At 70.3% G+C, this 227,207-nt stretch carries 202 protein-coding genes, 7 tRNA genes and 2 pseudogenes (2 of these 211 running past the window's edge); 62 read left to right on the top strand and 149 right to left on the bottom strand.

Translation table 11 applies throughout. From position 1 onward, the window contains the following. From carB to pyrR, 6 genes are all read right to left on the bottom strand, one after another. On the bottom strand, positions 1–987 hold the beginning of the coding sequence (gene carB / locus OHA64_RS08875; protein WP_405610470.1) for a carbamoyl-phosphate synthase large subunit. The gene continues 2,322 nt to the left of window position 1, outside the view; 987 of the gene's 3,309 nt are visible here — the first part of the coding sequence; it begins with the start codon at positions 985–987; the stop codon falls past the left edge of the window. Further along, entirely contained in the window at positions 980–2,122 is a 1,143-nt protein-coding gene (gene carA, locus OHA64_RS08880) for a glutamine-hydrolyzing carbamoyl-phosphate synthase small subunit (RefSeq protein ID WP_405610473.1), read from the bottom strand. The genes carB and carA overlap by 8 nt, the downstream gene beginning before the upstream one ends. Then, a complete protein-coding gene (locus tag OHA64_RS08885; RefSeq protein WP_405610476.1) occupies positions 2,119–2,697 on the bottom strand; it encodes a hypothetical protein in 579 nt (192 codons plus the stop codon). The genes carA and OHA64_RS08885 overlap by 4 nt, the downstream gene beginning before the upstream one ends. Continuing rightward, on the bottom strand, positions 2,694–4,007 hold the full coding sequence (locus OHA64_RS08890; RefSeq protein WP_405610479.1) for a dihydroorotase: 1,314 nt from the start codon (positions 4,005–4,007) through the stop codon (positions 2,694–2,696). The genes OHA64_RS08885 and OHA64_RS08890 overlap by 4 nt, the downstream gene beginning before the upstream one ends. Before the next feature lie 5 nt (positions 4,008–4,012). Beyond that, on the bottom strand, positions 4,013–4,990 hold the full coding sequence (locus tag OHA64_RS08895) for an aspartate carbamoyltransferase catalytic subunit (RefSeq protein ID WP_405610482.1): 978 nt from the start codon (positions 4,988–4,990) through the stop codon (positions 4,013–4,015). A gap of 93 nt (positions 4,991–5,083) precedes the next feature. Next, positions 5,084–5,716, bottom strand: a complete 633-nt coding sequence (gene pyrR, locus OHA64_RS08900) for a bifunctional pyr operon transcriptional regulator/uracil phosphoribosyltransferase PyrR (protein WP_405610485.1) — start codon at positions 5,714–5,716, stop codon at positions 5,084–5,086. A 255-nt stretch (positions 5,717–5,971) separates the two neighbouring features. Here pyrR and bldD point away from each other — a divergent pair, with 255 nt between their 5' ends. Then, positions 5,972–6,475, top strand: coding sequence for a transcriptional regulator BldD (gene bldD, locus OHA64_RS08905; RefSeq protein WP_030038549.1), 504 nt, complete (start codon positions 5,972–5,974; stop codon positions 6,473–6,475). Between the two features lie 213 nt (positions 6,476–6,688). On the opposite strand, the gene nusB is transcribed toward bldD, so the two are convergent. From nusB to OHA64_RS08985, 16 genes are all read right to left on the bottom strand, one after another. After that, on the bottom strand, positions 6,689–7,123 hold the full coding sequence (nusB, locus tag OHA64_RS08910) for a transcription antitermination factor NusB (protein ID WP_405610489.1): 435 nt from the start codon (positions 7,121–7,123) through the stop codon (positions 6,689–6,691). A gap of 2 nt (positions 7,124–7,125) precedes the next feature. Next, positions 7,126–7,692, bottom strand: coding sequence for an elongation factor P (gene efp, locus OHA64_RS08915; protein WP_020128856.1), 567 nt, complete (start codon positions 7,690–7,692; stop codon positions 7,126–7,128). Positions 7,693–7,741: 49 nt separating this feature from the next. Further along, the gene (locus OHA64_RS08920) at positions 7,742–8,848 is read right to left on the bottom strand and encodes an aminopeptidase P family protein (RefSeq protein WP_405610493.1); all 1,107 of its coding nucleotides are present in this window, start codon (positions 8,846–8,848) and stop codon (positions 7,742–7,744) included. Positions 8,849–9,001: 153 nt separating this feature from the next. Beyond that, on the bottom strand, positions 9,002–9,868 hold the full coding sequence (locus tag OHA64_RS08925) for a Pro-rich N-terminal domain-containing protein (RefSeq protein ID WP_405610496.1): 867 nt from the start codon (positions 9,866–9,868) through the stop codon (positions 9,002–9,004). 163 nt (positions 9,869–10,031) lie between these two features. Further along, positions 10,032–11,123: a 3-dehydroquinate synthase gene (aroB, locus tag OHA64_RS08930; protein WP_405610499.1), complete on the bottom strand. Its 1,092-nt coding sequence runs from the start codon at positions 11,121–11,123 to the stop codon at positions 10,032–10,034. Further along, positions 11,120–11,602 (bottom strand): shikimate kinase, encoded by a 483-nt coding sequence (locus OHA64_RS08935; RefSeq protein WP_405623910.1) that lies wholly within the window; start codon positions 11,600–11,602, stop codon positions 11,120–11,122. The genes aroB and OHA64_RS08935 overlap by 4 nt, the downstream gene beginning before the upstream one ends. A gap of 41 nt (positions 11,603–11,643) precedes the next feature. Next, positions 11,644–12,828, bottom strand: coding sequence for a chorismate synthase (gene aroC / locus OHA64_RS08940; protein WP_405610502.1), 1,185 nt, complete (start codon positions 12,826–12,828; stop codon positions 11,644–11,646). Positions 12,829–13,016: 188 nt separating this feature from the next. Next, positions 13,017–13,856, bottom strand: a complete 840-nt coding sequence (locus OHA64_RS08945; RefSeq protein WP_405610505.1) for a shikimate dehydrogenase — start codon at positions 13,854–13,856, stop codon at positions 13,017–13,019. Beyond that, complete coding sequence (gene mltG, locus OHA64_RS08950; RefSeq protein WP_405610508.1) at positions 13,837–15,606, bottom strand: endolytic transglycosylase MltG; 1,770 nt, start codon at positions 15,604–15,606, stop codon at positions 13,837–13,839. The genes OHA64_RS08945 and mltG overlap by 20 nt, the downstream gene beginning before the upstream one ends. Before the next feature lie 114 nt (positions 15,607–15,720). Then, positions 15,721–16,185 (bottom strand): Holliday junction resolvase RuvX, encoded by a 465-nt coding sequence (gene ruvX / locus OHA64_RS08955; protein ID WP_405610511.1) that lies wholly within the window; start codon positions 16,183–16,185, stop codon positions 15,721–15,723. A gap of 17 nt (positions 16,186–16,202) precedes the next feature. Continuing rightward, positions 16,203–18,875 carry an alanine--tRNA ligase gene (gene alaS, locus OHA64_RS08960; RefSeq protein WP_405610514.1) on the bottom strand — a complete coding sequence of 891 codons (2,673 nt, stop codon included), beginning with the start codon at positions 18,873–18,875 and terminating at the stop codon, positions 16,203–16,205. After that, positions 18,875–19,225: a hypothetical protein gene (locus OHA64_RS08965; RefSeq protein ID WP_405610517.1), complete on the bottom strand. Its 351-nt coding sequence runs from the start codon at positions 19,223–19,225 to the stop codon at positions 18,875–18,877. The genes alaS and OHA64_RS08965 overlap by 1 nt, the downstream gene beginning before the upstream one ends. Before the next feature lie 9 nt (positions 19,226–19,234). Further along, positions 19,235–19,684 carry a DUF948 domain-containing protein gene (locus OHA64_RS08970; protein WP_405610520.1) on the bottom strand — a complete coding sequence of 150 codons (450 nt, stop codon included), beginning with the start codon at positions 19,682–19,684 and terminating at the stop codon, positions 19,235–19,237. 370 nt (positions 19,685–20,054) lie between these two features. Next, positions 20,055–20,669: a 30S ribosomal protein S4 gene (rpsD, locus tag OHA64_RS08975; protein ID WP_067428966.1), complete on the bottom strand. Its 615-nt coding sequence runs from the start codon at positions 20,667–20,669 to the stop codon at positions 20,055–20,057. A gap of 299 nt (positions 20,670–20,968) precedes the next feature. After that, complete coding sequence (locus OHA64_RS08980) at positions 20,969–22,324, bottom strand: replication-associated recombination protein A (RefSeq protein WP_405610524.1); 1,356 nt, start codon at positions 22,322–22,324, stop codon at positions 20,969–20,971. 68 nt (positions 22,325–22,392) lie between these two features. Beyond that, positions 22,393–23,061: a vitamin K epoxide reductase family protein gene (locus tag OHA64_RS08985; protein ID WP_405610527.1), complete on the bottom strand. Its 669-nt coding sequence runs from the start codon at positions 23,059–23,061 to the stop codon at positions 22,393–22,395. 145 nt (positions 23,062–23,206) lie between these two features. On the opposite strand from OHA64_RS08985, the gene OHA64_RS08990 reads away from it, so the two are divergent. From OHA64_RS08990 to OHA64_RS09005, 4 genes are read left to right on the top strand one after another with little or no spacing between them, the layout of a single operon-like run. After that, the gene (locus OHA64_RS08990) at positions 23,207–24,073 is read left to right on the top strand and encodes an ABC transporter ATP-binding protein (RefSeq protein WP_405610530.1); all 867 of its coding nucleotides are present in this window, start codon (positions 23,207–23,209) and stop codon (positions 24,071–24,073) included. Further along, a complete protein-coding gene (locus OHA64_RS08995; protein WP_405610533.1) occupies positions 24,070–24,915 on the top strand; it encodes an ABC transporter permease in 846 nt (281 codons plus the stop codon). Before OHA64_RS08990 ends, OHA64_RS08995 begins: the two co-directional genes overlap by 4 nt. After that, a complete protein-coding gene (locus OHA64_RS09000; protein ID WP_405610536.1) occupies positions 24,873–26,111 on the top strand; it encodes a sensor histidine kinase in 1,239 nt (412 codons plus the stop codon). Before OHA64_RS08995 ends, OHA64_RS09000 begins: the two co-directional genes overlap by 43 nt. Continuing rightward, a complete protein-coding gene (locus tag OHA64_RS09005) occupies positions 26,108–26,731 on the top strand; it encodes a response regulator (protein ID WP_405623911.1) in 624 nt (207 codons plus the stop codon). Before OHA64_RS09000 ends, OHA64_RS09005 begins: the two co-directional genes overlap by 4 nt. Before the next feature lie 72 nt (positions 26,732–26,803). Here the strand turns inward: OHA64_RS09005 and hisS are convergent, their stop codons facing one another. Both hisS and OHA64_RS09015 read right to left on the bottom strand, forming a co-directional pair. Further along, entirely contained in the window at positions 26,804–28,066 is a 1,263-nt protein-coding gene (gene hisS, locus OHA64_RS09010; protein WP_405610539.1) for a histidine--tRNA ligase, read from the bottom strand. An 11-nt stretch (positions 28,067–28,077) separates the two neighbouring features. Beyond that, positions 28,078–28,797 (bottom strand): MBL fold metallo-hydrolase, encoded by a 720-nt coding sequence (locus OHA64_RS09015; protein ID WP_405610542.1) that lies wholly within the window; start codon positions 28,795–28,797, stop codon positions 28,078–28,080. 178 nt (positions 28,798–28,975) lie between these two features. On the opposite strand from OHA64_RS09015, the gene OHA64_RS09020 reads away from it, so the two are divergent. Next, positions 28,976–29,800 (top strand): peptidylprolyl isomerase, encoded by an 825-nt coding sequence (locus OHA64_RS09020; RefSeq protein WP_405610545.1) that lies wholly within the window; start codon positions 28,976–28,978, stop codon positions 29,798–29,800. A gap of 135 nt (positions 29,801–29,935) precedes the next feature. Next, a complete protein-coding gene (locus tag OHA64_RS09025; protein ID WP_405610548.1) occupies positions 29,936–31,165 on the top strand; it encodes a DUF349 domain-containing protein in 1,230 nt (409 codons plus the stop codon). Positions 31,166–31,278: 113 nt separating this feature from the next. On the opposite strand, the gene OHA64_RS09030 is transcribed toward OHA64_RS09025, so the two are convergent. The 15 genes from OHA64_RS09030 to pgsA form a co-directional block, all read right to left on the bottom strand. Further along, complete coding sequence (locus OHA64_RS09030; RefSeq protein WP_405610551.1) at positions 31,279–33,822, bottom strand: RelA/SpoT family protein; 2,544 nt, start codon at positions 33,820–33,822, stop codon at positions 31,279–31,281. A 204-nt stretch (positions 33,823–34,026) separates the two neighbouring features. Next, positions 34,027–34,566, bottom strand: a complete 540-nt coding sequence (locus OHA64_RS09035) for an adenine phosphoribosyltransferase (RefSeq protein ID WP_405610554.1) — start codon at positions 34,564–34,566, stop codon at positions 34,027–34,029. Continuing rightward, a complete protein-coding gene (gene secF, locus OHA64_RS09040; RefSeq protein ID WP_405610557.1) occupies positions 34,563–35,687 on the bottom strand; it encodes a protein translocase subunit SecF in 1,125 nt (374 codons plus the stop codon). The genes OHA64_RS09035 and secF overlap by 4 nt, the downstream gene beginning before the upstream one ends. 1 nt (position 35,688) lies before the next feature. Then, complete coding sequence (gene secD, locus OHA64_RS09045; protein ID WP_405610560.1) at positions 35,689–37,479, bottom strand: protein translocase subunit SecD; 1,791 nt, start codon at positions 37,477–37,479, stop codon at positions 35,689–35,691. Between the two features lie 131 nt (positions 37,480–37,610). Further along, a complete protein-coding gene (gene yajC / locus OHA64_RS09050) occupies positions 37,611–38,168 on the bottom strand; it encodes a preprotein translocase subunit YajC (RefSeq protein WP_405610563.1) in 558 nt (185 codons plus the stop codon). A gap of 175 nt (positions 38,169–38,343) precedes the next feature. Next, positions 38,344–39,414, bottom strand: a complete 1,071-nt coding sequence (gene ruvB / locus OHA64_RS09055; protein WP_405610566.1) for a Holliday junction branch migration DNA helicase RuvB — start codon at positions 39,412–39,414, stop codon at positions 38,344–38,346. 33 nt (positions 39,415–39,447) lie between these two features. Then, on the bottom strand, positions 39,448–40,053 hold the full coding sequence (gene ruvA, locus OHA64_RS09060) for a Holliday junction branch migration protein RuvA (protein WP_405610569.1): 606 nt from the start codon (positions 40,051–40,053) through the stop codon (positions 39,448–39,450). After that, on the bottom strand, positions 40,050–40,616 hold the full coding sequence (ruvC, locus tag OHA64_RS09065) for a crossover junction endodeoxyribonuclease RuvC (RefSeq protein WP_405610572.1): 567 nt from the start codon (positions 40,614–40,616) through the stop codon (positions 40,050–40,052). Before ruvC ends, ruvA begins: the two co-directional genes overlap by 4 nt. A gap of 111 nt (positions 40,617–40,727) precedes the next feature. Continuing rightward, positions 40,728–41,480: a YebC/PmpR family DNA-binding transcriptional regulator gene (locus OHA64_RS09070; RefSeq protein WP_356776621.1), complete on the bottom strand. Its 753-nt coding sequence runs from the start codon at positions 41,478–41,480 to the stop codon at positions 40,728–40,730. Between the two features lie 48 nt (positions 41,481–41,528). Continuing rightward, positions 41,529–42,140, bottom strand: coding sequence for a pyridoxal 5'-phosphate synthase glutaminase subunit PdxT (gene pdxT / locus OHA64_RS09075; protein WP_405610575.1), 612 nt, complete (start codon positions 42,138–42,140; stop codon positions 41,529–41,531). An 8-nt stretch (positions 42,141–42,148) separates the two neighbouring features. Beyond that, entirely contained in the window at positions 42,149–43,060 is a 912-nt protein-coding gene (gene pdxS, locus OHA64_RS09080; RefSeq protein ID WP_405610578.1) for a pyridoxal 5'-phosphate synthase lyase subunit PdxS, read from the bottom strand. 125 nt (positions 43,061–43,185) lie between these two features. After that, positions 43,186–43,728, bottom strand: a complete 543-nt coding sequence (locus OHA64_RS09085) for a hypothetical protein (protein ID WP_405610581.1) — start codon at positions 43,726–43,728, stop codon at positions 43,186–43,188. A gap of 267 nt (positions 43,729–43,995) precedes the next feature. Next, positions 43,996–45,165 (bottom strand): glycosyltransferase family 4 protein, encoded by a 1,170-nt coding sequence (locus OHA64_RS09090; RefSeq protein WP_405610584.1) that lies wholly within the window; start codon positions 45,163–45,165, stop codon positions 43,996–43,998. After that, the gene (locus OHA64_RS09095; protein WP_405610587.1) at positions 45,162–46,163 is read right to left on the bottom strand and encodes a phosphatidylinositol mannoside acyltransferase; all 1,002 of its coding nucleotides are present in this window, start codon (positions 46,161–46,163) and stop codon (positions 45,162–45,164) included. The genes OHA64_RS09090 and OHA64_RS09095 overlap by 4 nt, the downstream gene beginning before the upstream one ends. Continuing rightward, positions 46,160–46,930, bottom strand: a complete 771-nt coding sequence (pgsA, locus tag OHA64_RS09100) for a phosphatidylinositol phosphate synthase (protein WP_405623913.1) — start codon at positions 46,928–46,930, stop codon at positions 46,160–46,162. Before pgsA ends, OHA64_RS09095 begins: the two co-directional genes overlap by 4 nt. Before the next feature lie 249 nt (positions 46,931–47,179). Here pgsA and OHA64_RS09105 point away from each other — a divergent pair, with 249 nt between their 5' ends. After that, positions 47,180–49,378, top strand: a complete 2,199-nt coding sequence (locus tag OHA64_RS09105; RefSeq protein WP_405610590.1) for an elongation factor G-like protein EF-G2 — start codon at positions 47,180–47,182, stop codon at positions 49,376–49,378. 203 nt (positions 49,379–49,581) lie between these two features. Beyond that, entirely contained in the window at positions 49,582–51,240 is a 1,659-nt protein-coding gene (locus OHA64_RS09110) for a hypothetical protein (protein ID WP_405610593.1), read from the top strand. 81 nt (positions 51,241–51,321) lie between these two features. Here OHA64_RS09110 and OHA64_RS09115 read toward each other — a convergent pair whose 3' ends face one another. Further along, positions 51,322–51,882, bottom strand: coding sequence for an HIT family protein (locus OHA64_RS09115; RefSeq protein WP_405610596.1), 561 nt, complete (start codon positions 51,880–51,882; stop codon positions 51,322–51,324). 66 nt (positions 51,883–51,948) lie between these two features. On the opposite strand from OHA64_RS09115, the gene OHA64_RS09120 reads away from it, so the two are divergent. Continuing rightward, positions 51,949–52,611, top strand: a complete 663-nt coding sequence (locus tag OHA64_RS09120) for a potassium channel family protein (protein WP_405610599.1) — start codon at positions 51,949–51,951, stop codon at positions 52,609–52,611. Positions 52,612–52,639: 28 nt separating this feature from the next. Here the strand turns inward: OHA64_RS09120 and thrS are convergent, their stop codons facing one another. The 3 genes from thrS to OHA64_RS09135 form a co-directional block, all read right to left on the bottom strand. Then, a complete protein-coding gene (gene thrS, locus OHA64_RS09125; RefSeq protein ID WP_405610602.1) occupies positions 52,640–54,616 on the bottom strand; it encodes a threonine--tRNA ligase in 1,977 nt (658 codons plus the stop codon). 90 nt (positions 54,617–54,706) lie between these two features. Continuing rightward, a complete protein-coding gene (locus OHA64_RS09130) occupies positions 54,707–55,969 on the bottom strand; it encodes a hypothetical protein (protein WP_405610605.1) in 1,263 nt (420 codons plus the stop codon). Then, a complete protein-coding gene (locus OHA64_RS09135; RefSeq protein WP_362444226.1) occupies positions 55,966–56,532 on the bottom strand; it encodes a DUF4365 domain-containing protein in 567 nt (188 codons plus the stop codon). Before OHA64_RS09135 ends, OHA64_RS09130 begins: the two co-directional genes overlap by 4 nt. Positions 56,533–56,724: 192 nt before the next feature. Between OHA64_RS09135 and OHA64_RS09140 the strand changes: the two genes are divergently transcribed. After that, positions 56,725–57,450, top strand: coding sequence for a 3'-5' exonuclease (locus tag OHA64_RS09140; protein ID WP_405610609.1), 726 nt, complete (start codon positions 56,725–56,727; stop codon positions 57,448–57,450). Positions 57,451–57,489: 39 nt separating this feature from the next. Here OHA64_RS09140 and OHA64_RS09145 read toward each other — a convergent pair. After that, positions 57,490–57,561: transfer RNA gene (locus tag OHA64_RS09145), tRNA-Val, on the bottom strand. Between the two features lie 39 nt (positions 57,562–57,600). Continuing rightward, positions 57,601–58,047: an SRPBCC family protein gene (locus tag OHA64_RS09150; protein ID WP_405610612.1), complete on the bottom strand. Its 447-nt coding sequence runs from the start codon at positions 58,045–58,047 to the stop codon at positions 57,601–57,603. Positions 58,048–58,113: 66 nt separating this feature from the next. On the opposite strand from OHA64_RS09150, the gene OHA64_RS09155 reads away from it, so the two are divergent. Beyond that, a complete protein-coding gene (locus OHA64_RS09155) occupies positions 58,114–60,681 on the top strand; it encodes an SCO7613 C-terminal domain-containing membrane protein (protein ID WP_405610615.1) in 2,568 nt (855 codons plus the stop codon). A gap of 19 nt (positions 60,682–60,700) precedes the next feature. On the opposite strand, the gene OHA64_RS09160 is transcribed toward OHA64_RS09155, so the two are convergent. From OHA64_RS09160 to OHA64_RS09190, 7 genes are all read right to left on the bottom strand, one after another. Beyond that, positions 60,701–63,436, bottom strand: a complete 2,736-nt coding sequence (locus tag OHA64_RS09160; RefSeq protein ID WP_405610618.1) for a Tat pathway signal sequence domain protein — start codon at positions 63,434–63,436, stop codon at positions 60,701–60,703. A 104-nt stretch (positions 63,437–63,540) separates the two neighbouring features. After that, on the bottom strand, positions 63,541–64,140 hold the full coding sequence (locus OHA64_RS09165; protein WP_405610621.1) for a hypothetical protein: 600 nt from the start codon (positions 64,138–64,140) through the stop codon (positions 63,541–63,543). A gap of 6 nt (positions 64,141–64,146) precedes the next feature. Further along, positions 64,147–65,082 (bottom strand): carbohydrate ABC transporter permease, encoded by a 936-nt coding sequence (locus OHA64_RS09170; RefSeq protein ID WP_405610624.1) that lies wholly within the window; start codon positions 65,080–65,082, stop codon positions 64,147–64,149. After that, a complete protein-coding gene (locus OHA64_RS09175; RefSeq protein ID WP_405610627.1) occupies positions 65,079–66,080 on the bottom strand; it encodes a carbohydrate ABC transporter permease in 1,002 nt (333 codons plus the stop codon). Before OHA64_RS09175 ends, OHA64_RS09170 begins: the two co-directional genes overlap by 4 nt. Next, entirely contained in the window at positions 66,080–67,369 is a 1,290-nt protein-coding gene (locus tag OHA64_RS09180; protein ID WP_405610630.1) for an ABC transporter substrate-binding protein, read from the bottom strand. Before OHA64_RS09180 ends, OHA64_RS09175 begins: the two co-directional genes overlap by 1 nt. A gap of 501 nt (positions 67,370–67,870) precedes the next feature. Next, positions 67,871–67,942 (bottom strand) — tRNA-Val (locus tag OHA64_RS09185). Positions 67,943–68,020: 78 nt separating this feature from the next. Then, positions 68,021–68,473 carry a TIGR02611 family protein gene (locus OHA64_RS09190; RefSeq protein WP_405610633.1) on the bottom strand — a complete coding sequence of 151 codons (453 nt, stop codon included), beginning with the start codon at positions 68,471–68,473 and terminating at the stop codon, positions 68,021–68,023. Between the two features lie 191 nt (positions 68,474–68,664). Between OHA64_RS09190 and OHA64_RS09195 the strand changes: the two genes are divergently transcribed. Next, a complete protein-coding gene (locus OHA64_RS09195) occupies positions 68,665–69,078 on the top strand; it encodes an SsgA family sporulation/cell division regulator (RefSeq protein WP_004002642.1) in 414 nt (137 codons plus the stop codon). Between the two features lie 360 nt (positions 69,079–69,438). Next, positions 69,439–69,999 (top strand): CGNR zinc finger domain-containing protein, encoded by a 561-nt coding sequence (locus tag OHA64_RS09200; RefSeq protein ID WP_405610636.1) that lies wholly within the window; start codon positions 69,439–69,441, stop codon positions 69,997–69,999. Between the two features lie 86 nt (positions 70,000–70,085). Here the strand turns inward: OHA64_RS09200 and OHA64_RS09205 are convergent, their stop codons facing one another. Continuing rightward, positions 70,086–70,238, bottom strand: a complete 153-nt coding sequence (locus tag OHA64_RS09205; RefSeq protein WP_020138043.1) for a hypothetical protein — start codon at positions 70,236–70,238, stop codon at positions 70,086–70,088. Positions 70,239–70,414: 176 nt separating this feature from the next. Then, complete coding sequence (locus OHA64_RS09210) at positions 70,415–70,864, bottom strand: hypothetical protein (RefSeq protein ID WP_405610639.1); 450 nt, start codon at positions 70,862–70,864, stop codon at positions 70,415–70,417. Between the two features lie 264 nt (positions 70,865–71,128). On the opposite strand from OHA64_RS09210, the gene OHA64_RS09215 reads away from it, so the two are divergent. Further along, on the top strand, positions 71,129–71,650 hold the full coding sequence (locus OHA64_RS09215) for a DsbA family protein (protein ID WP_405610642.1): 522 nt from the start codon (positions 71,129–71,131) through the stop codon (positions 71,648–71,650). Positions 71,651–71,653: 3 nt separating this feature from the next. Here the strand turns inward: OHA64_RS09215 and OHA64_RS09220 are convergent, their stop codons facing one another. The 3 genes from OHA64_RS09220 to OHA64_RS09230 form a co-directional block, all read right to left on the bottom strand. Continuing rightward, the gene (locus tag OHA64_RS09220; protein ID WP_405610645.1) at positions 71,654–72,478 is read right to left on the bottom strand and encodes a GNAT family N-acetyltransferase; all 825 of its coding nucleotides are present in this window, start codon (positions 72,476–72,478) and stop codon (positions 71,654–71,656) included. Between the two features lie 72 nt (positions 72,479–72,550). Continuing rightward, positions 72,551–73,372, bottom strand: coding sequence for an aminotransferase class IV (locus tag OHA64_RS09225; RefSeq protein WP_405610648.1), 822 nt, complete (start codon positions 73,370–73,372; stop codon positions 72,551–72,553). Then, positions 73,369–74,415, bottom strand: a complete 1,047-nt coding sequence (locus tag OHA64_RS09230; RefSeq protein WP_405610651.1) for a chorismate-binding protein — start codon at positions 74,413–74,415, stop codon at positions 73,369–73,371. The genes OHA64_RS09225 and OHA64_RS09230 overlap by 4 nt, the downstream gene beginning before the upstream one ends. A 179-nt stretch (positions 74,416–74,594) precedes the next feature. On the opposite strand from OHA64_RS09230, the gene OHA64_RS09235 reads away from it, so the two are divergent. The 5 genes from OHA64_RS09235 to OHA64_RS09255 all read left to right on the top strand — a co-directional run bounded on the left by OHA64_RS09235 (position 74,595) and on the right by OHA64_RS09255 (position 75,085). Continuing rightward, positions 74,595–74,667: transfer RNA gene (locus OHA64_RS09235), tRNA-Gly, on the top strand. Positions 74,668–74,706: 39 nt separating this feature from the next. Then, positions 74,707–74,780, top strand: a tRNA-Cys gene (locus OHA64_RS09240). Between the two features lies 1 nt (position 74,781). Then, positions 74,782–74,853 (top strand) — tRNA-Val (locus OHA64_RS09245). Between the two features lie 40 nt (positions 74,854–74,893). Continuing rightward, positions 74,894–74,965: transfer RNA gene (locus OHA64_RS09250), tRNA-Val, on the top strand. A gap of 48 nt (positions 74,966–75,013) precedes the next feature. Then, a tRNA-Val gene (locus OHA64_RS09255) sits at positions 75,014–75,085 on the top strand. Positions 75,086–75,141: 56 nt separating this feature from the next. Here the strand turns inward: OHA64_RS09255 and OHA64_RS09260 are convergent. From OHA64_RS09260 to OHA64_RS09275, 4 genes and pseudogenes are all read right to left on the bottom strand, one after another. Then, positions 75,142–75,447, bottom strand: coding sequence for a zf-TFIIB domain-containing protein (locus OHA64_RS09260; protein ID WP_405610654.1), 306 nt, complete (start codon positions 75,445–75,447; stop codon positions 75,142–75,144). Between the two features lie 96 nt (positions 75,448–75,543). Beyond that, positions 75,544–76,467 (bottom strand): phosphotransferase family protein, encoded by a 924-nt coding sequence (locus tag OHA64_RS09265; RefSeq protein WP_405610657.1) that lies wholly within the window; start codon positions 76,465–76,467, stop codon positions 75,544–75,546. A gap of 746 nt (positions 76,468–77,213) precedes the next feature. Further along, a complete protein-coding gene (locus OHA64_RS09270) occupies positions 77,214–77,411 on the bottom strand; it encodes a hypothetical protein (protein ID WP_030670594.1) in 198 nt (65 codons plus the stop codon). 200 nt (positions 77,412–77,611) lie between these two features. Beyond that, positions 77,612–77,859: pseudogene (locus OHA64_RS09275) on the bottom strand (hypothetical protein); the annotation flags it as partial. 196 nt (positions 77,860–78,055) lie between these two features. On the opposite strand from OHA64_RS09275, the gene OHA64_RS09280 reads away from it, so the two are divergent. Further along, the gene (locus OHA64_RS09280; RefSeq protein WP_405623914.1) at positions 78,056–79,516 is read left to right on the top strand and encodes a serine/threonine-protein kinase; all 1,461 of its coding nucleotides are present in this window, start codon (positions 78,056–78,058) and stop codon (positions 79,514–79,516) included. A gap of 6 nt (positions 79,517–79,522) precedes the next feature. Here OHA64_RS09280 and OHA64_RS09285 read toward each other — a convergent pair whose 3' ends face one another. The 9 genes from OHA64_RS09285 to OHA64_RS09325 form a co-directional block, all read right to left on the bottom strand. Beyond that, a complete protein-coding gene (locus tag OHA64_RS09285) occupies positions 79,523–80,341 on the bottom strand; it encodes a TrmH family RNA methyltransferase (RefSeq protein ID WP_405610661.1) in 819 nt (272 codons plus the stop codon). Positions 80,342–80,422: 81 nt separating this feature from the next. After that, positions 80,423–81,655 (bottom strand): uroporphyrinogen-III C-methyltransferase, encoded by a 1,233-nt coding sequence (gene cobA / locus OHA64_RS09290; protein ID WP_405610664.1) that lies wholly within the window; start codon positions 81,653–81,655, stop codon positions 80,423–80,425. 147 nt (positions 81,656–81,802) lie between these two features. Then, positions 81,803–86,056, bottom strand: a complete 4,254-nt coding sequence (gene cobT / locus OHA64_RS09295; protein WP_405610667.1) for a nicotinate-nucleotide--dimethylbenzimidazole phosphoribosyltransferase — start codon at positions 86,054–86,056, stop codon at positions 81,803–81,805. A 378-nt stretch (positions 86,057–86,434) separates the two neighbouring features. Then, complete coding sequence (gene cbiE, locus OHA64_RS09300; RefSeq protein ID WP_405610670.1) at positions 86,435–87,664, bottom strand: precorrin-6y C5,15-methyltransferase (decarboxylating) subunit CbiE; 1,230 nt, start codon at positions 87,662–87,664, stop codon at positions 86,435–86,437. Positions 87,665–87,767: 103 nt separating this feature from the next. Beyond that, the gene (locus OHA64_RS09305) at positions 87,768–88,406 is read right to left on the bottom strand and encodes a GNAT family N-acetyltransferase (protein WP_405610673.1); all 639 of its coding nucleotides are present in this window, start codon (positions 88,404–88,406) and stop codon (positions 87,768–87,770) included. A gap of 161 nt (positions 88,407–88,567) precedes the next feature. Continuing rightward, positions 88,568–89,392 (bottom strand): MetQ/NlpA family ABC transporter substrate-binding protein, encoded by an 825-nt coding sequence (locus OHA64_RS09310; RefSeq protein WP_405610676.1) that lies wholly within the window; start codon positions 89,390–89,392, stop codon positions 88,568–88,570. A 66-nt stretch (positions 89,393–89,458) separates the two neighbouring features. Continuing rightward, positions 89,459–90,187, bottom strand: coding sequence for a methionine ABC transporter permease (locus OHA64_RS09315; protein ID WP_405623915.1), 729 nt, complete (start codon positions 90,185–90,187; stop codon positions 89,459–89,461). 20 nt (positions 90,188–90,207) lie between these two features. Then, the gene (locus OHA64_RS09320) at positions 90,208–91,251 is read right to left on the bottom strand and encodes a methionine ABC transporter ATP-binding protein (RefSeq protein WP_405610679.1); all 1,044 of its coding nucleotides are present in this window, start codon (positions 91,249–91,251) and stop codon (positions 90,208–90,210) included. Between the two features lie 314 nt (positions 91,252–91,565). Next, positions 91,566–92,216 carry an HAD family hydrolase gene (locus OHA64_RS09325; protein ID WP_405610682.1) on the bottom strand — a complete coding sequence of 217 codons (651 nt, stop codon included), beginning with the start codon at positions 92,214–92,216 and terminating at the stop codon, positions 91,566–91,568. A gap of 69 nt (positions 92,217–92,285) precedes the next feature. On the opposite strand from OHA64_RS09325, the gene OHA64_RS09330 reads away from it, so the two are divergent. Both OHA64_RS09330 and OHA64_RS09335 read left to right on the top strand, forming a co-directional pair. After that, positions 92,286–92,645 carry a hypothetical protein gene (locus tag OHA64_RS09330; protein ID WP_405610685.1) on the top strand — a complete coding sequence of 120 codons (360 nt, stop codon included), beginning with the start codon at positions 92,286–92,288 and terminating at the stop codon, positions 92,643–92,645. 1 nt (position 92,646) lies between these two features. Beyond that, a complete protein-coding gene (locus tag OHA64_RS09335) occupies positions 92,647–93,075 on the top strand; it encodes a hypothetical protein (RefSeq protein WP_405610688.1) in 429 nt (142 codons plus the stop codon). Between the two features lie 70 nt (positions 93,076–93,145). Here the strand turns inward: OHA64_RS09335 and OHA64_RS09340 are convergent, their stop codons facing one another. From OHA64_RS09340 to OHA64_RS09350, 3 genes are all read right to left on the bottom strand, one after another. After that, positions 93,146–93,643 (bottom strand): GNAT family N-acetyltransferase, encoded by a 498-nt coding sequence (locus OHA64_RS09340; RefSeq protein ID WP_405610691.1) that lies wholly within the window; start codon positions 93,641–93,643, stop codon positions 93,146–93,148. Positions 93,644–93,688: 45 nt separating this feature from the next. After that, positions 93,689–94,195 (bottom strand): sigma-70 family RNA polymerase sigma factor, encoded by a 507-nt coding sequence (locus OHA64_RS09345; protein ID WP_405610694.1) that lies wholly within the window; start codon positions 94,193–94,195, stop codon positions 93,689–93,691. A gap of 74 nt (positions 94,196–94,269) precedes the next feature. Next, positions 94,270–95,442: a glycerophosphodiester phosphodiesterase gene (locus OHA64_RS09350; protein ID WP_405610697.1), complete on the bottom strand. Its 1,173-nt coding sequence runs from the start codon at positions 95,440–95,442 to the stop codon at positions 94,270–94,272. Positions 95,443–95,710: 268 nt separating this feature from the next. Between OHA64_RS09350 and OHA64_RS09355 the strand changes: the two genes are divergently transcribed. Then, positions 95,711–96,472 (top strand): lysophospholipid acyltransferase family protein, encoded by a 762-nt coding sequence (locus OHA64_RS09355; RefSeq protein WP_405623916.1) that lies wholly within the window; start codon positions 95,711–95,713, stop codon positions 96,470–96,472. Positions 96,473–96,589: 117 nt separating this feature from the next. Here OHA64_RS09355 and OHA64_RS09360 read toward each other — a convergent pair whose 3' ends face one another. The 5 genes from OHA64_RS09360 to OHA64_RS09380 form a co-directional block, all read right to left on the bottom strand. Further along, a complete protein-coding gene (locus OHA64_RS09360) occupies positions 96,590–98,113 on the bottom strand; it encodes an MFS transporter (protein ID WP_405610700.1) in 1,524 nt (507 codons plus the stop codon). Next, a complete protein-coding gene (locus OHA64_RS09365; protein WP_405610703.1) occupies positions 98,110–98,676 on the bottom strand; it encodes a TetR/AcrR family transcriptional regulator in 567 nt (188 codons plus the stop codon). Before OHA64_RS09365 ends, OHA64_RS09360 begins: the two co-directional genes overlap by 4 nt. A 90-nt stretch (positions 98,677–98,766) precedes the next feature. Then, complete coding sequence (locus OHA64_RS09370) at positions 98,767–99,738, bottom strand: aldo/keto reductase (RefSeq protein ID WP_405610706.1); 972 nt, start codon at positions 99,736–99,738, stop codon at positions 98,767–98,769. Between the two features lie 73 nt (positions 99,739–99,811). After that, positions 99,812–101,239 carry an argininosuccinate lyase gene (gene argH / locus OHA64_RS09375; protein ID WP_405610709.1) on the bottom strand — a complete coding sequence of 476 codons (1,428 nt, stop codon included), beginning with the start codon at positions 101,237–101,239 and terminating at the stop codon, positions 99,812–99,814. Between the two features lie 98 nt (positions 101,240–101,337). Continuing rightward, entirely contained in the window at positions 101,338–102,531 is a 1,194-nt protein-coding gene (locus OHA64_RS09380) for an argininosuccinate synthase (RefSeq protein ID WP_405610712.1), read from the bottom strand. Positions 102,532–102,727: 196 nt separating this feature from the next. Between OHA64_RS09380 and OHA64_RS09385 the strand changes: the two genes are divergently transcribed. The 7 genes from OHA64_RS09385 (at position 102,728) to OHA64_RS09415 (ending at position 110,206) form a co-directional block, all read left to right on the top strand. Further along, entirely contained in the window at positions 102,728–103,684 is a 957-nt protein-coding gene (locus OHA64_RS09385; protein ID WP_405610715.1) for a hypothetical protein, read from the top strand. A 215-nt stretch (positions 103,685–103,899) separates the two neighbouring features. Next, on the top strand, positions 103,900–104,481 hold the full coding sequence (locus tag OHA64_RS09390) for a pyridoxamine 5'-phosphate oxidase family protein (protein ID WP_405610718.1): 582 nt from the start codon (positions 103,900–103,902) through the stop codon (positions 104,479–104,481). 110 nt (positions 104,482–104,591) lie between these two features. Beyond that, positions 104,592–106,274 carry a peroxidase family protein gene (locus OHA64_RS09395; RefSeq protein ID WP_405610721.1) on the top strand — a complete coding sequence of 561 codons (1,683 nt, stop codon included), beginning with the start codon at positions 104,592–104,594 and terminating at the stop codon, positions 106,272–106,274. A 95-nt stretch (positions 106,275–106,369) separates the two neighbouring features. Beyond that, positions 106,370–107,080 carry a L,D-transpeptidase gene (locus tag OHA64_RS09400; protein ID WP_405610724.1) on the top strand — a complete coding sequence of 237 codons (711 nt, stop codon included), beginning with the start codon at positions 106,370–106,372 and terminating at the stop codon, positions 107,078–107,080. A 148-nt stretch (positions 107,081–107,228) separates the two neighbouring features. After that, a complete protein-coding gene (locus tag OHA64_RS09405; protein ID WP_405610727.1) occupies positions 107,229–108,611 on the top strand; it encodes a ferric reductase-like transmembrane domain-containing protein in 1,383 nt (460 codons plus the stop codon). A gap of 28 nt (positions 108,612–108,639) precedes the next feature. Then, positions 108,640–109,413, top strand: a complete 774-nt coding sequence (locus OHA64_RS09410; RefSeq protein WP_405610730.1) for an FMN-binding protein — start codon at positions 108,640–108,642, stop codon at positions 109,411–109,413. A gap of 55 nt (positions 109,414–109,468) precedes the next feature. Continuing rightward, complete coding sequence (locus OHA64_RS09415; protein WP_405610733.1) at positions 109,469–110,206, top strand: FAD:protein FMN transferase; 738 nt, start codon at positions 109,469–109,471, stop codon at positions 110,204–110,206. Between the two features lie 221 nt (positions 110,207–110,427). On the opposite strand, the gene OHA64_RS09420 is transcribed toward OHA64_RS09415, so the two are convergent. From OHA64_RS09420 to OHA64_RS09445, 6 genes are all read right to left on the bottom strand, one after another. After that, a complete protein-coding gene (locus tag OHA64_RS09420) occupies positions 110,428–110,967 on the bottom strand; it encodes an arginine repressor (protein WP_405610736.1) in 540 nt (179 codons plus the stop codon). 19 nt (positions 110,968–110,986) lie between these two features. Further along, complete coding sequence (locus OHA64_RS09425; RefSeq protein ID WP_405610739.1) at positions 110,987–112,186, bottom strand: acetylornithine transaminase; 1,200 nt, start codon at positions 112,184–112,186, stop codon at positions 110,987–110,989. Continuing rightward, complete coding sequence (argB, locus tag OHA64_RS09430; RefSeq protein ID WP_405610742.1) at positions 112,183–113,097, bottom strand: acetylglutamate kinase; 915 nt, start codon at positions 113,095–113,097, stop codon at positions 112,183–112,185. The genes OHA64_RS09425 and argB overlap by 4 nt, the downstream gene beginning before the upstream one ends. After that, on the bottom strand, positions 113,094–114,245 hold the full coding sequence (gene argJ / locus OHA64_RS09435; protein ID WP_405610745.1) for a bifunctional glutamate N-acetyltransferase/amino-acid acetyltransferase ArgJ: 1,152 nt from the start codon (positions 114,243–114,245) through the stop codon (positions 113,094–113,096). The genes argB and argJ overlap by 4 nt, the downstream gene beginning before the upstream one ends. 145 nt (positions 114,246–114,390) lie before the next feature. After that, a complete protein-coding gene (argC, locus tag OHA64_RS09440) occupies positions 114,391–115,419 on the bottom strand; it encodes an N-acetyl-gamma-glutamyl-phosphate reductase (protein WP_405610748.1) in 1,029 nt (342 codons plus the stop codon). 64 nt (positions 115,420–115,483) lie between these two features. Continuing rightward, positions 115,484–116,845, bottom strand: a complete 1,362-nt coding sequence (locus OHA64_RS09445) for a glycoside hydrolase family 125 protein (RefSeq protein WP_405610751.1) — start codon at positions 116,843–116,845, stop codon at positions 115,484–115,486. A gap of 159 nt (positions 116,846–117,004) precedes the next feature. On the opposite strand from OHA64_RS09445, the gene OHA64_RS09450 reads away from it, so the two are divergent. The 4 genes from OHA64_RS09450 (at position 117,005) to OHA64_RS09465 (ending at position 121,402) form a co-directional block, all read left to right on the top strand. Continuing rightward, positions 117,005–117,991 (top strand): carbohydrate ABC transporter permease, encoded by a 987-nt coding sequence (locus OHA64_RS09450; RefSeq protein ID WP_405610754.1) that lies wholly within the window; start codon positions 117,005–117,007, stop codon positions 117,989–117,991. After that, complete coding sequence (locus OHA64_RS09455; protein ID WP_405610757.1) at positions 117,975–118,901, top strand: carbohydrate ABC transporter permease; 927 nt, start codon at positions 117,975–117,977, stop codon at positions 118,899–118,901. The genes OHA64_RS09450 and OHA64_RS09455 overlap by 17 nt, the downstream gene beginning before the upstream one ends. A 44-nt stretch (positions 118,902–118,945) precedes the next feature. Continuing rightward, positions 118,946–120,241 (top strand): ABC transporter substrate-binding protein, encoded by a 1,296-nt coding sequence (locus tag OHA64_RS09460; protein WP_405610760.1) that lies wholly within the window; start codon positions 118,946–118,948, stop codon positions 120,239–120,241. A gap of 165 nt (positions 120,242–120,406) precedes the next feature. Beyond that, the gene (locus OHA64_RS09465; RefSeq protein WP_405610763.1) at positions 120,407–121,402 is read left to right on the top strand and encodes a LacI family DNA-binding transcriptional regulator; all 996 of its coding nucleotides are present in this window, start codon (positions 120,407–120,409) and stop codon (positions 121,400–121,402) included. Here the strand turns inward: OHA64_RS09465 and OHA64_RS09470 are convergent. From OHA64_RS09470 to OHA64_RS09485, 4 genes are all read right to left on the bottom strand, one after another. Then, on the bottom strand, positions 121,396–122,607 hold the full coding sequence (locus OHA64_RS09470) for a glycoside hydrolase family 76 protein (protein WP_405610766.1): 1,212 nt from the start codon (positions 122,605–122,607) through the stop codon (positions 121,396–121,398). The genes OHA64_RS09465 and OHA64_RS09470 overlap by 7 nt on opposite strands. A gap of 628 nt (positions 122,608–123,235) precedes the next feature. Next, entirely contained in the window at positions 123,236–123,625 is a 390-nt protein-coding gene (locus tag OHA64_RS09475; protein WP_405610769.1) for a hypothetical protein, read from the bottom strand. 62 nt (positions 123,626–123,687) lie between these two features. Further along, complete coding sequence (locus OHA64_RS09480) at positions 123,688–125,322, bottom strand: IS200/IS605 family accessory protein TnpB-related protein (RefSeq protein WP_405610772.1); 1,635 nt, start codon at positions 125,320–125,322, stop codon at positions 123,688–123,690. 337 nt (positions 125,323–125,659) lie between these two features. Further along, entirely contained in the window at positions 125,660–128,143 is a 2,484-nt protein-coding gene (locus tag OHA64_RS09485; RefSeq protein ID WP_405610775.1) for an alpha-L-arabinofuranosidase C-terminal domain-containing protein, read from the bottom strand. A gap of 153 nt (positions 128,144–128,296) precedes the next feature. Here OHA64_RS09485 and OHA64_RS09490 point away from each other — a divergent pair, with 153 nt between their 5' ends. Beyond that, positions 128,297–128,740, top strand: coding sequence for a DUF6314 family protein (locus OHA64_RS09490; protein ID WP_405610778.1), 444 nt, complete (start codon positions 128,297–128,299; stop codon positions 128,738–128,740). On the opposite strand, the gene OHA64_RS09495 is transcribed toward OHA64_RS09490, so the two are convergent. Beyond that, entirely contained in the window at positions 128,722–129,315 is a 594-nt protein-coding gene (locus OHA64_RS09495; RefSeq protein WP_405610781.1) for a histidine phosphatase family protein, read from the bottom strand. The two genes, OHA64_RS09490 and OHA64_RS09495, sit on opposite strands and share 19 nt — an antisense overlap. Positions 129,316–129,356: 41 nt before the next feature. Continuing rightward, positions 129,357–130,871: a PLP-dependent aminotransferase family protein gene (locus tag OHA64_RS09500; protein ID WP_405610784.1), complete on the bottom strand. Its 1,515-nt coding sequence runs from the start codon at positions 130,869–130,871 to the stop codon at positions 129,357–129,359. On the opposite strand from OHA64_RS09500, the gene OHA64_RS09505 reads away from it, so the two are divergent. Together OHA64_RS09505 and OHA64_RS09510 are read left to right on the top strand one after the other, a co-directional pair. Next, positions 130,870–131,787, top strand: coding sequence for a DMT family transporter (locus tag OHA64_RS09505; RefSeq protein ID WP_405610787.1), 918 nt, complete (start codon positions 130,870–130,872; stop codon positions 131,785–131,787). The genes OHA64_RS09500 and OHA64_RS09505 overlap by 2 nt on opposite strands. 86 nt (positions 131,788–131,873) lie before the next feature. After that, positions 131,874–132,068: a DUF1918 domain-containing protein gene (locus OHA64_RS09510; protein ID WP_405610790.1), complete on the top strand. Its 195-nt coding sequence runs from the start codon at positions 131,874–131,876 to the stop codon at positions 132,066–132,068. A 1-nt stretch (position 132,069) separates the two neighbouring features. Here the strand turns inward: OHA64_RS09510 and OHA64_RS09515 are convergent, their stop codons facing one another. Next, positions 132,070–133,281 (bottom strand): glycoside hydrolase family 10 protein, encoded by a 1,212-nt coding sequence (locus OHA64_RS09515; RefSeq protein WP_405623917.1) that lies wholly within the window; start codon positions 133,279–133,281, stop codon positions 132,070–132,072. Between the two features lie 180 nt (positions 133,282–133,461). Between OHA64_RS09515 and OHA64_RS09520 the strand changes: the two genes are divergently transcribed. Beyond that, on the top strand, positions 133,462–134,337 hold the full coding sequence (locus tag OHA64_RS09520; protein WP_405610793.1) for a 3-hydroxybutyryl-CoA dehydrogenase: 876 nt from the start codon (positions 133,462–133,464) through the stop codon (positions 134,335–134,337). A 181-nt stretch (positions 134,338–134,518) separates the two neighbouring features. Continuing rightward, positions 134,519–134,776 carry a hypothetical protein gene (locus OHA64_RS09525; protein WP_405610796.1) on the top strand — a complete coding sequence of 86 codons (258 nt, stop codon included), beginning with the start codon at positions 134,519–134,521 and terminating at the stop codon, positions 134,774–134,776. A gap of 25 nt (positions 134,777–134,801) precedes the next feature. Here OHA64_RS09525 and OHA64_RS09530 read toward each other — a convergent pair whose 3' ends face one another. The 9 genes and pseudogenes from OHA64_RS09530 to infC all read right to left on the bottom strand — a co-directional run bounded on the left by OHA64_RS09530 (position 134,802) and on the right by infC (position 144,685). Then, a complete protein-coding gene (locus OHA64_RS09530; RefSeq protein WP_405610799.1) occupies positions 134,802–135,347 on the bottom strand; it encodes an NUDIX hydrolase in 546 nt (181 codons plus the stop codon). Positions 135,348–135,422: 75 nt separating this feature from the next. Next, positions 135,423–136,763: a transcriptional regulator gene (locus OHA64_RS09535; RefSeq protein ID WP_405610802.1), complete on the bottom strand. Its 1,341-nt coding sequence runs from the start codon at positions 136,761–136,763 to the stop codon at positions 135,423–135,425. Positions 136,764–137,147: 384 nt separating this feature from the next. Further along, entirely contained in the window at positions 137,148–139,694 is a 2,547-nt protein-coding gene (gene pheT / locus OHA64_RS09540; RefSeq protein WP_405610805.1) for a phenylalanine--tRNA ligase subunit beta, read from the bottom strand. Further along, positions 139,694–140,815 (bottom strand): phenylalanine--tRNA ligase subunit alpha, encoded by a 1,122-nt coding sequence (gene pheS, locus OHA64_RS09545; RefSeq protein WP_405610808.1) that lies wholly within the window; start codon positions 140,813–140,815, stop codon positions 139,694–139,696. The genes pheT and pheS overlap by 1 nt, the downstream gene beginning before the upstream one ends. Positions 140,816–140,952: 137 nt before the next feature. After that, positions 140,953–142,098: an ATP-binding protein gene (locus tag OHA64_RS09550; RefSeq protein ID WP_405610811.1), complete on the bottom strand. Its 1,146-nt coding sequence runs from the start codon at positions 142,096–142,098 to the stop codon at positions 140,953–140,955. Positions 142,099–142,163: 65 nt separating this feature from the next. Beyond that, positions 142,164–143,012, bottom strand: a complete 849-nt coding sequence (locus OHA64_RS09555) for a TrmH family RNA methyltransferase (protein ID WP_405610814.1) — start codon at positions 143,010–143,012, stop codon at positions 142,164–142,166. A gap of 194 nt (positions 143,013–143,206) precedes the next feature. Then, positions 143,207–143,590, bottom strand: coding sequence for a 50S ribosomal protein L20 (rplT, locus tag OHA64_RS09560; protein WP_405610817.1), 384 nt, complete (start codon positions 143,588–143,590; stop codon positions 143,207–143,209). 89 nt (positions 143,591–143,679) lie between these two features. Then, positions 143,680–143,874: a 50S ribosomal protein L35 gene (gene rpmI / locus OHA64_RS09565; RefSeq protein ID WP_405610820.1), complete on the bottom strand. Its 195-nt coding sequence runs from the start codon at positions 143,872–143,874 to the stop codon at positions 143,680–143,682. Between the two features lie 111 nt (positions 143,875–143,985). Continuing rightward, positions 143,986–144,685 (bottom strand): annotated as a pseudogene (infC, locus tag OHA64_RS09570) (translation initiation factor IF-3). A 339-nt stretch (positions 144,686–145,024) separates the two neighbouring features. On the opposite strand from infC, the gene OHA64_RS09575 reads away from it, so the two are divergent. Continuing rightward, the gene (locus OHA64_RS09575; protein WP_405610823.1) at positions 145,025–145,399 is read left to right on the top strand and encodes a DUF1844 domain-containing protein; all 375 of its coding nucleotides are present in this window, start codon (positions 145,025–145,027) and stop codon (positions 145,397–145,399) included. A 33-nt stretch (positions 145,400–145,432) separates the two neighbouring features. Here the strand turns inward: OHA64_RS09575 and OHA64_RS09580 are convergent, their stop codons facing one another. Then, the gene (locus tag OHA64_RS09580) at positions 145,433–146,164 is read right to left on the bottom strand and encodes an SseB family protein (protein WP_405610826.1); all 732 of its coding nucleotides are present in this window, start codon (positions 146,162–146,164) and stop codon (positions 145,433–145,435) included. A gap of 150 nt (positions 146,165–146,314) precedes the next feature. Here OHA64_RS09580 and OHA64_RS09585 point away from each other — a divergent pair, with 150 nt between their 5' ends. After that, the gene (locus tag OHA64_RS09585) at positions 146,315–147,364 is read left to right on the top strand and encodes a serine hydrolase (protein ID WP_405610829.1); all 1,050 of its coding nucleotides are present in this window, start codon (positions 146,315–146,317) and stop codon (positions 147,362–147,364) included. A 4-nt stretch (positions 147,365–147,368) separates the two neighbouring features. Here the strand turns inward: OHA64_RS09585 and OHA64_RS09590 are convergent, their stop codons facing one another. The 3 genes from OHA64_RS09590 to OHA64_RS09600 are packed head-to-tail and all read right to left on the bottom strand — an operon-like array spanning position 147,369 to position 149,841. Then, positions 147,369–147,746, bottom strand: coding sequence for a VOC family protein (locus OHA64_RS09590; protein ID WP_405610832.1), 378 nt, complete (start codon positions 147,744–147,746; stop codon positions 147,369–147,371). After that, positions 147,743–148,984, bottom strand: a complete 1,242-nt coding sequence (gene mycP / locus OHA64_RS09595; RefSeq protein ID WP_405623918.1) for a type VII secretion-associated serine protease mycosin — start codon at positions 148,982–148,984, stop codon at positions 147,743–147,745. Before mycP ends, OHA64_RS09590 begins: the two co-directional genes overlap by 4 nt. 5 nt (positions 148,985–148,989) lie before the next feature. After that, a complete protein-coding gene (locus OHA64_RS09600) occupies positions 148,990–149,841 on the bottom strand; it encodes a hypothetical protein (protein WP_405610835.1) in 852 nt (283 codons plus the stop codon). A 1,764-nt stretch (positions 149,842–151,605) separates the two neighbouring features. On the opposite strand from OHA64_RS09600, the gene OHA64_RS09605 reads away from it, so the two are divergent. Next, positions 151,606–152,808 (top strand): amino acid deaminase/aldolase, encoded by a 1,203-nt coding sequence (locus tag OHA64_RS09605; RefSeq protein ID WP_405610838.1) that lies wholly within the window; start codon positions 151,606–151,608, stop codon positions 152,806–152,808. A gap of 23 nt (positions 152,809–152,831) precedes the next feature. On the opposite strand, the gene OHA64_RS09610 is transcribed toward OHA64_RS09605, so the two are convergent. From OHA64_RS09610 to OHA64_RS09625, 4 genes are read right to left on the bottom strand one after another with little or no spacing between them, the layout of a single operon-like run. After that, positions 152,832–153,746, bottom strand: coding sequence for a DUF2510 domain-containing protein (locus OHA64_RS09610; RefSeq protein ID WP_405623919.1), 915 nt, complete (start codon positions 153,744–153,746; stop codon positions 152,832–152,834). 26 nt (positions 153,747–153,772) lie between these two features. Then, complete coding sequence (locus tag OHA64_RS09615) at positions 153,773–154,561, bottom strand: 3-oxoacyl-ACP reductase (protein WP_405610841.1); 789 nt, start codon at positions 154,559–154,561, stop codon at positions 153,773–153,775. After that, positions 154,558–155,937, bottom strand: a complete 1,380-nt coding sequence (locus OHA64_RS09620; RefSeq protein ID WP_405610844.1) for an aldehyde dehydrogenase family protein — start codon at positions 155,935–155,937, stop codon at positions 154,558–154,560. Before OHA64_RS09620 ends, OHA64_RS09615 begins: the two co-directional genes overlap by 4 nt. Before the next feature lie 9 nt (positions 155,938–155,946). Beyond that, on the bottom strand, positions 155,947–157,317 hold the full coding sequence (locus OHA64_RS09625; protein ID WP_405610847.1) for a glutamine synthetase family protein: 1,371 nt from the start codon (positions 157,315–157,317) through the stop codon (positions 155,947–155,949). 85 nt (positions 157,318–157,402) lie between these two features. Here OHA64_RS09625 and OHA64_RS09630 point away from each other — a divergent pair, with 85 nt between their 5' ends. Then, positions 157,403–158,137: a FadR/GntR family transcriptional regulator gene (locus tag OHA64_RS09630; RefSeq protein WP_405610850.1), complete on the top strand. Its 735-nt coding sequence runs from the start codon at positions 157,403–157,405 to the stop codon at positions 158,135–158,137. Between the two features lie 202 nt (positions 158,138–158,339). Continuing rightward, positions 158,340–159,029 (top strand): gamma-glutamyl-gamma-aminobutyrate hydrolase family protein, encoded by a 690-nt coding sequence (locus tag OHA64_RS09635; protein ID WP_405610853.1) that lies wholly within the window; start codon positions 158,340–158,342, stop codon positions 159,027–159,029. Between the two features lie 79 nt (positions 159,030–159,108). On the opposite strand, the gene OHA64_RS09640 is transcribed toward OHA64_RS09635, so the two are convergent. The 6 genes from OHA64_RS09640 to OHA64_RS09665 form a co-directional block, all read right to left on the bottom strand. Further along, on the bottom strand, positions 159,109–160,077 hold the full coding sequence (locus OHA64_RS09640; protein ID WP_405610856.1) for an aminoglycoside phosphotransferase family protein: 969 nt from the start codon (positions 160,075–160,077) through the stop codon (positions 159,109–159,111). A gap of 109 nt (positions 160,078–160,186) precedes the next feature. Beyond that, entirely contained in the window at positions 160,187–161,134 is a 948-nt protein-coding gene (locus OHA64_RS09645) for a LysR family transcriptional regulator (RefSeq protein ID WP_405610859.1), read from the bottom strand. 217 nt (positions 161,135–161,351) lie between these two features. Then, a complete protein-coding gene (locus OHA64_RS09650) occupies positions 161,352–162,071 on the bottom strand; it encodes a helical backbone metal receptor (RefSeq protein ID WP_405610862.1) in 720 nt (239 codons plus the stop codon). Beyond that, entirely contained in the window at positions 162,071–162,637 is a 567-nt protein-coding gene (locus OHA64_RS09655; protein ID WP_405610869.1) for a helix-turn-helix domain-containing protein, read from the bottom strand. The genes OHA64_RS09650 and OHA64_RS09655 overlap by 1 nt, the downstream gene beginning before the upstream one ends. Positions 162,638–163,035: 398 nt before the next feature. Beyond that, a complete protein-coding gene (locus OHA64_RS09660; RefSeq protein ID WP_405610872.1) occupies positions 163,036–165,651 on the bottom strand; it encodes an ABC transporter permease/substrate binding protein in 2,616 nt (871 codons plus the stop codon). Next, positions 165,644–166,732, bottom strand: coding sequence for a glycine betaine/L-proline ABC transporter ATP-binding protein (locus OHA64_RS09665; protein ID WP_405610875.1), 1,089 nt, complete (start codon positions 166,730–166,732; stop codon positions 165,644–165,646). The genes OHA64_RS09660 and OHA64_RS09665 overlap by 8 nt, the downstream gene beginning before the upstream one ends. 304 nt (positions 166,733–167,036) lie before the next feature. On the opposite strand from OHA64_RS09665, the gene OHA64_RS09670 reads away from it, so the two are divergent. Next, on the top strand, positions 167,037–168,539 hold the full coding sequence (locus OHA64_RS09670; RefSeq protein WP_405610878.1) for a recombinase family protein: 1,503 nt from the start codon (positions 167,037–167,039) through the stop codon (positions 168,537–168,539). Positions 168,540–168,934: 395 nt separating this feature from the next. Here the strand turns inward: OHA64_RS09670 and OHA64_RS09675 are convergent, their stop codons facing one another. After that, complete coding sequence (locus OHA64_RS09675) at positions 168,935–169,102, bottom strand: hypothetical protein (protein ID WP_405610881.1); 168 nt, start codon at positions 169,100–169,102, stop codon at positions 168,935–168,937. Positions 169,103–169,377: 275 nt separating this feature from the next. Here OHA64_RS09675 and OHA64_RS09680 point away from each other — a divergent pair, with 275 nt between their 5' ends. Both OHA64_RS09680 and OHA64_RS09685 read left to right on the top strand, forming a co-directional pair. Continuing rightward, positions 169,378–170,307 (top strand): 5'-3' exonuclease H3TH domain-containing protein, encoded by a 930-nt coding sequence (locus OHA64_RS09680; RefSeq protein ID WP_405610884.1) that lies wholly within the window; start codon positions 169,378–169,380, stop codon positions 170,305–170,307. Between the two features lie 157 nt (positions 170,308–170,464). Then, on the top strand, positions 170,465–171,310 hold the full coding sequence (locus tag OHA64_RS09685; RefSeq protein ID WP_405610887.1) for a siderophore-interacting protein: 846 nt from the start codon (positions 170,465–170,467) through the stop codon (positions 171,308–171,310). A gap of 11 nt (positions 171,311–171,321) precedes the next feature. On the opposite strand, the gene OHA64_RS09690 is transcribed toward OHA64_RS09685, so the two are convergent. The 3 genes from OHA64_RS09690 to OHA64_RS09700 all read right to left on the bottom strand — a co-directional run bounded on the left by OHA64_RS09690 (position 171,322) and on the right by OHA64_RS09700 (position 173,927). Continuing rightward, positions 171,322–172,098: an ABC transporter permease gene (locus OHA64_RS09690; RefSeq protein WP_405610890.1), complete on the bottom strand. Its 777-nt coding sequence runs from the start codon at positions 172,096–172,098 to the stop codon at positions 171,322–171,324. After that, positions 172,095–173,123: an ATP-binding cassette domain-containing protein gene (locus tag OHA64_RS09695; RefSeq protein WP_405610893.1), complete on the bottom strand. Its 1,029-nt coding sequence runs from the start codon at positions 173,121–173,123 to the stop codon at positions 172,095–172,097. Before OHA64_RS09695 ends, OHA64_RS09690 begins: the two co-directional genes overlap by 4 nt. Positions 173,124–173,306: 183 nt before the next feature. Then, complete coding sequence (locus OHA64_RS09700) at positions 173,307–173,927, bottom strand: PadR family transcriptional regulator (RefSeq protein WP_405610896.1); 621 nt, start codon at positions 173,925–173,927, stop codon at positions 173,307–173,309. A 305-nt stretch (positions 173,928–174,232) separates the two neighbouring features. Between OHA64_RS09700 and OHA64_RS09705 the strand changes: the two genes are divergently transcribed. After that, positions 174,233–175,765, top strand: coding sequence for an amino acid permease (locus OHA64_RS09705; RefSeq protein WP_405610899.1), 1,533 nt, complete (start codon positions 174,233–174,235; stop codon positions 175,763–175,765). Between the two features lie 48 nt (positions 175,766–175,813). On the opposite strand, the gene OHA64_RS09710 is transcribed toward OHA64_RS09705, so the two are convergent. Next, complete coding sequence (locus OHA64_RS09710) at positions 175,814–176,329, bottom strand: hypothetical protein (RefSeq protein ID WP_405610901.1); 516 nt, start codon at positions 176,327–176,329, stop codon at positions 175,814–175,816. A 137-nt stretch (positions 176,330–176,466) separates the two neighbouring features. Here OHA64_RS09710 and OHA64_RS09715 point away from each other — a divergent pair, with 137 nt between their 5' ends. Continuing rightward, complete coding sequence (locus OHA64_RS09715; protein WP_405610904.1) at positions 176,467–177,474, top strand: pseudouridine synthase; 1,008 nt, start codon at positions 176,467–176,469, stop codon at positions 177,472–177,474. Here OHA64_RS09715 and OHA64_RS09720 read toward each other — a convergent pair. The 6 genes from OHA64_RS09720 to OHA64_RS09745 form a co-directional block, all read right to left on the bottom strand. After that, entirely contained in the window at positions 177,468–178,991 is a 1,524-nt protein-coding gene (locus tag OHA64_RS09720) for a cytochrome P450 (protein ID WP_405610907.1), read from the bottom strand. The genes OHA64_RS09715 and OHA64_RS09720 overlap by 7 nt on opposite strands. Before the next feature lie 73 nt (positions 178,992–179,064). Continuing rightward, complete coding sequence (locus OHA64_RS09725; RefSeq protein WP_405610910.1) at positions 179,065–179,685, bottom strand: GTP-binding protein; 621 nt, start codon at positions 179,683–179,685, stop codon at positions 179,065–179,067. Beyond that, on the bottom strand, positions 179,666–180,124 hold the full coding sequence (locus OHA64_RS09730) for a DUF742 domain-containing protein (protein ID WP_405610913.1): 459 nt from the start codon (positions 180,122–180,124) through the stop codon (positions 179,666–179,668). Before OHA64_RS09730 ends, OHA64_RS09725 begins: the two co-directional genes overlap by 20 nt. Beyond that, entirely contained in the window at positions 180,121–180,528 is a 408-nt protein-coding gene (locus tag OHA64_RS09735) for a roadblock/LC7 domain-containing protein (protein ID WP_030672479.1), read from the bottom strand. Before OHA64_RS09735 ends, OHA64_RS09730 begins: the two co-directional genes overlap by 4 nt. Then, complete coding sequence (locus tag OHA64_RS09740) at positions 180,525–182,120, bottom strand: sensor histidine kinase (RefSeq protein WP_405610917.1); 1,596 nt, start codon at positions 182,118–182,120, stop codon at positions 180,525–180,527. The genes OHA64_RS09735 and OHA64_RS09740 overlap by 4 nt, the downstream gene beginning before the upstream one ends. Before the next feature lie 318 nt (positions 182,121–182,438). After that, positions 182,439–183,074, bottom strand: a complete 636-nt coding sequence (locus OHA64_RS09745) for a TetR/AcrR family transcriptional regulator (protein WP_405610920.1) — start codon at positions 183,072–183,074, stop codon at positions 182,439–182,441. A gap of 275 nt (positions 183,075–183,349) precedes the next feature. On the opposite strand from OHA64_RS09745, the gene OHA64_RS09750 reads away from it, so the two are divergent. From OHA64_RS09750 to atzF, 4 genes are read left to right on the top strand one after another with little or no spacing between them, the layout of a single operon-like run. Continuing rightward, positions 183,350–184,174 carry an urea amidolyase associated protein UAAP1 gene (locus OHA64_RS09750; RefSeq protein WP_405610923.1) on the top strand — a complete coding sequence of 275 codons (825 nt, stop codon included), beginning with the start codon at positions 183,350–183,352 and terminating at the stop codon, positions 184,172–184,174. Next, positions 184,171–184,800, top strand: a complete 630-nt coding sequence (locus tag OHA64_RS09755; RefSeq protein ID WP_405610926.1) for an urea amidolyase associated protein UAAP2 — start codon at positions 184,171–184,173, stop codon at positions 184,798–184,800. Before OHA64_RS09750 ends, OHA64_RS09755 begins: the two co-directional genes overlap by 4 nt. Further along, on the top strand, positions 184,797–188,330 hold the full coding sequence (locus OHA64_RS09760) for a 5-oxoprolinase/urea amidolyase family protein (RefSeq protein ID WP_405610929.1): 3,534 nt from the start codon (positions 184,797–184,799) through the stop codon (positions 188,328–188,330). Before OHA64_RS09755 ends, OHA64_RS09760 begins: the two co-directional genes overlap by 4 nt. A 14-nt stretch (positions 188,331–188,344) precedes the next feature. Next, on the top strand, positions 188,345–190,012 hold the full coding sequence (atzF, locus tag OHA64_RS09765; protein WP_405610932.1) for an allophanate hydrolase: 1,668 nt from the start codon (positions 188,345–188,347) through the stop codon (positions 190,010–190,012). Here the strand turns inward: atzF and OHA64_RS09770 are convergent. The 11 genes from OHA64_RS09770 to OHA64_RS09820 all read right to left on the bottom strand — a co-directional run bounded on the left by OHA64_RS09770 (position 189,994) and on the right by OHA64_RS09820 (position 201,573). Beyond that, a complete protein-coding gene (locus tag OHA64_RS09770; RefSeq protein WP_405610935.1) occupies positions 189,994–192,801 on the bottom strand; it encodes a DEAD/DEAH box helicase in 2,808 nt (935 codons plus the stop codon). The genes atzF and OHA64_RS09770 overlap by 19 nt on opposite strands. Positions 192,802–192,983: 182 nt before the next feature. Further along, entirely contained in the window at positions 192,984–193,883 is a 900-nt protein-coding gene (tatC, locus tag OHA64_RS09775; RefSeq protein WP_405623920.1) for a twin-arginine translocase subunit TatC, read from the bottom strand. A gap of 92 nt (positions 193,884–193,975) precedes the next feature. Next, the gene (gene tatA, locus OHA64_RS09780) at positions 193,976–194,263 is read right to left on the bottom strand and encodes a Sec-independent protein translocase subunit TatA (RefSeq protein WP_356771737.1); all 288 of its coding nucleotides are present in this window, start codon (positions 194,261–194,263) and stop codon (positions 193,976–193,978) included. Positions 194,264–194,495: 232 nt separating this feature from the next. Then, on the bottom strand, positions 194,496–194,690 hold the full coding sequence (locus tag OHA64_RS09785; protein WP_405610938.1) for a hypothetical protein: 195 nt from the start codon (positions 194,688–194,690) through the stop codon (positions 194,496–194,498). 124 nt (positions 194,691–194,814) lie between these two features. Next, on the bottom strand, positions 194,815–195,102 hold the full coding sequence (locus tag OHA64_RS09790) for a hypothetical protein (protein ID WP_405610941.1): 288 nt from the start codon (positions 195,100–195,102) through the stop codon (positions 194,815–194,817). 124 nt (positions 195,103–195,226) lie between these two features. Next, the gene (locus tag OHA64_RS09795; protein ID WP_405610944.1) at positions 195,227–196,252 is read right to left on the bottom strand and encodes a helix-turn-helix transcriptional regulator; all 1,026 of its coding nucleotides are present in this window, start codon (positions 196,250–196,252) and stop codon (positions 195,227–195,229) included. Positions 196,253–196,266: 14 nt separating this feature from the next. Beyond that, positions 196,267–197,220 (bottom strand): helix-turn-helix transcriptional regulator, encoded by a 954-nt coding sequence (locus OHA64_RS09800; protein WP_405610947.1) that lies wholly within the window; start codon positions 197,218–197,220, stop codon positions 196,267–196,269. Positions 197,221–197,349: 129 nt separating this feature from the next. Continuing rightward, entirely contained in the window at positions 197,350–197,721 is a 372-nt protein-coding gene (locus tag OHA64_RS09805) for an FKBP-type peptidyl-prolyl cis-trans isomerase (RefSeq protein WP_356771727.1), read from the bottom strand. Between the two features lie 82 nt (positions 197,722–197,803). Continuing rightward, on the bottom strand, positions 197,804–198,814 hold the full coding sequence (locus OHA64_RS09810; protein WP_405610950.1) for an FKBP-type peptidyl-prolyl cis-trans isomerase: 1,011 nt from the start codon (positions 198,812–198,814) through the stop codon (positions 197,804–197,806). 128 nt (positions 198,815–198,942) lie between these two features. Further along, positions 198,943–200,304, bottom strand: coding sequence for a Pup--protein ligase (gene pafA, locus OHA64_RS09815; RefSeq protein ID WP_356771723.1), 1,362 nt, complete (start codon positions 200,302–200,304; stop codon positions 198,943–198,945). A 9-nt stretch (positions 200,305–200,313) separates the two neighbouring features. Next, positions 200,314–201,573 carry an MFS transporter gene (locus OHA64_RS09820; RefSeq protein ID WP_405610954.1) on the bottom strand — a complete coding sequence of 420 codons (1,260 nt, stop codon included), beginning with the start codon at positions 201,571–201,573 and terminating at the stop codon, positions 200,314–200,316. 75 nt (positions 201,574–201,648) lie between these two features. On the opposite strand from OHA64_RS09820, the gene OHA64_RS09825 reads away from it, so the two are divergent. After that, positions 201,649–202,707, top strand: coding sequence for a LacI family DNA-binding transcriptional regulator (locus tag OHA64_RS09825; RefSeq protein WP_405610957.1), 1,059 nt, complete (start codon positions 201,649–201,651; stop codon positions 202,705–202,707). Positions 202,708–202,776: 69 nt separating this feature from the next. Here the strand turns inward: OHA64_RS09825 and prcA are convergent, their stop codons facing one another. The 6 genes from prcA to arc form a co-directional block, all read right to left on the bottom strand. Next, the gene (gene prcA, locus OHA64_RS09830) at positions 202,777–203,514 is read right to left on the bottom strand and encodes a proteasome subunit alpha (RefSeq protein WP_405610960.1); all 738 of its coding nucleotides are present in this window, start codon (positions 203,512–203,514) and stop codon (positions 202,777–202,779) included. A 63-nt stretch (positions 203,515–203,577) separates the two neighbouring features. Further along, positions 203,578–204,423: a proteasome subunit beta gene (gene prcB / locus OHA64_RS09835; RefSeq protein ID WP_405610963.1), complete on the bottom strand. Its 846-nt coding sequence runs from the start codon at positions 204,421–204,423 to the stop codon at positions 203,578–203,580. After that, positions 204,375–204,965, bottom strand: a complete 591-nt coding sequence (locus tag OHA64_RS09840) for an endonuclease VII domain-containing protein (RefSeq protein ID WP_405610966.1) — start codon at positions 204,963–204,965, stop codon at positions 204,375–204,377. Before OHA64_RS09840 ends, prcB begins: the two co-directional genes overlap by 49 nt. A 32-nt stretch (positions 204,966–204,997) precedes the next feature. After that, positions 204,998–205,213: a ubiquitin-like protein Pup gene (locus OHA64_RS09845; RefSeq protein ID WP_030932625.1), complete on the bottom strand. Its 216-nt coding sequence runs from the start codon at positions 205,211–205,213 to the stop codon at positions 204,998–205,000. Positions 205,214–205,368: 155 nt separating this feature from the next. Beyond that, positions 205,369–206,880 (bottom strand): depupylase/deamidase Dop, encoded by a 1,512-nt coding sequence (gene dop / locus OHA64_RS09850; protein WP_405610969.1) that lies wholly within the window; start codon positions 206,878–206,880, stop codon positions 205,369–205,371. Between the two features lie 245 nt (positions 206,881–207,125). Then, on the bottom strand, positions 207,126–208,892 hold the full coding sequence (gene arc / locus OHA64_RS09855) for a proteasome ATPase (protein WP_405610972.1): 1,767 nt from the start codon (positions 208,890–208,892) through the stop codon (positions 207,126–207,128). Between the two features lie 244 nt (positions 208,893–209,136). On the opposite strand from arc, the gene OHA64_RS09860 reads away from it, so the two are divergent. After that, positions 209,137–209,442 carry a ferredoxin gene (locus OHA64_RS09860; RefSeq protein ID WP_405610975.1) on the top strand — a complete coding sequence of 102 codons (306 nt, stop codon included), beginning with the start codon at positions 209,137–209,139 and terminating at the stop codon, positions 209,440–209,442. Between the two features lie 58 nt (positions 209,443–209,500). Here OHA64_RS09860 and OHA64_RS09865 read toward each other — a convergent pair whose 3' ends face one another. The 3 genes from OHA64_RS09865 to OHA64_RS09875 form a co-directional block, all read right to left on the bottom strand. Further along, the gene (locus tag OHA64_RS09865) at positions 209,501–210,079 is read right to left on the bottom strand and encodes a hypothetical protein (RefSeq protein WP_405610978.1); all 579 of its coding nucleotides are present in this window, start codon (positions 210,077–210,079) and stop codon (positions 209,501–209,503) included. Between the two features lie 212 nt (positions 210,080–210,291). Beyond that, positions 210,292–211,194: a tRNA (adenine-N1)-methyltransferase gene (locus tag OHA64_RS09870; RefSeq protein WP_405610981.1), complete on the bottom strand. Its 903-nt coding sequence runs from the start codon at positions 211,192–211,194 to the stop codon at positions 210,292–210,294. 50 nt (positions 211,195–211,244) lie between these two features. Then, positions 211,245–212,957: a site-2 protease family protein gene (locus tag OHA64_RS09875; RefSeq protein WP_405610984.1), complete on the bottom strand. Its 1,713-nt coding sequence runs from the start codon at positions 212,955–212,957 to the stop codon at positions 211,245–211,247. A gap of 174 nt (positions 212,958–213,131) precedes the next feature. Between OHA64_RS09875 and OHA64_RS09880 the strand changes: the two genes are divergently transcribed. Together OHA64_RS09880 and OHA64_RS09885 are read left to right on the top strand one after the other, a co-directional pair. Beyond that, positions 213,132–214,238: a RecB family exonuclease gene (locus OHA64_RS09880; RefSeq protein ID WP_405610987.1), complete on the top strand. Its 1,107-nt coding sequence runs from the start codon at positions 213,132–213,134 to the stop codon at positions 214,236–214,238. 14 nt (positions 214,239–214,252) lie between these two features. After that, entirely contained in the window at positions 214,253–214,927 is a 675-nt protein-coding gene (locus OHA64_RS09885) for a response regulator (protein ID WP_405610990.1), read from the top strand. Between the two features lie 87 nt (positions 214,928–215,014). Here the strand turns inward: OHA64_RS09885 and OHA64_RS09890 are convergent, their stop codons facing one another. From OHA64_RS09890 to metH, 4 genes are all read right to left on the bottom strand, one after another. Then, positions 215,015–216,592 (bottom strand): ABC transporter substrate-binding protein, encoded by a 1,578-nt coding sequence (locus OHA64_RS09890; RefSeq protein WP_405610993.1) that lies wholly within the window; start codon positions 216,590–216,592, stop codon positions 215,015–215,017. A 67-nt stretch (positions 216,593–216,659) separates the two neighbouring features. Beyond that, complete coding sequence (locus OHA64_RS09895; protein ID WP_405610996.1) at positions 216,660–218,264, bottom strand: ABC transporter substrate-binding protein; 1,605 nt, start codon at positions 218,262–218,264, stop codon at positions 216,660–216,662. 448 nt (positions 218,265–218,712) lie between these two features. Continuing rightward, positions 218,713–219,408 carry an HAD family hydrolase gene (locus OHA64_RS09900; RefSeq protein WP_405610999.1) on the bottom strand — a complete coding sequence of 232 codons (696 nt, stop codon included), beginning with the start codon at positions 219,406–219,408 and terminating at the stop codon, positions 218,713–218,715. 151 nt (positions 219,409–219,559) lie between these two features. Beyond that, a complete protein-coding gene (gene metH, locus OHA64_RS09905) occupies positions 219,560–223,081 on the bottom strand; it encodes a methionine synthase (protein ID WP_405611002.1) in 3,522 nt (1,173 codons plus the stop codon). 286 nt (positions 223,082–223,367) lie between these two features. Between metH and OHA64_RS09910 the strand changes: the two genes are divergently transcribed. The 4 genes from OHA64_RS09910 to OHA64_RS09925 all read left to right on the top strand — a co-directional run. After that, complete coding sequence (locus OHA64_RS09910; RefSeq protein WP_405611005.1) at positions 223,368–224,132, top strand: IclR family transcriptional regulator; 765 nt, start codon at positions 223,368–223,370, stop codon at positions 224,130–224,132. Between the two features lie 279 nt (positions 224,133–224,411). Next, positions 224,412–225,206, top strand: coding sequence for an MIP/aquaporin family protein (locus OHA64_RS09915; RefSeq protein WP_405611008.1), 795 nt, complete (start codon positions 224,412–224,414; stop codon positions 225,204–225,206). A 71-nt stretch (positions 225,207–225,277) separates the two neighbouring features. Next, entirely contained in the window at positions 225,278–226,816 is a 1,539-nt protein-coding gene (gene glpK / locus OHA64_RS09920; RefSeq protein ID WP_405611011.1) for a glycerol kinase GlpK, read from the top strand. Positions 226,817–226,824: 8 nt separating this feature from the next. Further along, a protein-coding gene (locus tag OHA64_RS09925) for an FAD-dependent oxidoreductase (RefSeq protein ID WP_405611014.1) crosses the window boundary here: on the top strand, positions 226,825–227,207 show its beginning. The gene runs 1,234 nt beyond the window's last position; only the first 383 of its 1,617 coding nucleotides appear in the window; it begins with the start codon at positions 226,825–226,827; the stop codon falls past the right edge of the window.

The following is a 227,207-nucleotide window of genomic DNA, read 5'->3' on the forward strand; positions in this document are numbered from 1 at the left end:
GGCGATCTTCGCGATCGGGAAGCCGGTGGCCTTGGAGGCGAGCGCCGAGGAACGCGAGACGCGCGGGTTCATCTCGATGACGATGATGCGGCCGTCCTTCGGGTCGACCGCGAACTGGATGTTGCAGCCGCCGGTGTCGACGCCGACCTCGCGGATGATCGCGATGCCGATGTCACGCAGGCGCTGGTACTCGCGGTCGGTCAGCGTCATCGCGGGCGCGACCGTGATCGAGTCGCCGGTGTGCACGCCCATCGGGTCGAAGTTCTCGATGGAGCAGACGACCACGACGTTGTCGTTCTTGTCGCGCATCAGCTCCAGCTCGTACTCCTTCCAGCCGAGGATGGACTCCTCCAGGAGCACCTCGGTGGTCGGCGAGAGGGTGAGGCCCTGGCCGGCGATGCGGCGCAGCTCCTCCTCGTCGTGGGCGAAGCCGGAGCCGGCGCCGCCCATGGTGAAGGAGGGGCGCACGACGACGGGGTAGCCGCCGAGCTGCTCGACCCCCTTCAGCACGTCGTCCATCGAGTGGCAGATGTAGGACCGGGCGGACTCGCCGTGCCCGATCTTCTGGCGGACGGCCTCGACGACGTCCTTGAAGAGGTCGCGGTCCTCGCCCTTGTTGATCGCCTCGACGTTGGCGCCGATCAGCTCGACACCGTACTTCTCCAGCACACCCTGCTCGTGCATGGAGATCGCGGTGTTGAGGGCGGTCTGGCCGCCGAGCGTCGGCAGCAGGGCGTCCGGCCGCTCCTTGGCGATGATCTTCTCGACGAACTCCGGGGTGATCGGCTCGACGTAGGTGGCGTCGGCGATCTCCGGGTCGGTCATGATCGTCGCCGGGTTGGAGTTGACCAGGATGACCCTGAGGCCCTCGGCCTTCAGGACGCGGCACGCCTGGGTGCCGGAGTAGTCGAACTCGGCGGCCTGGCCGATGACGATCGGGCCGGAGCCGATGACCAGGACGGACTGGATATCGGTGCGCTTAGGCACGCTGGCCCTCCATCAGGGATACGAAGCGGTCGAACAGGTAGGCGGCGTCGTGCGGGCCGGCTGCCGCTTCGGGGTGGTACTGGACGCTGAAGGCCGGTCGGTCGAGGAGGCGGAGTCCCTCCACCACGTTGTCGTTGAGGCAGACGTGGGAGACCTCGGCGCGGCCGTAGGGGGTGTCGGAGACTCGGTCGAGCGGGGCGTCGACGGCGAAGCCGTGATTGTGCGCGGTGACCTCGACCTTGCCGGTCGTACGGTCCTGCACCGGCTGGTTGATGCCGCGGTGACCGTACTTCAGCTTGAAGGTGCCGAAGCCGAGCGCGCGGCCCAGGATCTGGTTGCCGAAGCAGATGCCGAAGAGCGGGGTGCCGCGCTCCAGGACCGCCCGCATCACCGAGACCGGGTGGTCGGCGGTGGCCGGGTCACCGGGTCCGTTGGAGAAGAACACGCCGTCGGGCTGGACGGCGTACACCTCCTCGGCGCTCGCCGTGGCGGGCAACACGTGCACCTCGATGCCGCGCTCGGCCATCCGGTGCGGGGTCATGCCCTTGATGCCGAGGTCGACCGCCGCGACGGTGAACCTCTTCTCGCCGATCGCCGGGACGACGTACGCCTCCTTGGTGGCGACCTCCGCCGACAGGTCGGCGCCCTTCATCTCGGGGGCCTTTCGCACCTCGGCGAGCAGGGTGCCCTCGTCGGGCAGCGCATTGCCGGAGAAGATGCCGACGCGCATGGCGCCGCGCTCCCGCAGATGGCGCGTCAGCGCGCGCGTGTCGACGCCGGAGATGCCGACGACGCCCTGTTGGCGCAGTTCCTCGTCGAGCGAGCGGCGGGAGCGCCAGTTGGACGGCACGCGCGCGGGGTCGCGCACCACGTATCCGGCGACCCAGATCCGCTTCGACTCGGGGTCCTCGTCGTTGACCCCGGTGTTGCCCACGTGCGGGGCAGTCATCACGACGACCTGGCGGTGGTACGAGGGGTCGGTGAGGGTCTCCTGGTAGCCGGTCATGCCGGTGGAGAACACTGCTTCGCCGAAGGTCGCCCCCACGGCCCCGTAGGCACGGCCGTTGAAGACCCGGCCGTCCTCCAGGACGAGTACGGCGGGAACCTTCACGGATCCCTTGGTGGAGGTCGTCATCGTTCGGCGCCTTCCGTGGTTGTTGTGATCGGTTTTTTGATCATGGAGTTGATGACGTCGACCCACTCGGTGTGCTCGGCCGCGCGCTCGGAGCGGAACCCGGAGTCGATCAGCCGGTCGCCGTGCGCCCAGGTGACCACGAGCAGACCGCCCTCGGTGAGGACCTTGCCGGCGATGCCCTTGTCGAGCCGGGCCTCACGCAGGGACTCCAGCGGGACGAAGAAATCCGTCGCTCCCGGGCGTACGACGTCCAGTCCCGCGTCCGTCAGGGTGAGCTCGACCAGGCTGCGGGTGCCCAGGCCGTGCGCCACGATGCGGTCGAGCCAGTGTCCGGCGGTGGTCGAGCCGTGGTAGCGGCCGCTCATCGTCAGGGTCGCCTCGCCGGGCTCGTCCGGCGCCGCGGGCAGCTCGGGCAGGTCGCCCTGGAGGGTGCCGCGCCATTTCCAGCCCTCGCGCATCAGCCAGTAGACGAGCGCGACGAAGAGCGCGAGTCCGACGAGCCAGCCGACGCGGGCGGCCCAGTCGGTGACCTCGGCCGATTCCTTCTCGGCGGCCAGCAGGATTACAGGTGTCACGTGAGCTTCCCGTCGACGAGCGTGGCCTTGCCCCGGAGCCACGTGTGCGTGACACGGCCCGGCAGCTCACGCCCCTCGTACGGGGTGTTCCGGCTGCGCGAGGCGAAGCCCGCGGGGTCCACGGACCCACGGTATGCCGTGTCGACGAGCGTGAGGTTGGCGGGCTCACCTGCCGAGACGGGACGGCCGTGGCCCTTCGTCCGCCCGATCTGCGCGGGCTTGACGGACATCCGGTCGGCGACCTGGGCCCAGTCGAGCAGCCCGGTGTCGACCATCGTCTCCTGGACCACTGACAACGCGGTCTCCAGCCCGACCATGCCCATGGCGGCCGCGGCCCACTCGCAGTCCTTGTCCTCGTGCGGGTGCGGGGCGTGGTCGGTGGCGACGATGTCGATGGTGCCGTCGGCGAGCGCCTCGCGCAGGGCGTACACGTCACGCTCGGTGCGCAGCGGCGGGTTCACCTTGAAGACCGGGTTGTAGGTCCGCACCAGCTCTTCGGTGAGGAGCAGGTGGTGCGGGGTGACCTCGGCCGTGACGTCGATGCCGCGAGACTTGGCCCAGCGGACGATCTCCACCGAGCCGGCGGTCGACAGATGGCAGATGTGGACGCGGGAGCCGACGTGCTCGGCGAGCAGGACATCCCGGGCGATGATCGATTCTTCGGCCACCGCCGGCCAGCCGCCGAGCCCCAGCTGGGCGGAGACGACGCCCTCGTTCATCTGGGCGCCCTCGGTCAGCCGCGGTTCCTGGGCGTGCTGCGCGACCACTCCCCCGAAGGCCTTCACGTACTCCAGGGCCCGGCGCATGATCACGGCGTCGTCGACGCACTTGCCGTCGTCGGAGAAGACGGTGACACCGGCCGCCGACTCGTGCATGGCGCCCAGCTCGGCGAGCTTGCGGCCCTCCAGACCGACCGTGACGGCGCCGATCGGCTGCACATCGCAGTAGCCGCTCTCCTGGCCGAGCCGGTAGACCTGCTCGACCACACCGGCGGTGTCGGCGACCGGGAAGGTGTTGGCCATGGCGAACACGGCGGTGTAGCCGCCGGAGGCGGCCGCGCGGGTACCGGTCAGCACGGTCTCGGAGTCCTCGCGGCCGGGCTCGCGCAGATGGGTGTGCAGGTCGACCAGGCCCGGCAGCAGCACCTTGCCGTCGGCTTCGACACAGACCACATCGTGCGCGCCTCCGGCACGACCGGCACCCTCTGCTGACAGTCCCGTACCGACGGCCTCGATGACCTCGCCGTCGATCAGGACGTCCTGCGCCTCGCCGCCGAGCACCTTGGCACCACGGATCAGGATCTTGCTCATGTGTCTTACTTCTCCTCGATACGGGCGTGGCTGACGGCGGGTTCGTTGCCCCCCAGAAGCAGGTACAGGACCGCCATCCGGATGGAGACTCCGTTTGCGACCTGCTCGACGACGGTGCAGCGCTCGGAGTCGGCGACCTCGGCGGTGATCTCCATGCCCCGGACCATCGGACCGGGATGCATCACGATGGCGTGCTCGGGCATCCGCGCCATGCGCTCGCCGTCGAGGCCGTAGCGCCGCGCGTACTCGCGCTCGGTCGGGAAGAACGCCGCGTTCATGCGCTCTTGCTGCACGCGCAGCATCATCACCGCGTCGGACTTCGGCAGCGTGCTGTCGAGGTCGTACGAGATCTCGCAGGGCCAGGTCTCGACGCCGACCGGTACCAGGGTGGGCGGGGCGACGAGGGTGACCTCGGCGCCGAGGGTGTGCAGCAGGTCGACGTTGGAGCGGGCCACCCGGCTGTGCAGGATGTCGCCGACGATCGTGATGTGCCTGCCGGCGAGGTCCTGGCCGAGGCCGGCGTCCCGGCCGACGAGCCGACGGCGCATGGTGAAGGCGTCGAGCAGCGCCTGGGTGGGGTGCTGGTGGGTACCGTCGCCGGCGTTGATGACGGCGGCGTCGATCCAGCCGGAGTTGGCCAGGCGGTACGGCGCTCCGGAGGCACCGTGCCGGATGACGACGGCGTCGACGCCCATGGCCTCCAGGGTCTGGGCCGTGTCCTTCAGGGACTCGCCCTTGGAGACGCTGGATCCCTTGGCGGAGAAGTTGATGACGTCCGCGGACAGCCGCTTCTCGGCGGCCTCGAAGGAGATTCGGGTCCGGGTGGAGTCCTCGAAGAAGAGGTTGACGACGGTCCGGCCGCGCAGGGTCGGCAGTTTCTTGATCGGCCGGTCGGCGACCCGGGCCATCTCCTCGGCGGTGTCGAGGATCAGGACGGCGTCGTCGCGGGTGAGGTCGGCGGCCGAGATGAGATGACGCTGCATCTTTCAGGCTCCGTAAGACAGTTCAGTTTCGGGAGAATCCGGGCAGGCGGGAGCGCTGGAGCGGGGCGTACGACAGTGCCGTACGCCGGGGAGCTAGTGCGGCGCGCCCGGAGCGGTCTGCTTGACACCGAGCAGCACGGTGTCGCGACCGTCCTCCTCGGCGAGCTGGACCTTGACCGTCTCCCGCAACGACGTGGGGAGGTTCTTGCCGACGTAGTCGGCGCGGATGGGCAGTTCGCGGTGGCCTCTGTCGACCAGCACCGCGAGCTGCACGGCACGCGGTCGCCCGATGTCGTTCAGGGCGTCGAGAGCGGCGCGGATGGTGCGGCCGGAGAAGAGCACGTCGTCGACGAGGACGACCAGCTTGCCGTCGAGGCCGTCGCCGGGGATGTCGGTGCGGGCCAGCGCACGCGGCGGGTGCATGCGCAGGTCGTCGCGGTACATGGTGATGTCGAGCGACCCGACGGGGATCTTGCGCTCGGTGATCTGCTCCAACTTGGCCGCGAGCCGCTGGGCGAGGAAGACGCCCCGGGTCGGAATGCCGAGGAGCACCACGTCGTCGGCACCCTTGGCACGTTCGACGATCTCGTGGGCGATGCGGGTCAACACCCGCGCGATGTCGGGGCCTTCGAGAACGGGCCGGGCATCGGACTGTTGAGGGTCCTGCTGTGCGTCGTGCTGCTTGTCGGACTGACCGTCGTGCTTGGTGCCGTGCTGAGTGTCCATGTGGAAACGGACCTCCTTCTCCGCCTCACGGGACGGACCTTAAAGGACGTCGGAATTGCGCCATCCACGGTAGCAGGCCCGAACGGCGCCTCTCATTCACCCCTATGGCTCAATCGGCGGCCGTTACCACGGAAGCATCGGTGCGGACCATTCGGCTTGACGCAGCAGAGTAACGCTGCGTAACCTCACAGTGAGTTACCAGCCGCGCGGCCTGGAAAAGACCCAACCGCGTCGACACAGTGTCCGGGGAGCTATATGTCCAGCGAATACGCCAAACAGCTCGGGGCCAAGCTCCGGGCCATCCGCACCCAGCAGGGCCTTTCCCTCCACGGTGTCGAGGAGAAGTCCCAGGGGCGCTGGAAGGCCGTCGTGGTCGGTTCCTACGAGCGCGGCGACCGCGCCGTGACCGTGCAGCGTCTTGCCGAGCTGGCCGATTTCTATGGCGTTCCCGTGCAGGAGCTACTGCCGGGCACCACCCCGGGCGGCGCCGCCGAGCCGCCGCCGAAGCTGGTCCTGGACCTGGAGCGGCTGGCCCATGTTCCGGCCGAGAAGGCGGGACCGCTGCAGCGGTATGCCGCCACGATCCAGTCCCAGCGCGGTGACTACAACGGCAAGGTGCTCTCGATCCGCCAGGACGACCTGCGCACACTCGCCGTCATCTACGACCAGTCGCCCTCGGTCCTCACCGAGCAGCTGATCAGCTGGGGCGTGCTGGACGCGGACGCGCGCCGTGCGGTGGCGTCCCACGAGGAGAGCTGACCCGCTCCCCGTCTCAGCAGAAACGTGCCGCCGGGGTGGCTGGAACTTCACTGTTCCGGCCGCCCCGGCGGCTTTCTGCGCGCTTTACCCGCCTCCCGGGCCCCGCGGGTCCCCCCACACGCCCGAGGGCCCGCAGCGGTCTCGCTGCGGGCCCTCGGGCGTCTCGTGCCTGTGGTGCGGTAGTGGCTGTCGTGCCTCTTACGCCTCGTCCCGTTACGCCTCGTCCCGGCGCAGTGATGACTTGAGGTCCTTGAACCGGCCGAGCAGTCCGTTGACGAACGAGGGCGACTCGTCCGTGGAGAACTCCTTCGCCAGCTGCACCATCTCGTCGAGCACGACGGCGTCCGGCGTCTCGTCCGCCCAGATCAGCTCGTAGGCGCCCAGGCGCAGGATGTTGCGGTCGACGACCGGCATCCGGTCGAGCGTCCAGCCGACGGAGTACTGAGCGATCAGCTCGTCGATGCGCTTCGCGTGCTCCGCGTAGCCCTCGACCAGCTGCATCGTGTACTCGCTCACCGGCGGTTGCCGGGGGTCGTCCCGGGAGAGCCGGATCCAGTCCGCGAGGACGGTCAGGACGTCGACCGCGCGCTGGTCGCCCTCGAAGAGGATCTGGAAGGCACGCTTGCGGGCCGTGTTGCGGGCAGCCACGGTTAGCTGTTCACCCGGCCGAGGTAGTCGCTCGTGCGGGTGTCGACCTTGATCTTCTCACCGGTGGTGATGAAGAGCGGGACGTTGATCTGGTGACCGGTCTCCAGGGTGGCGGGCTTGGTGCCGCCGGTGGAGCGGTCGCCCTGGAGGCCCGGCTCGGTCTCCTGGACTACCAGTTCGACGGCTGCCGGGAGCTCGACGAAGAGCACCTCGCCCTCGTGCTGGGCGACGGTGGCCGTGAAGCCCTCGATGAGGAAGTTGGCGGCGTCACCGACGGCCTTGCGGTCGACCATCAGCTGGTCGTAGGTCTCCATGTCCATGAAGACGAAGTACTCGCCGTCCATGTACGAGAACTGCATGTCACGCTTGTCGACAGTGGCCGTTTCGACCTTGACGCCGGCGTTGAAGGTCTTGTCGACGACCTTGCCGGAGAGCACGTTCTTGAGCTTGGTGCGCACGAAGGCCGGGCCCTTGCCGGGCTTGACGTGCTGGAACTCGACGACGGACCAGAGCTGGCCGCCTTCGAGCTTGAGCACCAGGCCGTTCTTGAGGTCGTTCGTGGAAGCCACGGTTGCGGAATCTCCTGGACTGACGTGGACGACCCCGGGGCACGCACTCCTACAGCGCGAGCAGCTCCTTGGTCGTGATGGTGAGTAGCTCGGGTCCGCCGTCCGCCTCGGGGCGGACGACGAGCGTGTCATCGATCCTGACACCGCCCCGGCCCGGGAGGTGGACCCCGGGTTCGACGGTGACAGGCACGCAGGCGTCCAGTTTACCCATGGCCGCGGGGCCCAACTGCGGGTCCTCGTCGATTTCGAGTCCCACACCGTGTCCGGTCAGGGCGGGAAGGCTTTCGGCGTACCCCGCGGAATCCAGTACCTGGCGTGCGGCACGGTCCACATCGCGGTAGGCGACACCGGGGGTCAGTGTCTCGCGCGCGGCCCGCTGAGCGGCGAAGACGAGGTCGTACAGCTCGATCTGCCAGTCGGTGGGAGACGTACCGATGACGAAGGTGCGGCCGATCTCGCAGCGGTAGCCGCGGTAGGTCGCGCCGAGACAGACGGACAGGAAGTCGCCTTCCTCGACCCGCCGGTCGGTGGGACGGTGGGAGCGTCTGCCGGAGTTGGGGCCGGTGGCGACGGAGGTCGCGAAGGCGGGGCCGTCGGCGCCGTGGTCGACGAGGCGGCGCTCCAGTTCCAGGGCGAGGTGGCGTTCGGTGCGGCCGACGAGGATGGACTCCAGCAGTTCGCCCAGTGCCTGGTCGGCGATCTCGGCGCCGATCCTGAGGCAGGAGATCTCCTCCTCGTCCTTCACCACCCTCAGCTGTTCGACCGCGCTCCCCATGTCGGCGAGGCGAAGCCGGGGCACGACCGATCGGATGGCCCGGTGCCGGGCGACCGTGAGGTGATGCTCCTCGACGGCGAGACAGTCACCGCCCTGTCCGGCCGCGAGGTCCGCCGCCGCGACGGCGGGATCGCCGCCGGGTCCTGGCAGCCGCTGCACGCGCAGCGCCTCGTCGGGCCGGCCGTCCGCGGAGCGGTCGTCGGGCGGGCCGGGACACAGCAGCAGATCCTCGGTCCGGCCGAGGAGCAGGACGGCGTGGTGGGGGGCGGTGCCCGCGAGGTAGCGGACGTTGGCGGGGCGGGTGACCAGCGCGGAGGCGCTGCCGCCGGCTTGGCAGCGTTCCCGTAGGCGGGTTCGGCGGGCGGCGTAGACCTCTGACATGACACGAGCGTAGGAGCCGTGCCGGGATTGTGCTGGTTGGGAGAGTGCCGTTCGGGGGACCGGGGTGCGTCCGAGATGCTCTGCCGTCCCCGAAGCCGTGGGGCCGGTCGCTTCGTTCCCGGTGCCCCTTCAGGTGGGCTCAGTCCCCCGCGTTCACCAGTTGGGTGGGCTGGCTATGGACCTCGCCAGTACGTCGTCCAGGACCTGAGCCGTCTGGGGTACGTCCAGCTGGGAGTTGTCGATGATCGGGAGGCCGGAGCCGTACCAGCCGGCCATCCGGCCGTGGATGCGGGCGACCTCGTCGTCGGTGAGGCGTCGGTTGCCCGAGCGTTCGGCGTTGCGTTCCAGGACGATCTCCAGGCCGGGCAGCAGGACCACCGGCAGCAGCCCCGGGCCCACGTGCCGCTTCCAGCCGCCGAGGCCGACGACCGGACGGTCCGGGAAGACGGCGTCGTCGAGGATGCACGAGATCCCGTTGGCGAGGAAGTTGCGCGCGGCGAAGCCGCAGGTGCGGCGGGCCAGACGGTACTGCGCCTCGGAATGGTCGTTCCACCCGGACTGGGGGTCGGCGAAGCCGGAGCGGACCCATTCGCGTACGTCGTCCAGGCTGATGTGGGCGGTGGGGACCCGTCGGTGGTCCGCCCAGTACTTGGCGACGCTGGTCTTGCCGGCGCCCGCGGGGCCGATGAGCAACACCGCGAGGGTGGTGGCGGCCGGGTCGTGGGGGGCGGTCGCGGGCGGCGCGCTGGGCATGGGGACGGGGCCGCCGGGCGGCAGCGGTACATGGCCGGTCGTGTCGGGGGCCGGGGACGCCGGGGCGTGCTGCGGGGTGGGGGGCGCCGGTGCCGCGGGGGCTCCGGCCAAGCCGGGGGCGGGAGGCGGCGGGGGCACGGGGGCGGAGCCCTGGTGTGGTCCCGGGTGGTGCGGCCCCGGGTGATGTGCGGCCGGCGACCAGCCGGTTGCCGGTCCGTGCCCCGGCTGGTGGGGCGGCGGCAGCGGAGAACCCACTGCGTGCTGCATCCGGTGCCACTCCGTCTCGTACAGGCAATGGGTGCTGACAGCGGGACGGCCCCGCTTGCTACCGAACGGTACCGTCCCCGGCAGTCATTTGGTGAAACGGCCGGGGGCGGTCCGAAGTGCCCGGTGGCGCAAGGCGAATCGGGCCGATGGAGTACGGCGGGACCTACTCGCCCACTTCGCCGTATGCGGCGAGGAGGACGGCCGGGTCGGGTCCCTCCAGGACGGTGGGCTTGGCCAGCCCGTCCAGGACGATGAAGCGGAGCAGGTCGCCGCGGGACTTCTTGTCGACCTTCATGGTCTCCAGCAGCTTGGGCCACTGGTCGTGGCGGTAGTGCAGCGGCAGGCCGACGGACTCCAGGACCGCGCGGTGGCGGTCGGCGGTGGCGTCGTCCAGCCGGCCCGCGAGGCGGCCCAGTTCGGCGGCGAAGTGCATGCCGACCGAGACGGCCGCGCCGTGGCGCCACTTGTAGCGCTCGTTCTTCTCGATGGCGTGTGCGAGCGTGTGGCCGTAGTTGAGGATCTCCCTGAGGCCCGACTCCTTGAGGTCGGAGGAGACGACCTCCGCCTTGACCCGGATGGAGCGCTCGATGAGCTCGGCGGTGTGCGGTCCCGCCGGGGTCCGGGCGGCCTCGGGGTCGGCCTCGATGAGCTCCAGGATCCTCGGGTCGGCGATGAAGCCGGCCTTGATGATCTCGGCGAGCCCGGAGACGTAGTCGTTGACCGGGAGGGAGTCGAGCGCGGCCAGGTCGCACAGCACACCGGCCGGGGGGTGGAACGAGCCGACGAGGTTCTTGCCCTCGGCGGTGTTGATGCCGGTCTTGCCGCCGACAGCCGCGTCCACCATGGCGAGCACGGTGGTCGGTACGGCGATCCAGCGCACTCCGCGCAGCCAGGTCGCGGCCACGAACCCGGCGAGGTCGGTGCTGGCGCCGCCGCCGACGCCGATGACGACGTCGGAGCGGGTGAACCCGGACTGGCCGAGCGCCTTCCAGCAGTAGGCGGCGACCTCGGCGGTCTTGGCCTCCTCCGCGTTCGGCACCTGGATGGCGACGGCCTCGTAGCCCTGTCCGGCCAGGTCGGCGCGGAGCGCCTCGCCGGTCTCGGCCAGTGCCTCGGGGTGGACGATCGCGACCCGCTTGACCCTGTCGCCGATCAACCCGGGCAGCTCGCCCAGGAGTTGCCGGCCCACCAGAACCTCGTACGGTTCGCTGCCCGCGGTACCGCCGACCTGGATCCGGGTGACTGCCTCGCTCATGCTTCTTTCAACTCCAGTGCGTCCAGGGCGGTTTGGGTGACCTCTTCGGGCGTACGGCCGTCGGTCGCCACCACGGCCGTGGCAACCCCCTCGTACAGGTGCCGCCTCGCCTCCATCAACTCCCGCCACTGTTTGCGCGGGTTGACCGCCAGCAGCGGACGGGCGGCGTTCAGGCCGGTGCGCTGGACCGCCTCCTCGACGTCCATCGAGAGGTAGACGACCCGATGTCCGGCCAGCAGGCCGCGGGTGTCCGCGTCCAGGATCGCGCCGCCACCAAGAGCGAGGACACCGCTGTGCCGGGCGAGCGCCTCGCGCACCGCCTGCTTCTCGATCGCCCGGAAGGCCTCCTCGCCCTCCTCGACGAAGATCTCCGCGATGCTCCGCCCCTGCACGGAGACGATGTCGTCGTCGGTGTCCCGGTACGCACAGCCCAGCCGCTCCGCGAGCAACTGCCCGACCGTGGACTTGCCCACACCCATCGGACCGACCAGCACGATCAGCGGCACAGCAGTCACCGCACTCACCGGATCGCCAGGGTCTCGAGGTAGGACCGCACGTTACGGCGGGTCTCAGGCACCGAGTCGCCGCCGAACTTCTCCGCGACCGCGTCCGCGACCACCAGCGCCACCATCGCCTCGGCGACGATTCCGGCCGCCGGAACCGCACACACGTCGGACCGCTGATGGTGAGCGGCCGTCGCCTCACCGGTCACCACGTCCACCGTCTTCAGGGCCCGCGGCACCGTCGCGATCGGCTTCATCGCCGCCCGCACCCGCAGCAGCTCACCCGTGGACAGGCCGCCCTCGGTACCGCCGGAACGGCCCGTCGCCCGCCTGATGCCGTCGTCCGTTGCCAGGATCTCGTCGTGCGCCTGGGAACCGGGCACGCGCGCCAGGTCGAAGCCGTCACCGACCTCGACCCCCTTGATAGCCTGGATCCCCATCAGAGCGGCGGCCAGCCGGGCATCCAGCCGACGGTCCCAGTGCACGTGCGAGCCGAGCCCCACCGGCACGCCGTACGCCAGCACCTCGACCACGCCGCCGAGGGTGTCGCCGTCCTTGTGGGCCTGGTCGATCTCCGCGACCATCGCCTTCGAGGCGTCCGCGTCCAGGCAGCGCACCGGATCGGCGTCCAGCTTCTCCACGTCGGACGGCTTGGGGTAGACGCCGTAGGGCGCCTTCGCCGAGGCCAGCTCCACGACGTGCGAGACGATCTCGATCCCGGCCGTCTCCTTCAGATACGAGCGGGCCACCGCGCCCAGCGCCACCCGGGCCGCCGTCTCCCGCGCGGAGGCACGCTCCAGGATCGGCCGGGCCTCGTCGAAGCCGTACTTCTGCATACCGGCCAGGTCGGCATGGCCGGGCCGAGGGCGGGTCAGCGGGGCGTTGCGGGCCAGGCCCGCCAGGATCTCGGGGTCGACGGGGTCGGCCGCCATCACCTGCTCCCACTTCGGCCACTCGGTGTTGCCCACCATCACCGCGACCGGGGAACCCAGGGTGAGGCCGTGCCGCACACCGCCGATGAACGTGACCTCGTCACGCTCGAACTTCATCCGCGCACCGCGTCCATAACCGAGCCGGCGCCGGGCCAGGTGGTCCGCCACCATCTCCGTGGTGATCGGCACGCCGGCGGGAAGACCCTCCAGCGTCGCCACGAGTGCGGGGCCGTGGGACTCCCCCGCGGTCAGCCAGCGCAACCTGCTCAACGGTGCTCCTCAGTGCTCGCGCCCTGGTACTGCCCGCCGTGCGCGTGTCCTCGCGTACGGCAACGACGCGACCGGGTGCGCGGCCCCGGCCCGCCACCTCCGATCCTCCCACGTCCGGGCTCCGGACCCGGCCGCCGGTCCACAGGCCGGACGGGACACCGCGTAACCGGCCCGGAACCGAGCCGCTCCTAGCGGGCGGCGAGCGCGTGCTCGCCGGCCTTGCGCATGGCGTCCAGGGGGGCCGGGCTGCACCCCGTCATCTGCTCCACCTGGAGCACCGCCTGGTGCACCAGGAGGTCGAGGCCGCTGACGACGGCCCCGCCGTACGCCGACCAGCGGGCCGCGAGGGCCGTCGGCCACGGGTCGTAGAGCACGTCGAAGAGGGTGGCGGGCCGTTCCGGCACCGCCGAGGAGAGCGCGTCGGTGGTCCCGGCCGGGGTGGTGGCGACGACGAGCGGGGCGTGCAGGGCCTGTGCGGCGTCCGCCCAGTCCGCCGTCCGCACCTCGATGTCGAGCCGTTCTCCCCACTGCCGCATCTCGGCGGCGCGCGCCTCGCTGCGGACGTAGGCGACGACCTCGCCGGTGCAGATACGAGCCAGTGCGGCGAGCGCGGAGGAGGCGGTGGCGCCGGAGCCGAGGATGGCCGCCGAGTCGACCTGTTCGATGCCGTGTTCCCGCAGGGCGGCGACCATGCCGGGGATGTCGGTGTTGTCGCCGACACGGCGCCCGTCCTCGGTGAACACGACCGTGTTGACCGTGTCCACCGAGGCCGCGGTGTCGCTGATCTCGTCGAGCAACGGGATGACGGCCCGCTTCAGCGGCATGGTCACCGACAGCCCGGCCCACTCGGGGCCGAGTTCCGAGAAGAACCCCGGCAGGGCGGCCTCGTCCAGCTCGAACCGGTCGTACGACCAGTCCGTGAGGCCCAGTTCCCCGTAGGCGGCGCGATGCAGCGCCGGGGAGAGGGAGTGGGCGATGGGCTTGCCGAGCACCGCGGCCCGACGGGTCTCAGCTGCCCGAGCTCTCATTGAACTTGTCCTTGAGCTTCTGGAATTGAGCGTGCGTCTTGGCGAATTCCGTCTTGTTCACACCGTCGGTCGCCACGAAGTAGTACCAGCCGTCGTCTGTCGGATTCAGCGCCGCCTTGATCGCCTGGTCACCGGGATTGTCGATCGGTCCGGGCGGCAGGCCCTTCCGGGTGTACGTGTTGTACGGGTCCTTGTTGCTGTTGATCTCCGACTCGCTGATGTTGATGTTGCTTTCTTTTTGCAGGTAGTTGAAGGTCGAGTCGAACTGCAACAGCCCGTAGGTCTCCGGGTTCGCGAGGTTCAGACGGTTGTAGACCACCTCCGCCATCTTGCGGAAGTCGTCCTCGGTCTTGCCCTCGGCCTGGATGAGGCTGGCCACCGTCAGGACCTGCAGCGGGTTGTCCAGCTTCAGCGCCTTGGCCTTCGACGAGAGGCCGTACTGCTCGTACTTCTTCGCGGCCTGGTTCACCATCGGCTTCAGGACCGTTTCGGGCTTCATGCCCTTGGCGGCGGGATAGGTGCCCGGGTAGAGGAATCCTTCCAGCGGATCCTTTATGTCAGTGTTGTCGTTGGCCCAGTCCGGCAGGCCGAGGCTCTTGTACTTCTTCTCGGCGGCCTTCTGAGTGGTGCCCGCAGACAGATCGAGTTGCTCGTCGATCGATGCGTAGACCGCCAGATTTCGCTCGCCCGGCCTGACCAGAACGTTGTTCTGGCTCTCTGGATCCAGCATCATCTCGACGGCACTCGCGGCGGACATCTGCGTCTTCAGGAGATAGGCACCGGCCTGAAGCGTCTTTCCCTTGGAGTTCTCCTCCTGGGCGGCGACGAACGCGTCGACGCTCTTGACCACGCCCGCCTTCTTCAATGCCACCCCGATGTCGGATCCGAAGGCGCCCTTGGGGATCACGACCGTGACCATTTCGCTGGTGCCGTCGCCCGCGTAGTCCGGGGCCGAGCCGAAACGATCCTTGTAGAACTGGTAGCCGAAATACCCGACTCCGCCCAGTCCGCCGCCGAACACCAGCAGGACCACCAGACAGGCGCAGCCGCTACGGCGCTTCTTCTCCTTGCCGCCGCCCTTGCCCCGCCGGTCACCGCGTCCACGGCGGTCATCCGACTCGTCGCCGTCATCACCGGCGTCGCCCGCGAAGAAGGCGTGTTCGCCCTGGTCGGGGCCGGGGTCCCAGTCGGTCTTGGGAGGCTCGGGCTCGGCGGCCCGACGTGCGGGCGGCTCCGGCGGAGGGTAGGCGTCCGGGGCGCCGTAGGGGTCGGACTGTTCCCCGCCGTACGCCATGTTCTGCTGTCCGTACGGGTCCGACGCGTCGGTGTACGGGACGTTCGGGTGCGTGCCGCTGTCCCAGCCGCCGTTGCCGTACTGCTGCTGGTTCTGCTGGTTCCCGTACTGCTGCTGGCTCTCGTACTGCTGCTGGCCCTGCTGGTTCGGATACTGCTGTTGGTGCTGCTGGGCCGCGTACCCCTGCTGGTCGTACTGCTGCTGGCCGTCGTACTGCTGCTGCTCGCCGTACTGCTGCTGGTACTGCTGCTGCGCCTGACCGTAGGCGGCCTGCTGACCGTTGCCCCAGCCACCATTGTCGTACTGCGGCTGCGGCTGCTCCGGATACTGCTGCGGCTGGCCGCCGTAGGGGGACTGCCGGCCCGTGGGCGCCTGCTGTCCGTCCCATCCGTCCCCGTACAACGGGTCCTCCGGATGCCACGGTTCGGAGCCTTCGCCCCGGCCATACTCAGTCATCGATCCCCTAGAGCCGCGAGGTGGCGGTCGCCCGGCCCGGCTCCCGTCCCGCCTCTCTTTGTGCGGTGGCTGTTCGAATGCCGCCGCATCGCGCGGAACGTTACCGTATCGCGATCAGATGACCACTTCGACGCCTTCGCCGGGTGCTTTACCTGACACTCGTTCGGATTCCAGCGCCTGTTGAAGGATGATCACGGCTGCTGCCTGGTCGATGACCGATCTGCCCTTCTTGGTCTTCACGCCTGAGGCGCGCAGTCCCTGACTGGCCGTCACGGTCGTCATCCGCTCGTCGAGGAGTCTCACCGGCACCGGGGCGATGCCCTTCGCGAGCTCCTGGGCGAAGCCGCGAACCTTTACCGCAGCAGGGCCCTCGCCCCCTTTGAGGGAGCGGGGCAGACCGACCACGACCTCGATCGGTTCGTACTCCTCGACCAGCTGCCTCAGCCTACGGTGAGCTGCCGGGACGTCCCGCCCGGGGACCGTCTCCACCGGGGTGGCGAGGATCCCGTCGGGGTCGCACGAGGCGACCCCGATGCGGGCGTCCCCGACGTCGATGGCGAGTCGACGACCGCGGCGCATGGCCTGTCCTTCTCCGGTCACTTCGCCGTCTCGGCCACGAGCCGCTCGACGGCCTCGACGGCCTCGCCGACGGCCGCCGGGTTCTGGCCGCCGCCCTGGGCGACGTCCGGCTTGCCGCCACCGCCGCCGCCGAGGGTCTTGGCGGCCGCACGGACCAGCTCGCCGGCCTTGAGGCCGCGCTCACGGGCGGCCTCGTTGGTGGCGATGACCGTGAGCGGCTTGCCGTTGTTGACCGTGAACAGGGCGACCACGGCGGCCCGGCCGCCCTGGATGCGGCCGCGCACGTCGAGGACCAGCCTGCGCAGGTCGTCCGGGGTGGTGCCGTCAGGGACCTGACCGGTGACCACGGCGGCACCGCGGACGTCCTTGGCGGACTCGACGAGACCGGCGGCGGCCTGGAGCACCTTCTCGGCGCGGAACTTCTCGATCTCCTTCTCGGCGTCCTTCAGCTTGCCGAGCATGGCGGAGACCTTCTCCGGGAGCTCCTCCGGGCGGCCCTTGATCAGCTCCTGGAGCTGGGCGACGACCGTGTGCTCACGGGCGAGGAAGTTGTAGGCGTCGACACCGACCAGAGCCTCGATACGGCGCACACCCGAACCGATCGACGACTCACCGAGCAGCTTCACCAGACCCAGCTGGGCGGTGTTGTGGACGTGCGTACCGCCGCACAGCTCCTTGGAGAAGTCTCCGATGGTGACGACGCGGACGCGCTCGCCGTACTTCTCGCCGAACTCGGCGATGGCGCCCTGCTTCTTGGCCTCGTCGATACCCATGACGTCGGCGCGGACGTCCAGGTCGCGGGCGAGCACCTCGTTGATCTTCTGCTCGACGTCCGTCATCACGGCCGTGGGAACGGCGGACGGCGAACCGAAGTCGAAGCGGAAGCGGCCGGGCTGGTTCTCGGAACCAGCCTGGGCGGCCGTCGGGCCGAGGGCGTCGCGCAGGGCCTGGTGGGTGAGGTGGGTGGCCGAGTGGGCGCGGGCGATGGCCGTGCGGCGGCGGTTGTCGATCGAGGCGTGGGCCTTGGAGCCGACGGTGACCTCGCCGACCTGGACGACGCCCTTGTGGACGTACACGCCCGGAACCGGCTTCTGGCAGTCGCGGATCTCGATGACGGCACCGGTGTCCACCTTGATGCGGCCGGTGTCGCCGATCTGGCCACCGCCCTCGGCGTAGAAGGGGGTGCGGTCCAGGACGATCTCGACCTCGTCGCCCTCGGTGGCGGCCGGGGAGGAGGCGCCGTCGACGAGGATGCCGACGATGGTGGACTCGCCCTCGGTGTCCGCGTAGCCGATGAAGTCGGTGGCGCCGGCCTTGTCGGCGATCTCGCGGTAGGCGCCGACGCCGGCATGGCCGGTCTTCTTGGCCTGGGCGTCGGCCTTGGCACGCTCCCGCTGCTCCTTCATCAGGCGGCGGAAACCGTCCTCGTCCACGGACAGGCCCTGTTCGGCGGCCATCTCCAGGGTGAGGTCGATCGGGAAGCCCCAGGTGTCGTGGAGCAGGAAGGCCTTGTCGCCGGCGAGGACCTTGCCGCCGCCGGCCTTGGTCTCGCTGACGGCGGTGTCGAGGATGTTGGTTCCGGCCTTCAGCGTCTTGACGAAGGCGTTCTCCTCGGCGAGGGCGACCTTCTCGATCCGCTCGCGGTCGGTGACCAGCTCCGGGTACTGCTGGCCCATCATCTCGATGACCGTGTCGATCAGGTCCTTGACGACCAGGCCGGTGGCACCGAGCAGACGCATGTTGCGGATGGCGCGGCGCATGATGCGGCGCAGGACGTAGCCGCGGCCCTCGTTGCCCGGGGTCACGCCGTCGCCGATGAGCATCACGGACGTACGCATGTGGTCGGTGACCACGCGCAGGGAGACGTCCGAGTCGTGCGAGTCGCCGTACTCGACGCCGGTCAGCTCGGTGGCCTTCTTGATGACGGCCATGGAGGTGTCGATCTCGTACATGTTCTGCACGCCCTGCAGAATCATGGCGAGCCGCTCCATGCCGAGGCCCGTGTCGATGTTCTTGCTCGGCAGGTCTCCGAGGATCTCGAAGTTGTCCTTGCCGATGCCCTCGCCGCGCTCGTACTGCATGAAGACGAGGTTCCAGATCTCCACGTACCGCTCGTCGTTGACGGCGGGGCCGCCCTCGACGCCGAACTCGGGGCCGCGGTCGTAGTTGATCTCGGAACAGGGTCCGCACGGGCCGGGAACGCCCATGGACCAGTAGTTGTCCTTCATGCCGAGGCGCTGGATGCGCTCCTTGGGCACGCCGACGATCTCGTGCCAGATGCGCTCGGCCTCGTCGTCGTCCTTGTAGACGGTGATCCAGAGCTTCTCCGGCTCCAGGCCGTAACCACCCTTGTCCTGGGGCGTGGTGAGCAGCTCCCAGGCGTACTTGATGGCGCCTTCCTTGAAGTAGTCGCCGAAGGAGAAGTTGCCGCACATCTGGAAGAAGGTGCCGTGCCGCGTGGTCTTGCCGACCTCTTCGATGTCGGGCGTGCGCACGCACTTCTGCACGCTGGTGGCGCGCGACCACGGCGGCTTGACCTCACCGAGGAAGTACGGCTTGAAGGGCACCATGCCGGCGGGGACCAGGAGCAGAGTCGGGTCGTCCGCGATGAGCGACGCCGAAGGGACGACGGTGTGCCCGCGCTCCTCGTAGAAGCTCAGCCAGCGGCGGCGAATCTCGGCCGACTCCATCAGTGGTCCTCATTCCGGTTGTACGAGTACGTCGTCCTGTCACTGCCGACGGACTTCGGGTCGTTGCGGTTCTCGATCGCGGCGTACCGCAGGGGGGCGGGGAGTTCGGGGTTCGCGTTGATCCCCAGCGCCTCCCCCAGCTCGGCCTCCCGCTGGGCCATCCCGTCCCGGACGTCGAGCGCGAAGCCCACCGCGCGGTCCTTGAAGCGGTGACCGGCCTCGAGCGCCTTGTTCGCCGCGCTCGCGGCGAGGTTCTCGGGCGTCAGCTGCTTCAGCTTGCGGTTGACCTTGGTGGTGGCCCAGACACCGGCGGCGACACCCGTGCTGAACCAGAAGGTACGGCGGAACATCGCTGGCTCTCAGTCCTTCTTTTTGCGGAGGTCTCGCTTGTTCCGCCGAGACGCCGTGCGGCCCACGATCACGGTAGGCCTGGACGCCTTGACGGGCACGTCGTCCTTGCGGCCGCCGAGGGCGCGGCGCACGCCGTAGCCGAAGGCCGCGACCTTGACCAGAGGGCCGCCGAACGTGGAGGCGACGGTGGTCGACAGCGCGGAGGCGTTCGACGTGACCTCCTCGACGTCCGACGCGATCGAGTCGACCCGGTTGATCTGGGTCTGCGCGGAACGCACCGCCGCGGAGGCGTCGGCCAGCAACGGGACGGCCTGGTCGGTCACGTCCGCCACCAGCTTGGTGGTCGCCCTGAGCGTCTGGGCCAGCCTCGCCAGCGCGACGGCGAGGAAGGAGACCAGGATCGCCCAGAAGACGGCCACCAGGATCCCGGCCACCTCGCCACCGGACACTGTGTGCACCCGCTCCCTGAAACGTGCCTGCGTATCGAAAAACTCGTACGGCGAGCCTATCGCGCCGGGGATGGCGCTCCGTACCGGATTACCGTCCGCGCGCTGCGACATCGCGCGGCCCGATTGTACGGACCGGATACGGTCACGTTCGCTCCGTGTCCGTGCGCGACCACCGTGCGGCGGTACCCCGGTACGCGGCAATCTCCCCTGGCGCTCGCCCTGTTCGTGGACCGCTCCGCCGAACTCTCCACGTGGACACGGGCGCCCGGCGCCCGCGTCCGGCGACGGTGCACATGCGAGAGCCCGCCGCCTCGCCACCCGAAAGGGCGGGGAGACGGCGGGCCGATGCGCGGGTGGTGCTACGTCCGCCGCTGGGTGATCAGCGGGCGTAGTACTCGACGACGAGCTGCTCGTCGCAGATCACCGGGATCTCCTTGCGGTTCGGCTCGCGGTCCAGGCGGAAGGCCAGGGCGCGGAGGTTCACCTGGAGGTAGCGCGGGGTCTCGCCGTCGGGGGCGAAGCCGCCCTCACGCGCGATCGAGAACAGCGTCTTCTCGCGGCTGCGCTCGCGGACCATCACGACGTCGTCGGGCTTGACGCGGAAGGAGGGCTTGTCGACCTTCTGGCCGTTGACCTCGATGTGGCCGTGGACGACCATCTGGCGGGCCTGGTAGATCGTGCGGGCGATGCCCGAACGCAGGACCAGCGCGTCGAGACGGCGCTCGAGCTCGATGACCAGGGCCTCACCGGTCTTGCCCTGGGTCTTGGCGGCACGCTCGTAGGCGCGGACGAGCTGACGCTCGGACACGTCGTACTGCGCGCGCAGACGCTGCTTCTCGAGCAGACGGACCTTGTAGTCCGAGTTCTGCTTGCGGCCGCGGCCGTGCTCACCCGGCGGGTAGGGGCGGGCCTCGAAGTACTTGACGGCCTTCGGGGTCAGCGCGATACCGAGGGCACGCGACTTCTTGACCTTGGGGCGGGGCTGGTTCGCCACTTCTTTTCCTTTTCCTTTTCGGCTGCCTCAGGGTTACGGGAGGTCGCATCCGCAGCCGGGGAATCCCGACAGGTCCACGAGGGACGTGTCAGGCAGCCGTTCCCCTGTTCTGGGCACATACGTGCAGCACACGAACGGCCCACCGACCGTTCCCGGAACCCGGGTGGTGGTGGGCTGCCCGCGACACCTACGACGGTGCGCGACGCTCCTGGATCAACAGATCCGGCTGGATGTCCCGCCTGAGGCGCCGACCGGAGTCGGACACGGGACGCAGCACTTCGGGTGATTCTACAGGGTGCTCAGGACCGCTTGCGACCGAGGTGCTTGCGGGTCCACTCCACGGCGTCCGCGAACCGGGCCTCGGCTCCGTGCCGGGTGGGTGCGTAGTACTCGCGGTCCTTGATCGCGTCCGGGGCGTACTGCTGGGCGGCGATGCCCTCCGGCAGGTCGTGCGGGTACACGTACCCCTGGGCGTGCCCCAGCTTGGCGGCCCCCTTGTAGTGGCCGTCGCGCAGGTGGGGCGGCACGGCTCCGGCCAGTCCCTTGCGTACGTCCTCCATGGCCGCGCCGATCGCCATGGTCGCGGCGTTCGACTTCGGGGCGAGGGCGAGGGCGATGGTGGCGTGGCTGAGGGTGAGGGCGGCCTCGGGGAAGCCGATCATGGCGACGGCCTGGGCGGCGGCCACCGCGATCGGCAGGGCGTTCGGGTCGGCGAGGCCGATGTCCTCGCTGGCGGAGATCATCAGGCGGCGCGCGATGAAGCGGGGGTCCTCGCCGGCGTCGATCATGCGGGCCAGGTAGTGCAGGGCCGCGTCGACGTCGGAGCCGCGGATGGACTTGATGAGGGCACTGGCCACGTCGTAGTGCTGGTCGCCGTCGCGGTCGTACGTCACGGCCGCGCGGTCCACCGTCTCCTCCAGTGTCTGGAGGCCGATCTCCGTCTCGCCCTTGTCCAGGGCCGCCCCGGCGGCGGCCTCCAGGGCGGTCAGGGCGCGGCGGGCGTCGCCGCCGGCGATCCGCAGCAGGTGCCCCTCGGTGTCCTCGGGGAGGGTGACACTGCCCTTGAGGCCGCGCTCGTCGGCGAGGGCGCGGTGCAGCAGTCCGCGCAGGTCGTCGTCGGTGAGGGGTTCGAGGGTGAGAAGCAGGGAGCGGGACAGCAGCGGGGAGATCACCGAGAAGTACGGGTTCTCCGTCGTGGCCGCGATCAGCGTCACCCAGCGGTTCTCGACGGCCGGGAGCAGGGAGTCCTGCTGGGCCTTGCTGAAGCGGTGGATCTCGTCGAGGAAGAGGACGGTCTCCTTGCCGAAGCCACCGGTGGCCCTGCGGGCTCCGTCGATGACCGCGCGGACCTCCTTGACACCGGCGGTGATCGCCGACAGCTCCACGAAGCGCTTGTTGGTGGCCTTGGAGACCACATACGCCAGGGTCGTCTTGCCGGTGCCCGGCGGGCCCCAGAGGATCACCGAGGACGGTCCGGCCGGGCCGCCCGCGCTCTCGCCGACGAGTCTGCGCAGCGGAGAGCCGGGCTTCAGGAGGTGCTGCTGGCCCACGACCTCGTCGAGCGTGCGCGGGCGCATCCGGACGGCCAGGGGGCTGGCGGCCGGGTCCTTCTCCTGGCGTTCTTCTGCTGCGGCGGTGAACAGGTCGGGCTCCACACCCAAAACCCTATGTCACCCCACTGACAAGCCGCCCTTGGCCGTCGGCCGGCCCCTGACCGGGACGGTCAGCTCATCCAGAAGTCCCACCAGCGGGTGAGGATCAGCATGCCGATGATGCCGATGTGCAGGACGGGCATGACCCAGGTGAACTCGCCGAAGAAGCTCTTCAGCCAGCGCGGGGCGGGCAGGAAGCCGTTGCGGATGTTGAACGACGTCACGTACCAGAACATGATGATCGTGGCGACCCAGGCCAGTGAGCACCACAGGCACAGCGCGTTGATCCGGTACAGCGACTGGAACATCAGCCAGGCGCAGAAGCCGACGCCGAAGAGAGTGCCGGCGTTGAAGGTGAGCCAGTACCAGCGCGGGAAGCGGGCCCGGGCGAGCAGGCTCACGCCGACGCAGATCACGATGCCGTAGCAGACGAGGCCGAGCACCGGGTTGGGGAACCCGAAGACGGCGGCCTGCTTGCTCTCCATGACGCTGCCGCAGGAGACGACGGGGTTCAGGCTGCAGCCGGGGACGAAGGTCTTGCCCTCGACCTTGGCCTCGAGCAGCTTGAACTTGTCGATCGTGATGACCCAGGCGGCCAGCAGACCCGCCGCGCCCGTGATCATCAGCAGCAGGGCGAAGGCCCGGCTGCCGCCCACCGTGCGCGTCACGGCGTCGGCGTCCGCGTCCGACGCCGAGGGGTCGGGCTCGGTGGAGACGTCTTTGACTGTGGTCTTGCTCATCACGCCGATCCGTCTGCTCGAGAGGTGGACCTTCTTCGGCCATCGGCCATTCTGCCGCACGCGGGCGCGTGTCCACTGTTCGGTGGACATAAGGAAGTACGCATGGTCGTCCCGGAACGTTCGGTTCAGGCCGATGATCGATCGCATGACAACACACCCGAAAGAACTCGCGGTGGACGTGCGGGGGCTGCGCAAGCGGTACGGCGACGTGACCGCGGTCGACGGTATCGACCTCGGTATCCACCGGGGCGAGGTGTTCGGCCTGCTGGGACCCAACGGCGCGGGCAAGAGCACGACGGTGGAGATCCTCCAGGGCAACCGTTCCCGGGACGCGGGCGAGGTGTCCGTCCTCGGCGCGGATCCGGCGCACGGCACGCGCGCGTGGCGCTCACGTGTCGGAATCGTCTGGCAGGACGAATCCGCACCCGCGGAGTTGACGGTCGGCGAGACCGTGCGGCACTTCGCCCGTTACTACCCGCGGCCGCGGGACCCGGAGGAGGTCATCGGCCTGGTGGGGTTGGAGACCAAGGCGGGCAGCCGGATCAAGGCGCTGTCCGGCGGACAGCGCCGACGTCTCGACGTGGCGCTGGGAGTGATCGGTGACCCGGAACTGCTGCTCCTGGACGAGCCGACGACCGGTTTCGACCCGGCGGCCCGGCGCCAGTTCTGGGACCTGATCCGCAAGCTGTCCGACGAGGGCACGACCATCCTGCTCACCACGCACTACCTGGAGGAGGCGGAGGCACTCGCCGACCGGCTGGCCGTGGTCAGCAAAGGACGTGTGGTCGCCGAGGGCGAGCCCGCCACGCTGCGGGGGCGGTACGGCACCGAAGCCACCGTCGAGTGGAGCGAGCCGGACGGCGCCCCGCGCGCGGAACGCACCGACACACCCACCCGGACCATCGCCGAGCTGATGCGCCGCTTCGACGGCGAGATCCCGGGACTTCGGGTGAGCCGCCCCACGCTGGAGGACGTCTACCTCCGGCTGACCGGACAGGAGGACGCGCGATGACCACGACCACCGTACGATCCCGGGCCGAGACGACCGGCGAGCGGCTGCCCGGGCCATGGGGACTGGGGCTGCGGCGCGGCGCCCTGGAGCTGAAACAGTTCTTCCGGCAACGCGACCAGGTGGTGTTCACCTTCGCCTTCCCGGTGGTGTTCCTGTTCCTGTTCGCCTCGATCTTCCGCGACGACGTCCAGGACGCCGGCATCACCGCCTCGCAGCTGTACGTCCCGGCGATGATGGCCGCCGGCATCATGTCCACGAGTTTCCAGTCCCTCGGTATCTCCATCGCGATCGAGCGGGACGAGAAGCTGCTGCGCCGGCTGCGCGGCACGCCGATGCCGCCGGCGGCGTACTTCCTGGGGAAGATCTGGCTGGTTCTGGTCACCGGCGCACTGGAGACGGCGATCCTGCTGGCCGTCGGCACGACCTTGTACGACGTCGACCTCCCGTCCGACGCGGGCCGCTGGTTCGACTTCGGCTGGATCTTCCTGCTCGGGCTGACGGCGTGCGCGCTGCTCGGGATCGCGATCAGTTCGGTCCCGAAGTCGGGCAAGAGCGCCAGCTCCGTGGTCGTTCTCCCGTTCCTGGTGCTGCAGTTCATCTCAGGGGTGTACATAGCGATCGACACCATCCCCGACTGGATGCTGAACATCGGTGCGCTGTTCCCGCTGAAGTGGATGTGCCAGGGGCTGCGGGGGGTGTTCCTGCCAGAGTCGGCTCAGGTCCTGGAGCAGACGGGAAGCTGGGAGTTCGGCCGGATCGCCCTGGTGCTCGGGGCGTGGTGCGTCGGAGGATTGCTGCTGTGTCTGCTGACCTTCCGGTGGAAGAGCCGGCGCGCGGGGTGACCGGTCCGGACGACGGCGTCGGCGCCTACAGCTGGGCGCGGTCGTTCAGGATCTGGGACACGTACTTCGCGCTCATCTGGCTGGCCACTCTGGTGTCCGTGCTCGGCACGGACCATCCGGGGCGGCCGGTCCGTGTCGTCGCGGCGGCGCTCCTGGTCCCGCTGGTCCCCCTGTTCGTGTGGGTGGGGCGGCCCGTCCTGCGCGGCGATCCGCCCGAGGAACGGCGGGCCCTGGCGTACCTGGCGGCGGCGGTGGCGCTGTTCCTTCCGTCGGCGATCCTCGTGGGCGAGACCCGGCTGATGACCTTCGCGCTGGTCCCCCAGTGCTTCATGACCCTGCGGATGCGGCGGGCCCTGGAGGCGGTGGCCGTCATCAACCTGGCACCCGTGATCGGTTGGGCCCTGGTGTGGCGGCCCGGCGACCAGGAGGTCTTCTTCAACGGACTGTTCGCCGTGGTGTCCCTCGTCTTCTCGGTGGCCGTCGGTAGCTGGGTCATCCGGATCATCGAGCAGAGCCAGGAGCGGGCGGCGCTGATCGCGGAGCTGGACGCGAGCCGCCATGAGATCTCCCGGCTGTCGACGGCGCACGGCGCCCTGGCCGAGCGGGAACGGATGGCGAGGGAGATCCATGACACGCTCGCGCAGGGCTTCACCAGCCTGCTGATGCTGGTGCAGGCCGTCGAGGCGGAACTCGACCACGACGTGCCGCAGGCCCGCCGCCATCTGGCGCTGATGGACGAGACGGCCCGGCAGAACCTCGCCGAAGCACGGGCCCTGGTCGCCGGGGGCGCCCCCGCCGACCTGGAGGGTGCCTCGCTCCCGGACGCGCTGCACCGGCTGGCCGCCCGTCACGAGGCGACCCTGGAGATCACGGGTTGCGTACGTCCGCTGCCCGCCGGCCCCGAGGTGGTGGCCCTGCGCGCCTGCCAGGAGGCACTGACCAACGCCCGCAGACACGCGGGAAGTTCGACCGGGGTGAGTATGCGCCTGACGTACGCCGACGGTGCCCTGACCGTGTCGGTCCGGGACGACGGCTGCGGCTTCGACCCCAGGACCGTGACGGGCGGCTACGGTCTGGCGGGGCTGCGGGCCCGGGCCACCGAGGTCGGCGGGACGGCTCAGGTGCGCAGCGCCCCCGGCGACGGCACGACGGTGACCGTCCACCTGCCCGTACCGTCCCCGAGGAGCGCATGGTGATCCGGATCATCCTGGCCGACGACCATCCCGTCGTACGGGAGGGCCTGCGGGCGATGTTGAGTGCCGAGCCGGATCTGGAGGTGGTCGCCGACGCGTCCAGCGGGCCGCAGGCGGAGGCCATGGCGGCGGAACTGCGGCCCGACATCGTGCTGATGGACCTGCGGATGCCGGGCGGCGGGGGCGTGGACTCGATCGTGCGGATGAGCGAGGCGGGGCTGCCCTGCCGGGTGATCGTCCTGACGACGTACGAGACGGACCGGGACATCCTGCGGGCGGTGGAGGCGGGGGCGGCGGGCTATCTGCTGAAGGATCTGCCGCGCGGCGAACTGGCCGACGCGGTACGGGCCGCCGCGCGGGGCGAGACCGTGCTGGCCCCCTCCGTCGCCGCCCGACTGGTCGACCAGCTCCGCACCCGGCCGGAGCGGCCCCGGCTCTCGGACCGCGAGACCGCGGTACTGCGGCTGGTGGCGGAGGGCTGCACCAACGCGGAGATCGGGCGTCGCCTGTTCATCGGCGAGTCGACGGTGAAGACCCATCTCCTGCGCGCCTTCGGCAAGTTGGGAGTGGACGACCGAACCGCCGCCGTCACCAGCGCCATGCGGTACGGACTGCTGGACTGAGCGCCCCGCCCCTGGGACGGGACGGGTAGGGGTGCCCGGGGGCGAGAAACACCCCCACGCACCCCGCCCACCTCAGCCCAGCCTCGACTCCAGTTCCGCCACGATCTCGTTCACGCCGATCGCCGTCTGCTCGCCGGACTCCATGTCCTTGAGCTGGACGACGCCCTCCGCGAGGTCGCGTTCGCCGGCGACGACCGTGTAGCGGGCGCCGCTGCGGTTGGCGTTCTTCATCGCGCCCTTGAGGCCCTTGGCGCCGTAGGAGAAGTCCGCCGCGACGCCCACCTTGCGCAGCTCGGTGACCTTCGCGAACAGCACCCGGCGGGCCTCCTCGCCCAGCGGGACCGCGAACACACTGGTCGTGGAGGGGAGTTCGAGTGCGACGCCCTCCGCCTCCAGGGCGAGGACGGTACGGTCGACGCCCAGCGCCCAGCCGACGGACGGCAGCGCGGGGCCGCCGATCATCTCGGACAGGCCGTCGTACCGGCCGCCGCCGCCCACCGCCGACTGCGAGCCCAGGCCGTCGTGGACGAACTCGAACGTCGTACGGGTGTAGTAGTCCAGGCCGCGCACCAGCTTCGGGTCGTCCTCGAAGGCCACGCCCGCCGCGGTGATCAGCTCACGCACCTCCTCGTGGTACGCCTTGCAGCCGTCGCAGAGGTAGTCGCGCAGAAGCGGGGCGTCGGTCAGCTGCTTCTGGACGTCGGGGCGCTTGTCGTCCAGCACCCGCAGCGGGTTGATGTCCGCGCGGCGGAGCGTGTCCTCGTCCAGGTCCAGGCTCCGCAGGAAGTTCTGCAGTGCCTCCCGGTACACCGGCCGGCACTCCTTGTCGCCCAGGGAGTTCAGCAGGATCCGGAAGTTCCTGAGGCCCAGCGAGCGGTACGCCTGGTCGGCCAGGATGATCAGCTCGGCGTCCAGCGCCGGATCCTCGGCACCGATCGCCTCGGCGCCCACCTGGGAGAAGTGGCGGTACCGGCCCTTCTGGGGGCGCTCGTAGCGGTAGTACGAGCCGGAGTACCAGAGCTTGACCGGGAGGTTGCCCGCCTTGTGCAGGTTGGCTTCGAGCGCGGCGCGCAGCACTGACGCCGTGCCCTCGGGGCGCAGCGCGAGCCGGTCGCCGCCCTTGGTCTCGAAGGCGTACATCTCCTTCGTGACGATGTCGGTCGACTCACCGACACCGCGGGCGAAGAGCTCCACGTTCTCGAAGCCCGGGGTCTCGATGTAGCCGTAGCCGGAGTTGCGCAGCGGCGCAGCGATCGCCTCGCGGACGGCCAGGTACGTCGCGGAGTCCGGCGGAATCAGGTCGTAGGTGCCCTTGGGGGCCTTGAAGGTGCTCACGGAAGGTCTCGTCACATTCCTCGTCGGGGAGCGTCGGCGTCCGCGCCGCGATCTCGGCGGCCTGCGGCCGCTTGCCGCAGATACGGGTTGGTGGCGCGCTCCTGGCCGATGGTCGTCTGGGGGCCGTGGCCGGACAGCACCACGGTCGAGTCGTCGAGCGGCAGGCACACGCGGGCCAGCGAGTCGACCATCTCGGCCATGTCGCCGCCGGGCAGGTCGGTGCGTCCGATGGAGCCGGCGAAGAGCAGGTCGCCCGAGAAGAAGACCGGCGGAATGTCCGCCGCCTCGGGCAGCCCGAAGGTCACCGACCCCTTCGTATGGCCCGGCGCGTGCGCGACGGACAGCTCCAGACCCGCCAGTTCCAGCTTCGCGCCGTCGGTGAGCTCATGGACGTCGTCCGGCTCCCCCACGGTCAGCTCCCCCATCAGCGGCATCCCGATGGAACGCCCGAGCGCCTTCTCGGGGTCGCTCATCATGAACCGGTCCTCGGGGTGGATCCAGGCCGGTACGTCGTGCGCGCCGCACACCGGGACGACCGAGGCCACATGGTCGATGTGGCCGTGGGTGAGGACGACGGCCACGGGCCTGAGCCGATGCTTCTTCAGCGTCTCCGCGACTTGCTGGGCGGCCTGGTGGCCGGGGTCGATGATCACGCACTCCTCACCGGCGGCGGGGGCGACGAGATAACAGTTCGTCCCCCAGGCCCCGGCGGGGAACCCGGCAATGAGCACGATCGTCCTTCGTTGTGTCGATTCGGGTGGGCTTCAGGACGGTTACGCCTGTGGTCAGAGCCTACCGGCGCTGCCGATTCCTCAGCGAACCCATATACGGTACGGGGCACACGCAGGCAGTCGGCTCACAAGACGCACGCGCCCAGTCGACGCATGAGACGCATGAGGAGAGAACCCGGTGGTCACCCAGGAACAGCGGAAGCGTCAGCTCGCCCGGGAGAAGTTCTTGCGCCAGCAGCAGCGGCGTACGGCCGCGCGGCGCAAGGCGCGCATGCGCAACTCGGTGATCGCGTCGGTGCTCGGCGTGGTTCTGGTGGGCAGTCTGGCCCTGTACACGTCCGGGGTCCTCAAGGAGGACGACAAGGCCGGCGCGAGCTCCGAGACGACGCCGAGCGCCGCGCCGTCCAAGGCGCCGGACCCGTGCGAGAAGCCCGCGGCAGGCAAGGTCAAGACGGCCACCTGGAAGAAGGAGCCGGCGGTCACCATCGACAAGTCGGCCAAGTACACGATGAAGCTCGCCACGACGTGCGGCGACATAGACCTCGCGCTGAAGGCGTCGGCGGCACCGCACACCGTGAACTCCTTCGACTTCCTCGCGGGCAAGGGGTTCTTCGACCACACCAAGTGCCACCGGCTCACCACCGAGGGCATCTACGTGCTGCAGTGCGGCGACCCGACGGGCAGTGGCAGCGGCGGTCCCGGCTACACGATCCCGGACGAGAACCTGAAGGACAAAAGCCTCAAGAGCAACATCTACCCGGCGGGCACCGTCGCGATGGCGAACACCGGCAAGGCGCACACCGGCGGCAGCCAGTTCTTCCTCGTCTACCAGGACAGTCAGCTCCCGCCGAGCTACACACCGTTCGGCACGGTGTCCGAATCCGGCATGAAGGTCCTCAAGAAGATCGCGACCGCGGGTGCCCAGGCCGCGGACCCCACGACGGGCAATACGGCACCCAACGCGACTGTCGTGATCAACAAGGCAACTGTCACCAAATCCTGACCGCCAGCTGCGAAATTTCGGTCGCGCGGGATGCGGACAGGCAACCCGCCGGTCGCCTATGTTGGCCGTGACGAAACTGTGGACGATGCCCGGGGGTGCTGAGGCCCTCCGCAGGCATCATGTGGAGGAGGCGCTGTGAGCAGCGACCCGTGGGGCCGCGTCGACGAGACGGGGACCGTGTACGTGCGTACGGCCGACGGTGAGCAGGTCGTCGGTTCCTGGCAGGCAGGCTCCCCCGAGGAAGCACTGGCCTACTTCGAGCGCAAGTACGAGGGCCTGGTTGTCGAGATCGGCCTCCTCGAGAAGCGAGTGAAGACCACCGACCTGTCCGCGAAGGACGCGCAGGCGGCCATCGACCACATCCGCGAGCAGGTCGACGCGCATCACGCGGTCGGCGACCTGGCCGCCCTGCGGGTCCGGCTGGACAAGCTCGTGGAGACCGTCGAGAAGCGCCGCGAGGAGCGCAAGCAGCAGCGCGCGAAGCAGTCGGACGAGGCCCGGCACTCCAAGGAGGCGCTGGTCGCCGAGGCCGAGGAGCTCGCGCAGTCCGACCAGTGGCGGGCGGCGGGTGAGCGGCTGCGGTCCCTGGTGGACACCTGGAAGGGGCTGCCGCGCCTGGACCGCAAGTCGGACGACGAGCTGTGGCACCGCTTCTCGCACGCCCGCTCGGCGTTCTCCAAGCGCCGCAAGGCCCACTTCGCGTCGCTGGACGCGCAGCGCGAGGAGGCCCGCAGGACCAAGGAGCGCCTGGTCGCGGAGGCCGAGTCGCTGTCCGGTTCGACGGACTGGGGCCCCACGGCCGCCCGCTACCGCGACCTGATGTCCGAGTGGAAAGCGGCCGGCCGCGCCCAGCGCGAGCACGAGGACGACCTGTGGAACCGCTTCCGCGGTGCCCAGGACGTCTTCTTCGCCGCCCGCAGCTCGGTCTTCGCGGAGCGGGACGCCGAGCAGGCGGAGAACCTGAAGCTGAAGGAGGAGCTGGCCGAGGAGGCCGAGAAGCTCCTGCCGATCGGGGAGCTGAAGGGTGCCCGGGCCACGTTCCGCTCGATCAACGAGCGCTGGGAGGCCATCGGCCATGTGCCGCGGGACGCCCGGCCGAAGGTCGAGGGCCGGATGCACGCCGTCGAGCGGGCCATCCAGGAGGCCGAGGAGACGGAGTGGCGCCGGACGAACCCGGAGGCACGCGCGCGTGCCGAGGGTCTGACGGGCCAGCTGCAGGCGGCCGTGGACAAGCTGACGGGCCAGATCGAACAGGCACGCGCCCAGGGCAACAACGCCAGGGCCGACAAACTCCAGCGTGAGCTGGACGGCCGCCAGGCACTTCTGGACCAGGCGCTGAAGGGTCTGCACGAGTTCGGCGGCTGACGTCCCGGACGGACATCGGAAAGGGGCTCCCGTACTTCGGTACGGGAGCCCCTTCTCCTTCGCTCTGCGTGTCTGACGACCGCCCTGCGTGCCCTACGACCGCCCTGCGTGCCCTACGACCGGCTGCGCGCCGATGTCACCCGGTACACGTCGTACACGCCCTCGACACCCCTGACCGCCTTCAGGACGTGCCCGAGGTGCTTGGGGTCGCCCATCTCGAAGGTGAAGCGGGAGGTCGCGACGCGGTCGCGGGAGGTCTGCACGGCCGCAGAGAGGATGTTGACGTGCTGGTCGGACAGGACGCGCGTGACGTCCGACAGGAGCCGGGAGCGGTCCAGGGCCTCTACCTGGATGGCGACCAGGAAGACCGAGGACTGCGTCGGCGCCCACTCGACCTCGAGGATGCGCTCGGGCTCGCGGGACAGTGAGTCCACGTTCACGCAGTCGTTGCGGTGAACCGATACGCCACTGCCCCGGGTGACGAACCCGATGATGGGGTCGCCGGGGACGGGCGTACAACAGCGGGCGAGCTTGACCCACACGTCGTCGACGCCCTTGACCACGACACCCGGGTCGTTGTTGCTGCGCCGCTTGCGGCCACGACCGCGGGACGGCGGGACGGACTCGTCGATCTCCTCGGTGGCCGCCTCCTCGCCGCCGAGCGCCTGGACGAGCTTCTGCACGACGTTCTGCGCGGAGACATGGCCCTCGCCGATCGCCGCGTACAGCGCGGAGATGTCCGGGTAGCGCATCTCATGGGCGAGCGTCACGAGGGAGTCGCCGGTCAGGATGCGCTGGATCGGCAGGTTCTGTTTGCGCATCGCGCGGACGATCGCGTCCTTGCCCTGCTCGATCGCCTCGTCGCGGCGCTCCTTGGAGAACCACGCCCGGATCTTGTTGCGGGCACGTGGCGACTTCACGAAGTTCAGCCAGTCCCGGGACGGGCCCGCGCCGGCCGCCTTGGACGTGAAGACCTCCACCAGGTCGCCGTTGTCCAGGGTCGATTCCAGCGGTACGAGGCGTCCGTTGACGCGGGCTCCTATGGTGCGGTGCCCCACCTCTGTGTGCACCGCGTACGAGAAGTCCACGGGCGTGGCACCGGCGGGCAGCGCTATCACGTCGCCCTTCGGCGTGAAGACGAAGACCTCGTTGCGCGAGAGGTCGAAGCGGAGGGACTCCAGGAACTCGCCGGGGTCCTCGGTCTCCTTCTGCCAGTCGAGGAGTTGGCGCAGCCACGCCATGTCGTTGAGGTGGTCGTCCTTGCCGGTGGTCCTCGGCTGGTCCGAACGCACCTTGGAGGTGCCGGCGACGGCCTCCTGCTTGTACTTCCAGTGCGCGGCGATGCCGTACTCGGCGCGGCGGTGCATGTCGAACGTACGGATCTGGAGTTCGACCGGCTTGCCGTTGGGGCCGATGACCGTGGTGTGCAGCGACTGGTACATGTTGAACTTGGGCATCGCGATGTAGTCCTTGAACCGGCCCGGGACCGGGTTCCATCGCGCGTGCACGGTGCCGAGGGCCGCGTAACAGTCGCGGACCGTGTCGACAAGTACCCGAATACCCACCAGGTCGTAGATCTCCGCGAAGTCCCGGCCGCGGACGATCATCTTCTGGTAGACGCTGTAGTAGTGCTTGGGGCGGCCGGTGACGGTCGCCTTGATGCGGGCGGCGCGCAGGTCGGCCTGGACCTCGTCGGTCACCACGGCCAGGTACTCGTCACGCTTCGGTGCCCGCTCGGCCACCAGCCGTACGATCTCGTCGTACATCTTGGGGTAGAGGATCGCGAAGGCGAGGTCCTCCAGCTCCCACTTGATGGTGTTCATGCCCAGGCGATGAGCGAGCGGCGCGTAGATCTCCAGCGTCTCGCGCGCCTTCTTCTCCTGCTTCTCGCGCTTGAGGTAGCGCATGGTGCGCATGTTGTGCAGGCGGTCGGCGAGCTTGATGACCAGGACGCGCGGGTCCTTCGCCATGGCCACGACCATCTTGCGCACGGTCTCGGCCTGCGCGGCCTCGCCGAACTTGACCTTGTCCAGCTTGGTGACGCCGTCGACGAGCAGTGCGACCGAGTCACCGAAGTCGCGGCGGAGCTGGTCGAGGCCGTACTCGGTGTCCTCGACGGTGTCGTGCAACAGGCCGGCCATGAGGGTGGCCGGATCCATACCCAGCTCGGCGAGGATCGTCGTCACCGCGAGCGGGTGCGTGATGTAGGGGTCGCCGCTCTTGCGCTTCTGACCGCGGTGCCAGCGCTCCGCGACCTGGTAGGCCCTCTCGATCTGGCGCAGCGTCGACGTCTCGATCTTCGGGTCGTTGCTGCGCACTATCCGCAGCAGCGGCTCCAGTACCGGGTTGTACGGGTTGGAGCGCTGCACACCGAGACGGGCGAGGCGGGCGCGGACGCGGTTGGAGGAGCCGGATCGGGCGGGCTGGCCGGTGGCCGGGCGGACAGCGGGCGTGTTCACGGGGCGCTGCGACTCGGCCGGCTTGGGGCGTGGCTCCTCGGCCGGCTTCTCGACGGGCGCGGCCTGGGCGTGCTGGACCGGCCCACGGCTGTCGTTCGTCGCGCCGGGAGCGTTCGTCCCGTGCGGGGCGGGCTTCGCCGCGGGCGCCGAGCCGGGCTCGGGTTTGGCGGCGATAAGGGGCTGGGCCTCGTCTGGCAAGAGGACTCCTCGTGCGCGATCCGGGTCCCCCGGTCAGGCTCCGGAGACCCCATGGTAGCGATCCTGCGCCTCAGGATCGCCTTCAGGCCACTGTGAGGACCGTCTACCCGTGTAACGCGTGAGACGGGCGCCGGATTCCTCCGGGCCCGTCCCTGCGATGTCCTGCGCGTGGCTCTGGGTTGTCCACCTGGTGCTCGCGGTGCCTCACACCTTGAGCAGCGCCTCCAGCGGGGCGCCGGCGAGTGCCGGTTCCAGGCGGGCTCGGCCGCCCAGGAAACCCAGCTCCATGAGGACGGCGAGGCCCGCGACCTCGGCTCCCGCGCGCCGGATGAGCTGGATCGACGCCTCGGCGGTGCCGCCGGTGGCGAGGACGTCGTCGATCACCAGTACGCGATCGTCCGAGGAGAGGTCCTCCGCGTGCACCTCGATCTCGGCGGAGCCGTACTCGAGGTCGTACGCCTGGCCGAGGGTCGCTCCGGGGAGCTTGCCCGCCTTGCGTACGGGGACGAAGCCGAGACCGGAGCGGACGGCGACCGGGGCGCCCAGGATGAAGCCGCGGGCCTCCAGGCCGACGATCTTCGAGGCGCCGGTGCTCACGGCGATGTCCGCGAGGGCGTCGGTGAGCGCGGTGAACGCCGCCGGGTCCGCCAGGAGCGGTGTGATGTCCTTGAACATCACACCCGGCTCCGGGTAGTCGGCCACGTCACGGATGCGGCTGAGCAGGAGCTCCTCGATGTCGGTCACCGGCGCTTCCCCGAAGGACGGCCGCGGCCCCGGTTCCGGGACGCGGGCTGGCTGCGGGGGCCGACCACCGCGTGAGCGGCGTCGCCGTCCTCCGGCTCGCCGCCGAGCGGCTCGTCGCTGACGCGGGCGTCCGCGGACTCGCCCTGTGCGACGGCCTGGGCGCGCTTGGCGAGGACGCGCTTCTTGAGGGCCTTGATCTGCGGCTCGCGCTCCTTGAGGTCGGCGACGAGCGGCGTGGCGATGAAGATCGACGAGTACGCGCCGGCCGCGAGGCCGACGAACAGCGACAGCGAGATGTCGTTCAGCATGCCGGCGCCGAGGAAACCGCCGCCGATGAACAGCAGGCCGCCCACCGGCAGCAGTGCCACCACGGTGGTGTTGATGGAGCGGACCAGGGTGCTGTTGATCGAGCGGTTGGCGATGTCGCTGTAGGTCCAGCGGGTCTGCTTGGTGATGTCCTTGGTCTGTTCCTTGAGACTGTCGAAGACGACGACCGTGTCGTAGAGCGAATAACCGAGGATCGTGAGCAGACCGATCACGGTGCCGGGCGTGACCTCGAAGCCGACGAGGGCGTAGATGCCGACCGTGATGGTGATGTCGTGGATCAGCGCGACGAACGCGGCGATCGCCATGCGCCATTCGAAGGCGATCGCCAGATAGATCACGACGAGGACCAGGAAGATCGCGAGGCCCTGCCACGCCTTGTTGGCGATCTGTTCGCCCCAGCTGGGGCCGACCAGCTCCGCGGTGACGTCCTTCTCGGAGACCTTGAGCTCGCGGGCCAGTTCCGTCGAGACCTGGTCGGCCTTTCCGGTGTCGATGCCCGCGACCTGGATCCGCAGGCTGCCGTTGCCGAGCTTCTGGACGATGGCGTCGTGACCGGACGCCTCCTCCGCGTACGTCTCGGCCTGGGCGACCGAGACGGCCGTGTTCTTCGGGGTGGTGAAGACGGCACCGCCCTGGAACTCGATGCCCATGTTCAGCCCGCGCACCGCGAGGCCGACGATGGCCACGATGGTGATCAGGATCGAGATGCCGTACCAGATCTTGCGGTTGCCGACGAAGTCGTAGCCGACCTCGCCACGGTGCAGTCGGGCGCCGAGGTTGCCGAGCTTCGACATCTCACGCCTCCTTCGGGTCGACAGGGCCGGCGGCGGGGGGAGAGGGACGGCGCGTGCGGCGCAGCGGCGGCTTGGCACCCAGTGCCTTCGGGTCGAGGCCGGACCACTTGTGGCCGTTCGCGAAGAACTTCCTGCGGGCGAGGAGCGTCATCAACGGCTTGGTGAAGAGGAAGACGACCACCACGTCGAGCACGGTCGTCAGGCCGAGCGTGAAGGCGAAGCCCTGGACCTTGCCGACGGTGACGATGAACAGCACCGCGGCGGCGAGGAAGGACACGAAGTCGGAGACCAGGATGGTGCGCCGGGCGCGCGGCCAGGCCCGCTCGACCGCGGGACGCAGCGTACGGCCCTCGCGGATCTCGTCACGGACGCGTTCGAAGTACACGATGAACGAGTCCGCCGTGATGCCGATCGCGACGATGGCACCACACACGGCCGGCAGGTTCAGCGCGAAGTTGATGGTCGGGCCGAGCAGCGCCATGATCACGTACGTCAGTATGGCGGAGACCAGCAGCGAGGGAATCGCGATGACCGAGAGCCCGCGGTAGAAGATCAGCAGGTAGAGGACGACCAGCGCGAGGCCGATGGCGCCCGCGATCAGACCGGCGTGCAGCTGCTCGCCACCGAGCGCGGCGGTCACCGAGGTGACGCTGTCCTCCTTGAAGGTCAGCGGCAGGGCGCCGTACGACAGCATGTTGGCGAGGCTCTGGGCCGAGTCCTGGTCGAAGTTGCCGGAGATCTCCGCGCTGCCGCCGGTCAGGGCCTGCTTGACGAACGGGTCGGAGACGACGTCGCCGTCCAGGACGATCGCGAACTGGTTCTGCGGGGACTGGTTCTGGGCCAGCTTGCCGGTGATGTCGGCGAACTTCTTGGACCCCTTGCCCGTGAAGTCCATGGTGACGGTCCAGCCGGCGCCGGTCGTGGTGTTCAGGACCGCGTCGGCCTTCTTCACGTCCGTGCCGTCGACCTCGGCGGGACCGAGGACGTACTTCTGCCACTGGCCCTGCGAGTTCTGGCCGCAGGCCACGACCGGGTCGGTGGCCGAGGTGCCCTTGCCGGCGTCGGCGCGGGCCTTCTTCTTGGTGCAGTCCAGCGCGGCGTACTGCGCCTGGAGCTTGCTGGTCTCGGGAGAGGTGCTGGCGCTTGCCGGCGGGGAGCCGCTCGGGGAGCCCGAGGTGCCGCCCGAGGGCGTGGCATCGGCCTTCAGGGCGTCGGTGACCGCACGGCCCTGCGAGGTGGAGCTCACGGACGGGGAGGCGGAGCTGTCGGGGGACGAGGTGTTCGTCTTGTCCGTCGCCTTGTCCGTCGCCTTGTCAGTGGCCTTGTCACCGCCCGAGGCGCTGCTGGACGCGCTCGGCGACGGGCTGGCCGTGGCGGCGGCGCCGGAGACCTCGGTGGCGATGACCGGCCGGAAGTAGAGCTTGGCGGTGGTGCCGACCTGATCCCGGGCTTCCTTGGAGTTCGTGCCCTTGGGGATGTTGACGATGATGTTCGCGTTGCCCTGGGTCTGAACCTCGGCCTCCGAGACACCAAGACCATTGACACGGCGGTTCATGATGTCGACCGCGGTGTCCATGTTGGTCTTGTTGATCGCGGATCCCTTACCGGGCTCGGCGACCGCCCGCAGCGTGATGCTCGTACCACCGGCGAGGTCGATGCCGAGCCGCGGGGTGGTGTGCCCGGACCAGAACATTCCTCCGGTGAGCGCCACGATGGCGATCAGGATCAGGGCCAGCGAGCGCCCCGGCCTGCTCTGGGCACTCGCGTTGCGGCCCCTCTTGGGTGCTGCCACCTTCTCGTACTCCCTCTCGGGCCGCCTCGCGCCGGATCAGCGGGCGAGCGGCCATGACATGGTGTCGGGATCCCGTGCGAGCCGCGCAGGTCCGGGGCGTGCGGAGTCGGCCCGCGCGCCTCGGAGTGCGCCTACTTCGCCTCGGAGTCGCCGCCGGTCTTCTTCGGCTCCTCGTCCGTCTTCGCCTCGGCGGCCTCAGCCTCGGTCTCGGCCTCGGCCTTGATGCCGGTCTCGGCCTTCGAACCGGACTCGGCCGGAGCGTCGGCGGGCTCCTCGGCCGTGTCCTTCTTGCCGAGGTCGACGGACTTGTCGTCGGAAGCTGCGGCGTCGGCGGCGGGCTCGTCGGTCTCGGTGAGGGAGGAGGCGTCGTCCGGGACGGCGTCGGGGTCGGACTTCAGGTCGTGCTCGATGCCGTGGACGATGCGGTTGTACTCGTCGTCCGTCAGGACGGCACCGATCGAGTTCTTCGCGAAGAGGAGGTCGACGCCCGGACCGGCGTCGACGAGGACCGTGTCCTCATTGACCTCCTTCACCGTTGCGTACATGCCCCCGATGGTGCGGACGCCGCTGCCGGGCTGCATTTCGTTCCGCATGTTCGCGGCCGCCTGCTGCTTCTTCTTGGCGGAGCGGGTCATCAGGAACATGGCCCCGATGAGCACGATGAACGGGAGGAGGGTCACGAGACTCACGGGTCGGTACTTCCTTCACGCGACCGCGATGCTGAGCGGCCTGATGGTTGGGGGTGTGTGCGCCGCCGACAAAGGCGGCATCGGCGGAGTCTAAGCGAGTCCGCGCGCATGGAACAACGCTCAGCATGGCACCCGGGTTCCTGCTCCGGCCAATGTGCGCGCCGTGACCGCTCCGTCACGTCCTGAACAGGTCCTGTTGTCCGTTTCCTGTGCCCGCCTGGCGAGGCGGGGTGAGGCCGAGGTGGGCCCATGCGGCGGGCGTGGCGACCCGGCCGCGCGGGGTGCGGGCGAGCAGTCCCTCACGGACGAGGAAGGGTTCGGCGACCTCTTCCACGGTCTCACGTTCCTCCCCCACCGCGACGGCGAGCGTGGACAGGCCCACAGGTCCGCCGCCGAAGAGCTTGAGCAGTGCCTGCAGGACCGCGCGGTCGAGACGGTCGAGGCCGCGGGCGTCGACCTCGTAGACCTTCAGCGCGGCCCCCGCGATGTCGCGCGTGATGATCCCGTCGGCCTTGACCTGGGCGTAGTCCCGGACACGGCGCAGCAGCCGGTTGGCGATACGGGGGGTGCCGCGGGAACGGCCGGCGATCTCGGCGGCGCCGTCGGTCCCGATCTCCAGGTCGAGCAGGCCCGCCGAGCGGTGGATGACGCGCTCCAGTTCGACGGGTTCGTAGAACTCCATATGCGCGGTGAAGCCGAAGCGGTCGCGCAGCGGAGGCGGCAGCAGGCCCGCGCGCGTGGTGGCGCCGACGAGGGTGAAGGGCGGCAGTTCGAGGGGGATCGCGGTGGCGCCGGGGCCCTTGCCGACGATGACGTCGACACGGAAGTCCTCCATCGCCATGTAGAGCATCTCCTCGGCGGGCCGGGACATGCGGTGGATCTCGTCGAGGAAGAGGACCTCGCCCTCCTGGAGGGAGGACAGGATCGCCGCGAGGTCACCGGCGTGCTGGATGGCGGGGCCGCTGGTGATGCGGATCGGGGCGTTCATCTCGGCCGCGATGATCATCGACAGGGTGGTCTTGCCGAGGCCGGGGGCTCCGGAGAGGAGCACGTGGTCGGCGGTGGCGCCGCGCGCGCGTGCGGCGCGCAGGACGAGGTCGAGCTGCTCGCGGACCTTCTCCTGGCCGATGAACTCGTCCAGGTCCTTGGGGCGGAGGGCGGCCTCGACGGCCTGGTCCTCGCGGTCGGCGACAGAGCCCACTAGCCGCTCGGAGGCGGTCTCATCGGTCGTGTCGTCCCAGTTCATGTGTCCCTCGGTCTCGTGCGGGCGCGGGTGGTTCTAGCGAGCTCGGTTCAGTGTCTGGAGTGCGGCCTTCAGTAGCTGTCCGACCTGGGGCGTGCCCTCGGCGGCCTCGGCCTGGGGCGCCACGGCGGATACGGCCTCGTCGGCCTCGCGGGTCGCGTAGCCGAGGCCGATCAGAGCGGCGTGCAGCTGGTCGCGCCAACCGCTGGTGACCGCCGTACCGACGGCGGGAGCACCGAGGGGCTCGCCGAGACGGTCCTTGAGCTCCAGCAGGAGTTTCTGGGCACCCTTCTTGCCGATGCCGGGAACGGCCATCAGCGACTTCTCGTCACCGCTCGCGACGGCCCGGCGCAGGGCGTCCGGCGCATGCACGGCGAGCATCGCCTGGGCGAGCCTCGGTCCCACCCCGCTCGCCGTCTGCAGCAGTACGAAGGTCTGGCGCTCGTCGTCGTCCGCGAAGCCGTACAGAGTCAGCGAGTCCTCCCGTACGACGAGGGAGGTGGCGAGCTTGGCGGGCTGGCCGATCCGGAGCGTGGACAGCGTGTTCGGCGTGCACTGGACTGCCATGCCGACGCCGCCGACCTCGACCACCGCCGCGTCGGGAGCGAGTGCGGCGACCGTGCCACTGACGAAGGCGATCATGACGTGCGGCCTTTCGATGAGACCGGTGCGGTGCGGGCGACCGGTGCTTTGGTGGCGTGCAGGGCGACGGCCTGCTGAAGTCGGTTCTGGGCGGGGGCCCGCCAGATGTGGCAGATCGCCAGGGCGAGGGCGTCGGCGGCGTCGGCCGGTCTGGGCAGTGCGTCGAGCCGCAGCAGACGCGTGACCATCGCACCGACCTGCGCCTTGTCGGCGCGCCCGCTGCCGGTCACGGCGGCCTTGACCTCACTGGGGGTGTGCAGGGCCACGGGGATCCCACGGCGGGCGGCGCACAGCATGGCGACGGCGCTCGCCTGGGCGGTGCCCATCACGGTCCGGACGTTGTGCTGGCTGAACACCCGCTCCACGGCGACGAATTCGGGACGGTGCTCGTCCAGCCACCGCTCGATGCCCTGCTCCACGGCGACGAGCCGCTGCCCCAACTCGGCGTCGGACGGAGTCCGTACGACACCGACACCGAGCATGGTGAGCGGCCGTCCGGGAACGCCTTCCACCACACCGACACCACATCGGGTCAGTCCCGGGTCAACCCCCAGTACGCGCACCCGCCCCTCCTTCGATCGCCTGTTTGTGCAGGCTATCCGGTGCCACCGACAACGCGACGGGCCGACGGGTGTGTCCCGTCGGCCCGTTGAGCCGGTACAGCCGCGGCAGCGCTACGCGTCGACCTTCTCCATGACCTCGTCGCTGACGTCGAAGTTGGCGAACACGTTCTGCACGTCGTCGCTGTCCTCGAGCGCGTCGATCAGCTTGAAGATCTTCTTGGCGCCCTCCTCGTCCAGCTCGACCTGCATGGTCGGGACGAAGTTGGCGTCGGCGGAGTCGTAGTCGATCCCCGCGTCCTGGAGGGCGGTGCGGACCGCGACCAGGTCGGTGGCCTCGCTGAGCACCTCGAAGGACTCACCGAGGTCATTGACCTCCTCGGCGCCCGCGTCCAGGACGGCGGTGAGGACGTCGTCCTCGGTCAGCTCGCCCTTGGGGACGATGACGACGCCCTTGCGGTTGAAGAGGTACGACACCGAGCCGGGGTCGGCCATGGAACCGCCGTTGCGGGTCATGGCGACACGCACGTCGGAGGCGGCGCGGTTGCGGTTGTCGGTGAGGCACTCGATGAGCACGGCGACGCCGTTCGGGCCGTACCCCTCGTACATGATGGTCTCGTAGTCGGCGCCACCGGCCTCGAGGCCACCGCCGCGCTTGATGGCGGAGTCGATGTTCTTGTTCGGAACCGACGACTTCTTCGCCTTCTGCACGGCGTCGTACAGCGTCGGATTGCCTTCGAGGTCCACACCGCCCATGCGCGCCGCGACCTCGATGTTCTTGATCAGCTTCGCGAAGAGCTTGCCGCGCTTGGCGTCGATCACGGCCTTCTTGTGCTTCGTCGTGGCCCATTTAGAGTGGCCGGACATCTGCCTGTCTCCTTCGCGTAACCCATCCAGATACGAACGCCAGAGATCCTACAAGGACTCCGCTGCCCTGTCGGCGCGCACCATGTCGACGAACAGCGAGTGCACGCGGTGGTCGCCGGTCAGTTCCGGGTGGAACGACGTGGCGAGCGCGTTGCCCTGGCGGACCGCGACGATGTGACCGCCGTGCTCGGCGAGCACCTCGGCCTCGGCGCCGACGGACTCCACCCAGGGGGCGCGGATGAACACGCCCTCTACAGGATGGCCCTCGATTCCCCGGACGTCGACAGCCGCCTCGAAGGACTCGTTCTGCCGTCCGAAGGCGTTGCGGCGCACGATCATGTCGATGCCGCCGATCGTTTCCTGGCCCGAGCGCGGATCGAGGATCTTGTCGGCGAGCATGATCATGCCGGCGCAGGTGCCGTAGACGGGCATACCGGCGCGCACGCGCGCGCGGAGGGACTCCATCACGCCGAACAGGACGGCCAGCTTGGAGATGGTGGTGGACTCGCCGCCGGGGACGACCAGGCCGTCCACCTCGGCGATCTCCTCGGGACGCCGCACCGGCCTGGCCACGGCGTCGGCCGCGGCCAGGGCGATGAGGTGCTCCCGTACGTCGCCCTGGAGAGCCAGGACGCCTATGACAGGGGCTTCGTTGCTCATGGGGTGGGTTACCAGCCCCGGTTGGCGTAGCGCTCGGACTCGGGGAGGGTGTCGCAGTTGATGCCGACCATGGCCTCGCCGAGGTTGCGGGACGCGTCCGCGATGATCTTCGGGTCGTCGTAGAAGGTGGTCGCCTTGACGATGGCGGCGGCGCGCTTGGCCGGGTCGCCGGACTTGAAGATGCCGGAGCCGACGAACACGCCCTCGGCACCGAGCTGGCGCATGAGCGCGGCGTCGGCCGGGGTGGCGACGCCGCCGGCGGAGAACAGCACGACCGGGAGCTTGCCGAGCTGGGCGACCTCCTTGACGATCTCGTACGGGGCGCGCAGGTCCTTGGCGGCGGCGTACAGCTCGTTGTTGTCGTAGCCGCGCAGGCGGGCGATCTCGTTCTTGATCTGGCGCAGGTGGCGGACGGCCTCGACGACGTTGCCGGTGCCGGCCTCGCCCTTGGAGCGGATCATCGCGGCGCCCTCGGCAATGCGGCGCAGGGCCTCGCCCAGGTTGGTGGCACCACAGACGAAGGGGGTGGTGAACGCCCACTTGTCCGAGTGGTTGACCTCGTCGGCCGGGGTCAGGACCTCGGACTCGTCGATGTAGTCGACGCCGAGAGACTGAAGGACCTGGGCCTCGACGAAGTGGCCGATGCGGGACTTGGCCATGACCGGGATGGAGACGGCCTCGATGATCCCCTCGATCATGTCCGGGTCGGACATACGGGCGACTCCGCCGTCCTTGCGGATGTCGGCGGGGACGCGCTCCAGGGCCATGACGGCGACGGCGCCCGCGTCCTCGGCGATCTTCGCCTGCTCCGGCGTGACGACGTCCATGATCACGCCACCCTTGAGCTGCTCGGCCATGCCGCGCTTCACGCGCGCGGTGCCGGTCTCGGGAGACTGGTTGTCGGAAAGCGTGGTGGACACGGGTGACCTCACTCGGTGAAAGAGGGTGAATGCAGCACCGAGGAAACGTGAGAGGACCAGGCCACAGCAAGGGCCAATGGGAAGGCGGTGGATCGTTTTCCGGCCGGGTGGCCCGCCTCAGTGGCCTAGGAAGGCCGATCGGCCAGCGCCGCGGGCGACTCGTCGTCCATCTCGAACGCCATCGGGAACGGCGCGTGTCCCGCCAGCCGGAACCAGCGCACCTTGCGGTGCCGGCGCAGGGCCCGGGCCGCGCGTACGGAGTCGTTGTGGAAGCGCCGGGCCATCGGCACGCGGCGTACCGCCTCGGTCAGTTCCCGGGCGGCCTCCTCTCCCCCTGGCGCCTCACGCACCGCCTCCACCTGCGGTGTCTCGGCGAACACGGCCCGCAGGGCCTGGCTGAGCTCGCTCTCGGCCACCTCCCGCGCTTCTTCCTCGGCCTGCCGGGCGGCGTGGGCTGCCTCGTACAGGACGATCGACGCGGCCGGATCGAGCACTCCGGAGGTGGCCAGTTCCTGGGTCACCGAGGCGCGGCGCAGCAACTGGGCGTCCAGCGCGGCGCGCGACGCGTCGATCCGGGCGTGCAGCCGGTCGAGGCGGCCCGCGGTCCAGCTCAGATACAGCCCGATGGCGAACAGGGCTACCGCGATCCAGATGAGTGTCGACGTCACGGGCCGCAAGGCTACCCGTGCCCGGCGGCACCTCGCGCGGAGCCGGGGGCCGGCATCGAGCTACCGGGCTCCGCACCCCGCGCCACCGGTGTCCGGCCCGTCGGCGCGGCTCCCCGCGCCTGAGCCCTGCCGCAGTCCCGTACCAGCCGCGCCTCAGTCCCGCCGTAGTTCCGTCGGGACCACTGCCGACACTCCAGCGCTCGTACCGCTGAGGGCCGCTGTCCGCTCGGTTCGGCCTAGGAGACAGCCCAGCTCGCCGGCCCCGCCTCAGTCCCGCGCCAGCCCGAGTCGCGCCCGCAGGCCGGGGCCCCGCTCGTCGTCCTCCGCGGCGACCGCAGCCGCCCCGGCCGTCACCGTCTCGTACACGGAGAGGATGTCCGCACCGACCGTCGACCAGTCGAACCGCCGCACGTGCGCACTCCCCCGCTCGCGCAGCTCGGTCCGTCGCTCCGGGTCGCCGAGGAGTCGCACGGCGGCCCGGGCGAGCGCGTCCGCGTCCTCGTTGGCGAACAGTTCGCCCGCCGCGCCCTGATCCAGCACCTGGGCGAAGGCGTCCAGGTCGGAGGCGAGCACCGGGGCGCCCGCCGACATCGCCTCGACCAGGATGATGCCGAAGCTCTCGCCGCCGGTGTTGGGAGCGACGTACACGTCGACACTGCGCAGGAAGCGGGCCTTGTCCTCGTCGCTGACCATGCCGAGGAACTCCACGCGCGAGCGGAGTTCGACGGGCAGCGACCTGACCGCCTCCTCCTCGTCGCCGCGCCCGGCGACCAGCAGCCGGGTCCGCGGGCGCTCGGCGAGGATCTGCGGCAGTGCCTTCATCAGTACCGGCAGGCCCTTGCGGGGCTCGTCGATGCGGCCCATGAAGCCGATCGTGTCGCCCTGCCATTCGGCCTTGGGCTCGGCCTTGGCGAAGTAGTCGACGTCGACGCCGTTGGGGATCACCACCGCGTCGCCGCCGAGATGCTCGACCAGCGTGCGGCGGGCGTACTCGCTCACCGCGATCCGGGCGCTGATCTTCTCCAGCGCGGCCTGCAGGATCGAGTACGCGGCGATCATCGCCCGGGAGCGGGGGTTGGAGGTGTGGAAGGTGGCGACGATCGGGCCCTGCGCGGCCCAGCAGGCCAGCAGGCCGAGCGAGGGCGAGGTGGGCTCGTGGATGTGGATGACGTCGAACCGGCCGTCGTGCAGCCAGCGCCGCACCCGGGCCGCCGACAGGAAACCGAAGTTCAGCCGGGCCACCGAGCCGTTGTACGGCACCGGAACCGCGCGGCCGGCCGAGACGACGTACGGCGGCAGCGGGGTGTCGTCATCGGCCGGTGCGAGGACGGACACCTCGTGGCCGAGACGGATGAAGTACTCGGCGAGATCACGGATGTGGAACTGAACGCCACCCGGCACGTCCCAGGAGTACGGACAGACGATGCCGATTCTCACGGGGTCCCCTTCTCGGGAGCCGAGGGGCCGGCGGCGGAATCCGCGCCGGGACCGGCGACCGGATCGTCAGCGGGGTCGGTCGGGCGCCCGGCCGAGGGTGCCTTCGCGGGGTCGAGATCAGCGAGCCACAGTCGCTGGAGCATGTGCCAGTCCTCCGGATGGTCGGCGATCCCTTCGGCGAAGGCGTCGGCCAGCGCCTGTGCCATGACAGACGTCTTCTTCGCCCGGGTACCTGTCCCGGGCACCTCGATCGGGGGATACACCCGGCCCCGCATGACCGGAGAGTCGTCGTACCAGAGCGTCACCGGCAGCAGCAGCGCGCCGGTCTGCTGGGCGAGCAGCGCCGGGCCCGCCGGGATCCGGGTGGTCTCGCCGAAGAACTCGACCTCCACGCCGGAGGACGAGAGGTCCCTTTCGGCGACCAGGCAGACCAGGCCGCCCTCCCGCAGCCGCCGGGCCAGCATGCCGAAGGCGGTGCCGCCGCTGTGCGGCAGGACCTCCATGCCGAGGCCCTCGCGATAGGCGACGAAACGGTCGTACAGCGTCTCCGGCTTGAGGCGTTCGGCCACGGTGGTGAAGGGGGTCCCGAGCTTGGTGGTGACCCAGGCGCCGGCGAGGTCCCAGTTGGCCATGTGCGGCAGCGCGAGGATGACGCCCCTGCCGGACGCGAGTCCGTCGGTGAGGTGGTGCACGTCCTTGGGGTCGAAGCCGCCCTTGACACGCTCAGCGCTCCAGGCGGGCAGCCGGAAGGACTCCATCCAGTAACGCAGGTACGAGCGCATGCCCGCACGGGACAGTTCGGCCAGGCGCTCGGGGCTCGCGTCGGGCACCACACGCGCGTAGTTGCTCTCCAGGCGCTGTACGCCCTTGCCGCGCCGCTTCCAGGCCAGGTCGGCGATGCTTTGGCCCAGGCGCACGGCGACCGGCTCGGGGAGCTTCTTGACCACTCCCCAGCCGAGGCCGTACAGCGCGTCGGTGACCCGCTCCTGGGCGCTCACTTCGCCGCCTCGCTCCCCTGCGTCTCCTGCTTCTTCTGCTTCTTCTGCTTCTCCTGTGTCCCCTGCTCCCGGGCGGCCGCCTCCTCCGCCTCGGCGGACTCCCGGCGGACCGTCACGACCCGCTGGATCAGCGTGACCAGGCTACCGACGGCGACGATCCACAGGGCGACGGGCAGCAGGTACTGGATGCCGGGCACACCGAACTTGTGCAGGCCCGCGAGACCGGCCGCGACCAGGGAGATCACCAGCCGCTCGGCCCGCTCGACGAGCCCGTTCACGGCGACCGGCAGGCCGATGGACTCGCCGCGTGCCTTGGTGTACGACACCACCTGGCCGCTCGCCAGGCAGAAGATCGAGACCGCGCACAGGACGTTGTCGTCGCCACCTCCCGCGTACCAGAGGGCGAAGCCGCCGAAGACCGCGCTGTCGGCGACCCGGTCGAGCGTGGAGTCCAGGAAGGCGCCCCAGCGGCTGGAGCGGCCGAGCTGGCGGGCCATGTTTCCGTCGACGAGGTCCGAGAACACGAAGAGCGTGATCACGATCGTGCCCCAGAAGAGCTCGCCCCTGGGATAGAAGACCAGCGCCCCCGCGACCACCCCGGCCGTGCCGAGAAGCGTGACCGTGTCGGGGCTGACGCCCCGCCGGATGAGAAACGCGGCGAACGGTGTGAGGACACGCGTGAAGAATGCACGCGCGTACTTGTTCAGCATGGCCTTCCCGACGGTCGGTGTGGCCGAGCGGCCCCTGCTGGCCACCGGCTGGCCCATCGTAGCCACGCGCGCGCGTGAGTGACGGGCGGGCACTGTCGGTCCCGTGTCACGGCAGGGCGGCAGCGAGGGCACGGACGGGATCCCGCTCCCGGGTCCGGCCCTTGGCGATCGCGTCCGCCGTATGGACGCACCGTGACGGGAGTGGAAAGCTCGAAGGACACCGCGGGCGTCGCCGGAGCCGCCACTGCACGCGGATCCCGCGTGTCCGCGCCCACAGTGACCTCACCGTGCACGGGAGGCAAGGCCATGGGCGACAAGGCGAACACACACACCGGAGCCGCCGGCAGGGCGACAGCGGCCGACCAACCCGCGTCCGTACGGAATGTGGTGCTGGTCGGCCACTCCGGTTCGGGCAAGACGACGTTGGTGGAGGCTCTCGCGCTGACGGCGGGAGCGGTGAACCGGGCGGGCCGCGTGGAGGACGGCGGCACCGTCTCCGACTACGACGAGATCGAGCACCGGCAGCAGCGCTCGGTGCAGCTCTCGCTCGTACCCGTCGAATGGGGCGGATACAAGATCAATCTTCTGGACACACCCGGATACGCCGACTTCGTCGGAGAACTCAGGGCCGGTCTGCGAGCGGCGGACGCGGCCCTTTTCGTCGTCTCCGCCTCGGACGGAGTGGACGGCTCGACCCGCATGGTCTGGGAGGAGTGCGCGGCCGTCGGCATGCCGCGGGCGATCGTGGTCACGCATCTGGAATCCGCCCGGGCGGACTTCGAGGGGATGACACGGATCTGCGCGGAGGCCTTCGGCCGCGACGACCCGGACGCCGTACTGCCGCTGTACCTGCCGCTGCGCGGCCCGCAGGCACCGGACGGGCACGCGCCGGTGACCGGGCTGATCGGGCTGCTGTCCCAGAAGCTGTTCGACTACGCCTCCGGGGAGCGCGAGGTGTCCGAGCCGGTCGAGGGCCAGCTGCCGCTGATCGAGGAGGCCCGCAACCGGCTGATCGAGGGGATCATCTCGGAGAGCGAGGACGAGACCCTCATGGACCGCTATCTCGGCGGCGAGCAGGTCGATGTCAAGACGCTGATCGAGGACCTGGAGCGGGCCGTCGCGCGCGGTGTCTTCTTCCCGGTCCTGGCCGCCGCCCCCGCGGCCGAGGGCGCCCGGGCGGGGCTCGGCACGGTCGAGCTCCTCGAACTGATCACCGGTGGCTTCCCGACCCCGCTGGAGCGGGAGGCCCCCCGGGTCACCACGGTGGACGGCGAGCCGCGCCTGCTGAAGCTGTGCGATCCGAACGGGCCGCTGGCCGCGGAGGTCGTGAAGACCTCGTCCGACCCCTACGTCGGCCGGGTCTCACTGGTGCGGGTCTTCTCGGGCACGCTGCGTCCGGACCAGACCGTTCATGTCTCCGGGCACGGGCTCACCGACCGCGGGCACGAGGACCACGACGTCGACGAGCGGATCGGCGCCCTGTCCGCGCCGTTCGGGAAACAGCAGCGGGCGCTGACCCACTGCATCGCCGGTGATCTCGCGTGCGTGGCGAAGCTGAGCCGCGCGGAGACCGGGGACACGCTCTCGGCCAAGGACGATCCGCTGCTCATGGAGCCCTGGGAGATGCCGGACCCGCTGCTGCCGCTCGCCATCCAGGCGCACAGCAAGGCCGACGAGGACAAGCTCTCGCAGGGCCTGTCCCGGCTGGTCGCCGAGGACCCGACCATGCGGCTGGAGCACAACCAGGACACCCATCAGGTGGTGCTGTGGTGCCTGGGTGAGGCGCACGCCGATGTCGCGCTGGAGCGGCTGCGCACCCGCTACGGGGTCCAGGTCGACGTCGTCCCGCACCGGGTCTCCCTGCGGGAGACGTTCGCGGACAGGTCGGCGGGGCGCGGCCGGCACGTGAAGCAGTCCGGCGGGCACGGGCAGTTCGCCATCTGCGAGATCGAGGTGGAGCCGCTGCCGGGCGGATCCGGCATCGAGTTCGTCGACAAGGTGGTCGGCGGGGCGGTGCCGCGCCAGTTCATCCCGTCCGTGGAGAAGGGCATCAGGGCCCAGGCCGCCAAGGGGGTCGCGGCGTCCCACCCGCTCATCGACGTCCGGGTCACCCTGCTGGACGGCAAGGCGCACTCCGTGGACTCCTCCGACGCCGCGTTCCAGACGGCGGGCGCACTGGCCCTGCGGGAGGCCGCGGCCGACGCGAGGATACATCTGCTGGAACCGGTCGCCGAGGTGAGCGTGCTGGTCGGCGACGACTACGTGGGCGCCGTGATGAGCGACCTGTCGGGGCGGCGCGGCCGGGTGCTGGGCACGGAACAGACCAGTGGTGGACGGACCTTGGTCAGGGCCGAGGTGCCGGAGATCGAGATCGGCCGGTACGCCGTCGATCTGCGCTCCCTGTCCCACGGCACGGCCCGGTTCAGCCGTACGTACGCGCGGCACGAGCCGATGCCGGCCCAGATCGCCGAACGGATCCGCGAAGAGGTGGGCAGCGCCTCGTAGTTGGCGACAGGCCCCAGACGTGCCGTTTATGGAACGGTCCCCTCCGTGTAGACGGGCGGCTTCGGCCGTCCGTCGACGGATATGGGCCCTTGCCCACCGAATGTCGGCACCTGCGGATACGCTGATGACCTGATCAACAGGTGTGCGGGGTACGGAAGTCGGGAAGGCCGCAGGTGCAGGAGCGGCGGCGATCGGGGGCGGGAATGACCGTTGACGGCGGTTACGCGGACATCTTCGGTCCGCAGGTGCCGCGCACGGGCGACGGAGGCCAGACGTCGACGTTCGCGCTGGCCTCGGCGGCCTATCGGGACAATCCGGTGGAGGAGATCCTCAAGGCCAACAACGAGTGGCACGAATCGGCCGTCAAAGGCGGCCGCAAGTGGGCGAAGATCCTGCGCCCCAACCTGGGCGAGGCGTTCTCCACCGCCGTGGTCGCCCGCATGCTCGGCGCGGGCCGCAAGCCGCTCATCCAGTCCTTCGGCGCGGAGCCGCAGGTCGTGGTCGAGCACTGCCTCGCGGCGAACAACCTCCGCCGGGACCGGGACAACCTGCTGACCATCGTCATGGTGCTGTGCGGGCTGCTGTTCCTGCCCGGGCTGTTGATCTGGCTGCTGGTCTTCCAGATCCGTACGACCATCGCGAAGCAGGAGGGCCGGGCCGGCGCCCTCGGCACCGCGCTGCTCGTGGCGGTCGGTGCCCTCGCCGTGCTCTTCCTGGTCAAGATGCCGTTCACGGGCTTCTGGGCCTGGTACGCGCGCGCTGCGGTGGTCCTGCCGGTGGTCGGCTGGTTCTGGGCCAAGCAGATCTGCGAGCGCACGGCGAGGGATCTGAGGGAGCGCTGGGGCAGCCTGCTGGCCGGCAGCAGCGTCGGGGCGAAGGTGCCCGAGGCGGTACCGACCGGGCCGCGTGAGACCGCCGCCGAGCAACTGCGCCAGTCCCTCGCCAAGTTGAGCGCCGAGCAACAGTCCAACGCCGTGTTCTACGCCGGCCCCAAGGGCATACTCGGCATGGGCACCCGTTGGGGCAGCTGGCAGCTCGCCGAGAACCTGGTGGCCGCCGATCCCACCCGCGAGATCCACCCCTTCCGCAGCTGGGACGTCATACGCTCGATCCACGACCAGCTGCGGATGCTGGAGCGCGGCCCGCTGAACACCGGCGGTTTCCCGAAGCCGTCGATACGGCACTGGGTCGTCACCCCCATCGCGGAGAACGCGAAGGAGGTGTCCCGGCCCGAGGGCACGGACGTGGAGGCGTACCAGGTCAAGTCGCACGCCATCCAGGACATCTGCAACAAGCAGCAGTTCGGCGCGGGCGACCGGCACTACCTGGGCGTGCAGTGGACGCTGTGGGAAGGGCAGCTGGTCATCACCATGCTGATCACGGTGACCGTGCTGCACGAGACCCTGCGCATCGAGGTGACCGGGCACGCGCTGGGACCGGTGCACGGGCTGTTCACCTCGAAGCCGGCGGCCAAGGAGAAGGAAGTCCAGAAGTCGCTGAAGTTCTGGGAGACCCGGAAGGTGAAGCTGCCGCTGGTCGACGCGGACGAGGTGGTCCGGCTGACGGCCCGGGCGCCGCTGACCTGGTATCCGCCGCTGCTCAACTGGCTCGGCGGCAGCCTGGCGCTCCCCGAGCCCTTCGGACTGCGGCACGCCTGGGCGGACAAGCCGTGGCGGCACCGCTTCATGGCTGACGACGCGCTGCGGGCCGCGACGCCGGTGCTGAGGGTGGTGCACTCGGCGGCGATCCGGGTCCTGACCGAGAACGGCGTGGACACGGACAAGTTCGGCACGCGGTCGGCGTTCCTGAGTACGGCGGTGCAGGACACGACACCGAGCAAGGCGGACCTGTACGACGCCTAGAGAGGCCCTGGACCCGCCAAGCCATGAGGGGCTGCCCCGAAAGCCGGGAGCAGCCCCTCACCCGTCCACGAGGTGTTCAGCTCAGGCCGTCGGCCAGGCCTCCGCCAGCATCTTCCGCGTGTCCGCCAGCAGCTGCGGCAGCACCCGGGTGTGGCCGACCACCGGCATGAAGTTGGTGTCGCCGCCCCAGCGCGGGACGAGGTGCTGGTGGAGATGGGCGGCGATACCGGCGCCGGCCACGGCCCCCTGGTTCATGCCGATGTTGAAGCCGTGGGCGCCGGAAGCGGTCCGCAGAGCGGTCATCGCCTGCTTGGTCAGCGCGGCCAGCTCCACCGTCTCCGTTTCCGTGAGGTCCGTGTAGTCGGCGACATGACGGTAGGGGACGACCATCAGGTGGCCGCCGTTGTACGGGTACAGGTTGAGCACGGCGTAGACCTGCTCACCGCGCCGGACGACCAGCCCGTCCTCGTCGGACTTGGCCGGAATCGAGCAGAAGGGACAGCCGTCGTCGGCACCCGGGCCGGTCGGCTTGTTCTCGCCCTGGATGTAGGCCATCCGATGGGGCGTCCACAGACGCTGGAACGCGTCCTGGGTCCCCACGCCCCACTGCTGCTCCGGCTCACTCGTCATGCAATGCAGCATATTGCTTCGCCCGGGCGCGGCGTGTCGTCGGGGTTACGGGAGAGACGTCCCGGCCAAGCTGGGCCGATGGACGACGACAACCGGACGGCACGCTGGGAGCGACGGGCGGGGATTCCGCTCGGGGTCGCCTCACTGCTCTTTCTCGGCTCGTACGGAGTGCGCATTCTGGGAGACGGGCTGCCCGAGCCCGTTCTCGACCTGTCCTTGGCGGTCCTGTACGGATCCTGGGCGCTGTTCGTCGTGGACTACGTGGTGCGCTGGCGTCTGAGCGGCGAGGGGCCGGGGTTTGTCCACCGGCACTGGCTGGACTCGCTGGTCGTCGTGCTGCCCCTGTTGCGGCCGGTGCGCATCGTGCGGGCCTACGACGCCATGCAGGACCGCCGCCAGGGGGAACCCCGGCTGAATCTGCAGGCACGGGTCATGCTCTACGCGGGCCTGGCGTCCACACTGCTCGGCCTGTCCGCCGCCCTTGCCGTGTACCACTACGAGCACGACGCCCCGGGCGCCTCGATCCGCACGTTCGGCGACGCGCTGTGGTGGGCGGTCTCCACGCTGGCGACCGTGGGCTACGGCGACGTCGTCCCCGTGACGACGATGGGGCGGCTGATCGCGGTGCTCCTGATGGGCTGCGGCCTCGCCCTGCTGGGTGCGGTGACGGGGTCGTTCTCGTCGTATCTGATGCAGCGGTTCGCGCGGGCCGGGGACAACCTGGGGCCCCCGGGACGATGACGTCACGGGGGCCCACGGCACGTACGCGTCAGACCTGCGTGCGCTCCTCGACCACCTTCGCGATCTTCGCGAGGGCCTCGTCGACGGGGATGCCGTTCTCCTGCGAGCCGTCGCGGTAACGGAAGGACACCGAGCCGTTCGACATGTCCTCGTCGCCCGCGATGACCATGAAGGGCACCTTCTGCTTCTGGGCGTTGCGGATCTTCTTCTGCATCCGGTCCGAGGAGGAGTCGACCTCGACCCGCAGGCCCTGCCTCTTGGCCGCGGCGGCGAACTTCTCCAGGTACTCGACGTGCCCGTCACCGATCGGGATGCCGACCGCCTGGACCGGGGCCAGCCACGCCGGGAAGGCGCCCGCGTAGTGCTCCAGGAGCACCGCGAAGAACCGCTCGATGGAGCCGAACAGGGCCCGGTGGATCATGACCGGGCGCTGCTTGGAGCCGTCGGGCGAGGTGTACTCCAGCTCGAAGCGCTCGGGCAGGTTGAAGTCCAGCTGGATGGTCGACATCTGCCAGGTGCGGCCGATGGCGTCCTTGGTCTGGACGGAGATCTTCGGGCCGTAGAAGGCGGCGCCGCCCGGGTCCGGGACCAGGGGCAGGCCCTGCTTCTCGGCGACCTCGCGCAACGTCTCGGTGGCCTCTTCCCAGGCCTCGTCGGAGCCGACGAACTTCTCCGGGTCCTTGGTCGACAGCTCCAGGTAGAAGTCGGTCAGACCGTAGTCCCGCAGCAGGCCGAGGACGAAGGTGAGCGTCTTGTCGAGCTCCTCGGACATCTGCTCGCGCGTGCAGTAGATGTGCGCGTCGTCCTGGGTGAAGCCGCGGGCCCGCGTCAGGCCGTGCACGACGCCCGACTTCTCGTACCGGTACACGGTCCCGAACTCGAAGAGACGCAGCGGCAGTTCACGGTACGAACGTCCGCGTGCGTCGAAGATCAGGTTGTGCATCGGGCAGTTCATGGGCTTGAGGTAGTAGTCCACGCCCTCGTCGAGCTGCATGGGCGGGTACATGCCGTCGGCGTACCAGTCCAGGTGGCCCGAGGTCTCGAAGAGCTTCCCCTTCGTCGCGTGCGGGGTGTAGACGAACTCGTAGCCCTCCTCCTCGTGGCGACGGCGCGAGTAGTCCTCCATGACCCGGCGGATGATGCCGCCCTTGGGGTGGAAGACCGCGAGGCCGGAACCGATCTGCTCCGGGATGGAGAACAGGTCGAGCTCGGAGCCCAGCTTGCGGTGGTCGCGCTTCTCGGCCTCGGCGAGGAAGTCGAGGTGCGCCTTCAGCTCGTCCTTGGTCGGCCAGGCGGTGCCGTAGATGCGCTGGAGCATCGGGTTCTTCTCGCTGCCGCGCCAGTAGGCGGCCGCGTTGCGCATCAGCTTGAACGCCGGGATGTTGCGGGTCGACGGCAGGTGGGGACCGCGGCAGAGGTCCTTCCAGCACAGGTCGCCGGTCTTGGCGTCCAGGTTGTCGTAGATCGTCAGCTCGCCGCCGCCGACCTCGACGTCCGCGCCGTCGTCCGTGGAGGCGGAGCCCTTGATGCCGATCAGTTCCAGCTTGTACGGCTCGGACGCCAGCTCCTCGCGAGCCGCCTCGTCGGTGACCACCCGGCGGGCGAACTTCTGCCCCCGCTTCTGGATCTCCTGCATCTTCTTCTCGATGGCCTTGAGATCCTCGGGCGTGAACGGCTTCTCGACGTCGAAGTCGTAGTAGAAGCCGTCCTTGACCGGCGGGCCGATGCCCAGCTTGGCCTCGGGGAAGAGCTCCTGCACGGCCTGCGCCATCACGTGCGCGGTGGAGTGGCGCAGGATGTTGAGGCCGTCCTCGGACGAGATCTCCACGGGCTCCACGACCTCGCCCTCGGCGGGCACGTACGCGAGGTCCTTGAGCTCGCCGCCCACCCGCGCGGCGATGATCGAGCGCTCGCCGGCGAAGAGCTCGGCGGCCGTAGTGCCCGTCGTCACCACGCGTTCGTCCCGCTCGGAATCGCGTTGGATGATCACACGGACGTCTGACACCGGTCTCTCCTGACTGAAGGCGGATGCGGGTGCCGTACCGAGACACGCGCAAGAGGCGATCGTACCGACCCGGGCCCGCCCTCCGCGAAGTCAGTCCCCGCCGCAGGCCTCCTCGAAGAAGGCGGTGATCTCGGCGGTCTCCTGCAGGGACTTCATCAGCCGGTCCCGTTCGGCCTCGTCCACCTGCACCGGTACGACCTCGGACGCGTCCGTGAGCCGCCGGAAGCCGCCCCGGCTCTCCAACCGCCCGAGCACCCGGACCGGCATCCCGACGAGGTGGGCGTGCCCGGCGATCCGGTACGACTCCTCGTCCAGGGTGAGCCGGACGTGCGGGACCTCCGCGCCCGCGATCACCCGCAGCCGCACCGATCCCTCGCCACGCGCCCCCGACCTGCGCATCCGGACCACCGCTCCGGTGATCCGCACCGGCACCGAGGGCTCCTCGCGCAGATAGCGGGCGCCGGCCTCCCGCAGTACGGGCAGGTCCCCCGGCGAGAACTCGACGGCCTCCACGGGGGCCGCGCACCCCTCGGGGACACCGGCCGCCGGTGCCCACTCGACGGCGATGCGGGCACCCTCCGTACCGCGCACCAGGGTGATCAGCGACTCGGTGAGCTCGCGGCTGACGCCTGCCGCCACCGCGCCGTCGAAGGCGTCCATGCCGCCGGTGGCCCGCTGGTAGTCGATGGCCTCGCGGGCGGCGAACAGGGCGTGGTGCAGGCGTACGGCGAGCGGGCGGCCGGTGCCGACGGGCACGAACGCGGTCAGACGGCGGCCCTCGGCGGCGGAACCGACGAGGACGTTCTCCAGGGAAGCGGCGGCGGTACGGCGGTACCGGGCGCCGTAGTAGCCGGCACGCGCGCGGGTGGCGAGCGCCCCGGCGAGCAGCATCTGGCGGGCGGCCGCGCGCAGTTGTTCCTCGACGGTCCAGGGCACGGCGCCGGCCGGGCCGGCCGGGGCGTCGCGCCACCAGCGGATCTCGTCGCTGGGCACGGCGAGGGAGACCAGCACCTCGCGCGCGGAGGGCGCCCCGCTGCGGGACAGCGCGACAAGCGCCTCGCCGAGCAGGTCGTCGCTGTCCGGGAAGGCGCGGCTCTCCGGCACCAGCAGGCTCGTCCCGCCGCCGCCCGGTCCGGGCGGGGTCCAGCGGCCGTAGCGTCCGGCCGCTCCCCCGCGCCGCTGCCAGCCGTGCCGCCGCAGCAGGGCGCCGAGGACGGCGGGGTCGACGTCGGCGGGGTCGGGCGGACGGTTCCAGGCGACGGCACCCTGGGCATCCTGGGCCCCCTCGGCACCTGCGTCCACGGGATGCGGTCGGACGGACCGCAGTGGCTCCCCCGGCGTGCGGTGCGTCATGGTCTGCCTCCCGTCCCGACGCGCGTCATGATCTCGCAGAGCGCCCGGTCGTCGAAGATGCGCGAGGTCGGTATCCGCACGGTGGTCCGGGTCCGGCCGGTGATGGGGTGTCCGGCGAGGTTGACCCAGTAGCAGCAGTGCCTGAGGTCGAGCCGGTCGTGACTGGCACGCAGCCAGTCGTCCTGGGATCTCGGGACGAGCATCACGACCAGGATCTTGTGCACGGAGACCGGGGTGCGGGCCAGCTTGCGCAGGTGGTCGTTGTCGAGCGTGAACGAGAAGGAGCGGCCGGGAGGGTTCGGCGGGATCTGGTAGGTGCACTTGAGCTGCACCTTGATGGTGACCTCGTCGTCGACGGTGTGTCCGGGTGCGCTGTGACTGACGTGCCAGTCGATGCCGTTGTCCGGAAACGGCTGGGACAACGAGCAGCCGGCCGCGGCCGAGACCGCGTGCAGGTAGCCCACCTGCAGTGTCTCCATGCAGGCGGTGGTGGCGAGTGTGCCGCGATGGGGTCCCGCACGTTCGGGCAGCAGCCCGCCCCGTTCGGGCTGCGCTATCGCCATGGCCAACAGCCTTCCCGGACAAGTGAAATGCCCACACCTGGGCCCAGTGAAATTCGCGTCGGGCCGCTGAACTGCACGGACCCGTATTCCTGTTGTGTCCTTCCGGCGTACGCCGCAAACAGCCCGGGTATCACCAAACGGGGCAGACGACGGGGCGTCAGCTGCCGTGGGTGAATGAGGGGTTGTGTTGGTATGGCTTGCTGGTACGAAGGGCCCCTGGCCGCTTTCGACACGGAGACCACGGGCGTGGACGTCGAGACCGACCGGATCGTGTCGGCCGCCGTCGTCGTCCAGGACGGGCCGGGCGCCCGGCCGCGGGTGACCCGGTGGCTGGTGAACCCGGGAGTCCCGGTGCCGGCCGGGGCGACGGAGGTGCACGGACTGACGGAGGAGCATCTGCAGCGCAACGGGCGCTGGCCCGCTCCGGTGATGTACGAGATAGCCGGCGCTCTCGCCGAACAGGCGGTGGTGGGGCGCCCGTTGGTGGTGATGAACGCGCCGTTCGACCTGACGATCCTGGACCGGGAGTTGCGCCGCCACCGGGCCTCGTCCCTGGATCGCTGGTTCGAGTCGTCGCCGCTGCTGGTGCTCGACCCCCGGGTCCTCGACAAGCACCTCGACCGCTACCGCAAGGGCCGGCGCACCCTCACCGACCTGTGCGCGCACTACGACGTCTCACTGGAGGGCGCGCACGACGCGGGCGCCGACGCGCTGGCCGCGCTGGACGTCGTACGGGCCGTCGGGCGCCGGTTCGCGACGCGGTTGGAGCGGCTGAGCGCGGCCGAACTGCACACGCTCCAGGCCGTGTGGCACGCGGCGCAGGCCCGGGGCCTGCAGGCCTGGTTCGCCCGCAGCGGCACGGAGGAGACGGTGGACACGGCGTGGCCGCTGCGTCCGGACCTGCCTGCGGCGGCATGAAGAAGGCCGGTCCGCCTCAGGCGGACCGGCCTTTCCCGGTGGGCGATACTGGGTTCGAACCAGTGACCTCTTCGGTGTGAACGAAGCGCTCTCCCACTGAGCTAATCGCCCGGGAACGCACTGAACAATACAGGTCTCCGCGGGTTTCCTTCAAACCGTTCCCAAGTAGCCGACCAGACCGCGCCGCCCCGCCCGCATCATCAGCCGGTGATTGGCGCGGAAGACCGGCCGCCCCGGTACGGCGAACCGCCTGAGCAGTGGCTTGTTGACGTCGACCACCTGCTCGTAGCGGGCCAGGCTGCCCGTGCCGTCCGCGCTGATCGTCCAGCGGACCCAGCCGTCGATGTCGCCGGACACGGCGACCTCCAGGATCCCGGCCGCCGGATCGCGACGCACTTCACGGGCGGTGAAGGTCATGCCGTACGGCAGGAGTGAGCGGATCGTGACCACTCCGGTCGTCGCGTCGATCCGGTTCACCTCGCGCACCTGGCGCCACCAGCGGGGATAGTCCTCGACCCGCTCCAGCGCGTCGTACACGACGGCGGGGTCGGCGGGCAGGGGCCACCGGCTGCGGAAGCGGTATCGGGTCCAGTCCATGAGCGGATTCTTCCCGTCGACGGGCCCGGTGAGGCGTATCTGAGTACGGCATGAGTACGCGCACTCATGCCGTACGACGTGACGCGGAACACACTCGACGGCATGACGCACATCCCGCCGCCCGCCGAGGAATTGCGGCTCCTCGACGCCGAGCTGTGGCAACTGGACGCCCGCCGAGCCCAGTTGCTGTCACGTCGCGCCTGGCTGGTAGCCCTTCTGCAGCAGCCGCAAGCCCAGCCCCGGACCCAGGCCCATTCGGCGCCGACGCCCGCGGTTCCGCCTCGCCCGGAGGCTTCCGCCCCCAGCGTGCAGAACCTTCTCCTCCTGCTCGGCGGTGTGCTGCTCACCATCGCGGCGATGGTGTTCACCCTGGTCAGCTGGGGGCACCTGGGGATCACCGGGCGGGCCCTGGTGCTGGGCGTGGTCACGCTGGCCGCGCTCGCCGGGCCTGCGGTGCTGCTGAGGCGGGGGCTGCGCTCGACAGCGGAGTCGGTGGCGGGCCTCGGGCTCGCGCTGACGGTGCTGGACGCCTACGCCCTGCACGAGGCCGCCCTGGCCGGAACCGACGGCACCGGGTACGCGGCGGTCGCCTCGGCCGTACTGGCGGGAGTGTGGGCCGCGTACGGTCTGCCGCCGGCCACGGCCGCGCTGCGTCTGCCTCTCCCGACCGCCCTGACCGCGGCCCAGCTGCCGCTGCTGCTCTGGGCGATCGCGGCGGACGCCGGTCCGTACGGGATCACGGCCGCGCTGCTGGTGACGGCGGGGGCCGACACCGGGGTGGCGCTCCGTACGAGCGCCCGGTCCGTGCGGGTCGTCGCCGCCGTCGGCGCGTACGGCACGGGCGCCTGGGGGGTGTTGGCTGCCGGTTGGCTTTGCTGGACGGCCAACGGTCCGGGCGGCGTCGCCCGGGCGGCGGCGCTCCTCCTCCTCGCGGCCGCGATCGCGATGGGCGCGGCCTGGTGGAACGAAGGCGAGAAGCGGACCGTCGGTCTCTCCGTCACCTCGGGGCTGCTCGTGGTCGCCGCGTTCGGCGGTGTGCTGCGCTCCGCGCTGCCGGAGGCGTGGACGGTACCGGCCCATCTGGCGTGCGGGATCGCCCTGTTGGCCGTGGCCCGGTCCGGGCGGCTGCCCGAAGCGGTGCGGCACGGCCTCGCCTGGGCCTCCGGCTCCGTACAGGCACTCGCCGTGCTGTGGACGGTGCCCGTCCTCACCGTCACGCTGCTGGGGCCGGTCGGCCGGGTGGCGCACGCGTGGACCGGCGCTCCCTCGGACGCCCGGGACGCGGCGACCGTCGGCGTGCCCTGGCCGCCGCACGCCGTGGCGGTCCCCGTCGTCCTCGTGGCCGTGGCGGGCGTGCTCGTCCTGGCGGTCCGGGACACGACGTGGCGGCCCCGGGCCCTGACCGGTGCGCTGGGGTTGCTCTGGGCCACGGCCGCGACCCTTCCGGCGGTCCTCGAACTCCCCTACGCGGTCGGCCTGTCGGTCCTCGGCGTCACGGTCGCCGCGACCCTCGCGGCGGAGGGAGCCGTACACCGCGCGACACCGGTGCGGCAGGACACGGTGGCGAGCGGCACGCCCTCGACCGCGCCCGGAGGGACGCCGTCACCGGCCCCGGACTCGCCCGCTCCACCGGTCGCCGCGTCCCGGCCCACCGCGACGCCGACGTCCGTACGGAACTTCCCGCCCGCTCGCACCACGGCCACCGTCCTCGCCCTGGTCGCCTCGCTCGACCTCGCCTTCCTCTCCCTCGCCACGCAGACCGCGACGCTCGTCGTGCTGGCCGCGCTGACCACGCTGTTCACAGCCGCCTCCTGGCGCTCGCGGCTCGCCCCGGTCACCGCGCCGGCCGCGCTCGCATACGCCGCCGCACTGGCCTGCGCGACGGGTGCCGCCGCGCACTGGACACCGGCGCACACCGCCCTGCTGGTCCTCGTGGTGCCCGCGGTCGCCGCGCTGCTCGCGCCGCGACTCGGCGGCTCCCCGGCGACCATGCCGGTCGAGGCGGCGGGCGCGGTCGCCGGGCTGCTCGCCGTGGCCCTCGCCGGCACCGATCTGCCCGTGCTCGCCCTGGTCCTGGCCCTGTGCGGAGTGATCACGGCAGGCACGGCCGTACGAGCGGACCGTCGCCCCCTCGGCTACGCGGCCACCGCTCTCTTCGTGCTCGCCACCTGGGTCCGTCTGACCTCCTGGGACGTCGGGACCCCCGAGGCGTACACGCTCCCGGTCACCGTCCCCGCACTGCTCGTGGGCATGCTGCGCCGACACCGCGACCCGCGGGCCTCGTCCTGGACGGCGTACGGCCCCGGACTCGCCGCCACCCTGCTCCCGAGCCTGGTCGCGGCCTGGGGCGACGCGTCCTGGACGCGCCCGCTGCTGCTCGGCGCGGCGGCTCTGCTGGTCACCCTGCTGGGCGCCCGCCACCATCTCCAGGCACCGCTCGTGCTCGGCGGCTCGGTGCTCGCCCTGGTCGCCCTGCACGAGCTCGCGCCGTACCTCGTGCAGGTGACCGGGCTGCTCCCCCGCTGGGCACTTCCCGCCCTCGTCGGTCTGCTGCTGCTCGCACTCGGGGCGACGTACGAGCAGCGCATCCGGGACGTCCGACGGGTGCGGGAGGTGCTGGGGAGGATGAGCTAGCCCCCGAACCAGCCCCTGGCTAAGGCATCTTGTCGCCCAGCAGTGCCAGGTTCTCGATGGCGGCGAGGCCGTAGATCGCGGTGGTGTTCGTGGACACCCACGGGGCTTCGCTGCCCGGCACCAGCGTGGTCGGGCCGCTCAGCTTCTCCGTCTTCCAGGGGTCCGACTCCAGGTAGCCGTCGGAGTCGTAGAACTTCTCCCACGCCCGCTTGGCGAGCTTCGCGTCACCGGTCTTCACGGCGGCGTACGCGTCCAGGCGCGAGTGGCCCTGGAACAGCAGCAGGGAGCCGAAGTTGGTGCCGTAGCGTGCGGCCTGTTCCGCCTTGGTGGCGTTGAAGAAGCGGCAGTAGTCGAAGTACGCCTCGTTGAACTTGGGCATGTCGACGAGGTCGATGAGTTCGGCGCACAGTTCGTTGAGGCCGAAGACGGCGGACAGGTGCGAGACGCTCACGACGGGTGCCGAGGCGACCGCGAACTTGCCCGTGTCCAGGTCGTACAGGCCACTGCCCTGCACGAAGCCGTTGGGCTGGGCGGCGATGCCCTCCATCGTCGACAGTACGCGCGCCTTGGCCTTCTCCCACTTGGGACCCTTGCGTTCCCACTCCGTCAGCCAGGCCGACACCAGGCCGCTCCAGTCCGTCCCGAAACCGACCGACAAGGCGTGCCGGTCGGGGGTGTAGGGGTCGGTGCGGACCTTGCGCAGCGGGTCGAGGACCAGGAACGTCTCGTCGGAGTCGACGTTGGCGTGCATGAGGTCGCCGACCCGCTCGTCGGCGGTGAGGAAGTAGTAGTAGCGCCGGTAGGTGGTGTTGGCGATCCGCTGCTGCTTGGCGCTGTCCGCGAAGTGCTGCACACCGTGCCGGGTGCCGAGACCGGCCCACTTGCCCAGGTGGTACACGTCGACCTCACCGGTGTGCCGGGTCATCGCCTCGGCGAACCGGAAGATGTCCGCCCGCCCGGACCGGATGTACGCGAACCAGAGCCACAGGTCGGGCGACAGCTCCGAGTTGTCCCAGGCGTAGCCGCCGATGTCGTACCGCCACTGGTGCCGGACCGTGTCGTAGGTGTGCATGATGTCGCCGTAGTCCCAGAAGCCGTACCAACGGCGTTGCTGCACCTGGTCCTTGTAGTACGTGAAGAGGAAGTCGAGGTGGTCCTCGATCTTCGCCTTGGCGGGTGTCGAGCGGTCCGGCTCGGAGTACAGGCCCGGACCGAAGACGCCGGCCTTGATGAGCTGCTTGGGCGGGGCGGCCAGCTGGGGCAGCACCCGTACGGCCTCGACCTGTTCGGCGAGTTTCTCGGCGCTCGGCGTGGACTCGTTGGCCCAGAAGAGGAGTTCGGAGGTGCGGGCGATGCCGTAGGGCGTGCCGAACTCGGGCTCGTAGTCCTCGTAGGTGATGTTGAGGCCTTCGAGCTGCTCGGCGAACGTGTCCTGGCCCATGCCGTCGTGGTAGAAGCGCAGGTCCATGGGCTGCGCCTCGGGCGACCAGAGCCAGAGGGTGACCTCGGCCTCGTCGGTCTGGGCGTCACGGATGTCGAGCTGCGCGGGGAACTTCTCCCAGAAGTCCCGCAGCCCGAACGAGAATCCGCCGCTCGCACCGCCGACGTACCCGAAGCCGGAGGCACGCTTGCCGCCGCCGGCACCGATCCAGCCGTGCCCCTGCTTGGTGCGCTTGCGCAGGGTGAAGCCGTCGGCGGCGAGCTGGGAGAGGGTGTAGTCGCCCCACTCGGGGATGTACTGGAGCCGCGTGGTGACCCGTTGGTCCCAGGTGGCGGGGTCGGGCAGTTTCTCGCCCGCGTACTGGGCCGCCTGGACGGCGGCGCCGGGGTCGCGGCGCAGTCCGGTGATGCCCTTGACGGCCTCGCGCAGCAGGCCGGTGCCGTCGCCGCCGATGCGGACGTGGCGGTCGTACGACTGGTCGCGCATCGGCACGGTGAAGCGGACGCCGAGGCCACGGATGAAGTCACCGCTCGCCTTGCCCGGCTCCTGCGTGCCGTCGAAGGTGATGGTGTGCACCATGCGGAAGGAGTCGGCGCCCGCGTAGAAGTAGAGGCGGATCGAGAACGGCAGCCAACTCCGGCCGCCCTTGCGGTGCTTGCCGTCGATCTTGACGACCGCGCGGACCGGGCCCTCCTGTTCGACGGTGACCGCGGAGATGGCTCCCTCGAAGCGCTCGGTCTTCACCGAGCCCTGGTCCTCGTCCTCGATCTCGGGCTGCCGGATCAGCACGAGCCGGCCGTTCTTGGCGATCTCCGTCGAGCCACGGGTGACCGACTTGATCAGCGTGGCGCCGGACTTGCCGATCTTCGCGGTGATGACCCCCGTGGAGACGGTGATGGTGCCGCCGCTCTTGTCGACGGTGACCTTCTTGCTCGGGGCGGCCGGGTCGCCGGCGGCGAGCGTGAGCTTCCCGGAGCCCGAACTGACCGCGTGGGCCGTCCACTTGAGGGATCCGTCCGGCCAGTAGGCGGTCGGCCAGGACTGCACGGGGACGCCCTTGCCGTCCCCGTCCGTCACCGCGAACTTCTGGTCCTCCTGGTAGACGCCCTTCGGCCAGGGGACACCGACGGTGGAGCCGGGCGCGGCGCCAAGACCGCCGTCCTCCAGCCAGTCGAGGGTCACGGGGGCGTCATCGGCGTCGGCGGCTCTCGGCGCGGCCTGCGCGTCCTTCGCTCCTAGCGCCCAGCTGAACTGTGCGGCGGCGCCGGCGACGGCGGCCGCCTTGAGAAGGGACCTGCGGGGGATGGGAGACATAGAGATGCAGCCATTCCTTTCCGTGCGGGGGAAGCAGGGTGGGTCAGGGGCATGACAGAGAGGTGCGGCGCCGGAGCGCCGCCCTGGTGAGAGGGCACCGCCCGTCAGCGGCGCCGACAGCGCTCCTCGACGGCGACGGCCGCCGCGGCGACGGCCCCGAGGACCGGGACCGCCAGCGGCGCCGCGAACCAGGCGGACACCACCACGACCGCGAGCCCGCCCACGAGCAGGAAGGACCCGGCGGGGTCGAGCACCGTACGGCGGCCCGCCGCCCCGAGCAGGACCCGCCAGGCGGCACCCGGTGTCCACACCGCCGACGCCCGCAGCCCGGCCACGACCAGACCGATCAGCGCGAACACACCGACGGCTCCGACCAGCGGCCCGCCGGGAATCCCGGCCCGGGCGGCCTGCACGTCCACCCAGACCGCGGCGAGAGCAGCCCAGCCGGCCAGCCCGACGACCCATCCGCCGCGCACCGCGGCCCGGAAGTCGGCGACGAACTCCCGCCACCCGCCCACCTCATGGGCGGTACGGCGGCGCAGATGCCGTGCCCCGGCGGCGAAGGCGGCCGGATAGGTGACCACCCCCAGGGAGGCCACCGCGATCCACACTCCGGTGAGCAGACACTCGGCGAACACGGCGAACCGCTCGGCGAGGACGGACTCCCCGCGCGGGGCCTTTGCCTTGACCTGTGCCTCGGCCATGCCTGCTCAGCCCTTCAGCCCGGACGTCGCCATGCCGTCGATCAGATAGCGCTGGAAGGCGAGGAAGAAGGCGAGCACCGGCAGCAGGGCGACCAGCGACATCGCGATCATCCCGCCGTAGTTCGCCACGCCTTCCTGGTCCACGAACATCTTCAGGCCCAGGGAGACCGTGTACTTGTCGGGCTCGTTGAGGTAGATCAGCGGGCCCATGAAGTCGTTCCAGGAGTTGATGAAGGTGAAGATCGCGCTGGTGATCAGGGCCGGCCGGCACAGCGGGAGCACGATCGACCAGTAGATGCGGAGGTGCCCGCAGCCGTCGAGGCGGGCCGCCTCGTCGAGCTCCTTGGGCAGGTTGCGCATGAACTGCATCATCAGGAAGACGAAGAACGCCTCCGTGGCGAGGTACTTCCCGAGCAGGAGCGGGGTGTACGTGTTGATCAGTCCCATGTTGCGGAACAGCACGTACTGCGGGATCAGCAACACGTGGTACGGCAGCAGCAGCGTGCCGATCATCATCGTGAACAGCAGATTCCGGCCCGCGAACCTGATCTTCGCGAAGGCGTAGGCCGTCAGCGAGCAGGACGCCAGGATCCCGATCACCGAACCGAGCGCGAGGAAGATCGAGTTGAAGAAGAAGGTGGAGATCGAGATGTCCGCGATGCCGTCGGTGAGGCTCGTGTAGTTGGAGGTGATCGGGTTGCCCGGGAAGAGGTCCAGGCTGCCGACGATGTCCTCGCTCTTCTTGAAGGAGCCGCCGATGACCCACAGCACCGGGTAGAGGATCACGGCCAGGATCGCGAGGGCGCCGATGTGCCAGGCGAGGGAACCGGGCAGCTTGCGCCTCAGGGCGCCGCCCGCCTTGCGGGACGGGGCCGGCGCGCTGTCGGTGGCCGATCGGGGTGCCCCCGGGTCGAGCGAAGTCGAGAGATTGGGGGAGCTCATCGGGCGCCCTCCTCGTAGTGCACCCAGCGCTTCTGGGACCAGAACAGCACCGCCGTCACCAGGGCGACCGCGACGAGCAGCATCCAGGCCATGGCGGAGGCCAGACCCATCCGGCTGTTCTCGAAGCCCTGGACGTAGAGGTAGCAGGTGTAGACCATCGAACCGTCCGCGGGACCGCAGGCGTTGCCTCCGGCGCCGCCGCCGACGATGTACGCCGAGCTGAAGATCTGGAAGGAGTGGATCGTCTCCAGCAGGACGTTGAAGAAGAGGACCGGGGAGATCATCGGCAGCGTGATGTTCCAGAACCGGCGCAGCTTGCCCGCCCCGTCGACCTCGGCCGCCTCGTACAGCTCACGCGGGACCTGCTTGAGTCCGGCCAGGAAGATCACCATGGGGGCGCCGAACTGCCAGACGGTGAGCGCCACCAGGCTGTAGATGATCATCTCCGGGTCGCCGGTCCAGCCGCCGACATCGATACCGAAGAGCTTCTGCGTACGGTCGACGATCGCGTCGTCGGAGAAGATCGCCTTCCAGACTATGGCGACGGAGACGCTCGCCCCGATCAGCGACGGCGCGTAGAAGGCGGCCCGGTAGAAGGCCTGGCCGCGCCGCTTCTGGGCGAGCAGCAGCGCCACGCCGAGGGCGAGCAGCAACTTGAGCGGCGTACCGACGACGACATACCAGAGCGTCACCCTCACCGAGTGGCGCCAGCGGGGGTCGCCGAACATCTCGGAGAAGTTGTCGAGCCCGATCCACTTCGGCGCGTCGAACAGGTTGTAGTCCGTGAACGCGAAGTAGAGCGAGGCGACCATCGGGCCCGCTGTCAGCAGCAGGAACCCGGCGATCCACGGAGACATGAAGAGATAGCCGGCCAGGTTCTCCCGGCGGCCCCGCCGCTTGAGTGCGGCGGGGCGCGGGGAGTTCACCGGACCGTGCCGCGGCTCGGAGTCCTTGGACAGGCCCTCCATCGCAGGGGCGTGTGTCACGGTGGTTCCCATCAGACGACGAGAGCCGTCTTCGACTCGGTGAAGAACTGCTTGACGGCGTCGGCGACCGAACGCGTACCCAGGGCGAGTTCCTCGGCGATGCGCAGGAAGGCCGACTCGCAGATGTCGGCGCCGTTCGGGTGCGGGGTGATGGGCTCCAGCACACCCGCGGAGACGAGGGACTCCTCATAGGCGGCGATCGCCTTGTTGACCTCGTCGGTCGGCTTGAAGGCGTCGTACTGGGCCTGCGTCGCGGGCACACCGCGGTCGTAGCCCATGATCTTGGCGACCTCGGGGTCGTGCACCATGAAGTCGATGAACTGGGCGACTTCCTTGGGGTGCTGGGTTCTCTTGGAGGCGCTGAGCATGAGGGAACCGAGGTACTGCCCGGTCTTCTTGCCGTCCGTGGTCGGAATCGGCGCCAGACCGTACTCGCTCTTGCCCTCGGAGGTGTAGCGGACGGTGAAGTTGTCCCAGGTGAACTCACCGGCGGCGAGTTCCGCGGAGACCGCCGACTTGGGCTTGACCTGGGCGACCTTCTTGGCGTCGGCGTAGACGCCCTCCTGGACGCCCTTCTTGGCCTTCGTCCACCAGTCCATCAGATCGGCCTCGGTGAAGCCGAGCCCGTCCTCGGTGAAGAACGCCTTGCCGTTCTGACGCAGGTAGAGGTCGTAGAGGTACATGACGCCGTACATGCCGCTGTCGCCGGCCCGCCCGGTCTTGTCACGGATCTTCTTCATCGCCGCGTCGAACTCGTCCCAGGTCCAGCCCTGCTTCGGCGTCACGCCGGCTCGGGTGTAGACGGGCTTGTCGATCACCAGGGACATGGAGTTCGAACCGACCGGAACACCGAGGAGCCTGCCGTCGACCACGCCGAACTTGTCGAGGCCGGCCCGGAAGCCGTCCATGGACAGATTGCCCGCCTTGACCTGCGCGCTGAGATCGAGCAGCACGTTCTTGGCGTCGTATTTCCGAAGAAATCCAATGGCGTTCTGGAAGACGTCCGGCGGATTGCCACCGGAGGCCTGGGTGTTGAACTTCTTCCAGAAGTCGAGGTAGGGCTGGAAGTCCGTTTTCACCTTGATCTTCGGATACTTCTTCTCGAAGAGCGCGATGGTCTTGTTGATGCGCTGGGCGCGGTCGTCGGCACCCCACCACGCGTAACGGATCGTCACCGTCCCGTCCGCGGACGTCCCGCTGTCTCCCCCGCACCCCGTGGTCGCGGCCAGGCCCAGCGTGGCCGCCGTAGCCCCCGCGGCCTTGAGGATCGTTCGCCTCTCAACACTCCTGCTGGTTCCCACAGTCGGGCCCTCCCCGCAGCGTCGTTGCCGCCTGCATGAATCGTTTCAAGTAAGCGCTTGCTGGCACAAGCTACGGAGGGCCTCGGGGTGCGTCAATGATTCGGACAGGAATTTCTCGCGGACCGGTACGACGAGTTGACGACCTGTCGGCCCCGTCTCCGGAGCGGAGGGGGACGATGCCGCAGGTGAGGCGCGCGCGATCGACGGGCCGAACGTGAACTGACCGTCGGCGTATGGATGTTGATGGGCCGGAACTCGCCCTTGGCCACGGGAGTCGCTCGAGTGCGGAACTCTCTGGGGCCACCGGACCGGCTCGGGATGCGGAACTCCGGCCGGCCACTGAACCCGGCCCGGCGTACAAAACCCATCCGGGCCACCGAACCGGCGTACGGGACCCATCCGAACCACAGGACCGGATCAGGGTTCGGAACCTCGGCCGACGCTCGCGCGGACACGACGACGGCCCGTCTGCTCTGTCGCAGACGGGCCGTCGTACCCGGGTGGGCGATACTGGGTTCGAACCAGTGACCTCTTCGGTGTGAACGAAGCGCTCTCCCACTGAGCTAATCGCCCGGGCGCAGGAAGAACATTACCCCATGTCAGGGGGCGCGGGTGACCCGTACGAGCAGGCCCGCGCACCCCCCTCGCTGATCACTGGTCCTTGATCTTCCAGGGCATCTCGAAGCCGAACTTCCACAGGTACACGCCGACCAGGGCGCCGATGATCACCAGCCCGATCGACGTCAGGATGATGTTGCGTCGGCGCACCGCGGGATCCAGCGCCCGCTGGGCCGCCTCGGTGACCTTGCGCTTGGTCCAGCGAAGCACCAGCTGGGCCCAGACGAACTCGGTCGCCCAGATCGCCATGCCGCCGAAGATCACCACCCAGCCCGGCCCGGGCAACGGCAGCATGATGATGCCCACGACCACGACCGCGAGCCCGATGATGAAGATCCCGACCTGCCAGCTCAGGTGCAGCGCGCGGCGTGCCTTGATGAATTCCGGCGCCTTGGAGCCGAGCCCCTGCTCGCCCGTCGCCCCGTCCGCCTTCGTCTCGTCCGCCGCCACGGCAACCTCGCCCGGCTCGTCACTCCCCGTATTCATACGGCCAAACCCTACCGGACAGAAACCCGTCACCGGAATGGGCGTACCGTGCGAACACCCTCTCGGCCGGAAGAGTTACGTAAAGGCACGCAAAACACTCAGAGGGGTTTACAACGGCACCGTAGGTGGCATGTCGATTTCGCCGACGTGCGAATCCCCGAGCGCACACTGAGCGAAAGGCCCTGGCGCTTATGAACACCACGGTCAGCTGCGAGCTGCACCTGCGCCTCGTTGTGTCGAGCGAGTCCTCCCTGCCTGTCCCCGCAGGCCTGCGGTACGACACGGCCGACCCCTACGCCGTGCACGCCACCTTCCACACCGGAGCCGAGGAAACCGTCGAGTGGGTGTTCGCCCGCGATCTTCTCGCGGAGGGCCTCCACCGGCCCACCGGAACGGGCGACGTCCGCGTCTGGCCGTCGCGCAGTCATGGCCAGGGCGTCGTCTGCATCGCCCTGAGCTCTCCGGAGGGCGAAGCCCTGCTGGAGGCCCCTGCGCGGGCCCTGGAGTCCTTCCTGAAGCGCACTGACGCCGCCGTGCCGCCCGGCACGGAACACCGGCACTTCGATCTCGATCAGGAGCTCTCGCACATCCTTGCGGAAAGCTAGCGGCGAGGCCGCACAGAGCCGCCCGGCGCCGTCCACTCGGGGAGACGGCTCGGGCCCAAAACAACCGCATAGGGCACACACCGGCGCCGTCACCGCGGATCCTCGCGGGGTGGCGCCGGTGTGCGTGCGTCCCGATCCCCTGAGGCCTGGGCCCCAGGCGCCGGTAGCACTCCGTAAGCGCCGGGCACGTAGTCGGCACCGACAGTCCGTCGGCACCGGACACTCCGTCGCCATCGGCAGCCCGCCGACGTCGGCGATCGGTCGGCGCCGCAAAGGGAAGATGGTCACTCTCCGTGTGAGCCATTACTATCGGCCAGCATCGGCGGGCGTGCGCCCGACCTCCAGGCCAGGGAGCGAAACGTGCTGATCACCCACGACACCCGGTGCGCCCTCGACGCCGTGGTGGATCTGGTCAACACCGCGCCGGAGGACGACACGACACCGGACGGCCTGCTTGATGTCGCCGCCCTGGCGGAATTCGTGGAGAACCACGAGATCAGTGATGTCGGGGTGCTCTCCGAGTTCGACCTCTCCGCGGTGCGCAGGATCCGCGGCCGGTTCGCGTCGGTCTTCGCCGCTCCGGACGTCCGGGCCGCCGCCGGCCTGATCAATGAGCTGGTCGCAGGGGCGGGCACCACCCCGCGGCTCACGGACCACGACGGCTACGACTGGCATGTGCACTACTTCGCGCCCGGCGCCTCCGTCGCCGACCACCTGGCGGCGGACTGCGGGATGGCGCTGGCGTACTTCGTGGTGGCCGGCGAGCAGGAGCGCCTGCGTCGCTGCGAGGCACCCGACTGCAGGCGGGCCTTCGTGGACCTCTCCCGGAACCGCTCGCGGCGCTACTGCGACAGCCGGACCTGCGGTAACCGGCTGCACGTGGCCGCATACCGGGCGCGCCGCAAGGAAGCTGCGGGCTGACACCCCTGCGGGGCACGACGACACGAGACGACACGACGGTGTCGACGCGGTTCCCGACGGGTGACGCCGGGAACCGCGGGTACGGCTCAGAGCAGCAGCAGGTCGTGCAGCGCAGCCATGAGCAGCAGACACCCGATCACCGCAAGAAAGATCATCAGCGGTGGCTGGGAAAGGGCGAAGAGGCATCCGCGCGGCTCGTCCTGCGGCGGCGCGGCATCGCTCTGTGTCGTGTCCAGCATCTCGCGGCGACTATGACGCAGCCGACAGGCAGAGTGCGATCAACACGCTCGTAATGAGCGGGAGTTCGCCGTATTCCGTGATGTCCGGTTCGGGTCGTGATCACTTCCGGACGGGCGCGACCTCTCTGTGACGTTTCAGCGCGCGTGCGCACGTCATATGCCGCCGGGCGCGGGGTTCATATGCCGTGCTTCTTCAGGATGGCCTCGATGTCGCTGAAATCCTCCGACGCCGACTCCCTGCGCGGCTGGTTCGCGGGCCGGGCCGCCGGACGGGTGGCCTGCCCCAGGGAGGGCGCCGAGGCCGTCGGGGCCACCGGCTCGCGCCCGGCCGCCTCCTTTGCCGCCGTCCTGCGCTCCTTGCGGGTGCCGCCCCGGCGGCGCTCCACCGCGCGCGTGGTCGCGAACAGCAGCCACGACACACCGAGCACGCCGAAGCCCGCCCAGGCCGTCGGACTGAACGCGGTGTCCGCCAGCCACTCGACGACACCGGTCATCACCAGACCGATGGGAACCAGGGAGTACGCCGCGATGCGGGTGGCCGCGAGAAAACGCTTGCGGTACGCCGTGACGGCCGCGATGCCCAGGCCGGCCGCGGAGACGGCGGAACAGACGGTCTCGGCAATCATCCGGTCCTCCAAGCAGGCTTCGGTCGGGCAGGGCCCGCTTCCGTCCCTTCCATCCTGCACCCGCCGCACCCCGCCCGGCCATGCTCCGGCCGGACATCAGGGACATCTCCGGGATCGGCTCCTCCGCAGGTGCCGGTCGGAGCCGTTCGACCGCGGGTGGTGAACCGGGTCGGAACGACCGCCGGCGGTGGACCGGGTCCGTACGACCCGGGTGACACCGAGGTCCGATTGGGTCGCCGGGAACCGGGCTGGGAGACTGTGGCCATGAGCGACTCGTCCCCCGCCGGCTCCGCCGCCCCCGTTCTCGACGTCTGGTGCGACCTCCAGTGCCCGGACTGCCGCAGCGCCCTGGAGGACCTCAAGGCCCTGCGCGCCCGCTACGGCGACCGGCTGGAACTGCGGCTGCGGCACTTCCCGCTGGAGAAGAACAAGCACGCCTTCGCCGCCGCCCAGGCCGCCGAGGAGGCCGCCGAGCAGGGGCAGGGCCGGCCGTACGTAGAAGCGTTGCTCGGCCGGGTCGAGGAACTGGACCGTCAGGGCGAACCCTTCCTGGTCGAGGTCGCACGCGAACTCGGCCTGGACGCGGAGGAGTTCGACACCGCGCTGATCGACGGACGGCACATCCTGATCGTGGACGCCGACCAGGCCGAGGGCAAGGCGATCGGCGTCACCGGCACTCCCACCTATGTCATCGGCGGCGAGCGCCTCGACGGCGGCAAGAGTCAGGAAGGGTTGCGCGAGCGCATCGAGGAGATCGCGGACCGGCTGCTCGCCGAAGGCGCCTGAGCCTCAGAGGAGGTCCTTGCTCAGGTGGTAGGTGAGCGTCTCGTAGCCGAGTGACTCGTAGAGCCGCTCGGCCGGGGTGTTGCCCGCGAAGACATTCAGATGGATGCCGGTCCATCCGGCAGCGGCGGACTGCGCCTCGGCCAGCAGCATCAGGGTCCGGCCGTGGCCCCGGCCCCGGTGCTCCACGTCGGTCTCGATGTCGTAGACGAAGGCCCGGTCCTCGCGGGGGCCCACCCACAGCGTGCCGACCCGGACCCCCTCGTGCTCCAGGACGGTCAGGATCATGCCTTCGGTGATCGCACCGTCGGGCAGGAGCGTGGCGTAGTCCTTGTGTGCCTTGGCCCACGCCTGGGCCTCGGGCACTCCGCTGGAGATCCAGCTGTCGGCGTACGCGGCCTTGTGGTGCTCCTGCCACTCGTCGAACTCCTCCGGGGCCAGCGCCCGGCCCCGGCTCCCGGCCGGCAGCTGCGGCGGGGTGGCGCCGAGTGCCTTCCCCATCTGCCGGTTGCGTACGACGTATCCGAGCGCGGTCGCCGCCCTCAGCGCCGCCTCGGCCTCGGCGGGCACCGTCGCCTCGACCCGCTTGCAGCCCCAGCCGCGCGCCACCTCCTCGGCCGCGAGCACCGCCACCGTCCCCCGTCCGCGCCGACGGTCCGGCTCCTCGATGTGCAGGTCCAGGATCCGGGCCACCGCGTCTCCGAAGGACGAGGACGTGGAGAGGTGTATTTCGCCGACGGGACGGCTGTTCACGCACACCTGGAAGCGGCGTGAACGCGTCCCGTCGGGCTCGTGCTGAAGCGGCTCGATCGGCCGCAGAGTCGTGGTCATCAGGGGAGTTCTACCCGCCACGAACACCCGAGTCAGCTTATTTTTCCCAGGCTCCTGGCCGCGCCCCGGTCCTTACGGATCCTGGTCGTGCCCGGCCCGCTCCTCGAAGATCCGCATGGCCTTGGCGGTCACCGGGCCCGGCGCGCCCGGCAGTTCGCGCCCGTCCACACGGTGCACGGCCTGCACGTCCCGCAGTGTGGAGGTCAAAAAGACCTCGTCTGCCCTGTCCAGGACGTCCAGCGGCAGGTCCCTCTCCTTGGCTCCGGTCCAGTCGACCGCCAGGGCTCGGGTGATGCCCGCGAGACAGCCGGAGGCGAGCGGCGGGGTGTGGATCTCACCGTCGAGGACGACGAACACGTTCGACCCGGTGCCCTCGCAGAGCTGTCCGACGGTGTTGCCGAAGAGCGCCTCGGAGGCACCGTTCTCGCGAGCCCGGGCCAGGGCGACGACGTTCTCCGCGTACGACGTCGTCTTGAGCCCGGCGAGCGCGCCGCGTTCGTTGCGGGTCCAGGGGACGGTGATCACGGCCGTCGAGTCGGGGCGGCGGGCGGACTCCCCGAGGGCGACCAGGAGGGTCGGGCCGTACTCGCCGCGATCGGAGCCGAGGGGGCCGCGGCCACCGGTGTACGTGATGCGCAGCCGGCCGAGCGGTACCGGGTTGGCCTCCAGGACGGCGGCACAGGCGCGGCGGACCTCGTCGAGGTCGGGATCCGGAAGGCCAAGGCCGCGTGCGGAGCGGGTCAGCCGGTCGAGGTGGCGGGTGAGTGCGAACGGCTTCCCGTCGAGCGTCTTCACGGTCTCGAAGATGCCGTCGCCCACGGTCAGTCCGTGGTCGAGTGCGGAGACACGGGCGGACTCGATGTCCTGCAGTCCTCCGTCGAGCCAGATCTTCACGTCGTCCGTCCCTCTCCACTGGCCTCGTACTCACCCGACGCTACCGCGAGGAGTCGGGAGGCCTTGAGTTCGGTCTCCCGCCATTCCGCCTCGGGGTCGGAACCCCAGGTGATGCCGGCGCCGGTGCCGAAGCGCAGCACTCCGTCCGCGCGGTCGATCCAGAAGGTGCGGATACCGACGGCCAGCTCACCGGTACCCCGGTCGGCGTCGACCCAGCCGACCCCTCCGCAGTAGGGGCCGCGAGTCGTGGTCTCCAGTGTCTCAATGATCCGCAGCGCGCTCGACTTGGGCGCCCCGGTGACCGAGCCGGGCGGGAAGGACGCCGCCAAGAGGCCGGGCCAGCCGACGTCGGCACGCAGCTCGCCGCGCACCGTCGACACCAGGTGGACCAGCCCGGGGTACTTCTCCACGACACACAGGTCGGGCACGCTCACACTGCCGGTGGCGCAGACCCGGCCCAGGTCGTTGCGGACCAGGTCGACGATCATCACGTTCTCGGCGTAGTCCTTGTCCAACAGGTCCGCCTCGGTACGCCCGGTGCCCTTGATCGGCCCGGAGAGCACAGCTCGGCCGTCGCGGCGCAGGAAGAGTTCCGGGGAAGCGGTGGCGATCTCGACCCCGTGACGGGGCAGCCGGATCGTTCCTGCATACGGCGCCGGGTTGCCGCGCGCCAGCAGGGCGGTGAGGGCGTCCACGTCGGCGTCCGGGGCGACAGGGGCGGACAGGACACGGCAGAGGTTGGCCTGGTAGACCTCGCCGGCGGCGATGTGCTCCCGGATGCGCGCCACCCCGGCCGTGTAGGCGGCACGGTCGAGAGAGGTGGCCCACTGCTCGGCGGCCGGCCCACGCCAGGCTCCCGGCACCGGGGCGGGAACCGGCTGGTGGTGTACGTCCCGAAAGCGGGCGCAGCTGAGGCGGCCCTCGAAGTCCGCGGCCACGGCCCAGAAACCGGAGGAGTCCAGGGCCGCGGGATCGCTGGTGACGTCGAGGAGCCCGGAGGCGACACGGTCGCCGAAACGGGCGAGAGGGGGCAGGTCCAGCACGCCGCCGAGTCTATGGCGGGAGTCCTGGGGGTGACCTGGTCGTGTCCCGTCGGGCACCCCGTGCACCGCTGTGAGCAGGTGCAGCGCAGCACGCTGCGCAAACGCGTTTTTGTACTGGCCCGGGTATCCGCTAGAGTTCAACACGTCGCTCGGGACGCGCAAGCGAACTGAAACGACAGGCGGACGTAGCTCAGTTGGTAGAGCGCAACCTTGCCAAGGTTGAGGTCGCGAGTTCGAACCTCGTCGTCCGCTCGAAGGAAGAAGGAGATCTTCACGATCCCCTACACTCCTGGTGGAGTGGCCGAGAGGCGAGGCAACGGCCTGCAAAGCCGTCTACACGGGTTCAAATCCCGTCTCCACCTCCAAGGACGATTAGCTCAGCGGGAGAGCGCTTCCCTGACACGGAAGAGGTCACTGGTTCAATCCCAGTATCGTCCACTGAGGCCTTCCGGCTTCTGGAGCCGTGAGGCTTCGACCCGCGCGATTAGCTCAGCGGGAGAGCGCTTCCCTGACACGGAAGAGGTCACTGGTTCAATCCCAGTATCGCGCACGCACTGCCCATGATCCGCTCCCCTCGGTGAGCGACATGTCATCCCGAGGACGATTAGCTCAGCGGGAGAGCGCTTCCCTGACACGGAAGAGGTCACTGGTTCAATCCCAGTATCGTCCACACACCGAAAGCCCCCGGCCCATGCGGCCGGGGGCTTCTTCGTGTGCCGGTCGGCGTCAGCTGGAGAACAGCATGTGTCCGAAGCCCCGGTTGTGGTGGCCACCGTGGTGTCCGCCGTGGTGGCCCCCATGGTGTCCGCCGTGCGGGGCGCCCCAAGCGGGAGCGGTGGGCGCTGCCGGGTACTGCGGGGCGGCCGGAGGCGGCGGGACAGCGGGGCCGCCACCCCACTGGGACTCCAGGCGGGTCAGCGACTCCAGCTCGCCGTAGTCGAGAAATATGCCGCGACAGCCACTGCACTGCTCGATCTGGACGCCGTTGCGGTTGTACGTGTGCATCGGCGCATGGCACTTCGGACACTGCATGGTCGGCTCAACTCCTCGCCCGTTGGTCCTGCTTCGTGTTTCGCCAGGACAGACTCCGTCCGGCGGCCCGTCGGTTGCACCCTACGTCGGGAAACTTCACTCCAGGTCGGATGGGGCGGAACCCATGCGGTCACAGGCGTCGACCATGGCCTGCTCCACCTCGTCCAGGGCGCGGTCCGCCGCGACCGCCTTGGCGATCGAGCGGGCGGCCGTCTGCACGGTGAGGGCGCGGGCCGGGACGTCCAGCGCGGGCCACGGGTCGCCGTCCGCCGGGACGGCCGGGCCGTCCGCCGTGCGGTAGGCCGTGAGGAAGCGGGACCACTCGTCGGGCGGGAGCACTCCGCAGGCGAACCAGGCGGCCGGGCGGGCGAGGTCCCAGGCAGCAACACCGAGGCCGAGGTCGTCGACGTCGATGAGCAGCCACGGCCCGTCGGGGACCGGATGGCGGACGAGCTGACCGAGGTGGAGGTCGCCGTGGCAGAGGGTCGTGGTGTCCGGCATGGGACTCTCGGCACGGGCCCAGGCCGGCAGCGTGGACCAGGCCCGCAGCACGGAGGCCGTCGCGGAGTGCGGACCGGCGGCGCGGAGGCGGGCGACGGCGAGGGCCGCCTTCGCGGGACCGCGCATGGGGGGCAGCGGGGTCGGCGTCGGCGTGCGGTGGAGTCGGGCGAGGAGGGTGGCGGCATCTTCCCAGGGGGCTGCGTCCGGGTTCTCCGGGTCCACGGGGGTGCCGTACGGCCAGAACGTGACGAGTCTGCCGTGCAGGGCGACGGGCGTCGGGCTGAGCGGAGAAAGGAGGGTGCCGCGGAGGTGGGTGGCGGTGGTGAGGCGCGGGGTCAGGTCCGCCGCGGCCGTGTCCGGGGCGTGGGCCTTGGCGACGGTGTGGGCGTGACGGACGACGGTGGCGTCGGGGCGGTCGGCGAGCGTACGTATCGCTCCGCAGGGGCAGACCGACGGGGCCGAGTGAGCCTTGACCTTGGCTTGGATCGTGAGCTCGGCGAGGAGGCGGCTATTGGTCACGGGGCTCCTGGAGCGGGCGAAGTGCGGTTCGTTCGCGAGCGTACGCAAGTTTCGTGGGGCCGGTGTGCACACAGGGCTACGCCCGGCCTTCAAGCACCCCACGCTGGTGCGAGCGCCCCTGGGGGCTCCGCCCCCAAGCCCCGCCGCCGGCTGCCGCCTCGCGGGGCGGAGTCTCTCTCGGCGTGCGGTGGGGAGTTGGCCAGCGCGGATCGGCGAGAGCCGAGACCGCCGACCGGAGCCCTCATACGGCACGGAGCGCAAGCCGCCCACCCGTCCGCAGACACGCGGGCGTTGCTGCCCGCACCCGCGCACGGCGGGAAGGGGAGACGGGACGGGGGTGTCCGCCCGCAGCGGTTGTCGCGTCAACACACGCCCACTCGCCAAGAAACCGATTCCGCGACGTTCCGAGGACGGACACCCCCGTCCCGGCCCCAACCCACCCCGAACCCCAGGCGCTACACGCACCCCCACCGAACCCGAACAGGCGCCGCAGGCATGCACCCCACCGAACCCGCAGAACAGTCACCGCACCGAACCCCCGCTACAGCCACCCCCACCGAACCCCCACAGGCCGCCGCAGGCATCCCCGCCCCACCGCCGGAGGCACCCCGCTCAGGACACAGCAATGCCGGCGCAGCTCCCCAGCTGCGCCGGCATTTCTTGCCGTCCGCCGCACCCCCGTCCCCACGGGGTTTCATGGATGGATGTCCCCGCCCGGACCGCTCTTCCGGGCCTGGGGTCGCCGCTCAGCGCCCCAGCATCACACCCACGGACGACGCCTGTGTAGCCACTGTTTCCCAACCGTCGAAGACGAGGAGAAGCAGGGCCGCCAGAGGAAGGGCCATGAGTGTCGCCACCAAGGGGTGGCGACGACCGGTGCGGCGGGGTCGGAGCGCTATGCGCTCCTGCGTGCGAACCAGTGTCCGCGGTGCCGTAAGGGCCATGGTCCCTCTCCTGACCGTCTCAGTTGTCGTTGGCAGCGGCGGGTGTCTGACCTCGGGGGACGAGTGCTGCACCCGCCGCTTGACCTCAAATCTAGGCGTCCGGCGACCATCGGGCGTCATGCCCTCGTACCGATTGCCGGGCCTCCCGGAGGATGAGCCATGACCTGCGAAGTACTCCCCTGGGTGGAGACGACGTGCTGGGACTCGGGGTCTTCCCGGAGGGGGTGCCCGATGTGCCCCCATGTTTCCGAGCTGTCCTCGCGCGAGACCGGCTGGAGGGACCGGACGCCCGTACCCGGCGGGACCCCCACCGGGTGACTTCGCTCACTTCCGCCACACCTCGACGTAGCGCTGTCTCCACCCGGCGACCCGCCCTGCTCGCCACCACGTCGCACGTACGTGTCGTGTCCCCGGCGTCCACGACTATTTCCACGCGATCATCCTTCACGGGTCCAATCCCCCTTCTGTGACGGGTGATTGGCGCCGCGCGTGATCCGAAGTCGGCCCGCCCCCACGCCCCCTGACCGCTCTTCAAGTCTCCCACCGGGCAACGACAATCCATCGGCCCGAGAGGGCGCGGCCTCTGCGCGCAGCGGCGCGTGGAAACGTAAGCTGTGGCACGTCACACGGACCGGGCAGCGGGGATGAACATGGCGATGATGCGCCTGAGGCGCGAGGACCCGCGCGTCGTCGGCTCGTTCAGGCTTCACAGACGGCTGGGCGCGGGCGGGATGGGCGTTGTCTATCTCGGCTCGGACCGCAAGGGGCAGCGGGTCGCGCTCAAGGTGATCCGGCCCGATCTGGCCGAGGACCAGGAGTTTCGCTCGCGCTTCGCACGTGAGGTGTCGGCGGCCCGGCGGATTCGCGGCGGGTGCACGGCCCGGCTCGTCGCAGCCGACCTCGACGCCGATCGACCGTGGTTCGCCACCCAGTACGTGCCCGGTCCCTCCCTGCACGACAAGGTCGCCGACGAGGGATCCCTGGGCGCGGCCGACGTGGCCGCCGTCGGGGCCGCCCTGTCGGAGGGGCTGGTGGCGGTGCACGAGGCCGGGGTGGTGCACCGGGATCTCAAGCCGTCCAACATCCTGCTGTCCCCCAAGGGTCCGCGGATCATCGACTTCGGCATCGCCTGGGCGACGGGGGCCTCCACGCTCACCCATGTCGGTACGGCGGTCGGCTCCCCCGGCTTCCTCGCCCCGGAGCAGGTGCGCGGCGCCGCGGTCACCCCGGCCACGGACGTGTTCTCGCTCGGGGCGACCCTGGCGTACGCGTCGATGGGCGACTCGCCCTTCGGGCACGGCAGTTCCGAGGTGATGCTGTACCGCGTGGTGCACGAGGAGGCACAACTGCACGGTGTGCCCGACGCGTTGGCTCCGCTGGTGCGGGCGTGCCTCGCGAAGGACCCCGAGGAACGGCCCAGCACGCTTCAGCTGTCGCTGCGGCTGAAGGAGATCGCGGCCCGGGAGGCGCAGGGGCTCGCGGACCTGCGTCCGCCCGCACCGCGCGCCGCCGAGGCGGACCGGCCCACCGGGCGGATCGCCGACACCTACCCGGAGCGGGCGGCTCAACGACATCCGCAGGGACCGGCGGGCACACAGGACACGCAGGGCACTCCCCCGCCGCGCGGAGGTGCCGGCTCGCGGGGGACGGGCCCGGCACGGAGCGGCAGCGGCACGCCGCCCCGCGGCGCGGCCCCGTCACGTGGCGGCGGCGGTGGTACGCGCGGCAACGGCGCCCCGACGCCCAGGTCCGGGGCGCGGCCCACGCCGTCCTCCCGGAACGCGCCGCGGTCCAGCGGCGGAAGCCGCCCGGGCTCGCGCGGCGGCACGGGACGTCCGGCAACCAGGAACACCGGGACCGGACGACGGCCGGCCAATCCGCGGCTGTTGCGGCAGCGACTGGTCGTGTTCGTCGTGGTCACGCTGATCGTGGCGCTCGGTATCGCCGCGGCGCAGGGCTGCCAGGGACCGTCACGCGGGCTCGGGGACGACCGGGATGTCGTACGGGAGCAGCGGCAGGGGCAGGTGCGGGTGCCGTCGGACCACGCGGCCGCGGAGCAGGGGCCGTCCCAGCGGGACGACCGGGCCGCCGTCACGGCCGGCTGAGGGCCCTCACAGCTGGGGGCGGCCGGTGGCCACCGCGTAGAAGGCGACCGCGGCCGCCGCGCCCACGTTGAGGGAGTCCACGCCGTGGGCCATCGGGATACGGACCCATTCGTCGGCGGCCACCAGCGCCTGGGTGGAGAGACCGTCTCCCTCGGCGCCGAGCATCAGGCCCACCCGGTCCATCTTGTGCGGGGCGGCCTCATCGAGGGTCCTGGCCTTGGCGTCCGGGGTGAGCGCGAGGAGGGTGAAACCCGCCTCGCGGACCGACTCCAGGCTCTTGGGCCAGGTGTCGAGACGGGCGTACGGCACGGAGAAGACGGCGCCCATGGAGACCTTGACGCTGCGGCGGTAGAGGGGGTCGGCGCAGTCCGGGGAGAGCAGGACCGCGTCCATGCCGAGGGCGGCGGCCGAGCGGAAGATCGCGCCGATGTTCGTGTGGTCGTTGACCGACTCCATGACGACGACCCGTCGGGCGGTCTGGAGGAGGTCGGCGGCGGTGGGCAGCGGCTTGCGCTGCATCGAGGCCAGCGCGCCCCGGTGCACGTGGTAGCCGGTGACCTGCTCGGCGAGCTCCGGGCTGACCGCGTACACCGGGGCCGGGAGCTCGTCGATGACGTCCCGCATGACGTCGACCCACTTGGCGGACAGCAGCATCGAACGCATCTCGTACCCGGCGCCCTTGGCCCGTCGGATGACCTTCTCGCCCTCGGCGATGAACAGGCCCTCGGCCGGCTCGCGCTTGCGGCGCAGTTCGACGTCGGTCAGGCCCGTGTAGTCGCGCAGGCGCGGGTCGTCGGGATCCTCGACGGTGATGAGTTCGGCCACAGAGTGATACTGCCTTGTCCTGGGTGCGGTGCCAACGGCTGAGAGCGGGTTGGGTTACCCGCGGTTACTTGATGGCCTGTTTCATGCGGTCGCCGGCGGGCCGACGGTGACGACCTCGCCGATGACGATGACGGCCGGGGGCTTCACGTCCTCGGCCCTTACCACCTCGGCGACCGTCGCGAGCGTGGCATCGACCCGGCGTTGCGCGGCCGTCGTGCCCTCCTGGACGAGGGCGACCGGGGTGTTCGGGGACTTGCCGTGAGCCACCAGCGTCTCGGCGATCCGGCCGATCTTGTCCACGCCCATGAGGATCACGAGGGTGCCGGTCAGTTTCGCGAGTGACGGCCAGTCGACGAGGGAGCGCTCGTCGTCGGGGGCGACATGACCACTGACCACCGTGAACTCATGGGCGACCCCGCGGTGGGTGACCGGGATGCCGGCCGCGCCCGGGACCGAGATCGAGCTGGAGATGCCGGGGACGACGGTGCACGGGATGCCGGCCTCGGCGAGCGCCTGGAGCTCCTCCATGCCGCGACCGAAGACGTACGGGTCGCCGCCCTTCAGCCGTACCACCGACTTGCCCTGCTTGGCGTGCTCGATCAGCGCGTTGTTGATGGCCTCCTGGGCCATGAATCGGCCGTAGGGGATCTTCGCCGCGTCGATGACCTCGACGTGGGGCGGGAGTTCGGCGAGGAGGTCGCGCGGTCCGAGGCGGTCGGCGATGACGACGTCGGCCTCGGCGAGCAGGCGACGGCCGCGGACCGTGATCAGGTCCGGGTCGCCGGGGCCGCCGCCGACGAGGGCGACGCCGGTCGTACGGGTGCGGTGGTGAGGGGCGACCAGGGTGCCGTCGCGCAGGCCCTCGACGACCGCGTCGCGGATGGCGGCGGTGTGGCGGGGGTCGCGGCCACGGGCGTGTGAGGTGAGGACGGCGACCGTCACGCCCTCGCTGGTGCCGGTGGCCGGGGTCCAGGCGGTCGCCGCGTCGGCGTCGTCGGAGCGGACACACCAGACGCGGTGACGCTCCGCCTCGGCAGAGGCGCGGGTGTTCGCCTCGGTGTCGCTGGTGGCGATGAGGGCGTACCAGGCGTTCGCGAGGTCGCCGTCGGCGTACGGGCGCCGCTCCCAGGTGATCTCGCCCGCGTCCGCCATCGCCTCGACCGAGGGAGTCGCCCCGGGGGACACCAGGATGATGTCCGCGCCCGCGGCGATGAGCGCGGGGAGGCGGCGCTGGGCGACCTGGCCGCCGCCGAGGACGACCACTCGGCGGCCGGTGAGGCGAAGGCCCAGGGGGTAGGCGGGGTGTTCGGCCATGAGGTGCGGCTCCTCGTACGAGCAAGGTGGGCGCTGCGGCTCTGGAGCGGCCCTGACGTGCGGATTTTAAGTTGCGGATCTAAGCGTACGGCGGGGGTGGGGGGCTCGCGGGGACGAGTGCGCGGACCACCCGCCCCCGGTCGCGGCCTACTTCTCGGTGACTCCCGCCGAGTCGAACGTGGCCACCTCGTGCATCGCTCGCGCCGTGCTCTGCACCAGCGGCAGGGCCAGCAGCGCGCCGGTTCCCTCGCCCAGGCGGAGGTCCAGGTCGACGAGGGGGCGCAGGCCCAGCTTGTTGAGGGCGGCCACGTGGCCGGGCTCGGCGCTGCGGTGGCCCGCGATGCAGGCCGCGAGGACCTCGGGGGCGATCGCGCGGGCGACCAGGGCGGCGGCGCCCGCGCTGACGCCGTCCAGGATCACCGGCGTACGCAGGGAGGCACCGCCGAGGAGGAGGCCGACCATCGCCGCGTGTTCGAAGCCGCCGACGGCCGCGAGGACGCCGACGGGGTCGGCCATGTCCGGCTGGTGGAGGTCCAGGGCGCGGCGGACGACCTCGGTCTTGCGGGCCAGGGTCTCGTCGTTGATGCCGGTGCCACGGCCGGTCACCTCGGCCGGGTCGGCGCCCGTGAAGACCGAGATGAGAGCTGCCGACGCGGTGGTGTTCGCGATGCCCATCTCGCCCGTGAGCAGGGCCTTGTTGCCGGCCGCCACCAGGTCGCGAGCCGTCTCGATGCCCACCTCGATGGCCTGCCTGGCCTCCTCGCGGGTCATCGCGGGTCCGGTCGTCATGTCGGACGTGCCCGCGCGGATCTTGCGGGGCAGCAGGCCGGGGGTCGCCGGGAGGTCGGTCGCGACACCGACGTCGACCACGCAGACCTCGGCGCCCACCTGACCGGCGAAGGCGTTGCAGACCGCTCCCCCGCCGAGGAAGTTGGCGACCATCTGGGCCGTCACCTCCTGCGGCCAGGGGGTGACCCCCTGCGCGTGGACGCCGTGGTCGCCCGCGAAGATCGCGACGGCCGCGGGCTCCGGGATCGGCGGCGGGCACTGGCGGGAAAGTCCGGACAGCTGGGCGGAGATGATCTCCAGCATGCCGAGTGCGCCGGCCGGCTTGGTCATCCGCTTCTGGCGTTCCCAGGCCTCCCCGAGCGCCTTGGCGTCCAACGGGCGGATCTGGGCGACGGTCTCGGCGAGCAGGTCGTGCGGCTCCTCTCCGGGCAGGGCGCGACGGCCGTACGTCTCCTCGTGCACGACCCAGGACAGGGGGCGCCGCTTGGACCAGCCCGCCTGCATCAGCTCGGGTTCCTCCGGGAACTCGTCGACGTAGCCGACGCACAGGTAGGCGATGACCTCGAGGTGCTCGGGCAGGCCGAGAGCGCGGACCATCTCGCGCTCGTCGAAGAAGCTGACCCAGCCGACGCCGAGGCCCTCGGCGCGGGCGGCGAGCCACAGGTTCTCGACGGCGAGCGCGGCGGAGTACGGGGCCATCTGCGGCTGGGTGTGCCGGCCGAGGGTGTGGCGGCCGCCGCGGGTCGGGTCGGCGGTGACGACGATGTTCACGGGGGTGTCGAGGATCGCCTCGATCTTCAGTTCCTTGAACTGCTTCGCCCGGCCCTTGGGGAGGGACTTGGCGTACGCGTCGCGCTGACGTACGGCCAGTTCGTGCATCGCGCGCCGGGTGTCGGCGGAACGGATGACGACGAAGTCCCACGGCTGCGAGTGGCCGACGGAGGGCGCGGTGTGCGCGGCCTCCAGGACGCGGAGCAGCACCTCGTGCGGGATGGGATCACTGCGGAAACCGTTGCGGATGTCCCTGCGTTCGCGCATGACCTTGAGCACCGCCTCGCGCTCGGCGTCGTCGTAGGCGGGCGCGGCCGGGCCGGTGGACCGTCGTACGTCTTCCACTGCGGCCGTGCTCTCTTCCTCGTGCTGCTGATCCTGCTGGTTCTGCTGGTCCTGCTCGTCCTGCTGGTCTTCCTGGTCGGCGGCCCGGGTGTCCAGGTCCTCCGCGCGTTGGGCCAGTTCGGGGGCGCCGCCACGGGGGGCGGGGACCACGGCGACGGGTTGCGGCGCCGACGGTTCCCGCGGGGGGAGGGTCATGGCGTGCGGAGGTGTCGGCGCGAGGCGGGGGGCGGTCGGGGCCGAGCCCTCCACGGCGACGAACTCGCCCAGGGACTGGTCGGGTCGAGGTTCCGGGGCGGACTGGAGCGGCTGAGGCCCGGTGTCCTCGCCGTGCGCCGCGAGGGCCTCCGGAAGCGGAGCCGCCTCGTCGTGCGGGGCCGGGGCGTACTCCGCGTCCGGGACGGGAGTGGCGGCCGGTTCGGTGAGGGAAGCGGCAATCGTCGGCTCAGCGTCGTGGGCTGCGACCGGGGCGGTCTGGGGGCCCTGTGCGTGGTGGGCGTTCGGCGTGAGTACCGGACCGTGCTCCGCTACGGCTTGTTCGGCCATCGCGGGCTGCTGCCGCGACGGGTCGGGATGTACGGCGGCGGCGTCTTCGGCATGCGGAAGCGGTGCCGAAGTGGCGGCCACGAACTGCGTGTTCGCCGAAACGTCCGGAGCGGCCGGGAAGGGCACGGCCTCGGGGACCACCGACTCGTCACCGAAGGCCTCGGCGCTCTGGTCGGCGACCGGAACGGGGGCCGCGACCGGCGGGATCTGTTCCGCGTCCGGGAGCGGGTCGGCGCCCGGGGCGGGGGCGGCGTCGGGGTAGGACACCGCGTCCGGGAAGGATGCGGCGCCCGGAACATCCGCGATGCCCGGCGTGGATTCGGTGTGCGGCGCCTGCGCCGCGTCCGGGGCCGGGTGCGCCTCGGGGAGTTGCCCCGCGTCCACGGCGGAGCCTTCACCGGGGGTGCCGGGGTCGACGATTGCGGGTTCCGTGGGGACGGGCTCGGCAGTCCCCGCCTCCACAGCGCCGGGGTCGAGCGCGCCTGCCTCGGTGCCCGGCGCGATGTCGGCGGCGTCGGCTTCGACAATTGGCGCACCCTCGACCACCGAAGCGTGCGGGTTCTCAGCTCCCTGCTCCGAGGCGATCGGAGCGGGTGCGCCTTCCGGCGGCTGCCCGACGTACGGTCCTGCTGCGTCCACCACGAACTCACCCGCGTCCGGGCCGGCGTCGCTTCCGGCGCCGACCCCTCCCTGCTCGGCATCCGTCGGCACAGCGGCCTCTGCCGGAACGACTCCGGCGTCAACACGGGCCTCCGCTCCTGGCGCTTGGCCGTCGTCCACGGCCGACTGCTCCGCCGCCGAGTCCGGGACACCGTCCGAAGCCTCACCGGCGTCCGTCACGGACCCGGCGGCCGGAACCTGGTCGGCGCCAGTGACAGGCGCCGCCTCGGGAAGCGGCTCGGGAAGCGGCTCGGCGTCGGACACGGACGCCGGCCCCGCAAGCTGATCAGCGTCCACGACCTGGGCGCCTTCCGGCCACTGCCCGGCGTCCGGAACCGGAGCGTCATGCGCCGACTGCCCGGCGTCCTGAACCTGGGCTCCCGGTTCGGTGTCGGCGTACGAAGCGTCACCGGCCTGCGGCGGTACCTCGTCGCCCTGCTGAACCTGCGGGTCGAGCCCTGCCTCCTGGCCCGGTGTCACGAGGCCCGCCTCGGGGAAATGCTGCGCGTTGCCGTTCTCCATGGACGGCAGCGGCTCCCCCGCCTCCGCCCCCTGCGGAGCCGTGGCGGCGACCGCCACCGTCGCGAGGCGGGCCACGGCGGCCAGGGCGGCGTCCGCGGCCTCGGCGGTCTCAGCGACCTCGGGGGCCCCAGCGGCCTCGGGGGCCCCAGCGGCAACCACCGACTCGACCGGATACTCCTCCACCGGCACAACCGTTTCGGCAGCCGGGGCCTCGGTGCTCACCGGCGTCTGGACCGCACCCGGTACCCCGTCCTGCGGAGACGTCGGCGCGCCCCAGGGCGTCGCACCCTGCGGGGGCGTCTCACTCACCTGCGGGACGTCGAGGTACTCGGGGCCGGTCGCGAGAGGGCCGGACTGCCGTACCGGTGCGCCGACGGCGCCGCGGTCGGCGAGGGAGCGGACCGGGCTGGCGGAGGCGTCGGGGATGGGCGGGCCGAGGTGGAGGGGGCGGCGGGGCGGAGTGGGCACGACGGGCGGCACCGGCATCGAGTCGGGGATACGGACGGCGCTGAGGTCGACGGAGCCGCTGTCGCGGCCCGAGATCTCGTGCGGTCCCGGTTCGTGGACGGTCTCGACGACGGGCTCCGGGGCGGGCGGCGGGACCTCGTTGCCCCATGCGCCCTGGGCGCCGGGCAGCAGCAACAGGTCTTCGTCCTCGGCGGTGGTCTCGGAGAGGTAGGTGTACGCACCGTGCGCGGAGGCGCCCGGCTGATCCACCATGCCTGCGCTCTCCGGCAGTCCCTCGGCCGGGACCTGGCCGGTGTCGGTCATGCGTACCCCTCGCCCATCGGTTATTGCTTCTACGGCCGGATCACCCGGAACGGCGCACAGTCCGCCCCGCAGTGAAGAACGAGCGTGCGTGCCCAGCGGCACGAACGACCCGTCGCCAAAAGACGACAAAGCCATTAACTGGCATTGTCGCGGCCGTTGCTCCGCCGCGACAGCTTGATCCGCGACGGCCCGCTGTGGACTGCGCCACGTTGCGCGTCCTCCGGTTCTGCCGTACCACACCCACCCCAAAACGGGCGCGCTTTCTGGACATTGGCCTACGAAGCGCCGCGCGTCCGAATGCGGTACAACGATCGGCCAGCCTACCGCGAGCGGTACGACGACAGGATCACGGGGACAGGTTCCGGGACCAAGCGGGAATCAGGCCGTGCGGTCCGGCAGCAGGCCGCTGAGCAGGAACGCGACGCTCCGCTCGGTCTCCGTCCAGGCCCGGGTGTCGAGTTCGACGGACTGAACGAGGGCGCACTGCACCTGGTAGCCGTGCTCGGTCAGGTCGCGGCCGACGCGTTCGGCCGCGTCGCGGGTCGCCGCGTGGGTGACGATGCACTGCGGGCGGCGGTCGGCCACGGCCGAGACGACGGCCGCTCCCCCGCCGCCGACACGGACGACGTCCGGTTCGGGAAGGTCCTCCAGGACGTGCGGGGCGGTGCCGCGCACGATCTGCAGCTGGACCCCGAAACCGCGGGCGGCGGCCTCGGTGCGGGCACAGGCGGCGAGGTCCCGGTCGACGGCGATGACCGCGGCGCCGACGCGGGCGGCCTCCGCGGCGAAGGCGCCACTGCCGCAGCCGATGTCCCACACCAGATCGCCGACGCGCGGTCCCAGCCGTGCGAGTTGGGCCGCGCGGAGCAGTTCCGACTCGCCCTCGCCGAGGTCGCCGCCGTACGCCTCGGCGGGCAGCGTCCAGCCACGCGGTCCGGTGCCCGGGTCGCGTCCGGCGATCCAGCCGCCACCCTCGGCGGGGCCGACGGCACCGACGGGGCCGACCGGTCCGCCGATGACGATGACGACGTTGGGGTCGCGCCAGGTGTGGTCGGCGGCCTTGTCGGAGGTGACGACGGTGACCTGTTCGCGTTCGGTGCCGAGTTCCTCGCAGATGACGAAGGTGCGGTGGACGCCCTCCATGAGGAGGCCGAGTTCGGCGGGGCCGGCGCCCGGCGAGGTGAGGACGGCGACCTTGGTGTGGGCGCGGCACACGTTCACCGCGCGCCGCAGGGTGCGCCGGTGTGCGACGACCACCTGTGCGTCGTCCCAGGGCATACCGGCCCGGGCGAAGGCCGCGGCGACCGAGGAGACGGCGGGGACGACTTCGACCTCCAGGCCGAACTCGGGTGCGCGCAGGGTCCGTACGACGCCGAAGAAGCCGGGGTCGCCGTCCGCCAGCACGACGGCGGTGCCGCGGTGGCCGGCGATGCGGCGGGCGGCGAGGGCGGCGCTGCCGAGGCGGATGCGTTCGGCGCCGCGCGGCACCTCGGGGAGCGCCAGGTGGTGGGCGGCTCCGGCCACCAGGGTGGCGGCGCCCAGGGCTGAGCGTGCCGCGGCGGTCAGCGGCGAACCGTCCCAGCCGATCACCGTGACCCGGTCGGCCATCGTCTCTCAGTCTCCAGAGGGGGTGCGCAGGTTGTCAGGCAGCCCGGTTAGCGGGCTCCGTGAGGGTACCTGGTGGAGGTGGCCGGGTCGCGGGACCCCGGGGTCAGTTCCAGTCGGAGAACGAGGTGAAACCGCCCGTGTCGGCCAGCTGCTCGCCCGCTCCGTCCAGGTCCTCGGGAAGCAGGCTCCACACGATGAAGTCGGTGCGGACGTCGCTCCAGGTACCGTCCTCGGCGCGGACGTGCGCTATGCAGGCGTTGCGCAGGACACCTTCGCTGATACTGCCGATCTTCTGGGCGACCTGCTGGGAGGCGGTGTTGTCGGCTGCCGTGTGCATCTCGATACGCTCGAACTTCTGGTCGCCGAGCAGCCATTGGGCGGTGGCGAGGGCTGCTTCGGAGGCGTACCCCTCACCACGGGCCCAGGGGGCGGTGACGTACGACAGTTCGGTGGACCGGATGTGCCAGTTCGTCTTGGCGAGCTGGACGAGGCCGACCAGCCGCTGGGTGAGGAACTCGGTGACCGCGAGGTCGAGTCCACGGCCGGCGGTGCGTTCCGTGGGGGCGTACTCGGTGATCCAGGTGCGGGCCTGGTCCTCGGTGTACGGCTGGGGGACGTCGGTCCAGGCTCCGACCTGTTCGTCGTTCATCATCGCGGCCAGTGCGGGCACGTCGTCCTCGTCAAGGGGACGCAGCACCAACCGCTCCGTGCTGATGGAGATGTTGGGGAAGGTGCTCGTCATGCGCCGCTCCGTAACCGTCGGGAAACCTTCAGCCTGCTGAACTGCCCAGCATGCAGCATGTGCGCGGGAACCCGAACGAGGGGGGTCCACCCCGAGTCATGGGACGGACCCCCTGCGTGGTGATACGCCGTATACGCGCCGTCGGCCGGTGCCGGCCGGTGTCAGAAGGACGCGAGAACGGAGCCGGCGTACTTGTCCTCGATGAACTTCTTGACCTCGGGGGAGGTCAGGAGCTTGGCGAGCTTCTTGACCCGCGGGTCGTCCTGGTTGCCGTCCTTGACGGCGAGGAAGTTGCCGTACGGGTTGTTCTTCGCGGACTCCAGGACCAGGGCGTCGTCGGCGGGCTTGAGGTCGGCCTCGATGGCGTAGTTGCCGTTGATGACGGCCGCGTCCACGTCGTCCAGGGAGCGCGGGGTCTGAGCCGCCTCCAGCTCCTTGAACTTGAGGTTCTTCGGGTTCTTGACGATGTCCGCGGGGGTCGCCTCGTTGCCCGTCCCGGCCTTCAGCGTGATGATCCCGTGGTTGGCGAGCAGCTTGAGCGCCCGCGCCTCGTTGACCGTGTCGTTGGGGACCGCGACGGTCGCGCCGCTCTTCAGGGCCTCGGCGCTCTTGGCCTTGTGGGAGTAGAGGCCCAGCGGTTCCAGGTGGACCGTGACGACGGGCACGATCTTGGTGCCGTTCTTCTCGTTGAAGTCGTCGAGGTACGGCTTGTTCTGGAAGTAGTTGGCGTCCACCGACCCGTCCTCGGTCGAGGGGTTCTGCGTCGTGTAGTCGGTGAACTCCTTGACTTCCAGGTCGAGTCCCGCCTTCTTCGCCAGGTTGTCCTTGACGTAGTTCAGGATCTCGGCGTGCGGGGTCGGGCTCGCGGCGACGACCAGCGGTCCGCTGGTGTCGGCGGAGTCCGTGTCCGAGCCGCAGGCGGTGAGACCCAGGGTGAGGGCTCCGGCGGCGAGGACGGCGGTGGTGAACTTTGCGGTGTTACGCACGAAAAGTGCCTTTCCTTTTGGGTGGAGCGATCCCGTGTTGGGGTGAACGGGAGGACGAGAAGGGCTCTACGCGACCTTGTCGATGCCGGCGGAAGCCGACGCCGACCCCTTCGCCTTCAGCAGGCGCAGCCTCGGGGCGGTGCCCGACTGACCGCCCCGCCTGTGCAGCGAGCGGGCCGCGTAGTCGCCGGCGAACTGGATGACGGAGATGACGACGGCGAGGATCGCCACGGTGATCCACATCAGCTCGGACTCGAAACGCTGGTAGCCGTAGCGGATGGCGATGTCACCGAGACCGCCCGCGCCGACCGTGCCCGCCATCGCGGAGTAGCCGATGAGGGCGACGATCGTGGTCGTGGTGCTGGAGATCAGGGAGGGCAGGGACTCCGGGACGAGCACCCTGCGCACGACGGTCCAGGTGTTGCCGCCCATCGACTGCACGGCCTCGACGAGCCCGCCGTCCACTTCGCGGACAGCCGTCTCGACGAGGCGGGCGAAGAACGGGATGGCACCGATCGCGAGGGGCACGATGGCGGCCTCGCGGCCGATGGTCGTCCCGGTGATCGTGCGTGTGAAGCTCATCAGCGCGACCATGAGGATGATGAACGGCATCGAGCGGGCGATGTTCACGACCTGCCCGATGAGCTTGTTGGCGACGAGGTTCTGGAGCAGTCCGCCGCGGTCGGTGAGGACGAGCAGGATGCCGAGCGGAAGCCCGCCGAGGACGGCGATCAGCGTGGACCAGCCGACCATGTAGAGCGTGTCCCAACACGCCTGTTCCAGCAGGGGCCGCATCGCGGACCAATCAGACCAGGTCACTTGGCACCTTCCTTCACCAGCAGGGGCTCGCGGCCCGCTTCGCCCACCACGTCGATCTGCAGCCCCTTTTCGCGCAGGAACCCGATCGGTACGACGTTGTCCTCGTAGCCGCCGGGCAGTTCGATGCGCATCCGGCCGACCTGGAGGCCGCCGACGGTGTCGATGGCCGCGCCGAGGATCGATATGTCGATGTTGTAGGTACGCGAGAGCTGAGAGATGACCGGCTGGGTCGCGGCCTCACCCTGGAAGGTGACGTCGACGACGGTGCGGTCGGTGTCGGAGACGTCGCCGCTCACCGGGAACAGCGCCGAGGCCAGTTCGGAACCGGGAGTCGCGAGCAGCTCGCTGACCGTGCCGGACTCGACAAGACGGCCGTTCTCCATGAGCGCGGCCGAGTCGCAGATCGACTTCACGACATCCATCTCGTGGGTGATGAGCAGGACGGTCAGGCCCAGTTGCCGGTTCAGGTCGCGCAGCAGCTGGAGGATCGAGCGGGTGGTCTCCGGGTCGAGGGCGCTGGTCGCCTCGTCGGACAGCAGCACCTTGGGGTCGCCGGCCAGCGCGCGGGCGATGCCGACACGCTGCTTCTGGCCGCCGGAGAGCTGGGCCGGGTAGGCCCTGGCCTTGTCGGCGAGTCCGACGAGGTCGAGGAGTTCGAGCGCCTTGCGGGAGCGCTCCTTGCCCGACTTGCCGAGGATCTCCAGCGGCAGCTCGACGTTGTCCTGCACGGTCCGGGAGGACAACAGGTTGAAGTGCTGGAAGACCATGCCGATACGGCTGCGCGCCCGGCGCAGTTCACTGCCCGCACGGGGTCCGCGCCCCGCGAGGGCGGTGAGGTCCTGCCCAGCGACCGTCACCGTGCCGGCGGTGGGTCGCTCCAGCAGGTTGACGCAGCGGATGAGCGAGGACTTGCCGGCGCCGGACTGTCCGATGACGCCGTACACCTCGCCTTCGCGGACATGGAGATCGACGCCGTCGAGGGCGGTGACCTCGCGGCCGCGCGAGCGGTAGACCTTGGTCAGGCCCGATGTGGTGATCACTGGGGTTTCCGTCACTGTCGAGTACGCGGGCGTGGGTGTGCCCTGTACGGGAGATGAAGGGTGCGCGGGCAGTTCGGTCACATACGGCGAACGGCGTACGGACATGCCACGGCGGCTCGCTTCGGGCGAGGCTCAGGGGGCGGCGCGAGGGCCCTCTAGGAGGCGCACATTCGACACATACAACGAGCACCGGGCGTCAGGGTCGCCTCGGTCGCAGGGATGCGGCTGCTCGTGGTGGTCATGCGATCAGTAAAGCAGACGTATGCACGCGACCAAGAACCGCTGTCCGAATGACGGACGGCGGTGGACTGCCGTCAGTCCCGCACGGAGATCTCGACACCCGCCGCGGTGACCAGGGCGGACAGCGCGGACAGGTCCTTGACCACGAGGTCGGCGGTCAGCTCCTGGGCCTGGTGGGTTGTGGCCAGTGCCACGGTGGTCATCCCGGCCGCGCGGCCCGCCTGGAGTCCGGCCGGGGCGTCCTCGAAGACGACGCACCGGGCCGGGTCGACGCCCAGTTGGCGGGCGGCGAGGAGGTAGGGCTCGGGGTCGGGCTTGCCGCGCGTGATGTCGTCGGCGGCGACCAGGGTCTTGGGGAGGATGCCGACGGCGTCGAGGCGGGCCTCGGCCAGCCGGCGGGTGGCCGAGGTGACGACGGCCCAGCGGTCGGCGGGCAGCGCGTCGAGGAAGTCCCGGGTACCGGGCAGCAACCGGACCCCGTCGTTCGGTACGTCCTCCACCTCCAGCTCCTCGATCCGCGCGACGGCCTGCGGGACCACCTCGGCGGGCAGCAGCTCGGCGGCTATCTCCGCGGCCGGCCGTCCGTGCAGTTCGACGCGGGCGAAGTCCTCGGCGGTGATCCCGTACTCCATGGCCCACCGCGTCCAGCAGCGGTCCACGGAGGCGAGGGAGGAGACGAGGGTTCCGTCGTTGTCGAACAGGAGGGCTTGTGCGCGGATCTTCATGCCCCCGACCCTACGGCGCATCCCGGGGTCGGCGGCATCGGGTCTTTTGGCCCGTAATAGGGTCGCGGCATGCTTGATGCCCTGACGCTGGTGACCGGCGTCGCCGCACTTGTGCTGGCCGCGTGGTGCGGCTGGGCCGCCTACCGTGATCAGCCGACGAAGGACTGGCACTTCATCGGGATGGCCGTGGTGTCGGTGCTGGCCCTGGTGCAGTTGGTGATCGGGATCGTGCAGCTGGCACGGGGCGACAAGCCGGACCAGGGCACGACGATCTTCGTGGCGTATCTGCTGGGCGCGTTCGCGTGCGTCCCCGCCGCCGGGTTCATGTCGCTGGCCGAGCGGACCCGTTGGGGATCGGTCACCGTGGCGGCCGGCGGTGTGGTGTTGGCGGTGCTGGAGGTGCGGCTCTATGACATCTGGGGAGGCTGAGATGGCGGCCACACGGGAGAAGCCGGCGCGCAACCGGCTGATCAGTGGGCCGGGGACGCTGCTCGTGTGGCTGTACGGCGTGATGGTCGTCGGCGCGGTGTCGCGCTCGGTCTACCAGATCGCCACGGAGTTCGACCGGGCGCCGCTCGCGTACTCGCTGTCGGCCGTCGCGGGGTTGGTGTACGGGTTCATCACGTACTCACTGGTGCGGGGTGGGGAGCAGGCACGCAGGGCGGCCTTGGTGTGCTGCGCCGCGGAGTTGGTGGGGGTGCTGACCGTCGGCACCTGGGCGTTGGTCGATCCGTCCGCTTTTCCGGACCAGACCGTGTGGTCCGACTACGGGATGGAGTACCTCTTCATTCCCGTGATCCTGCCGATCTCCGCGCTGTACTGGTTGCGGAAGGCGGCGCGACAGGAAGATGCCGCCTGACGGTGGTCGGGCGGCATCCGGTCATCCGTGACGGGTCACGCGTGGCTCCCGGGCCCCTCGGGGCAGGGTGTCACGCCGTCGCCGCGTAGGCGCCCGCCGGCTTCTCGAGGACAATCATCTCGACGCCGTCCGCGCCCTGGGCCATGCCCACCGTCTGGTAGCCACCCCGGCGGTACAGGCTGAGGTTGCTCTCGCTGCGGTGGCCCGTGTGGAGGCGGAAGCTGGTGGCGCCGCGCTCCCCGGCCAGCGCCGACTCGGCCGCGCGCAGCAGCCGAGCGCCGATGCCGTGCCCCTGGAGGCGAGGATGGACGCAGAGCCTGCCGATGGAGGCCGAACCGTCGTCGATGACCCGGCCGCGCACCGAGCCGACCACCTCGTCGCCCAGCCGCGCCACGAAGACGCAGTCCGTGACGACCTCTCCGCGGAGCTCGTCCAGGGTCTGGACGAGCGGATCGATGCGGTAGTTGCCGTACAGCGCCGCCTCACTCTGGAAGCACAGGTACTGCAGCTTGAAGATCTGCTCCGCGTCCTGCTCGGTCGCCGCAGAGATGGTCACGCTCATGCCCATGTGCGCACGCCTCCCGCTCACCTGATCGCCTGTTGTTCCTCACTCCTATCCCCGCACTCCGTGGGCCGCAACCTCCGGCGCGAGCAAACGACGCAGACATCCCAGACATCTGGAACGTTCCGGACCGAGACTGCCCTGTGAGATACCCAACTCCCCCGCGATCTCGCGGTAGGTGAGGTCCCTCGGCGACAGGAGCGCCTCCATCAGACGGGGGCAGCGGCCGGGCAGACGGCGTACGGCGTCGCGCAGGGCCCGGCGACGGGCCGCGGCGAGCGCCAGCTGTTCGGGGGTGACCTCGCCGTCGTCGGCCGGTTCGGCCTCGTACGGCCCTTCCCGGCGGTGCGTACGGCGGGTGCGGCGGGACTCGGAGCGGACGGCGCGGCGGAGCCAGTCGTACGGGTCGAGGGGTGGTCCCTGGACGTGCAGGCGTTCCAGGAGACGGAGCCAGACCGCCTGCTCCAGGTCGCCGGGCTCCGTTCCGGTGGCATGCGCCTCCGCCGAGGCTTCGGCGGTGAGCAGCGGGCGCAGGGCGGTGAGCAGGTCGTGCGTCATACGCGGAGCAACGCGGCCGTCCGGGCGGCGGGTTGCCCGGACGGCCGGATGTCACCCCAAACAGGGCCGTCGGCTCAGTCGTTGACGAAGTCCGCGCGGGCCAGCAGACCGGTGTCCGGGTTGTCGGTGAAGACTCCGTCGATGCCTGTGGCGAAGTAGACCTGGAAGGCGCCGAAGGCGTCGCCGTACGCGTCCGCGTCCGTGCCCTTGCGGAAGTCCGCGGGCAGGAAGGGGTTCTCGTTGCGCATGGTGTACGGGTGCAGCACCAGGCCGACCGCGTGGGCGTCCTTCACCAGGGTGGTCGGCGTGGTGAGCCGGCCGCCGGCGTCCTTCGGGATGACCAGGTCCAGGGTCGGGCCGATGCCCTGGGCGTAGCCGGCGATCTCCCTCAGGCCCTTGCGGGTGACGAGGTCGGCGACCGTGCGCGGGTCACCGGTCTCGACGAAGTCCCAGGGGCGGCTGTCGGCCGAGGAGAGAAGCACCGCCAGCGGGTTGTCGACGAGCTTGTTCAGGCGCTGGATGCTGGTCGGTTCGAAGGACTGCAGGATGACCGGCGAGTTCCGCTTGTCCTTGCCGTATTTGCGCAGCAGCTTGGCGACCCGCTCCTCCAGGCCCAGGCCCAGCTTGCGGAAGTACGTGGGGTGCTTGGTCTCGGGGTAGATCCAGACCTGCCTGCCGCGCTTACGGGTCTGCTCGTCCTGCCACTTCAGGACCTCCTCGAAGGTGGGGATCTCCCAGCGGCCGTCGTAGAGGGTGTTGTGCGGGCGGTTGGCCGGGATGCGCTCGATCGCGCGGAGCGTCTTCAGCTCGGCGAGGGTGAAGTCCTCGGTGAACCAGCCGGTGGTGGAGACGCCGTCGAGGACCTTGGTGGTCTTGCGGCCCGCGAACTCGGGGTGGTGCGCGACGTCCGTGGTGCCGCCGATCTCCGGCTCGTGGCGGCAGACGAGGTGACCGTCCTTGGTCGGCACCAGGTCGCCGGCCTCGACGATGTCGGCGCCCAGATCGAGAGCCAGCTGGTAGGAGCCGAAGGTGTGTTCGGGGCGATAGCCGCTCGCGCCGCGGTGGCCGATGATCGTGGGGACCGGCAGGCTCCGCACCCCGCCGCCGTGTCCCGCGCCCGCCGCTCTCGCGGTGCCGGACAGTCCGAGGACCGCTCCGCCCGCGCCGAGCACCGCGGCACCGAGCAGCGCCCGGCGTCCCGTGCGCGCCTGCTCGGTCGACTCGTGCTGCGACTCCTGCGTTGCCATGAGCGCCCTTTCTGCCGTCGGCTCGTGGATGCGCGCCGATCGTAGGTGCGCGCACATGGCGGGCGGGAGACCCGCGGCGGAACACGCGGGTGACACCGGATGTCGTATGGGAACAGATGTCTGATGAATCGTCGGCTTCATGGCCACGCTGACGGGTACGCGACCTCTGTCACATCGTTCCGGCCGGGTTTCCGCCGGGCAACGGCGTGCCGCCGCAGGTAAACCAGCGTCAACAGTACGTAAGACCTCGGTGAACGCCCCGTGCCCGATGTGCGCGAGCCCCCGGACCGCGAGTAATGTCCTCACCTGCACGGACTCATACAGATTCGCTCGCCATCTCTTGACACCGGAGGGCCCGTTGTCCCGCTTCGCGTTCATCAAGGCAGTGCTCGGACCGATCATGCGCCTGATGTTCCGCCCACAGGTGGAGGGCGCGGAGCACATCCCGGGCGAGGGTCCGGTGATCCTGGCCGGCAACCATCTGACGTTCATCGACTCGATGATCATGCCGCTCTTCTGCGACCGGCAGGTCTTCTTCATCGGCAAGGACGAGTACGTCACCGGCAAGGGCCTCAAGGGCCGCCTGATGGCCTGGTTCTTCACGGGCTGCGGCATGATCCCGGTCGACCGGGACGGCGGCCGCGGCGGTGTCGCGGCGCTGATGACCGGCCGCCGGGTGCTGGAGGAGGGCAAGGTCTTCAGCATCTACCCGGAGGGCACCCGCTCCCCCGACGGCCGGCTCTACCGGGGCCGTACGGGCATCGCCCGACTGGCCATGATGACGGGCGCGCCCGTCGTGCCGTTCGCCATCATCGGCACGGACAAGATCCAGCCCGGCGGCGCCGGCTTCCCGCGCCCCGGCCGGGTCACGGTCCGCTTCGGCGAGGCGATGGAGTTCTCCCGCTACGAGGGCATGGACCGCGACCGCTACGTCCTGCGGGCCGTGACCGACTCCGTGATGACCGAGGTCATGCGGCTGTCCGGCCAGGAGTACGTGGACATGTACGCCACCAAGGCGAAGGCCGCGTAGCGCTCCGCCGGGTTGGGCGGGGGCGGCGCGGGGAGCTGCGGCTGCGTTGTGGGTGCGGGTCCGCTGTGGCTGGTCGCGCCCACGGGCGGAGCCGCACATCGACACAGCCCCGCACCCCTAGGGCGTGCTGTCCAGCCGTTGTCCTCGGAGCAGGAACCATGCCGCTACCGCCGCCGCGAGGAGTACCGCCGCGCCGACTCCCGATGCCAGGGCGAGGCCGTCCACGAAGGACGTACGGGCCGCGTTCAGGAGCGTCTTTGATGTCTGCGCCGGCAGGCCCGCCGCCGCCTCCACCGCTCCGCCGAGCGACTCGTGGGCCTCGGCCGGTGTGCCCACCGGGCCCGTGAAGTCACGGTAGACGCCCGTGACGATCGAGCCGAGTACGGCGATGCCGAGGGCGGCGCCGAGTTCGTAGGCCGTCTCCGAGACCGCGGACGCGGAGCCCGCCTGTTCCTTGGGTACGGACCCGAGGATCACGTCGGCGGTCACGGTGAAGGAGAAGCCCGCGCCGACGCCGACGATGAGCAGCGCGGCCCCGAGCAGCGGATAGCCCGTGGACTGGTCGATGACGGTGAGCGAGGCCAGGGCTAGACCGACGGCCGCGAGTCCGCCGGCGACGACGGACCGCACCGAGAAGCGCCGGGCCACGGAGCCGGCGATCAGGCCCGCCACCACCGCGCCGACGGCGGCGGGCAGTTCGGCCAAGCCTGCCTCCAACGGTCCCCTGCCCTGCACGAGTTGCAGGTACTGGGAGAGGAAGAACACCAGCCCCGACAGTCCGAGGACGGTCAGCAGGTCGGCCAGCACCGCGCCGCTGAAGCCACGGTCGCGGAACAGCCGCATGTCCAGCAGCGGGGTCGGCAGGGTGAGCTGACGGTGTACGAAGCCGTAGAGCGCGCCCGCGCCCAGCAGGGCCGAGGCGAGCGTCTCCCAGGTGATGCCGTGGGTCGCGGCCTCCTTGACCGCGTACACCAGGCCGATCATGCCGACCAGCGAGAGGACGACGCTGCGCATGTCCCACGGACCGGGACGCGGATTCCGCGACTCGGGCAGCAGCTTGCTGCCGACGAGGACCAGGACCACCATCACGGGCAGGTTGACCAGGAAGACCGATCCCCACCAGAAGTGCTCGAGCAGGAAGCCGCCGGCGATCGGCCCGATGGCCGTTCCCGCGGACGCGGTCGCGCCCCAGATCCCGACGGCCAGGCTGCGTTCGCGCCGGTCGTGGAAGAGGTTGCGGATCAGAGCCAGGGTGGCGGGCATCAGGGTCGCGCCTGCGACGCCCAGCAGGGCCCGGGCGACGATCATCAGCTCGGGTGTCGTGGCGTAGGCGTTGAGGACGGATATCGCCCCGAACGCGGTGGCGCCGACGAGCAGGATCCGCTTGCGGCCGATGCGGTCGCCGAGGCTACCCATGGAGACGAGCAGACCGGCGATGACGAAGGAGTAGACGTCACCGATCCACAGGAGCTGGGTGCCGGTGGGATTCAGATCCTCGCTGATGTAGGGGGTCGCGAGACCGAGAACGGTCGCGTCGACGGCCACCAGCAGCACGGCGAGCACGAGGACGGACAGCGCGAGCCAGCGGCCGGGACGCTTCACCGCCTCGGTCGGGTTCGCCTGCTGCAGGGTGCTGGTCATGATTCCTCTCTTTGGGGTTCGTCTCGTCGTAGTGCGCCGCCGAGCAGCAGCTCGGTGATCATGTGGGTGAAGTCGTTGGGAGCGACCCTGCCGTCCGCCACCGCCCAGGCACCGGCGGCCATCAGGCCGTAGAGCGCCTCGGTGAGCCAGCCGGGGGTCAGGTCGATGCGGAACTCGCCGGTCGACTGGCCGCGCCGGAACAGCGCGGCGATCCGGGCGTCCAGGCGGGACCAGCCCTCGTTCTGTTCCTCGCCCTCGAACAGTTGGTTCTCGCTGTAGAGGAAGGCGAGCAGGCCGGCGGCGGGTTCGAGTTCCCGCACGAATCTGCGCAGGGCCTCCTGGGCCGAGCCGTCGTCGAGCCGGGCCGCGACCGCCGCCGCCTCGCACTCCGCGATGCCGAGCGCCTCCAACGCCCGGACGAGCGCGTCGCGGCCGGCGAACTGGCGGTGCAGTGTGGCCCGGCTGATCCCGGCCGCCTTGGCGACCTCGTCCATGGTCGCGGTGGATTTACGGGTCAGCAGGGCCGCGGCACTGCGCAGCACATGGTCACGATCGACAGCCATGAGACGAGGGTAGACCACATGAGACACACTTGTCTCACCATAGGCATACGTGACTCATCGCCGCAGGTCGACGAGGGTCCCTCAGTGTCCTCAGTGCCAGGGCAGCTGCGCGCGCTTGTCCCAGTAGGCGCGCGGGTCCTCCGCCAGCGTCGCCAGACGCGCGAGCTGCTCCTCCTCCAGGTCGACCACCGCCCCGTGCAGGTTGGACGCGAGCTGGTTGGTCGTGGCGGCGCCGGAGAGCACCACACCGGCCCAGGGCTGACGCAGGACGAGTGCGAGGGCGACCGCGTCACAGCCGAGGGAGGTCGCCGCGCCCACCGCCTTCAGGGCGTCCGGCGCATGGGGTTCGGCCAGCCGCCCGTTGGCCATGGCCTCCTTGACGATCACCGTGAGACCGGCGTCGTGCGCCTCGGCGAGGGCCGGTCCGGCCGAGGTCTCCAGGGCGTTGTAGGTGGACTGGACGGTACGGAAGAGGGGCTCGCCGTCGACCGTCACCGCGAGCGCGGCGCGGATGGCGTCGGCCTGTGCGGGGCCGCTGGTGGAGAAGCCGACGCTCACGCCCCGGGCGGCCGCCTCCGCCAGCTTCGCGTGGAGTTCCTTGTCGGTGAGGGCCGGACTGTCGGGGGTCACCGAGTGGATCTGGTAGAGGTCGAGCCGGTCACCGAGCAGGGCGTCGGTCTCGGCGCGCTGCCGTTCGTACGTCTGGACACCGTGGTCCTTGACCTCGTGCTCCTCGGCCTCGGCGCTCCAGCCCGCCGTGTAGGTGTAGCCCCACTTGCTGCCGACCACGATGTCGGTGAAGCTGGGCCGGGCGTTCAGCCAGTCCGCGAGGAACTCCTCCGAACGGCCGTAGGAGCGGGCCACGTCGAAGTAGCGCACGCCCTGGGCGTATGCGGCGTCGAGAAGTTCGTGGGTGCGGGCGCGCAGGGCGTCGACGCTGCGGACGGGCGGCAGGTCCTGGTCCCGGCCGAGGTTGATGTAACCGGGGCGGCCGACGGCGGCTAGACCCAGGCCGATGTGGCAGGTGGGGGTCGTTGCTGAGGCCAGTCGGGCGAAGGGCATCGCGAGCTCCGTTCGGTCGGTCCTTGCGGCTTGCGACCAACGTACCCGCGATGCCCCGGCCTCACCCGACCTGCTACTTCTTGGCGTTTGCCCACGCGTGCTGGGCCGCCACGTCGGCCTGGACCTCCGCGAGCTGGACGGCGACCGCGCTGGGCGCCGTACCGCCGCGGCCGTCGCGGGAGGCGAGGGCACCGGCGACGTTGAGGACGGACCGCACCTCGGGCCTCAGATGGGCGGAGATCTTCGCGAACTGCTCGTCGGTCAGCTCGTCCAGCTCCTTGCCCTCGGCCTCCGCGACCTTGACGCACTCGCCCGCGACCTCGTGCGCGACCCGGAACGGCACTCCCTGCTTGACCAGCCACTCGGCGATGTCGGTGGCGAGCGAGAAGCCGGCCGGGGCCAGCTCCTCCATGCGCTCACGGTGGACGGTGAGGGTGGCGACCATGCCGGTGAAGGCGGGGAGCAGCACCTCCAACTGGTCGCAGGAGTCGAAGACCGGCTCCTTGTCCTCCTGGAGGTCGCGGTTGTACGCGAGCGGGAGGGCCTTGAGGGTCGCCATCAGGCCGGTCAGGTTGCCGATCAGACGGCCCGACTTGCCGCGCGCCAGTTCGGCGATGTCGGGGTTCTTCTTCTGCGGCATGATCGACGAGCCCGTGGAGAACGCGTCGTGGAGGGTCACGAAGGAGAACTCCTTCGTGTTCCACAGGATGATCTCCTCCGAGATGCGGGAGAGGTTCACCCCGATCATCGCGGTGATGAAGGCGAACTCCGCCACGAAGTCGCGGGACGCCGTGCCGTCGATGGAGTTGCCGACGCTGCCGTGCTCGAAGCCGAGGTCCTCGGCGACCGCCTCCGGGTCCAGGCCGAGGGAGGAACCCGCGAGGGCGCCGGAGCCGTACGGCGACACGGCCGTCCGCTCGTCCCACTGGCGCAGGCGTTCGGCGTCCCGGGCCAGGGGCTGGACGTGCGCGAGGACGTGGTGGGCGAAGAGGACCGGCTGGGCGTGCTGGAGGTGGGTGCGGCCGGGCATCGCCACGTCCGGGTGGGCCTGGGCCAGGCCGATCAGCGCGTCCTGGAGGTCGGCGATCAGACCGCCGATGATCCGGGCGTGGTCGCGCAGGTACATCCGGAAGAGGGTCGCGACCTGGTCGTTCCTCGACCGTCCCGCGCGCAGCTTGCCTCCGAGGTCGGGGCCGAGGCGTTCCAGGAGGCCGCGCTCCAGGGCGGTGTGGACGTCCTCGTCGGCGATCGTGCCGACGAAGTCGCCGGCGGCGACGTCCGCTTCGAGCTGGTCGAGCCCGGCGAGCATCCGGGTCAGCTCGTCCTCGGTGAGCAGGCCCGCCTTGTGCAGCACGCGCGCGTGGGCGCGCGAACCGGCGATGTCGTAGGGCGCGAGCCGCCAGTCGAAGTGGACGGACGCGGACAGCTTCGCCAGGGCCTCGGCGGGACCGTCGGCGAAACGGCCGCCCCAGAGCCGTACGTCACCGCTGTTGCTGCTCACTTGCGTTGCTCCTCGAAGATGGTGGATGTGCGACCGCCTCCCTGCGGACAGACAGGGAGGCGGTCATCACGCTACTGGTTGCGCGAGATCCTGACCGGTTACGCGAGATCCCGCTGCGCCGCGATCTTCGACGAGAGGCTGTAGATGTCGATGAAGCCCTTGGCCGCGGCCTGGTCGAAGGTGTCGCCGGTGTCGTAGGTGGCGAGGTTGAAGTCGTACAGCGACGACTGGGAGCGCCGGCCGGTGACGACCGCGCGGCCGCCGTGCAGAGTCATCCGGATGTCGCCGGAGACGTACTGGTTGGCCTCGTCGATGAAGCCGTCCAAGGCGCGCTTGAGCGGGGAGAACCACTGGCCGTCGTAGACCAGTTCGCCCCAGCGCTGCTCGACCTGCCGCTTGTAGCGGGCGAGTTCGCGCTCGACGGTGACGTTCTCCAGCTCCTGGTGGGCGGTGATCAGCGCGATCGCGCCCGGGGCCTCGTACACCTCGCGGGACTTGATGCCCACCAGGCGGTCCTCGACCATGTCGATCCGGCCTACGCCCTGGGCGCCGGCGCGCTCGTTGAGCTGCTGGATGGCCTGGAGCACGGTGACCGGTGTGCCGTCGAGAGCGACCGGGACGCCCTCCTTGAAGGTGATGACCACCTCGTCGGCCTCGCGCGGGGCGGCCGGGTTCGAGGTGTACTCGTAGATGTCCTCGATCGGGGCGTTCCAGATGTCCTCCAGGAAGCCCGTCTCGACCGCGCGTCCGAAGACGTTCTGGTCGATGGAGTACGGGGACTTCTTGGAGGTCGCGATCGGGAGCTGCTTCTCCTCGCAGAACGCGATGGCCTTGTCACGGGTCATCGCGTAGTCGCGGACCGGGGCGATGCACTTGAGGTCGGGGGCGAGAGCGACGATGCCGGCCTCGAAGCGGACCTGGTCGTTGCCCTTGCCGGTGCAGCCGTGGGCGACCGTGGTGGCGCCGTGCTTCTGGGCGGCGGCCACCAGGTGCTTCACGATGGTCGGCCGGGAGAGCGCGGAGACCAGCGGGTAGCGGTCCATGTAGAGGGCGTTGGCCTTGATCGCCGGCAGGCAGTACTCCTCGGCGAACTCGTCCCGGGCGTCCGCGACCTCGGCCTCGACGGCTCCGCAGGCGAGGGCGCGCTTGCGGATGACGTCCAGGTCCTCGCCGCCCTGGCCGACGTCGACCGCGACGGCGATCACCTCGGCACCCGTCTCCTCGGCGATCCAGCCGATGGCGACGGAGGTGTCCAGTCCGCCTGAGTAGGCGAGTACGACGCGCTCGGCCACGGGTTTCTCCTCCACACTGCATTCGCTGACATGCATGAGTATGCAGAACTCTGCATGATTCGTCAATCCGGACGGGCGAGTGCAGGAAATGTGCCGGACCTTTGAACACGAGAAACCGCTTACCCGTATCTCTCGCCGAACGCAGGCGCCGCGTTTTGTCAACGACGAGACCCCCCGACCCGAGTGAGGCATCCGCATGTCCAGGGCTCTTCCGAAGTACAACAAGCGTCGCGTCGCGTTGATCGGCGGCGCGGCCGCGGTGGTGCTGTCCGGCGCCGTGATCGCCGGCTCCGCCCTCGCCGGGGAGACGCCCGGCTCGTCGAAGAGCGGCAGCACGAACGCCAAGACGCTGGCCGACCCGGGCTCCATCACCTGCCCGGACGTCGCCTCCCAGCTGCCCGAGATCCCGGCCTCCGCGCAGGCCGAGGTGGACCGCAACCTGACCCTGCTGCAGACCCAGCTCGACGAGGCCAACAAGCGGCTCGTGGACACGGTCGGCCAGGGCGGAGCCAACTTCGTCCAGAACGCGATCCTCGGCCCGCTGGAGGACAAGCGCGTCTCCACCGTCAACCGCATCGCCACCGCGATCGGCCGCACCGCCGAGAAGCCCCAGGGCCTCGACGCGCTCGCGCCCTGCGCGCTGAACGGCGGGGGCGCCGCCGAGGCGGAAGCGGGTGCGGAAGCGGGTGCCGAGGCCGGTGCCGGCGCGGAAGCGGGTGCGGAAGCGGGTGCCGAGGCCGGTGCCGGCGCGGAAGCCGGCGCCGAGGCCGGCGCGGGTGCGGAAGCCGGTGCGGGAGCCGGTGCGGAAGCCGGCGCCGAGGCGGGCGCTGGAGCCGAAGCGGGCGGCGAGGCCGGCGCGGCGGGGACCATCAGCTGCCCCGACGTCGCGTCGCAGCTGCCCGAGATCCCGGCCTCCGCGCAGGCCGAGGTGGACCGCAACCTGACCCTCCTCGACACGCAGATCCAGGAGGCCAACAAGCGCCTCGTGGACACGGTCGGCCAGGGCGGACCGAACTTCGTCCAGAACGCGATCCTCGGCCCGCTGGAGGACAAGCGCGTCTCCACCGTCAACCGCATCGCCACCGCGATCGGCCGCACCGCCGAGAAGCCCCAGGGCCTGGACGCCCTGGCCACCTGCACGCTCAACCAGTAGTGACGTGACAGGCGCCGCGGCCGCCCTGTGCGAGTACCGGCCGGGGCGGCCGCGGACGTCTTCACCCGGACGTCTGCGCGCGGACGTACGAGCACGTCTTCACGAGGACGACTCCAGGAGGCACGCCCATGCGGGCGTCACCACGGAGGCGTCCTCGTGGCATGGATGCCACAATTCTTAGACAGACGAAAGACTTTCACGCATAATCGTTAGACATGGGAAAGACTTATGAGCGCATAGACGGCAGACTTCGCACGTTCATCGAGGCGCAGCCCCTCTTCTTCACCGCGTCCGCACCCCTCTCCGGCGACGGCACGGTCAACCTCTCCCCCAAGGGGCTCAAGGGCTCGTTCGTGATCCTCGACGAACTCACCGTGGCCTACCTCGACTTCGCCGGCTCCACCGCGGAGACGGTCGCGCATCTGCGGGAGAACGGCCGGATCACCCTCATGTGGTGCGCCTTCCAGGGCCCGCCGAACATCGTGCGCGTACACGGCCGCGGCGAGCCGGTCTTCCGCGACGACCCGCGCTTCCCCGACCTGCTGGCCCGCTTCCCGGACATCGACCCGACCGCCCACGGACTGCGTGCCGTCATCGTCGTCCGGGCCGAACTCATCCGTGACTCCTGCGGGTTCGCGGTGCCCTACATGTCGTACGACGGCGACCGCGAGCTGCACGCCAAGCGCTTCGCCCGTGAGGACGACGCCTCGCTCAGTGAGTACTTCACCAAGAAGGAACACATCGCCACGAGCATGGACGGACTGCCCGGACTGCCACTGCCGTTGCGTCCCCTTTAGGAGCTTTTATTTGATCTATACACACACAACCTCCTTGTGGGTATTGACGGAATTCTCCCCTCCGCCGTGTGGGCGTGCCTAGCCTGGCCGCACGAACAGATGGGGGATTCATGTTCCGGCCGACGCACGAACCTCAGAGCAAACGCCATGTCCGCACCTCGTACTTCGTGGTCGGCGAGGGCATCCTCGCCGACTCCGGGGAAGAGGGCCCGGCGCAGCCGTCGACGGCGTCCACCGTCGCGGCCCTGCGCAAGTTCCAGTTCTCCCGCCTGGGCCCGCAGGCCAAGCCGGCCCAACTCCTCGACCGGCCCGCCCGCGAGGAACTCGCCCAGGCGATGACCAGGGCCGGGTCGCAGCCCGACTCCAACAACCCGGCGGTACCGGCCGGCTTCACCTATCTCGGCCAGTTCGTGGACCACGACCTGACCCTGGACGCCACGGCGGTGCGGCTGGAGGACGAGGTCACCGTCCGCGAGCTCCTGCAGGGCCGTTCCCCGGCGCTCGACCTGGACAGCCTCTACGGCCTCGGCCCGGACCACCGCTTCGACGGCCGCTTCTACGAGGACGACGGTCTGCGGCTGCGCACCGGCACCACCCAGGGGCTGCCCGACCCCGGAGGCGACCACCTCGTCGGCCTGCCCCTCGGCGGGTTCGACCTGCCCCGGGTGGGCCAGGGTTCGCGGATCTCCGAGCGGCGCCGCCCGCTCATCCCGGACGGGCGCAACGACGAGAACCTCGTCGTCGCCCAGATCCACAGCGCCTTCATCCGGTTCCACAACCGGGTCGTGGCCGATCTGGTCGGCAAGGGCGTGTCGAGCGCGGTGCTGTTCGAGACGGCACGCGAGACGGTGGTCAAGCACTACCAGTGGATGCTGCGGCACGACTTCCTGCCCCGGATCGTCGACCCCGGTGTCGTCGACGAGGTGTTCACCAAGGGCCGCAGGTTCTTCGAGCCGGCTCCGGGCGAGCACGAGCGCCCGACCATGCCGGTCGAGTTCTCCGTGGCCGCCTACCGGCTGGGCCACAGCATGGTGCGCGGTGCCTACAACTGGAACCGGATCTTCGACAACGGCGCGGGCACCCTGCCGCTGCTCTTCCGGTTCACCGGCACCAGCGGCATCCTCTCGCCGCCGCCCGCCGACGCCGGCGACCCCGAGGCGGGCACCTTCGAGCGGCTTCCCACCAACTGGATCGCCGACTTCCGGCGCCTGTTCGACTTCCGCGAGGCGGGCCGCGACGACCTGGGGGTCCCCGCGGAGAAGTTCAACCTCGCCAAGCGGATCGACACCCAGCTGGTCAATCCGCTGGCCGATCTGCCGCTCGGCTCGTTCGGCGGACGCGGAGCGCCGGCTCCCGACCCGATCGAGCTGAACCTGGCCTTCCGCAACCTCACCCGGGCGAACATGATGAGCCTGGCGACCGGTCAGCAGATGGCCAAGTACCTCGGGGTGAAGCCCCTGCTGCCGTCCGACTTCGAGAACGGCGGCGGAGCCCAGCTCAGCGAGGGACTCCGCAAGCAGCTCGCCGCGAACTGCCCGCTGTGGTTCTACATCCTGCGCGAGGCCGAGGCGAACGGCAGCGGGCGGCTGACGGGCGTCGGCGGGCGCATCGTCGCCGAGGTGTTCCACCGCGCCATGGAGGGCAGCCGGTACTCCATCGTGCGCGACCCGTTCTGGCGGCCCTTCCTCAGCCCGGTCGCGGACCGGAACGCCGAGGACGTCTTCGAGATGACCGACCTGCTGCTGTACGCCTTCGAGGGTCGGGCGGACCTGCTCAACCCGTTGGGTGACTGAGCGGACGGTACGGACAGCGGCGGCGGCAGATCGGGGCAGGTCCGAACGGGTCAGTCCGGCTGCCGCCGCCGCGGCCTCGCCGTAGGTTGACGACCATGCGTTCCGCTGCCGTCGCCGCCCTGTCCCTGGTGTCCGCGTCCCTGTTCGCTGTCGGTGCCGCGCCCGGCGGCGGTCCGACACCGCCGCTGCCCGCGCGCATGGCGGACACCGGTGGCGGCAGCCAGCTGATCACCGCGGTCGCTCCCAAGGCCGGCTCGACATCGGGCACGGTGACATGGTGGAGCAGGCGGAACGGGCAGTGGCTGAAGGCCGGTTCGGCGGTGGCCCGCTTCGGCGCGAGAGGGCTGGTCGAGGGGGACGCGCGCAGACAGGGCACGAACACCACGCCCACGGGGCTGTACGACCTGCCGTACGCCTTCGGGATCAAGGGGGCACCGGGCGGGACGACGTACAGGTACCGGGCCGTGAAGCAGAACTCCTGGTGGTGTCAGGACAACGACTCCCCTCGCTACAACCGCTGGGTCGAGCCGCGTCCGGCGGATTGCCGGGCGGCCGAGTCGGAGCGGTTGACCTCCTACCCACGGCAGTACGCGTACGCGTTCGTCATCGGGTTCAACTACGCCGAGCCGGTGCGCGGGCGTGGGGCCGGGATCTTCCTGCATGTCGACGGGCGCGGGGCCACGGCCGGTTGCGTGTCGGTGCCCGCGGACGCGATGCGGCGGATCCTCCGGTGGGCCGAGCCCGGGAAGCGGCCGCACATGGCGATCGGAACGCGTGACGGGCGTACCGCGATCACCCGATACTGAGCCGGACAGGAACACGAGTACGTGTTACCGCCAGTCACTTCCATACCCACGGGACTGTGCAGGCCGCTGAACACACGGGCGCCGCGGCACGTATCTGTGGGCCAAGGGACCACCACACCACCCCCCTTGCCCCGTCCCCGGAGGAATCGTGACCACGACGCTCGCAGGCGGCCGCGCCGCCCGCCGCCAGACGATGCGCCGCATCCGCCCGCGCCGCTCACCGGCGACCCTGCTGCTGCTCGCCGTGTGGGCGGGCGCGGCCGGTGTGCTGTGGCTGTGGTGGGCCAACACCCCGTCGATCAGCGACAACAACGGCAAGATCCTCAACGCGGGCCGGATCACCGGTCTGCTCGCCGGGTACCTGATGGCGCTCGTGGTGCTGCAGATGGCCCGGGTGCCCGCGCTGGAGCGCCGGGTGGGCTCCGACCGGGTGGCGCGCTGGCACGCGATGAGCGGCCGGTACACGCTGTGTCTGACCCTCGCCCATGTCTTCCTCATCATGTGGGGCTACGCCCTCCAGGCCGGCAAGGGCCTCGGTGACATAGTCCAGCAGACCATCGACTCCATCAACCAGCTTCCCGACATGGGCAAGGCGGCCATCGGCGTCGGCCTGCTGTTCTTCATCGGGCTGATCTCGATCGGCCCGATCCGCCGCCTGATCCCGTACGACACCTGGTACCACGTACACCTGCTGACGTACGCGGCGGTGTTCCTGACCTTCTGGCACCAGCTGACCACCGGCAACGACTTCGCCGTCGAGCCCGTCGCGAAGACCGTCTGGTACGCGCTGTACGGCTCGGTGACGGCCCTGGTTCTCTGGTACCGCATCCTCACCCCGATCCGGCTGAACCTGCGTCACCGCATGTACGTCGAGGCGGTCATCGAGGAGACGCCGGGCATCGTGTCGGTGCTGATCGGCGGGCGGAAGCTGCACCGGATGGGCGCGGAGGCGGGCCAGTTCTTCCGGTGGCGGTTCCTGGCGCCGGGCATGCGGTTCAGCTCGCACCCCTACTCACTGTCGGCGGCACCCCGCCCCGGCATGCTGCGGATCACGGTGAAGGCGATCGGCGACCACAGCGAACGGCTGCGTGAGCTGACTCCCGGCACCAAGGTGTGGGCCGAGGGCCCGTACGGCGCGCTGACCGCGTCCCGCCGCAGCCGCGGCAAGGTGCTGCTGGTCGCGGGCGGTGTCGGGATCACCCCGATGCGGGCGCTGTTCGAGACGCTGCCCGGCGCGGCCGGTGACATCACCCTCCTGTACCGGGCCAACAGCACCCAGGACCTGGCCCTGTGGGACGAGCTCTCGACCATCGCGGACGAGCGCGGGGCCCGGCTGATGTACGCGGTCAACAGCCCGGACGGGGAACGCCCGGACATCTCGGCGGACCGACTGCGGCAGAAGCTGCCGGACATCGACAAACACGACGTCTTCATGTGCGGGCCGGCCGGCTTCGCGCAGTCCGTGTACGAAGCACTGCGCGGCGCGGGTGTGCCCGCCCGCCGCATCCATCACGAGTCGTTCGAGATGTGAGCGACGGGATTCAGGAGCTGTTGAAGCGATGAGGAAGAGTCACCCTGTCCGACGTGTCGTTCTCGCGACCGCCGCCACCGTCTCCGGCGTCGTGCTGCTGCTGTCGCTGAAGCCGTCCTCCGACCCGGCCTCCGCGGCGGCCGGCGGCGCGGCGACCCAGCCGCCGGTGGCGCAGGAGTCGGTCCAGGGCGGCGCCCAGGCCGCCGGGACCGGCACGGTCACCGGGGACGCCGTCCAGACGCAGTACGGAGCCGTCCAGGTCCGGCTGACCATGGCCAACGGCAAGATCACCAAGGCCGAGGCGGTCCAGGCGCCCAAGGGCGGCACCAGCGACCAGAAGACCGCCCTGTCGGTACCCAAGCTCAACCAGGAGGCCGTGGCGGCCGGCAGCGCCGACATCGACGCGGTCTCCGGTGCCACGTACACCAGCAACGGCTACAAGCAGTCCCTCCAGTCGGCGCTGGACAAGGCGAAGGCGGCGGCGTCCCAGGGTTCCTCGCAGGACCAGGGTTCGGGCAGTGCCCAGGCCGCCAAGACCGTCACGGGCAGTGTCGCGCAGACCCAGTACGGGCCGGTCCAGGTCCGTGTCACGGTCGTCGGCGGGAAGGTCACCAAGGCCGAGGCGGTCCAGGCGCCCAAGGGCGGCACCAGCGACCAGAAGACCGCCCTGTCGATACCGAAGCTCAACCAGGAGGCCGTGGCGGCCGGCAGCGCCGACATCGACGCGGTCTCCGGTGCCACGTACACCAGCAACGGCTACAAGGAGTCCCTCCAGTCGGCGCTGGATCAGGCCGGTGGCTGACACCGTGGCCGAATCGGCACAAGCTCCCGCCGCGGTACGTCATGCGGAGGAGGTCATGGGGACGGTCTTTTCCTTTGACGTCCGCGGCGGGGATCCCGACGCCGTCGACGCGGCCCTGCGGGACGCGGTGGCCGGACTGCATCGGGTGAACGAGGTGTTCAGCACCTACCGCGACGACAGCCAGGTCTCCCGGCTGGCGCGGGGCGAGCTGACCGTCGAGGAGTGCGATCCGCTGGTCGCCGAGGTGCTCGACCTGGGCGCCGAGGCGGAGCGGACGAGCGACGGCTGGTTCAGCATGCGCTACGAGGGCCGCCTCGACCCGACCGGCATCGTCAAGGGCTGGGCCGCGGAGCGCGCGGCGCGACGGCTGGCGGACGCCGGGGTGAGCGGTGTGAGCGTGAACGGCGGTGGGGACGTCCAGTTGCTGGGCGTTCCCGGTCCGCAGCGGCCGTGGCGGGTCGGAGTGTCGGACCCGTTGCGGCCGGGCGGCCTGGCGGCTGTCGTGTCCGCCGCGGGCGCCGCCGAACTCGCGGTGGCCACCTCCGGGACGGCCGAACGAGGCACCCACATCGTCGACCCGAGCACGGGCCGCCCGGCGGTCACCGACCTGGTGGCGGTGACGGTGGTGGCCCCTTGGCTGACCTGGGCGGACTGCTGGGCGACGGCGGCGTTCGCGATGGGATCGCGGGAGGCGCTGGCGTGGCTGGAGTCCCTCCCGGACGTGGAGGCACTCCTGATCACGGCGGGCGACGAGGTCCGCTGCACGGGGGGCCTGGCCGCTCGACTCGGGTGAACGAGTCCGCCTCAAGGGCGCGGGGGCACTGTGCCAGTCCGCCTCAAGGGCGCAGGGCACTGCGCGAGCCCGCCTCAAAAGCGCAGGGCACTGCGCGAGCCCGCCTCGAGGGCGCGGGGCACTGTGCCAGTCCACCTCAGGAGCGCGGGGCGTGGGCGGCTCCCGCCGCGTGGGCGCGACCGACCACCGCCAAACCGCAGCCCCGTACGACAACTCCCCCCTCAGTGGCCGTTCTGAGCCAACCGCAGCAAGTGATCGGCCAGAGCCTGCCCACCCGTCGGATCCCGGCTGATCAACAACAGGGTGTCGTCACCGGCGATGGTGCCCAGGATGTCCTGCAGTTCCGCCTGGTCGATCGCCGAGGCCAGGAACTGCGCGGCACCCGGTGGTGTCCGGAGCACCACCAGATTCGCGGACGCCTCCGCGGAGATGAGCAGCTCCGCCGATAGCCGCCGCATCCGCTCCTCCTTCGCGGACCCTCCCAGCGGCACCCGAGGCTGGCGGAATCCCCCCTCGCTCGGCACCGCGTAGATCAGGTCGCCGTCGTTGTTGCGGATCTTCACCGCGTTCAGCTCGTCCAGGTCCCGGGAGAGCGTCGCCTGGGTGACGCTCAGTCCGTCGTCGGACAGCAGCTTCGCCAACTGGCTCTGGCTGCGCACCGGTTGCCGGTTGAGGATGTCCACGATCCGGCGGTGGCGGGCGGTGCGGGTCTGCGGTACGGCAGGCCCTGCGGTCTGCTCGTGATCCTGCGCCTGGCTCATCGTCGTCTCATTCTCCGGATCATCCGTCCCCCTTGGCCGCGTCCAGGATGCCGGGCAGCGCCTGGAGGAACGCGTCCACTTCCGCGTCGCCGAGAGTCAGTGGCGGCATCAGCCGTACGACCTCGGGGGCGGGCGCGTTCACCAGGAACCCGGCGTCCTGAGCCGCCTGCTGCACCTTCGGTGCGAGCGGCTCGGTGAGCACGATACCCAGCAGCAGCCCCGCACCCCGGACATGAGCGATCAACGGGTGCCGGGAAGTCCCGTCGGCGCCCTCGATTCCCTCCCGCAGCTTCTCGCTCTGCGCCTTGACGTTCTCCAGCAGACCTTCGGCCGCGATCGTCTCGAGTACGGCGAGTCCGGCCGCGCAGGCGATCGGGTTGCCGCCGAAGGTCGTGCCGTGATGGCCCGGCCGCAGCAGCTCCGCGGCCCGGCCGAAGGCGACGGTCGCGCCGAGCGGCAGACCGCCGCCCAGGCCCTTCGCCAGCGTGACGACGTCCGGCAGGACACCCTCGTGGGCCTGGTACTCGAACCAGTGTCCGGTCCGACCGATCCCGGTCTGCACCTCGTCCAGGACCAGCAGGCTGCCCGTCGCGGCGGTGATCGCCCGGGCCGCCTTGAGGTAACCGGCCGGCGGCACCACGACCCCGTTCTCGCCCTGGATCGGCTCGATGATCACGAGCGCGGTCTCCTCGGTGACCGCGGCGGCCAGCGCCTGCGCGTCCCCGTAAGGAACATGCGTCACGTCACCCGGCAGCGGCAGGAACGGCTCCCGCTTGCCCGGCTGCCCGGTCAGCGCCAGCGCGCCCATGGTCCGGCCGTGGAAGCCGCCCTCGGTGGCGACCATGTGGGGCCGCCCGGTCAGCCGGCCGATCTTGAACGCGCCCTCGTTGGCCTCGGCCCCCGAGTTGCAGAAGTACACCTTGCCGTCGCGACCGAAGTGCTGGAGGAGCCGCTCGGCGAGCGCGACGGGAGGCTCGGCGATGAAGAGGTTGGAGACATGGCCGAGGGAGGCGACCTGCTTGCTGACCGCCTCGACGATCGCCGGGTGGGCATGGCCGAGCGCGTTGACCGCGATACCGCCGACGAGGTCGAGGTACTGCCTGCCGTCGGCGTCCCACAGCTTCGCGCCCTCGCCCCGGACCAGGGGCAACTGCGGCGTGCCGTAGTTGTTCATGAGCGCGCCCTGCCACCGCTGGGTGAGCTCCTCGTTGCCCGTCATGCGTCGTCCCCCGCTTCCTCGTCCGCATCGGGCACGACCATCGTGCCGATGCCTTCGTCGGTGAAAATCTCCAGCAGGATCGAGTGCTGGACCCGGCCGTCAATGACCCGGGCGGTGGTGACGCCGCCTCGCACGGCGTGCAGACAGCCCTCCATCTTCGGCACCATGCCGGAGCTCAACTCCGGCAGCAGCTTCTCCAGTTGGGAAGCGGTGAGGCGGCTGATCACCTCGTCGCTGTGGGGCCAGTCCTCGTAGAGGCCCTCGACGTCCGTGAGGACCATGAGGGTTTCGGCGCCCAGCGCAGCAGCGAGTGCCGCAGCCGCCGTATCAGCATTGACGTTGTAGACATGGTGATCGTCCTGGCTCCGGGCGATCGACGAGATGACCGGGATACGGCCGTTCGCCAGCAGGGCCTCGATCGCGCCCGTGTCGATGTCGGTGATCTCGCCGACCCGCCCGATGTCGACCGACTCGCCGTCGATCCGGGGCTGGTGCTTGGTGGCGGTGATGGTGTGCGCGTCCTCGCCGGTCAACCCCACGGCGAGCGGGCCGTGTTGGTTGAGCAGCCCGACCAGCTCACGCTGGACCTGCCCGGCCAGCACCATCCGTACGACGTCCATGGCGTCCTCGGTGGTGACCCGCAGTCCGGCCTTGAACTCGCTGACGATGCCGTGCTTGTCGAGGGCAGCGCTGATCTGCGGGCCGCCGCCGTGCACGACCACGGGCTTGAGGCCGGCCTGGTGCAGGAAGACGACGTCCTGCGCGAACGCGGCCTTCAGGTCCTCGTCGATCATGGCGTTGCCGCCGAACTTGATGACGACGGTCTTGCCGTTGTGCCGGACCAGCCAGGGCAGCGCCTCGATGAGGATCTGCGCCTTGGGCAGGGCGGTGTGTTTCCGAGTGGTGCTCATGACGAGTACGCGCTGTTCTCGTGGACGTAGTCGGCGGTGAGGTCGTTGGTCCAGATGGTGGCGGTCTGCGAACCCGCGGCGAGGTCGGCGACGATGTGGACCTCGCGGTAGCGCATGTCGACCTTGTCCCGGTCCTCGCCGACGCCTCCGTTCTTGCACACCCAGACGCCGTTGATGGCCACGTTGAGCTGCTCGGGGTCGAAGGCGGCCTTCGTCGTGCCGATGGCGGAGAGCACGCGGCCCCAGTTGGGGTCCTCGCCGTGGATCGCGCACTTGAGGAGGTTGTTGCGGGCGATGGACCGGCCCACCTCGACGGCGTCGTCCTCGCTCGCGGCGCCCACCACCTCGACCTTGATGTCCTTGCTGGCGCCCTCGGCGTCCCGGATCAGCTGCTGCCCGAGGTCGTCGCAGACGGCCCGCACGGCCTCGGCGAACTCCTCGTACTCCGGGGTGACTTCGGAGGCGCCGGAGGCCAGCAGCAGCACGGTGTCGTTGGTGGACATGCAGCCGTCGGAGTCGACCCGGTCGAAGGTGACCCTGGTGGCGGCGCGCAGCGCCTCGTCCAGGGTCGGGCTGTCGATGTCGGCGTCGGTGGTGAGGACGACGAGCATGGTGGCCAGGCCGGGGGCGAGCATGCCCGCGCCCTTGGCCATGCCGCCCACGGTCCAGCCGTTCCTCGTCACGACGGCCGTCTTGTGGACGGAGTCGGTGGTCTTGATGGCGATGGCGGCCTTCTCGCCGCCGTGCTCGCTGAGGGCCTGGGCCGCCTGCTCGACTCCGGGCAGCAGCTTGTCCATCGGGAGCAGGACGCCGATCAGCCCCGTGGAGGCGACCGCGACCTCGACGGCGCCGAGACCGAGCACCTCGGCGGTCTTCTCCGCGGTGACGTGCGTGTCCTGGAAGCCCTTGGGTCCCGTACAGGCGTTGGCGCCACCGGAGTTGAGGACTACGGCGGAGACCTGGCCGGTCCTGAGGACCTGCTCCGACCACAGCACCGGCGCGGCCTTCACACGGTTGGAGGTGAAGACGCCGGCGGCGGCGCGGCGGGGCCCGGTGTTGACCACGAGGGCCAGGTCCGGGTTGCCGTTCTCCTTGATCCCGGCGGCGATACCCGCCGCCTGGAATCCCTTTGCTGCCGTGACGCTCACTGCATCTCCTCGTTCGCTCCGCCGCGGATGGGGGTCCCCTCGCTCGGGCGAAGCCGAGAGTGGGGGAGGCTGATGGCACCGCCGCCCGTGCGGCGCGGCGGTGCGGCTGTCGTCGTCCGCGGCCCGGCGGCCGCGCGTGCGTCGCTCACGGTGCGACTCCGATCGTGGAAAGACCGAGCTCCTCGGGAAGCCCGAGGGCGATGTTCATGCTCTGGACGGCACCGCCCGCGGTGCCCTTGGCCAGGTTGTCGATGGCGCTGATCGCGATGATGCGGCCCGCGGCCTCGTCGTACGCGACCTGCACCTGAACGGCGTTGGAACCGTAGACGGACGCCGTGGCGGGCCACTGCCCCTCGGGGAGCAGGTGGACGAAGGGCTCGTCGGCGAAGGCCTTCTCGTAGGCGGCGCGGACGGACTCGCCGGTGACACCGGGGCGCGCCTTCGCGGTGCAGGTGGCGAGGATGCCCCGGGGCATCGGCGCGAGGGTGGGTGTGAAGGAGACGGAGACGGCCTCCCCGGCGACCCCGCTCAGGTTCTGGATCATCTCGGGCGTGTGCCGGTGGCCGCCGCCGACGCCGTACGGCGACATGGAGCCCATGACCTCGCTGCCCAGCAGGTTCGGCTTGGGTGCCTTGCCCGCGCCGGAGGTGCCGGAGGCGGCGACGATCACGGCCTCGGCCTCGGCGAGCTGGGCGGCGTACGCCGGGAACAGGGCGAGGGAGACCGCGGTCGGGTAACAACCGGGCACCGCGACGCGCTTGGCCCCCTCCAGCGCGGCGCGGCCGCCGGGCAGTTCGGGGAGGCCGTACGGCCAGGTACCGGCGTGCGGAGAACCGTAGAACCTCTCCCAGTCGGCCGCGTCCTTGAGCCGGAAGTCGGCGCCCATGTCGACGACGAGCACCTCCGGGCCGAGCTGCTCGGCGACGGCGGCGGACTGCCCGTGCGGCAGCGCGAGGAAGACGACATCGTGCCCGGCGAGGACGTCGGCCGTGGTCTCCTGGAGCACACGGTCGGCGAGCGGCAGCAGGTGCGGCTGGAGCGCGCCGAGCTTCTGGCCCGCGTTGGAGTTGCCGGTCAGGGCGCCGATCTCGACCTCGGGGTGCGCCAGGAGCAGCCGCAGGAGCTCCCCGCCCGCGTACCCGCTCGCTCCGGCCACTGCCGCACGTACCGCCATGGAATCCATCCTCTCTTGGATGGCATGACTATACGTTTCGCCGCACGTTTATGCAATCCGTTCCTCAGGGGGCGGGCAGCGCCCGCGGGTGCACGGGAAACAGATGCCGCACGCCTCCCGCGCACAGCTCGAGAGCGAGTTCGCAGAACATGGCGTTGGCCCAGCCGAACCAGTCCCGGGTGAACCGGCCGGGGTCGTCGACATGGAAGCTCTCGTGCATCAGGCCGGTGCCGGCGGTCGTGGTCGCCAGGGTCCGAAGGGCCTGTGTCGCGGCGTCCTCGTCGCCGGTCAGGCCGGCGGCGGCGATCGCCAGCGGCCAGACGTGACCGTCCGGCGTGTGCGCACTGCCGACACCGGACGCGTGGCCGCCGACGAAGAAGGAAGGGTTCGCCGCGGAGAGCACGAAGCGCCGGGTGGCCTGATAGAGCGGGTCCTTGGGTGCGCACCAGCCGCTCAGCGGGAGGCTGAGCAGGCTGGGGAGGTTGGCGTCGTCACCCAGCAGCACCGCCCCGAGGCCGTCCACCTCGTAGGCCAGGACCGATACTCCGTCGACCTCGACCACCGCGTGGGCGAGAATCCCGGCGTCGATCTCGTCGGCCAGCCTCAGTGACGCGTGGGCGAGTTCCGCGTCGTCGAGGACCGACGTGGCCAGTTCGGCCAGCCCGTGCAGGCTGGCCGACGCCAGCGCGTTGGCCGGGACCAGATACCCGTGTTCGCAGCGATCGTCGCTCGGCCGGAAGCCTGACCATGTCATGCCGGTCCGCGCGACCATGGCTCCGCGGCCGTCGTGGGGAAGGCTGTCACCCGCGAAGGGGCCGGACGGCCGGACGAACCGGTAGAGCGACTGCGCATGGGACTGCTCCGCCCGCCACATCCGTACGATCGTCCAGGCGGCGCGGCGAAAAGCCTCGTCGAGGTGGCCCTCGCGACCGGTCGCCCGCCAGAGCGCGTACGCCAACTGCAGGGGCGCGCACAAGGAGTCCAGTTCGTACTTGCGCTCCCACACCCAGTCCCCCGGCGTGGGCAGATCACCGGGCTCGCCGTGCGCGCCCGTGGGGCCGTCGTTGAAGGCGTTGGCATACGGGTCCAGCAGGACGCAGCGGATCTGGCGGCGCGATACGCCGGCCAGAGCGTCGCCGACCTCCGGATCCGTGGCCACCGCGAGGTAGGGGCGGACCTGGGCCGTGCTGTCACGCAGCCACATCGCCGGGATGTCTCCGGTCTTGACGAAGACTTCCGGTACTTCCGGTACTTCCGATGAGCCGGTGCCCCAACTCATCGATGTGGTCCATGTGTTGGTCAGGCAGCTCTCGACGATCTCCGCTGCCGGGCTGTCCCGCAGGCCGGTGGCCAGCCTTCGTCCGAGCGCCGTCAGTGACTCCGGAACCGCCCACGGCGTTCCGGATGATCCGGGAAACGTTACCATCGCGCCTCTTGACTCCCTGTGGGGCGTGCACCACCGTGTGGTCACCAGAAATGGAAACGTTACCTTGAAGGAGTCGGAAGCCACCAGAGGGCCGGGGACACCCCCCGGACCTGGGTCCGCGCCAACTCCTCGTAGGGGAAGAGGAGAAGGTGAGCGCGTGTGACAGCAACTCCGGACCAGCAGCTGCACCGACCCCCGCACCCACCGCCGCATCCGCCACCGCGCCGCCCACGGCGCGGCCGAGGGAAGCTCACCTCGGACACCCGGGCCGCGTACCTGTTCATGTCCCCGGCTCTCGTCGGCTTCACGGTCTTCGTCGTCTACCCGCTGATCCGATCGGCCTACTTCGCGCTGACGCGGTACAACGGGCTCACCCCACCGACCTTCGTCGGCCTCGACAACTTCCGCCGGATGTTCACCACCGACCCGTCGTTCTGGCCCTCGGTGCGTGCCACCTTGCTGCTGGTCGTCCTGTACGTACCGCTGTCGCTGGCCATCGGGCTGCTGCTGGCGGTGTTCTGCAACCGGCGCATCCGGGGCGTGCGCATGGTGCGCACCCTCATCTACCTTCCGGTGGTGCTGCCCGTGGTGGCCACCATCACGCTCTGGAAGTTCGTCTTCAACCCGCAGGTCGGCCTGGCCAACCAGGTGTTGTCCTGGCTGCACCTCCCGACCAGCGAGTGGCTGTCCGGTTCGGGCTCGGCGATTCCGTCGATCGTGATCGTCATGCTGTGGAGCGTCGGCTCCACGATGATCATCTTTCTCGCCGCGCTCCAGGCGGTGCCCACCGAGCTCTACGACGCGGCCCGCATCGACGGCGCCGGCCCCCGGACGGTGTTCTTCCGGATCACCCTCCCGCTGATCAGCCCGATCATGGTGCTTCAGGTCGTGCTGCAACTGGTGACCGCCCTGCAGACCTTCAACCAGCCGAAGATCCTTTCGCCGGACGGGCAGGGCGGACCGGGATTCAGCACCAGGGTCCTCATGCTGTCGATCTACAACAACGGCTTCCCCACGCTCGGCCGGGTCGCCGACTTCGGCTACGCCTCCGCCCAGGTCTGGGTGCTCTTCCTCGTCATCGTCGTCGTGATCGCCGCCACCGCCCGCTTCTCGTCGATATGGACCTACAGTGACCACGCATCCTGACGTCACGAAGGCGGCGGAACCGGCGCCGTCCCCGCAGCCGGCACCCGCCGCCACCGTCCCCAGGCCGCCGCGCAGGACCGTGCGGACCGCGTCCTGGTACGCCGTCGCACTGCTGATCTCCTCGGTGATGGTCCTGCCCATCCTGTGGATGCTCACCATCGCCCTGAAGGGTCACTCGGCGGTCTTCCAGGTCCCGCCCCGACTGCTGCCGGACGAGTTCCACTTCGAGAACTTCATCGACGGACCGAAGGCGATCCACTTCCCCCGCCTGCTGCTGAACTCCCTCGTCATCACCAGTCTGTCGGTGATGGGCGGCGTCATGACCTCGATGATGGCCGGATACGCCCTGTCCCGGCTCCGCTTCCCCGGCCGGAAGGTCTGGTTCTACGTCTTCGTCGGCAGCATGATGCTGCCCCCGGTGGTGGGCATCATCCCGCTGTTCCAGCTCTTCAAGGACATCGGCTGGTACGACACCTGGCTGCCGTTGATCGTGCCGGCCTGGCTGGGCGGCAATCCGCTGTTCATCTTCCTCGCCCGCCAGTACTTCCTGTCGGTGCCGTACTCCATCGACGAGGCCGCCAAGGTGGACGGCGCCGGACACGCCCGGATCTTCTTCAGTGTCATGCTCCCGATCACCCGGCCGGCCTGGATCACCATGGCCATCCTGGCCTTCCAGTTCTCGTGGAACGACTACCTCAACCCCCTCATCTACCTGTACTCGTCCGAGAAGTGGCCGCTGAGCGTCGGCATGGCCTCCTTCGTCTCCGGGTTCGCCGGCCAGACACCCAGCTGGAACCTCTACATGGCCGCGAACCTGCTCTACATGCTCCCCCCACTGGCCGTGTTCTTCGTGGCCCAGCGCTACTTCATCCAAGGCCTGAGCGCATTGGGCACCGTCAACCAGCGCTGACCGCACCGCGGCCGGCTGACCCGATCACGTACCAGGAGTCCACGTTGAAACGAACACTGCACGCCGCCGGAGCGGTGCTGATGGCAGGAGGACTGCTTGCCACGGCCGCCTGCGGCGGCTCCTCAGGGAAGGCATCCGGCGGGAAGACCACGGTCACCGTGATGACCTGGGAGTCGAGCTCGACCAACCAGCTCATCGACAAGGCCCTGGCCGGCTTCCACGACCCCGACATCACGGTCAAGCGCATCGACACTCCCAACGGCAACTACGGGGACAAGCTCGCCTCCCTCACCCAGGCCAAGAAGCTGCCCGACCTGTTCTGGTGCGGCAACGACACCGAACTGCAGTACACCGGCCAGGGCCTGCTCACCGACTGGTCCGACAAGCTGTCCGGCTCGGGTAATTTCACCGCCGACAGCTTCTCCCCCACCGCCATCAAGAACTGGAAGACCCCCGACGGAAAGATCGGCGGAGTCCCTTCCCTGCTGAACACCTACGGCATCTGGTATGACATCGACGCCTTCAAGGCCGCCGGGGTACCGCTGCCGACGGCCGGCTGGACCTGGGACGAGATGTACGCGGCAGCCGGCAAGCTGCAGAAGAAGGGCGCCAAGTACGGCCTGGTCGCCGACGCCCTGACCGGTCAGGACGCGCCCTTCGCCCTCAGCCTCTACTCCCAGTCCGCCGGCGGCGCACCCTTCACCGACAGCGTCAACCAGCCCACCAAGGCGACCGCCGACGCGACCTACACCGAGGGCGTCGGCAAACTCGTGGCGGGCATCAAGAGCGGTGCCGTGGCACCCCCCGGCTACGACGCCTCCAACGCGCAGTCGCTGTTCGCCGCGGGGCAGATCCCGATGGTGTGGAGCGGTCAGTGGCTGGCCGCCGGGTTCCTCACCGACAAGCCGAAGATCAAGTACGGCTTCGCACCCCTGCCGCAGGTCGACAAGGCGGCCACCCTGTACGACGCGGTGGGCATCTGCACCCCGTCGTACACCAAGAACGCGGACGCCACCTACAAGGTCCTCTCCTACCTCGACTCCACCGTGTGGACCAAGGTGCTGCCGGACTCGCCCGTGGCCGTGCCGGCCTACACCGGCGCCCAGGACGCGTACTTCAACGCGCTGGGCAAGGCCGGGCTGACGACCGTGGCGTCCACCGTCAAGGCGGACCTTGACGCCCCGCTGACCAGTGGCGTGCGCTTCACCACCCAGTGGGCCAGCCAGTCCAACGACCAGATCACGGCGTACTGGCCCGACATCCTCAAGGGCAAGAAGCCGCTGTCCGACCTGCAGACCATGACCGGCAAGATCAACGATGTGATCAAGAGCAACAACTAGGGCCACCCGCGCGGAAACCCGCCCCGGTCACCCTGCTGACCGGGGCATGCGCGCGGCTCTGGAAACGTATCCTGAGGGCGGTCCCCCGGCCGCCCCGGCGATGAAAGTTGGTTTCTGTCCCACGTGAGCAGTCGTTCCCCGCACCGTCAGAACTCCAGGCCGACGATGCGCGATGTGGCAGAGCGGGCCGGAGTCGCCGTCGTGACCGTGTCGCGCGTCGTCAACGGCCTCGGACCGGTCCGCGAGGAGACCGTCGACCGGGTCAACGCCGCCATCAACGCCATCGGTTACCAGCGCAACGAAATAGCTCGATCGCTGCGCCCCGGGCAGAACTCGATGACCATCGGGCTGCTGCTCGGTGACCTCACCAACCCGTTCTACGCGTCCCTGGCCAAGGCGGCCGTCGACGTGGCGAAGCGGGCCGGGTACGCGGTGCTCCTCAGTACCGCCGACGAGGACCCGGAGGTCGAGCGCCGTGCGGTGGGCGAGCTCATCGGGCGCCGGGTCGCCGGGCTCATCATCGTGCCCGACCAGGGCGACCACGCCTTTCTCGACGAGGTGAACGCCCATGACCGGGTGCCCATCGTCTTCGTCGACCGGCCCGCCACCGGCGCCGAGGCCGACACCGTCCTGTTCGACAACGAGGGCGGCGGAGCGGCGGCGACACAGCACCTCATCGACCACGGCCACCGCCGGATCGCGATCCTTGTCGCGCCCTCGTACTACACCACCGGCCGCCGGTTGCGCGGCTACCGCAAGGCCCTGCGGCGCAACGGCCTTTCCGCCGACGAGGACCTGGTCGTCACCCTGCGGCGCGGCACCACGGACGACGCCTGCGCCGCCACCCGCGCGCTGCTGGAATCGGCGCGACCGCCGACGGCGATCTTCTCGACCACGGGCTTCCTCACCGAGGGCGTCCTGCGGGCGCGCCAGCAACTGCGGGCGCCCGTCGCGGTGGTGGGATTCGACGACTTCAAACTGGCCGACATGCTCCCGACGCCGGTCACGGTGGTGACCTCCGACACCGAGGAACTCGGTCGCCATGCCGCCCGTCTGCTCATCGACCGCATCAGCGGCGAGGGCGGCCCCACCCGCAGGGCCGTCCTGCCGGTGCGGCTCATCGCCCGGGGGACGGGGGAACTGAGCCCCCGGTCTCAGTAGAGCGTCGACCAGAGGGCGCGGGGCCACGCGAGCACGGCGTAGAGCTGCGCGAAGGCCGCCTGCTGGATCGCCTGCGTGCCGCCGGACGAGTCGAAGTGCACCAGTCCGGTCGCGGGGTCGCGCATGGTGGACCACACCTGGTCGGCGTAGTCGGCCATCGCGCGATGGTAGGTGCTGTCCCCGGTCACCGACTCGAGGAGCAGCAGGTTCTTGAAGAAGATCGAGTTGAAGAACACCGGCTGGGTGAACAGCCGCCCCTGGGTGACGTAGTAGGCGTACGCGGCCTTGGCGATCTGCTTGGCCCGGCTCAGATAGACGCCGTCTTTGGTCGCCTTGTGGAGCAGGACGTTGACCGCCACCGGCACGCCCTGGTTGTAGGACCAGAAGGTCTTCTCGATGGTGCCCTGGAGGTCGAGGTGGTCCCAGTACAGTCCGCCGGGGCTCTGCAGATGGGTGTTCGTCCAGTCGTAGAACCGTCTTGACCAGTCCAGGTAGTCGCTCTCTCCGGTGATCAGGTGGAGGCGCAGGCCGAGTTGGGCGCCCGGCATGTTGGAGACCGTGTTGCGGTCGTTGCTCCAGGTCGCCTGTGTCCAGAAGACGCCGCCGGGAGCGGCGTGCGAAGTGTCGGTGTCCCAGCCGGACTTGACGAGGGCGAAGATCTCCTTCGCGCGGGCCAGCGCGGCTTTGTCCCCCGTCTGCAGGTGGCGCTGGACCTTGGCCAGGCCGACCCACTCGTTGTCGTCGTAGAACATGTCGCCGCCCGAGCCGTACGGGGCGACGGGGTAGGAGGCGTATCCGGGCAGCTTGGTCGTGCCTCCGCCGGCGTTCCAGTAGTACTCCTGGGCCTTCGCACGGGCGGCCAGCTCCTTCTCGTAGGCCTTGTCCACCGCCGTGAGGTCCAGAGCGGCGCTGTGCACCTGGGAGAAGGGCCATTCGTAGGAGTACGTGTTGTCGCCCGAGGCCGCCGGATACTGCTCGCGGACCAGTCGGGATCCGTCCGTCGCGTCCAGGTACTTCGCGAGGGCCGCGTAGGCGGCTCTGGCGCGGGACAGGGCGCGGGACCGGTGTTCCGCGTCTTCCGTTGTGTCGCCGGCCGCGGCGGTCGCGGCGGCCGCGGTTCCGGTGGATGTCGCCGTCATCGTGGCCATGGCCATGGCCGTGAGACCGGAGCCGATCAGCGTCCGGCGGGAGGGATACGCGCGCATGGAAACGTCTCCATTCGGTGCGGGACCAGAGGTGATGGAAACGTTCTCATGGGCCTATGGAGCCGTCAACGGTCCGGACAGCACCAGTAGTCCGCGGCGCCGATCGGTACGAAACGTTCCTGGACGAGCGGCTCTCGGAGTCGTTTTCGTTCCGGCCGGACCTCTGTGTTTCCCCTGGTCGACGGCCTGGCGGTGGGGAGTGCGGCGAGGGGCTCACCCCGTCGGCGCGGGCTTCTCCGGTACGGACGGTGTCACGCTGACTCTGGAGGGCTCGGGTGAGTACACGGTCGGCGAAGGGGATCGGGGCGGGGCGGGGCTCGGCGCGACCGTCGGCGGGCCCGCCGCCCGCCCCGGCACACCGGTCAGCAGCCGGTCCCGAGCCAGTGTCAGCGCACGGACGGCGGCCCGCAGCCACGAGTGCGGCCGCGTCCCGCGAGGGGAGGCCGGCGGGTCACTGATCCAGCGCGGGACTGCCGGGACCGGTGCTGTCGTCATGGGTTTCCTGGACGGGTGGAGCGGGTGTCTCCGACGGAACGGGGGGGTGGAGCGGCGGGAGTGCGGGCGGTGCGGCGGGGGCCGCCGGACCGTGGCCCGGCAGCCCCTTCAGCTCTCTCCCGGGGGGAGAGTGTCAGCGGTGACGCGGGACCGGGGCGGGGCTGGTCCACTTCGTGGGTGCGGGCTTCGGAGTGGCCTCCGACGGCACCGGGGTCGGGGCCGTGCTTGCCTCTCGCGTGGGCTCCGCCCGGGTGGGCGACGGGACCGGGCTCGGGCGGGTTCCCTCCGCCGGTTCGGTCACCGTCGGCACGGGGACCGGGACGGGGCTCGTCACCTTGGTGGGTACGGGCTTCGCAGAGGCCTTTGACATCACCGAGGTCGGGGCCGCCCGGGAGCTGTCCGTGCCGGCCTGTGCGACCATCGCCCCCGCGCCGACGGCCAGGACGGCCCCTACGGCGGTGGCCCCCAGGGCGGTGCGCAGCCGGTGGGCGCGCAGGTGTTGCAGGGCGTGACGTGCGGACATGCCCTTCCTCGAATCGTCGTCGGGTCGTTCCGGTCGTGGTGGAAAGGAGGCCTCCACCGTTCCTAAAGACTGAGCGGGAGTGAGTGCTGTTGCCAGGACTCGTGCTCAGCCGGGTGTCCCGAACGGTGGTGGGCACCCTGGTCGCCCGCTTTCGCTCCACGGCCCGGAGGCGCGCATCCGGTGCGCGGTCCGGGAATGTGGGGGCGGGTTCCCTCACGCCGCCGGGCCTCCGGTCGGGCCTGGCCGGTCCGATGCCCACCACGATCACTCTGGTCGTCGCGGGGCGGTGCCGCCCGTCGCCTGATCGGGTGTCCAAGGGCGCGTCGCCCGACCGCGATGCTCGCCGCATCATGCCGGGACATCTTGCGTTGTGACGTGGTCAGTGGCTGCTGCCAGTGCTGGGCACCCCACCGGCTCGTGTAGGCGGGGTCGACCGCAACGATCGCGACGTCCTGCTCGGCGGCCATCGACACCAGCCGGGCTTTCAGTTTCGCGGTGGGGAAGCGGGAGAGCAGGCGGCGGAAACGCTTGTTGCGGCCGTGCTTCTCCCGGCTGGTGCCCTCGCGGAAGTCGAGGTCCTCGATGGCGATCGCGGCAGCACCGGTGCGGCGCGTGTGGTGCAGCAGACGGGTCAGCGCGTGCCGGATCTGCGCGTCCCGGTGCTCGCTGCTGCCGGTCAGGTGGTAGAAGAAGCGGCGTGGTTCGCCGACCGGGTTGCCGTGCACATCCAGACGCCAGCAGGCGAGGTGGTCGTCGTTCATGTCCACCCCCACCACCCCCCGCGCCAGCGCCGCCTCAAGCGGCAGCACCGGGGCGGCGGCACGCTGCCACGAGGCGGTCACATACCAGCGTCCGCGTGCTGGGTCGTGGTGAATGCGGTAAGCCACCGCCCGGTTCGCGGTGACCCGGTCCCGCCACTCCTCACCCCGGTGCCGGAACCGTACGGTCGCATCCAGCAGATACCGACCGTGCGACGCGTTAGCCAGATGGGCCAGCGGAGCGGGGAGCTTGATGGAGACCTGTCCGGTGTCGGTGATACGGATGGTCTCATTGCCGAAGCGTTTGCCGGACTCCCCGTCGGCGGCAAGAAACATCCGCTCCGCCCGCCACCGCTCCCGCCACGCTGCTTCGTCCAGCCCGGCCGCCTCCAGATGGTGGCGGGTGTGGGCGAGGCGCTTGCCGCCGCGCACCACCCGCACCCGACCCGCAGCCCAGTCCGCCTCCACTCTCGCGAGGCGGTCCTTCAGGGTGTGCAGGCGGCGGGACTTGGCATGCCACTCACTGCGCGTGGCATACCCGCGCACCAGCCCCGCCCTCTTGTCGGCTTTGGCGCCCAGCGGACGGGCCAGCCGCGCCTCCACCGACGCGATCTGAGTACGCAGCCAGGCCATGTGGGCGCCCTGCCCGCGCCTCGCCAGCGCCCACTGGTCGTGGCTGGCCTTGGTGATACTGCCCGCCCAACGCGCCGACGACCTCCCCGTCAACTCCCGCTTACGCACCGCCCACCCGGCCGCATCATGCGACACACCCTGCCGGGAACGTACTGCGAGATCCCCGGCCGCCAGCGAACCCAGGAACATCCCCACCTCGGCAAGCACCGCCGCGTCCGACTCGCTCACCCGCAGCCGGTCCCTGATCGCCACCCCAGCCGGGCCGGGCACCACGAACGACGCCGTCAACTCCCGCAGCCCACCCACCCGTACACCCCCACCCGGCCGAAGACCCCATCACCGCAGTCAACGACCACCACCCACAAAGGTCACCCATTCGACCCAAGAACTCCCGTTCCCACAGGCGGGCGAATCTCAGAACACCCCTCGGCAGCAGAGAACACCCCCAGCGCACCACGGACGGCCAGACCCACACATCCAGCCTCGGCACTCACTCACACTCACCCAAACTCACTCCTGCTTACTACTCAGCCAGCAGCTCCGAACCCCGACAGACGTGCGACCCACGACGAGGTTGCGTGTGACCTGGGGCACACGACATGTGGGCCGCCGCCGCGGGGACAGCGGCCCACACCATCACCGGCTACCTCTGCTTGATCCGCAGGAAGGTGACCGAGTTCGCCGGGAAGGTGTACGTGAACCTGTCGGCCACTCCGGAGAAGGTGGACGACACCGGCGCCACCGTCGTGGACGTCTCCGTGTTCACCGCGTCCGGGGCCGCGGCCAGCGTGGTGACCTTCGCCTTGGACGCGACCTTCGCGCCGCCCAGGTCGATCGCCGTGCGGGCCGCCGAGGACTGGGCGTTGACGACCTTGACGATCAGGTCACCGCTCTTCTTGTCCTTGGTGACGACCTGGCGGAACGGCTCGGCGGGCTTGTCGTCGGTGAAGCCGCCCCACTCCTTGCCGTCGAGGTAGAGGGTGACCTGACGGCCCCGCACCTTGATGTCGATGTCGTAGGCACGGCCCGTCTCGACCGACCCCGCCTTGGACAGGAGCGTCGACTTGCCGCCGTCCGAGGCCTGCTCCACGGCGGACTGGGTGTTGTTCCAGCCGCCCAGGTTCCACCAGTAGTAGTTGCCGGTGTCCTTGACGCCGAAGGCGACGAGGAAGCCCTCCTTGCCGGACTTCTTGGTGGCCTTCACATGCAGGTCGTAGTCGTGCCAGCCGGCGTCCCCGGCCGAGACCATGGTGTTCTCGGCTGCGGTGTCCGTCTGCACGTACTGCCCGTCCTGGACGCTCCAACTGCCGCCACCGGTGTGGTTCCACTGGGCGGCGTCACCGGAGAAGTCGTCCGTGAGCAGTGTCTTCCCGTCGGCGTCGGTGACCTTGACGTCGTCGTAGGCCGCGCTGGTCGCCCAGGTCGACAGGCCGACGGCGCCGGTGATCGGGGCGAGCAGCGACGGTGTCCCGGTGGCCTTCGACGGCACCACCCGGTCGCCGACGTTGTTCATGAACAGCTTCTGGACCTCGTAGTTCGCGGAGTTCCAGGAGGCGTGGTTGTTGAACCACACCAGGTCCGGGCGCCACTGGACATAGTCCTCGTTGGCGAACAGCGGGGCGTAGGAGGCCAGTTTCACGACGTCGGCGTTGCGCTCCAGGCCGGTCATGAACGCGGCTTCCGAGAGACCGTTCTTGAAGGCGTTGCCCTGGGAGGCGTACTCGCCGAGGAAGACCTTGGGGCCCTTCCTGTCGTAGGAGTCGTAGCGGCTGTTGTTCTGCAGGAACCACTGCGGGCTGTTGTAGTAGTGCTCGTCGACCATGGCGACGTTCGCGTCCCGGTTCAGCTGCCAGGCGGTGTCGAAGGTCGAACCGGAGTCGTCCGGGCCCGAGTTGGAGATGACCGTGACGTCGGGGTACTTCGCCTCGATGGCGGCGCGGAACTGCTTGAAGCGGGCGAAGAACTCGTTCGGGAGGTTCTCCTCGTTGCCGACCTCCAGGTGCGTGAGGTGGAACGGCCTGGGGTGACCCATCCGGGCGCGCTTCTTGCCCCAGGTCGAGGTGACCGGGCCGTTGGCGAACTCGATGAGGTCGAGGGTGTCCTGGATGTGCCGCTTGAGCAGTGCCTCGTCGTCGACGGCCTGGTTCTGGCCGCAGCCGGTCACCAGGGCCGGGACCACGGGCAGCGGCATCGCGCCGATGTCCTCGGCGAAGCGGAAGTACTCGTAGTAGCCGAGGCCGTAACTCTGGTTGTAGCCCCAGACGTTGGCGTTGGTGGCCCGCTGCTCGACCGGGCCGATGGTGTCCTTCCACTGGTAGGAGCGCTCGCGCTGGTAACCGGAGGCCTCGCTGTAGTCCTCCATGGAGCCGGTGTTGACCAGGCAGCCGCCGGGGAAGCGCACGAAGCCCGGATGCAGGGCGGCGACCTTCTCGGCGAGGTCCTTGCGCAGGCCGTTCGGTTCGTTCCGGTAGGTGTCACGGGGGAAGAGCGACACCATGTCCAGGGCCGCGTCGGCCGAGGAGGCGACGGCGAGGCGGCCGGTGGAGCTGGTGCGGGTCGCGGTGAACGTGGCGGTGTACTTGGCCCAGCCGCTCTTGCGCACGGCCACCTTGCGGGCGGTGGCCAGGGTTCCGTCCCCGTCCCGCAACGAGACCGTCAGTGTGGTGCCGCCCGTGGCCCGCGCCCACACCGAGAAGTCGTACTTCTTGCCCTCGTCCACGTGCACGCCGGTGTTGTAGCCGGCGTTGGTGACGGACGAACCAGCGGCCAGGGAAAGGTAGTTGCGGTTGCGCTCGTTGAGCCGGCCGCCGTCGTCCACGACCTGTGCGGTGCCGTCGACCGTCCAGGAGGTGAGGGGCGTGTACGAGGAGTTGTCGGCGGTGGAGTACTCGAAGGACCGGTTCTGCACGAGTTCGGCGTACAGACCGCCGTCCGCGGCGCGGTTGATGTCCTCGAAGAAGACGCCGTACATCGTGTCGTCGATCTTCGCGCCCTTGGTGGCGGGGTCGACGGTGATCGCGTAGTCGGTGACGTCCTCGGCGTGGGCGGGTGCCGGGACCAGGCCGGCCGCCACCAGGAAGGCGGTGGCCGTGAGACCGAGTCTCCAGCGGGTGCGGGTGCGTGACATGGATACTCCGCGGCTCAAGTGGGGGGAACCCCAGGTCATTCGAGATATCGGACAATGATCAGCACTTCGAACGGCACCATAGAGAGGGGGTTCAGGAGCGTCAACGGGTCGCGCGGTATCGAAAGTGTCGGAAGAGTCGGAAGAGAGGAACCGGTGGGCGAGTTCTGGCCAGTACCCGACGTCCTGGCGTATCTCGCCGGGAGCTGGCGAGTGGAACGCTCCGTGCGGGATCTGACGAGCGGCGACGAGGGACACTTCGGCGGTACGACCACTTTCGGCCCGTCGGACGAAGGCGGGCTGCTGCACCACGAAACCGGCACCTTCACCTGGCGGGGTGTCCCCCGCCCCGCCGAGCGCACCCTGCTCTTCCTGCCGGGCAGTCCACCGGGAACCGTGGACGTCCGCTTCGCCGACGGCCGCCCCTTCCACGACCTGGACCTGGCCTCGGGCCGCCATGTCACGGACCACCCCTGCTCGGCCGATCTCTACCGGGGCGAGTTCACCGTCCGCGACGGTGACCACTGGCGATCCGTGTGGCGGGTCGGCGGGCCCGCCAAGGACCTCGTCCTGACCACCGACTACGCCCGCGAGGTCTGAGCGGTCACCCCGTCGAAGCGGAGGTTCCAGCGTCCCGACCGGCCGGTGACGGCGGTCGTCGACAGCGGCCGTACGTCGATGTTCCAGTAGGTCGAGGGCGGTGCCTTCAGGGCGTAGACCAGCGCGGCCCGGATCACCGAGGGTTCGGCCACCGCGACGACACGACCGCCGTCCTCGACGGGACGGGTGTCGAGCCAGTTGCCGACCCGGGTGATGAACGCCGTCAGCGACTCGCCGCCGTGCGGGGTGGCCCGGGGGTCGGCGAGCCAGGCGTCCACGGCCTCCGGCTCGCGGGCCATCGCCTCGCCCAGGGTCAGCCCGCGCCACCGGCCCATGTCGCAGTCCCGCAGGGCGAGCTGCACGAGCGGCGCGTAACCGAGGGCGTCCCCGGTGGCGCGGCTGCGCGGGGTCGGCGAGCAGTAGCGCAACTCGGCCGCCGCGAGCGGGATCAGGTCCTGGACGACACGCTGCACCTCGTCCCAGCCGGCCTGGTCCAGCGGACGGTCGTCCTCGAAGCGCTCCGCGAGCAGCGGGGAGCTGCGCGCGGCGGCGACGAACGTGACCCGAAGTTGCATGCGGCGATCGTGAGCCGCGCGAGTGCGCAGGTCAAGGGGTGTTACCCGAGAGTTGTGCGGGCCGCCCGCCGGACCTGGTCCGGGACCACCTCGTCGTAGGCCGCACGAAGACGCCGTACCCCCTCCGCGATCTCCCCGGCTCCCGCCACCGCCGCGAAGCTCAGGCGGACGTGTCCGGCGGACGGCTCGGCGCTGAAGTACGGGCGGCCGGGAGTGATCGCGACCCCCGCACGCAGGGCGGCCGCCGTCAGGGCGGCCTCTCCGCCGGAGCCGAAGGCCTGGGAGGTGCCTCCGGTGCCGTCGGGAAGCCGGAGCCAGAGGTGGTAGCCGCCCGAGGGGATGTGCGGGAGGGAGAGGTCGGGCAGGCCGAGCCGCAGGGCGGCCGTCATGACGTCCCGCCGTGCCTTCAACTCCGCCGAGATCGCCCGCAGATGGCGGGGCCAGGCGGGTGAGCCGACCAGTTCGAGTGCCGCTTCCTGCAAGGGCCGGGGCACGAAGAAGCTGTCGACGACCTGGATGGCGCGCAGCCGCTCCAGGACCGGGCCGCGCGCGGCGAGCGCGCTGACCCGGAAGCTGGGCGAGGTCGCCTTGGTGAGAGAGCCGACGTGCACGACGACTCCGTCGGGGTCGTCGGCGGCGAGCGGACGCGGCACCGGCCCGGCGTCCTCGTGCACGAGCCGCCGTACGAAGTCGTCCTCCACGACGAACGCGCCGGCCGCCCGTGCGATGCCCAGCACCTCTCCGCGCCGGTCGGGCGCGAGTACCGCGCCGGTCGGGTTCTGGAACAGCGGCTGGCAGACGAACACCCGGGCGCCGGTGGCCCGGAACGCGTCGGCGAGCAGGGACGGCCGTACCCCTTGCGCGTCCACCGGCACCGGAACGGGCCGGAGGCCGGCCGCCCGGGCGATGGCCAGCATGCCCGGATACGTGGGCGATTCGACCAGCACCGGCGCGCCGGGCGGGGCGAGGGCGCGCAGGGCCGTGGTCAGCGCGGCCTGGCCGCCCGAGCTGATCAGCACCTCCGCCGCCGTGACGCCACCGCCGGGCCCGGCGATGCCGCGCGCGAACCACTCCCGCAGCTCCGGGAGCCCCTCCATGGGCGGCCGTCCCCACGCGCCCGGCCGGCGTCCCGCCCGCGCCAGGGCCGCGGACATCGCCCGTTCCGGTTGCAGCGAGGGATGGAGGTAGCCCCCGTTGAACTCGATCACGGCGGGCGGCGGCGCGGCCAGCGAGACCAGGACGCCGGACGCGTCCACCGAGCGCGGTACGAGGTCGGCGGCGCCGTCCGCGCTCAGTGCCACCTCCTGCCAGGAGGTGTCCCCGACCGTCGTGGCGGCGGTCGTCCGCGGCCGGGCCCGGAAGGCGCCGGCGCCCGGCCTCGTGACGACCAGGCCCTCGGCGGCCAGCTGCGCGAGTGCCCGGGAGACGGTCACCGGGCTCACCCGGAACCGCTCCACCAGGGCACGGCTCGACGGGAGCTTTCCACCGGGAGAGTAGCGGTCCAGTTCCCTTCGCAGCTGTTCCGCCAGTTCAACGACGCTGCTACGCTCTTGCATGAGAGTAGAGAGTAGCGCTATCGCGCCGACCCCGATAGCGGTCACCACCCCGGCCAAGCCACCGGCCACCGGCACCCTGCTGGCCGCCCTCGGCGTCGTCGCCTTCTCGCTCACCTTCCCCGCCACCGCCTGGGGCCTGGAGGGCTTCGGCCCCTGGACGCTCGTCGCCGTGCGCAGCGTGCTCGCGGCGCTGATCGCGAGCGTGTGCCTGCTGGCCCTGCGGGTGCCGCTGCCGGACCGTCGGCACCTGCCGGGGCTGGCCGTGGTCGGCGCCGGGGTCGTCGTGGGCTTCCCGCTGCTGACCACGCTGGCCCTGGAGACGTCCACCACGGCACACGCCGCCGTCGTGGTGGGCCTCCTCCCGCTGACCACCGCGCTGCTGTCCGCCCTGCGGTTCGGCACCCGCCCCTCCCGCGCCTTCTGGGCGGCGGCATGCGCGGGCGCCGCCGCGGTGGTCGCCTTCACCGTGCAGCAGAGCGGCGGCGCCCTCACCACCGCCGACCTGTATCTGTTCGGCGCGCTGCTGGTCTGCGCGGCCGGCTACACCGAGGGCGGCCGGCTGGCCCGGGTCATGCCCGGCTGGCAGGTCATCGGCTGGGCGCTGGTGCTGTGTCTGCCGCTCACCGTGCCCGTCGCCGCCGTGGCGCTGACGTACGAGCCCGTGCGGCTGACCGCGCACGGGCTCGCCGGGCTGCTGTGGGTCGCGGCGGGCTCTCAGTTCCTCGGCCTGGTCGTCTGGTACCGGGGCATGGCGGTCATCGGCATCCCCAGGGCCAGCCAGTTGCAGTTGGCCCAGCCCCTGCTCACACTGGTGTGGTCGGTGCTGCTCCTGGGCGAGCACCTGACGGTGGCCGCCCCACTGACGGCCGCGGCGGTGCTGGTGTGCATCGCCGTCACCCAGCGGGCACGGAGCTGAGCGGCGCACACGCGCCGGTCTCGACCGGACCCGGCGCCGTAGGGCCACGGACCGCTGCTCGCGCACCAGGTGAGGAGGCCCAACAGATGCGTGCAACCGTTGGCGACCAGCTTGTCCAGCACGGCAGGGTGGTCGGACAGCAGGACAAGGTCGGCGAGATCGTCGAAGTGATGGGTCCCCAGGGCAACCCCCCGTATCGCGTCCGCTTCGAGGACGGTCACGAAGGCGTGTGCTCACCCGGCCCCGACACCGAGATCCGGCACCGGGAAACCCACCGGTGACTCAGCGCGGGGGCTTCGCCGGCCGCTGGTAGTGGTCGGCGACCACCCGCGCCATCGCGCCGATCCGGTCCGCCCCGACCTCCTTGGCCGCGAAGAAGACATGCCCGCGCGCCTGCGGGAACGCCCGGGCGCGGGTGAGGTGGCGGGACAGCTCCGCCGGGTCCTGCCAGGCCGCGGGCTGCGCGGGGTCACCGGCCTTGTAGAGCGCCTCCCCCAGGTACAGCTTCGTCCTGCTGCCCCGGGCCGTCTCGGCCCACCAGCCCAGCAGCTCCGCGTAGTCGGCGGCGGCGAAGCCGATGTTCCAGTAGAGCTGCGGGACGATGTAGTCGATCCAGCCCTCGCGCACCCAGGTACGGGTGTCCGCGTGCAGATCGTCGTAGGTCTGCACGCCCGCCCGGGTGTCCGAGCCGAGCGGGTCGGTGTCGGAGTTGCGCCACACCCCGAAGGGGCTGACGCCGAAGCGGGCGGCGGGGCGGGTTTTCCTGACCCGGGCCGCCGTCTCCCGCACCAGCTTGTCGATGTTGTCGCGCCGCCAGGCGGCCCGGTTCGGGAAACCGCCGCCGTGACGGTCGTAGGCCGCGTCGTCGTCGAAGGTCTGGCCCGCCACCGGGTACGGGTAGAAGTAGTCGTCGAAGTGCACGGCGTCCACCGGGTACCTGCGTACCGCGTCCAGCATCGCGTCCTGCACGAAGGCGCGGACCTCGGGCAGCCCGGGGTTGTAGTAGAGCTTCCCGCCGTACGGCACCACCCACCCCGGGTGCTTGCGGGCGGGGTGGGAGGCGACCAGCCTCGTGACGTCCGTGTGATTGGCGACGCGGTACGGGTTGAACCAGGCGTGGAGTTCCAGACCCCGGGCGTGCGCCTCCTCGACCGCCGTGCCGAGCGGGTCCCAGCCCGGGTCCCGGCCCTGGGTGCCGGTGAGGTACTGCGACCAGGGTTCATGGGGCGAGGGCCACAGCGCGTCGGCCGTCGGGCGCACCTGGAACACCACGGTGTTGAGACGGGCCGCGACCGCCCGGTCCAGATGCGCGAGCAGCTCGGTACGCTGCCGGTCCGCCGACAGCCCCGGCCGCGAGGGCCAGTCGCGGTTGCTCACGGTCGCCAGCCACACCCCCCGCATCTCGGTGGTGACCCTCCGCTGCGGGCCGGCCGTCGCGCCCGAGGCCGACGTGAGCGTCGACAACGCGGCCAGCGCGAACCCCCGACGTGACAGTCGCCCCACCTGAACACCCCCATACACCGCGGATCCGTGCGGTCACGGATCGTCTCCGTGCCCCAGGATGCCCGTACCCCCGCGATCGATCATCGATACTTGGGAGTAACGTGCACGAACGGAGCAGGCACCGGACCGACGGAGAACCTGCCACAGCCGTAGATCAGCGAAAGGGACGATGTGACGGACATCCAGGCGGGAGACATCACGCGGGTCGGAGTGGTGGGCTGCGGTCAGATGGGAGCGGGCATCGCCGAGGTGAGCGCCCGCGCCGGCCTGGACGTGAGGGTCGCCGAAACCACCGGCGAGGCCCTGGAGATCGGCCGGACGCGGCTGTTCAATTCCCTGGCCAAGGCTGCCGAGCGCGGCAAGATCACCGAGGAGGAGCTGGCGGCGACCCAGGCGCGGCTCAGCTTCACCACCGACCTCGGCGAGTTCGCAGACCGTGATCTGGTGATCGAGGCGGTCGTCGAGAACGAGCAGGTCAAGACCGAGATCTTCCAGGTGCTCGACCAGGTCGTGACCCGGCCGGACGCCATCCTCGCGTCCAACACCTCCTCGATCCCGCTGGTGAAGCTGGCGGTCGCCACCGCACGGCCCGACCACGTCATCGGCATCCACTTCTTCAACCCGGCCCCCGTGCAGCAGCTGGTCGAACTGATCCCGGCGCTCACCACCTCCGAGGGCACGCTCGGCCGCGCCCAGGGCTTCGCCGAGAAGGTGCTCGGCAAGCACGCCATCCGTGCCCAGGACCGCTCCGGCTTCGTGGTGAACGCGCTGCTGATCCCGTACCTCCTGTCCGCGATCCGGATGTTCGAGTCCGGCATCGCCAGCCGCGAGGACATCGACAACGGCATGGAGCTCGGCTGCGCCCACCCGATGGGCCCGCTGAAGCTGTCCGACCTGATCGGCCTGGACACCGTCGCCTCGGTCGCGTACTCGATGTACGAGGAGTACAAGGAGCCGCTGTACGCCGCTCCCCCGCTGCTCCAGCGCATGGTCGACGCGGGCCGGCTGGGCCGGAAGTCGGGGTCGGGCTTCTACACCTACGACTGACTACGCATGGTGGCTGGAAAGGGCCCGGCACTCTTCGGAGCGCCGGGCCCGTCGCATTCACACACCGTGTGCGCGCCGGGCCCGCATATGCCTGTCGCACACTCTCCCCGCCTGCCCACCAGGCGAGTTGACTCTCTATGCGCATGCAAGGGATGTGACGACTACGGAAAGGAGCGGACTCGTGACCGCCGACCCCGAGCATCCCGTGGTTCATGGGGAACTCGCAGAGTTACGCCGACGCCTCGACGTCGCCTACGCGCGTGTCGAGGGAGGGCTTGCCCTGCTCAGCCATCGCACCGAGGAGACCGACAAGGAGGTCGACGACCTGAGCACACGGGTCGTCGCCCTGGAGCACGCCCGCTGGCCGCTGCCCGCGGTCGCGGGGCTCGCCGCCGTGGGCGCGCTCGTCGTGACGATCTGGCAGGCCCTGGGGCGCTAGGAGCACTCCGGGACGCGTGGGGGAATCAGGGCATGGCGTCCTGGCCCAGCCTCAGATGATGCAGTAGTAGTAACGCGGCCGCCATGGTGGCGGCCGGGACCTCCCCACGGGCGACCATGTCGGGGACCAGCTTGAGGGGAACCCATTCCCTGCGGTCCGACTCGAAGTCGTCCACGGGGTGTCCGATGTACTCGCCCTCGTCCGACCAGTAGATGTGGTGCCGGGCGTCGGTCAGCCCGTTGGACGGCTCCACGCTCATCAGGTGGCGCAGGGGCCCCGGCCGCCAGCCGGTCTCCTCCTCGAGCTCCCTGGCGGCCGCGTACGCGATGTCCTCGCCGTCCTCGACGACGCCCGCCGCCAGTTCCCATCCCCAGCTGTCGGTGATGAAGCGGTGGCGCCACAGGAGGAGTACCTCGTTGGCCTCGTTCACCACAGTGGCCACGGCAACGGGCCGCAGCCGTATGAGGAAGTGGTCCAGACGCCGCCCGTCCGGCAGTTCCACATCTGCCAGGTTGACGGTGAACCAGCGGTTTTCATACACAGTTCGTTCGCTCTGTTTCGTCCACTGCACGGTTCTGCCACCTTCCGTCGAGTAAGTGGCAATATCGCAGCAGGGACAATGAGGTGTCGGTGCTCAGGTACCGGCCTACAGCGGTACGCGCAGTGCGCCGTCGATGAGTTCGGCTGCCTCGGCGGTGCCCGAGCAGCCGCTGCGCACCAGGTGTTCGCGCACCGCCCTGAGTCTGTCGCGCAGGCGCTGGGACTCCATCCCCCGGGCCTGTTCGGCCATCTTCACCGCCGTGGCCACCGCCTTGTCGGCGTTGCCCCGGCGCAGCTCGATCGTGCTGAGCATGGCGAGCCGGTGCACCCGGCCCCGGTCGTGGGCCGGGTTGTCCACGGCCGCCGCGGCGTGCTCCCACGCCGCCGCCAGTTCGCCGAGGCTCAGCAGCGCCTCCGCCACCTGGACGTTGACGAGTCCCGGCTGGACATAGCCCGTCTCGTCGGGCTCGCGTCCGCGCCGGATGCGTTCGGCGGCCTGCTCGGCCCGCCGGATGCAGGACAGCGCGCTCGTGCCGTCACCGAGGTGGGCGTACGCCTTCGCCTGCATCGCGTACAGGTCGGAGGCGAGCGCCGGGGTGATGTGCTTGCCGGCGGCGCGCAACGCGGCCTCCGCGAAGGCGACGGCCTGCCGGTACTCCCGCATGAACAGCGACTGGTTGACCAGCAGCGCGATCACGTACGCGCCAAGTCCCCGGTCCCCGCTGGCCTTTGCCAGTCTGAGCGCCTGGTGGAAGTAGCGCTGGGCGAGTCCGTGCGCGTCGGAGTCGTAGGCGCAGATCCCGGCGACCGCGACCAACCCGCCGGTGGCCCGGTGCAGTTGGCGGCCAGTCTCGTCGGTGTAGCTGCCGCGCAGCAGCGGTGCGGCCTCCGCGTTGAGGAAGCCGACGATCCGGGAGCGGGTCGCTATGCCGCCCGCCTTGCGGTACATCTGCTCGTAGTGGGCGCGGGCGGCGCGCAGCATCTCGAGGTCTGCGGAGGTGACCCGGTGCCGGCCGCCGCGCGAGACGTCGACGTCCTCGGGCGGGTTCTCCCACTCCCACACGGGCATGACGGCGGGTGTGCCGGTCACCGCGGGCGCGCCCAGGATGTGCGGGCGCTGCTGCTCGTCGGAGCGCCACAGGGCGGTGGCCCGCTCGACGAAGCCGGACAGGGAGGTGCCGTGCGGGGCGGAGGGTTCGCCGGGGACGCCGAGGCCGATGTCGTCGAGGGTGACGGGGCGTTGCAGCCGGGCCGCGAGCACCTCGCAGATCAGGTCGGGCACTTGACCCCGGGGCCGCTGGCCCTTCAACCACCGTGCCACCGCGGTGTGTTCGTAGCGGAGCGCCAGGCCGCGCGCCCGGCCCGCCTGGTTCACATGGGCGGCGAGACCCGCGTGCGAGATCCCCGCCTCGTCCAGGATCGCGTCGAGCAGAGTGTTGGGCTGCATCCAAGGCCCCCCGGTGACTCGGTGCCGTCAGAGTAGTGGGTGCGCCTTCACACGGGGTGTGAACGGAGTACTCGAATCCGCAGCGTGTGCACACTGTCGCGGAGAGTTTCCAGCCGATTGACTGAAATGCCTCGTAAGAGGCCGGCCGGGCCGCCGGCTCCCCCTCGTACAGTGCGGCGGCCCGATTCCACGCCGTCCGCCCGGCTGCCTGCCCGACACTCCGTGGCGGGGCGGACGGCTCCGCCTGCCTGGCTTCCGCCGAGGCCCCCATCAGGCCCTGCCAACGCAGTCGGACCGGCCCCGAAAGGCCGGTCCGATTCTGTCGGCAGCATGGCAGGGGAGACTCAATGGTCCTGCCTCCCTCACCGGGGCGCTGGGCGGTGACTAGCCCCGCAGCACCGCCCCCGTCCGCTCGCCCGCGAGGGCCACCGCCGCGTCCCGGGCCGCCGACGCCTCGTCGACGGTCAGCGTCCGGTCGGCCGCCCGGAAGCGCAACGCGTACGCCAGCGACTTCTTGCCCTCACCGAGTTGCTCGGCGTTCTCGTACACGTCGAACAGCCGGATCGCCTCCAGCAGTTCGCCCGCGCCGTCGCGCAGCGCGGCCTCCACATCGGCATGCGGTACGACACCGTCGACCACGAGGGCGACATCCTGCGTGGCGACAGGGAACGTGGAGATGCCGGGCGCCTGCACGGTCGCGTCGCCCACCTTCTCCAGCGCGTCCAGGTCGAGCTCCATCGCACAGGTACGGGCGGGCAGCCCGAGCGCCTTCAGCACCCGCGGATGCAGCTCGCCCGCGTGGCCCACGACCCGCTCGGCACCGTCGGCGACCACCACCAGCTCGGCGCACCGGCCCGGGTGCCACGGTCCGTACTGCCCACCGCGGACGAGCAGTTCGGCACCGGCCTCCCGTGCCACCGCACGCGCCGCCTCGACCGCGTCGGCCCAGTCCGCCGGGCGGCCCTTGCCCCACCAGCCGGCCTGTTCGCGGGCGCCCGCGAGGACGACGGCGACATGGCGCGGCTGCTCGGGCAGCGTGGCGTTCAGCGCGGCGATCTCCTCGCCGGTGGGACGCCGGTCCACCGGAGGGGCGACGGCGACCCGCCGCTCCTCGCGCGGCTGGAAGACCAGGCCGGTCTCGAACAGCGCGAGATCGTGCGAGCCGCGGCCGTCATTGCGCCGCAGCGCGGCCAGCAGGCCCGGCAGCAGCGACGTACGGAGCGCGGGCTCCTCGTCGCTGAGCGGGTTGACCAGCTTGACGACGCGGCGGGCCGGGTCGTCGGCCGCGAGGCCGAGCTGGTCGAAGACCTGCTCGTTGACGAAGGGGTAGTTCGGCGCCTCGACATATCCGGACCCGGCCAGGGCCCGTCCGACGCGGCGGTGCAGCCGCTGCCGGTGGGTGAGGCCGCGGCCCGCGGGGGGCCTGGGCAGTGTGGAGGGCAGGTTCTCGTAGCCCTCCAGGCGGATGACCTCCTCCGCCAGGTCGTTCGGGCGGCGCAGGTCGGGCCGCCAGGACGGCACGGTGACGATCAGCTCGTCCTGCCCGTACACGTCGCAGCCGACCTCCTGCAGCCGGCGTACGACGACCTCGCGGCCGTACTCGACGCCCGCGACCTTGTCGGGGTGGTCGGCGGGGACGGTGATGGTGTGCGGCCCGGACGGGGCGATCACCTCGGTGACGCCGGCCTCGGCGGTGCCGCCCGCGAGCAGCACGAGGAGGTCGACGGTGCGCTGCGCGGCGGCGGAGGCGGCCTGCGGGTCCACCCCGCGTTCGAAGCGGCGGGACGCCTCGGAGGACAGCTTGTGGCGGCGAGCGGTGCGCGCGATGGAGACGGCGTCGAAGTGCGCGGCCTCGATCACTACGTCGGTCGTGCCCTCGGCCTCCATGGGGGTCCCCCCGGTCGAGGGAATTCGAGACTGGGGGAGGTCGGCGATCTCCGTGTTGGCGCCGCCCATCACGCCGGCGAGCCCGATGGGGCCGCGGTCGTCCACGATGACCAGGTCCTCGGCGTGCAGGGTGCGTGTGACGCCGTCGAGGGTGGCGATCTTCTCGCCCTCCTCGGCCCGGCGCACGCCGATGGTGCCCTGGACGAGCCCACGGTCGTAGGCGTGCAGCGGCTGGCCCAGCTCCATCATCACGTAGTTGGTGACGTCGACGGCGAGGGAGATCGAACGCATGCCGACCTTCTGCAGTCGGCGCTGGAGCCAGATCGGGGAGCGGGCCTCCGGGCTCAGACCGGTCACCGTACGCGCGGTGAAGCGGTCGCAGCCCAGCGGTTCCGAGACCCGGACCGGGTAGCCGAACGCGTTCGGGGCGGGGACGTCGAGCAGCGCCGGGTCGCGCAGCGGCAGACCGTAGGCGATGGCGGTCTCGCGGGCGACGCCGCGGATGGACAGGCAGTCGCCGCGGTTGGCGGTGACTGCGATGTCCAGGACCTCGTCGACCAGTTCGAGGAGCTCGATGGCGTCCTTGCCGACCTCGGTCTCCGGCGGCAGCACGATGATGCCGTGGCTGCCGTCGTCGCCCATGCCCAGCTCGTCGCCGGAGCAGATCATGCCGTGGGACGTCTTGCCGTACGTCTTGCGCGCGGAGATCGAGAAGCCGCCCGGGAGCGTGGCGCCGGGCAGCACCACGACGACCTTGTCGCCGACGGCGAAGTTGCGGGCGCCGCAGACGATCTCCTGGGGCTCACCGGTGCCGTTGGCCTGACCGACGTCGACGGTGCAGAAGCGGATCGGCTTCTTGAAGCCCTCCAACTCCTCGATGGTCAGCACCTGCCCGACCACCAGGGGACCCTTGAGGTCGGCGCCGAGGTGCTCGACCGTCTCGACCTCGAGGCCGGCCGACACCAGCTGGGCCTGGACGTCACGGCCGGTCTCGGACGCCGGCAGGTCGACGTACTCCCGCAGCCAGGAAAGCGGGACGCGCATCAGATCTCCATCCCGAACGGCCGGGTGAACCGGACGTCACCCTCGACCATGTCTCGCATGTCTTCGACGTTGTGGCGGAACATCAGCATCCGCTCGATGCCGAACCCGAAGGCGAAGCCGCTGTACTTCTCCGGGTCGACGCCGCAGGCGGTGAGCACCCGCGGATTGACCATGCCGCAGCCGCCGAGCTCGATCCATCCCTCGGACGAGCAGGTGCGGCAGGGCCGGTCGGGGTTGCCGACGGACTCGCCGCGGCAGACGTAGCACACCATGTCCATCTCGGCGGACGGCTCGGTGAACGGGAAGAAGTTGGGCCGCAGCCGGGTCTTCATGCCCTCACCGAACAGGGACTGGACCATGTGGTCCAGGGTGCCCTTGAGGTCGGCCATGGTCAGGCCCTCGTCGACGGCGATCAGCTCGACCTGGTGGAAGACCGGGGTGTGGGTGGCGTCCAGCTCGTCGGTGCGGTACACGCGGCCGGGACAGATCGTGTACACCGGCAGCTCACGGTCGAGCAGCGAGCGGATCTGCACGGGCGAGGTGTGGGTGCGCAGCACGACGCCGGAGTCGGCCGGCCCCTCGGGGCCCGCCACGAAGAAGGTGTCTGCCTCGCCGCGGGCCGGGTGGTCCGGGCCGATGTTGAGGGCGTCGAAGTTGAACCACTCGGCCTCGACCTCGGGGCCCTCCGCGACCTCGTAGCCCATGGCCACGAAGATGTCCTCGATGCGCTCCGAGAGCGTGGTGAGCGGGTGGCGGGCGCCGGCCGGTACGCGGTCGTACGGCAGCGTGACGTCCACCGCCTCCTCGACCAGCACGCGCTGGTCCCGCTCCGCCTCCAGCTCGGACTGGCGGACGGCGAGGGCCTTGTTCACCGCGCCGCGGGCCTGGCCGACGAGCTTGCCGGCGGCGGCCTTGGCGTGCGGGGGCAGGGCGCCGATCTCGCGGTTGGCGAGGGCCAGCGGGGAGGTGCCGCCGGTGTGGGCGACCTTGGCCTCCTGGAGTGCGTCGAGGGAGCCCGCGGCGGCGAAGGCGGCGAGCGCCTCGTCCCGCGTGCGCTCGATCTGTTCCGGTTTCAAGGCCTCGACCTCTACAGGGTCGTACGACTTATTCGGTGCCGACATCTCTTCCCGTGCTTCCGATTGGCTGGCTGAAGGTCCCCGTCACCGACTCACTCAGAGGTCGGAGGGCCGTCCATGGGACACAAAGGTGCCAGAGGCCGAGTCTAACGGGGTGCGGATGAGCGGATGCGCCCGCGGGCTCAGGTCAGATAGGCCGGAGCGCTCACGGGCAACGTAAATCGGAACTCCGCGCCGCCGCCGGGGGCGCGGCCGACCGTGATGGTGCCGCCGTGGGCCTCGACGATGCCCTTGACGATGTAGAGCCCGAGGCCGGTGCCACCGCGCTTGCTGCCCCGCCAGAAGCGGGTGAAGACGCGGTTCATGGACTCCTCCGGGATGCCGGACCCCTCGTCGCTCACCGTGACCGACGTGGCAGTGTTCTCGTGGCCTTCCCCTTCGCGCGGGGACGCCGTGGGCGTGATGTCAATCGTGACGGTTCCCTCGCCGTGGCGCACCGCGTTTTCCAGCAGGTTGCTGAGCACCTGGTCGATCTTGTCGGGGTCGGCCCACAGGTCGGGCAGCGGCTGCTCCAGGCGCAGCAGAAACCGGTCGGCGGGCAGCCCGGCGGCGACATAGGCCTGGATGTGGCGGCCGACGGCGGCGCCGATGTCGACGGGCTGACGGCGCAGCTCCAGCCGCCCGGAGTCGATCCGCGAGATGTCCAGGAGTTCGGCGATGAGCCGGGTGACCCGGTCGGCGTCCGCGTCGACGGTCTCCAGCATCAGCCGCTTCTGGTCGTCGGTGAACCTCTCCCACTTGGCGAGGAGGGTGGCGGTGAAGCCCTTGACGGAGGTGAGCGGGGACCGCAGTTCGTGGGCGACGGTGGCGATCAGCTCGGCATGGCTGCGTTCGGTGCGGCGGCGGGCCGCGGTGTCGCGGAGGGAGACCACGACACGGCGGACGGCTCCGGTGGGCGCGGTACGGACGTAACGCGCGGAGACGAGGACCTCACGGCCGCCGGGCAGCAGGAGGTTGCGCTCGGGCTGGCGGAACCGGATCGCGAGGCCGCCGTACGGGTCGGTCAGCTGCCACCAGCGACGTCCTTCCAGGTCCTCCAGGGGGAGGGCCTTCTCCAGCCGCTGCCCGAGGGCGGCGGCGGCGGGGACGGCGGTGATGCGTTCGGCGGCGGCGTTGAAGCAGATCACGTGCCCGTGCTCGTCGGCGACGACCAGGCCGTCGGGCAGCTGGTCGGGGTCGATGCCGAGCTCGGCGAGATCACCGGGCCGGGCCGCGGACGGGTGCCGCACATTCCGTGCCCCCGGTGCGCTGCTCGTGCCGACGCTCATCCCCGTACCCCACCTCTCAGACGGCCTCTCAGCTGGCGCAGTGGGCCCCCGAGCTGGTCACCCTACTAGCTCTCGGTGACGGAACGGCACCCTGCGGAGGCACGCTGTGCACGGGCTGACGCATAGAGACATACGGCGGCCGCGGTGGCGAGGTTCAGACTCTCGGCCTTCCCGTGGATCGGGACGCGCACCACGGCGTCCGCGAGCGCGCGGGTCTCCTCCGGCAGCCCCCAGGCCTCGTTCCCGAACACCCAGGCGGTCGGCCCGCCCATGGTCCCCTTGTCCAGTTCGTCATCGAGATCGTCGGTCCCGGCACCGTCGGCGGCGAGGATCCGCACACCGGCGTCCTTGAGTCCGGCGACGGCCTGCTCGACGGGCACGCCGACAGCGACGGGGAGGTGGAACAGGGACCCGACGGACGCCCGTACGGTCTTGGGGTTGTACAGGTCGACGGAGGCGTCGGTGAGGACGACGGCCTCGGCGCCGGCGGCGTCCGCGCAGCGCAGCACGGTGCCGGCGTTCCCGGGATCCCGTACGTGGGCGAGCACGGCGACGAGCTTGGGCCGGCCCCGCAGGATGTCCTCGAAGGGCGTGTCGAGGAAGCGGCAGACGCCGACGAGGCCCTGCGGGGTGACGGTGGTCGAGATGTCGGCGATCACAAGATCGTCGGCCAGGTGCACCCGCGCCCCGGCGGCACGCGCCTCCCCGATGATGTCGGCGTACCGCTCCGCGGCGTCGAGCGTGGCGAACAACTCGACCAACGTGGACGCGTGCGCCGCCGCCTCCCGCACCGCCTGCGGCCCCTCCGCGAGGAACAGCCGCTCCTTCCCCCGGAAGTTCCGCCTGGCGAGCCGCCGGGCGGCGGAGACGCGGGGGGAACGGGGGGAGATCAGCTCGGGGGTGGCGGGGGGCATGAGGCTCACTTTCAGATCTTCTGTCCGCCGCGACGGCGGCCAACCACGACGGCGGACGACCTGGGGGATCCCCACGCCCGCGCTCCGCGGCGTGGAGGTGCCGAATCCGTCCGCACCACTCAAACGCAACGGACCCGCAGGCCGCGAAGCCTACGGGTCCGGAAAGTCACGTCGGACTACAGCCGGCGTCGGCGTCACGCCGCCTTCGGGGCGTTGACGTCGCTCGGCAGCGCCTTCTGGGCCGCCTCGACGAGCGCGGCGAACGCGCTCGCGTCGTTCACGGCGAGCTCGGCCAGGATCTTGCGGTCGACCTCGATGTTCGCGGCGTTCAGACCCTGGATGAAGCGGTTGTAGGTGATGCCGTTGGCGCGGGCAGCGGCGTTGATGCGCTGGATCCACAGCCGACGGAAGTCACCCTTGCGCTTCTTGCGGTCGTTGTAGTTGTAGACCAGCGAGTGGGTGACCTGCTCCTTGGCCTTGCGGTACAGGCGCGAACGCTGACCGCGGTAGCCGGAGGCCTGCTCGAGGATCGCCCGGCGCTTCTTGTGGGCGTTGACTGCCCGCTTGACGCGTGCCACTTGTTAACTCCTTGTGCTGGGTCACGAGGGTGACCCGAGAACGGCTTGGTCCCGGATATCGGCTGCGCCCTGCCCACGCAGGGCGCGCACTACATCCCGAGGAGCTTCTTCACCTTGGCGGCGTCGCCCGGCGCCAGCTCGACGGTGCCGGCCAGGCGGCGGGTCAGCGTCGAGGGCTTGTGCTCCAGGTAGTGGCGGCGGTTGGCACGCTGGCGGAGCACCTTGCCCGACCCGGTCACCCGAAAGCGCTTCTTGGCACCGCTGTGCGTCTTGTTCTTCGGCATGGCGCCGTTCACTCCTCGTCGGTGGCGCTCCGATGCCCGGTCACGAAAACCGGGCACGGTGGAGCGTCGCTCTTGTATCGGTTACGTCCTGGGGACTCGCGTCCCCGGGGATCACGCGTCGGCGGAAGCCTCGGCAGGAGCCTCGGCGTCCTCCACGACGTGCTCGATCTCCACGTCGTCGGACTCCGCGGCGTTCTGCGACTTGCCGGGGTTGGCCTTCGCTTCGGCCTTGCGGGCTTCCTGCGCCTGGCGAGCCTCGGCCATCGCCTCGGTCTTCTTCTTGTGCGGACCGAGAACCATGATCATGTTTCGGCCGTCCTGCTTCGGGTTCGACTCCACGAAACCGAGGTCGGCCACGTCCTCCGCGAGACGCTGCAGCAGTCGGTAACCCAGCTCGGGCCGGGACTGCTCGCGACCACGGAACATGATCGTGATCTTGACCTTGTCGCCCTGCTTGAGGAACCGGACGACGTGACCCTTCTTGGTGTCATAGTCGTGCGGGTCGATCTTCGGCCGGAGCTTCATTTCCTTGATGACCGTGTGCGCCTGGTTCTTGCGCGCCTCACGGGCCTTCATGGCCGACTCGTACTTGAACTTCCCGTAGTCCATGAGCTTGCACACAGGCGGACGGGCGGTCGCCGCCACCTCGACCAGGTCCAGGTCGTACTCCTGTGCAAGCTCCAGTGCCTTGGCCAGCGGGACAATGCCCACCTGCTCGCCACTGGGACCGACAAGTCGCACCTCGGGAACGCGAATCCGGTCGTTGATGCGGGGCTCGGCGCTGATGGATCCTCCTCGGTTAGCACCACACGACCATCTGGCGGACGGCCGCGTTTGTCTCTATTAGACAGACCTAACCGCGCCGAAGCACAAAAAATGCCCCGGGACGATCACAGGCGGGGCTCCAAGCACTACCGGAGCACCGCCGCGGTGATGCCGCGGGGCGCACTTTCGGGCGACTCCATCGTCCGTACGGAACGATGGTGGCCGCCTGACCGGGGTGACCCGCCATCCCGAGGGACGGTCAGGTGGGAGATCGGAGCCTCCACTTGTGGGCCGGGCATTGCTGTCCCGGCCGGTCATCACACAAGGTTAGCAGCTACCCGGGGGTGGTGCGAACCGTCGTACACCGGGCTCTATCGTGTGGGGCATGAGTGACACCCCTGCTGAGTCCGCCGAGTCCGCCACCGGCCCCGACTTCGACGAGATGGCCCGCGACATCGCCGAGGTCCCCGCCGTCGAGGTGATCGTGACGGTCGCCGTCAACCTGATGAGCGCCGCCGCCGTGAAGCTCGGCCTGACCGAGGAGGGCGACAAGTACAAGGACCTGGACGAGGCCCGCAAGCTGATCCACGCCCTCGCCGGTCTGCTCGACGGAAGCGCGACCGAGATCAGCTCCTTCCACGCGGCACCGCTGCGGGACGGCCTGAAGTCGCTCCAGCTGGCGTTCCGCGAGGCCTCCCTCGTCCCGGACGAGCCGGGCCAGGGCCCGGGCGAGAAGTACACCGGCCCGATCTACGGCTAGTCCGTTCCACGGCCGGTCAGTTCCACGGCCGGCTCATCCGCGTACGTACAAGGGCTCGCCCGGCGGCGTCGCCCCGGCCGGCAGCAGTGCCAGGTCGAGGCCGCGCACCAGGCGGGCCCTGAGCGTCTCGTCGGCGGCCAGCCGCTCGGCGACCGCGCGGGCGGCCTCGGCCGGGGGTGCGGACGCGTCCAGTACGAGGGCGAGGGTTCCGTCGGCCTGTCCGGGCCCGAGGTGAGCGCGGAGCACACCCGGCTCGGCGGCCACCGCGGTCCGTACCGCGTCGCGGACCGCCGGGTCGGCGAGCGGATCGGCCGTCGTACGGCCCTCGGCGAGCGCGAGCAGCGCGGACCCCCTCAGCTCGTACGGCACCGGTCCGGCCAGATCGAGCACGAGCGTGTCGGCCTTCTCGTGCGCGGCGGCCTGGAGGGCCTGGTGCAGGGGTACGGCGACGGGGCGGGCCTCGGGGTCCCAGCGGGCCAGCGAGTCGGTGGAGGTGAAGGCCGGCAGGGCCGTGCGGTGGCCGGCTTTCAGCGTCGGCACGGCCATGTCGCTGGTCTTCTCGCGGCGCAGCCCGTTCTCGTCCTCCTCGACCTCGCCGAGGACGGCCACGACGGGGACGAGGAGCCGGGCGCCCTTGAGCGCCTCCAGGACGGGTCCCTCGGCGTCGTGGTCTTTCGCCCAGGCCGCCAGCGCCGCGCTCAGCCGGGGGTCGGCCGTACCGTCGTCGTCGGAGAAGCCGGGGTCGGGAATGTTCTTGTTCGCCACGGTCACCGACCCTATCGGGGGGATGCTGCTGGGCTTGTGCGGGTCCGGAAACCTGCTGGTGACGGCTTTCACCGTTTTCTCAGATTTCCCTGACACACATCTAACGTCCGTCTAACGGGTCGCACAGTCGACGCCCCCAGCATCGCGGACATGGAGTCCTCCAGAGCCGCGCGAAGCCACCGCTCCCGCCCGCCCCGGCGGCGCCCGCTGCTGTACACCGCGCTCGCCTCCGTCGCGGTCGTCGGTGCCACGTCCGCGGGGACGGTGTACGTGAAGGCGCAGGCGCACTCCGGTGCGGGCGTCGTATCGTCGGCGGGTACGCCGTCGGCCTCCTTGACGGCCACGGGTTCGACCGCGGCTTCGGCCTCGGGGAGTGGGGAGACATCGGTGGAACCCGTGGCGGAGCCGACGGTCAGTCACGACGCCCTGCTGGCCGCCGCCATGAAGACGGTCAGCGTGGCGGACACCGCGGAGGTGTCGGTGGCGGTACTGGACCTCGACTCCGGCGCCGGCGCCGGGTACGGCGACGGGACCTTCGACACGGCGAGCATCGTCAAGGTCGACATCCTCGCGGCGGTGCTGCTCCAGGCGCAGGACGCGGGCACGCGTCTCACCGCGCGGGAGAAGTCGTACGCCACCGCGATGATCGAGAACAGCGACAACGACGCGGCGTCGGCGCTGTGGCGGGACATCGGTGGGGCCGACGGGCTGAACGCCGCGAACGAGCGGTTCGGGCTCAGGGCGACGGAGGGCGGCGAGGGGCCGCTGTGGGGGCTCACGCAGACCACGGCCATCGACCAACTCACCCTGCTCCAGCAGGTGTTCGGGGCGGACTCGGAGCTGAGCGAGGCCTCGCGGACGTATCTGCGGGGGCTGATGGGGCAGATAGCCGCCGATCAGCGCTGGGGGGTGTCGGTGGTGGCCGACGGCTCCGCGTGGGCGCTGAAGAACGGCTGGCTGGCACGCAGCACCACCGGTCTGTGGGACATCAACAGCATCGGGCGGGTGACCGTGGACGGCCATGACTGTCTGGTGGCCGCGCTGTCGAAGGGCAACGCGACGAAGGCGCGGGGGATTTCGCTGGTCGAGGCGGCGGCGAAGGCGGCGGTGTCGGTGTTCACGGCCGACGGGGCGGCCGGCTCGGCCTCCGCGTCGTCGGACTCCGCGGCCTCGGCCGCTTCGGTGTCTTCGGAGCGGTGACCGGTCAGTGGCGGACCAGGCAGAAGGGATGCCCTGCCGGGTCCGCGTAGACGCGCCAACTCCGGCTGTCGGAGCCGCCGTCGAGCAGGGTCGCGCCCGCGGCCAGCACCTCCTCCTGCGCCCGGTCCGGGTCGGTGACGGCGAAGTCCAGGTGGAACTGCTGGGGCCGGGCGGGATCCGGCCACTGCGGGGCCTGGTAGTCGGCCACCCGCTGGAAGGCGAGCACCAGGCCCGAGCGTGCGTGCAGGGTGGCCCAGTCGTCGCCGATCGTCCACCGCCGGTCCGGCCGGTTGACGGTGCCGCCGAGCAGCGACCGGTAGAACTCGGCCAGTCGCCCGGGCTCGGCGCAGTCCAGCACCACACACTGCAGGTCGGCGATCATGTCCAGCCGTCCTGGGACTCGTAGCCGTCGTAGGAGCGCGGTGCACGGCGGCGGCCGCGCCACAGGACCACCGCGCCGACCAGCAGCAGGCCCCCGGCGCCGCCCGCGAGGGAGGCCGCCCAGCCGGCCGGGCCGTCGTCCTCGTCGGCGGTGCCCGGGCCGGAGCCGAAGTACTTGTCGCCGTACGAGGCGGACTTCAGATCCTCCGGCTTGAGGCCGCCGGCCTCGGCGAGGGCAGCGGCCGGGTCGACGAAGCCGAAGCCCCGGGAGTCGTCACGGCCGCCGGCCGGGGCGTTGCGGGCCGTGTCCTCCAAGAGCTTCTTGACCTGGGCGGGGGTCAGGCCGGGGTCGGCGGCCCTGATCAGCGCGACCGCGCCGGAGACGAAGGCGGAGGCGGCGCTGGTGCCCCAGCCCTCGTAGTACTTGTGGTCGGGGTCGGCGATGACGACGTTGACGCCGGGGGCGCTGACCGTCGCGTACCAGCGGCGGGTGGAGAAGGAGGCGCGGGTGCCGAAGCGGTCGACGGCGGTCACGGCGATGACGCCCGGGTAGGCGGCCGGGTAGGAGATGTGGTCGCCCTTCTCGCCGCCGTTGCCTGCCGAGGCGACGACGACGGAACCCTTCTTCAGCGCGTATTGGACGGCCTCGTCCTCGGTGGGTTCGGGGTGCGCGGAGGCGGAGTCGTCGCCGAGGGAGAGGTTGATGACGTCGGCGCCCTGGTCGGCGGCCCAGCGGATGCCATCGGCGAGGGCGTTGCCCCGGATGCTGCGCGCCTTGGCGCGGGCCGGGTCCTTGTCCTCGAGGATCACCCGGACGGGGAGGATCTTGGCCTCGGGGGCGATGCCCATGACGCCGTCGGCGTTGCCGGCGCCGTGTCCGTGGCCGGCGATGATCCCGGCCATCGCGGTGCCGTGACGGGCCCAGGCGCGGTCGCCGTCCTCCGCGCCGAAGCCGATCATGTCCTTGCCGGTGAGGACGTTGCCGACGAGGTCGGGGTGGTCGGCCTCCACGCCGGTGTCCAGGACGGCGACGGTGACGCCCGCGCCCTTCGTGGTGCGCCAGGCCTGCTCGGTGTGCATGGCGTTGAGGGCCCACTGCTCGGCGCGGATGCTGTCGGCGTGCGCGGCGGTGGGCGGCACGAGGGCGACGGAGGCGGTGAGAAGGACGCTCAGGAGGCCCGCTCGGCGGGTCCCGACGCTCAGGCCGCTGGTGGGACTCACTCGGCTCATGCGGCTCATGCGGCTCATGAGGGCGGCTCCGTGGGTGAGCTGACGGTCTTGCGCAGGCCGCGTTCGACACGGTCGGCGAGGCCCTGCGCCTCGTTGCCGAGGCCGGCCTGGGCGGGGGCGGTGGTGGCGCCGGAGGCCATGGCCTGCGCGGCGGGCTGCGGGTCGTCCACGGTACGACCGTCGGCCCAGCCGGAGACGGCGTACACCACGACGGGGGCGTCGGTGAGGACGGACACGGTCCAGGAGGCGCGCTGCTCGGCGCCGAAGCGGGCGGCGACGGTGCCCTTGGCGGCGTACGGGCGGGGCATGAGGTCGGTGCGGTCGGCGAGGCCCTGGTCCTTGAACCCCTTGGCGAGGGCGCTCATCGCGGTGGCGTCGGCCTTGGTGAAGAGGAGACCGACGGTGGTGACGTAGCTCTGCGTGGCGTCCGTGTAGGTGGCGCGCAGCAGCCGCTCGCAGCCGACGGGTGCGAGGGCCTTGCTCAGCAGGGGGTCGAAGGCGTTCTCGCAGTCGGTGTCCGGGGCGACGGCGATGCGGGTCCAGGTGCGGTCGGCGCGGCCGGGGCCGGCGCCCTGGCCCGCCACGGTGGGCGGGAACAGCTGATCCACCGGAACGCTGTGCCACAGCCCGCCGGCCGCGGCGAAGCTGTCCCGCTTCCCGCTCTGCCCCGGCTCCCCCACGAGCCAACTCCCGGTCACGGCACCACCGATGAGCCCCAGACCGAGCACGACGCACGCCGCCGCGGCGGCGACCCGGGGCCGGACCCACACCGGGAGCGTCCGCGGGCGGGCCTGCTCGCGATACCCCTCGGGCTCCCCGAACGACACGATGGGCCGCCCCGAACCAGGGACTGCTCCGGGTGTCATGGGCGCGCTCCAGGAGAGCGCGGGATCCGGTCCGCGACCGACGGAATCGGAGCGGCTCCGCAGGTGGGGTGCCGCGGGGGCCTCGGGCGAAGAGGTACGTGCGTGGCCGCCGGGGGTGAGGAGTGCCGACGGGGGCTGCGCAGGGGGGCGGGAGCCAGGGGTCGTGGACGAGGGCTGCGGGCGGCTTCCGGAGCCGGTGGACGTCGACGGGGACTGCGGGCGGTTCTCAGGACCTGTCGGCGCGGAGGACGGTTGGGGTCGGCTCCGGGGCCTGGGGGGCGCCGGCTGCGTGTACGGAGCGCTCCTGGGCACGGGGGGCGTCGCGAACGGCAGGTCCGAGCCACTGTCGCTGCCGGGGCCGCCCGGCGTCTGCCGGGCCGGGTGGGGCGGGAAGCCGGGGCGGGCGGGCGCGGGCGGGGTGCTTGGGTGAGCGCCTGGTTGCGCGGCGGACGCTGCGGAGCCGGGGTGCGGTTCGGGCGCGGGATTCGAGCGGGCACCACCGGACCGGGGTGCGGGAGGGGCGGAGCCGGGTCGGGAGTCAGGCCGCTGCGGACCCCCGGAGGCGGCGGAGCCGGCTGCCTGTGAGCCGGCCGGCCGGCCACCCGGGGAGCGGGGCTCTCCGAAAGGATCGGTGGACGCGGAGCCCGCGCGGGCGGCGGGCCGCGGTGCCGACGGGGCCGCACTCGGGCCCGAGTCCGGCCGTCGCTGTGCGGGGGCCGGGGGGACCGGACGGAGGCGGAACGTTGTCTCCGACGCGGTCTCGGCGGGTGCCGAGGTACGGCGCGGCGGCGCCGGAGGCCGATGGCCCGGGCGGGGCGGTATGGGGTCCGACGCCGGGGCCCCGGAAGTCGGTCGAGGCGGCAGATGTCCACCCGAGGCCGGGCTCCCGCTGGGCCGGGGCGGCACGCGGTCGGTCGTCGGTGGGGTGTCGGGGAAACGGGCCGAGGCCCGGGGTGGGGGCGGCGTCGAGGAGGAACCGTCGGTTCCGAAGGACGGTGCCCGCAGGTTCGGGATGCGGGGGCCGATGTGCCGCGCGGAGGTCGCGCGTCCCGCCTCCTCGCCGTCGGACTCACCGTCGCGGCGAGCGTACGCGCCGGCCCCGGAGCCTGCGCCACTTCCACCGACCGTCCCGGAACCAGACCCGCGGTCGCCCGAGCCGAACACACCCCCACGCACCGAACGGGCCCCGGCCGCGCCCCGTGCCGCGGACGCGGAATGCGTCCCCGAGGCATCCGATGCCGAAGGCCCCGCACCCACCGGCCCGGTGCCGGCAGCAGGGGCCCCTCCGCCCGTCGGTATCGAGCGAGCCCCGAAAACGCCCCCGCTCCCCCTGAGTGAACCGTCGGCGGAATCGGGAGCGGCGTCCCCGCCGGCCCCGGACCCGGTCTCCGAACCGGGCTCCGACGAACCACTCTCCCCGGTCCCCGCCGTCGGCGGCTGGGGCGGGCGTGGGGGAATGGGGGCGCGCCGCGCTTCCGTGCTCATGCACCCCCCGTTTCCTCGCGCCCGGGTCGTCTCCACGCACACGGGCCGTTGTCACCGTCGGCCGGGCCCGGCGTGGACTCGGCCGTCCCGGGCAGGCATACCCGCATGGACGGACCGCCATCCCGGCGCGGACGTGCGGCCGGGGACGGAGCGGTCCTCCGTGCGTGCGCGTCACTCTACGGGTTGTTGCCGGGCAAACGGGAACCAGTCCGTGCCCCCGGGGCATCTGCCCGGAACATCCCCCTACCCTGCGGTAATCCTGTCTGGCAGGCTGCGTTCATGACTGCGCGCGCCGCCGACCGGGCCCGTTACGACCGGGCCACCGCCCATCTCGACGCCCCCCTCGCGATCGTGGACCTGGACGCCTTCGACGCCAACGCGGACGATCTCGTCCGCCGTGCCGACGGCAAACCGGTCCGGGTCGCCAGCAAGTCCGTACGCTGCCGGGCCCTGCTGGAACGCGTGCTGGCGCGGGACGGCTTCGCGGGCCTCATGTCCTTCACCCTCGCCGAGTCCCTGTGGCTGGCCCGGAGCGGATTCGACGACGTCCTGCTCGCCTACCCCTCCGCCGACCGCGCCGGGTTCGCCGAGCTGGCGTCCGACCCCAAGCTCGCCGCCGCCGTGACCGTGATGGTCGACGACCCCGCGCAGCTCGGGCTGATCGACGACGCCCGCGGCGGCGGACGCGAAGTCATCCGAGTCTGCCTGGAGTTGGACACCGCGCTCAAGCTCCTCGGCGGCCGGGTACGGGTCGGCGCCCGCCGCTCCCCGTTGCACTCCCCGGCCCAGGTGGCCGACCTGGCCCGTGCCGTGGCCCGGCGGCCGGGGTTCAAGGTCGTGGGGATCATGGCGTACGAGGGGCACATCGCCGGTGTCGGGGACGCCGTCGCCGGACGGCCGCTGCGCTCGCGTGCGGTGCGGCTGATGCAGGCCACCGCGCGCCGCGAACTCGCCGAGCGGCGTGCGGCGGTGGTGCGCGCGGTGCGGGCCGTCGTACCGGACCTGGAGTTCGTCAACGGCGGCGGCACGGGCAGTGTGCAGCACACCGCCGCGGAGGACGCGGTCACCGAGATCGCCGCCGGGTCAGGACTGTACGTACCGCGGCTGTTCGACAACTACACGTCGTTCAGCGGGCGTCCGGCGGCACTCTTCGCCCAGCCGGTGGTCCGGCGGCCGGGGGTCGGTGTCGTGACCGTCCTCGGCGGCGGCTACCCCGCGTCGGGCGCGCCCGGACCCGACCGGCTGCCGGTGCCGTATCTGCCGGAGGGGCTGAAGTACGACCCCCAGGAAGGGCCCGGCGAGGTGCAGACGCCGCTGCTCGGCTCCCCCGCCGACGACCTCCTCGTCGGTGACAAGGTGTGGTTCCGGCACGCCAAGGCCGGCGAGTTGTGCGAGCGGTTCGACGTGCTGCACCTGATCGAGGGGGACGCGGTGACGGCGACGGTCCCGACGTATCGCGGGGAAGGCCACACCTTCCTCTAGCCGGGCCGAAGCGACCGCGGCCGCTAGGTCGAGGGCCCGAGGCTGCTGCCCACGCCGCCGCCCGGGTCCGTGTCGCCGACCGACCGGATCCCCTTGGTGATCCGGTCCATGTCGGCGAGCGGCGGTCCGTCCGGGCCCGCGTCGAAGACGAACCGTACGAGGACCGGCGACTCGCTGCCGACGCTGGAGGGGAAGACCAGCGACTGCACATAGCCGCCGGGGCCCTTGACGGTCTTCACCCGCCAGCGCACGAAGTACCCGGCGCGGCCCGCCACCGCGACCTGCCCGGATCCGACCTTCTGGTGCGACGCGATGCCGCCGTAGGGGCGACGGTCCAGGGAGTCGTGGTCGTAGGCCTCGTCGGCCGCCTTCGAGATGTCCGCCAGGGCGAGGGTCTTGGGTGAGCGCACGTCGTTCTCGGTGACCGTGCGGGAGAAGACCAGGCCGTGCCGGCAGAGGCCGACGCCGGCCGGGCAGTCGTACGTCCCGTCGTCCCGCATCATGACGACGTCGTCCTCGGCGACGTTCTCCGGCCTGGTCCAGCCGTCGCGCAACGGCAGGGTGATGCCGTTGAGTTGGTCCACCACGACGGCCGGGTCGTCGGCGGACGGCGCGGAAGGGGTCGGCGAGGAGGCGGCCGGTGAGGGCTCCTCGCTCGCCGGTGCCGACGTGGGGGCCACCGGCGTGGGCGCGGTGTTCACGTCCGTACCGCCGCCGTTCTCGCGGAGTACGAACGCGCCCGTGACGATCGCGGCGACGAGGACGACCCCGGCGGTGCCCAGGGCGATGGCCTTGGCCCGCCCGGAGGCCCCGTCGGCGGCCTGCGGCCGCCCGGGGGCGTCCGGGGAGCGCCGGTGGTCGGTCCACGTGGTCCCGTCCCACCAACGCTCCAGATGCGGGGCCGAGGGGTCGGGGTACCAGCCGGGCGGAGGCGTCATGCTCATTCCGGAACTGTAGGACGCGCCTACAGCGGTGTGACGTACGCCCCCGAGATCCCGCCGTCCACCAGGAAGTCGGTGGCGTTCACGAACGAGGAGTCGTCGCTGGCCAGGAAGGCGACGGCGGCGGCGATCTCCTCGGCCTCGGCGAACCGGCCGACGGGGATGTGGACCAGGCGGCGCGCGGCCCGCTCCGGGTCCTTGGCGAACAGTTCCTGGAGCAGGGGGGTGTTGACCGGGCCCGGGCAGAGCGCGTTGACCCGGATGCCCTCCCGCGCGAACTGCACGCCCAGTTCACGGGACATGGCCAGGACGCCGCCCTTGGACGCGGTGTACGAGATCTGCGAGGTCGCCGCGCCCATCCGGGCCACGAAGGACGCGGTGTTGATGATGGAGCCCTTGCCCTGCCGCCGCATGTAGGGGATCGCGGCCTTGCAGCACAGGTAGACGGAGGTCAGGTTGACCTCCTGGACGCGCTTCCAGGCCTCCAGGCCGGTCTCCAGGATGGAGTCGTCGTCGGGCGGGGAGATGCCGGCGTTGTTGAAGGCGATGTCTACGCTGCCGTAGGTGTCGTGGGCCGTCTTGAAGAGGGCCTCGACCTGCTCGGGGTCGGTGACGTCGACTTTCACGAACGTCCCGCCGATCTCCTCGGCGGCCGCCTTGCCGCGCGTCTCGTCGACGTCGCCGAGGACGACGTGGGCGCCCTCGGAGGCGAGCCGGCGCGCGGTGGCGAGACCGATGCCGCTGCCGGCTCCGGTGATGACGGCGGTACGGCCGACCAGGCGGCGGCAGATGATGTCGTCGGATGCGGTCACTGTGCGGGGCCCTCCGTACTGATGAAGACGTTCTTGGTTTCGGTGAAGGCGGCCAGGGCGTCCGGGCCGAGTTCGCGGCCGATGCCGGACTGTTTGAAGCCGCCGAAGGGCGTCCAGTAGCGGACGCTGGAGTGGGAGTTGACGGACAGGTTGCCCGCCCGGACCGCTTGGGAGACGCGCAGGGCGCGGCCGACGTCCCGGGTCCACAGGGAGCCGGAGAGGCCGTAGTCGGTGGCGTTGGCGAGGGCCACGGCCTCCGCCTCGTCCTCGAAGGGCAGGACCACCGCGACCGGGCCGAAGACCTCCTCGACGGCCACCCGGGCGTGCGGGTCGACGCCGGTCAGGAGGGTGGGCGGGAACCAGAAGCCGGGGCCTTCGGGGGCCTTGCCGCGCAGACCGGAGGCGTCCGGGTCGACGTACGAACGGACACGGTCCAGTTGGGCCCTGGAGATCAGGGGGCCCATCTGGGTCTGCTCGTCGGCCGGGTCGCCCACCCGGACCGACTCGATCCCGGGGGCCAGCAGGTCCAGGAAGCGGTCGTAGGCGGAGCGCTGGACGAGGATGCGGGTGCGGGCGCAGCAGTCCTGGCCGGAGTTGTCGAGGAAGGCCATGGGAGCCGCGGCGGCGGCGGCCTCGAGGTCGGCGTCGGCGAAGACGATGTTGGGGCTCTTGCCGCCGAGTTCGAGGGTGACGGGCTTGAGGAGCATGGACCCCTTGGACGCCACCTGTCGGCCCACGGCTGTCGACCCGGTGAAGACGATCTTCGCCACGCCGGGGTGTTCGACGAGCGCGTTGCCGGCGACGGGTCCATGGCCGGGCAGCACCTGGAAGAGGTCGTCCGGGAGGCCTGCTTCCAGAGCGAGTTCGGCCAGGCGCAGGGCGGTCAGCGGGGTCGTCTCGGCGGGCTTGAGGATCACCGCGTTGCCCGCCGCGAGCGCCGGTGCGGTGCCCCAGGCCGCGATCGGCATGGGGAAGTTCCAGGGCGCGATGACGCCGACCACACCGAGCGGTTCGAGGATCGAGACGTTCAGGCCGCCGGGCACCGGGATCTGATGTCCCGTCAGCCGCTCCACTCCCCCGGCGGCGTAGTCGAGCAGGTCCCGGACGTTGCCCGCCTCCCAGCGGGCGTTGCCGACGGTGTGTCCGGCCTCCCGGACCTCCAACTGTGCGAGTTCCTCGAGGTGTTCGTCCACGGCGACGGCGAACCGGCGCAGCAGTCGGGCCCGGTCGGCGGGCGCGAGGGCGGCCCATCCGGCCTGTGCCCTGGTGGCGCGTACGACGGCCGCGTCCACGTCGGCGGCGGTGGCGGCCGGGACGGTCGCGACCACCTCCTCGGTGGCCGGGTTGAGGACCTGGAGCTCAAGCTCGTTCGACACGGGAGAACCTCACAAGCGTTCGAAGGAGCGGCGCAGCTCCCAGTCGGTCACCGCGGCGTCGAAGGCGTCCAGTTCGACGCGCGCCATGTTGCGGTAGTGGGCGACGACCTCGTCACCGAAGGCGGCCTTGGCGATCGGGCTGTTCTCCCAGAGCTCGGCGGCCTCGCGGAGGGTGGTGGGGACGTGCGCGTAGCCGCCGGCGTAGGCGTTGCCGGTGCAGACCTCGGGCAGCTCCAGCTTGTGCTCGATGCCGTACAGGCCCGCCGCCACCAGCCCGGCCACCGCGAGGTGCGGGTTGACGTCACCTCCGGGCAGCCGGTTCTCGAAGCGCAGGGAACGTCCGTGGCCCACGACCCTCAGGGCGCAGGTGCGGTTGTCGTACCCCCAGGCGACGGCGGTCGGGGCGAAGGAGCCCGGCTGGAACCTCTTGTACGAGTTGATGTTGGGGGCGTAGAGGAGCGAGAAGTCCCGCAGCGCGGCCAGCTGACCGGCGAGGAAGTACCGCATCACCTCCGACATGCCGCCCTCGTCCTGGTCGGAGCCCACCATGGCGTTGGCGCCTGCCGCGTCCGTGAGGGAGAGGTGGATGTGGCAGGAGTTGCCCTCGCGCTCGTTGTACTTGGCCATGAAGGTGAGGGAGACGCCCTCCTGCGCGGCGATCTCCTTGGCGCCGGTCTTGTAGATGGCGTGCTGGTCGCAGGTGACCAGGGCCTCGTCGTAGCGGAAGACGATCTCGTGCTGGCCCGGGTTGCACTCGCCCTTGGCGGACTCGACGGTGAGGCCGGCCGCGGCCATCTCGTTGCGGACGCGCCGCAGCAGGGGCTCGATACGGCCGGTCCCCAGCACCGAGTAGTCGATGTTGTACTGGTTGGCCGGGGTGAGGCCCCGGTAGTCGGCGTCCCACGCCTGCTCGTAGCTGTCCTTGAAGACGATGAACTCCAGCTCGGTGCCGACCTGCGCGGCGAAGCCGTGCTCGGCGAGACGCTCCAGCTGGCGACGGAGGATCTGGCGGGGGGCGGCGACGACCGGGGAGCCGTCGTTCCAGGCGAGGTCGGCGATCAGCATGGCCGTACCGTCGTTCCAGGGCACGCGGCGGAGCGTGGACAGGTCGGGGTGCATGGCGAAGTCGCCGTACCCCCGGTCCCAGGAAGACATGGCGTACCCCTCGACCGTGTTCATCTCGGTGTCGACGGCGAGGAGGTAGTTGCAGCCCTCGGTGCCGTGCTGGAGGACCTCGTCGAGGAAGAAGCGTGCGGCGAACCGCTTGCCCTGGAGCCGCCCTTGCATATCGGGGAACGCCAGGACGACAGTGTCGATCTCACCGCCGGCGACGAGGGCGTGCAGCTCCTCGACGCTCAGCGGGGGTGTGCGGTCTGCCACGGGAAAGCCTCCTTCGGCTTCTACGGTCAGCCGGAAGCCATAAGGTATTGCGGAGAACCATTGCTTGGGAAGGGGGAACGGCCATATGTCGCTGGACGCTGACGGCGGCCCGGACGACCGGCTGACGCCGGTGCTGCGACCGGTGCGGGCCGGCAACGGCTTCGAGGAGGCGCTGGAGCAGATCCTCCAGGTCGTCCGGCTGGGCCTGGTACCGGGCGGTGAGCGGCTGCCGGCGGAGCGGGAGCTGGCGGAGCGGCTCGGAATCAGCCGGGTGACGCTGCGCGAGGTCCTGAAGGTGCTCCAGGACCAGGGGCTGGTCGAGTCGCGGCGCGGACGGTACGGCGGAACGTTCGTCCTGCCGCGCGCGGACGTCGGCGGCGAGGACGAGCTGCGGCGGCGGATCGCCGAGGTCGACATCGAGGACGTGCTGCGCTTCCGTGAGGTGCTGGAGGTGGGGGCGGCCGGGCTGTGTGCCACGCACGGCCTGTCGCAGGAGCAGGCGGACCGGCTGCGAGGAGCTCTGGCGGCGACGCGGGACGCGCCGCTGTCCGAGTACCGCCGCCTGGACACCCTGCTCCACCTCACCGTCGCCGAGCTGTCCGGCTCACCCACGCTGACCGCGCGGTACGCGGCGGTACGGGCCTCGGTGAACGACCTCCTCGACTGCATCCCGCTCCTGGTGCGCAACCTGGAGCACTCCCAGCGTCAGCACACCGCTCTGGTCGAGGCGGTCCTCGACGGCGACGCGGACGGGGCGCGGGAGATGATGCGGGAGCACTGCGCGGGGACGGCGGCGCTGCTGCGGGGGTTCCTGGCGTGACGGACTCGACCTGTCGTGACGTGGCGTGATCGGCTCGGCGGACGTGACGGGTAGTGGCGTGACCGGCTCGACGGACGGGGGCATAGGACCTACGTGACGGGGAGGGTCTGTCGCGGAGGCCGCCGAGATGAAAAGGTTTGAGCGCAGTCCATTGTTGTGACCGCAATGGTGACCGCGGTCCATCGAGGGGTCGGAGGGGTACATGGCGGGCAGGCCGCTGATCGGTGTCAGCACGTATCTGGAGGCCGGGGCGGGCTGGGGCATGTGGGAGCTGGAGGCGGCGCTGCTGCCCGCCGGGTATCCGCGGCTCGTGCAGCGGGCCGGCGGACTCGCGGCGATGCTCCCGCCGGACGCGCCGGAGCACGCCGCCGCGACCGTCGCCCGCATCGACGGCCTGGTGATCGCCGGCGGCCCGGACGTGGAGCCGCACCGCTACGGCGCCGAACGCGACCCGCGCACCGGCCCGCCCGCTCCCGCGAGGGACGCCTGGGAGCTCGCCCTGATCGACGCCGCCCTCGCCGCCGGTGTCCCGCTGCTGGGGGTCTGCCGGGGCATGCAGTTGCTGAACGTCGCCCTGGGCGGCACGCTCGTACAGCACCTCGACGGGCACGCGGAGGTGCCCGGGGTCTTCGGCCGGCACGCCGTGAAACCGGTGCCGGGCACGTCGTACGCCGATGTGGTCCCCGAAGAGTCCTCGGTGCCGACCTTCCACCACCAGGCCGTGGACCGTCTCGGCACGGATCTGGTCCCCTCGGCGTACGCGGACGACGGGACGGTGGAGGCCGTCGAGCTGCCCGGCCCGTCCTGGGTGATGGGCGTGCAGTGGCATCCGGAGATGGGTGACGACCTGCGGGTGATGCGGGCGCTGGTCGAGGCCACCAGGGGCCGCTGAGCCGTCAGGGTGCCGCCGCCGAACTGGCGCCGATGGCCGGCCGCCGACCGCGCCACGACCAGGTTGAGCCGTCAGGCCGCTACGACCACCTGAGCCGACGCCTGAGCCAGGTCAGGGCGGCATCGCCCTGGGCCCGCTGGAAGGCGCGCAGGGTCGGGATGCCCGGGGGCGGGGGCAGCAGGGAGTGCCGCAGGAAGAAACCGGCGAGGCCCGCGAGGGCGGCGGTGACGGCGTCCGGGTCGGCGTCCCGGCCCAGGGGATGGCCTGCGAACACCTCCTCCGGGTCCGGGCCGCCCTGGGCGCGGACGCAGGGCAGCATGACGAGCAGGTCGAACCACGGGGCGGCGCGCAGGGCGTGCGGCCAGTCGACGAAGACGACACGGTCGTCGTCGGTGAGCAGGATGTTGTCGGCGCGCAGGTCGGCGTGGGCGAGGGTGTCGCCGGTGACGGCCCGGGGCCAGGGCGCGGCGAGTTCGGCGAGGCGGGGCAGGTTCGTGGTGGTCCACGTGCCGAGGTGGGCGGGCGGCAGCCGGGTGGTCTCCTGCCCGTCGAGGAGTTGGCGCCAGCCGTCGAAGGTGTGGCCGAGGGCCGTGGCGGCGGGCGGGGCGTCGAGCGGGGACGGGGTGAGGGCGCGGGCGAGCTGTCCCACGGCGTCCAGCACTCGGCGCAACTCGGGCTCCCGCCACGGGACATGGGGCTGGCGGCCGGTCACGTCCTGGTAGACGAGGGCGACCCAGGTGCCGTCGTCGTGGGTGCCGAGGAGGCGGGGGGCGGGGACGGTGGGTGGCAGGGCGGCGGCATTGCGGGCCTCGGTGCGGTGGAGGTGCGGGCTGTGCGGGTTGGTGTCCACGCCGACCGCCTTGACGAAGGCGCGGCGTCCGTCGACGGTACGGACACGGGCGGCGACGCCGGGGGAGAATCCGCCGGGCTGGGTGACGGCGTGGACGACGGGGGCGCCGAGAACGCCCGCGACGGCGTCGCGTACCGATTCCGGGAGGTGTTCCCAGGGGGTGCGGAGGCCGGTGGCGGGCGGGGCGGAGGGGGTCATGCCCGTCATGGTGCGGGGCGCCTGTGCCGGTGCGCCAAGGTTTTTCGCCCCTGTCGCCCTACCCGGCCCATCCACGGGGCACCGCCAAGCTCCGGACAGGTGGGCCGGTCTACCCCCGGGTCAGGGACAGCAGGTCCCTCGCCGGGCCCACCGGGCGGTGGCCCGTCGGCCATACGGCGCGCAGGTCCCGGGCCAGGGCGACGCCCTCCACCGGTACCCGCACCAGCCGCCGCATCGCCAGTTCCTCCCCGACCGCCAGTTCGCTCAGGACCGCCGGCCCCGCGCCGCTGACCACCGCCGCCTTGACCGCCGTGGTGGACGACAGTTCGATCAGTGGTCGTGCCAGGCCGCCCAGAGCCGCGTCCAGGACCTGCCGGGTCCCCGATCCCTTCTCCCGCAGGATCAACGGCGTCACGGCGAGCTCCGAGGCCTCCAGGGAACCGCGACGGCGGGCCCAGGGGTGCTCCGGTGCCGTCACCACGATCAGGTGGTCGTGGGCGATGACCACGGAGTCCAGACCCGTCGGCACGGTGAGCCCCTCCACGAAGCCGAGGTCCGCCTCGTCGGCCAGCAGCCGCTCCGCCACCGCCGTCGAGTTGCCGGCGAGCAGCGACACCGCGGTGTCCGGCCGCTGGGCACGCAGCGCGAGCAGCCAGCCCGGGAGCAGGTACTCGGCGATCGTCATGCTCGCCGCCACCCGCAGCCGGGAGTCACGACGGTCCCGCAGCGCCTGCGCGCCCACGTCGAAGGCCTCCGCCGCCGCCACGATCCGCCGCGCCCAGTCCGTCACCAGCGCCCCGGCGTCCGTCAGCCGGGAGCCGCGCGGCGAACGGTCCACCAGCGCCACCCCCAGCTGGCGCTCCATGGAGCGGATCCGGCTGCTGGCGGCAGGCTGCGTGATCCCCACCTCCCGCGCCGCCCCGCCCAGGCTGCCGAGCCGCGCCACCGCCAGCAGCAGCTCCAGCGCCCCCAGATCGGGCACCCGGTGCCCGAGCGAGCCACCGCCCCCCACCGCTCGCGCCTGTCCCTCGCCCTGCTGCCCCTCCGCGCCGCTCATAAAGACAGCTTATGCCCTGATAGGGCCATACTCCCTGGTCGCGGCCCCGCGACGACGAGGCCGTGAAGACATGCTCACCGCTGCCCGGCCGACCCAGCCCTCAGCGCTCGGGCGACCCCTGCGCACCTGCCGCCCGGACAGCCACGGCGGCCCCTGCCGAGCGGTCACCTTCCCGGTGGGCACCGACCGCCCGCTGTGCACACCGCACGCGGCCCGATCAGCGGCGAGCTGCTCGCAGCGCCTCGTGCAGCGCCCGTGGCGCCTCGGCCAGTGACGGCCCGTACCACGTCAGGTGCCGTCCGCTGACGAGGGCGCAGGGCACTCCCGGGAAGGCCTCCGGACCGTCGTCGGCCGTGAAGCGGTAGGGCTCGTCCGGGAGGACGACCACGTCCGGGGCGGCGGCCCGCAGCTCCTCGACCGGGATCCGCGGATAGCGCTCGGTGTGGGCGGCGTACAGGTGATCGACACCCAGGCGGGCCAGGACGTCGCCGGCGAAGGTGTCCCGGCCCAGCACCATCCACGGCCGCCGCCAGATCGGTACCACCGCTGTCGTACGGCGTTCGGGTGCCCGCAGGGCCGACCAGGCCTCCTCCGCCTCCGTCAGCCAGCGCGGCCGGTGCTCCGCCCCGCACGCGTCGAGCACCCGCGCCAACTCGCCGAAGGCCTGCGGCACCCCGCGCACCTCCGTCACCAGCACCTCGACTCCGGCCGTGCGCAGCGCCGCCAGGTCGGGGGCACGGTTCTCCTCCTCGTTGGCGATCACCAGATCGGGGGCGAGGGCGACGATCCGGTCGACGTCGGGGTTCTTGGTACCGCCGACGCGGGCGACGTCGAGGTCCGCCGGATGCGTGCACCAGTCCGTGGCGCCGACGAGGGTGCCGGGGACGGTGACGGCGACGGCCTCCGTGAGCGACGGGACGAGCGAGACGACGCGCACTACCGCTGCCGGTCCTGGACCGCCTCGATGTGTTCGGCGACCGCGACGACGATCACGCGGGTGTCGGCCACCGTCGCCCGCCAGCGGTGGCGGACGCCGCCGGTGAGGTACAGGGTGTCACCGCGGCCCAGCCGGTACGCGCGGCCCTCCGCCTCGATCTCCACGGCGCCGTCGGCCACGTACAGCAACTGGTCGTTGCGGTACTGGAACTCACGGCCCGCCTCGTGGTCGCCGGTGAACTCCGAGGCGTGCATCTGATGGTGGCCGCGCACCAGGGACCGCACCTGGGGCACGAGCAGCGGCTCGAGACCCTCCGCGCGGACCACGTCGACACTGCACGCCGGGTCGGCGGCGGCCAGGAGTTCCACGGCGGTGGTGCGCAGGGCGTCGGCGACCTTTTCGAGTGAGGTCTGGCTGGGGCGCGCGCGTTCGTTCTCGATCTGGCTCAGGAAGGGGACCGACAGACCGCTGCGTTCCGCCACGACGGCGAGGGTGAGCTCCAGCGCGCGACGTCGGCGGCGCACGGCCGCGCCCACCCGCAGAGGCTGTTCTTTGTGGTCGCCCATCGCTACGGCTCCCTCCTCGGCTCGTCGGTCCACTTGTTCCAGCCCCGGCTCGGGCACTTCGCTCCTGATGACCTGTCTGCACCCTACGCATGTTCGGCAACACGTTTCACGCGGCCGTCACATCTGCCTCCCGCGACCCACGGTCGGACTCACGGTTCGCGCCAGTGGACCGTCCCCGGATCAGCCGGGCGAACGCCCGGATCGCCGTCCTCGCGCGGGGTGGCGGGCGTACGCCCACCGGCTGCTCACACCGTACGGCGAAGCTTGGGCAGGGACGTAGCTCTATGTGGTTGGCCGGATCCTTTCGTGGGGCCGGGCATGACCCGAGGGGTGGACCCCGCCACACGCTGTCAGGACGCGTGGGGAGGCCCACCCCTCGGGCGGCTTCGGTACGGCGGTTACTGCGGGGTCATCCGGTCGACCATCTCCGGGTGCTCCTTCAGCCAGGCGGCGACCGCCTCCTGCTCCTTGCCCTGGCCGCGCTGGGTGATCTCGGCCTCCAGGCTGCCGAGCTCGCCCTCGCTCATCCTGAAGTTCTTGATCCACTTCGTGAGCTGCGGGTACTGCTCGGGGAACTTCTCGTTGGAGATCGTGCGGATGGTGTTGCCCTCGCCGAAGAGCTTCTTGTCGTCCTTCAGCTTCGTGAGGTCGTACTGGCTGTACGCCCAGTGCGGCGACCACAGGACGACCGCGACGGGCTCCTTCTTGGCGTAGGCGCGCTTGAGCTCGGCCAGCATCGCGGGCGTGGAGCCGTCGACGACCTTGTACTCCTTGTCCAGGCCGTACCCGGGAAGCACCTTCGTCTTGAGGAGGTTCATCTCGCCGGTACCAGGCTCGATGCCGATGATCTTCCCGTCGAAGGTGTCCGCCTTGCCCTTGAGGTCCTCCAGGGAGTCGACGCCCTTCACGTACGAGGGCACCGCGACCTCCAGTGAGGTCGGCTGGTACCAGGTCCCCAGATCCTTGAGTCTGTCCTTGCTCTTGTCCCAGTAGTTCTGCTGGGCGTAGGGCAGCCAGGCGTCGAAGTTGAGGTCGAGGTCGCCCGAGGCCAGGCCGGTGTAGACGGGGCCGACGTCCATTTGCTTGAGGTTCAGCCGGTAGCCGCGCCGCTCCAGGACGTTCTTCCACAGGTGGGTGACGGCGATGTCCTCGTCCCAGGCGAACCAGGCGACGTCCAGCGGGCGCTTCGCCTCAGCCGGGCTGGCGGCCTCGGCGTTCTTGACCGGGGCCATCTTGTCGACGAGGCCGGGGTTCTGCTTCAGCCAGGCGCGCACGGCCTCCTGCTGTTTGCCCTCACCAGCCTTGTTGATCTCCGCCTCGAGACCGGTGAGCTGCTTCTCGGACAGCTTGAAGTTCTTGAGCCATTCGCCGGCTTCCGGGTTGTCCGCGGCGAAGCCCTTGCGGGCGATCGTGTGGACGCCGTCGCCGGTACCCCAGGCGCCCTTCGGGTCCTTCAGCTTCTTCAGGTCGTAGTCGCTGTACGCCCAGTGCGGGGACCAGAGCGTGACGACGATCGGCTCCTTCTTGGAGTACGCCCGCTTCAGCTGGGCCAGCATGGCGGGCGTCGAGCTGTCGACGACCCGGTACTCCTTGTCAAGGCCGTACTCCTTGAGGACCTTGCTCTTGAGCAGGCCCATCATGCCGGCGCTGGACTCGATGCCCGTGATCTTGCCGCCGAACTCGGAGGCCTTGCCCTTGAGGTCGGCGAGGGAGTTGACGTCCTTCATGTACGACGGGACGGTCAGCTCCAGGGACGTCCGGTCGTACCAGGCACCGAGGTCGTCGAGCTTGGCGCCGTACTTCTTCCAGTACTCGGCGTGAGTGGTCGGCAGCCAGGCGTCCGTCTGAAAGTCGAGCTGGCCCGCGGCGAGCGACGTGTAGAGCGGGCCCGCTTCGAGCTGCTTGGTCTCGACGTCGAAGCCGCGCTGTTCCAGGACCTCCTGCCACAGGAAGGTGGAGGCGACGCCCTCGTCCCAGGGGATGTAGCCAATGGTGATCTTCTTGCCCTGGCCGACGTTCGTCGTTTCCGAGGCGATGGTCTCGCCCTTCGAGCCGCCGAAGACGCTCATGCCGCCCGCGACCAGTGCGAGTACGACGATTCCGATGACCGCGACCGCGGGGCGCGGGCGGAAGTTCGAGATCGTCACACCGTGGGCGGCGCGCAGCTTGGCGAGAGCGCGGCGGCCCGTCGGGGACGCCTGGGTACCCAGGGCGCTGGTCATGCGGTCGAGGTAGATCGCCAGGATCACGATGGAGATGCCTGCCTCGGAGCCGAGGCCGACATTGAGCTGGCCGAGGGCCTCGTTCACGTCGGCGCCCAGTCCGTCGGCACCGACCATGCCCGCGATGGCGGCCATGGACAGGCCCAGCATGATGACCTGGTTGACGCCGGCCATGACCGTGGGGAGGGCGAGCGGGAGCTGGATGCGCAGCAGGGTGTCGCGCGGGGCGGTGCCGAACGCGTCGGCAGCCTCGACCAGTTCCTTGTCGACCTGACGGATGCCCAGCTCCGTCATGCGGACGCCGGGGGCCAGGGCGAAGATCAGGGTCGCGACGATGCCGGCGGGGGCTCCCGAGCCGAAGAAGAGGATGGCCGGGATGAGGTAGATCATCGCAGGCAGCGTCTGCATGAAGTCGAGGACCGGCCGCACGAGGGAGCTGACCCGGTCCGAACGAGCCGCCCAGATGCCGACCGGCACCGCGCTGACCAGGGCGATGATCGTCGCGACGAGGACGAGTGACAACGTCATCATCGCGTGGTCCCACAGTTCGAGGGAGTCCACGAACGCGAACCCGACGAACGTCAGCACGCCCGCGACCGCGCCGCGCAGCCAGAACGCGATCACGGCGAAGATGCCCGCGAGCAGCAGGGGGTGCGGGGCCTGGAGGACGGTGTCGATGCCGTCGTAGAAGCCCTCGAAGACGGTCTTGAGGAAGTCGAACAGCCAGGCCATGTGGTCGAGCAGCCACTCGACGGTGCTGTTGACCCAGTCACCGAACGGGATCCTAGGCACGGGCGATCACCTTCTCGACGCCGTGATCGCCGGGTGAGTCGCACGGAGCGGGTTCGCCGTGCTCGTCGCCGAGGAAGCCGACGAGCCGTGCCCGGGGGACGACGCCGACTAGTTCTCCGTCCTTGTCGAGGACGGAGACGGGGTGCGTCAGCCGCGCGCTGATCGCGCAGAGCTCACCGAACGGGGTGTCGGGGGTGGCGGTCTCGCAGTCGCAGTCCGCCTCGTCGCCGCGCACCTCGGTGTCCATGACGGAGGCGGCGGTGAGGATGCGGGAGCGATCGACGTCCTGGGTGAAGGAGGCCACGTAGTCGTTCGCGGGGCGGATCAGGATGTCCTCGGCGGTGCCGATCTGCACGATGCGGCCGTCACGCATGACGGCGATGCGGTCGCCCAGGCGCATGGCCTCGTTGAGATCGTGTGTGATGAAGACGATGGTCTTCTTGAGTTCCTTTTGCAGCTCGATCAGCTGGTCCTGCATGTCACGGCGGATCAGCGGGTCCAGCGCGCTGAACGACTCGTCCATGAGCAGCAGGTCGGCGTCGGTGGCCAGGGCGCGGGCCAGGCCCACACGCTGCTGCATGCCGCCGGACAGCTCGTCGGGCCAGGACTTCTCCCAGCCGGCCAGTCCACACAGGGCGAGCGCCTCGGCGGCCCGCGCCTCGCGCTCACGCCGGGGAACCCCCTGGACGGCCAGGCCGTAGGCGGCGTTCTCCAGGACGCTGCGGTGCGGGAAGAGCGCGAAGTGCTGGAAGACCATACTGATCTTGTGCGCGCGGACCTCGCGCAGCGCGCGGTCACTGAGGGCGGTCAGGTCCTGATCGTCGAAACGGACATGACCCGCGGTCGGCTCCAGGAGTCCGTTGAGCATCCGCAGCAGCGTGGACTTGCCGGAGCCGGACAGACCCATCACCACGAAGATCTCGCCGGGTTCCACGGTGAAGGACGCGTCGATCACGGCGGCCGTGGTGCCGTCGGAACGCAGTTCCTCCCGGTCGGCTCCCTTTCGCAGCTGCTCGACAGCGTTGTCCGGTCGTCTTCCGAACACCTTGTAAAGGCCTGCGGCCTCAAGTCTGGATGACACGCGTACCTCTAGTCTCGGCGGGCAGAAGCAGAGACGCGAGGCCACGACCAGTTGAAAGCGCAACCAGCACATCTCTTAGTGGCGGCGCCTGCCCAGACGCCTTGTGACCAAACGTTGAAGTGTTCCAGTTCACAGGACGTTTACGTCCACCCGTCCCGCTCCGCGCGCCTGGCCCGCGCCTTGCGACCACATCGTTGCCAACGGGGTTGTGGCCGACCGCTCTTGTGAGTGCGGTACGGCGTCATGCGTTTCGAACCTGTTGATGCTCGGCGACAACGCATCGCAGGTGTTTACTATTACCCGCATGACAACTGCATTCTCCCAGGGCCGGCGGGTGATCGGGTACGCCCGCATCTCCAAGGCCACGGACGAGAGCACGTCGATCGAGCGCCAGCGGGAGCTGATCCGGACGACCTGCCAGGCACGGGGCTGGGCGCTCGCCGAAATCATCGAGGACATCGACGTCTCCGCCACCAGGACGCGGCTGGACCGCCCCGGCCTCACCCGCGTCCGCGAAGCCATCCAGTCGGGGCGTGCCGACATCGTGCTGGTCTGGAGGATCGACCGCGTCGCGCGTTCGGTGTCCGACCTCGCCGCGCTGACGGATGAGTGGGCCAAGGCCGGGGTGTCGCTCGTGTCGGCCACCGAGCCGTTCGACATGACGACGTCCGCCGGTCGCATGCTGCTTCAGCTCCTGGGCGTGTTCGCCGAGTTCGAGGCCGCCACCATCCGCGACCGCGTCCTCGCCGCGCGGGCAGCCCTCGTGAAAGCCGGCCGCCACCCCGGAGGAGCAGCGCCGTACGGCTACCGCGTCGTCGACAACCCGACAGGCGCCGGGAAGGTGCTGGAGGTCGACCCCGTCGAAGCCGCGTACGTGCGCAAGGCCGCCGACATGATCCTGGACGGGAAGTCGCTGTACTACACGACGGCGGCACTCAATGCCGCCGGGTCAAACCCCCGCAAGGCCGCCGCCTGGTCCATGACATCGCTGCGGATCGTTCTGACGCAGGACGCATCGCTCGGCTACATGACCCACAACGGGAAGCTGGTCCGCAACGACGACGGAGAACCGGCCCAGGTCTGGGAACCCATCCTGCCGCTCGAAGACATGGCCCGACTCCGCATGCTGCTGGCACCGACGAAGGCGCCCGGCGGCGAGCGGAAGCGCAGGGCGCGCCTGCTGTCCGGCGGACTGCTGCGGTGCTCGACCTGCGGCGGCTCGATGCGGGTGAACAGAACCGGCGGAGCGAAACCTGTCGTGCGGTACTCGTGCTCGGGCAAGTCCGACGGCACCGGCTGTCAGCGCGGCGTTTCGATCGTCGCCGAGCGCATTGAGGAGTACATCACGGGGACCTTCCTCGATCTCGTCGGGCGGTACTCGGTCGTCGAGGTCCGCGAAAGCGTCCGCGAAGTCGCCGACCTGGCCGCCGTCGAGGCGGAGATCAAGGCGACGACCGCCGAACTGGCGGACGTGGACGACGACGACAAGGAAGCGGAGCTGCTGGCCAACCTCCGCTCGCTCAAGGCGCGGCGTAGGCAGCTCCTCTCCCAGCCGAGCGAGCCCGTCGTCGAGTACGTCGAGCTGGGCCAGACCTTCACTGAAGCCTGGGAGGGGCGCGACACGGACGGCCGCCGCTCACTGCTGGAGAGCGCCATCGCGCACATCGTCGTCCGCCCGGGTACGCGTGGCCGCCGAGGTATCGACCCTCAGAGAGTCGATATTCACTGGCGGAACAAGTACGGCCCGGACGTCGACGTAGTAGACGTACTAAGCGCGGACGACCACATCAGCCAGCTGTCCGACTGACAGGTAATGCGTCCATGCGGGCGCTCCTGGGCACATGGCCGTCCGGGGCGCCCGTTCGGCCGTCTTAGGGGCGCTACCAACTCTGTCCCGGACGGATACAGTTCAAAGCAACCGGTTTGGATAGCTGGACCACGACGGGCCCAGCTGGAGCGACCCGCCACCGGCCGCCACGGAGGCCACCATCCCCGACCGTTCGCAGATCATCAGCCTGCCCATTGATGCGCCGAAACGCCGAGCGCGTCAGCGTACGGGACCGGCCGCTCCTGATGCATTGAGCGCGGCGAGCCACGGGAGTCAGGTCTGTGGGAGTCCCAAGCCAGTGCCAGCTGAACAATGCCATCCCGAGGCAGAGTCGATCTGCGTCGGCCAGTCCAGGTCGCGCAGCCGGTGAGCACTCAAGGGATCAGAGCGGCGATCAACAGGGTGAGGGGCAAGAAAATCACGGGAGTTGCTATCAGCCAGCCCATGCGCGAGGACGTTTTCGCACCGACAAGGACGCAGAACGGCGCCATGAGGAGCACGTAGAAGAGGAACACTGCCCAGATGATGACGCCTGCGCCCACGATGCCCTCCTAGTAGTACCTGCCGCGTGCTCGCGCCAGCTGCTGCGCGGTCACCCGCACAGCAGCTATTTGAACACGTTCAACTTCGATCTCGCCAGGATGTCCGGGCGCGCCCTCACCCCCGGCTGGTCGGATGGGTACGAGACCCGCGCCGATAAGCGCAAGGCCGCCCCGTCCGCCTGTCTCCCCCCGTGGCAGATGGGCGGGGATTCAGCATGATCCCGGCGGCATCGTCGAGCCCGGCGTCGTACCCTCGTCAGTGGCATGCTGTGCGCATGTCGACCCGCCCAGAAAAATGGCTTTTGCTTGACACCGCCTCGCTCTACTTCCGCGCCTACTTCGGCGTCCCGGAGTCCGTGAAGGCCCCGGACGGCACACCGGTGAACGCCGTGCGCGGGCTCCTCGACTTCATCGACCGCCTGGTCAAGGACCACCGCCCCGACCATCTGGTGGCGTGCATGGACGCCGACTGGCGGCCCCAGTGGCGAGTCGACCTCATCCCCTCCTACAAGGCGCACCGGGTCGCCGAGGAGCACGAGGCGGGCCCGGACGAGGAGGAGGTGCCGGACACCCTCTCACCGCAGGTGCCGATCATCGAGACCGTCCTCGACGCGCTCGGCATCGCGCGCGTGGGCGTCGCCCGGTACGAGGCCGACGACGTGATCGGCACGTTCACCGCGCGCGCCGAGGGCCCGGTCGACATCGTCACCGGCGACCGTGACCTGTACCAGCTGGTGGACGACGCGCGCGGCGTGCGCGTGCTGTACCCGCTCAAGGGCGTCGGCACGCTGCAGTTGACGGACGAGGCATGGCTGCGCGAGAAGTACGGCGTCGACGGCAGCGGGTACGTGGACCTGGCGCTGCTGCGCGGCGACCCGAGCGACGGCCTGCCGGGCGTGCCCGGCATCGGCGAGAAGACGGCGGCCAAACTGCTCACCGAGTTCGGCGACGTGGCCGGGATCATGGCCGCGGTCGACGATCCGAAGGCGAAGCTGACGCCGTCGCAGCGTCGGCGCCTGGACGAGGCGCGGCCGTATGTGGCGGTGGCCCCGAAGGTCGTCCGGGTCGCGGACGACGTCCCGCTGCCGGAAGTCGACACCGTGCTGCCGCGCACCCCGCGCGATCCCGTGGCACTGGAGGAACTGGCGGCCCGCTGGGGACTGGGTGGATCATTGCAGCGACTGCTCGCCACTCTCGCGGCGTGAACAGTGATCGTGAACAGTGCTCTCGTTCCCCGTGGGCAAGTTTCCCCGGAAGGCGGGCAAACTTCCGCTAAAGAGACCGCGGTCTCCCGCATGAGGACCTTCCACCCGGGGAGATGCTAGCTTAGGTTAGCCTAACTATAGGATCAGGGAGGCCGCCATGGCAGAACGACCGGGACGCAAGCCGCGCACACCGCACACCGCGCAGGTCATCCGTACCGAACGGCTGACTCCCCATATGCAGCGCGTGGTGCTCGGCGGCGAGAGCCTGTCCGAGTTCTCGCCGGACGGCTGCACCGATCACTATGTGAAGTTGCTCTTCCCGGCCGGAGGGGCGACCTACCCGGAGCCCTTCGACCTGGAGCGGATCCGCGCGGAGTTCCCGCGTGAGCAGTGGCCGGTGACCCGGACGTACACCGTGCGTGCCTGGGATGCCGAACACCGCGAGCTGACGCTGGACTTCGTGATCCACGGCGACGAGGGTCTCGCCGGCCCCTGGGCACTGCGGGTGCAGCCGGGCGAGACGGTCCGGTTCATGGGCCCGGGCGGCGCCTACGCCCCGGACCCGAGCGCCGACTGGCATCTGCTCGTCGGCGACGAGAGCGCGCTGCCCGCGATCGCGCGGTCCCTGGAGGCGCTGCCGGCCGGCGCCCGGGCCCATGCCTTCGTGGAGGTCTCCGGGCCGGAGGAGGAGCAGAAGATCGACTCCGACGTGGAGGTCGTCTGGCTGCACCGCGGCGAGCGGCCCGTCGGCGAGGCACTGGTCGAGGCCGTGCGGTCGCTGGAGTTCCCGGAGGGCCGGGTGCACGCGTTCGTGCACGGCGAGGCGCACTTCGTGAAGGAACTGCGCCACCTGCTCCGCGTCGAGCGCGGGGTCGCGCGCGAGGACCTGTCGATCTCCGGCTACTGGCGCCGGGGCCACAACGAGGACGGCTGGCAGGCCTCCAAGCGGGACTGGAACGCGCGTATCGAGGCCGAGCAGGAGGGCGCTTCCACGCCCTCCTGACCCGAGGCGGGCTATACCGACCGCTGATAGGAGCGGAAGGTACGGATCGACAGCCATACCGCGGCGACCGCCAGCGCGAGCAGCGCGCCGCCCCGGCTGAGCACGTCGCCCCAGTCCGGATCCCCCGACATCGCCGAACGGCCCGCAACCATCGCCCAGTCGAGCGGGTTGAAGTCGGCGATGTGGCGCATCCAGGACGGCATCTGCGCGGGCGCCATGAAGGCGCTGGACAGGAAGGTCAGCGGGAGCAGCAGGAAGGTGTTGATCCCGATGATCGACTCCCGCTCCCGCACCAGCATGCCCAGGGCGTTGGACAGCGCCCCGAAGACCGTGCCGAGCAGCACCGCGGCGAACACCAGGACGGCGATCCCGCCGATGCCGCCGGGGTAGTCGGCGCCGCCCAGCAGCCCGAGCAGGACGATGATCACCGACTGGAGGGCGGTGACCAGGCCGTTGTTGACGACGTTGCCGTTCATCAGCGCGGCCCTGCTGACCGGTGTGGTCAGGAAGCGGTTGAGCGTGCCGCGCTGGATCTCGTCCAGTGTGGTCATCCCCGCCCACATGTTGGAGCCGAGGGCGCTCATCACCACCACGCCCGGCACCAGGTAGTCGAGGTACGAGGTGGTGCCGAAGCCGCCCAGTTCGACGACGCCCTTGAAGAGGTTCCCGAACAGGAAGAGCCAGATCACCGGTTGGACGAGGGTGATCACTGCGAACGCGGGCTGCCGTACGAACACCATGAGTTGACGCTGCGTCATGTACCAGGTCTGGGAGACGGCGGTGCTCATCGCGCACCTCCCGCGAGGACGAGGCCCTCGTCGCTCTCGCGCTCGGCCCCGGTGTCCGCCTCGGCGTAACGGCGGCCCGTGTACCGCAGGTAGACGTCGTCGAGGGACGGGCGGGCGACGGTCGCGGTGGCGACGCCGACGCCGGCTCGTTCGAGTGCCCCGAGCAGCGCGGGGGTCGCGGCGGCCCCGTCGTCGGCGCGGACACTGACGCGGTGCCCGTCGACCAGGACCTCGTGCACGCCCGGCAGTCCGCCGAGAGCGCTCTTCAGCAGCGTACGACCGGCTTCGCCGACCGCCGCGCGCAGTTCCACATGGACCGCGTCGCCTCGGAGTTCGCCCTTGAGGGAGTCGGGAGTGCCCTCGACGACGACCCGGCCACGGTCGACGATGGCGACGCGCTCGGCGAGCCGGTCGGCCTCCTCCAGGTAGTGCGTGGTGAGCAGGATGGTCAGACCCTCCTCCCCGGCCAGGCGGCCGATCTCGTCCCACATGGCGCCGCGGGCCTGCGGATCGAGGCCGGTGGTGGGCTCGTCGAGGAAGAGCACCTCGGGCCGGTGCACCAGGCCGAGGGCGACGTCGAGGCGACGCCGCATGCCACCGGAGTAGCCCTTCACCGGGCGCCGGGCCGCGTCCGCGAGGGTGAAGCGCTCCAGCAGCTCGTCGGCCCGGCGACTGAGCGCGGCACCCCTCAAGCCGTAGAGCCTGCCCTGGAGTTGGAGGTTCTCGCGGCCGGTGGCGGAGGGGTCGGCGCCGGAGTTCTGGTTGACCACGCCGATCGCGCGGCGCACTTGGTCGGGGTGGCGCAGCACGTCGTGGCCGGCGACGGTGGCGGCGCCCGAGTCGGGGCGGGCCAGGGTGGTGAGGATCTTGACGGTGGTGGACTTTCCGGCGCCGTTGGGGCCGAGGAGTCCGAAGACGGTGCCCGCTCGGACGGTGATGTCCAGGCCGCTCAGCGCGGTGACGTCACCCGGGTACGTCTTCACCAGTTGGCGCGCCTCGATCGCGGGCGCGGAAGTACTGCTCATGTCGACTGCTCTCTCTGGGATGAGCGAATGTGGTCGCCGATCCGCGTGAAGAGCGCCGGGCTATCCTGGGTGTGCCGCACCTCGATCGCCTGGAACTGCCTCACGGTGGATCCTGTTCGGGGTTCGAAACCCTGGCGGGGCTGCTCCAACAGCCCTGCCGGGGTTGTTCTTCTCAGGTGCTCGTCAGGTGAAGTCCGGTGGCCACTCCCCCGTCTCGTGGAGCCGCCGCCACTGCGCGACGCCCGGCAGCGACTCCGTCCTGATCTCCTCCAGGAGACCGCGCACCCACTCCGCCTGCGCCTCGGCCATGTGCAGCTGGTACTCGCTCTCGACGAGGAACAGCCGCGGCAGCGTCTCGCGGAACTTGTCCAGCACTCCCCGCCCGCCCGCCACCTGCACCTCCAGGGCGTCCAGCCGCTCCTTCAGCAACCGAACCACGTCGTCGGGCGGCAGCGCGCCCAGCAGCGAGAGGGCGGTCTCGAAGATCGGGAACTCCTTCACCGGGACGGCGACGAGGTCCGACAACCACTCGGTCATCTCCTCACGGCCGGCCTCGGTGATCCCGTACACCGTGCGCTCGGGCCGGTTGCCCTGCCGCTCCACGTCGGTCACCTCGACGAAGCCGTGCTTCTGGAGGTTCTGCACCACGGTGTACAGCGAGCCGTAGTTGATCTTCGTGCTGGCGTCCTTGCCCTGCTGGCGCATGGTCTGCGCGATCTCGTACGGATGCATCGGCTTCTGCCAGAGCGTGGTCAGCACAGTCAGGGCGAGCGGATTGCTCAACTTGCGGCGCCTCGCGGGCATGACAACCTCCTCGCTCCCGAATATCCGTCGCCGAACATATCGTGAACCACCCTCAAGCGCAATAGACACGATGTATCGCGATTGAGCTAGGACGGCAAGGGCGTGAGCACTTGGGACCGATGCGGACATGACCGCGTGACGCGGCCGAAACAGCCCGTCCCTAATTTCTGTCACCCGACAGGAATTGCGGCTGCTTCTGCTCCCGCGTTCGCTCCTCTCCAGCTCTCCTCCGCCCTTCTCCGCTCTTCTCCGCTCTCCTCCGCTCTCCTCCGCTCCGCTCCTTCGCGCCGAAGGCAGGTGCCGCCGTGACGACAACCGCCCCCTCAGACGTACGCCCCGATCCGCCAGAATCCTCCGCTGACCGCTCCCTCGCGGAGTTCGGCTACCGCCAGGAACTGCACCGCAGCCTGGGCCGGTACGCGTCGTTCGCGGCCGGGTTCTCCTTCATCTCCGTCCTGACCACCGTCTTCCAGTTCTTCGCCTTCGGGTACGCGTTCGGCGGCCCCGTCTTCTTCTGGACCTGGCCGGCCGTGCTGCTCGGGCAGCTGCTGGTGGCCGCCTGTTTCGCCGAGCTGGCCGCGCGTTATCCGATCTCGGGCGCGATCTACCAGTGGTCGTCGCGTCTGTCGAACCTCACCTTCGGCTGGTTCGCCGGCTGGATCATGGTGATCGGGCAGATCGTGGTGGTCGCGGCGGCCGCGCTGGCGCTGCAGTTGGTGCTGCCGGCGATCTGGTCCGGCTTCCAGCTGATCGGCACCGACACGGCGGTCACCTCGGCGGACGGCGCGGCCAACGCGGCCGTCCTCGGCGTGATCCTGCTGGCGCTGACCACACTGGTGAACATCCTCGACAACCGCGTGATGTCGTTGATCAACCGCGTCGGCGTCACCGCCGAGATCATCGGCGCGGTGCTGATCATCGTCCTGCTGCTGACCCACTCCGAGCGCTCCCCCGGCATCACCTTCCACACCGGGGCCGCCGCCCAGTCCGGCCTGTTCGGGGCCCTGATGGTGGGCTCCTTCGCGGCGGCGTACGTGATGATCGGCTTCGACAGCGCGGGCGAGATGAGCGAGGAGACACACCACCCGAGGCGCACCGCGCCCCGCACCATCCTCGTCGCGCTCGGCGCGGCCGGGCTGCTCGCCACCCTGATCGTCCTCGGTGGACTGCTCGCTGCTCCGAGCCTGACCGACGGGCACCTGTCCGTCGACGGCCTGAGCTACGTCCTCACCAGCAGCCTGGGCGACGGCGTGGGCCGGGTCCTGCTGGCCGACGTGGTGGTGGCGATCGCGGTGGCGACCCTCGCGATCCAGACGGCGGCCTGCCGCATGCTCTTCTCGATGGCCCGCGACGGCCGGCTCCCCTTCTCCGCCCAGCTCGCGAAGGTCAACCCCCGTACGGGCATGCCGAGCGCCCCGGCCTTGGTGGTAGGCGTCCTCGCGGCTGTCCTGCTGCTGCTCAACTTCGCCTCCCCGGACGCGTTCCTGGCCATCGGCACCACCTGCATCGTGATGCTGTACCTGGCTTACGCGATGGTCACCGGCCCGCTGCTGGTCCGCCGTCTGCGTGGCGAGTTCGCCGTCGAGGGCACGGACGAGACCGGGACCAAGCTCTTCTCCCTCGGCCACTGGGGCGTCCCGGTCAACGCCCTCGCGCTCCTCTACGGCCTCTTCATGACGGTCAACCTGGCCTGGCCGAGGGCCGCGGTGTACGACCCGACGGGCGGGCACTGGTACTTCCAGTGGTTCACCGTGCTGTTCCTCCTGTTCACCGTGGGCGCGGGAGTCGGATACCGGGCCTGGGCACAGCGAGGACAGGCGGCTTCGGACGGTCGATGAGTCGCCCTGTCCACGCTCCGAGGCGGCGGGGAGGGCGCCCCGCCGGCCTCACAGCTTGCCGAAGATCACCCCGCGCCAGGTCCAGCCCGACTTGAGCACGATGTTCCGCAGCGGGTCACGCAGTTCCGCGCTGTCGAAGCGGAACGTCTCGGTCGCTTCGAACCGGCCGCTCTCCCCCCGCTGGACCGTCAGGCGGCGGGACACGGTCCGGTCCGGCCCGCGCGTATACCTCCCCGAGGTCTTGAGCCTCGGCGGATTCCCGACCCGGGTGACCTCCCACCCTTCCTCGAGGACCCGGACCTCGTGACGCTCCTGAACCAGACGCAGCCCGATCCGGACATCGCGCGTCAGCTGTGACTCGATGAAGAGGGTCTGCCAGGCGGGCTCCGCCACCCGCCACCGGGCCACCAGGTCCGCGGCCTCGTCCGCGGCGCCTTCGCGGATGACGTACGGGACGTCGGGCCGGTTGAGGCCGAGCAGGGCCGTCCGCACCTCCTCGGCCGGGGCCGGTGCGACCCCGTCGGCGGGATGTCTGGTTCCGGTCAGCTTGTCGAAGAGTCCCATCGCGTCAACCTATGAGCGGGCGGGTCGCCGGTGCAACGTCCGTCCCTTGGGTCGGCCGTCCGGCGAGAAGCCGCAGGGCGGGGCCCTCCCATGACGGAGCGGGTGGCGGCGCCGTCGGCCTCGTACGCTTGGTCCTGATGCGACGAAAGACACGGATCCCGCCCTCTCCCCTGCCGCAGCGCGACGGGGTCGATCCGGTGCGGGTGCGGCTGCCCGTGGAGGGGCCCTGGGCCACGGTGCGCGAGCATCTGGTGGAGCGGCTCGCGGCCGAGGCCGGTGTCGTCGAGGGGATGTTCGACACGGGCCGGGTCGTCGGGGCGGACGGCCGGGCGGTGGCCGCGGACGCGACGTACGTGCCGGGCATGTTCGTGTGGTTCCACCGGGAGCTGCGCCCCGAGGTGCCGGTGCCGTTCCCGGTGCGGATCGTCCACCGGGACGAGCACATCGTCGTCGCCGACAAGCCGCACTTCCTGGCCACCACCCCGCGCGGCAGCCATGTCACCGAGAGCGCGCTCGCCCGGCTGCGCAGGGAGCTGGGCATCCCCGCACTCGGCGCCGCGCACCGGCTGGACCGGCTCACCGCGGGGCTCGTGCTGTTCACCGTACGGCCCGAGGAGCGGGGCGCCTACCAGTCGCTGTTCCGCGACCGGCTGGTGCGCAAGGAGTACGAGGCCGTCGCCCCGTACGCCCCCGAGCTCGCCCTGCCCCACACCGTGCGCAGCCGGATCGTGAAGGAACGCGGGGTGCTCGCCGCCTACGAAGTGCCCGGTGAGCCGAACGCGATCAGCCACGTCGCACTCGCCGAGCGGCCCGGTGACGGCAGTGGCACCGGTGGCAGCGGCAACGGCCCAGGCGGCGAGCACGGGCTCGCCCGGTACCGGCTGGTCCCCGCCACCGGGCAGACCCATCAGTTGCGGGTCCACATGAACACGCTCGGCGTGCCGATCCTCGGGGACCCGCTCTACCCGGTGGTGGCCGACCCCGGGCCGGCCGGTGACTTCCGGCGACCGCTCCAACTACTGGCGCGGGTCCTGGAGTTCACCGATCCGGTCACGGGGGTGGAGCACCGGTTCCGGAGCGGGCGGGCCCTTGAGGCCTGGAGGTCGTACGACGGGTGGGCCGCCGGGTGGGCCGCCGGTCAGTAGCCGCGCCACCAGCGCAGGAAGCGGCGCCAGGCGCCCTGCGGGCGGGCCGGTTCGGGCGTCGGGGCGGGCCGCGGCGCGGCGGCGGTCGGCTGCGGTGCCGGGAGTGGTGCCGACTGCGGTGCCGACTGCGGTGTCGGCTTGGCCCCGGGCGCGGGTGCGGGCTCCGGCTGATGGGTGCCGACCTGCCATGTGTTGCGCTGTGACGGAATCGGCAGGTGGCCCGGCTTGAGCAGGACGTCCTGCGGCGGCTTCGGCGCGAACCGCGACGGCAGTTCCACCAGGTGGCGTGAGGACATCGACTCGGTCCAGGTCAACTCGTCCTCGGTACAGTCGAGTTCGACGTCCGGCAGCCGCATCAGCAGCGCGTCCACGCCGGTGTCGGCGATGGCGCGGCCGATGTCCTGGCCGGGACACTCGTGCGGCCCGCCGCCGAAGGCGAGGTGGGAGCGGTTGCCCTGCATATGGGCGGCCAGGTCGGGACGCACCCGGGGGTCGACGTTGCCCGGCGCGATACCGAAGAGGAGCCCGTCACCCCTGCGGATGCGCTGACCGCCCAACTCCGTGTCCTGCTTGGCGAAGTAGGCGAAGATCGAGCTGAACGGCGGCTCGTCCCACAGGGACTGCTCGACCGCTTCCGGCACCGTCATCTGACCGCCGTTGAGCTGGGCGCGGAAACGCGGGTCGGTGAGCACCATGCGCAGCACGTTCGCGATGAGGTTGGCGGTGGCCTCGTAAGCGGCGATCAGCACCAGTCGCAGGTGCTCTCGGACCTCGTCGTCGGAGAGCCGCGCCGGGTGGGTGATGAGGTAGCTGGTGAAGTCCTCCTCGGGCCGGGCTCGACGGCGTGCGGTGAGCCGGCCGAGGGCGTCCATGATGTACGCGTTGCTGGCGATCGCGGTCTCGGTGCCCCGGAGCATGTCGCGGGCGGCCTGCACGATGCGGTCGTTGTACTCGTCGGGCATACCGAGGATCTCGCACATCACGGCCATCGGCAGGTGCTCGGCGAACTGGCTGACCAGGTCGGCGGTGCCCTCCTCGCAGAACCGGTTGACCAGGCGCTGGGTGTGGCGGTTGATGTGCCGGCGGATGCCGCGGGGGTCGATCGTCGAGATGGCGCCGTTGACCGCGCCGCGCAGCCTGAGGTGTTCGTCGCCCTCGACGTGCGCCGCGATGGGCTGCCAGGCGATGTGCGGCATCAGCGGGTGGTCGGGCTTGACCATGCCGTCAAGGAACGGGGTCCAGATGCGGCTGTCCCGGCAGAACTGCGAGGGCGTGCGCACCATGTGCAGGTTCTCGGCGTGCCCGAGCACCGCCCACATCGGCACGTCGTCGTGGAGCAGCACGGGTGCCACCGGGCCGTGTTCGTCCCGGAGTTGTTCGTACAGGGCGCTGAGGTTCTCCGCCTCGGGGCCGTAGAGCCGGCGCAGTCCTCCGGGGCCGCGGCCGTGGGCGGGGCAGCCGGGCGGCGGGGCGAGGCCGGCGTCCGTACCGGCCGGGGAGTGGGATTCAGGCGTCACAGTGATCGCTCCGAAGTGGATCCGGTGTCTGGGTCTGGGTGGCGGGCGGGCCGGTGGGGGGCGGGTACGGCGGTCACTTCAGCGCGCCCGACATCGCGAGGGAGTGCAGGAAACGCATGAGGGTGAGCAGGGTGTCCCGGCTGGAGGCACGGCGGCGCGCGTCGCACTCGACGATGGGGATGTCCTCGCTCAGGTCGAGCGCGGTGCGCAGTTGGTCAATGGCGTAACGGGGCCCGTCCGGGAAGGTGTTGACGGCGACCACGAACGGCACACCGCGTTCCTCCAGGCGCCCCATGACGTCGAAGCTGACCTCGAGCCGACGGGTGTCGATCAGCACGACCGCGCCCAGCGCCCCCTCGAACAGGCCGTTCCACAGGAACCAGAAGCGTTCCTGCCCGGGGGTGCCGAAGAGGTACAGCACGAGCTGTTCGCTGATGCTGATGCGGCCGAAGTCCATCGCCACCGTGGTGGCCGTCTTGGTCTCGGAGCCGTAGTTGTCGTCGACGCCGACGCCGGCCTGCGTCATGGTCTCCTCGGTGGTCAGCGGTTTGATCTCGCTGACCGAGCCGACCATGGTGGTCTTGCCGACCCCGAAGCCACCCACGATGACGATCTTCACCGCCGCCTGGGCCGTGTGCGGGAGGTGGTCCTCCGCTCGTGGACCTGTGAGGGTGTCAGAGTTTTTGAAGTCCATGCATCACCGCTTCGAGAAGGGATCGGTCGGCCAGCGCCTTGCGGATGACCGGGGCGCGCGCCGTCACCATTTCGGCGGTCAGCAACTCGCTGACCAGCACGGTCACCACGCTGAACGGCAGGCTCAGATAGGCCGACAACTCGGCCACGGACAGCGGGGCCGTGCACAGCCGCAGCAGCGCCGCCTGCTCGGGCGTGGCGGAGGCCGGCGGGTCGGCGCTCGCCACGATCAGCGTGACCAGGTCGAGGTCGGTGCGGACGACGCCGTCCGGTCCGGTGATCACGTAGAGCCGCTCGGGGTTCTTCTTCTCCGCCTCGGGCGCCTGCTGGTCGTCCGGCGCGTGCGTCGGATCGGCGTCCGGCAGGGGCTGCGGGGCAGGCCCGGAATACGGCTCGGGCTCCTGCTTGGGGTATCGCCGTCGGCGTTGCGGAGGAATCATACGGTCTGCCCGTTGCGCCTCGGCGGGCTGGTGAGATGCGCGCCGATCCGGATGACCAGGTCACTCATGCGGGCACTCATGTAGCCCGGTTCGGCACGTACGTCGGACAGTACCGCGAGATAGGCGTTGGGGCCGGCGGCCATCAGGTAGAAGTAGCCGCCGTGGATCTCGATGAGGACCATCTTCATCTCGCCCTCGCTGCCCGGGATCTCCTGGGCGACGGCTCCGGCCAGGCTCTGCAGGCCCGCGCAGGCCGCGGCGACGCGGTCGGCGGTGTCCGGGTCGCCGCCGTGGCGGGCGATGCGCAGGCCGTCGGCGGAGAGCACCACGATCATCTGGATGCCCGGTACGCCTTTGGCGAGGTCCTGGAGCATCCAGTCGAAGTTGCCTCGCTGCTGGATCACTTGAGGTCCCCCTCGTCATCGGCCTCGACGTGGGCCGGTTCATTGGTCGGCTGGGTGAATGCGGTGGAGGACGGGCGCTTGAGTCCGTCGAAGAACGCCTGGACCCACAGGCCCGGCGGGGGCTCGGGCGCCTTCTCCTCGGGCTCGGGTTCGGGCTCGCGCCGGGCGGTCGACCAGATGGTCGGCCGGCCCTCCCGTTCGGCCTGCTCGATCGCGGCCTGTTCGGCGTACCGCTGGGTGAGGGAGGTCTTGACCCGGCTGCGGCGCTGCGGCAGTCCGTTGGCGGTCCACTCGGTGACCTCGGGGACGTCGTCCTCCGCGGAGACCGGAGTGACGAACTTGGGGCTGGTGGGGCGACGCGTCTTGATCGTGCGCTTGGGGCCGGGAAGGGCCCCGAGTTCGGGCTGGGGCACGGCCGTGGCGCCGATGCCGTGCGCGAGTCCGACGCCGGGCTCGGTGGTGAGCATGTCGCTCGGCACGACGAGGATGGCCCGGACCCCGCCGTACGCGGAGGCGCGCAGCGAGACCTGCATGTCGTACGTCCGGCAGAGCCGGCCGACGACGGCGAGGCCCAGACGGGGGTCCTCTCCGAGGTCCTGCAGGTCGACGCCCGCCATGGCCCGCTCCAGCATGCCCTCGGCACGGGCGCGGGCCTCCTCGCTCAGGCTTACGCCGGCGTCCTCGATCTCGATGCAGACACCGGTCTGCACCTCGGTGGCGGTGACGTGCACCTTGGTCTGCGGCGGCGAGTAGCGGGTGGCGTTGTCGAGGAGTTCGGCGGCCGCGTGGATGACGGGTTCGACGGCGGTGCCCTTGACGTTGACCTTGGCGATGGAGGACAGGTCGATGCGCCCGTACTCCAGGATCCGGGACATGGCGCCACGCAGCACGCTGTAGAGCGCCACGGGCTCGGGCCACTGGCGGCCGGGGCGGCCGCCGCCGAGGACCGAGATGGAGTCGGCGAGCCGGCCGATCAGCGCGGTGCCGTGGTCGAGGCGCAGCAGGTCGTTGAAGACCTCGGGGTTGCGGCCGTGGTCCTCCTCCATCTCCCGAAGTTCGTTGGCCTGCTGGTGGACGATCGCCTGGACGCGGCGGGCGATGTTGACGAAGGAGCGCTGCGCGGCATCGCGCATGACGTCCTCGGTGTCGACGACGGTGAGCAGCTTCTTGAGCAACGACAGTTGCGCTTCGCGAAGTTCGCGCCACGCGGGTTCGTAGTCACCGAGGTGGCTAATCACCTCTCCGGGGGAATTCCCGCCGCGCAGCAGCTCGAGCGCGGTCGGCAGGATCTCCTTGGCGAGGCGGGTCATCTCCTCGTCGTGGGCGGCGACCCGTTGTTCCAGATACACGCTGTGACGGGCCTGGTCCGCGCTCCGGGCGCGCAGGGTCCGGCCGCGGCGGATCGCTTCGGCCGCTGTCGCGATCACCAGCAGTGTGGCGACGGCGCCGCACCAGCCGACAGCCGTCCGGGCAGGCGCCGTCACCAGTGCGACGGCGCCCCCGGTCGCCGCGGCCATCGCTATGGCGGGCAGCAACAACACGCGTGCGTACGGGAGTTCACGGCGTCCTGGAGGAGTTTGAACACTCACCATGTGGGCCCTCTGAGACAAGTCGGCGGGGTGTCGGGGGAGCTTGCGGGGGGGAACGTCATGGATATGTCGGGATCTTCGTCTTGTTTGGGAACAGGCGCACGAATACGCATCAACTCGGTGCGCTGCGGGCGAGCTTAGTCCGACCGGATCATCGTCGTGTCATATTCAGAGAGCACCTGAAACCGGGCATACGAGGGGAGTACGCTCGAACCCATTTGCACGCTGGGGTTCCATTCGTACACGGTGTGTCACGACGACCAGGTGTGCGAAAACACTCACCGTGACGAGTTACGTGTCCGTGCGCCGCAGCTCGTCGGCTCAGACCCCGACGATGCGCAGGGCCGCGTCCGCCGTCGCCTCCGCGAACACCGAAACGGGCCGCTCGGGGTCGGAGCGGTGGACGAGGATGACGCCCTCGATGAGCCCGAACACCAGGTCCGTGCGGAGGTCGAGCGCACTCTTGGCGAGCGCGCCACCGGCCGCCGTCGCGGCGATCAACTGCCGGTAGGCGTCCTTGAGTTCGGCCCGCACGGCATGGAAACCGGCGAACCGCTCGGCACGCACCTCAGGCAGCAGATAGAGGCCTCCGAGGTTGTGCGTCCCCCCGCAGAGCACTTCCACGTCGCCCCGGCACAGCTCCCACAGCCGATCCTCGGCCGGGACCGTGTCGTCGGCGAGGAGCTCCCGGGCGTAGGCCAGTGAGGGCGTGACCGTGGACTCCAGGAGCTGGGCGAGCAGCTCCTCCTTGCCGGAGACATAGTGATACATGGACGCCTGGCGCATGCCGGCGCGTTCGGCGACCGCCCTGGTGGAGGTGGCCCCGTAGCCGAGGGTGGTGAACAACTCCGCGGCGGCCGTGAGGAGTTCCGCACGTGGCTCCAGCCCGCTGTCCGGCCGCTGCGCGGCTCGTGGCCGGCCGACCCGTCGACCCGGTTGTGCACCCGCTGTCCCCATACGGTCGATCCTCGCACACCACACCCCTCGGCGATCTTCGTGAGGGCCCGGTAACCGAGCGGCAACGCGGCGGCAACGCCGGTGACGCGCCTCGCGCCTAATTTCTGTCGAGCGACAGAAATTAGGGCCGGGCAACACACGCCCCCTTGGCAGGACCCAGTGACAGCCCTCGGAAACAGGCCCCGAAAACGGGCCCGGCAACAAGACGGACCTGGTGCCAAGACCTGGTGAGTGACCTGGTGACAAGACCGCACCCCGGAGCCGGAGGTCCCGCGATGGCGACAACGACCACTTACGGAGCCCGCGCCCATGCGCGTGCCCAGGAGGGCACCCGCAGCGAGGCGATGCCCGTCGTCCCGGCCGGGGACTGGCCGGCCCCGCCCTGCGAGGCCGGCCACCTGGTATGGGCCGAGACCGTCGCGGGCGGCAACTACACGCACCGGGTCCTGGCCCGCGGCACCGAGCTGCGTCTGACCGACCTGCGCGGCGACGCCTGCGCCCATCTGCTCCTGTACGCCGCCGACCGGCCCTGGGAGCGGCTGAACGTCGCCGACACGGTGAAGGTCCAGTGGAACGCGTACCTGGGCCAGGGTCAGTTGCTGCTGTCCGACCAGGGCCGGGTCCTCGCCTCGGTGATCGCCGACACCTCCGGCCGGCACGACGCGCTGTGCGGCACCTCCACGCTCGTCCGCAACACCGAGCGGTACGGCGACGGCACCCCGCAGAGCCCCTCCCCCGCCGGCCGCGAGCTGTTCAAGCTGGCGGCCGCGAAGAACGGCCTTGAACCGCGCGACCTGCCACCGTCGCTCTCCTTCTTCCAGGGCGTGGAGGTACGCGAGGACGGCGTCCTCGACTTCACCGGCTCTGCGGGCCCCGGCGGCAGCGTGACGCTGCGCGCCGAGCAGGACGTCACCGTGCTGATCGCGAACGTGCCGCACCCGACCGATCCGCGCCCCGAGTACGTCAGCACCCCGCTGGAGGTGCTCGCCTGGCGCGCCGAGCCGACCGGACCGGGCGACCCCCTGTGGGACGCCGGCCCCGAGGGCCGTCGCGCCTTCCTCAACACCACCGAATTCCTCGCCGCGAGGGGGCTCGCATGAGCACGCGCCCGGACCTGAAAGCACGCACCACCGTCGTCGCGGCCCGCGCCGCCTGGTCGTCCGTCGTCCGTGCCGGCGAGACGCTCACCATCACCGACCTGCACGGCAACCAGGCCGTCGACTTCCTCGTCTACGACGCCCACGACACGTCGGTCCGCTACAGCGCGCCCGACACGATCCACGCGCAGGGCGGCATCTTCCTGACCACGGGCAGCGTGCTGATGTCCAACGAACACACCCCGCTGATGACGGTGACCGACGACCAGGTGGGCCGCCACGACACGGTCGGCGGCGCCTGCTCCAAGGAGTCGAACACCCTGCGCTACGGCCACCACACCTGGTCGCAGCACGCGTGCGTCGACAACTTCCTCGCCGAGGGCGCCAGGTACGGGCTCGGCAAGCGCGACCTCGTCTCCAACATCAACTGGTACATGAACGTGCCGGTCGAGAAGGACGGCACGCTCGGCATCGTGGACGGCATCTCGGCGCCGGGACTCACCCTGACCCTGCGCGCCGAACGCGATGTCCTGGTGCTGGTCTCCAACTGCCCCCAGATCAACAACCCCTGCAACGGCTTCGAGCCGACGGCGGTGGAGATGACGATCACCGAGGCGGAGGCGGCATGACCTTCGACACGCTGCTGGTCGCCAACCGGGGAGAGATAGCGGTCCGGATCATCCGCACGGCCCGTGAACTCGGCCTGCGCACGGTCGCCGTGTACTCCGACCCGGACCGCCGCGCACCCCATGTCCGGCTCGCCGACGAGGCCGTACGGCTCGGACCGGCGCCCGCGAAGGAGTCGTACCTCGACGCCGACCTGGTGCTGCGGGCCGCGAAGGACACCGGCGCGGGCGCGATCCACCCCGGCTACGGATTCCTGTCCGAGGACGCGTCCTTCGCGCGCCGCTGCGAGGACGCCGGGATCGTGTTCGTCGGCCCGACGCCGGAGCAGTTGGAGCTGTTCGGCGCCAAACACACGGCCCGGGCCGCCGCCCAGGCCGCCGGGGTGCCGCTCGCTCCCGGCACGGGGCTCCTCGCCTCGCTCGACGAGGCCCTCGACCGGGCCGCGGTCATCGGCTACCCCGTCATGCTCAAGGCGACCGGCGGGGGCGGCGGTATCGGTATGTCGGCCTGTCGATCCGCCGACGAACTCGTCGACGCCTGGGAGCGGGTGCAGCGCGTCGCCGCCGCCTCCTTCTCGTCCGCCGGAGTCTTCCTCGAGCGCCTGGTCGAGCACGCCCGCCATGTCGAGGTGCAGGTCTTCGGCGACGGCGACGGCCGGGTGGTCACCTTCGGCGACCGTGACTGCTCCCTCCAGCGTCGCAACCAGAAGGTCCTGGAGGAGGCCCCGGCCCCAGGACTGCCTGCGCACACCCGTGAACGGCTCGCCGCATCCGCGCGCGACCTGTGCGCGTCGATCGGCTACCGCTCCGCCGGAACCGTCGAGTTCGTCTACGACGCCGCCCGCGAGGAGGCGTACTTCCTGGAGGTCAACACCCGCCTCCAGGTCGAGCACCCGGTCACCGAGGAGATCTACGGCGTCGACCTGGTCGCCTGGATGCTCCGCCTGGCACGCGGCGAGAAGGACGTCGTGCGCGAGCCGGGCGCACCCCGCGGCCACGCCGTCGAGGCCCGCCTCTACGCCGAGGACCCCTCCCGCGAACACCGTCCCGGGGCGGGCCTGTTGACCCGGGTGGAGTTCCCGCCGGGCGTCCGCGTCGACAGCTGGGTGGAGACGGGCACCGAGGTGACCACGTCGTACGACCCGATGCTCGCGAAGGTCATCGCGTACGGCCCCGACCGGGCGCACGCGTTGCGGCGGCTGGACGAGGCACTGGCCCGCACCCGCGTCGACGGCATCGAGACGAACCTGGGCCTGGTACGGGCGGCGCTCACGGACCGGGACTTCCGCGCCGCCACCCACTCCACGGCGACCCTGACCGGGGTGAATGACCCGACCCCGCGCATCGAGGTCGTCTCCGGCGGCACCCTCACCACCGTGCAGGACTGGCCCGGCCGCACCGGGTACTGGCAGGTCGGCGTTCCACCGTGCGGCCCGATGGACGACCGGTCCTTCCGGCTCGGCAACCGCGCGCTCGGCAACGACGAGAGCGCGCCGGGGCTCGAATGCACCCTCCAGGGGCCGGTGCTGAGGTTCACGCACCCCACCACCGTGTGTGTCACGGGCGCGCCCGCCGCGGTCACCGTGGACGGTACTGCGGTCGCGCGGTGGGAGCCACTGACGGTGCCCGCGGGGGCGGTACTCGAGGTCGGCGCGCCCCTTGAGCACGGCCTGCGGACGTATGTGCTGTTCGCCGGAGGACTGGACGTACCCGCCTTCCTCGGCAGCGCGAGCACCTTCACCCTGGGCCGCTTCGGCGGACACGGCGGCCGCGCACTGCGCACGGGCGACGTCCTGCACGGCGGGACGGTGACCGCGGGCGCCGAACCGGCGGCCGGGGCCGGCCCCGTGCCGCTCGACGACCGACCGGACTTCACCGCCGTATGGCACGTAGGCGCCGTCGAAGGCCCGCACGCCGCACCGGAGTTCTTCACCGAGGACGACATCCACGACTTCTACGCCGCCGACTGGAAGGTCCACTTCAACTCGGCCCGCACCGGTGTCCGCCTGGTCGGCCCGAAGCCGCGCTGGGCCCGCACCGACGGCGGCGAGGCGGGCCTGCACCCGTCCAACATCCACGACACCCCGTACTCCGTCGGTGCCGTCGACTACACCGGCGACATGCCGGTGCTGCTCGGCCCGGACGGCCCGTCGCTCGGCGGCTTCGTCTGCCCGGCGACGGTGCTCAGCACCGAGCGCTGGAAACTGGGCCAGCTGCGACCGGGCGACACGGTGCGCTTCGTGCCGGTGGACGTGTCCGGCGGACCCCGCACGCCCATCGTGGACGGCGGCATCCTGGCCCGGGACGGCGATGTGACCTACCGCCGCAGCGGCGACGACAACCTGCTCGTCGAGTTCGGCCCGATGCAGCTCGACCTGGCGCTGCGGATGCGCGTCCACGCGCTGATGGAGAGCGTGGCCGCGCGGGGCCCGGAGGGGATCACCGACCTCACCCCGGGCATCCGCTCACTCCAGATCCAGGCCGACCCACGGCGCCTCGCACAGCACGAACTCCTGTCCGCGGTACGGGAGATCACCGCTTCCCTCCCCCCGAGCGACGAACTCGTCGTCCCCTCCCGCACGGTCCACCTCCCCCTCTCCTGGGACGACCCGGCGACCCGCGAGGCGATCGCCCGCTACATGGCGGGCGTCCGCGACGACGCGCCCTGGTGCCCGTGGAACATCGAGTTCATCCGCCGCGTGAACGGCCTGGAGTCGGTGGACGACGTGTACCGCACGGTCTTCGACGCCGAGTACCTCGTGCTGGGCCTGGGCGACGTCTATCTGGGCGCCCCCGTGGCCACCCCGCTGGATCCCCGCCACCGTCTGGTGACGACCAAGTACAACCCGGCACGCACCTGGACGGCGGAGAACTCCGTCGGCATCGGCGGGGCGTATCTGTGCGTCTACGGCATGGAGGGCCCCGGCGGCTACCAGTTCGTGGGCCGCACGACCCAGGTGTGGTCGGGCTGGCAGCAGCGCGGCGCGTTCGAGCCGGGTTCGCCCTGGCTGCTGCGCTTCTTCGACCGGATCAAGTGGTATCCGGTCGACGCGGACGAGCTGGTCGACCTGCGCGCCGACATCACCTCCGGCCGGTTCGTGCCCCGCATCGAGGAGGGCACGTTCTCGCTGGCCGAGTACCAGGCCTTCCTGGCCGAGAACGCCGGGTCCATCGCCGGGTTCAGGTCCCGGCAGCAGACCGCCTTCGCCGCGGAGCGGGACGCGTGGGAGGCGGCGGGCGAGTTCACCCGGGCGGAGGCGGCGGCCGCACCGGCCGCTCCCCCGGCCGAAATCACCGTCCCGCCCGGCGGGCGCCTGGTCGAGGCCGAGTTCGCCGCCTCCGTCTGGCAGCTGAACGTCGAGCCCGGCGACGAGGTGTCGGCAGGTCAGCCGCTGCTCGCCCTGGAGGCGATGAAGATGGAGTCCCGAGTGCACGCGCCGATGGACGGCGTGGTGGCTCAGGTCCTGGCCAGGACCGGGGACCAGGTGGAGGCGGGGACGGCGCTGGTCGTCCTGGTCCCGGCCGCGAACTGAAAGAGGAACAAGCAATGTCCAGCACTCTCTCCCGCGTCCGCGCCGCCTACGCCCGCGTCGAGGCCGTGGACCGGCCCGAGATCTGGATCGACCTCCGCCCACGGGCTCAGGTCGAGGCGGAGGCCCGGAGGATCGACGAGCTCGTCGCCTCCGGCGTTCGACTTCCGCTCGCCGGGCGCCTGTTCGCCGTCAAGGGGAACATCGACGTGGCCGGGCTGCCCACCACCGCGGGCTGCCCGTCGTACGCCTACCGGCCCGACGCCGACGCGCCGGTCGTCGCCCGCCTCCGCGCGGCGGGCGCCGTCGTCCTGGGCACCACGAACCTGGACCAGTTCGCGACCGGGCTGGTCGGCACCCGCTCCCCGCACGGCGCCGTACGGAGCGCGCACGACCCGGCCAGGATCAGCGGCGGCTCCAGCTCCGGCTCGGCCGTCGCGGTGGCCCTCGGCATCGTCGACTTCGCGCTGGGCACCGACACCGCGGGCTCGGGCCGCGTCCCGGCCGCCTTCAACGGCATCGTCGGTCTCAAGCCCACCCGGGGCCTGGTCCCGCTCACCGGCGTGGTCCCGGCCTGCGCCTCCCTGGACTGTGTGACGGTCTTCGCCCGCACGCTCCCCGAGGCCGAGCAGGCCCTGGCCCACATGGCGTCCCCGCCGGACCGCGACCTCCCTCCGCTCCCCCAGCGCGCCCCGGGCCCCTGGCGCGTCGCCGTCCCCGCGCGGGAACAGCTCGGCGAGCTGGACGAGGGCTGGGCGAAGGCCTACGAGGCGGCCGTGGACCAGCTCGTCACCGCGGGCGCCACGGTGCGGGAGATCGACCTCGGCCCCTTCACGGAGGCCGCGGCGATGCTGTACGAGGGCGCCTTCGTCGCCGAGCGCTACACAGCGGTGGGGAGCTTTGTCGACAAAGCTCTGGCCGCGAACGACCCCTCCCTCGACGCCACCGTCGCCGGCATCATCACCCGGGCCCGGGACATCCCGGCCCACCAACTGTTCGCCGACACCGATCGCCTGGCCGTCCTGCGCACCCGGGCGCTGGCCGCGCTCGCCGACGCGGACGCCCTGCTGCTGCCCACCGCCCCCGGCCACCCCACCCTCGCCGAGGTGGCCGCCGATCCCCTGGGCTCCAACGCCCGCCTGGGCCGCTTCACCAACTCCACCAACCTCTTCGACCTGGCCGCGGTGGCCGTCCCGGCGGGTGAGGCGAACGGCCTCCCCTTCGGCGTCATGCTGATCGGCCCGGCGTTCACGGACGAACGCCTGGCCACGATCGCCCGGCTGCTCCAGCCGCAGACACAGCTCGCGGTGGTGGGGGCACACCTGTCGGGCCAGCCCCTCAACCCGCAGCTCCTGTCCCTGGGCGCCCGTCTGGACCGCACGACCACCACGGCCCCGGTCTACCGCCTGCACGCGTTGGCAACGACCCCGCCCAAGCCCGGCCTGGTGCACGTGGGCGAGGGCGGCGCGGCGATCGAGACGGAGATCTGGCGCCTCCCGGCAGAGGGCCTCGGCCGCCTACTGGCCGCACTCCCCCGCCCGATGGCCCTGGGCAGCGTGCACCTGGCGGACGGCACCCACGTGCCGGGCTTCCTCTGCGAACCAGAGGCGCTCACCGGCGCGGAGGACATCACCCAGTACGGCGGCTGGCGTTCCTACCTGGACCGTCATCCCACGGACGAGTAGGCGACCACTCCCCGCAGCAGCCCGTCGACCGCCTTACGCGCGTTCTTCGCCACCGTCGAACCTCCGGAGGGCGCCGCGGCCGAGATCTGCCCCAGCACGTCGATCACCTGCTTGCACCATCGCACAAAGTCCCCCGCGGGCATCTCCGCCTCACGCAGCACCTCGTCGAGGCCCTTCCCGGACGACCACATGTACGCGGCCCAGGCGAACCCGAGGTCGGGCTCGCGCTGCCCCACGCCCTCGCTCTGGGTGATCCGGAACTCCTCCTCCATGGCGTCCAGGCGCCCCCAGATCCGCACCATCTCGCTGAGCGCGGCCTTGGCCTTGCCCGAGGGCAGCTTCGGCGCCATCGCGTCGTCGCCGGCGCGGGACGCGTACACCAACGCGGAGACACACGCGGCGAGTTCGGCCGGGCCGAGGCCCTCCCACACGCCCGCGCGCAGGCATTCGCTGGACAGCAGGTCGAGCTCGCCGTACAGCCGGGCGAGCCGCTTGCCGTGCTCGGTTACCTCGTCACCGCGCAGGTAGTCCAGCTCCGTCAGCAGCGCGACGATGCGGTCAAACGTACGGGCGATCGTGTTCGTACGGCCCTCGATGCGCCGCTCCAGCTGTGAGGTGTCCCGCAGCAGCCGGTGGTATCGCTCGGCCCAACGGGCGTGGTCCTCACGGTCGCTGCAGCCGTGGCAGGGGTGCGCCCGGATGTCGGTGCGCAACCGGGCGATCTGCCGGTCGTCGGCGGCCTGGGCGCGCTTCTTGCGAGCCCGCTCCGGCGGGATGTGCCCGGCCTTGGTGCGCAGCGCCGAGGCGAGGTCCCGACGGGACTGCGGTGAGCGCGGGTTGAAGGACTTCGGGATCCGCATCCGCTCCAGCGGTTCGACGGGCACCGGGAAGTCCATCGACGCGAGCCGCTTGACCTGCCGCTCGGCGGTCAGCACCAGCGGGCGCGGACCGTCGTGGTGCTCGAAACCGCGGTGGCCGTTGGACCGTCCGGCCGACAGCCCCGGGTCAAGGACCAGCGCGAGGCCCGCGTACTTGCCGGTCGGGACATGGATGACGTCACCCGGCTTGAGCTTCTCCAGCGCGACGGCGGCCTCGGCGCGCCGCTGGCTGGCGCCCTGCTTGGCCAGCTCGGTCTCGCGGTCCTTGAGTTCACGGCGCAGTCGCGCGTACTCCTCGAAGTCGCCGAGGTGGCAGGTCATGGAGTCCTTGTAGCCCTCCAGCCCCTCCTCGTTGCGCTGCACCTGCCGGGAGATCCCGACGACCGACTTGTCGGCCTGGAACTGCGCGAAGGACGTCTCCAGGAGCTCGCGCGAGCGGTGCCGGCCGAACTGTTCGACCAGGTTGACCGCCATGTTGTACGACGGCTTGAAGCTGGAGCGCAGCGGATAGGTGCGGGTGCCGGCCAGCCCCGCCAGGTGGTCGGGGCTCGACCCACGCTGCCACAGCACCACCGCGTGGCCCTCGATGTCGATGCCACGTCGGCCCGCACGCCCGGTCAACTGGGTGTACTCACCCGGTGTGATGTCGGCGTGCTGCTCGCCGTTCCACTTGACGAGCTTCTCCAACACCACCGACCGCGCGGGCATGTTGATGCCCAGCGCGAGTGTCTCGGTCGCGAACACGGCCTTCACCAGGCCGCGTACGAACAGTTCCTCGACGACTTCCTTGAAGGTCGGCAGCATGCCCGCATGGTGGGCCGCGATACCGCGCTCCAGGCCTTCCAGCCACTCGTAGTACCCGAGGACGTGCAGGTCCTCGTTGGGGATGGAGGCCGTGCGCTCCTCGACCAGGGCACGCACCTTCTCCCGCGCCTCGTCGTCGTTGAGCCGAAGGCCCGCGTACAGGCACTGCTGTACGGCGGCCTCGCAGGCGGCGCGGCTGAAGATGAACGTGATGGCGGGCAGCAGGCCCTCGGCATCCAGCCGTTCGATCACCTCGGGCCGGCTCGGTGTCCAGATCCGCGAGCGCTGTCGGCGCTCGCGCTCCCGGTCGGCCTCGCGCATGGCACGGCCCCGCCTGCGGTCCTGGTAGGACGGGCGCTGCGCCTCCATGCGGGCCAGCCGCGTCAGGTCGGGGTTGACGGCCTTCTTCTGGCCCTCGCCCTCCTCGAACAGGTCGTACATCCGCCGCCCGGCGAGCACGTGCTGGAACAGCGGCACGGGCCGGTGTTCGGAGACGATCACCTCGGTGTCGCCGCGGACCGTGTCGAGCCAGTCGCCGAACTCCTCGGCGTTCGACACGGTGGCCGACAGCGAGACGAGGGTGACCGACTCGGGGAGGTGGATGATCACTTCCTCCCATACGGCGCCACGGAAGCGGTCGGAGAGGTAGTGCACCTCGTCCATCACCACGTAGCCGAGGCCGAGCAGGGTCTGCGAGCCCGCGTACAGCATGTTCCGCAGCACCTCGGTGGTCATCACGACCACCGGGGCGTCGGAGTTGACGCTGTTGTCGCCGGTGAGCAGGCCCACCTTGTCCGCGCCGTACCGGCGGCAGAGGTCGGCGTACTTCTGGTTCGACAGTGCCTTGATGGGTGTCGTGTAGAAGCACTTCTTGCCCTGCTGGAGGGCGAGGTGGACGGCGAACTCGCCGACGATCGTCTTGCCGGATCCGGTGGGCGCGGCCACCAGGACGCCCTTGCCCGCTTCGAGCGCCTGACAGGCCTCGATCTGGAAGGGGTCGAGGCCGAAGTCGTACATCTCGCGGAAGTCGGCTAGCGCGGTGGCCTGCTCGACAGCGCGCCTACGTGCTGCCGCGTACCGCTCGGCCGGTGAGAGGTCCTCTGTCATCGTGCTTTCGAGCGTACCGGGCCCCACTGACAACGGACGATCATTATCCGGATCCGGATCCGGCCGCCAACCGGGTGACGGCGACATAGGACCTCAACGGCAACGCCGTGGGCATCCACAACGGCCCTTCGTTCTCCCCGGCCGTGCTGGTCCCACCGGCCGGGACGGTCCCGCGGTGCGGCTCAGGTGACGTCGTCGTAGCCGTTGACCACCGAGGTGCCCTCGGAACTCCCGCTCGCCTGGTGGGGCAGGGCCTTCGAGGCGGACACGGATTCGACCTCGCCGACGGTCTCCGGCGTGAGATCGAGAGGCGATGCCTCGTCGTCGTCCAGTTCGGCGTCGGGATCGGCGCGCCTGCGACGCCTGTCGTTCAGCAGGGCGATACCGACCGCGATGAAGTAAAGGATCACGATCGGTCCGGCGAGCGCGATCATGCCGAAGGGGTCGGTGGTCGGGGTCGCCACGGCGCCGAAGACGAAGACGCCCATGACCACACCACGCCACCATCCGGCCATCCGGCGGCCGGTCACCATGCCGCTGAAATTGAGCATGACGAGCAGCAGGGGCAGCTCGAAGGCGGCACCGAAGACGAGGATCATCCTGACGATGAAGTCCAGGATCTTGTCCATCGGGAGGATGTTCGCCGAGCCGTCGGGCGTGATCCCGAGGAGCACGCGCATGCTGATCGGCAGGACGCTGTAGGCCAGCGCGGCTCCACCCAGGAAGAGCGGCACGGCCGCGGCCACGAACCAGTACGTGTACTTGCGCTCATGCTTGTGCAGCCCCGGCGCGACGAACGCCCAGAGCTGGTAGAGCCAGACCGGACTCGAGATGATGATGCCCGCCATGAAGCACACCTTCACCGTGGTGGTGAAGGGGGACAGCAGGTCGGTGTACGCGATGACCGCGCAGGTACCGCCCGTGGACTCGCCCAGTCCGCTGGTACAGCGCGGGACGGGGTCCATCAGGAAGTTCATCAGCTCCTGGCTGTAGAAGGCGACCACCACGGACACGACCGTGATCGCCAACATGCCCTTCGCGAGCCGGTTGCGGAGCTCACGAAGGTGATCCGCGAGGGGCATCCGCCCCTCGGGGTCCTTCTCCTTCTTGCGGGCAGGCTTCAGCAACCCACGTTCCCATCTCGTGCGGCGGGCCGGAGGTCACCGGCCCTGCGTCAGCGCTTGGCGGTGTCCGTCGGCTCGGTGACCGGGCGCGAGCTGGTCACGTCGCCGGGGGAGGCCTGGATGGTGCGCTGAACGGGGGGCTGCTGGTCGTCGTTCGGCGGGGCCGCGGCCGTGGACGCGTTGTCCTGGCCCTCGGACTTCATCGCCTTGGCCTCGCTCTTCAGGATGCGGGCGGACTTGCCGAGCGACCGAGCCATGTCCGGAAGCTTCTTGGCGCCGAACAGCAGGATGACGATGACAAGGATGAGAATGATCTCTGTGGGGCCGAGCCTACCCATAGCTTTTACCTTCTTCACCGAGGCGACAGGAAGTTCTTGTGTTCGCTTGGTCGGACAGAGATCCGACCAGTTGGCTTTGGGCGATCGTAACCCGCAGGAGTAAACGTCAGGCAATGTCTGTGCGTACTCCATTTTCGGCCCGCGCCTCGTCCTCAGGCCGTGTCAATGAGCGTACCTGGCCCGGATGAGAAGTTGACAAGGCGCAGTGCCACAATCCCGCAGGACCCGCAACTCACAGGGCATCCACGGATCGGGCCGCGCTCAGCGAGGCCCGCTCCAGATCCTCGGCGGCGCGGTTGATCCGCCGGGCGGAGTCCGTGACCTGCCTGCCCAGACGCTGCGCCTCCAGAAAGACCCGGACCGCGAACACACCGAGAACGGCGAGACCCAGAAAACCCACAGTTACCGCGAACATCGGCCAGAACATGAACCGAGCCTAGACGGTCCGGCACGGCGGCCGACCGCCGACGGGTGCGCACGGTTCCCGGCGGAGGGGCCACTGGAAGCAGTCGCCGCCTGGGAGCCGCCGGTGGAACCGACCGGGACAGGTCCTAGGGGGACTGCAGCCGCAGGGTGCTGACCCCGCCGCCGGTGAGGAGTTCCACGATCCGCTCGCCGGCGGGCTTGCGGACGGAGGCGCCGCACTCCGGGCAGGTGAAGGAGTAGAACGTGGTGCGGCTGCTGCCGCCGATGGCGAGGCGCAGGGCGCTCGCGGCGAGCTCGAAGCGACCCCGGCAGTCCGGGCAGCCCGCCCTGAACGTCACCGGCGTCACGCTTCTCATTCCGGCGAACGCGGAGGCCACGGTCATGTCCGCACCGGACGTCGACGACTCACTCAAAGCCCCTGCTCCTCTTCTTCTGGGCGTTCGCGGACGGTACGCCACCCCCGGTTTCGAGGGGGAGCCGTGCTCAGTCGTCGGGTCACCGAACGGTCTCCCCTCACGACCGGCACTGGGCTGCGGCTCACTTGTGCCTGTCGTACTGCCCGTCATGCGCCCCGTGCGCCTCGACCCCGTCGTACGCCGCCAACGCCCCGCGGGCCGCCTCGCGGGCGCTGTCGGCGAGGTCGCGCGGCGACACGATCCGGCCATCACGCCCGAGGCGCAGCGCCAGCCGCCTGAGGGACGCCGGATCCGGGGTCCGCAGGGTGATACGCAGCCCACCGTCCGCAAGCTCATCCGCACTGTCGTGCGGGTAGTACTCGGCGACCCAGCGCCCGCCCGGGCCGACCTCGACGACGACCTCCGGGTCCTCCGCGGCGGGCTGCACCAGCGCCTCGGACAGGTCCCGCAGCTCGATCTCCGGCGGTGCGGCCGGCTCGTCGAGGATCTTGATCTCGGCGACCCGGTCGAGCCGGAAGGTGCGGCGCGCCTCGGAACGCCGGCACCAGGCCTCCACATAGGTGTGCCCGACGCTGACCAGCCGGATCGGGTCGATCTCGCGTTCGGTGACCTCGTCACGGGCGGGCGAGTAGTAGCGGATCCACAGGCGGCGCCGCTCGGAGATCGCCCGGTCGACGTCCGCGAAGACCCCGCCCTCGGACTCGAAAGTGACGGACAGCCGGGAGCTGGCGCCCGCCTGCTCACCGGCCGCGGCCTCCACCTTGGCGGTCGCACGCAGCAGCGCCTGCCGGTCGCTCTCCCGCAGGCCCGGCAGCGTGGACACCGCGCGGGCGGCGACCAGCAGCGCGGTCGCCTCGTCGGCGGCGAGCCTCAGCGGCTCGGCCGCCTCCGCGCCGAGGGCGGCGGGGTTGTGCCACCAGATCCGCTCACCGTCGGTGTCGATGTCGAGCAGGTCACCGCCCCGGAAACTGGTACCGCACATGGGCAGGATGTCGAGGTCGGAGACCAGTTCGTCCTCGGTGATCCCGAAGGCACGGGCCACGTCCTCGACCCGGGCGCCGGGCCGCTCCCTCAGATACGTCACCAGGGACAGCATCCGCCGGGTCTGATCGATGGCGTTGCCCGGCCTGGCCGGTTTTCCCACCACGTTCTTACGTCCCCTCAGCCCTTGGCCACGGCGCGCAGCCGGTCCACCACATCGGCCCGCAGCTCGGCGGGCTCCAGGACCAGCACGTCCGGCCCGAACTCCACCAGCCAGGCGTCCAGGCCATGACCGTACGGGATCTCCAACTCGTCCCAGCCGTCCCCCAGTTCCCGTACGGAGGTGGCCCTCGCCCGCAGCGGGTACCCCGAGCCGGTGCGCAGCCGGATCAGCGCGGAGCGTTCGGCGTTCTCCCCCGCCCAGCTCGCGACGGTCTCGCGCACGGTGACGACGTCCGGCACCGGGGCCGTGAAGCGCGCACCGCGTGAGCGCACCCGGCCGGTGATCCGCGACAGCCTGAAGACCCGCTCCGCTCCCCGGTCACGGTCGAATCCGGCCAGGTACCAGTGGCCGCGCCAGCACTCCAGCGCCCACGGCTCGACATGGCGAGGTTCGGGGTGGGCTGCGTTGGCCTTGCGGTAGTCGAACACGACCGGGCGGCGGTCGCGGCAGGCGAGCATCAACGGTTCGAACGCGGCCTCGTGCACCGGGATCCGGGGCTCCAGCGCGCTGTGCGCCTCGTACGGGTCGACGTCCTCCGGAAGGCCTGCCGCGCGCAGCTTCTGCAGGGCGCCGCTGGCCGCGCCGGCCAGCCGGGCCTGCTGCCACACCTTGGCGGCCAGGCCCAGGGCCGCGGCCTCCTCGGCGTCGAGGGTGATGGGCGGGAGGCGGTTGCTGTCGCGACGGGCCAGGTAGCCGACCTCGCCGTCGAGGTTCTCGACCGTTTCGATGACCAGGCCGAGTTCGCGCAGATCGTCCTTGTCGCGCTCGAACATCCGGTTGAAGGAGTCGTCGGACCCGGCTTCGAGGTAGGCCTCGATGGACTCACGCAGCTCGCGCTTGCTGAGCGGCCGCCGGGTCCCGAGCAGACACAGCGCAAGGTTCATCAGCCGCTCGGCCTTGGCAATGGCCATCGACGCCCTTCGCCTCCCTATGGTGCTTACGGACGTTGACCGTACCGCCCCGTGGTAGCGCGGCAAAAGCCGAGGGCCCATGCCCGGACAGGCATGGGCCCCAGGTGGTCGAGACCGGTCGTACGACGATCAGACCCCGAGGAGGTCGACCACGAAGATCAGCGTCTCGCCGGGCTTGATCGCCGGAGTCGGGCTCTGGTTGCCGTAGGCGAGGTGGGCGGGGACGGTCAGCTGGCGACGGCCGCCGACCTTCATGCCCTGCACACCCTGGTCCCAGCCCTTGATGACCCGGCCGCCACCCAGCGGGAAACGGAACGGCGCGCCACGGTTCCAGCTGGCGTCGAACTCCTCGCCCGTGCTGAAAGCGACACCCACGTAGTGGACGGTGACGGTCTGACCCGCCTGCGCCACCGCGCCGTCGCCCTCCCAGATGTCCTTGATCTCCAGGTCCGCCGGGGGCTCGCCGCCCGGGAAGTCGATCTCGGGCTTGTCGATGCTCACGTCTCTAGCTCCTGCTTGTGTACGGAAAGGCAACGGACACAGTGTTGCATCTCGGCGCGATGACAACCGGCCAGGATGACGACTACATCTTGGCCAGGATGTCGACCGAGAAGACCAGCGTGGAGTCCTTCTCGATGCCGCTGCCGGGCGGCGGGCTGTCCGCGTAACCCAGCTTCGGCGGGATGACGACCAGGACGCGGCTGCCGACCTTCTTGCCGGTCAGACCCTGCGCCCACCCCTTGACGACCTGCTGGAGCGAGAACGACGTCAGCTTGCCGCTGCTGTACGACGAGTCGAACTCCTTGCCGGTGTCCCAGATCACGCCCTTGTACTGCACGAGCACGGTGCTGTCCGCCGCGAGCTCGTCGCCATCGCCCTCGATGACGTAGTTCGCCACCAGCTTCGTAGGCGCGTCGGCCTTGGGGACGTCGATCGAGGGCGCCTTGCCGTCGGTGTTGGTCCCCACCTTCGGCAGGTCGGCGTCGTCCTGCGCCACGTCCTTGCCCTTGGCCGAACTCTTGGCGCTGAACGTCTCCTCGATGTCGAACACGAAGACCAGCGTGTCGGTGCCCTTGACGCCCAACTGCGTGTTACCCGCCTTGCCGAACCCCCAGGTCGGCGGCACCGAGAACTCGACCCGGCTGCCGGCCTTCTTGCCCGTCAACGCGTAGCGCCAGCCCTCCATGGTGGTGCCCTGGGCGATCTGGGTCAGCAACGGCGACTTACGGTCCCAGGAGTTGTCGAGGACCTTCGCTGTGTCCCAGAGCTGCCCCAGGTAGTTCGCCGTGATGAAGTCGCCCTCCGCGACGACCTTCCCGCCGCCCGCGACGAGCGTCTTCACCGCCAACTGCTTCGACGGGTCTCCGCTGCCCTTGGCGACGGTCGGCTTCTCACCGAACTTGGTGCCCGCGGTGATCGCCGGAAGCGGCCCGTCGACGATCTTCGGCGGGGGCGGGGCCGAGGCCGGAGCCGACTCCGACGCCGCAGGCGACGCGCTGTCGCTCGCCTTACTCGTGTCGGACTCGTCGTCGCCGCATCCGGCGAGTGCGACCAGTCCTGTGGGTACGGCGATGAGCAGTGAGCGTCGGCGCACAGCGGGGGCCTCATAATCGGTCGATCTTGTTGATGGAGTGCGCGCAACTCTACGACGTGAGAAGGGCGCCGTACGTGAAACGTACGGCGCCCGTGTTGCGTTCCGCGTGGTACTTCGAAACGCGTTGCTCACATTCCGGCGATGAGCTTCTCCACCCTGTCGTCCACCGAACGGAACGGGTCCTTGCACAACACGGTGCGCTGTGCCTGGTCATTGAGCTTGAGGTGAACCCAGTCGACCGTGAAGTCACGGCGCTGTTCCTGCGCCCGCCGGATGAAGTCACCGCGCAGCCGCGCCCGAGTGGTCTGCGGCGGAACCGACTTGCCCTCGAAGATCTTCAAGTCGTTGCAGATCCTGGCGGCTTGGCCCTTCTTCTCCAACAGGTAGTAAAGGCCACGACGACGATGGATGTCGTGATATGCGAGGTCTATCTGCGCGACCCGCGGGTGGGACATGGTCATGTTGTGCTTGGCCCGGTACCGCTCGATGAGCTTGTACTTCATGACCCAGTCGATCTCGGTGCCGATCCGGTCGAGGTCCTCGGCCTCGATCGCGTCCAGCGTGCGGCCCCACAACTCCAGGACCTGCTCGACGGTGCCGGTGCGGATGCCGCGACGCTCACAGAAGTCCACGGCCTTCTCGTAGTACTCGCGCTGCACGTCCAGCGCGGAGGCCTCGCGGCCGCTTGCCAGACGCACCTTGCGCCGCCCGGTGATGTCGTGGCTGACCTCACGGATCGCCCGGATCGGGTTCTCCAAGGTCAGGTCCCGCATCACGGTGCCCGCCTCGATCATGCGCAGCACCAGGTCGGTGGCGCCGACCTTCAGCAGCATCGTCGTCTCGGACATGTTCGAGTCGCCCACGATCACATGCAGACGGCGATAGCGCTCGGCGTCCGCGTGCGGTTCGTCGCGGGTGTTGATGATCGGCCGGGAACGGGTCGTCGCCGAGGAGACGCCCTCCCAGATGTGCTCGGCCCGCTGGCTGACGCAGTACACCGCGCCACGCGGGGTCTGCAGCACCTTGCCCGCCCCGCACAGAAGCTGACGGGTGACGAGAAACGGAATGAGAATGTCCGCGAGTCGGGAGAACTCGCCGTGCCGCGCCACCAGATAGTTCTCGTGGCATCCGTACGAGTTGCCCGCCGAGTCTGTGTTGTTCTTGAAGAGGTAGACGTCGCCCGCGATTCCCTCCTCGTGCAGGCGTCGTTCGGCGTCCACCAGGAGTCCTTCGAGAATGCGCTCGCCCGCTTTGTCGTGCGTGACCAGTTCGGTCACGTTGTCACATTCGGGTGTCGCGTATTCCGGATGTGACCCGACGTCGAGATAGAGGCGGGCGCCGTTTCGCAGAAAGACATTGCTGCTACGGCCCCATGACACGACACGGCGGAAGAGGTACCGCGCCACCTCGTCGGGAGACAGGCGTCGCTGTCCCCTGAACGTACACGTGACGCCGTACTCGTTCTCCAGCCCGAAAATGCGGCGGTCCATGAGTGAACATTACGCCCGATCCCCCGAGCTGAAACGGGGTTCGGCAGCACGGTTTGGATCATTTTCCGATGAAGACGCAACCACCGCACCCCCGCCGACAGCTGCGAGTACCCTCCCCGTGGCCAGCAGAACCACCAGCGACACAGCTCCCGCCGCACCCGGCACGGCGAAACCCCACAGCGCCCCGCCCACCTCGACGACCGGCCCCGTCAGCCCCGCCCCGACGGACGTACCCACGGTGAACGTGGTCACAAGCCAGGAGAACGCCTCGGTGACCGTCCCGCGCGGAGCGTGCCGGTCGACCAGCACGAAGGCACACGCGAGGACGGGGGCCAGGAAGACACCCGCCAGGACCGTCAGCAGCGTCATCGCGACCGCACCCGGCATCAGCGTCAGCGGCACGTAACACACCGCCAGAAGCGCCACGAGGACCTGCAGTCGTCGTGCCGGCTCACCGGTCCACTGCCGCGCCCCGTAGAACAATCCCCCGATCAGCGCACCCAGCCCTATGCCCGCCATCATCCAGCCGTACACCGCGTCACCGCCGTGGTCGTCCGCGTACGACACCGCCGCCACCGTGATGGAGCCGAGCGCGATACCGACGAACAGGAACGCTCCGAGCATGGCCAGCAGCCCGGTCGAACGCAGCGCACCGAGCCAGTGCGCCTCACGCGGCGCCGAACGCCACGCACGCGAGGGCGGCGACACGACCACGGACAGCGCGCCCAGCACGCCGACGGCGTTCAGGGCGAGCAGCGCCGCCGCCTCCGACCACAGCGACACGCACAGCGTGACGAGCAGCGGCCCGACGGCGAACATCACTTCCTGCGCTATGGCGTCCATGGCGTACGCCGTGAGCACCTTGTCCTCCTTGCCGAGGACAGAGGGCCACAGCGCCCGCAGGCCGCCCTCCAGAGGCGGCGTGAAGAGCCCGGCGGCGGCCACCGCGGCATAGGCGAGCGGCAGCGGCTCGACGCCCGTGAAGGCGAAGACGGCCATCGCGAGGCCCGACAGGACCGCCGCCGAGAGCTGGACACGCGGCTGGCCGTGCAGATCCACCAGTCGCCCCAGCACCGGCTGCCCCACCGCGTTGGCCACGCCGTAGACGGCCACCAGCCCGCCGCCGAGGGTGTACGAACCGCCCTCCGCACGCACGAACAGCATGACCGCGATCGCGGCGGTGGCGTTCGGCAACCGCCCCACCAGCGTCCCGACCAGCAGCCGGACGGCGTGCCTCGCCCTGAGGATGTCCAGGTATCCCGCGGCCATGTCCCACCCTTTGTTCGCCCGGTGCGCCGGTGACGCATGAAGTTGTACGTATAACTTCCCCGGGTCATACGTACCATGTGCGCTGTTCACACGTCCAGACGAAAGCGCAGGCAGCCGGTGGCCCGAGGCAGCACCCGCCCCACCAGCCGAGACGTCGCCCAGGCCGCCGGCGTCTCCCAGGCCGCGGTCTCCCTGGTCCTCGGCGACAAATGGCGAGGCCGAGTATCGGAGAGCACCGCCGAACGCGTCCGCGAAGCCGCACGCGAACTCGGCTACCGGCCCAACCTGGCAGCCCGCAACCTCCGCCTCGGCCACACCCGCACCGTCCTCCTCGTGGTGCCCGCCCTCACCACCGAGTTCTTCGCCGGCGTCTACACGGGCGCCGCCCGCGTCGCCGCCGAACACGGCTTCGGCGTCGTCCTGTACCCCTCCCCCGAGGGCGTCGGCCCCGCCCGCGACCCCTTCCACTCCGCCCAGGCCGCCCTCGACGGCGTCATCGCCTCCTCCATGGCCGCCGACGCCCTCACCGCCATCCGCGGCGACCAACTCCCCCTCGTGATGCTGGACAGCGACCCCTCCGGAAGCCTCGGCGCCGCCACCGTCAACCTCGACATCACCGACGGAGTACGACAGGTCGCCGAACACCTCCTGGGCCTCGGCCACCGCCACTTCCTCCACCTCGCGGCGGACGTACCCTCCTGGACCTTCGAGATCCGCGCCCGCGAACTCGCCGCCCGCACCACCACGATCCCCGGCACCACCGTCCGCACGATCCGCTCGCCCCTCTCCATCGAAGACGCCACGGCCGCCGCCCAGACCGCGCTCTCCGTCACCGGCCCCCGACCCACCGCCCTGGTCTGCGACGACGACAAACTCGCCGCCGGCGCCTACAAGGCCCTGCGCCGCCTCGGCCTGCGCGTCCCCGACGACATCTCCGTCACCGGCCTCGACGACCTCGCCCTCGCCACCGCCATCGACCCCGAGCTGACGACCGTACGCCTCGACGCCGAACTCTTCGGCGAACGCGGGATGCAGGCCCTCCTGGCGGTCCTGGAGGGCCGCACACCGCAGGCAGGGGACATTCCCGTCGAGCTGGTCGTCCGGGGCTCCACGGCTCCCCCCAGGGCCTCCTGAAACGACCTGTGCCCCGGCCGAGTGATCGACCGAGGCACACAAGACGTTCAACAGACGAGACGCGAGGCGTCACTCCTCCTCGGAGCTCTCCGCCTCCGTGGTCGCCCCGCCCGTCTCCAACAGCCGACCGAGCTGACGGCCGACGATCCGCTTGAACTTGCGCTTCTGCGGCCGCGTACGGTCCAGCACCGCGACCTCCAGACGCTCCGCGGGAATCTCCCGCTCACTGCCGTTCGTATCGCGGGACAGCGCCTGCACAGCGAGCTCGAGCGCCCCCGCCAGACTCATCCCGTCCTGATGACGCTGGTCCAGATAAGTGCTGATCTGCTCGGCGTTGCCGCCGACCGCGACCGAACCGTGCTCGTCCACGATCGAACCGTCATGCGGCAACCGATAGATCTGATCACCCTCCGCGGTCTCCCCGACCTCGGCGACCACCAACTCCACCTCGTACGGCTTCTCGGCCGAACTGGAGAAGATCGTGCCCAGCGTCTGGGCATAGACATTGGCCAGACCACGAGCGGTCACATCGTCCCGGTCATAGGTGTAACCACGCAGATCCGCGTAGCGCACACCACCGATCCGCAGATTCTCGTACTCGTTGTACTTACCGGCGGCCGCGAAACCGATCCGGTCATAGATCTCGCTGAACTTGTGCAGCGCACGGGACGGGTTCTCGCCGACGAACACGATGCCATCGGCATACTGCAGCACGACGAGGCTGCGACCACGAGCGATGCCCTTACGGGCGTACTCCGCCCGGTCGGCCATCGCCTGCTGGGGGGAGACATAGAACGGCGTCGACACCGGTTATCCGTCCCTTTCTGTCGAAGTCACTGGACCACCTGGCAGGAAAACCGAACCCGCCGACTAGAGAAGCGCGGCACGCGGCCCGTCGGGCTGCTCCAGCCGCCGCTGCAGAATCGAACGGGCGATCTCGGAGGACTCGTCCTCAGTGAGCCGACGGAAGCCGTCCTCGGTGATCACAGTGACGATCGGATAGATCCGGCGCGCGACATCGGGACCACCGGTCGCCGAGTCGTCGTCTGCCGCGTCGTACAGAGCCTGCACCACAAGAGTCGTGGCCTCGGCCTCGCTCAGGTCGTCGCGGTAGAGCTTCTTCATGGCACCCCGCGCGAAGACCGACCCGGAGCCGGTCGCGGCGAAGTTGTGCTCCTCGGAACGACCACCGGTCACGTCATAGGAGAAGATCCGGCCCTTGTCCCGGTCCACGTCGAACCCGGCGAACAGCGGAACCACGGCCAGCCCCTGCATGGCCATGCCGAGATTGGAGCGGATCATGGTCGACAGCCGGTTCGCCTTGCCCTCCAGGGACAGCTGCGCCCCCTCGACCTTCTCGAAGTGCTCCAGCTCCAGCTGGAACAGCTTCACCATCTCGACCGCAAGACCCGCGGTGCCGGCGATACCCACGGCCGAGTACTCGTCGGCCGGGAAGACCTTCTCGATGTCCCGCTGCGCGATGACATTGCCCATCGTGGCGCGACGGTCACCGGCGAGCACGACACCACCCGGGAACGTCACGCCCACGATCGTGGTGCCGTGCGGCGCCTCGATCACACCCTGGGTGGGCGGCAGCTGCCGGTTGCCGGGCAGGATCTCCGGCTGGTGCTCCGACAGGAAGTCCATGAAGGAGGACGACCCAGGCGTCAGGAAGGCAGCTGGTAGACGCCCGGTGCTACGAGTGTTGGCTTCCACGCGATTCCTTCCACGTAAGCAGCAGCCCGCCTTATGGCATCGGGCCGATCTTTGAACTGCCCCAGTGCGGCGTTGCAGCTGAAGCACAGTACGCCTCGGACCCTACCCGTGTTGTGGCAGTGATCCACATGCTCGGCGGGACCAGCTAGGCATATACAGCAGACCCCATGCTGCTCCGCGATCAGCGCGTCCCGCTCGGCTTCCGTCATGCCGTATTGACGCTTCAGATGCCCTTCGCGACCCTCGGCCGCTCGGCACGCTTTGCAGCGGGTCGACAACCCGTCCGAGGCGGTGGCATTTCGATGCCACTCACTCCACGGCTTGACCTCCCCGCACTTCAGGCAGAGCTTGTGCCCCTCAGGTACCTCAGCCTTGGGCCGGACCTTCTTGCCCAGGCTCTGCTGACGCTCCCGGTGGTAGTCGGACGCACAGTCCCGGCAATGCCTCTGGAGACCGTCAAGGTTTGACCGCCGTCGCGCGAAGGCCGCGTGCGGCTTGACTTCCCCGCACCGCACGCAACGCTTCGCCTCTTCACTTCCCAATTCCAGAGCCCCCGTAGCCTCTAAATCGAAGGCTACTCGCCGCCTTTCTGAACGAATGACCTCACGAAGTCCTCGGCGTTCTCCTCTAGGACATCGTCGATCTCGTCCAGCACCGAGTCCACGTCGTCGCTCAGCTTCTCCTGGCGCTCCTTGAGGTCTTCGGATGCCTGCGCCTCGGGCGCCTCCTCGACCTCCTCGGTGTTGCGCGTCGCCTTCTGCTGTCCGCCGCCGGTGTCCTTGGTCGCCATAACCCTCACCCCGCTCGGTTCGACGTTCTTGATCAGACCCTACAAGCAGGGTCCGACATCGGCCCCGCAGTTTGCTCAACGTCCGGGGACCACCTCGATGATTCCCGGACGCCGAGGATTCCACCCTGTGGGGCCGAGTCGGCCCCGAGTACCCTTCAGCCGCCGGACAGCACCCTGACCAGGTCTTCCGCCGTGCGACAGCGGTCCAGGAGCTCCTTGACGTGATTACGCGTTCCGCGAAGCGGTTCCAGGGTTGGGACCCGCTGGAGCGAGTCCCGCCCCGGCAGGTCGAAGATGACCGAGTCCCAGGAGGCCGCCGCCACGTCGTCCGCGTACTGCTCCAGACAGCGTCCGCGGAAGTACGCGCGGGTGTCCTCCGGCGGCTTCGTGCGGGCCCGCTCGACCTCGTTGTCGTCCAGCAGCCGCTTCATCCGGCCACGGGCCGCCAGCCGGTTGTAGAGCCCCTTCTCGGGGCGTACGTCGGCGTACTGGAGGTCGACCAGGTGCAGCCGCGGCGCGTCCCAGTCGAGGTCGTCCCGGCGCCGGTAGCCCTCCATGAGCTCCCGCTTGGCGACCCAGTCCAGTTCGCCGGCCAGGCTCATCGGGTCGTTCTCCAGGCGGTTGAGGGTGTCCTCCCAGCGGACCAGGACGTCCTTGGTCTGGTCGTCGGCGTCCGCACCGAACCGCTCCTCCACGTACTTGCGCGACAGTTCGAAGTACTCCATCTGCAGCTGGACCGCGGTGAGTGTCCGGCCGCTGCGGAGCGTGACCAGGCGCTTGAGGGTCGGGTCGTGGGAGACCTGGTGGAGCGTGCGGACGGGCTGGTCCACGGCCAGGTCGACGGCGATGAAGCCGTCTTCGATCATGGACAGGACGAGCGCTGTCGTGCCCAGTTTCAGATAGGTCGAGATCTCCGAGAGGTTCGCGTCGCCGATGATCACGTGCAGGCGGCGGTGCTTCTCGGCGTCGGCGTGCGGTTCGTCCCGGGTGTTGATGATGGGGCGCTTGAGGGTGGTCTCGAGGCCCACCTCCACCTCGAAGTAGTCGGCGCGCTGACTGAGCTGGAAGCCGTGCTCGTGCCCGTCCTGCCCGATGCCGACGCGGCCCGCTCCGGCGAAGACCTGACGGGAGACGAAGAACGGCGTGAGGTGGCGCACGATGTCCGAGAAGGGGGTCTCCCGCTTCATCAGGTAGTTCTCGTGCGTGCCGTAGGAGGCGCCCTTGTTGTCGGTGTTGTTCTTGTACAGGTGGATCGGCTGGGCGCCGGGGAGCTGTGCGGCCCGTTCCGCGGCCTCGGCCATGATGCGTTCGCCGGCCTTGTCCCACAGGACGGCGTCCCGGGGGTTGGTGACCTCGGGGGAGCTGTATTCGGGGTGTGCGTGGTCGACGTAGAGACGCGCGCCGTTGGTGAGGATCACGTTGGCGAGGCCGATGTCCTCGTCGGTGAGCTGGGTGGAGTCGGCGGCCTCGCGGGCGAGGTCGAAGCCTCGCGCGTCCCGTAGCGGGTTCTCCTCCTCGAAGTCCCAGCGGGCGCGTCGGGCCCGGTGCATCGCCGCCGCGTAGGCGTTGACGATCTGGGATGAGGTGAGCATGGCATTGGCGTTGGGGTGGCCGGGGACGGAGATCCCGTACTCCGTCTCGATGCCCATTACTCGCCGTACGGTCATGCGGCCCTCCTTGCCCGGCGGCGCCCTCGGTCGGGGGCGCCGCTCAAGTACCGCTTGCGCTCCGGTGCGTGTGCGGTGCCCGTCCCCGCACTGCGCGACTCGGCGGTATGGAAGAGCCTAGAACGCCTCTGCGCTGGTGGGGAGATCATTTGCGTCATTGCCTTGCACGCCTCTGGTCACGGCCATCGCCCGGAAAACAGTCGGCTGCGGGTACCCGGTGTGGGCACCCGCAGCCGCCCTGTGTTTTACAGGTACTGACCGGTGTTTGCCACCGTGTCGATGGAGCGTCCGGTGTCTGCGCCCTGCTTTCCGGTGATGAGGGTACGGATGTACACGATCCGTTCGCCCTTCTTTCCGGAGATGCGGGCCCAGTCGTCCGGGTTGGTGGTGTTCGGCAGGTCCTCGTTCTCCTTGAACTCGTCCACGCAGGCCTGGAGGAGGTGGGAGACGCGGAGGCCCTTCTGACTGTGTTCCAGGAAGTCCTTGATCGCCATCTTCTTGGCGCGGCCCACGATGTTCTCGATCATGGCGCCTGAATTGAAGTCCTTGAAGTAGAGGACTTCCTTGTCGCCGTTGGCGTAGGTGACTTCCAGGAAGCGGTTTTCCTCGGATTCGGCGTACATGTGTTCCACGGCCGTCTGGATCATGCTTCCGACGGTGGTGGCCTTGCTGCCGCCGTGCTCGCCGACGTCGTCGGAGTGCAGCGGGAGGCGCTCGGTCAGGTACTTGCCGAAGATGTCCTTGGCCGCTTCGGCGTCCGGACGTTCGATCTTGATCTTCACGTCGAGTCGGCCGGGCCGCAGGATGGCGGGGTCGATCATGTCCTCACGGTTGGAGGCGCCGATCACGACCACGTTCTGCAGGCCCTCCACGCCGTCGATCTCGGCGAGCAGCTGCGGGACGATGGTGTTCTCCACGTCCGAGCTGACACCCGAGCCTCGGGTGCGGAAGAGGGACTCCATCTCGTCGAAGAAGACGATGACGGGGGTGCCCTCGCTGGCCTTCTCACGAGCACGCTGGAAGACGAGGCGGATCTGCCGCTCGGTCTCGCCGACGTACTTGTTCAGGAGCTCGGGGCCCTTGATGTTGAGGAAGAAGCTCTTGCCCGTGGCCTGTCCGGTCACCTCGGCGACCTTCTTGGCCAGCGAGTTGGCGACGGCCTTGGCGATGAGCGTCTTGCCGCATCCAGGGGGCCCGTACAGCAGGACGCCCTTGGGCGGCCGCAGTTCGTGCTCCTTGAAGAGGTCGGGGTAGAGGTACGGGAGCTCGACGGCGTCGCGGATGGCCTCGATCTGGCCGCCGAGGCCGCCGATCTGCTCGTAGCCGATGTCCGGGACCTCTTCGAGGACGAGTTCCTCGACCTCGCTCTTCGGTACGACCTCGTACACGTAGCCGGAGCGTGGTTCGAGCAGCAGGGCGTCGCCGGGGCGGATGGTGACGTCCAGCAGCGGCTCGGCGAGCCTCACCACCCGTTCCTCGTCGGTGTGCCCCACCACAAGGGCGCGGTCGCCGTCCTCGAGGATCTCCTTGAGGGTGACGATGTCGCCGACGCTCTCGTACTCCATGGCCTCGACCACGTTGAGTGCTTCGTTGAGCATCACCTCCTGGCCGCGCCGGAGGTCTTCGAGTTCCACGCTCGGGCTGACGTTCACCCGGAGTTTGCGGCCGCCGGTGAAGATGTCGGCGGTGCCGTCCTCGTTTGCCGTGAGGAAGACACCGAAGCCGGCCGGCGGCTGTGCGAGCCGGTCGACCTCCTCCTTGAGGGCCACGATCTGGTCGCGGGCCTCACGGAGCGTGTTTGCGAGTCGCTCGTTCTGGGCGGACACGCCGGCCAGGTTGGTCTGCAGCTCGACGATCCGCTCTTCGAGAATCCTCGTGTGTCGCGGAGAGTCGGCGAGCTTGCGTCGCAGGACGGCGATCTCCTGCTCAAGGTAGGCAATCTGCCCGGCGGGGTCTTCGGACCCTCGTCCCGGGCGGATGCCGCGGTTCATGTCGTCGTCGTGGGCTGCCACGGTCCTCACCTCCTCCAAGGGGAGCTGGACGCTTCCAGACCCTACCTGGGTGGGTGTCGATTGAAACCCCTAGATCACAAAGACGGTCGGGGTGTGTCCGATCTTCACCCTTGCGCTCTCCCTCACGCCAGGGGAATACCCACCGAACATGATTGGGAAGCCGCCGGAGGTAGGGTCGAACTGTTCAACACCCGTCAGAGCTGGCCGGATTCCCGGTCGGATCGGCGCAGAAACGGCAGGAGAGATGGACGTGCAGCAGGAGGCCGGGACCGGCGGCGAGGCGCTGGAGGTCTGGATCGATCAGGATCTCTGTACCGGTGACGGCATCTGTGCCCAATATGCGCCGGAGGTGTTCGAGCTGGACATCGACGGGCTGGCCTATGTCAAGGGTACGGGCGAGGAGCTGCTGCAGGACAGGGGTGCCACAACGCCCGTACCACTGCCGCTTCTCACGGATGTCGTGGACTCCGCGAAGGAGTGTCCGGGCGAGTGCATCCATGTGCGTCGGGTTTCGGACCTGGTCGAGGTGTACGGGCCCGACGCGGAGTGACCGTACTGACACGTGTTGTGATCACTGTCTGATTCCTCACACGCGCTGGTGGCGCGGGTCAGACGGTGTGTGAGCCGGCGGGTGTCGAGCGGACGAACGCGCCGTTCTTCCATCGCCACTTCGCGCCGTCCTTCACGTCCGGGCAGCAACTGGGCACGTCGGCGGTCGAGTAGCCGAGGAGCGTGGCGACGATGGCGTGGTCCCGCAGGGCGAAGTCGGTGACGGTCTTGCGGTCCTTGGGGGCGACCAGGGTGGCGACCACGCGGGGCTTGCCGGTGTCCGCGGACCGGGTGAGGACGTACACGCCGTCGGGTGGGGTGCCCATGGGGGCGTCGCAGTGCACCACGGCGACTGTTTCCGGCCTGCCGTCGCCGTCGAGGTCTCCGGTGGCCTTCTTCACCACGAGTGCCTTGACGGGGCCGCATTCGATCGGGAAGTCGACGTCCGCGGGGTCGGGGGGCGTGATGACGGCCGGCGCGGATTTGGTCTGGGGGTCGGCTGCCTGGGCCGCGGTGGCCGGATTGGGCTGTAGGACCGATGAGAGTGCCACCACGCCGGCGACCGCCGTCGCGGTGGCGACCCAGTGGATGGGTCGGGTGTGGGTGTGTGCCAGTTCCGGGACGGCGGGTTGCTGCACTAGGAGCGTCTCCTGGGGGCTGTGCCGGTGGGGGTGGCCTGCATGGTGCCACACGTCACAGTCCGGGGGGAACGGCGGGGTGGGGGTTCGGCCCGCCCTGGGGGTTACGGATTCTGGTGCCGTGTCAACACGGGTACGGCGTGGCCCAGTTCCCGGGTGTGGCATGGGAACTGGGCCAGAGTGTTCCTGCGTTGGCGCGGCCGTCGGCCGCCTCAGCGGGTGGCGCCGCCGTCGGCGTTGGGGCCGGAGTAGTCCTCGCCGTAGGCGCCCTTGGCGGGGCGGCGGCGGCGCATGGGGGGTTCGACGCCGTCGGCGAGGCGGCGGGCGGTGAGGAGGAAGCCGGTGTGGCCGATCATCCGGTGGTCCGGGCGGACGGCCAGGCCCTCCACGTGCCAGTTGCGGATCATCGACTCCCAGGAGGTCGGCTCGTTGAAGGAGCCGATCTCGCGGATGGACTCGACGGTCCGGGCGAGCTGTGTGGTGGTGGCCACGTAGCAGCACAGGATGCCGCCGGGCACGAGGGCCTTGGAGACGGCCTCCAGGCACTCCCAGGGGGCGAGCATGTCGAGGATGACGCGGTCGACGTCGGCGTCGGACAGGTTGTCCTGGAGGTCGCCGACGGTGAGCTGCCAGGCGGGGTGCGGGCCGCCGAAGTAGCGCTCCACGTTCTGCCGGGCGATGTCGGCGAAGTCCTCGCGGCGTTCGTAGCTGTGCAGCATGCCCTGGTCGCCGATGGCGCGCAGCAGGAAACTGCTGAGCGAGCCGGAGCCGACGCCGGCCTCGACGACGCGTGCGCCGGGGAAGATGTCGGCGAAGGCGAGGATCTGCCCCGCGTCCTTGGGGTAGACCACGGCGGCGCCGCGGGGCATGGACAGGACGTAGTCGGGGAGCAGGGGGCGCAGCGCGAGGTAGGCGACGTTTCCGGTGGTGCGGACAACGCTGCCCTCGGGAGCACCGATCAGTTCGTCGTGCGGGAAGGAACCCTTGTGGGTGTGGAAGTTCTTCCCTGCTTCGAGCGTGAACGTGTAGTGGCGGCCCTTGGGGTCGGTCAGCTGAACCTGGTCCCCGACCTTGAAGGGCCCGCGACGGCGGGCGGCACCGGTCGGTTCGGACATGTGAACAGACTACCGGTCCCGGCGAGGGCCGCCGACCATCACAGCGAGCGCTAGGAGGGCCTGGCCATCGCTTTCACGAAGGCGCGTTCCACGTCGGCGGCGGAGAGGACTCCGTAGATCTCGCCGGTGTCCTCGACGACGAGGTACTCGGTGGCGGGGGTGGTGCGCAGGGCGTCCAGGAGGTCTTCTCCGGCCAGCTCCACCGAGACGCGCATGCCGTCGGTGAGGTCCTGGGCGAGGCCGCTGACGGCGACCCAGGGGCGGCGGTGTTCGGGTACGCCGACGATGGCGGCCTCGCGCACGAGGGAGAGGGGGTGTCCGTCGGTGTCGACGACGACGAGGGCGCGGGCTCCGGCGGCGTTGGCGCGGCGCAGGGCCTCCGAGAGGGGGGTGTGGGTCTCCACGGGGACGGCGCGGCGGGTGAGGGTGCGGGCGCGCAGGTCGGGCAGGTGTTCGCGCAGCCGTGCCACGCGCAGGCTGTTGCCGGCGCCGGTCCAGATGATGGCGGCGAGGATGGCGGCCAGCAGGGCGTCCATGACGGTGTCCATGCCGACGTTGTCCTCGGCATTGGAGCCGAGCGCCCCGGACTGGGTGAGCAGGGGCAGGCCGATGAGGACGGAGACGGCGAGGAAGCGGCCGATCCAGGCGGCGGCGACGGTGCCGGTCATGGGCCTGCCGGTGATCTTCCAGACGACCGCGCGGAGCATCCGGCCGCCGTCGAGGGGCAGGCCGGGCAGCAGGTTGAAGGCGGCGACGATCAGGTTGGAGATCATCAGGCCGGCCAGCAGGACGCCGGGGACGGTGCCGGGCTCGACGGGCTGCATGGCGAGGTAGAACAGGCCGGCGAGGACGAGGGAGAGCAGGGGGCCGACGAAGGCCAGGACGAACTCGCGGCCCGGGGTCTCGGCCTCCTTCTCGATCTCGGAGACACCGCCGAAGAACTGGAGCTGGATGCGGCGGACCGGGAGCTTGAAGCGGAGGGCCGCGACGGTGTGGGCGAGTTCGTGGACGAGGACGGAGGCGTAGAAGGCGATCGCGAAGAAGAGGGAGACCAGGTAGCGGGCCGCGCCGAGTTCGGGCAGTACCCGGTCGAGTTGTCCGCCGAACACCCAGGTGATCAGGGCGGCGACGAGGAACCAGCTGGGCGCGACGTACACGGGCACGCCGAACGGCCGCCCCATCAGCAGGCCGCCTCCGGGGCCTCGCTCGCGGCGGGGCGGGCGGCCCTTGGTGACACCGGCGTCGGCGAGGGTGCGGCCGTCGTCCGTGTGGGGGTGGGAGTGGGGGTGGGCCGCGGTGTTCTCGGGAGCGCCGGGGGGTGCTTCGGGGTTCTGGGGTTCGGCGTCCTGGGGGTGGCGGGCGGTGCTGTCGTCCGCGGGGGCCTTGTCGGTGGGCTTGTCCGCGTCCGCGTCCGCGTTCTCGGTCTTGGCCGCAGCGTCCTTGGCGGCCTGGTCCTTGGCGGCCTGGTCCTTGGCGGCCTGGTCCTTGGCGGCCTGGTCCTTGGCGGTCTGGTTCTCCGTGACGTCGTCGTCGGTGGTCCGGTCGGTGGCGTCGTCGTCGTCGTGCGGGGGCTGCTGTGAGGGGTCCAACCGGCGTACGACCATGGTGGGTTCGTCGGGCGGCGGGGTCTCGGAGGCGTCGGTGCCCTGGGGGGGCCGGCCGGGGCGTGCGGGGCCGGTGGCCGGGGTCGCAGGTGTTGCGGGGCGCTCGGTCGGCTCGTCGTTGCCGGACCGCGGCTGCCCGCTCCCGCCGCTCTCGTCCACGGTGTCCCCTCGTTCGAAGCGTCTCCCGCGCCTGCCGACGGGAGGGTCTCCGGTCGATGGTATGCGGCCGTCGCGATGCGTTCCGCCCGGCACCCCCTGTGTCTCCCCGGTCGTCGCGCCGGTTGGCGCCGGGGGTTGGGTCACTGTCAGTGGCGGGCCCTATGGTCTGTGGTCATGGAGACGAGCACGGAGGGCGTGGCGGAGAACGCCGACCGAGGCACCGCGCAGGCGGCCCCGCCGGTCCCGGCCGAGGCGGCGGCGGCCGCGACGGTGACCGGGCCCGCCGAGGACGTTGCGGCGGACCCGGCCGAGGACGCGGCGGCGGGGCCCGCTGTGGTCATCGCGGCGGACACGGCGACGGCAGTGATCACGACGACCGCGGACACAACGGCAGCGGCGGCGGACGAGGTGGCCCCGGTCGCGCCGACCGCCATAGCGCCGTCCTCGCTGTCCCCCTCGCGGGCCGGCGACTTCATGCAGTGCCCGCTGCTGTACCGGTTCCGGGTGATCGACCGGCTGCCCGAGAAGCCGAGCGAGGCGGCCACGCGCGGCACGCTGGTGCACGCGGTCCTGGAGCGGCTCTTCGACGCCCCGGCCGCCGAACGGACGGCGCCCCGTGCCAAGTCGCTCGTCCCCGGTCAGTGGGACCGGCTGCGGGAGACCCGGCCGGAGGTCGTCGAGCTGTTCGCCGACGATCCGGAGGGGGAGCGGCTGACGCGCTGGCTCGGCGAGGCGGAGCGGCTCGTGGAGCGGTGGTTCACGCTCGAGGATCCGACCCGGCTCGAACCGGTCGAGAGGGAGCTGTTCGTCGAGACGGAGCTGGACTCGGGGCTGCGACTGCGCGGGATCATCGACCGGGTCGACGTGGCGCCGACCGGCGAGGTGCGGATCGTCGACTACAAGACGGGAAAGGCGCCCCGGCCCGAGTACGCCGAGGGCGCGCTGTTCCAGATGAAGTTCTACGCCCTGGTGGTGTGGCGGCTGAAGAACGTGGTCCCGCGTCGGCTGCAGCTGGTCTATCTGGGCAGCGGTGACGTCCTGACGTACGACCCCGTCGTCGCCGACCTGGAGCGGGTCGAACGCAAGCTGCACGCGTTGTGGGAGGCGATCCGGCAGGCCACGGAGTCCGGTGACTGGCGGCCGCGTCAGACCAAGCTGTGCGGCTGGTGCGACCACCAGGCGCACTGTCCGGAGTTCGGCGGTACTCCCCCGCCGTATCCGCTCCCCGTGAGGGCGGCCGCGTCCGAGGCCGGGGCTCAGGGCAGAATGGGGCCGGACTAGCGAAGGAGACTTACGTGGCCATCCGTGTCCTACTGGTCGACGACCAGCCCCTGCTGCGCACCGGCTTCCGGATGATCCTGGAGGCCGAGCAGGACCTCGCGGTCGTCGGCGAGGCCGGAGACGGCCTCCAGGCTCTGGACCAGGTGCGGGCGCTGCAGCCCGACGTGGTCCTGATGGACATCCGTATGCCGCGGATGGACGGTGTGGAGGCGACCCGGCAGATCACCGGCCCGGGTCGGGACGGCCCGGCCAAAGTGCTGGTGCTGACCACTTTCGACCTCGACGAGTACGTGGTGGAGGCTCTGCGGGCGGGTGCCAGCGGCTTCCTGCTGAAGGACGCCCCGGCCAATGAGCTGGTGCAGGCCATCCGCGTGGTGGCGGCCGGTGAGGCGATGCTCGCGCCGAGCATCACGCGTCGGCTGCTCGACAAGTACGCCACCCATCTGCCGTCCGGTGACGAGCCGGTTCCGGACACCCTGCACACGCTCACCGACCGTGAGGTGGAGGTGCTGAAGCTGGTGGCGCGGGGACTGTCGAACGCCGAGATCGCGGCGGATCTGTTCGTCAGTGAGACCACCGTCAAGACGCACGTCGGCCATGTCCTCACCAAGCTGGGGCTGCGCGACCGGGTGCAGGCCGCGGTGTACGCGTACGAGAGCGGGTTGGTGCGCCCCGGCGCGCCGCAGTAGGCGATGTGCGACCGCGGTCGGGCGGTCCTACGACATGGCGGGCGCCCCCTGTGAGAAGGGGGCGCCCGCCGTGTGTGCGGCCGGGTGTCAGTCCTTGCTGAGTTCCCAGAACCGGAAGACGGTCGACGCGTCGAGGCAGTACTCCAGGCCGTAGACGCCCTCGCGGGTGACGGCGTACTGCTTGGCCTGCCAGATCGGGAGGACGGGCAGGTCGTCGGCGACGATGTCCTGGAGCTTGCCGTAGTCGGCGTCGGTGGCGGCGCGGTCGCTCTGGGCGGCGGTCTTCGGGATGAGCGTGCCGGTGATGGTGTTGTTGCCGTAGTTGTTGTCCAGCACGTTGCCCTTGCCGAAGAAGGGGGCCGTGAAGTTGTCGGCGTCCGGGTAGTCGGGAACCCAGCCCTTCACGTAGACGCCGTACTTGCCGGCCTTGATGTCCTTCTCGTACTGGTCGAAGGCGACGGACTGCACGTCGGCCTCGAACAGGCCGCTGGCGTTGAGCTGTGCGGCGATGGCCTTCAGCAGGGAGTCGGTGGCCGGACCGTAGCGGGCCGGGGTCGACCACAGGGTCAGCTTCACCTTGCCGCTGATGCCGTCGGCATCCAGCGCGGCGGCGGCCCTGGCCTTGGAGGGGCGATCGCCGTAGGTGTCGAAGAAGGCCGTGTTGTGGCCGGTGATACCGGCCGGGATGATCGAGTACAGCGGGGTGGCCGTGCCCTGGTAGACGTCGTTGACGAGGGCGTCGCGGTCGATCAGGTGGGCCATGGCCTTGCGTACACCGAGTTGTCCGGCGATCGGGTCGTTCATGTTGAAGACCAGGTGCTGGACCTCGGCGCTGGTCCCCTCGACGAGTTCGACGCCCGAGTCGTCCCCCTGCTCGATGTCCGCGATGTCGCTCGCGCCGAGGCCTCGGTAGGCGATGTCGATCTTGTTGTCGCGCAGGGCCTGCTTGAGCGCTTTCTGGTTGCCGTGGAAGAGCTTCAGCGTGACGCCGGAGTTCTGTACGTCGGCGGTGCCCTCGTAGTTCTCGTTGACCGAGAAGACGGCCTCGTCCTTGCTGAAGGAGTCCAGCTTGTAGGGGCCGGAGCCGACCGCCTCGCCGTCCTCGCGCAGTCCGTCGGCGTCGTACTGGGTGTGGTCGACGAGGGAACCGGCGCCTGAGGCGATCTTGCTGGGGAAGGTGGCGTCGGGGGTGTTGAGGCGGAAGACCACCGTCTTCTCGTCCGGCGTCTCGACCTTGGAGAGCATGGGGAACATGATCGCCGGGCCCGCGTCGTCGTTGATCTTCAGCAGGCGGTCGAAGGAGAACTTCACGTCCTGCGAGGTGAGCGGGTCACCGTTGCTGAACTTGAGGCCGTCCTTCAATGTGCACTCGTAGACCTTGGTCGCCGCGTCCGTGAAGCCGCAGCTCTTGGCGGCCTCCGGCTGTGGTTCGGTGCTTCCCTTGGGGAAGCTGAGCAGCGACTGGAAGACGTTGTTGAACAACAGCCAGGAGCCCGGGTCGTAGCCGGAGGCGGGGTCGGTGGCCAGGACGTCGTCGGACATCCCCATGACCACGGACGAGCCGCTGCCCCCGGAGCCCCCCGACTCCGTTCCGCAGGCGGTCAACAGGCCGAAGGCCAGCCCTGCCACGATGGGCAGGACCGGCCACTGGTTGCGCAGGTTCACGTAGTGCCTTGTCGTTGTTGTCGGACGCCGGGGCCGCCCTCCCGGGCCCCGGACAGGGCTGGCTTTGTCAGCCGCTGACGCCGCGGCCGAGTTCCCACAGCTGAAGCGTCGAGGAGGAGTTGAGCACGTAGGCGGTGCCCGTGACGTCGTCGCGGGCGGCGACGTACTGCTTGCCCTGCCACAGCGGCAGGACGGGGACGTCGCCGGCGACGATGTCCTGAATGTCCGTCAGGCTGGCGGCGGCGGCGAGCCGGTCGGACTCGCGGCGGGACTCCGGGATCAGCGTGTTGCGGATGACGCTGTTCGCGTAGGGCGAGCCGATGGTGTTGTCCTTGTCGAGGAACGGCGCCAGGTAGTTGTCGGCGTCCGGGAAGTCGGGGAACCAGCCCATGCCGTAGACGTCGTACTGGCCCTTCTGCTCGGCCGGGCGGTAGGTCTCCCAGGGAGTGCCCTTGGTGCTGACGTCGAACAGGCCGGTGTCGTTGAGCTGCTTCTGCAGGACCTCGAACTCCTGCTTGGTGGCCGGACCGTAGTGGTCGGTCGTGTAGTGCAGGGTCAGCTTCACCGGAGTGGTGATGTTGGCCCGGCTCAGCGCGGCCTTGGCCTTGGCGGTACTGGGTTCGCCGTAGGTGTTGAAGAACGAGTTGGAGTGGCCGGTGATGCTGGCCGGGACCATCGAGAACAGCGGCTCGGCCTGTGAGCCGTACACCTTGGCGACGAGTTCGCTGCGGTTGATGACCTGGGCCATCGCCTCGCGGACCGCCTTCGACTTCACGGACGGCGCGTTGGTGTTGAAGCCGAGGTAGCGGATCTCCAGACCGGGCAGCTCGACCAGGTCGACGTTGCTGTCCGAGCCGTCCGCGAGTTTGTCGATCTGCTCCGGCGACATGGTGCGGGTCATCAGGTCGAGGTCGCCCTTGTCGAGCGCGGCGCCCATGGCGTCGGCGTCCGTGTAGGAACGCATCTCGACCTTGTCGTTGTTCACCTTCAGTGTCCCCTTGTAGTTGGGGTTCTTGGTGAACACGGCGTCGACGAGCTCGTTGTTCTTGACGTCGGCCTGCAGCGTGTACGGGCCGGAGCCGTCGACGTCGAAGCCGTCGCGCAGCTTGCCCTCGCCGTAGTCGGCTGGGTTGACGATGCCCGCGACCGGGGTCGACAGCTTGTACGGGAAGGTGGCGTCGGCCGTCTTGAGGTGGAAGATCACCTCGCGGTCGCCCTGGGTCTCGACGGTGTCGACCGTGGACAGCAGGGCGAAGACACCGCTGTCGGCCTTCAGCGCGCGGGCGCGGTCGATGGAGAACTTCACGTCCTTCGCGGTGACGGCGTCGCCGTTGGCGAACTTGAGGCCGTCGCGCAGGGTGCAGGCGTAGCGCTCGTTGCCGCTGTCGGTGAAGCCGCACTTCTCGGCGGCCTCGGGCACCGGGTCGCCGTCGCCCTTCGGCATGATCATCAGGGTCTGCACGGTCTGGCGCAGGATGTTCCAGGTGCCGACGTCGTAGGCGTAGGCGGGGTCGAGCGGCGCCGGGGCGTCCTTCGTGGCGGTGAACCGGTCCGTGGTGCCGACGACGATCGCGCCGTCACTGTCGCTCCCGCTGTCGGACCCACCGCAGGCTGCGAGCACCGGCGCCAGCAGGCCGATCACGGCCGGCAGCACCAAAGTCTTGCGGTTCATGCTCGAAGTTCTCCAGAGCTGTCGAGTCCGTGTACCCGGCATGCAGGGGTGTCGATGCGGATCACGGGGTAAGGGCGATGTTCTCGATAGGAGATTAGTCCGCACCAGCATGAAGGTTCGCGGCGACCGGAGTTGAGGGGTCATCACGCTGCGAAACCAGCTGTGGACGGACCGAAAACCCGAGGGGGGAAGGATTCGTGCAGGCTCTCACCAATCGGGACACAAAGGCGCGTCCGTACCCCTTGAACGGGGGTGAGCTGCACACCTCCACCACCCTGTCGAGCCCCGACGGCGTGGGGAACGTCACATACCCGGCGGTGTGGAGTTGCACCGGAATTCAGCCATCCGGTGCGGTTCGAATTACCTCGTACGCGGCCCGTGGAATTCCCGCGCAATCACCGCCGCACGCTGGGTGAACACCCGGGCGCATTTCCGTCATCAAGAGCCGTCAGAGCGGCATCAGACCGCGCAGAAAAGCCAGGTCCACGTCTTCGAGCGAGGACACGACGGTGCGCCGGACGGCCGGGGCGATGGGCGCGACGGACGGCACCGCCACGACGTGGCAGCCGGCTGCCTCGGCCGCGGCGACGCCGGTCGCGGTGTCCTCGACGACCGCGCACCTGGCGGGCTCCGCGCCGAGTCCGGCGGCGGCGAACAGGTAGGGGTCGGGGTGCGGCTTGGTGCGCCCCACCTCGTCGCCGGCGACGGTGAGCGCGAAGTGCTGGGGGCCGAGCGAGGTGAGGACCCGGTCGATGATGCGCCGGTGCGAGGCGGAGACCAGCGCCGTGGGGATCTCGTGCGCGGCCAGTTCGGCCAGCAGCCGGGCGGCTCCGGGCATGATCGGCAGCGCCCGGTCGATGCGGTCCTCGAAACCCTGGTTGAGCAGCACCGTGAGTTCGGCGAGGGTGATGTCGGCGCCGGTGGCCTCGATCAGGAAGCCGGCACTGCGGGTCATGGGGCCGCCGACGACGACATGGCGCCAGGAGTCGTCGAGGGTGTGTCCGAGACGGGCGAAGACCTCGGCCTCGACGTCCCACCAGAAACCCTCGGTGTCGACCAGGGTGCCGTCCATGTCGAGGAGCACGGCCTGCAGGGCGGAGCCTTCGGCCGTACGGGTAACTGGTGCCGGAATCGTGCTGGTCATCCACGTACCTCCTTGAGGGACCAGCAGGCCGGTTCCCGCTGGGGGAACCGGCCTGCAGTGGACCGACCAGTGTACGACTTATCCGATCAGCGCGCCGGGTGAGACGCGTCGCACCGGGACGGGAAGCGGATGTCGGGTGGTGGCTCGCGCCTCACCGGGCGTTGAAGTACTTCGCCTCCGGGTGGTGGATCACGATGGCGTCGGTGGACTGCTCCGGGTGCAGCTGGAACTCCTCCGACAGCTGGACGCCGATGCGCTCGGGCTGGAGCAGGTCGGCGATCTTGGCGCGGTCCTCCAGGTTCGGGCAGGCACCGTAGCCGAGGGAGAAGCGGGCGCCCCGGTACTTCAGGGCGAACATGTCCTCGATGTCGTTCGGGTCCTCGCCCGCGTAGCCCAGCTCCGAACGTACGCGTGCGTGCCAGTACTCGGCGAGCGCCTCCGCCAACTGCACGGACAGGCCGTGCAGTTCGAGGTAGTCGCGGTAGGAGTTGGACTCGAAGAGCTTCGCGGTCTCCTCGCCGATCCGGGAGCCGACGGTGACGACCTGGAGGCCGACCACGTCCGTCTGGCCGGACTCCTCCGGGCGGAAGAAGTCCGCCAGGCACAGCCGGCGGCCGCGGCGCTGGCGCGGGAAGGTGAAGCGGGTGCGCTCGTTGCCCTGCTCGTCCAGGATGATCAGGTCGTCGTCCTTGGACACGCACGGGAAGTAGCCGTAGACGACGGCCGCCTCCAGCATGTTCTCGGTCTGCAGCCTGTCGAGCAGGCCGCGCAGTCGCGGCCGGCCCTCGGTCTCGACCAGTTCCTCGTACGACGGTCCCTCGCCGGTGCGGGCCTGCTTAAGGCCCCACTGGCCCTTGAACAGGGCGCCCTCGTCGAGCCAGCTGGCGTACTCCTTGAGCTGGATGCCCTTGATGACCCGGGTGTCCCAGAACGGCGGGGCGGGGACCGGGTTGTCGGTGGCGACGTCGGAGCGGACGGCGCCCTCCTCGGGGCGCTCCTCGACCTCGACGGCGGCGCTCGCGCGGACCCGGCGCTGCTTCAGCTCCGGCAGCTTCGCTCCGGGGACACCGCGCTTGACGCCGATGAGGGCGTCCATGAGGCGCAGGCCCTCGAACGCGTCGCGGGCGTAGCGGACCTCGCCCTGGTAGATCTCGTGCAGGTCCTGCTCGACGTACGCCCGGGTCAGGGCCGCGCCGCCGAGGATGACCGGGAAGTCGACGGCCAGGCCGCGCTGGTTGAGCTCCTCCAGGTTCTCCTTCATGATCACCGTGGACTTGACCAGGAGGCCGGACATGCCGATGACGTCGGCGCGGTGCTCGGCGGCGGCGTCCAGGATCGCGGAGACCGGCTGCTTGATGCCGAGGTTGACGACGTTGTAGCCGTTGTTGGACAGGATGATGTCGACGAGGTTCTTGCCGATGTCGTGCACGTCGCCGCGGACGGTCGCCAGCACGATGGTGCCCTTGCCTGCCTCGTCGCCCTCGACCTTCTCCATGTGCGGTTCCAGGTGGGCCACCGCGGTCTTCATCACCTCGGCCGACTGCAGCACGAACGGCAGCTGCATCTGACCGGAGCCGAACAGTTCGCCGACGACCTTCATGCCGTCCAGCAGGGTGTCGTTGACGATGTCGAGAGCGGGGCGCGTCTGGAGCGCCTCGTCGAGGTCGGCCTCCAGGCCGTTCTTCTCGCCGTCGATGATGCGGCGCTTGAGGCGCTCGTCCAGCGGCAGGGCGGCCAGTTCCTCGGCCCGGCCCGCCTTGAGGGACTTGGTGGTGGCGCCCTCGAACAGCGCCATCAGCTTCTGCAGGGGGTCGTAGCCCTCGGCCCGACGGTCGTGGACGAGGTCGAGAGCGGTCTGGACCTCCTCCTCGGTGAAACGGGCGATCGGCAGGATCTTCGACGCGTGCACGATCGCCGAGTCCAGGCCCGCCTTCACACACTCGTCCAGGAAGACGGAGTTGAGCAGGATGCGGGCGGCCGGGTTGAGGCCGAAGGAGATGTTCGACAGGCCCAGCGTGGTCTGTACGTCGGGGTGGCGGCGCTTGAGTTCGCGGATCGCCTCGATGGTGGCGATGCCGTCCTTGCGGGACTCCTCCTGACCGGTACAGATGGTGAAGGTCAGGGTGTCGATGAGGATGTCCGACTCGTGGATGCCCCAGTTGCCGGTCAGGTCGTCGATGAGCCGTTCGGCGATCTCGACCTTCTTCTCCGGCGTGCGGGCCTGGCCCTCCTCGTCGATGGTCAGCGCGATCAGCGCGGCGCCGTGCTCCCGCGCCAGCTTGGTGACCTTCGCGAACCGGGACTCGGGGCCGTCGCCGTCCTCGTAGTTGACCGAGTTGATGACCGCGCGTCCGCCGAGCTTCTCCAGGCCGGCCTCGATGACGTCGACCTCGGTGGAGTCCAGGACGATCGGCAGGGTGGAGGCGGTGGCGAAGCGCCCGGCCAGTTCCTCCATGTCGGCGACGCCGTCACGGCCGACGTAGTCCACGCACAGGTCCAGCATGTGGGCGCCCTCGCGGATCTGGTCGCGGGCCATCTCCACGCAGTCGTCCCAGCGGCCGTCCAGCATGGCCTCGCGGAACTTCTTCGAACCGTTGGCGTTGGTGCGCTCGCCGATGGCGAGGTACGAGGTGTCCTGGCGGAACGGGACCGTCTGGTAGAGGGAGGCGGCGCCCGGCTCCGGGCGGGGGCTGCGCTCTCCGGGCGTGAGGTCGCGGACGCGTTCGACGACCTGGCGCAGGTGCTCGGGGGTGGTGCCGCAGCAGCCGCCGATCAGGGAGAGGCCGTAGTCGCGGACGAAGTTCTCCTGCGCGTCGGCCAGGCCCTCGGGGTCGAGGGGGAAGTGCGCGCCGTCCTTGGTGAGGATCGGCAGGCCCGCGTTCGGCATGCACAGCAGAGGGATGCGGGAGTGCCGGGTGAGATAGCGCAGGTGCTCGCTCATCTCCGCCGGTCCGGTGGAGCAGTTCAGGCCGATCATGTCGACGCCGAGGGGTTCCAGCGCGGTCAGCGCGGCGCCGATCTCGGAGCCGAGGAGCATCGTGCCGGTCGTCTCGAACGCCATCGAGACCACCAGCGGCACGTCGACGCCGGTCGCCTCGATGGCGCGTCGGGCGCCCAGGACGGAGGCCTTCGTCTGGAGCAGGTCCTGGGTGGTCTCGACGATCAGGGTGTCGGCGCCGCCGGCGAGCAGTCCCTCGGCGTTGGCCTGGTAGCCGTCGCGGATCGTGGCGAAGTCGATGTGGCCGAGGGTGGGCAGCTTGGTGCCGGGCCCGACGGAGCCTAGGACCCAGCGGGGGCGGCCGTCACGGGCCGCGTACTCGTCGGCGACCTCCCGGGCGATGCGGGCGCCGGCCTCGGACAGTTCGTGCACGCGGTCGGCGATCTCGTACTCCGCCGCAGCCGTGTGATTCGCCCCGAAGGTGTTCGTCTCCACGCAGTCGACGCCCACGGCGAAGTACGCGTCGTGGACGGAGCGGACGATGTCGGGGCGGGTCAGGTTGAGGATCTCGTTGCAGCCCTCGAGGTTCTCGAAGTCCTCCAGGGTCGGATCCTGAGCCTGGAGCATCGTGCCCATCGCTCCGTCGGCCACCACCACACGGGTGGCGAGCGCCTCGCGGAGCGCGGACACACGGGCCCGGCTGTCGGCGGAAGGGGTCGGTGGCAACGAGGCCATGAAGGGGCTCCCTTAGGTGCGACGGCTGTCGGCTTTTGCGGGCGCCCGCGCGACGTTCCGCGCTCGGCGCACCACGCCAGAGTAACCGGGACCCGGTCCCGATGGTCAGGACGTCCACGGGACGGACCAGGATGGCGGACAACTCGCCCGCGGGACACGGGGTGCCGCAACAGATGTGCGCCGACTATTAGCGGGAGGTCGGCATGGACCGGTAGTGTTCGACATTGCCGAACGGCGGCAGCGGCGTCGCGGGTCGACGGTCGAAGGGGACGGAGGCAGGACGGCGATGGCACGGAACATCCAGTCGCTGGAACGTGCGGCCGCGATGCTGCGGCTTCTCGCGGGCGGCGAGCGGAGACTCGGCCTGTCCGACATCGCCTCCTCACTGGGCCTCGCCAAGGGCACCGCGCACGGCATCCTGCGCACCCTTCAGCAGGAGGGCTTCGTCGAGCAGGACGACACCTCGGGGCGCTATCAGCTGGGTGCCGAACTCCTACGCCTGGGCACCACCTATCTCGACGTGCACGAGCTCAGGGCGCGCGCCCTGGTGTGGACCGACGACCTGGCCCGCTCCAGCGGGGAGAGCGTCCACCTGGGCGTCCTGCACCAGCAGGGCGTGCTGATCGTGCACCACGTCTTCAGGCCCGACGACAGCCGGCAGGTCCTGGAGATCGGGGCCATGCAACCGCTGCACTCCACCGCCCTGGGCAAGGTGCTGTCGGCGTACGACCCGGTGGCGCACAGCGAGGCCCTGGAGAGCGACCGCAAGGCGTTCACCGACCGGACCGTCTGCGACCTCGACGATTTCGAGCACGTCCTCGACATCACGCGCGCGCGTGGGTACGCCGCCGACGTCGAGGAGACCTGGGAGGGCGTCGCCTCCATCGCCGCGCCCATCCACGACCGGCGCCGCATGCCGGTCGGCGCGGTCGGCGTCACCGGGGCCGTGGAGCGGCTGGGCCGGGACGGCGAGCTGCGCCCCGAACTGATCGCGGCGGTGCGGGACTGCGCCCGCGCGGTGTCGCGGGACCTGGGCGCCGGGCGCTTCTGAGCGACGCGGGACGCGCGGAGACCGGGACGCCGCAGAACGTTCCGGTTCTCGTCACGCGCCGGCATGCCCGAGTTCTCGGGCGGGCGCAAGATCGATAGCACACAGCAATCAGTAACGATCGTGTTTTCGAGAACAGAACCCTTGACGTGCCCGTGACCTCGGAGCGAGACTCCCGTCCATCGGTCGACATTGTCGAACACCGACCGGCAATAGGCGTACAGTGATACGACGCCAAGGGCCGGCAGCTCTTCCCCTGGACGAAGGACAAAGGAGTCGCGGGTGTCCAGCTCCGACATCTTCATCGGCGAGACCATCGGTACCGCCATACTCATCCTGCTCGGCGGCGGCGTGTGTGCCGCCGTCACGCTGAAGGCCTCCAAGGCCCGCAACGCCGGCTGGCTCGCCATCACCTTCGGGTGGGGTTTCGCCGTTCTGACGGCCGTGTACACCTCGGCGCCGCTCTCCGGCGCTCACCTCAACCCGGCAGTGACGCTCGCGCTCGCCATCAAGGACGGCGACTGGAGCAATGTCCCCGTCTACTGGGGCGGCCAGATGCTCGGCGCCGCGATCGGCGCGGCACTGGTCTGGGTGGCCTACTACGGCCAGTTCCACGCGCACCTCACCGACAAGGAGATCGTCGGCGGCCCGGGCGCACAGGACACGAGGGTCAAGGCCGTCGAGGCCCAGGAGAAGGGCGCCGGCCCGGTCCTGGGAATCTTCTCCACCGGTCCCGAGGTCCGTGTCGTGTGGCAGAACCTCGCCACGGAGATCATCGGCACGACCGTGCTGGTGCTCGCCATCCTCACGCAGGGCCTGAACGACAGCGGCAAGGGCCTCGGCACGCTGGGCGCCCTGATCACCGCGCTCGTGGTCGTCTCGATCGGTCTGTCCCTCGGCGGCCCGACCGGATACGCGATCAACCCGGCCCGTGACCTCGGCCCGCGCATCGTGCACGCTCTCCTGCCCCTGCCCAACAAGGGCGGCTCCGACTGGGGCTACGCCTGGATCCCGGTGGTGGGTCCGCTGATCGGCGGCGCCATCGCGGCAGGCATCTACAACGTCGCTTTTGCTTAGAAACAGGACTTCGAAGCACTGAGCAGCAGTAGAACCAGTCCCACACCCACGGAACCTCCCAGGAGCACACAGTGACCGACGCCCACACCGCCGGCCCTTTCATCGCCGCGATCGACCAGGGCACCACCTCCAGCCGCTGCATCGTCTTCGACCGGGACGGCCGTATCGTCTCCGTGGACCAGAAGGAACACGAGCAGATCTTCCCGAAGCCGGGCTGGGTCGAGCACAACGCCACCGAGATCTGGACCAACGTCGAGGAGGTCGTCGCCGGAGCCATCGCGAAGGCCGGCATCACGCGCGACGACATCAAGGCCATCGGCATCACCAACCAGCGCGAGACCACTCTCCTCTGGGACAAGAACACCGGTGAGCCCGTCCACAACGCCATCGTCTGGCAGGACACCCGCACCGACGCCCTCTGCAAGGAACTCGGCCGCAACGTCGGCCAGGACCGCTTCCGCCGCGAGACCGGTCTGCCGCTGGCGAGCTACTTCGCCGGCCCCAAGGCCCGCTGGCTGCTGGACAACGTCGAGGGCCTGCGCGAGCGCGCCGAGGCCGGCGACATCCTCTTCGGCACCATGGACAGCTGGGTCATCTGGAACCTGACCGGTGGTGTCAACGGCGGCAAGCACGTCACCGACGTCACCAACGCCTCCCGCACCCTCCTGATGAACCTGCACACCATGGAGTGGGACGCGAAGATCGCCGAGTCGATCGGTGTGCCGCTGGCGATGCTGCCCGAGATCCGCTCCTCCGCCGAGGTGTACGGCGCGGTCACCGGCGGCAAGCTCGGCGACGTCCTCGGCGGCATTCCCGTCGCGTCCGCGCTCGGCGACCAGCAGGCGGCCCTGTTCGGCCAGACCTGTTTCGCGGAGGGCGAGGCCAAGTCGACGTACGGCACCGGCACCTTCCTGCTGATGAACACCGGTGAGAAGCCGGTCAACTCGTACAACGGCCTGCTGACCACGGTCGGCTACCGCATCGGCGACGACAAGCCGGTCTACGCCCTGGAGGGCTCGATCGCCGTCACCGGTTCGCTGGTGCAGTGGATGCGCGACCAGATGGGCCTGATCTCGACGGCCGCCGAGATCGAGACGCTCGCGCTCTCGGTCGAGGACAACGGCGGCGCGTACTTCGTGCCGGCCTTCTCCGGCCTGTTCGCCCCGTACTGGCGGTCCGACGCCCGTGGTGTCATCGCCGGTCTGACCCGGTACGTCACCAAGGCGCACCTCGCGCGTGCCGTCCTGGAGGCCACGGCCTGGCAGACCCGTGAGATCACCGACGCCATGACGAAGGACTCCGGCGTCGAACTCGCGGCGATCAAGGTCGACGGCGGTATGACCTCCAACAACCTGCTGATGCAGACCCTCTCGGACTTCGTGGACGCCCCCGTGGTGCGCCCGATGGTCGCCGAGACGACCTGCCTCGGTGCCGCCTATGCCGCCGGCCTCGCCGTCGGCTTCTGGACCAGCACCGACGACCTGCGCGCCAACTGGCGCCGGGCCGCCGAGTGGACCCCCAACATGGCCGCGGAGAAGCGCGACCGTGAGTACAAGAGCTGGCTCAAGGCCGTTGAGCGGACCATGGGCTGGCTCGAGGACGAGGAGTAAGAAACCGCATGACCACTCAGTCCACCCTGCAGTCCGTGCCTGCCCTGGGGACGCGCCCGGCGTCCGGCTCGAACCCGAGCCGAGCCGAGACCCGGGAGCAGCTTTCCAAGGCGTCGTACGACCTTCTCGTGATCGGCGGCGGCATCCTGGGCATCTCCACCGCCTGGCACGCCGCGCAGTCCGGCCTCAGGGTGGCCCTGGTCGACGCCGGCGACTTCGCCGGTGCCACCTCCTCCGCCTCGTCCAAGCTGCTCCACGGCGGTCTGCGCTACCTGCAGACCGGCGCGGTGAAGCTGGTGGCGGAGAACCACTTCGAGCGCCGTGCGGTCTCCCGCCAGGTGGCTCCCCACCTGGCGAACCCGCTCACGTTCTACCTCCCCGTGTACAAGGG

The sequence above is a fragment of the Streptomyces sp. NBC_00076 genome (assembly GCF_045041235.1).
In the GTDB taxonomy this organism is placed as follows: domain Bacteria; phylum Actinomycetota; class Actinomycetes; order Streptomycetales; family Streptomycetaceae; genus Streptomyces.

Excerpts from the sequence above, each read along its gene's own strand:
- carA (WP_405610473.1), bottom strand. The coding sequence starts at position 2,122 with ATGACGACCTCCACCAAGGGATCCGTGAAGGTTCCCGCCGTACTCGTC.
- OHA64_RS08890 (WP_405610479.1), bottom strand. The coding sequence starts at position 4,007 with ATGAGCAAGATCCTGATCCGTGGTGCCAAGGTGCTCGGCGGCGAGGCG.
- OHA64_RS08895 (WP_405610482.1), bottom strand. The coding sequence starts at position 4,990 with ATGCAGCGTCATCTCATCTCGGCCGCCGACCTCACCCGCGACGACGCC.
- pyrR (WP_405610485.1), bottom strand. The coding sequence starts at position 5,716 with ATGGACACTCAGCACGGCACCAAGCACGACGGTCAGTCCGACAAGCAG.
- bldD (WP_030038549.1), top strand. The coding sequence starts at position 5,972 with ATGTCCAGCGAATACGCCAAACAGCTCGGGGCCAAGCTCCGGGCCATC.
- OHA64_RS08920 (WP_405610493.1), bottom strand. The coding sequence starts at position 8,848 with ATGTCAGAGGTCTACGCCGCCCGCCGAACCCGCCTACGGGAACGCTGC.
- OHA64_RS08925 (WP_405610496.1), bottom strand. The coding sequence starts at position 9,868 with ATGCAGCACGCAGTGGGTTCTCCGCTGCCGCCGCCCCACCAGCCGGGG.
- aroB (WP_405610499.1), bottom strand. The coding sequence starts at position 11,123 with ATGAGCGAGGCAGTCACCCGGATCCAGGTCGGCGGTACCGCGGGCAGC.
- OHA64_RS08935 (WP_405623910.1), bottom strand. The coding sequence starts at position 11,602 with ATGGGTGTGGGCAAGTCCACGGTCGGGCAGTTGCTCGCGGAGCGGCTG.
- OHA64_RS08945 (WP_405610505.1), bottom strand. The coding sequence starts at position 13,856 with ATGAGAGCTCGGGCAGCTGAGACCCGTCGGGCCGCGGTGCTCGGCAAG.
- mltG (WP_405610508.1), bottom strand. The coding sequence starts at position 15,606 with ATGACTGAGTATGGCCGGGGCGAAGGCTCCGAACCGTGGCATCCGGAG.
- ruvX (WP_405610511.1), bottom strand. The coding sequence starts at position 16,185 with ATGCGCCGCGGTCGTCGACTCGCCATCGACGTCGGGGACGCCCGCATC.
- alaS (WP_405610514.1), bottom strand. The coding sequence starts at position 18,875 with ATGGAGTCGGCCGAGATTCGCCGCCGCTGGCTGAGCTTCTACGAGGAG.
- OHA64_RS08965 (WP_405610517.1), bottom strand. The coding sequence starts at position 19,225 with ATGTTCCGCCGTACCTTCTGGTTCAGCACGGGTGTCGCCGCCGGTGTC.
- OHA64_RS08985 (WP_405610527.1), bottom strand. The coding sequence starts at position 23,061 with ATGAGCAAGACCACAGTCAAAGACGTCTCCACCGAGCCCGACCCCTCG.
- OHA64_RS08990 (WP_405610530.1), top strand. The coding sequence starts at position 23,207 with ATGACAACACACCCGAAAGAACTCGCGGTGGACGTGCGGGGGCTGCGC.
- OHA64_RS08995 (WP_405610533.1), top strand. The coding sequence starts at position 24,070 with ATGACCACGACCACCGTACGATCCCGGGCCGAGACGACCGGCGAGCGG.
- secF (WP_405610557.1), bottom strand. The coding sequence starts at position 35,687 with ATGTCGAAGCTCGGCAACCTCGGCGCCCGACTGCACCGTGGCGAGGTC.
- ruvB (WP_405610566.1), bottom strand. The coding sequence starts at position 39,414 with ATGAACTGGGACGACACGACCGATGAGACCGCCTCCGAGCGGCTAGTG.
- ruvA (WP_405610569.1), bottom strand. The coding sequence starts at position 40,053 with ATGATCGCCTTCGTCAGTGGCACGGTCGCCGCACTCGCTCCCGACGCG.
- OHA64_RS09070 (WP_356776621.1), bottom strand. The coding sequence starts at position 41,480 with ATGTCCGGCCACTCTAAATGGGCCACGACGAAGCACAAGAAGGCCGTG.
- pdxT (WP_405610575.1), bottom strand. The coding sequence starts at position 42,140 with ATGAGCAACGAAGCCCCTGTCATAGGCGTCCTGGCTCTCCAGGGCGAC.
- pgsA (WP_405623913.1), bottom strand. The coding sequence starts at position 46,930 with ATGGGCCAGCCGGTGGCCAGCAGGGGCCGCTCGGCCACACCGACCGTC.
- OHA64_RS09105 (WP_405610590.1), top strand. The coding sequence starts at position 47,180 with ATGGGCGACAAGGCGAACACACACACCGGAGCCGCCGGCAGGGCGACA.
- OHA64_RS09110 (WP_405610593.1), top strand. The coding sequence starts at position 49,582 with ATGACCGTTGACGGCGGTTACGCGGACATCTTCGGTCCGCAGGTGCCG.
- OHA64_RS09115 (WP_405610596.1), bottom strand. The coding sequence starts at position 51,882 with ATGCTGCATTGCATGACGAGTGAGCCGGAGCAGCAGTGGGGCGTGGGG.
- OHA64_RS09120 (WP_405610599.1), top strand. The coding sequence starts at position 51,949 with ATGGACGACGACAACCGGACGGCACGCTGGGAGCGACGGGCGGGGATT.
- OHA64_RS09130 (WP_405610605.1), bottom strand. The coding sequence starts at position 55,969 with ATGACGCACCGCACGCCGGGGGAGCCACTGCGGTCCGTCCGACCGCAT.
- OHA64_RS09135 (WP_362444226.1), bottom strand. The coding sequence starts at position 56,532 with ATGGCGATAGCGCAGCCCGAACGGGGCGGGCTGCTGCCCGAACGTGCG.
- OHA64_RS09140 (WP_405610609.1), top strand. The coding sequence starts at position 56,725 with ATGGCTTGCTGGTACGAAGGGCCCCTGGCCGCTTTCGACACGGAGACC.
- OHA64_RS09150 (WP_405610612.1), bottom strand. The coding sequence starts at position 58,047 with ATGGACTGGACCCGATACCGCTTCCGCAGCCGGTGGCCCCTGCCCGCC.
- OHA64_RS09155 (WP_405610615.1), top strand. The coding sequence starts at position 58,114 with ATGCCGTACGACGTGACGCGGAACACACTCGACGGCATGACGCACATC.
- OHA64_RS09160 (WP_405610618.1), bottom strand. The coding sequence starts at position 63,436 with ATGTCTCCCATCCCCCGCAGGTCCCTTCTCAAGGCGGCCGCCGTCGCC.
- OHA64_RS09165 (WP_405610621.1), bottom strand. The coding sequence starts at position 64,140 with ATGGCCGAGGCACAGGTCAAGGCAAAGGCCCCGCGCGGGGAGTCCGTC.
- OHA64_RS09170 (WP_405610624.1), bottom strand. The coding sequence starts at position 65,082 with ATGAGCTCCCCCAATCTCTCGACTTCGCTCGACCCGGGGGCACCCCGA.
- OHA64_RS09175 (WP_405610627.1), bottom strand. The coding sequence starts at position 66,080 with ATGGGAACCACCGTGACACACGCCCCTGCGATGGAGGGCCTGTCCAAG.
- OHA64_RS09190 (WP_405610633.1), bottom strand. The coding sequence starts at position 68,473 with ATGAATACGGGGAGTGACGAGCCGGGCGAGGTTGCCGTGGCGGCGGAC.
- OHA64_RS09195 (WP_004002642.1), top strand. The coding sequence starts at position 68,665 with ATGAACACCACGGTCAGCTGCGAGCTGCACCTGCGCCTCGTTGTGTCG.
- OHA64_RS09205 (WP_020138043.1), bottom strand. The coding sequence starts at position 70,238 with ATGCTGGACACGACACAGAGCGATGCCGCGCCGCCGCAGGACGAGCCG.
- OHA64_RS09210 (WP_405610639.1), bottom strand. The coding sequence starts at position 70,864 with ATGATTGCCGAGACCGTCTGTTCCGCCGTCTCCGCGGCCGGCCTGGGC.
- OHA64_RS09215 (WP_405610642.1), top strand. The coding sequence starts at position 71,129 with ATGAGCGACTCGTCCCCCGCCGGCTCCGCCGCCCCCGTTCTCGACGTC.
- OHA64_RS09220 (WP_405610645.1), bottom strand. The coding sequence starts at position 72,478 with ATGACCACGACTCTGCGGCCGATCGAGCCGCTTCAGCACGAGCCCGAC.
- OHA64_RS09260 (WP_405610654.1), bottom strand. The coding sequence starts at position 75,447 with ATGCAGTGTCCGAAGTGCCATGCGCCGATGCACACGTACAACCGCAAC.
- OHA64_RS09270 (WP_030670594.1), bottom strand. The coding sequence starts at position 77,411 with ATGGCCCTTACGGCACCGCGGACACTGGTTCGCACGCAGGAGCGCATA.
- OHA64_RS09280 (WP_405623914.1), top strand. The coding sequence starts at position 78,056 with ATGAACATGGCGATGATGCGCCTGAGGCGCGAGGACCCGCGCGTCGTC.
- cobA (WP_405610664.1), bottom strand. The coding sequence starts at position 81,655 with ATGGCCGAACACCCCGCCTACCCCCTGGGCCTTCGCCTCACCGGCCGC.
- cobT (WP_405610667.1), bottom strand. The coding sequence starts at position 86,056 with ATGACCGACACCGGCCAGGTCCCGGCCGAGGGACTGCCGGAGAGCGCA.
- cbiE (WP_405610670.1), bottom strand. The coding sequence starts at position 87,664 with ATGGCCGACCGGGTCACGGTGATCGGCTGGGACGGTTCGCCGCTGACC.
- OHA64_RS09305 (WP_405610673.1), bottom strand. The coding sequence starts at position 88,406 with ATGACGAGCACCTTCCCCAACATCTCCATCAGCACGGAGCGGTTGGTG.
- OHA64_RS09315 (WP_405623915.1), bottom strand. The coding sequence starts at position 90,187 with ATGCGGCCCCTGCTGGAACAGGCGTGTTGGGACACGCTCTACATGGTC.
- OHA64_RS09325 (WP_405610682.1), bottom strand. The coding sequence starts at position 92,216 with ATGAAGATCCGCGCACAAGCCCTCCTGTTCGACAACGACGGAACCCTC.
- OHA64_RS09330 (WP_405610685.1), top strand. The coding sequence starts at position 92,286 with ATGCTTGATGCCCTGACGCTGGTGACCGGCGTCGCCGCACTTGTGCTG.
- OHA64_RS09335 (WP_405610688.1), top strand. The coding sequence starts at position 92,647 with ATGGCGGCCACACGGGAGAAGCCGGCGCGCAACCGGCTGATCAGTGGG.
- OHA64_RS09340 (WP_405610691.1), bottom strand. The coding sequence starts at position 93,643 with ATGGGCATGAGCGTGACCATCTCTGCGGCGACCGAGCAGGACGCGGAG.
- OHA64_RS09345 (WP_405610694.1), bottom strand. The coding sequence starts at position 94,195 with ATGACGCACGACCTGCTCACCGCCCTGCGCCCGCTGCTCACCGCCGAA.
- OHA64_RS09350 (WP_405610697.1), bottom strand. The coding sequence starts at position 95,442 with ATGGCAACGCAGGAGTCGCAGCACGAGTCGACCGAGCAGGCGCGCACG.
- OHA64_RS09355 (WP_405623916.1), top strand. The coding sequence starts at position 95,711 with ATGTGCGCGAGCCCCCGGACCGCGAGTAATGTCCTCACCTGCACGGAC.
- OHA64_RS09360 (WP_405610700.1), bottom strand. The coding sequence starts at position 98,113 with ATGACCAGCACCCTGCAGCAGGCGAACCCGACCGAGGCGGTGAAGCGT.
- OHA64_RS09365 (WP_405610703.1), bottom strand. The coding sequence starts at position 98,676 with ATGGCTGTCGATCGTGACCATGTGCTGCGCAGTGCCGCGGCCCTGCTG.
- OHA64_RS09370 (WP_405610706.1), bottom strand. The coding sequence starts at position 99,738 with ATGCCCTTCGCCCGACTGGCCTCAGCAACGACCCCCACCTGCCACATC.
- OHA64_RS09385 (WP_405610715.1), top strand. The coding sequence starts at position 102,728 with ATGTCCAGGGCTCTTCCGAAGTACAACAAGCGTCGCGTCGCGTTGATC.
- OHA64_RS09390 (WP_405610718.1), top strand. The coding sequence starts at position 103,900 with ATGGGAAAGACTTATGAGCGCATAGACGGCAGACTTCGCACGTTCATC.
- OHA64_RS09395 (WP_405610721.1), top strand. The coding sequence starts at position 104,592 with ATGTTCCGGCCGACGCACGAACCTCAGAGCAAACGCCATGTCCGCACC.
- OHA64_RS09400 (WP_405610724.1), top strand. The coding sequence starts at position 106,370 with ATGCGTTCCGCTGCCGTCGCCGCCCTGTCCCTGGTGTCCGCGTCCCTG.
- OHA64_RS09410 (WP_405610730.1), top strand. The coding sequence starts at position 108,640 with ATGAGGAAGAGTCACCCTGTCCGACGTGTCGTTCTCGCGACCGCCGCC.
- OHA64_RS09415 (WP_405610733.1), top strand. The coding sequence starts at position 109,469 with ATGGGGACGGTCTTTTCCTTTGACGTCCGCGGCGGGGATCCCGACGCC.
- OHA64_RS09420 (WP_405610736.1), bottom strand. The coding sequence starts at position 110,967 with ATGAGCCAGGCGCAGGATCACGAGCAGACCGCAGGGCCTGCCGTACCG.
- OHA64_RS09425 (WP_405610739.1), bottom strand. The coding sequence starts at position 112,186 with ATGACGGGCAACGAGGAGCTCACCCAGCGGTGGCAGGGCGCGCTCATG.
- argB (WP_405610742.1), bottom strand. The coding sequence starts at position 113,097 with ATGAGCACCACTCGGAAACACACCGCCCTGCCCAAGGCGCAGATCCTC.
- argC (WP_405610748.1), bottom strand. The coding sequence starts at position 115,419 with ATGGCGGTACGTGCGGCAGTGGCCGGAGCGAGCGGGTACGCGGGCGGG.
- OHA64_RS09445 (WP_405610751.1), bottom strand. The coding sequence starts at position 116,845 with ATGGTAACGTTTCCCGGATCATCCGGAACGCCGTGGGCGGTTCCGGAG.
- OHA64_RS09465 (WP_405610763.1), top strand. The coding sequence starts at position 120,407 with ATGCGCGATGTGGCAGAGCGGGCCGGAGTCGCCGTCGTGACCGTGTCG.
- OHA64_RS09470 (WP_405610766.1), bottom strand. The coding sequence starts at position 122,607 with ATGCGCGCGTATCCCTCCCGCCGGACGCTGATCGGCTCCGGTCTCACG.
- OHA64_RS09475 (WP_405610769.1), bottom strand. The coding sequence starts at position 123,625 with ATGTCCGCACGTCACGCCCTGCAACACCTGCGCGCCCACCGGCTGCGC.
- OHA64_RS09485 (WP_405610775.1), bottom strand. The coding sequence starts at position 128,143 with ATGTCACGCACCCGCACCCGCTGGAGACTCGGTCTCACGGCCACCGCC.
- OHA64_RS09495 (WP_405610781.1), bottom strand. The coding sequence starts at position 129,315 with ATGCAACTTCGGGTCACGTTCGTCGCCGCCGCGCGCAGCTCCCCGCTG.
- OHA64_RS09505 (WP_405610787.1), top strand. The coding sequence starts at position 130,870 with ATGAGAGTAGAGAGTAGCGCTATCGCGCCGACCCCGATAGCGGTCACC.
- OHA64_RS09500 (WP_405610784.1), bottom strand. The coding sequence starts at position 130,871 with ATGCAAGAGCGTAGCAGCGTCGTTGAACTGGCGGAACAGCTGCGAAGG.
- OHA64_RS09510 (WP_405610790.1), top strand. The coding sequence starts at position 131,874 with ATGCGTGCAACCGTTGGCGACCAGCTTGTCCAGCACGGCAGGGTGGTC.
- OHA64_RS09535 (WP_405610802.1), bottom strand. The coding sequence starts at position 136,763 with ATGCAGCCCAACACTCTGCTCGACGCGATCCTGGACGAGGCGGGGATC.
- pheT (WP_405610805.1), bottom strand. The coding sequence starts at position 139,694 with ATGCGCGTCCCGCTTTCCTGGCTGCGGGAGTACGTCGACCTGCCGGCG.
- pheS (WP_405610808.1), bottom strand. The coding sequence starts at position 140,815 with ATGTCGGCACCGAATAAGTCGTACGACCCTGTAGAGGTCGAGGCCTTG.
- OHA64_RS09550 (WP_405610811.1), bottom strand. The coding sequence starts at position 142,098 with ATGAGCGTCGGCACGAGCAGCGCACCGGGGGCACGGAATGTGCGGCAC.
- OHA64_RS09555 (WP_405610814.1), bottom strand. The coding sequence starts at position 143,012 with ATGCCCCCCGCCACCCCCGAGCTGATCTCCCCCCGTTCCCCCCGCGTC.
- rpmI (WP_405610820.1), bottom strand. The coding sequence starts at position 143,874 with ATGCCGAAGAACAAGACGCACAGCGGTGCCAAGAAGCGCTTTCGGGTG.
- OHA64_RS09575 (WP_405610823.1), top strand. The coding sequence starts at position 145,025 with ATGAGTGACACCCCTGCTGAGTCCGCCGAGTCCGCCACCGGCCCCGAC.
- OHA64_RS09585 (WP_405610829.1), top strand. The coding sequence starts at position 146,315 with ATGGAGTCCTCCAGAGCCGCGCGAAGCCACCGCTCCCGCCCGCCCCGG.
- OHA64_RS09590 (WP_405610832.1), bottom strand. The coding sequence starts at position 147,746 with ATGATCGCCGACCTGCAGTGTGTGGTGCTGGACTGCGCCGAGCCCGGG.
- mycP (WP_405623918.1), bottom strand. The coding sequence starts at position 148,984 with ATGAGCCGCATGAGCCGAGTGAGTCCCACCAGCGGCCTGAGCGTCGGG.
- OHA64_RS09600 (WP_405610835.1), bottom strand. The coding sequence starts at position 149,841 with ATGACACCCGGAGCAGTCCCTGGTTCGGGGCGGCCCATCGTGTCGTTC.
- OHA64_RS09605 (WP_405610838.1), top strand. The coding sequence starts at position 151,606 with ATGACTGCGCGCGCCGCCGACCGGGCCCGTTACGACCGGGCCACCGCC.
- OHA64_RS09610 (WP_405623919.1), bottom strand. The coding sequence starts at position 153,746 with ATGACGCCTCCGCCCGGCTGGTACCCCGACCCCTCGGCCCCGCATCTG.
- OHA64_RS09630 (WP_405610850.1), top strand. The coding sequence starts at position 157,403 with ATGTCGCTGGACGCTGACGGCGGCCCGGACGACCGGCTGACGCCGGTG.
- OHA64_RS09635 (WP_405610853.1), top strand. The coding sequence starts at position 158,340 with ATGGCGGGCAGGCCGCTGATCGGTGTCAGCACGTATCTGGAGGCCGGG.
- OHA64_RS09640 (WP_405610856.1), bottom strand. The coding sequence starts at position 160,077 with ATGACCCCCTCCGCCCCGCCCGCCACCGGCCTCCGCACCCCCTGGGAA.
- OHA64_RS09645 (WP_405610859.1), bottom strand. The coding sequence starts at position 161,134 with ATGAGCGGCGCGGAGGGGCAGCAGGGCGAGGGACAGGCGCGAGCGGTG.
- OHA64_RS09655 (WP_405610869.1), bottom strand. The coding sequence starts at position 162,637 with ATGGGCGACCACAAAGAACAGCCTCTGCGGGTGGGCGCGGCCGTGCGC.
- OHA64_RS09670 (WP_405610878.1), top strand. The coding sequence starts at position 167,037 with ATGACAACTGCATTCTCCCAGGGCCGGCGGGTGATCGGGTACGCCCGC.
- OHA64_RS09680 (WP_405610884.1), top strand. The coding sequence starts at position 169,378 with ATGTCGACCCGCCCAGAAAAATGGCTTTTGCTTGACACCGCCTCGCTC.
- OHA64_RS09685 (WP_405610887.1), top strand. The coding sequence starts at position 170,465 with ATGGCAGAACGACCGGGACGCAAGCCGCGCACACCGCACACCGCGCAG.
- OHA64_RS09690 (WP_405610890.1), bottom strand. The coding sequence starts at position 172,098 with ATGAGCACCGCCGTCTCCCAGACCTGGTACATGACGCAGCGTCAACTC.
- OHA64_RS09695 (WP_405610893.1), bottom strand. The coding sequence starts at position 173,123 with ATGAGCAGTACTTCCGCGCCCGCGATCGAGGCGCGCCAACTGGTGAAG.
- OHA64_RS09700 (WP_405610896.1), bottom strand. The coding sequence starts at position 173,927 with ATGCCCGCGAGGCGCCGCAAGTTGAGCAATCCGCTCGCCCTGACTGTG.
- OHA64_RS09710 (WP_405610901.1), bottom strand. The coding sequence starts at position 176,329 with ATGGGACTCTTCGACAAGCTGACCGGAACCAGACATCCCGCCGACGGG.
- OHA64_RS09715 (WP_405610904.1), top strand. The coding sequence starts at position 176,467 with ATGCGACGAAAGACACGGATCCCGCCCTCTCCCCTGCCGCAGCGCGAC.
- OHA64_RS09725 (WP_405610910.1), bottom strand. The coding sequence starts at position 179,685 with ATGGACTTCAAAAACTCTGACACCCTCACAGGTCCACGAGCGGAGGAC.
- OHA64_RS09730 (WP_405610913.1), bottom strand. The coding sequence starts at position 180,124 with ATGATTCCTCCGCAACGCCGACGGCGATACCCCAAGCAGGAGCCCGAG.
- OHA64_RS09740 (WP_405610917.1), bottom strand. The coding sequence starts at position 182,120 with ATGGTGAGTGTTCAAACTCCTCCAGGACGCCGTGAACTCCCGTACGCA.
- OHA64_RS09745 (WP_405610920.1), bottom strand. The coding sequence starts at position 183,074 with ATGGGGACAGCGGGTGCACAACCGGGTCGACGGGTCGGCCGGCCACGA.
- OHA64_RS09750 (WP_405610923.1), top strand. The coding sequence starts at position 183,350 with ATGGCGACAACGACCACTTACGGAGCCCGCGCCCATGCGCGTGCCCAG.
- OHA64_RS09755 (WP_405610926.1), top strand. The coding sequence starts at position 184,171 with ATGAGCACGCGCCCGGACCTGAAAGCACGCACCACCGTCGTCGCGGCC.
- OHA64_RS09760 (WP_405610929.1), top strand. The coding sequence starts at position 184,797 with ATGACCTTCGACACGCTGCTGGTCGCCAACCGGGGAGAGATAGCGGTC.
- atzF (WP_405610932.1), top strand. The coding sequence starts at position 188,345 with ATGTCCAGCACTCTCTCCCGCGTCCGCGCCGCCTACGCCCGCGTCGAG.
- OHA64_RS09770 (WP_405610935.1), bottom strand. The coding sequence starts at position 192,801 with ATGACAGAGGACCTCTCACCGGCCGAGCGGTACGCGGCAGCACGTAGG.
- tatC (WP_405623920.1), bottom strand. The coding sequence starts at position 193,883 with ATGCCCCTCGCGGATCACCTTCGTGAGCTCCGCAACCGGCTCGCGAAG.
- tatA (WP_356771737.1), bottom strand. The coding sequence starts at position 194,263 with ATGGGTAGGCTCGGCCCCACAGAGATCATTCTCATCCTTGTCATCGTC.
- OHA64_RS09785 (WP_405610938.1), bottom strand. The coding sequence starts at position 194,690 with ATGTTCTGGCCGATGTTCGCGGTAACTGTGGGTTTTCTGGGTCTCGCC.
- OHA64_RS09800 (WP_405610947.1), bottom strand. The coding sequence starts at position 197,220 with ATGGCCATTGCCAAGGCCGAGCGGCTGATGAACCTTGCGCTGTGTCTG.
- pafA (WP_356771723.1), bottom strand. The coding sequence starts at position 200,304 with ATGGACCGCCGCATTTTCGGGCTGGAGAACGAGTACGGCGTCACGTGT.
- OHA64_RS09820 (WP_405610954.1), bottom strand. The coding sequence starts at position 201,573 with ATGGCCGCGGGATACCTGGACATCCTCAGGGCGAGGCACGCCGTCCGG.
- OHA64_RS09825 (WP_405610957.1), top strand. The coding sequence starts at position 201,649 with ATGTGCGCTGTTCACACGTCCAGACGAAAGCGCAGGCAGCCGGTGGCC.
- OHA64_RS09845 (WP_030932625.1), bottom strand. The coding sequence starts at position 205,213 with ATGGCGACCAAGGACACCGGCGGCGGACAGCAGAAGGCGACGCGCAAC.
- dop (WP_405610969.1), bottom strand. The coding sequence starts at position 206,880 with ATGACCGTACGGCGAGTAATGGGCATCGAGACGGAGTACGGGATCTCC.
- OHA64_RS09860 (WP_405610975.1), top strand. The coding sequence starts at position 209,137 with ATGGACGTGCAGCAGGAGGCCGGGACCGGCGGCGAGGCGCTGGAGGTC.
- OHA64_RS09870 (WP_405610981.1), bottom strand. The coding sequence starts at position 211,194 with ATGTCCGAACCGACCGGTGCCGCCCGCCGTCGCGGGCCCTTCAAGGTC.
- OHA64_RS09880 (WP_405610987.1), top strand. The coding sequence starts at position 213,132 with ATGGAGACGAGCACGGAGGGCGTGGCGGAGAACGCCGACCGAGGCACC.
- OHA64_RS09895 (WP_405610996.1), bottom strand. The coding sequence starts at position 218,264 with ATGAACCGCAAGACTTTGGTGCTGCCGGCCGTGATCGGCCTGCTGGCG.
- OHA64_RS09900 (WP_405610999.1), bottom strand. The coding sequence starts at position 219,408 with ATGACCAGCACGATTCCGGCACCAGTTACCCGTACGGCCGAAGGCTCC.
- metH (WP_405611002.1), bottom strand. The coding sequence starts at position 223,081 with ATGGCCTCGTTGCCACCGACCCCTTCCGCCGACAGCCGGGCCCGTGTG.
- OHA64_RS09910 (WP_405611005.1), top strand. The coding sequence starts at position 223,368 with ATGGCACGGAACATCCAGTCGCTGGAACGTGCGGCCGCGATGCTGCGG.